General features: G+C 72.6%; 170 protein-coding genes, 4 tRNA genes, 1 pseudogene and 1 riboswitch. Of the genes and pseudogenes, 92 read left to right on the top strand and 83 right to left on the bottom strand.

The features are described 5' to 3' along the window. The 10 genes from ABZU32_RS13550 to ABZU32_RS13505 all read left to right on the top strand — a co-directional run. Positions 1–894: sugar ABC transporter permease (locus tag ABZU32_RS13550; protein WP_354921409.1), on the top strand; the 894-nt coding region annotated here is incomplete at its 5' end. Positions 895–897: 3 nt separating this feature from the next. After that, positions 898–1716: a carbohydrate ABC transporter permease gene (locus tag ABZU32_RS13545; RefSeq protein WP_354921406.1), complete on the top strand. Its 819-nt coding sequence runs from the start codon at positions 898–900 to the stop codon at positions 1714–1716. A 77-nt stretch (positions 1717–1793) separates the two neighbouring features. Continuing rightward, positions 1794–3104, top strand: coding sequence for a sugar ABC transporter substrate-binding protein (locus ABZU32_RS13540; RefSeq protein ID WP_354921403.1), 1311 nt, complete (start codon positions 1794–1796; stop codon positions 3102–3104). Beyond that, positions 3101–4087 (top strand): ADP-ribosylglycohydrolase family protein, encoded by a 987-nt coding sequence (locus ABZU32_RS13535; RefSeq protein ID WP_354921400.1) that lies wholly within the window; start codon positions 3101–3103, stop codon positions 4085–4087. The genes ABZU32_RS13540 and ABZU32_RS13535 overlap by 4 nt, the downstream gene beginning before the upstream one ends. A gap of 36 nt (positions 4088–4123) precedes the next feature. Then, positions 4124–5149, top strand: a complete 1026-nt coding sequence (locus tag ABZU32_RS13530; RefSeq protein ID WP_354921397.1) for an ADP-ribosylglycohydrolase family protein — start codon at positions 4124–4126, stop codon at positions 5147–5149. Continuing rightward, positions 5146–6318 (top strand): ADP-ribosylglycohydrolase family protein, encoded by a 1173-nt coding sequence (locus ABZU32_RS13525; protein WP_354921394.1) that lies wholly within the window; start codon positions 5146–5148, stop codon positions 6316–6318. The genes ABZU32_RS13530 and ABZU32_RS13525 overlap by 4 nt, the downstream gene beginning before the upstream one ends. Further along, positions 6315–7790, top strand: a complete 1476-nt coding sequence (locus ABZU32_RS13520; protein ID WP_354921391.1) for an ADP-ribosylglycohydrolase family protein — start codon at positions 6315–6317, stop codon at positions 7788–7790. Before ABZU32_RS13525 ends, ABZU32_RS13520 begins: the two co-directional genes overlap by 4 nt. A gap of 199 nt (positions 7791–7989) precedes the next feature. After that, positions 7990–8865 carry a ribokinase gene (locus ABZU32_RS13515; RefSeq protein WP_354921388.1) on the top strand — a complete coding sequence of 292 codons (876 nt, stop codon included), beginning with the start codon at positions 7990–7992 and terminating at the stop codon, positions 8863–8865. 325 nt (positions 8866–9190) lie between these two features. After that, complete coding sequence (locus tag ABZU32_RS13510; RefSeq protein ID WP_354839637.1) at positions 9191–10363, top strand: CoA transferase; 1173 nt, start codon at positions 9191–9193, stop codon at positions 10361–10363. Positions 10364–10892: 529 nt separating this feature from the next. Then, entirely contained in the window at positions 10893–11717 is an 825-nt protein-coding gene (locus ABZU32_RS13505; RefSeq protein ID WP_354921386.1) for a CoA ester lyase, read from the top strand. A 44-nt stretch (positions 11718–11761) separates the two neighbouring features. On the opposite strand, the gene ABZU32_RS13500 is transcribed toward ABZU32_RS13505, so the two are convergent. Next, positions 11762–12520 carry an SDR family oxidoreductase gene (locus ABZU32_RS13500; protein ID WP_354921383.1) on the bottom strand — a complete coding sequence of 253 codons (759 nt, stop codon included), beginning with the start codon at positions 12518–12520 and terminating at the stop codon, positions 11762–11764. A 343-nt stretch (positions 12521–12863) separates the two neighbouring features. Here ABZU32_RS13500 and ABZU32_RS13495 point away from each other — a divergent pair, with 343 nt between their 5' ends. The 5 genes from ABZU32_RS13495 to ABZU32_RS13475 all read left to right on the top strand — a co-directional run bounded on the left by ABZU32_RS13495 (position 12864) and on the right by ABZU32_RS13475 (position 19259). Continuing rightward, positions 12864–14069, top strand: coding sequence for a phosphotransferase (locus ABZU32_RS13495; RefSeq protein WP_354921380.1), 1206 nt, complete (start codon positions 12864–12866; stop codon positions 14067–14069). Positions 14070–14427: 358 nt separating this feature from the next. Next, positions 14428–15945, top strand: a complete 1518-nt coding sequence (locus tag ABZU32_RS13490) for a PQQ-dependent sugar dehydrogenase (protein ID WP_354921377.1) — start codon at positions 14428–14430, stop codon at positions 15943–15945. Between the two features lie 563 nt (positions 15946–16508). Then, on the top strand, positions 16509–17276 hold the full coding sequence (locus ABZU32_RS13485; protein WP_354921374.1) for a hypothetical protein: 768 nt from the start codon (positions 16509–16511) through the stop codon (positions 17274–17276). Beyond that, positions 17273–18151, top strand: a complete 879-nt coding sequence (locus ABZU32_RS13480) for a hypothetical protein (protein WP_354921371.1) — start codon at positions 17273–17275, stop codon at positions 18149–18151. Before ABZU32_RS13485 ends, ABZU32_RS13480 begins: the two co-directional genes overlap by 4 nt. A 64-nt stretch (positions 18152–18215) precedes the next feature. Further along, on the top strand, positions 18216–19259 hold the full coding sequence (locus tag ABZU32_RS13475; RefSeq protein WP_354921368.1) for a LacI family DNA-binding transcriptional regulator: 1044 nt from the start codon (positions 18216–18218) through the stop codon (positions 19257–19259). A 365-nt stretch (positions 19260–19624) separates the two neighbouring features. Here the strand turns inward: ABZU32_RS13475 and ABZU32_RS13470 are convergent, their stop codons facing one another. Further along, positions 19625–20815, bottom strand: coding sequence for a TIGR03118 family protein (locus tag ABZU32_RS13470; protein WP_354921366.1), 1191 nt, complete (start codon positions 20813–20815; stop codon positions 19625–19627). 258 nt (positions 20816–21073) lie between these two features. Between ABZU32_RS13470 and ABZU32_RS13465 the strand changes: the two genes are divergently transcribed. Further along, positions 21074–22576 (top strand): alpha-N-arabinofuranosidase, encoded by a 1503-nt coding sequence (locus tag ABZU32_RS13465; RefSeq protein WP_354921363.1) that lies wholly within the window; start codon positions 21074–21076, stop codon positions 22574–22576. Between the two features lie 77 nt (positions 22577–22653). On the opposite strand, the gene ABZU32_RS13460 is transcribed toward ABZU32_RS13465, so the two are convergent. From ABZU32_RS13460 to ABZU32_RS13445, 4 genes are read right to left on the bottom strand one after another with little or no spacing between them, the layout of a single operon-like run. After that, positions 22654–23502 (bottom strand): ABC transporter permease subunit, encoded by an 849-nt coding sequence (locus ABZU32_RS13460; protein WP_354921360.1) that lies wholly within the window; start codon positions 23500–23502, stop codon positions 22654–22656. Continuing rightward, positions 23499–24398, bottom strand: coding sequence for an ABC transporter permease subunit (locus ABZU32_RS13455; RefSeq protein WP_354839669.1), 900 nt, complete (start codon positions 24396–24398; stop codon positions 23499–23501). The genes ABZU32_RS13460 and ABZU32_RS13455 overlap by 4 nt, the downstream gene beginning before the upstream one ends. After that, complete coding sequence (locus ABZU32_RS13450; RefSeq protein WP_354921357.1) at positions 24398–25627, bottom strand: ABC transporter ATP-binding protein; 1230 nt, start codon at positions 25625–25627, stop codon at positions 24398–24400. Before ABZU32_RS13450 ends, ABZU32_RS13455 begins: the two co-directional genes overlap by 1 nt. After that, a complete protein-coding gene (locus tag ABZU32_RS13445; protein ID WP_354921354.1) occupies positions 25624–26835 on the bottom strand; it encodes an extracellular solute-binding protein in 1212 nt (403 codons plus the stop codon). Before ABZU32_RS13445 ends, ABZU32_RS13450 begins: the two co-directional genes overlap by 4 nt. Before the next feature lie 174 nt (positions 26836–27009). Here ABZU32_RS13445 and ABZU32_RS13440 point away from each other — a divergent pair, with 174 nt between their 5' ends. The 3 genes from ABZU32_RS13440 to ABZU32_RS13430 all read left to right on the top strand — a co-directional run bounded on the left by ABZU32_RS13440 (position 27010) and on the right by ABZU32_RS13430 (position 29601). Continuing rightward, the gene (locus tag ABZU32_RS13440) at positions 27010–27921 is read left to right on the top strand and encodes a dihydrodipicolinate synthase family protein (RefSeq protein ID WP_354921351.1); all 912 of its coding nucleotides are present in this window, start codon (positions 27010–27012) and stop codon (positions 27919–27921) included. Positions 27922–27983: 62 nt separating this feature from the next. Continuing rightward, positions 27984–28757: a ribonuclease activity regulator RraA gene (locus ABZU32_RS13435; RefSeq protein ID WP_354839680.1), complete on the top strand. Its 774-nt coding sequence runs from the start codon at positions 27984–27986 to the stop codon at positions 28755–28757. A gap of 478 nt (positions 28758–29235) precedes the next feature. Beyond that, complete coding sequence (locus ABZU32_RS13430) at positions 29236–29601, top strand: hypothetical protein (protein WP_354839683.1); 366 nt, start codon at positions 29236–29238, stop codon at positions 29599–29601. Between the two features lie 173 nt (positions 29602–29774). Here the strand turns inward: ABZU32_RS13430 and ABZU32_RS13425 are convergent, their stop codons facing one another. The 6 genes from ABZU32_RS13425 to ABZU32_RS13400 all read right to left on the bottom strand — a co-directional run bounded on the left by ABZU32_RS13425 (position 29775) and on the right by ABZU32_RS13400 (position 37910). Beyond that, a complete protein-coding gene (locus ABZU32_RS13425; RefSeq protein WP_354921348.1) occupies positions 29775–31502 on the bottom strand; it encodes a hypothetical protein in 1728 nt (575 codons plus the stop codon). Continuing rightward, positions 31487–32242 carry an ABC transporter ATP-binding protein gene (locus tag ABZU32_RS13420; protein WP_354921345.1) on the bottom strand — a complete coding sequence of 252 codons (756 nt, stop codon included), beginning with the start codon at positions 32240–32242 and terminating at the stop codon, positions 31487–31489. Before ABZU32_RS13420 ends, ABZU32_RS13425 begins: the two co-directional genes overlap by 16 nt. 437 nt (positions 32243–32679) lie before the next feature. Further along, complete coding sequence (locus ABZU32_RS13415) at positions 32680–33402, bottom strand: GntR family transcriptional regulator (protein WP_354921342.1); 723 nt, start codon at positions 33400–33402, stop codon at positions 32680–32682. Between the two features lie 405 nt (positions 33403–33807). Then, positions 33808–35532, bottom strand: a complete 1725-nt coding sequence (gene araD, locus ABZU32_RS13410; protein ID WP_354921339.1) for an L-arabinonate dehydratase — start codon at positions 35530–35532, stop codon at positions 33808–33810. Positions 35533–35945: 413 nt separating this feature from the next. Further along, on the bottom strand, positions 35946–36695 hold the full coding sequence (locus ABZU32_RS13405; protein WP_354921336.1) for a Clp protease N-terminal domain-containing protein: 750 nt from the start codon (positions 36693–36695) through the stop codon (positions 35946–35948). A gap of 90 nt (positions 36696–36785) precedes the next feature. Then, positions 36786–37910 (bottom strand): hypothetical protein, encoded by a 1125-nt coding sequence (locus ABZU32_RS13400; RefSeq protein ID WP_354921333.1) that lies wholly within the window; start codon positions 37908–37910, stop codon positions 36786–36788. A 180-nt stretch (positions 37911–38090) separates the two neighbouring features. Between ABZU32_RS13400 and ABZU32_RS13395 the strand changes: the two genes are divergently transcribed. Beyond that, the gene (locus ABZU32_RS13395; RefSeq protein WP_354921331.1) at positions 38091–39590 is read left to right on the top strand and encodes a glutamate--cysteine ligase; all 1500 of its coding nucleotides are present in this window, start codon (positions 38091–38093) and stop codon (positions 39588–39590) included. Here ABZU32_RS13395 and ABZU32_RS13390 read toward each other — a convergent pair. The 5 genes from ABZU32_RS13390 to ABZU32_RS13370 all read right to left on the bottom strand — a co-directional run bounded on the left by ABZU32_RS13390 (position 39557) and on the right by ABZU32_RS13370 (position 44245). After that, on the bottom strand, positions 39557–40393 hold the full coding sequence (locus tag ABZU32_RS13390; RefSeq protein ID WP_354849180.1) for a hypothetical protein: 837 nt from the start codon (positions 40391–40393) through the stop codon (positions 39557–39559). The two genes, ABZU32_RS13395 and ABZU32_RS13390, sit on opposite strands and share 34 nt — an antisense overlap. 257 nt (positions 40394–40650) lie before the next feature. After that, positions 40651–41136, bottom strand: coding sequence for a hypothetical protein (locus tag ABZU32_RS13385; protein ID WP_354921328.1), 486 nt, complete (start codon positions 41134–41136; stop codon positions 40651–40653). Between the two features lie 65 nt (positions 41137–41201). Further along, positions 41202–42464: a Bcr/CflA family efflux MFS transporter gene (locus ABZU32_RS13380; protein WP_354921325.1), complete on the bottom strand. Its 1263-nt coding sequence runs from the start codon at positions 42462–42464 to the stop codon at positions 41202–41204. Between the two features lie 241 nt (positions 42465–42705). After that, positions 42706–43533: an SAM-dependent methyltransferase gene (locus tag ABZU32_RS13375; RefSeq protein WP_354849172.1), complete on the bottom strand. Its 828-nt coding sequence runs from the start codon at positions 43531–43533 to the stop codon at positions 42706–42708. Between the two features lie 121 nt (positions 43534–43654). Next, complete coding sequence (locus tag ABZU32_RS13370) at positions 43655–44245, bottom strand: ATP-binding protein (protein ID WP_354849169.1); 591 nt, start codon at positions 44243–44245, stop codon at positions 43655–43657. 221 nt (positions 44246–44466) lie between these two features. Here ABZU32_RS13370 and ABZU32_RS13365 point away from each other — a divergent pair, with 221 nt between their 5' ends. Together ABZU32_RS13365 and ABZU32_RS13360 are read left to right on the top strand one after the other, a co-directional pair. Next, on the top strand, positions 44467–44703 hold the full coding sequence (locus ABZU32_RS13365) for a DUF397 domain-containing protein (protein WP_354849167.1): 237 nt from the start codon (positions 44467–44469) through the stop codon (positions 44701–44703). A 143-nt stretch (positions 44704–44846) separates the two neighbouring features. Then, the gene (locus tag ABZU32_RS13360; RefSeq protein WP_354921322.1) at positions 44847–45752 is read left to right on the top strand and encodes a helix-turn-helix transcriptional regulator; all 906 of its coding nucleotides are present in this window, start codon (positions 44847–44849) and stop codon (positions 45750–45752) included. 82 nt (positions 45753–45834) lie between these two features. On the opposite strand, the gene ABZU32_RS13355 is transcribed toward ABZU32_RS13360, so the two are convergent. After that, on the bottom strand, positions 45835–46650 hold the full coding sequence (locus tag ABZU32_RS13355; protein ID WP_354921319.1) for a class I SAM-dependent methyltransferase: 816 nt from the start codon (positions 46648–46650) through the stop codon (positions 45835–45837). Between the two features lie 80 nt (positions 46651–46730). Here ABZU32_RS13355 and ABZU32_RS13350 point away from each other — a divergent pair, with 80 nt between their 5' ends. Continuing rightward, positions 46731–47228 carry a MarR family transcriptional regulator gene (locus ABZU32_RS13350; RefSeq protein WP_354921316.1) on the top strand — a complete coding sequence of 166 codons (498 nt, stop codon included), beginning with the start codon at positions 46731–46733 and terminating at the stop codon, positions 47226–47228. A gap of 324 nt (positions 47229–47552) precedes the next feature. Here the strand turns inward: ABZU32_RS13350 and ABZU32_RS13345 are convergent, their stop codons facing one another. The 4 genes from ABZU32_RS13345 to ABZU32_RS13330 all read right to left on the bottom strand — a co-directional run bounded on the left by ABZU32_RS13345 (position 47553) and on the right by ABZU32_RS13330 (position 50715). Continuing rightward, positions 47553–48245 carry a GNAT family protein gene (locus ABZU32_RS13345; protein ID WP_354921424.1) on the bottom strand — a complete coding sequence of 231 codons (693 nt, stop codon included), beginning with the start codon at positions 48243–48245 and terminating at the stop codon, positions 47553–47555. A 49-nt stretch (positions 48246–48294) separates the two neighbouring features. After that, a complete protein-coding gene (locus ABZU32_RS13340; RefSeq protein WP_354921313.1) occupies positions 48295–49206 on the bottom strand; it encodes a MerR family transcriptional regulator in 912 nt (303 codons plus the stop codon). Between the two features lie 484 nt (positions 49207–49690). Further along, entirely contained in the window at positions 49691–49903 is a 213-nt protein-coding gene (locus tag ABZU32_RS13335; RefSeq protein ID WP_354921310.1) for a DUF397 domain-containing protein, read from the bottom strand. A gap of 95 nt (positions 49904–49998) precedes the next feature. Next, positions 49999–50715, bottom strand: a complete 717-nt coding sequence (locus tag ABZU32_RS13330; RefSeq protein ID WP_354921307.1) for a helix-turn-helix transcriptional regulator — start codon at positions 50713–50715, stop codon at positions 49999–50001. 803 nt (positions 50716–51518) lie between these two features. Here ABZU32_RS13330 and ABZU32_RS13325 point away from each other — a divergent pair. Continuing rightward, a complete protein-coding gene (locus tag ABZU32_RS13325; RefSeq protein ID WP_354921304.1) occupies positions 51519–51995 on the top strand; it encodes an ATP-binding protein in 477 nt (158 codons plus the stop codon). Positions 51996–52092: 97 nt separating this feature from the next. Here ABZU32_RS13325 and ABZU32_RS13320 read toward each other — a convergent pair whose 3' ends face one another. The 8 genes from ABZU32_RS13320 to ABZU32_RS13285 all read right to left on the bottom strand — a co-directional run bounded on the left by ABZU32_RS13320 (position 52093) and on the right by ABZU32_RS13285 (position 63963). Next, entirely contained in the window at positions 52093–54228 is a 2136-nt protein-coding gene (locus ABZU32_RS13320) for an NACHT domain-containing protein (protein WP_354921301.1), read from the bottom strand. A 368-nt stretch (positions 54229–54596) separates the two neighbouring features. After that, positions 54597–55361, bottom strand: coding sequence for a DUF72 domain-containing protein (locus tag ABZU32_RS13315; RefSeq protein ID WP_354921298.1), 765 nt, complete (start codon positions 55359–55361; stop codon positions 54597–54599). A 76-nt stretch (positions 55362–55437) separates the two neighbouring features. Beyond that, on the bottom strand, positions 55438–56037 hold the full coding sequence (locus ABZU32_RS13310) for a hypothetical protein (RefSeq protein WP_354921295.1): 600 nt from the start codon (positions 56035–56037) through the stop codon (positions 55438–55440). A gap of 36 nt (positions 56038–56073) precedes the next feature. Next, complete coding sequence (locus ABZU32_RS13305; RefSeq protein WP_354921292.1) at positions 56074–58710, bottom strand: DNRLRE domain-containing protein; 2637 nt, start codon at positions 58708–58710, stop codon at positions 56074–56076. Positions 58711–59384: 674 nt separating this feature from the next. Further along, on the bottom strand, positions 59385–61088 hold the full coding sequence (locus ABZU32_RS13300) for an aromatic amino acid ammonia-lyase (protein WP_354921289.1): 1704 nt from the start codon (positions 61086–61088) through the stop codon (positions 59385–59387). A gap of 217 nt (positions 61089–61305) precedes the next feature. Next, entirely contained in the window at positions 61306–61899 is a 594-nt protein-coding gene (locus tag ABZU32_RS13295) for a PepSY domain-containing protein (protein WP_354921286.1), read from the bottom strand. 92 nt (positions 61900–61991) lie between these two features. Continuing rightward, the gene (locus ABZU32_RS13290; protein ID WP_354921283.1) at positions 61992–63269 is read right to left on the bottom strand and encodes a HAMP domain-containing sensor histidine kinase; all 1278 of its coding nucleotides are present in this window, start codon (positions 63267–63269) and stop codon (positions 61992–61994) included. Positions 63270–63273: 4 nt separating this feature from the next. Next, positions 63274–63963 carry a response regulator transcription factor gene (locus ABZU32_RS13285; RefSeq protein ID WP_354921280.1) on the bottom strand — a complete coding sequence of 230 codons (690 nt, stop codon included), beginning with the start codon at positions 63961–63963 and terminating at the stop codon, positions 63274–63276. Positions 63964–64060: 97 nt separating this feature from the next. Here ABZU32_RS13285 and ABZU32_RS13280 point away from each other — a divergent pair, with 97 nt between their 5' ends. From ABZU32_RS13280 to hutI, 8 genes are all read left to right on the top strand, one after another. Beyond that, positions 64061–64507 (top strand): hypothetical protein, encoded by a 447-nt coding sequence (locus tag ABZU32_RS13280; protein ID WP_354921277.1) that lies wholly within the window; start codon positions 64061–64063, stop codon positions 64505–64507. A gap of 384 nt (positions 64508–64891) precedes the next feature. After that, a complete protein-coding gene (locus tag ABZU32_RS13275; RefSeq protein WP_354921274.1) occupies positions 64892–65827 on the top strand; it encodes a MurR/RpiR family transcriptional regulator in 936 nt (311 codons plus the stop codon). Positions 65828–66147: 320 nt separating this feature from the next. Continuing rightward, on the top strand, positions 66148–67818 hold the full coding sequence (hutU, locus tag ABZU32_RS13270) for a urocanate hydratase (RefSeq protein ID WP_354921271.1): 1671 nt from the start codon (positions 66148–66150) through the stop codon (positions 67816–67818). Between the two features lie 41 nt (positions 67819–67859). Further along, positions 67860–69041, top strand: a complete 1182-nt coding sequence (locus ABZU32_RS13265) for an allantoate amidohydrolase (RefSeq protein WP_354921421.1) — start codon at positions 67860–67862, stop codon at positions 69039–69041. Positions 69042–69153: 112 nt separating this feature from the next. Then, a complete protein-coding gene (locus tag ABZU32_RS13260; RefSeq protein ID WP_354921269.1) occupies positions 69154–70485 on the top strand; it encodes a formimidoylglutamate deiminase in 1332 nt (443 codons plus the stop codon). A gap of 151 nt (positions 70486–70636) precedes the next feature. Then, positions 70637–71167: a sigma-70 family RNA polymerase sigma factor gene (locus ABZU32_RS13255; RefSeq protein WP_354921266.1), complete on the top strand. Its 531-nt coding sequence runs from the start codon at positions 70637–70639 to the stop codon at positions 71165–71167. Continuing rightward, positions 71164–72339, top strand: coding sequence for a hypothetical protein (locus tag ABZU32_RS13250; protein WP_354921264.1), 1176 nt, complete (start codon positions 71164–71166; stop codon positions 72337–72339). Before ABZU32_RS13255 ends, ABZU32_RS13250 begins: the two co-directional genes overlap by 4 nt. Positions 72340–72441: 102 nt before the next feature. Further along, positions 72442–73626: an imidazolonepropionase gene (hutI, locus tag ABZU32_RS13245; protein ID WP_354921261.1), complete on the top strand. Its 1185-nt coding sequence runs from the start codon at positions 72442–72444 to the stop codon at positions 73624–73626. Positions 73627–73727: 101 nt separating this feature from the next. On the opposite strand, the gene ABZU32_RS13240 is transcribed toward hutI, so the two are convergent. The 4 genes from ABZU32_RS13240 to ABZU32_RS13225 all read right to left on the bottom strand — a co-directional run bounded on the left by ABZU32_RS13240 (position 73728) and on the right by ABZU32_RS13225 (position 78373). Beyond that, complete coding sequence (locus ABZU32_RS13240) at positions 73728–74618, bottom strand: carbohydrate ABC transporter permease (protein WP_354849108.1); 891 nt, start codon at positions 74616–74618, stop codon at positions 73728–73730. A gap of 1 nt (position 74619) precedes the next feature. Continuing rightward, a complete protein-coding gene (locus tag ABZU32_RS13235) occupies positions 74620–75543 on the bottom strand; it encodes a sugar ABC transporter permease (RefSeq protein ID WP_354849105.1) in 924 nt (307 codons plus the stop codon). Further along, positions 75540–76895 carry an extracellular solute-binding protein gene (locus ABZU32_RS13230; protein WP_354921258.1) on the bottom strand — a complete coding sequence of 452 codons (1356 nt, stop codon included), beginning with the start codon at positions 76893–76895 and terminating at the stop codon, positions 75540–75542. The genes ABZU32_RS13235 and ABZU32_RS13230 overlap by 4 nt, the downstream gene beginning before the upstream one ends. A gap of 245 nt (positions 76896–77140) precedes the next feature. Then, positions 77141–78373, bottom strand: coding sequence for a helix-turn-helix domain-containing protein (locus tag ABZU32_RS13225; RefSeq protein WP_354921255.1), 1233 nt, complete (start codon positions 78371–78373; stop codon positions 77141–77143). Between the two features lie 616 nt (positions 78374–78989). Between ABZU32_RS13225 and ABZU32_RS13220 the strand changes: the two genes are divergently transcribed. From ABZU32_RS13220 to ABZU32_RS13200, 5 genes are all read left to right on the top strand, one after another. After that, positions 78990–80855: a BTAD domain-containing putative transcriptional regulator gene (locus ABZU32_RS13220; RefSeq protein ID WP_354921252.1), complete on the top strand. Its 1866-nt coding sequence runs from the start codon at positions 78990–78992 to the stop codon at positions 80853–80855. A 256-nt stretch (positions 80856–81111) separates the two neighbouring features. Then, positions 81112–82545, top strand: a complete 1434-nt coding sequence (locus tag ABZU32_RS13215; RefSeq protein ID WP_354921249.1) for an aminotransferase class III-fold pyridoxal phosphate-dependent enzyme — start codon at positions 81112–81114, stop codon at positions 82543–82545. Continuing rightward, positions 82527–83576: an NAD-dependent epimerase/dehydratase family protein gene (locus ABZU32_RS13210; RefSeq protein ID WP_354921246.1), complete on the top strand. Its 1050-nt coding sequence runs from the start codon at positions 82527–82529 to the stop codon at positions 83574–83576. The genes ABZU32_RS13215 and ABZU32_RS13210 overlap by 19 nt, the downstream gene beginning before the upstream one ends. A 16-nt stretch (positions 83577–83592) precedes the next feature. Next, entirely contained in the window at positions 83593–84576 is a 984-nt protein-coding gene (locus tag ABZU32_RS13205; RefSeq protein ID WP_354921243.1) for a UbiA prenyltransferase family protein, read from the top strand. Positions 84577–84598: 22 nt separating this feature from the next. After that, positions 84599–85408 carry an AfsR/SARP family transcriptional regulator gene (locus ABZU32_RS13200; RefSeq protein WP_354849085.1) on the top strand — a complete coding sequence of 270 codons (810 nt, stop codon included), beginning with the start codon at positions 84599–84601 and terminating at the stop codon, positions 85406–85408. On the opposite strand, the gene ABZU32_RS13195 is transcribed toward ABZU32_RS13200, so the two are convergent. The 5 genes from ABZU32_RS13195 to ABZU32_RS13175 all read right to left on the bottom strand — a co-directional run bounded on the left by ABZU32_RS13195 (position 85389) and on the right by ABZU32_RS13175 (position 90558). Beyond that, positions 85389–86492, bottom strand: a complete 1104-nt coding sequence (locus ABZU32_RS13195) for an endonuclease/exonuclease/phosphatase family protein (protein ID WP_354921240.1) — start codon at positions 86490–86492, stop codon at positions 85389–85391. The genes ABZU32_RS13200 and ABZU32_RS13195 overlap by 20 nt on opposite strands. A gap of 142 nt (positions 86493–86634) precedes the next feature. Next, positions 86635–87678, bottom strand: a complete 1044-nt coding sequence (locus ABZU32_RS13190) for a glycosyltransferase family 2 protein (RefSeq protein WP_354921237.1) — start codon at positions 87676–87678, stop codon at positions 86635–86637. A 2-nt stretch (positions 87679–87680) separates the two neighbouring features. Then, complete coding sequence (locus ABZU32_RS13185) at positions 87681–88709, bottom strand: glycosyltransferase (RefSeq protein ID WP_354921234.1); 1029 nt, start codon at positions 88707–88709, stop codon at positions 87681–87683. A gap of 143 nt (positions 88710–88852) precedes the next feature. Continuing rightward, the gene (locus tag ABZU32_RS13180) at positions 88853–89545 is read right to left on the bottom strand and encodes a sulfotransferase family protein (protein ID WP_354921231.1); all 693 of its coding nucleotides are present in this window, start codon (positions 89543–89545) and stop codon (positions 88853–88855) included. Positions 89546–89550: 5 nt separating this feature from the next. Then, positions 89551–90558 carry a glycosyltransferase family A protein gene (locus ABZU32_RS13175; protein WP_354849072.1) on the bottom strand — a complete coding sequence of 336 codons (1008 nt, stop codon included), beginning with the start codon at positions 90556–90558 and terminating at the stop codon, positions 89551–89553. A 238-nt stretch (positions 90559–90796) separates the two neighbouring features. Between ABZU32_RS13175 and ABZU32_RS13170 the strand changes: the two genes are divergently transcribed. From ABZU32_RS13170 to ABZU32_RS13160, 3 genes are read left to right on the top strand one after another with little or no spacing between them, the layout of a single operon-like run. Then, positions 90797–92020, top strand: coding sequence for an endonuclease/exonuclease/phosphatase family protein (locus ABZU32_RS13170; protein WP_354921228.1), 1224 nt, complete (start codon positions 90797–90799; stop codon positions 92018–92020). A gap of 48 nt (positions 92021–92068) precedes the next feature. Beyond that, a complete protein-coding gene (locus ABZU32_RS13165; protein ID WP_354921225.1) occupies positions 92069–93151 on the top strand; it encodes a glycosyltransferase family A protein in 1083 nt (360 codons plus the stop codon). Next, a complete protein-coding gene (locus tag ABZU32_RS13160; RefSeq protein ID WP_354921222.1) occupies positions 93148–94224 on the top strand; it encodes a lysylphosphatidylglycerol synthase domain-containing protein in 1077 nt (358 codons plus the stop codon). Before ABZU32_RS13165 ends, ABZU32_RS13160 begins: the two co-directional genes overlap by 4 nt. Before the next feature lie 91 nt (positions 94225–94315). Here the strand turns inward: ABZU32_RS13160 and ABZU32_RS13155 are convergent. The 4 genes from ABZU32_RS13155 to ABZU32_RS13140 form a co-directional block, all read right to left on the bottom strand. After that, positions 94316–94390 (bottom strand) — tRNA-Val (locus ABZU32_RS13155). 14 nt (positions 94391–94404) lie between these two features. After that, positions 94405–94477 (bottom strand) — tRNA-Gly (locus tag ABZU32_RS13150). Positions 94478–94551: 74 nt separating this feature from the next. Next, positions 94552–94622 (bottom strand) — tRNA-Cys (locus tag ABZU32_RS13145). Positions 94623–94634: 12 nt separating this feature from the next. Further along, positions 94635–94707: transfer RNA gene (locus ABZU32_RS13140), tRNA-Gly, on the bottom strand. A gap of 234 nt (positions 94708–94941) precedes the next feature. Here ABZU32_RS13140 and ABZU32_RS13135 point away from each other — a divergent pair. From ABZU32_RS13135 to ABZU32_RS13125, 3 genes are all read left to right on the top strand, one after another. Continuing rightward, positions 94942–95220: a hypothetical protein gene (locus ABZU32_RS13135; protein ID WP_354849060.1), complete on the top strand. Its 279-nt coding sequence runs from the start codon at positions 94942–94944 to the stop codon at positions 95218–95220. 16 nt (positions 95221–95236) lie between these two features. After that, positions 95237–97057, top strand: coding sequence for a glutamine--fructose-6-phosphate transaminase (isomerizing) (glmS, locus tag ABZU32_RS13130; protein WP_354921220.1), 1821 nt, complete (start codon positions 95237–95239; stop codon positions 97055–97057). Positions 97058–97270: 213 nt separating this feature from the next. Continuing rightward, entirely contained in the window at positions 97271–98227 is a 957-nt protein-coding gene (locus tag ABZU32_RS13125) for a pirin family protein (protein ID WP_354921217.1), read from the top strand. Between the two features lie 299 nt (positions 98228–98526). On the opposite strand, the gene ABZU32_RS13120 is transcribed toward ABZU32_RS13125, so the two are convergent. The 3 genes from ABZU32_RS13120 to ABZU32_RS13110 all read right to left on the bottom strand — a co-directional run bounded on the left by ABZU32_RS13120 (position 98527) and on the right by ABZU32_RS13110 (position 102743). Beyond that, entirely contained in the window at positions 98527–99615 is a 1089-nt protein-coding gene (locus ABZU32_RS13120) for a Gfo/Idh/MocA family oxidoreductase (protein ID WP_354921214.1), read from the bottom strand. After that, the gene (locus ABZU32_RS13115; RefSeq protein ID WP_354921210.1) at positions 99600–100304 is read right to left on the bottom strand and encodes a ThuA domain-containing protein; all 705 of its coding nucleotides are present in this window, start codon (positions 100302–100304) and stop codon (positions 99600–99602) included. The genes ABZU32_RS13120 and ABZU32_RS13115 overlap by 16 nt, the downstream gene beginning before the upstream one ends. A gap of 123 nt (positions 100305–100427) precedes the next feature. Continuing rightward, positions 100428–102743, bottom strand: a complete 2316-nt coding sequence (locus tag ABZU32_RS13110) for a glycoside hydrolase family 9 protein (protein WP_354921207.1) — start codon at positions 102741–102743, stop codon at positions 100428–100430. Positions 102744–102912: 169 nt separating this feature from the next. On the opposite strand from ABZU32_RS13110, the gene ABZU32_RS13105 reads away from it, so the two are divergent. The 3 genes from ABZU32_RS13105 to ABZU32_RS13095 all read left to right on the top strand — a co-directional run bounded on the left by ABZU32_RS13105 (position 102913) and on the right by ABZU32_RS13095 (position 106049). Beyond that, positions 102913–103953, top strand: coding sequence for a LacI family DNA-binding transcriptional regulator (locus tag ABZU32_RS13105; protein ID WP_354921203.1), 1041 nt, complete (start codon positions 102913–102915; stop codon positions 103951–103953). Positions 103954–104121: 168 nt separating this feature from the next. Next, a complete protein-coding gene (locus ABZU32_RS13100) occupies positions 104122–105384 on the top strand; it encodes a histidine kinase (RefSeq protein ID WP_354921200.1) in 1263 nt (420 codons plus the stop codon). Next, positions 105381–106049 (top strand): response regulator transcription factor, encoded by a 669-nt coding sequence (locus tag ABZU32_RS13095; protein WP_354921197.1) that lies wholly within the window; start codon positions 105381–105383, stop codon positions 106047–106049. The genes ABZU32_RS13100 and ABZU32_RS13095 overlap by 4 nt, the downstream gene beginning before the upstream one ends. 161 nt (positions 106050–106210) lie before the next feature. On the opposite strand, the gene ABZU32_RS13090 is transcribed toward ABZU32_RS13095, so the two are convergent. Then, on the bottom strand, positions 106211–107362 hold the full coding sequence (locus tag ABZU32_RS13090; RefSeq protein ID WP_354921194.1) for a polyprenyl synthetase family protein: 1152 nt from the start codon (positions 107360–107362) through the stop codon (positions 106211–106213). Positions 107363–107368: 6 nt separating this feature from the next. Then, a complete protein-coding gene (locus ABZU32_RS13085; RefSeq protein WP_354921191.1) occupies positions 107369–108694 on the bottom strand; it encodes a hypothetical protein in 1326 nt (441 codons plus the stop codon). A gap of 246 nt (positions 108695–108940) precedes the next feature. Here ABZU32_RS13085 and ABZU32_RS13080 point away from each other — a divergent pair, with 246 nt between their 5' ends. The 4 genes from ABZU32_RS13080 (at position 108941) to ABZU32_RS13065 (ending at position 114988) form a co-directional block, all read left to right on the top strand. Continuing rightward, positions 108941–109903: a tripartite tricarboxylate transporter substrate-binding protein gene (locus ABZU32_RS13080; protein ID WP_354921188.1), complete on the top strand. Its 963-nt coding sequence runs from the start codon at positions 108941–108943 to the stop codon at positions 109901–109903. A 122-nt stretch (positions 109904–110025) separates the two neighbouring features. Next, a riboswitch (cobalamin riboswitch) is annotated at positions 110026–110233 on the top strand. 119 nt (positions 110234–110352) lie between these two features. Further along, on the top strand, positions 110353–112656 hold the full coding sequence (locus tag ABZU32_RS13075) for a ribonucleoside-diphosphate reductase subunit alpha (RefSeq protein WP_354921185.1): 2304 nt from the start codon (positions 110353–110355) through the stop codon (positions 112654–112656). After that, positions 112656–113651 carry a ribonucleotide-diphosphate reductase subunit beta gene (locus tag ABZU32_RS13070; protein WP_354849008.1) on the top strand — a complete coding sequence of 332 codons (996 nt, stop codon included), beginning with the start codon at positions 112656–112658 and terminating at the stop codon, positions 113649–113651. The genes ABZU32_RS13075 and ABZU32_RS13070 overlap by 1 nt, the downstream gene beginning before the upstream one ends. A 200-nt stretch (positions 113652–113851) precedes the next feature. Next, positions 113852–114988, top strand: a complete 1137-nt coding sequence (locus ABZU32_RS13065; protein WP_354921182.1) for a mechanosensitive ion channel domain-containing protein — start codon at positions 113852–113854, stop codon at positions 114986–114988. Here the strand turns inward: ABZU32_RS13065 and ABZU32_RS13060 are convergent. After that, a complete protein-coding gene (locus ABZU32_RS13060) occupies positions 114968–116554 on the bottom strand; it encodes a pentapeptide repeat-containing protein (RefSeq protein ID WP_354921179.1) in 1587 nt (528 codons plus the stop codon). The genes ABZU32_RS13065 and ABZU32_RS13060 overlap by 21 nt on opposite strands. Positions 116555–116754: 200 nt before the next feature. Here ABZU32_RS13060 and ABZU32_RS13055 point away from each other — a divergent pair, with 200 nt between their 5' ends. Further along, positions 116755–116883 (top strand): hypothetical protein, encoded by a 129-nt coding sequence (locus ABZU32_RS13055; protein ID WP_354921177.1) that lies wholly within the window; start codon positions 116755–116757, stop codon positions 116881–116883. Positions 116884–117415: 532 nt separating this feature from the next. Beyond that, positions 117416–117544, top strand: coding sequence for a hypothetical protein (locus tag ABZU32_RS13050; RefSeq protein WP_354849000.1), 129 nt, complete (start codon positions 117416–117418; stop codon positions 117542–117544). Positions 117545–117925: 381 nt separating this feature from the next. Here the strand turns inward: ABZU32_RS13050 and ABZU32_RS13045 are convergent, their stop codons facing one another. Both ABZU32_RS13045 and glgC read right to left on the bottom strand, forming a co-directional pair. Further along, positions 117926–118234, bottom strand: a complete 309-nt coding sequence (locus tag ABZU32_RS13045; RefSeq protein ID WP_354848997.1) for a DUF5709 domain-containing protein — start codon at positions 118232–118234, stop codon at positions 117926–117928. A gap of 154 nt (positions 118235–118388) precedes the next feature. Further along, positions 118389–119624, bottom strand: a complete 1236-nt coding sequence (gene glgC / locus ABZU32_RS13040) for a glucose-1-phosphate adenylyltransferase (RefSeq protein WP_354921174.1) — start codon at positions 119622–119624, stop codon at positions 118389–118391. 68 nt (positions 119625–119692) lie between these two features. Between glgC and glgA the strand changes: the two genes are divergently transcribed. Further along, positions 119693–120868 (top strand): glycogen synthase, encoded by a 1176-nt coding sequence (glgA, locus tag ABZU32_RS13035; RefSeq protein WP_354921171.1) that lies wholly within the window; start codon positions 119693–119695, stop codon positions 120866–120868. 37 nt (positions 120869–120905) lie between these two features. On the opposite strand, the gene ABZU32_RS13030 is transcribed toward glgA, so the two are convergent. Next, positions 120906–121055, bottom strand: coding sequence for a hypothetical protein (locus ABZU32_RS13030; RefSeq protein ID WP_354921168.1), 150 nt, complete (start codon positions 121053–121055; stop codon positions 120906–120908). Between the two features lie 375 nt (positions 121056–121430). Between ABZU32_RS13030 and ABZU32_RS13025 the strand changes: the two genes are divergently transcribed. Beyond that, positions 121431–122630 (top strand): ROK family transcriptional regulator, encoded by a 1200-nt coding sequence (locus tag ABZU32_RS13025; RefSeq protein ID WP_354921165.1) that lies wholly within the window; start codon positions 121431–121433, stop codon positions 122628–122630. A 90-nt stretch (positions 122631–122720) separates the two neighbouring features. On the opposite strand, the gene ABZU32_RS13020 is transcribed toward ABZU32_RS13025, so the two are convergent. Beyond that, positions 122721–123392, bottom strand: coding sequence for a response regulator transcription factor (locus ABZU32_RS13020; protein WP_354848987.1), 672 nt, complete (start codon positions 123390–123392; stop codon positions 122721–122723). Next, positions 123389–125017, bottom strand: a complete 1629-nt coding sequence (locus tag ABZU32_RS13015) for a histidine kinase (RefSeq protein WP_354921162.1) — start codon at positions 125015–125017, stop codon at positions 123389–123391. The genes ABZU32_RS13020 and ABZU32_RS13015 overlap by 4 nt, the downstream gene beginning before the upstream one ends. Positions 125018–125297: 280 nt before the next feature. Between ABZU32_RS13015 and ABZU32_RS13010 the strand changes: the two genes are divergently transcribed. The 5 genes from ABZU32_RS13010 to pgeF all read left to right on the top strand — a co-directional run bounded on the left by ABZU32_RS13010 (position 125298) and on the right by pgeF (position 130841). Then, positions 125298–126176, top strand: coding sequence for an ABC transporter ATP-binding protein (locus ABZU32_RS13010; RefSeq protein WP_354921159.1), 879 nt, complete (start codon positions 125298–125300; stop codon positions 126174–126176). Further along, a complete protein-coding gene (locus ABZU32_RS13005; RefSeq protein ID WP_354921156.1) occupies positions 126173–127240 on the top strand; it encodes an ABC transporter permease in 1068 nt (355 codons plus the stop codon). Before ABZU32_RS13010 ends, ABZU32_RS13005 begins: the two co-directional genes overlap by 4 nt. Further along, positions 127237–128655: a S41 family peptidase gene (locus ABZU32_RS13000; protein WP_354921153.1), complete on the top strand. Its 1419-nt coding sequence runs from the start codon at positions 127237–127239 to the stop codon at positions 128653–128655. Before ABZU32_RS13005 ends, ABZU32_RS13000 begins: the two co-directional genes overlap by 4 nt. A 14-nt stretch (positions 128656–128669) precedes the next feature. After that, complete coding sequence (locus tag ABZU32_RS12995; protein WP_354921150.1) at positions 128670–129848, top strand: alpha/beta hydrolase; 1179 nt, start codon at positions 128670–128672, stop codon at positions 129846–129848. A gap of 300 nt (positions 129849–130148) precedes the next feature. Then, positions 130149–130841 carry a peptidoglycan editing factor PgeF gene (gene pgeF / locus ABZU32_RS12990; protein ID WP_354921418.1) on the top strand — a complete coding sequence of 231 codons (693 nt, stop codon included), beginning with the start codon at positions 130149–130151 and terminating at the stop codon, positions 130839–130841. 59 nt (positions 130842–130900) lie between these two features. Here pgeF and ABZU32_RS12985 read toward each other — a convergent pair whose 3' ends face one another. Continuing rightward, positions 130901–132277: an acyltransferase family protein gene (locus ABZU32_RS12985; RefSeq protein ID WP_354921147.1), complete on the bottom strand. Its 1377-nt coding sequence runs from the start codon at positions 132275–132277 to the stop codon at positions 130901–130903. A 352-nt stretch (positions 132278–132629) separates the two neighbouring features. On the opposite strand from ABZU32_RS12985, the gene ABZU32_RS12980 reads away from it, so the two are divergent. Further along, positions 132630–133877, top strand: coding sequence for a sensor domain-containing protein (locus tag ABZU32_RS12980; RefSeq protein ID WP_354921144.1), 1248 nt, complete (start codon positions 132630–132632; stop codon positions 133875–133877). Further along, complete coding sequence (locus ABZU32_RS12975; RefSeq protein WP_354848966.1) at positions 133868–134515, top strand: response regulator transcription factor; 648 nt, start codon at positions 133868–133870, stop codon at positions 134513–134515. Before ABZU32_RS12980 ends, ABZU32_RS12975 begins: the two co-directional genes overlap by 10 nt. 51 nt (positions 134516–134566) lie before the next feature. On the opposite strand, the gene ABZU32_RS12970 is transcribed toward ABZU32_RS12975, so the two are convergent. Beyond that, a complete protein-coding gene (locus tag ABZU32_RS12970) occupies positions 134567–135313 on the bottom strand; it encodes a GNAT family N-acetyltransferase (protein WP_354848964.1) in 747 nt (248 codons plus the stop codon). Between the two features lie 400 nt (positions 135314–135713). Here ABZU32_RS12970 and ABZU32_RS12965 point away from each other — a divergent pair, with 400 nt between their 5' ends. Together ABZU32_RS12965 and ABZU32_RS12960 are read left to right on the top strand one after the other, a co-directional pair. Then, on the top strand, positions 135714–136352 hold the full coding sequence (locus ABZU32_RS12965; RefSeq protein WP_354921142.1) for a hypothetical protein: 639 nt from the start codon (positions 135714–135716) through the stop codon (positions 136350–136352). Continuing rightward, complete coding sequence (locus ABZU32_RS12960) at positions 136349–137836, top strand: NADH-ubiquinone oxidoreductase-F iron-sulfur binding region domain-containing protein (RefSeq protein ID WP_354848958.1); 1488 nt, start codon at positions 136349–136351, stop codon at positions 137834–137836. The genes ABZU32_RS12965 and ABZU32_RS12960 overlap by 4 nt, the downstream gene beginning before the upstream one ends. Positions 137837–137910: 74 nt before the next feature. Here ABZU32_RS12960 and ABZU32_RS12955 read toward each other — a convergent pair whose 3' ends face one another. Continuing rightward, positions 137911–138909 (bottom strand): zf-HC2 domain-containing protein, encoded by a 999-nt coding sequence (locus ABZU32_RS12955; protein ID WP_354921139.1) that lies wholly within the window; start codon positions 138907–138909, stop codon positions 137911–137913. Beyond that, on the bottom strand, positions 138906–139388 hold the full coding sequence (locus ABZU32_RS12950) for a sigma-70 family RNA polymerase sigma factor (RefSeq protein WP_248963397.1): 483 nt from the start codon (positions 139386–139388) through the stop codon (positions 138906–138908). The genes ABZU32_RS12955 and ABZU32_RS12950 overlap by 4 nt, the downstream gene beginning before the upstream one ends. A 253-nt stretch (positions 139389–139641) precedes the next feature. On the opposite strand from ABZU32_RS12950, the gene ABZU32_RS12945 reads away from it, so the two are divergent. Further along, positions 139642–140259 carry a DUF4142 domain-containing protein gene (locus ABZU32_RS12945; protein ID WP_354848954.1) on the top strand — a complete coding sequence of 206 codons (618 nt, stop codon included), beginning with the start codon at positions 139642–139644 and terminating at the stop codon, positions 140257–140259. Between the two features lie 138 nt (positions 140260–140397). Here ABZU32_RS12945 and ABZU32_RS12940 read toward each other — a convergent pair whose 3' ends face one another. The 4 genes from ABZU32_RS12940 to ABZU32_RS12925 all read right to left on the bottom strand — a co-directional run bounded on the left by ABZU32_RS12940 (position 140398) and on the right by ABZU32_RS12925 (position 147789). Next, positions 140398–142758 (bottom strand): GMC family oxidoreductase, encoded by a 2361-nt coding sequence (locus tag ABZU32_RS12940; protein ID WP_354921136.1) that lies wholly within the window; start codon positions 142756–142758, stop codon positions 140398–140400. Further along, positions 142748–143848 (bottom strand): alpha/beta hydrolase, encoded by a 1101-nt coding sequence (locus ABZU32_RS12935; RefSeq protein WP_354848949.1) that lies wholly within the window; start codon positions 143846–143848, stop codon positions 142748–142750. Before ABZU32_RS12935 ends, ABZU32_RS12940 begins: the two co-directional genes overlap by 11 nt. Before the next feature lie 132 nt (positions 143849–143980). Further along, a complete protein-coding gene (locus tag ABZU32_RS12930) occupies positions 143981–146896 on the bottom strand; it encodes an AAA family ATPase (protein ID WP_354921133.1) in 2916 nt (971 codons plus the stop codon). A gap of 224 nt (positions 146897–147120) precedes the next feature. Beyond that, on the bottom strand, positions 147121–147789 hold the full coding sequence (locus tag ABZU32_RS12925; RefSeq protein ID WP_354921130.1) for a TetR family transcriptional regulator: 669 nt from the start codon (positions 147787–147789) through the stop codon (positions 147121–147123). Between the two features lie 124 nt (positions 147790–147913). Between ABZU32_RS12925 and ABZU32_RS12920 the strand changes: the two genes are divergently transcribed. Beyond that, positions 147914–149104, top strand: a complete 1191-nt coding sequence (locus tag ABZU32_RS12920; protein ID WP_354848940.1) for a cytochrome P450 — start codon at positions 147914–147916, stop codon at positions 149102–149104. A 14-nt stretch (positions 149105–149118) separates the two neighbouring features. Next, a complete protein-coding gene (locus ABZU32_RS12915) occupies positions 149119–149310 on the top strand; it encodes a ferredoxin (RefSeq protein ID WP_354921127.1) in 192 nt (63 codons plus the stop codon). Positions 149311–149393: 83 nt separating this feature from the next. Here the strand turns inward: ABZU32_RS12915 and ABZU32_RS12910 are convergent, their stop codons facing one another. The 4 genes from ABZU32_RS12910 to ABZU32_RS12895 form a co-directional block, all read right to left on the bottom strand. Beyond that, the gene (locus ABZU32_RS12910) at positions 149394–150617 is read right to left on the bottom strand and encodes a SpoIIE family protein phosphatase (protein WP_354921124.1); all 1224 of its coding nucleotides are present in this window, start codon (positions 150615–150617) and stop codon (positions 149394–149396) included. Next, positions 150617–151414 carry an alpha/beta hydrolase gene (locus ABZU32_RS12905; protein WP_354921121.1) on the bottom strand — a complete coding sequence of 266 codons (798 nt, stop codon included), beginning with the start codon at positions 151412–151414 and terminating at the stop codon, positions 150617–150619. The genes ABZU32_RS12910 and ABZU32_RS12905 overlap by 1 nt, the downstream gene beginning before the upstream one ends. A gap of 118 nt (positions 151415–151532) precedes the next feature. Beyond that, positions 151533–152069 carry a hypothetical protein gene (locus ABZU32_RS12900; protein WP_354921118.1) on the bottom strand — a complete coding sequence of 179 codons (537 nt, stop codon included), beginning with the start codon at positions 152067–152069 and terminating at the stop codon, positions 151533–151535. After that, positions 152066–152509 carry a hypothetical protein gene (locus tag ABZU32_RS12895; RefSeq protein ID WP_354921115.1) on the bottom strand — a complete coding sequence of 148 codons (444 nt, stop codon included), beginning with the start codon at positions 152507–152509 and terminating at the stop codon, positions 152066–152068. Before ABZU32_RS12895 ends, ABZU32_RS12900 begins: the two co-directional genes overlap by 4 nt. A 341-nt stretch (positions 152510–152850) precedes the next feature. Between ABZU32_RS12895 and ABZU32_RS12890 the strand changes: the two genes are divergently transcribed. Further along, positions 152851–154707: a DUF1996 domain-containing protein gene (locus ABZU32_RS12890; RefSeq protein WP_354921112.1), complete on the top strand. Its 1857-nt coding sequence runs from the start codon at positions 152851–152853 to the stop codon at positions 154705–154707. Positions 154708–154866: 159 nt separating this feature from the next. On the opposite strand, the gene ABZU32_RS12885 is transcribed toward ABZU32_RS12890, so the two are convergent. After that, a complete protein-coding gene (locus ABZU32_RS12885) occupies positions 154867–155001 on the bottom strand; it encodes a hypothetical protein (RefSeq protein ID WP_354921110.1) in 135 nt (44 codons plus the stop codon). A gap of 340 nt (positions 155002–155341) precedes the next feature. On the opposite strand from ABZU32_RS12885, the gene ABZU32_RS12880 reads away from it, so the two are divergent. Next, positions 155342–156445 carry an iron-containing redox enzyme family protein gene (locus tag ABZU32_RS12880; protein ID WP_354921107.1) on the top strand — a complete coding sequence of 368 codons (1104 nt, stop codon included), beginning with the start codon at positions 155342–155344 and terminating at the stop codon, positions 156443–156445. Further along, positions 156442–157467 (top strand): glycosyltransferase family 2 protein, encoded by a 1026-nt coding sequence (locus ABZU32_RS12875; RefSeq protein ID WP_354921104.1) that lies wholly within the window; start codon positions 156442–156444, stop codon positions 157465–157467. The genes ABZU32_RS12880 and ABZU32_RS12875 overlap by 4 nt, the downstream gene beginning before the upstream one ends. Here ABZU32_RS12875 and ABZU32_RS12870 read toward each other — a convergent pair. Beyond that, positions 157394–157687 (bottom strand): CDGSH iron-sulfur domain-containing protein, encoded by a 294-nt coding sequence (locus tag ABZU32_RS12870; protein ID WP_354921101.1) that lies wholly within the window; start codon positions 157685–157687, stop codon positions 157394–157396. The two genes, ABZU32_RS12875 and ABZU32_RS12870, sit on opposite strands and share 74 nt — an antisense overlap. Before the next feature lie 211 nt (positions 157688–157898). Between ABZU32_RS12870 and ABZU32_RS12865 the strand changes: the two genes are divergently transcribed. Continuing rightward, on the top strand, positions 157899–159767 hold the full coding sequence (locus ABZU32_RS12865) for an ABC transporter ATP-binding protein (RefSeq protein ID WP_354849200.1): 1869 nt from the start codon (positions 157899–157901) through the stop codon (positions 159765–159767). A 127-nt stretch (positions 159768–159894) separates the two neighbouring features. Here ABZU32_RS12865 and ABZU32_RS12860 read toward each other — a convergent pair whose 3' ends face one another. Then, complete coding sequence (locus ABZU32_RS12860) at positions 159895–160941, bottom strand: sporulation protein (protein ID WP_354921098.1); 1047 nt, start codon at positions 160939–160941, stop codon at positions 159895–159897. A gap of 334 nt (positions 160942–161275) precedes the next feature. Here ABZU32_RS12860 and ABZU32_RS12855 point away from each other — a divergent pair, with 334 nt between their 5' ends. The 4 genes from ABZU32_RS12855 to ABZU32_RS12840 all read left to right on the top strand — a co-directional run bounded on the left by ABZU32_RS12855 (position 161276) and on the right by ABZU32_RS12840 (position 164839). Beyond that, on the top strand, positions 161276–161443 hold the full coding sequence (locus ABZU32_RS12855) for a hypothetical protein (RefSeq protein ID WP_354848906.1): 168 nt from the start codon (positions 161276–161278) through the stop codon (positions 161441–161443). 10 nt (positions 161444–161453) lie between these two features. Next, positions 161454–162794 carry a sugar ABC transporter substrate-binding protein gene (locus tag ABZU32_RS12850; RefSeq protein ID WP_354921095.1) on the top strand — a complete coding sequence of 447 codons (1341 nt, stop codon included), beginning with the start codon at positions 161454–161456 and terminating at the stop codon, positions 162792–162794. Positions 162795–162993: 199 nt separating this feature from the next. Continuing rightward, on the top strand, positions 162994–164007 hold the full coding sequence (locus ABZU32_RS12845) for a sugar ABC transporter permease (protein ID WP_354921092.1): 1014 nt from the start codon (positions 162994–162996) through the stop codon (positions 164005–164007). After that, positions 164000–164839 (top strand): carbohydrate ABC transporter permease, encoded by an 840-nt coding sequence (locus tag ABZU32_RS12840; RefSeq protein WP_354921089.1) that lies wholly within the window; start codon positions 164000–164002, stop codon positions 164837–164839. Before ABZU32_RS12845 ends, ABZU32_RS12840 begins: the two co-directional genes overlap by 8 nt. Positions 164840–164934: 95 nt before the next feature. On the opposite strand, the gene ABZU32_RS12835 is transcribed toward ABZU32_RS12840, so the two are convergent. The 5 genes from ABZU32_RS12835 to ABZU32_RS12815 all read right to left on the bottom strand — a co-directional run bounded on the left by ABZU32_RS12835 (position 164935) and on the right by ABZU32_RS12815 (position 171271). Then, positions 164935–165501 carry an acetyl-CoA hydrolase/transferase C-terminal domain-containing protein gene (locus ABZU32_RS12835; protein ID WP_354921086.1) on the bottom strand — a complete coding sequence of 189 codons (567 nt, stop codon included), beginning with the start codon at positions 165499–165501 and terminating at the stop codon, positions 164935–164937. Positions 165502–165864: 363 nt separating this feature from the next. Next, positions 165865–166896 (bottom strand): LacI family DNA-binding transcriptional regulator, encoded by a 1032-nt coding sequence (locus ABZU32_RS12830; RefSeq protein WP_354921083.1) that lies wholly within the window; start codon positions 166894–166896, stop codon positions 165865–165867. Positions 166897–167322: 426 nt separating this feature from the next. Next, on the bottom strand, positions 167323–169974 hold the full coding sequence (locus ABZU32_RS12825; protein WP_354921081.1) for a glycoside hydrolase family 3 C-terminal domain-containing protein: 2652 nt from the start codon (positions 169972–169974) through the stop codon (positions 167323–167325). 209 nt (positions 169975–170183) lie between these two features. After that, on the bottom strand, positions 170184–170405 hold the full coding sequence (locus tag ABZU32_RS12820) for a DUF397 domain-containing protein (protein ID WP_354921078.1): 222 nt from the start codon (positions 170403–170405) through the stop codon (positions 170184–170186). Between the two features lie 2 nt (positions 170406–170407). Then, entirely contained in the window at positions 170408–171271 is an 864-nt protein-coding gene (locus ABZU32_RS12815; RefSeq protein ID WP_354921075.1) for a helix-turn-helix transcriptional regulator, read from the bottom strand. Positions 171272–171595: 324 nt separating this feature from the next. Here ABZU32_RS12815 and ABZU32_RS12810 point away from each other — a divergent pair, with 324 nt between their 5' ends. Continuing rightward, positions 171596–172147: an ATP-binding protein gene (locus ABZU32_RS12810; RefSeq protein ID WP_354921072.1), complete on the top strand. Its 552-nt coding sequence runs from the start codon at positions 171596–171598 to the stop codon at positions 172145–172147. Positions 172148–172249: 102 nt separating this feature from the next. On the opposite strand, the gene ABZU32_RS12805 is transcribed toward ABZU32_RS12810, so the two are convergent. Further along, entirely contained in the window at positions 172250–174019 is a 1770-nt protein-coding gene (locus ABZU32_RS12805) for a 5'-nucleotidase C-terminal domain-containing protein (protein WP_354921069.1), read from the bottom strand. A 123-nt stretch (positions 174020–174142) separates the two neighbouring features. Then, complete coding sequence (locus ABZU32_RS12800) at positions 174143–175906, bottom strand: discoidin domain-containing protein (protein WP_354921066.1); 1764 nt, start codon at positions 175904–175906, stop codon at positions 174143–174145. A gap of 364 nt (positions 175907–176270) precedes the next feature. Between ABZU32_RS12800 and ABZU32_RS12795 the strand changes: the two genes are divergently transcribed. The 11 genes from ABZU32_RS12795 (at position 176271) to ABZU32_RS12745 (ending at position 186896) form a co-directional block, all read left to right on the top strand. Further along, the gene (locus ABZU32_RS12795) at positions 176271–177578 is read left to right on the top strand and encodes an extracellular solute-binding protein (protein ID WP_354921063.1); all 1308 of its coding nucleotides are present in this window, start codon (positions 176271–176273) and stop codon (positions 177576–177578) included. A 166-nt stretch (positions 177579–177744) separates the two neighbouring features. Next, positions 177745–178719, top strand: coding sequence for a sugar ABC transporter permease (locus ABZU32_RS12790; RefSeq protein ID WP_354921060.1), 975 nt, complete (start codon positions 177745–177747; stop codon positions 178717–178719). Beyond that, entirely contained in the window at positions 178719–179546 is an 828-nt protein-coding gene (locus ABZU32_RS12785; RefSeq protein ID WP_354921057.1) for a carbohydrate ABC transporter permease, read from the top strand. Before ABZU32_RS12790 ends, ABZU32_RS12785 begins: the two co-directional genes overlap by 1 nt. A gap of 2 nt (positions 179547–179548) precedes the next feature. After that, positions 179549–180985: a GH1 family beta-glucosidase gene (locus ABZU32_RS12780; protein WP_354921054.1), complete on the top strand. Its 1437-nt coding sequence runs from the start codon at positions 179549–179551 to the stop codon at positions 180983–180985. After that, positions 180982–181971, top strand: coding sequence for a LacI family DNA-binding transcriptional regulator (locus ABZU32_RS12775; RefSeq protein WP_354848855.1), 990 nt, complete (start codon positions 180982–180984; stop codon positions 181969–181971). Before ABZU32_RS12780 ends, ABZU32_RS12775 begins: the two co-directional genes overlap by 4 nt. 25 nt (positions 181972–181996) lie before the next feature. Beyond that, the gene (locus ABZU32_RS12770) at positions 181997–182992 is read left to right on the top strand and encodes a LacI family DNA-binding transcriptional regulator (RefSeq protein WP_354848852.1); all 996 of its coding nucleotides are present in this window, start codon (positions 181997–181999) and stop codon (positions 182990–182992) included. A gap of 187 nt (positions 182993–183179) precedes the next feature. Beyond that, positions 183180–183923 carry an SRPBCC domain-containing protein gene (locus ABZU32_RS12765; protein ID WP_354848849.1) on the top strand — a complete coding sequence of 248 codons (744 nt, stop codon included), beginning with the start codon at positions 183180–183182 and terminating at the stop codon, positions 183921–183923. 409 nt (positions 183924–184332) lie between these two features. Beyond that, positions 184333–184617 (top strand): hypothetical protein, encoded by a 285-nt coding sequence (locus ABZU32_RS12760; protein WP_354921415.1) that lies wholly within the window; start codon positions 184333–184335, stop codon positions 184615–184617. Between the two features lie 114 nt (positions 184618–184731). Then, positions 184732–185085 (top strand): YciI family protein, encoded by a 354-nt coding sequence (locus tag ABZU32_RS12755; protein ID WP_354921412.1) that lies wholly within the window; start codon positions 184732–184734, stop codon positions 185083–185085. Positions 185086–185225: 140 nt separating this feature from the next. Next, positions 185226–185747 carry an SRPBCC family protein gene (locus tag ABZU32_RS12750; protein WP_354921050.1) on the top strand — a complete coding sequence of 174 codons (522 nt, stop codon included), beginning with the start codon at positions 185226–185228 and terminating at the stop codon, positions 185745–185747. A 96-nt stretch (positions 185748–185843) separates the two neighbouring features. Beyond that, positions 185844–186896 (top strand): neutral zinc metallopeptidase, encoded by a 1053-nt coding sequence (locus ABZU32_RS12745; RefSeq protein ID WP_354921047.1) that lies wholly within the window; start codon positions 185844–185846, stop codon positions 186894–186896. A 133-nt stretch (positions 186897–187029) separates the two neighbouring features. Here the strand turns inward: ABZU32_RS12745 and ABZU32_RS12740 are convergent, their stop codons facing one another. From ABZU32_RS12740 to ABZU32_RS12710, 7 genes are all read right to left on the bottom strand, one after another. Then, a complete protein-coding gene (locus tag ABZU32_RS12740; protein WP_354921044.1) occupies positions 187030–188676 on the bottom strand; it encodes a bis-aminopropyl spermidine synthase family protein in 1647 nt (548 codons plus the stop codon). A gap of 256 nt (positions 188677–188932) precedes the next feature. Then, the gene (locus tag ABZU32_RS12735; protein WP_354921041.1) at positions 188933–190777 is read right to left on the bottom strand and encodes a S9 family peptidase; all 1845 of its coding nucleotides are present in this window, start codon (positions 190775–190777) and stop codon (positions 188933–188935) included. Between the two features lie 100 nt (positions 190778–190877). Then, positions 190878–192473, bottom strand: coding sequence for an FAD-dependent monooxygenase (locus ABZU32_RS12730; protein WP_354921038.1), 1596 nt, complete (start codon positions 192471–192473; stop codon positions 190878–190880). A gap of 289 nt (positions 192474–192762) precedes the next feature. Continuing rightward, complete coding sequence (locus tag ABZU32_RS12725; protein ID WP_354848832.1) at positions 192763–193041, bottom strand: PqqD family protein; 279 nt, start codon at positions 193039–193041, stop codon at positions 192763–192765. 12 nt (positions 193042–193053) lie between these two features. Then, complete coding sequence (gene stsB / locus ABZU32_RS12720) at positions 193054–194514, bottom strand: StsB family radical SAM/SPASM domain sactipeptide maturase (RefSeq protein ID WP_354921035.1); 1461 nt, start codon at positions 194512–194514, stop codon at positions 193054–193056. A gap of 109 nt (positions 194515–194623) precedes the next feature. Further along, positions 194624–194893 carry a StsA-related sactipeptide RiPP gene (locus tag ABZU32_RS12715; protein ID WP_354921032.1) on the bottom strand — a complete coding sequence of 90 codons (270 nt, stop codon included), beginning with the start codon at positions 194891–194893 and terminating at the stop codon, positions 194624–194626. A gap of 146 nt (positions 194894–195039) precedes the next feature. Further along, complete coding sequence (locus ABZU32_RS12710) at positions 195040–195291, bottom strand: LuxR C-terminal-related transcriptional regulator (protein ID WP_354848824.1); 252 nt, start codon at positions 195289–195291, stop codon at positions 195040–195042. Positions 195292–195641: 350 nt separating this feature from the next. Between ABZU32_RS12710 and ABZU32_RS12705 the strand changes: the two genes are divergently transcribed. From ABZU32_RS12705 to ABZU32_RS12680, 6 genes and pseudogenes are all read left to right on the top strand, one after another. Beyond that, positions 195642–195914: a StsA-related sactipeptide RiPP gene (locus ABZU32_RS12705; protein ID WP_354848821.1), complete on the top strand. Its 273-nt coding sequence runs from the start codon at positions 195642–195644 to the stop codon at positions 195912–195914. Positions 195915–196123: 209 nt separating this feature from the next. Continuing rightward, positions 196124–197071, top strand: coding sequence for an ABC transporter ATP-binding protein (locus tag ABZU32_RS12700; RefSeq protein ID WP_354921029.1), 948 nt, complete (start codon positions 196124–196126; stop codon positions 197069–197071). A gap of 1 nt (position 197072) precedes the next feature. Then, entirely contained in the window at positions 197073–197885 is an 813-nt protein-coding gene (locus ABZU32_RS12695) for an ABC transporter permease (protein WP_354848815.1), read from the top strand. 71 nt (positions 197886–197956) lie between these two features. Beyond that, positions 197957–199126 (top strand): YcaO-like family protein, encoded by a 1170-nt coding sequence (locus ABZU32_RS12690; protein WP_354921025.1) that lies wholly within the window; start codon positions 197957–197959, stop codon positions 199124–199126. Continuing rightward, complete coding sequence (locus tag ABZU32_RS12685) at positions 199126–200658, top strand: TfuA-like protein (RefSeq protein ID WP_354921022.1); 1533 nt, start codon at positions 199126–199128, stop codon at positions 200656–200658. The genes ABZU32_RS12690 and ABZU32_RS12685 overlap by 1 nt, the downstream gene beginning before the upstream one ends. A 171-nt stretch (positions 200659–200829) precedes the next feature. Continuing rightward, positions 200830–201120: pseudogene (locus ABZU32_RS12680) on the top strand (hypothetical protein); the annotation flags it as partial.

Below are 201120 nucleotides of genomic sequence, written 5' to 3'. Positions count from 1 at the left end.
GGCCGGCGCGCCGGCGGCGGCGAGGCCCGGCGCGGGCGCGAGACGCTCGCCCTCATGCTGCCCGCCCTGGTCCCGGTGCTGGTGTTCAGCGTCGGCCCGCTGCTCTACGGCATCTTCCTCGCCTTCACCGACGCTCGCTCCGGCCGCAACTCGGTGACCTCGTTCGTGGGCCTCGCCAACTTCGGCGAACTGTTCGCCGACGGCGACTTCTGGGAGTCCTTCCGCATCGGCCTGGTCTGGGCCGTCTCGGTGACCGTGCTGCAGTTCGCCGCCTCCCTCGGGCTGGCGCTGCTGCTCAACGAGAACCTGCGGTTCCGGGCGTTCGCCCGGGTGCTCGCCCTGGTGCCCTGGGCCATGCCGCCGGTCGTCATCGGCCTGATGTGGCGCCTGGTCTACCACCCGAACGCGGGCATACTCAACAGCGTCCTGCAGCAGGCCGGCCTGCTGGACCACAACATCGACTGGCTCAACGACTTCTCCATCGCGCTGCCCGCGGTGATCGTCGTCGGCGTGTGGACCGGCATGCCGCAGACCACCGTCGTCCTGCTGGCCGGCCTGCAGAACGTCCCCGGGGAACTGCACGAGGCAGGCCACATGGACGGCGCCTCCACCTTCCGCCGCTTCTGGAGCATCACCCTGCCCCAGCTGCGCCCGATCATCGTCACCATCACCTCGCTGGACTTCGTCTGGAACATCAACCAGTTCGGCCTGGTGTACGTGCTCACCCAGGGCGGCCCCGGCGGGCGGACGCGGCTGCCGATGCTGTTCGCCTACGAGGAGGCGTTCCGCTACGGCTTCTTCGGCTACGCCGCCACGCTCGGCGTCGCCTTCGTCATCGTCGTGCTGGCCCTGCTGAGCCTGTACATCGGCCGGCAACTGCGGGAGGCGGAGTAAGAGATGCGCAGGCCCCTGCAGTACCTCGCCCTGCTGGCCTACATGGTCTTCCTGGCGTTCCCGCTGGTCTGGCTGCTGTCCACGGCGCTGAAGACCTCGCGCGAGATGGCGAGCCTCACCCCGTCGTGGATCCCGCGCCACCCCGTGCTGAGCAACTTCGCCGACGCCTTCGCCGAGCAGGACATCGTCGGCAGCGCCGTGCGCAGCCTCGGCGTCGCCGTCGCCACCTCGCTGCTGACGATCGTGCTCGCGCTGCCCGCCGCGTACGCGATGGCCCGCCACCGCTCGCTGCTCAACCGGCTCGCCGTCGGGTGGGTGCTGGTCAGCCAGGTCTTCCCGTTCATCCTGATCATCATCCCGCTGTTCATGGTGCTGCGGACCCTGGACCTGGTCAACACGCTGCCCGGCCTCACCATCGTCCACGTCACCTTCGTCCTGCCGTTCGCGCTGTGGATGCTCCAGGGCTACGTGCGCGCGGTGCCCCGCGAGCTGGAGGAGGCCGCGGCCGTCGACGGCGCCGGGCGGGTGCGCGCCATCGTCCGGGTCGTCGCGCCGCTGCTGGCTCCGGGAGTGGTCGCGACGGCGCTGTTCGCGTTCATCTCCTCCTGGAACGAGTTCCTGTTCGCGCTGGTCGTCCTCAAGGACCCCGGCGTGGCCACGCTGCCCCTGACCCTGGTGAAGTTCACCGGCGCGGAAGGCGTCGTGCGCCTCGGCCCGCTCGCGGCGGCCTCGCTGCTCGCCACGATCCCGAGCCTGGCCTTCTTCGCGATCATCCAGCGGCGGCTGAGATCCGGCCTCATGGCCGGCGCCGTCAAGGGATGACCGGCCATCCTCCGGCCCGAGCCGAGCACCTGCGAGGCGAAGCCCACAGCCACGGCACCCCCTGATAGGAGAGTCTCTTGCGTACCAGAACCGCACTCGCGGCGGCGGCGGCCGCGATCGCCGCGCTGACGGCCGGCTGCTCGTCCGGCGCCGGCACCACCACCGGCGGCGGCGACGGCGGGACGGTGACCCTGAAGTTCCTCAGCCTCGCCTGGCAGAAGGAGTCCATCGCCGCCAACAAGCAGATCGTCGACGAATGGAACAAGGCCAACCCCGCCACCAGGGTCGAGTACGTCCAGGGAAGCTGGGACAACGTCAACGACCAGCTCGTCACCTCCTTCGAGGGCGGCGACCCGCCGGACGTCATCCACGACGACTCCCCGGCGCTCGCCGGGTTCGCCTCGCGTGGCTACCTGCTCGACCTGTCGGCCAAGCTGCCCCCCGACCTCAAGAACGACATCCCGCAGCCCGCGTGGGACACCGTCACCTTCGGCGACGGCAAGGGCGGCCAGGGCGTGTACGGCGTGCCGTTCCTGCAGGAGTCGCAGGTGCTGATCGGCAACAAGAAGCTGCTCGACGCCGCCAAGGTGCGCATCCCCACCCCGGACGCCCCCTGGACCTGGGACGAGTTCGCCGAGATCAGCAAGAAGCTCACCAAGGGCGGGAACTACGGCGTCGCCTGGCCGCTGAAGTCCCCGGTCAACAAGGTGCTCAACCTGGCGCTCAACTTCGGCGGCACCTTCTTCCAGGTGGACGGCGCCAAGGCCACCGTCAAGGTCGGCCCCGGTGAGCGCGAGGTCATGCAGCGCATCCACGACCAGCTCTACAAGGACAAGTCGGCCGACCCCTCCGCGCTCGGCATGGGCACCGCCGACCCGCTGCCCGGCTTCTACGCCGGCAAGTACGCCCTGCTGCCCGCAGGCGTCTACCTGCGCCAGCAGGTCGCCGAGCAGGCGCCGGAGGACTTCGACTGGATCACCATCCCGCCGCTCAAGGGCACCACCTCCGAGCAGGGCGCCACCTCCCAGACGCTGTCGGTCGCCGCCGACAGCGAGTACCCCGAGCAGGCGACGAAGTTCATCTCCTTCTTCCTCGACAGCGCCAACCAGGCGAGGCTCGCCAAGGGCGACTGGCTGCTGCCCACCAGCGTCAAGGCGGCGAGCGACCCCTCCATGACGACCAAGGAGAACGGCTGGGACGTCGCCACCGCCTCGGCCAGGAACCTCGTCGTCGCGCCGTACCTGAAGGTCAACGGCTTCGACGAGTGGAAGAGCAAGGTGGCCACCCCCACCCTTCAGCAGTACTTCGCCGACAAGATCACCCTCGACCAGGCGGCGAAGACCCTCACCGACGAGGGCAACAAGGTGCTGGAGCGGTACGGCAAATGAGCCTGACCCGCGCCCGGGGGTGCCTGCTCGGCCTGGCGGCCGGCGACGCCCTCGGGCGGCCCGCCGAGAACCTCCCGCCCGAGGAGATCGCCCGGCGTCACGGCCGCCTCACCGAGATCGAGCCGGGCAAGGGCGGCACCGACGACACCGAGTACACCATCTTCGCCGCGTCGCTGCTGTGCCGGTACGGCGCGGCCATGACCCCGGCTGACGTGGCCAGGGAGTACCGCGAGCAGATCATCCCGTCCATCGACGGGCCCATGCGCGGCGCCGGGTTCTCCGAGCTCGGCGCCGTCCAGGCTCTGCGCCGCGGCCTGGCGCCGCCGATGTCGGGCGAGTGGCACCAGCACGGCTGGTCGGACGGCCTGGCCATGCGCGCCGCGCCCTACGGGATCTTCGCGGCCGGCGACCCGGGGGAGGCGGCGCGGCTGGTGGCCGTGGACGGAGTGGTGAGCAACGGCGTCGAGGGCGTGTACGGCGGCCAGGCGGTCGCCGCCGCGGTCGCCGTCGCGATGACCGGCGCCGCGCCCGCCGAGGTCGTCCAGGCGGGGCTCGCCGCCGTGCCCGAGGACTCCTGGACCTCCCGTAACCTGCGCGCGGCGGTGGACGCCGTCGCCGCCGGGTCGGTGGAGCGGCTGTACGCGGCCGTCGTCGTGCGCCACTACCCGTGGACCGACCTCGCGCCCGAGGCCGTCGCGCTCGCCTTCGCCGGCTACCTCATGGGCGCCGGCGAGGTGGAGGAGTCGGTCGTGTCGGCCGCCAACCTGGGCCGCGACGCCGACACCACCGCGGCCATCGCCGGCGCCCTCGCGGGGGCGGGGCGCGGCGAGGCCGCCGTCCCCGCGCGCTGGGCCAGGGAGATCGGCCCCGCCACCGGCCGCTGCCTCCCCGTCGTCGCCGGCCGCCACGTCCTGGACGTCGCCACCGCGCTGTACGCGGCATCGCAGAACGCCCACGCACCCGACGACGAGGCCCCGCGATGACCGCTTCGGCGGGATAGATCGGGATAGAGGAGAGACATGCAATCGGGGGACAGGACCAAGGACGCGCCCGGCACGGCCGCGGACCGGGTCGCGGGCGCCTTCGTCGGGCTGGCCATCGGCGACGCCGCCGGGTGGCCGTCCGCGCGCCATCGCTCAACGCTGCTCGCGCCGTGGACCAGGCGGCTGGAACGCGAGCTGGACGCCTTCGCCGAGGAGCACCGCCTCACCACGCTCCCCGTGCCGTTCACGCTGAACCAGCCCGTCGAGCCGCTCGCCCTCGGCCCGTCCGACGACGCCGAATGGCTCGCCTGGACCGCGCTGACCCTCCACCAGGACCGCGCCGAGGCCTTCACCGCCCTCGGGGGACGCTCGGACCTGCGGGTGCGCATCTCGGTGCGCTCGGCCCTCGCCAACCTGGCCGCGGGCAAGCCGCCCCCGGTCAGCGGCCACGACAACCCGCACCACTTCGACGACGCCGCCGCCGTGCGCGCCGTGGCCTTCGCGGCCGCCGCTCCCGGCTCCGCCGCCCTGCCGGACCTCGTGCGGGCCGACGCCTCGGTCACCAACTCCGGGGACGGGGTCCTCGGCGCGCTCGCGATGGCCGCCGCGGTCGCGGTGCTCGTCGCGGGCGGGACGATGGGCGCGGCGGTGGAGGCGGCGCTGGCCGAGCTGCCCGGGGACACCGCCATCGGCCACGCCGCCAGGACGGCCCTCACGGCGGCCCGCCGGGCGGGCGACCCGTTCGCGGCCGTCCCGGCCCTGGACGCCGCGCTGGTCGACCACGTCTACAGCTACGGGGTCGCCGCCGCGCAGACCGTCCCCGCGGCGCTCGCGCTCGCGGAGGTGTCCGGCGGCTCGCTCACCGCGGCCGTCCCCGCCGCCGCCTGCCTGTCATCGCTCGCCGACTCCGCCCCGGCCCTCACCGGCGCGCTCACCGGCGCCCGCACCGGGCTCCGCGCGCTCCCCGAGGGCTGGTGCGCCGCGGCGCGCACGCTCACCGGCTGCGGCCTCCCCGAGCTGGCCGGAGCCGATCTCATCGACATCGCTGGAGGACTGGCATGACGCCGCTGGAGGACCTGCTGACCGACAAGGCCGTCGGATGCGTGACGGGCGCGGCGGTCGGCGACGCCATCGGCGGCGCCACCGAAGGCTGGACGCCCGGCCAGATCCAGGAACGGTACGACGGGTACGTGACGGGCATCGTCCCGCCGTACTTCGAGGATTGGCGCAACGCGCGCCCCATCGCGCCCTACCACAAGGGCGACGGCCACATCACCGACGACACCCTCATGACGCACGCCCTCATCCGCGTGTACGAGAAGGTCGGCGGTCACCTGGACGCCTACGCCGCGGCCGACCACCTGGTGCCGGAGATGATGGGCGAGAAGCGCTGGATCCCCGAGCTGGAGGCCGAGGCGCTGCCCCTGCAACGGGTCTTCCTCGCCGAGAAGTGGCTGGTCCTGCGCCTGCACTACGGGCACATCGACCCGCGCGAGGCCGGGGTGGGCAACATCGTCAACTGCGGCGCCGCGATGTACATGGCGCCGGCCGGTATCGTCAACGCCGCCAACCCCGACGGCGCGTACGCCGAGGCCGTCGACCTGGCGGGCGCCCACCAGTCCAGCTACGGCCGGGAGGCGGCCGGGGTGCTGGCCGCCGCCGTCGCCGAGGCGATGCGTCCCGGCGCGAGCGCCGACTCGGTCGTGGCCACCTGCCTGCGGCTGGCCCGCGACGGCACCCGCGCCGCCATCGACGCCGTGTGCGAGCGGGCCCGCGGCCTGGACCACTGGGAGGGGTCGTTCGACGCGCTCCGCGAGGCCGTCAAGCCCTACGACACCGTCGCCGACACCTACCGCGACCAGGGCCTCGGGGCGCGGCGGCCGAGCCGGCTGCACAGCATCGAGGAACTGCCGCTGGCGCTCGCCTTCCTGGTCATCGCCAAGGGCGACTATCGCGACACCGTGCTCGGCGGCGTCAACTACGGGCGCGACGCCGACTCCATCGCCAGCATGGGCGGCGCGATCGCCGGCGCCCTCGGCGGAGCCAAGGCGGTGCCCGCCGAATGGCTCGACCCGGTGTCCGAGGCCAGCCGCATGGACCTGGTCACCCCCGGCCTGGCCATCGCCGAGGTCGCCCGGCGCGTCCACGCCGGCGACCTCGCCGCCCGCCGCGCCCACGAGGCCGCCTTCACCGCCCTGACCTGGGACAACACCCCCGGACTCCCGTCATGAGCGGCGACCGGCCGATCAGGCTGACCTGGGTGCAGCCGGAGGATCTGGTGGGACACGAGCTGCGGCAGGCCGGCGAGGACGGCCGGGGCGCCCAGGCCGCCCCGATCGCCGACCGGTGGCACGCCGCCGGAGGGCACGACGCGCCGCCCCGCGCAGGGGCCTCGCCCGAGCCGCCCGCCCCCGAGCTGCGAGCGCTGGCCGCCGAGCTGCTCGACGAGCTGGCGGGCATCCCCTCACCGCTGCCCGAGCCGTCCGGCCTCGCCGGCATCCGCGCGGCCGCTTCCGCCTGGGCGGCGTCCGGCGCTCCGGACAGCGCGGCCACCCTTGCCCGGGCGGGGTCCGGCGTTCCGGGCAGCGCGGCCACCCTTGCCCGGGCGGCGTCCGGCGCTCCGGAGCGTCCAAGCGCCCACCCCGACGAGCTGGGCGAGCGGCTGCTGGGGGCGTGGCGCGGACGGGCGGCGGGGTGTGTGCTGGGCAAGCCGGTGGAGAAGATCCCCCGCCAGGGCATCAGGGAGATCGCCGAGGCGACCGGCAACTGGCCGATCCGCGGCTGGTTCACCGCCGAGGGGCTGCCGGCCGAGGTGGCGGCCCGCTGGCCGTGGAACCGGCGCAGCGCCGCCACCTCCCTCGCCGAGACCCTCGACGGCGTCCCCGAGGACGACGACCTGAACTTCCCCCTGCTGGCACTGTCCCTGCTGGAGCGGCACGGCCGCGGGTTCACCACGGCCGACGTCGCCGCCCTGTGGCTGGAGGAACTGCCCGCCGGCCGGGTCTTCACCGCCGAGCGCGTGGCCTACCGCAACCTGCTCGACGGACTGGAACCGCCGCGCACGGCCACGTGGCGCAACCCCTTCAGGGAGTGGATCGGCGCGCTGATCAGGGCCGACGTGTACGGCTGGGCCAACCCCGGCGACGTGCGCACGGCGGCGGAGTTCGCCTGGCGGGACGCGCGCCTCAGCCACACCGCCAACGGGGTCTACGGCGCCATGATGGTCGCCGCCATGTGCGCCCGGTCCCTGGTCGTGTCCTCCGGCGACCCGGCCGCGGCGGTGGAGGAGGTCGTGGCCGCCGGACTGTCGGTCGTCCCCGCCGGTTCCCGGCTCGCCCGGGCCGTCCGGGACGCCGTCGCCGACGCGCGGGCCGAACCCGACTTCGAGCGGGTCGTCGACCGCCTGTACGAGCGGCACGGCGGGCTGCACTGGGTGCACACCGTCAACAACGCCGCCCTGGTGGCCGCCGCGCTGACGCACGGCCGCGGCGACTTCACCGCCTCGGTCGCGGGCGCGGTCGCCGCCGGATGGGACACCGACTCGGCCGGAGCCACGGTGGGCTCCATCGCCGGCGGCCTGCTGGGCGCCTCGCGCATCCCGTCCGGGTGGGCGCTCGGCGACCGGCTGGCGAGCAGCGTGCGCGGCTTCGACGGCATCGGCTTCGACGAGCTCACCCGCCGCACGCTCGCCGTGGCATCGTGACCACCACAGCGGCGCGGGACGGGCGGACCCGTACAGCGGCGCGGGACGGGCGGACCCGTACAGCGGCGCGGGACGGGCGGACCCGTACAGCGGCGCGGGACGGGCGGACCCGTACAGCGGTGCCGGACGGGCGGACTCGTACAGCGGCGCGGGACGGGCGGAGCCTCACTGAGGTGCCGGGCAGGGGAGAGGACAGACCATGATCTCGGTATTCGGCAGCGCGAACATGGACCTGGTGGCCTACACCGCGGTCGTGCCCGGGCGCGGCGAGACCGTCACCGGGCACGCATTCCGCACGATCCCGGGAGGCAAGGGCGCGAACCAGGCCGTCGCGGCGGCGCGCGCCGGAGCGGCCACCTGCTTCGTCGGCGCGGTCGGGGACGACGCGTTCGGCCCCGTCATGCGCGACACGCTCGCCGGTGCCGGCGTCGACGTGAGCCGCCTGCGAGTGGTGCCCGGGTCGTCGGGCATCGCGCACATCGTCGTGGACGACGACGGCGGCAACTCCATCATCGTCATCCCCGGCGCGAACGGCACGATCACCGCCCCGTCCGACGAGGACCTCGCCGTCATCGACCGCTCCGACGCGCTGCTGCTGCAACTGGAGCTGCCCATGGAGGCCGTGGTGGCCGCCGCGCGACGGGCCAGGGTCCCGGTCGTCCTCACCCCCGCCCCGGTCCAGGACCTGCCCCGCGAACTGCTCGACGCCGTCGACCTCATCGTCCCCAACGAGCACGAGGCCGCGGCGATCACCGGCCTGGCCGACCCCGAGGAGGCGCTGAAGGCGCTGCTCGACCTCGTCCCCGAGGCGGTGATCACCCTAGGCGCGGAGGGGGCGCTGTACGGCGCCCGGACGGGCCGCCCGTTGCGGGTGCCGGCGGTGCCGGTGCGGGCCGTCGACACCACGGCGGCCGGCGACACCTTCGTCGGCGCGCTCGCCGTGGCCCGCGCCGAGGGCCGGCCGCAGGAGCAGGCCCTGCGATTCGCCGCCACGGCCGCCGCCCTGTCGGTCCAGCGCCCCGGCGCGAGCACCTCGATGCCCACGCGCCCCGAGATCGAGGCGGCCCTCGCGTGACCGGGCCGGAGCCCTCCGCGGCGGCGACCATCGTCACCACGCGGAACCGCCGAGGAGCCGCCACGAAGTTCCGCGGCGGAGTCGTCAGGCGGACCACGGAGCAGTCGTCACGCAGGACCCCGGAGGAGTCGTCACACGGGTCCCCGGAGCAGTCGTCACACGGGTCCCCGGAGGAGTCGTCACACGGGTCCCCGGAGGAGTCGTCTCACGGGTCCCCGGAGGAGTCGTCTCACGGGTCCCCGGAGGAGTCGTCTCACGGGTCCCCGGAGCAGTCGTCACGCAGGACCCCGAGGGAGTCGTCACGCAGGACCACGGAGGATCAGACATGAAAGCCCTGGAAGGCGTCCGCGTCCTGGACCTGGCGACGCTGTTCGCCGGGCCGATGGCCGCGATGCTGCTCGGCGACTTCGGCGCCGAGGTGGTCAAGGTCGAGCACCCGGCCAAGCCCGACCCCTCCCGCGGCCACGGTCCGGGCGGCCTGTGGTGGAAGGTGCTGGGCCGCAACAAGCGGGCCATGACCCTGGATCTGTCGACGGCCGAGGGTCAGCGGGTGCTGCTCGCGCTCGCCCGCGACGCCGACGTGGTCATCGAGAACTTCAGGCCCGGCACCCTCGAGCGCTGGAACCTGTCCTACGACCGTCTCCGCGAGGCCAACCCCCGCTTGGTGCTGGCCCGCGTCACCGGGTTCGGCCAGTTCGGCCCGTACGCGCGGCGTCCCGGGTTCGGCACCCTCGCCGAGGCGATGAGCGGGTTCGCCGCGATGACCGGCGAACCGGACGGGCCGCCCACCCTGCCCCCGTTCGGGCTGGCGGACGGCATCTGCGCCCTCGCCACCGCCTACGCCGTCATGGCCGCCCTCCACGCGCGTGAGGGCACCGGGGCCGGCCAGGTGGTCGACATGTCGATCATCGAGCCGATCCTCACCGTGCTCGGCGCCCAGCCGACCATCTACGACCGGCTCGGCGTGGTGCCGCCGCGCACGGGGAACCGCTCGGTCAACAACGCGCCGCGCAACACCTACCGCTGCGCCGACGGCACCTGGGTGGCCGTCTCCACCTCCGCCCAGAACATCGCCGAGCGGGTCATGCGCCTGGTCGGCCGGCCCGAGTACGTCCAGGAGCCGTGGTTCGCCACCGGCGCCGGACGCGTCGAGCACGCCGACGAGCTGGACCAGGCCGTCGCCGCGTGGGTCGGCGCGCGCACCCGCGAGGAGGTGCTGGACGCCTTCGAGCGCGCCCAGGCGGCGGTCGCCCCCATCTACGACGTGCGCGACGTCATGTCCGACCCGCAGCTCGCCGCCCTGGACGCGGTCACCACCGTCGAGGACCCCGGCCTCGGCCCGCTGCGCATGCAGAACGTCATGTTCCGCCTGTCGGCCACGCCGGGCGAGATCCGCTGGCCCGGCCGTCCCCACGGCGCCGACACCGCCGCCGTCCTGGCGGAGCTGGGCCTGTCCGACGCGGACGTGGCGGCCCTGCGCGACAAGGGCGTCGTCTAGCGCGATGACCATATACGTTCACCGGGCGCGGCTCTCCGCCCCCGGTCGGACCTGGTGCGGTGTCCACATGCGTTCACCGGGCGCGGTGTCCACATGCGTTTGCTGGGTGCGGTTCTGCGCCCCTGGTCGGGCCTGGTGCGGTGTCCACATGCGTTTGCTGGGCGCGGTTCTGCGCCCCCGGCCGGGCCTGGTGCGGTGTCCACATGCGTTCGCCGGGCGCGGTTCTCCATCCCCGGTCGGACCTGGTGCGGTGTCCACATGCGTTCGCCGGGCGCGGTTCTCCGCCCCCGGCCGCACCTGGTGCGGTGACCACGTACGTTCGCCGGGCGCGGCTCTCCACCCCCGGCCACGGGTTGCAGTGATCGGCGCCGGGTCGGCGGGTCGTGGTACGGCGATGCCGGCGCCTGCTACGGCGCCCGAGCCGGTGAACGTTCGTGGACGGCGCACTAGCGCGCCGCCGCTCACCCGACATCTGAGGAAGTGAACCGATGCCGACCTGGTTGTACGCGCCCGCTGAGGAAGTGATCTGATGCCGACCTGGTTGTACGCGCCCGCGGACCGGCCCGCGCTCGTCGCCAAGGCCCTCGCCGGCCTGGCCGGTGTGGTGATCGTCGACCTGGAGGACGCCGTCGCGCCCGGCGACAAGGACCGGGCGCGCGCCGAGGTCGTCGCGCTGCTCGCGACCCCGCGCCCGCGCGTCCAGATCCGGATCAACGACGTGCGCACCCCGTGCGGGCAGGCCGACCTGCGGGCCATCGGGCCCCTGTGCACCGGCACCGCGGGCATCCGCGTGCCGAAGGCCGAGTCGGCCGCCGCACTGCGCGAGATCGCCCTCGCGGCTCCCGGCGTCGCGCTCCATCCGCTGGTCGAGTCGGCCCTCGGCCTCGAACTGGCCTACGAGATCGCCACGGCCTGCCCGGCGGTCGCGAGCATCGGGCTCGGCGAGGCGGACCTGCGCGCCGATCTCGGCGTCGCCGACGAGACCGGCCTGGCGTGGGCGCGGTCCCGGATCGTGGTCGCCGCCCGCGCCGCGGGGCTGCCCGCTCCCGCCCAGTCGGTCTACACCGCCTTCCGCGACCTGGAAGGGCTGGCCGCCTCCTGCCGCGCCGGCCGCGCCATGGGGTTCCGGGGCCGCGCGGCCATCCACCCCGCCCAGTTGCCGGTCATCGAGGCCGCCTACCGCCCCGCCGAGGAGGAGATCGCGGCGGCCGAACAGGTGGTGGCCGCGGCAGGCGCCGGCGCCGTCGCCCTCCCGGACGGCCGCTTCGTCGACGAGGCCGTCGTCCGCCAGGCCAGGGCCCTGCTCGCCGACGCCGGCCGCCCGGGCGGCGCCATCCCCGCCGGCACGGCCTGAACCGGGTCAGGCGCGCAGGAAGGGTCAGTGCGCAGGATGGGGGGTCAGCTGCGCAGGTAGGAGGCGCCGTTGAGGTCGATGATGGCGCCGCTCGCCCACTCGGCGGTGGGCGAGGCCAGATAGAGCACGGCGGCGGCGATCTCCTCCGGCCGGGCCACCCGGCCGAACGGGCTCTGGGCGCGGATCGCGTCGCCGCGCGGAGCCTTCAAATGCTCGTTGGTCATGTCGGTCTCGACGAAGCCGGGCGCGACGGTGCCCACGGAGATGCCGTGCGGGGCGAGGAAGATGGCCAGCGACTGGCCGAGGGCGTTCATGCCCGCCTTGCTCGCCGCGTACGCCGGAGCGTGCGGCTCCCCGCGGAAGGCCCCGCGCGAGGACACGTTGACGATGCGCCCCCCGGACGGCATGTGGGGCACGGCGCACCAGGTGAGGTTGGCCGCCCCCAGCAGGTTGAGGTCCAGCGTGCGCCGCCACGCCTCCTGCCACTCCTCCTGCCACTCCTCGTAGGACACCTCGGTGATCGGGTGGGGAAGGAAGACGCCGGCGTTGTTGACCAGCACGTCGATGCCGCCCAGCCCGTCGGCCGCCTCGTCCACCATGCGCCGGACCTGCTCGGGGTCGGCGATGTCGGCCTGGACGACCACGTGCCCGTCGCCCGGCAGCCCGGCCCGCGTCAGCTCGGCCAGCTCGGCCGAATCGCGGTGGTGGACGGCCACGCGGTCGCCCTCGCCCGCGAACGCGGCGGCCACCGCACGTCCGATGCCCCGCGACGCCCCGGTCACCAACACTGCTCGTCCGCTCATTTCGCACAAGCTAGCAACTTCGCCCGGCCGGCCCACCGCCGGGCGGTCCGCCGAGTTCGTCCGCACCACTGCACGGCCGGGCCATCACCGTCCGTTCGGTCCGCATCACTGCACGGCCGGGCCATCACCGTCCGTTCGGTCCGCATCACTGCACGGCCGGGCCATCACCGTCCGTCCGGTCCGCATCACTGCACGGCCGGGCCATCACCGTCCGTCCGGTCCGCTCCCGGCGATGGCCCGGCGATGGCGGCCGGGCGGTCCGACGATCCCGGCGGGCCGGGCCGGAGGGCGCCGTCCCTATGATGGTCCGCCGATCCGCCGGCCCGCCCCACGAGGAGAACGCATGGAGGTCCACGACCTGCCGGACGCGGAGGACGCGCTCGCGCACGCCGGGCCAACCCGCCACGATCCGCCGGACGACGCCCTGCCGGGGCGGGATCTTCACGACCTTTCGGCCGGGGGCGGCGTACTCGGCCGGGTCGAGGGGGTGGCCTGGCGGGCGTTGCGGCGCTACGACGTCGGGCCGGACGCCGAGGTCACGCTGATCAACGTGTCGGAGAACGCGACGTTTCTGGTCGCCGACGCGGGACGCCGGCTGATCCTGCGGGTGCACCGTCTGGGCTACCACTCGCGCCAGGCGATCGCCTCCGAGCTCGACTGGCTCACCGCGCTGCGCGAGGAGGCGGGCGTGCCGACCCCGCGGGTCGTCCCCGCGCTGGACGGCTCGCGCGTGGTCGGCGTCGCCGACCCGGGCGCGGCCCCGCGCGACTGCGTGATGTTCGCCCACGTTCCCGGCGCCGAACCCGCCGAGCACCGCCTGGGCGAGCACTTCGGGCCGCTCGGTGCGATCACCGCGCGCATGCACCTGCACGCCCGCCGCTGGAGGCGGCCGGCCTCGTTCACCCGGTTCCACTGGGACGAGGACGCCGCCTTCGGCCCGCGCCCCCGCTGGGGCCGCTGGCAGGACGGCGCCGGCGTCGGCCGTGAGGAGCGCGCGGTGCTCGGCAGGCTGGAGGCCGCCCTGCGCGACCGGCTCGCCCGGTTCGGCAAGGGCTCTGAGCGGTACGGGCTGATCCACGCCGACCTGCGCCTGGCCAACCTCCTGGTAGACGGCGCCGCGAGCGGGGGACGGGCGGCCACGGCCGCACCGCCCGGCGGCGCGGGTCACCCCGGGGAGTCCACCGCCGGGGCGGCTGTAGCGTCCCCTGGCGCCCGGCGGGTTGACCGGGGAACGGCGGGCGTGACGGTCATCGACTTCGACGACTGCGGCTTCGGGTGGTATCTGTACGACCTCGGGGCGGCGCTCAGCTTCATCGAGCACCACCCGGGCGTCCCCGAGATGGCCGAGTCGTGGGCGGGCGGCTACCGCACCGTCCTCGATCTCCCGCGCGAGGACGAGCGGGAGATCTGGACCTTCATCATGCTGCGCCGGCTGCTGCTGGTCGCCTGGATCGGCTCGCACCCGGCCGTGGACATCGCCCGCGAGCTGGGCGCGGGGTACACCGAGGGCACCTGCGCCCTGGCCGAGCGCTACCTCGCCTCGATCTGACCCCCGGCTTCGCGCAAGGGGGAGCGAACCGGCGGCCGGCCCCACGGCCGGCCCCGGACCGTGCGCACCTCCTGCCCGCGATCGCGGTGGATCCGCCGCCGGCCGCCGCGAACGAGGGGCGTCGGCGCACCGTGACCATGGACGGCCGGGGGCCGCCAGGCGGTGGAAAGTTGCAGACGTACGATGAAAGTTTCCAGCCGGACGGGAACGCCGGCGCCGGGCCGCCGGGCTTACGCGCAGGCCAGGGCGGTGGCTCGCGCGTCCGCGCCACGACCATGATTGCCCGAATTCGCGCCCGCCGCATACGGTCGTGGACCAGGCTTTGACACCGTGCCTTACACGTCGTAGGGAGCACGTGATGACCGTTGTACCGGTGAAGCGCAGGCGCTTCACCTCCATCCTGACCGTCACCGTCGCCGCCGTCGCCGCGGCCGCCGTTCTCGTCGTGACCCGCCCGATCCCCGCCGGAGCCCTCGCGACCGGCGGTTTCGACTTCACCCGCGCGACGGTCGCCAACACCGGGCTGCAGGTGCCCTGGGGACTGGCCTTCCTGCCCGACGGCAGCGGGCTGGTGTCCGAGCGCGGCACCGCCCGCATCATGCAGGTGCGCCCCGGGGCCACGCCCACGGCCGTGGCCACCGTGCCGAACGTCGTGCCGTCCGGCGAGGGCGGCCTGCTCGGCATCGCGGTCTCACCCACCTACGCGCAGGACCAGTACATCTACGCGTACTACTCGGCCAGCGCCGACAACCGCGTGGTCCGCTTCCGCCTGAACGCGCCGGGCACCCAGCAGGTGCTCGTCTCCGGCATCCCGAAGAACAGCTACCACAACGGCGGGCGTCTCGCCTTCGGCCCCGACGGCATGCTGTACGTGACCACCGGCGACGGCGGGACCACCTCCAACGCCCAGAACCAGAACAGCCTCGGCGGCAAGATCCTGCGCATGACGCCGACCGGCGGGGTGCCGTCGTCGGGCAACCCCTTCCCCAACTCGCTCGTCTACACGCTGGGGCACCGCAACGTCCAGGGCATCGCCTGGGACCCGCAGGGGCGGATGTACGCCAGCGAGTTCGGCCAGGACACCTACGACGAGCTCAACTACATCGTCGCCGGGGGCAACTACGGCTGGCCCACCTGCGAGGGCATGTGCAACAACTCCTCCTTCCGCAACCCGCTGGTGACCTGGACCACGGACCAGGCGTCGCCGAGCGGCCTGGCCTACGCCAACGGCACGCTGTTCGCCGGAGCGTTGCGCGGCACGCGGCTGTGGACGGTCGGGGTGAACGGCGGCTCGACCGTCGGCTCCCCGGTCGCCGAGTTGCAGGGGACCTACGGACGGCTGCGCGCGGTCGCGGTCGGCCCCGACGGCTGGCTGTGGGTGACCACGAGCAACCGTGACGGCCGGGGGACCCCGGCGAGCACCGACGACCGCATCATCCGCGTCCCTCCGACGGGCACCACGCCCTCCCCGACGCCGACCGCCACGCCGACGGTGACGCCGACGCCCACGCCGACCCCCACGGTGACGCCGACTCCCACGCCCACTCCGACCCCCACCCCCACGGCGGGACGCGCCTGCGCGGCCACCTACCGGGTCGTCAACCAGTGGTCGAACGGGTTCCAGGGCGAGATCGCGGTGCGCAACTCGGGGACCTCCGCCATCGCGTCGTGGACGGTCACCTTCACCTTCCCCAACGGGCAGACCATCAGCCAGGCGTGGGGCGGCCGGTACACCCAGTCCGGCTCCGCCGTGACGATGCGCAACGAGTCCTGGAACGGCACGCTTCAGCCCAACGGGTCGACCACCGCCGGCTTCAACGCCAGCTGGACCGGGGCGAACGGCGTGCCGGCCACCCTCACCTGCTCCGCCGGCTGACCTGGTGCGGTGATCGGGCTGACCTGATGCGGTGAAAGCAGGCGCCGGGCCGCCTGACCGGGCGGGCTCGGCGCCCGCGAGCGGTCACTGAGCTCCCTGGACCACACCCGCGGAGGCGGCGTCCCGCGACGCCGCCTCCGCCGTCACCCTCCGGACACCGGCGGCATCCGCGGCACCTCACGGTCCCGCGGTCGCCGCCGGTTCTGGTCTTTCCGGTCCTCCGCGCACCGCGCCTACCGATCAGGGCCGGGACGGCGCCGGTGGGACGAATGGCGTCTTTGGCGGCCGAACCGACCTCCACCCGCTTTCCGGCCCGCGGGTATCTCCGAGAGGCGTGCCGGGCGTGCGCGCTCCACGCCGTGCGGGCCGCGAACGGGCCGCGAACCGTTGCCCTGTCGGCGTTTCCGTGGGCCTTGCTCCTGCCGTGGCGGCCTTCGGCAAGGAAGCTGGAGCCCCCTTTTCGATCAATGCCCGCCATGGTCACGTAATGTGATAGCTATGTGACGGCATGCGATCGGTAACGGGTGGTGTGCGACCGCCCGCACAACGCTATGGAGATGGTAATGCTCGTCAGCGTCCTGGCGGTTGCGGCCGCGGTCGGGGTGGTGGCCGCCGCCGCCTTTCTTTTCCGCAAGCTCGATCACGGCACCGACGACGTGCTCCCCAACGGCCCCGCCGCCGGCCACGCCGGCTCCATGCTGTCGTCCATGTTCCTGCTGGTCTTCGCCATCGCGGTCGTGGTGCCGTGGACCACGGCCGACTCCGCCCGGCAGAACACCTACACCGAGAGCCGCGCCGCCGTGGAGACCTACTGGGCCGCGGCCGGGCTTCCGTCCCCTGTGGGCGCCCAGGTGCAGCAGCAGCTTCGCGACTACGTCCAGTACGTCGTGCAGAAGGAATGGCCGCTCATGGCCGACGGGCGGCTCAGCCTGGAGGGCGCCTCGCGGCTGGACGCGCTGCGCACTCAGGTGGCGGGCCTGATCGTCACCGGTGACGACGCGAGGGCCGCGAAGAGCGCGACCCTGGACGAGCTGAAGGAGGTGTCGGCGGCGCGACGTCAGAGAGGTGCGGACGCCCAGGCCAGACCGCCCGCCGGCGTGCTGCCGCTGACGATCCTGACCGGGTCGATCGTCATCCTCTACCCGTTCCTGGCCGGCGCCCGTCCGCGCGGCAAGACGCTCGTGCCGCTGTTCATCATGGCCGGGCTGCTCGGGTTCGGCATCTACCTCACCTGGCAGATCTCCCACGTGTTCTCCAGTGGCCTGTCGGTGGGTCCCGAGGCGTTCAGGTCCGCTCTGGACGAGTTCCAGCGCATCCCGTGGAGCGGATGATGGCGCCCGGTTCCCGCGCCACCGCCCTGCTGGCGGTGCCGCTCGCCACCGCGTCGCTCGCGGGCGTCCTCATGGCCGCCACCCCCACTCCTCCCTCCAGCGCCGAAGCCGTCCACCCCGCACCGCCCGGCTCCTTGAGGACGCCTCCCCACCACCCCACCCCCACGCCGCACCGCACACCCCGGCCCCCGGCCGAAGCCCCGAACCATGCGCCGGAAGCGGCGAGACCCAACGCACCGGCCAGGCCGAGCAGGACGTCCCGTACCGCGAGAAAGGTCGGCGTCGAAGTCGAGGCCAGGGCGGGGACGCGTTCCGGTCCAGGGGTCGCCGACGCCGCTTTGCGCCTGTCGGACGACGACGGCGACCGGCTCGGCGTCCTCCCGGGCGTCGGTCTCTGCCTGGACGTCGACCTGGTAGTGAGCCTGCGGGTCGGCATCACCATCGGCGGCCCGCCCGTCTGCCGGCGTCCGGCCGCCCCGCCCGCACCCGCCCCCGCTCCCACGCCGCCGCCCACCCCGCCCACGCGCACACCGCCCACGCCGGCCCCGCGCACGTCGGCCCCGCCGGCTCCCACCCCCACCGTCACCTCCTCCCGGGCGCCGTCGTCCCGGCCCCCCGCCCCCGCGGTCCCACCCGGACGGCCGCAGGCGGCGCCTCGCCCGGCGCCGTCCCGGACGGAGGTCACACCGACGCCCTCACCGCCGACGGGCAGGCCCACGCCACCGGCCGTCGTCCCGTCCGCCGTCCAGCGCCGGCTCCGGGCGGAGGTCCCGCGGCCGCGCCGTCCGCAGCCGCTGGCGACGGTGATGGTCATGGTGGTCCTGTCGCTGGTCATCGCCCTCGCCGCCGGCCTCGCCTTCGGCACCGTCCGCTGACCCATGAGGGGCGGGGTGGGGCCGGTGGCCCTGTGAATGAGGGGAAGGTGCGTAGACTGGGGCGGTGACCGCGACGGATGCCGGGCTCGCCGCAGGCGATTCAGCGCGCCATGACCTGACGGTGGCGAAGATCGCGAAACTCGCCGGGGTGTCGGCGCCCACGGTGTCCCGGGTGATCAACGGCCAGGCCGGGGTCGCGCTCGGCACGCGGCAGCGGGTCGAGGCGGTGCTCCGTGAGCACGGCTACCGCCGCCGCGACACCAGCACCTCCGTCGCCATCGTCGAGCTGGTCTTCCACGCCCTCGAGAGCCTGTGGGCCCTTGAGATCATCCGCGGCGTCGAGCAGGCCGCCCGCGAGCGCGAGCTGGCCGTCGTGCTCACCGAGATGCAGGGCAGGCTCACTCCTGGCAAGGCCTGGACCGAGCAGGTGCTCGCCCGGCGTCCGAGCGGTGTCATCACGGTGTTCTCCGAGCTGACCGTGCAGCAGCAGTCGCAGCTCGCCACCCGCTCGATCCCGCTGGTCGTCATCGACCCGACCGGCGAGCCGCTACACCAGACGCCCTCCGTCGGCGCCACCAACTGGAGCGGCGGGATGGCCGCCACCCGTCACCTGCTCGACCTCGGCCACCGCCGCATCGGCATGCTGAGCGGGCCGACGCAGTGGCCGTGCTGCCGGGCGCGGCTGGACGGCTTCCGCGCCGCGATGGACGCCGCCGGCGTCCCGGTGGACCCCGACCTGGTCCGCGTCAGCACCCTGTACGTCGAGGGCGGCCTGCAGGACGGCGCCGAGCTGCTGAGTCTGCCCGACCCGCCCACGGCCATCTTCACCGCCAACGACCTGCAGGCGTTCGGCGTGTACGAGGCGGCGAGGCGGGCGGGCGCGCGCATCCCCGACGACCTGAGCGTGATCGGCTTCGACGACCTGCCGTTCACCCAGTGGGCCGGCCCGCCGCTGACCACCGTGCGCCAGCCGCTGGTCCAGATGGGCGCCACCGCCGCCCGCATGATCGCCGCTCTCGCGGCGGGGGAGCGACTCGAGCACCACCGGGTCGAACTGGCGACCGAGCTGATCGTCCGCGAGAGCACCGCCCCGCCCGCCCGCGCGTGAGCGCGACCTCGCGGCCACACCCGTACGCTCCCGGCGAGACCGTCCGCTCGGTGGCCTGACGGAGCGCGTCTCATGGCCCGAGGGCTCGGTGGCCTGACGGGGCGCCGTCTCATGGCCCGGGGGCGCAGGATGTGTCCGGGCCATGAGACGGGCGCACCCGGCGGGGAGGCGCCGGGACGGACCTCTCCGCCGCAGAGACGGAGATGTCCGAACAACCGAAAGCCGGCTGCGGGGCGCGCCACCCCGCAGCCGACTTCCGCTCATTCGGGCGGGTCGTGTTGATCTTCAGAAAAGATGGTGAATCCTCGTTTCGCGGGAGCCCTCGGTCATCGCAGGGCCCGGTGGTCGCTCACCTCCCGTCGTGATCAGTAGCCGGAGTTGTTGTTGGAATTGGAGTTGGAGGTCGGCGAGGCCGACGGGCTGGCCGACGCGCTCGGCGCGGGGGTGGAGGTGCCGCCGGCGGCGTCGGCCGGCATGATCAGTCCGATCAGGCCGTGCTGCGCCTTCTGGACGCCGGCGGAGAACCACAGGGCGTTCTCGCCGCCGATGGCCGCGGTGCCGGGCTCGAGGTCCCACAGGCCCTCGATGGCGATCGCCTTGCCGTCGGCCTTGCGCAGCGGGCCGAGGTAGCGGCCGTTGCGGTAGGCGTTGATCCAGCCGTCACCGAAGTTGCCCACCAGCAGCGCGCCGGCGTAGGCGCCGAAGCTCGCGGGGGCCTTGATCATCGCCCAGGGCGCGTTCAGGGCGCCGCGGGCGGCCACGCGGCCGGCGAAGCGACCCGAGGCGGTGAAGCGGCTGATGAAGCCGAAGCCGCGTCCCGCGACCGACTTGCCGGTCTCGGAGTCGCGCTTGGCGTAGGCGACGTACACGGCGTTGCCCACGATCTCGACGTTGAAGGCGGAGTAGTCACGCGGCAGGCCGCGGTCGCGGAAAGCCCACTTCGACAGCCGCACCCTGCTGAAGTCGTCGTCGAAGACGTCGACCCGGTTGTGGGCGAAGTCGGCGGCGAGCAGGAAGCGTCCCCGGTTGGTCGGCATCAGGGCCAGGCCCTTGTAGTCGGCGTGACGGGTGAAAGCCGCGATGATGGCGTTGCTCGGGTTCACCTCGGCGTTCCAGCCGGTGATGGCGCCGCTGGGGCTGGCGAAGATGAACGTCGCCGGGCCGGAGGCCCCCTTGCTGGAGATCTCGAAGCCCTCGCCGGAGTCGTTGAAGATCTGGCCGGTCGGTGTGCCGCCGGGGATCCAGACTTCGGTCTTCTCCTTGGTGAGCTGGCTCGCGCCGCCCGAGTACACGGTCGCCGTCCCGGTGCCCGCGTTGGAGACCCACAGCGTCTTGCCCATCGCCAGGCCCCAGGGGTTGACCACCTTGGCGTCGGTGACGTCCGCCTTGCCGGCCACGTCCGAGATGAGGGGGATCTCGGCGAATCGGTTCTTGTTATGAGTGGTGGACCTGGTGGACTCCTTGGACTGCGTGGACTCAGCGTGCGCCGGGATCGTGCCGGTGGAAATGCCCAGGACGAGTGCCGCAGCGCAGAGCGTGACGATGCGCGACCGCATCAGGCCTCCTATGTCGTCTGCATGTGCGTACGGACGGAGGTACGCGGCGGTCCCAGACCCGGTTCAAACCGATTTGTAATCTTTCTTTGGCCGGCGGAACGGCGCTGTGGCTTCCAGGTGAGGACGGGGCCGCCGAGCACGGCGTGGGCCGGATCCGATCGTCCCCATGCCCGTCCTTGACTGCGGGCATGGGAGTGCTGACAATCGGCGCAACCGAACCCGGCGTCACCGACCTCCGCGAAGGCGGGCAGGAGCACCGTGCACCAGGCATCCCTCACGATCGACCCCGCCTTCCGTGTGGCCCCCGTACAGCGGCGCACGTTCGGCTCCTTCGTCGAGCACCTCGGCCGCTGCGTCTACACCGGCATCTACGAGCCCGGTCACCCCACAGCCGACGAGGACGGCTTCCGCCGCGACGTCCTCGAGCTCACCCGCGAGCTCGGCGTCAGCACCGTGCGCTATCCGGGCGGCAACTTCGTCTCCGGCTACCGCTGGGAGGACGGCATCGGGCCGGTCTCCTCGCGCCCCGCCCGGCTCGACCTGGCCTGGCACTGCACCGAGCCCAATCAGGTCGGCGTGGACGAGTTCGCCCGCTGGGCCCGCAAGGCGGGCGTCGAGCCCATGATGGCCGTCAACCTCGGCACCCGCGGCGTCCAAGAGGCCCTGGACATCCTGGAGTACTGCAACCTCGACTCCGGCACGCACTGGTCGGATCTGCGCGCCGCCAACGGGTCCAAGGAACCGCACGGCATCCGGATGTGGTGCCTGGGCAACGAGATGGACGGGCCCTGGCAGATCGGCCACAAGACCGCCCGCGAGTACGGCAGGCTCGCCGCCGAGACGGCCCGCGCCATGCGCATGATCGACCCGGGTCTGGAACTGGTGGCCTGCGGCAGCTCGGGCTCCTCCATGCCGACCTTCGGCGCCTGGGAGGCCGAGGTCCTGGAGGAGGCCTACGAGCAGGTGGACTACATCTCCTGCCACGCCTACTACGAGGAGAAGGACCGCGACCTGGCGAGCTTCCTCGCCTGCTCCACCGACATGGAGAGCTTCATCGCCTCGGTCGTCGCCACCGCCGACCACGTGCGGGCCAAGCTGCGCGGCACCAAGCGCATCAACGTGTCCTTCGACGAGTGGAACGTCTGGTACCTCAGCCGCTTCCAGGCGGAGCAGGCCAGCGAGCCGCCGAAGGACTGGCCGGTCGCCCCGCCGCTGCTGGAGGACCGCTACCACCTGGCCGACGCCGTGGCCGTCGGCGGGCTGCTCATCACGCTGCTGCGCAACAGCGACCGGGTCACCGCCGCCTGCCAGGCCCAGCTCGTCAACGTCATCGGCCCCATCATGACCGAGCCGGGCGGCCGCGCCTGGCGCCAGACCATCTTCCACCCCTTCGCCCAGGCGTCCCGGTACGCCTCGGGCGAGGTGCTGCGGGTGGAGCCGGTCTCGCCGGCGCACGAGACCGCCGAGTACGGCGAGGTGCCGGCGCTGCACGCCGTCGCCACCCACGACGAGGACGTCACCACCGTCTTCGCCGTCAACCGCTCCACCGACCGGCCGCTCTCGCTCACGCTGGACGTCCGTGCGCTCGGCGTGGTCCGCCTCGTCGAGGCCACCACGCTCAGCGGCCCCGACGTCTACGCCGTGAACACCGCCGACGACCCCGGACGGGTCGTCCCGCGCGCCAACCCCGACGTCGAGACCGACCCCCTGCGCGTCGTCCTGCCCCCCGTCTCCTGGAACGTCATCCGCCTGGCCCGCTGACCCACGACCCCGGTGCCAGGGCAGGATGACGGGCCGGCACCCGGCCGACCGGGGGCTACTCGGGGGCTACTCGGGGGCTACTCGGGGGCGACCTCCTTGACCTGGGCGACGATCTGGGTGGGGTTGACGAACATCAGGGCGAGCACCAGCAGGGCCGACGACAGCAGGGTGTAGATGACGGCCATCGCGTCGATCGCCTGGGAGGCGCGGATGCCGGGGGTGAAGGCCGCGCTGTAGAGGGCGACGATGAGCGTCTGGCTGTCGGGGCCGGCGACCAGGAACGTCAGCTCGAACATCGCCACCGTGCGCACCAGCACCAGGACGCCGGCCGCGAGGATGCCGGGGATGAGCAGCGGGATCAGCACCCGGGTGAACACCTGCCGGGTGCCGGCGCCGCACATGCGGGCCGCCGACTCGATGTCGGTGTCGATCTGCTCGATGAACGGCGTCATGACCAGCACGACGAACGGCAGCGCCGGCACCAGGTTGGCGGCGATCACCCCGGCCATCGTCCCGGCCAGATGGAACTTGTACAGCACGGTGGCCAGCGGGATGCCGTAGGTGATCGGCGGCAGCAGCACCGGCAGCAGGAGCAGCAGCGTCACCGCCCGCTTGCCCGCGAAGTCGCGCCGCGCGAGCGCGTACGCGGCCGGCACGCCGAGCAGCAGGGCCAGCCCGACCACGGCCAGGGCGACCAGCAGGGTCACCTGCAGCACCTCGGCCAGCCCGAACTCCGTCCAGGCGTCCCCGTACCAGGACGCCGTGAACGCCGACGGCAGCCAGGTGCCGAACCAGTTCACCGCGAAGGAGTTCACCAGCACCGACATGATCAGCGCGGCCAGGTTGAGCAGGAAGAAGCCAACCCCGATCGGGACGATCCAGGAATGCGGCCGCCACCGTCCGCGCAGGGAAGTGAGAACGGTCACGCGCCCTTGCCTCCCGTCGAACCGGTGTAGAACCGTCCCCGCCACAGCATCACCAGGCCGATGACCAGCAGCTCGAAGACGCCCATGAGGACGGCGATGGCCGAGGCCATCGAGTAGTCGTACTTCTCGAAGGCCGCCTGGTAGGCCGCGATGGCCATCACGCGCGTCTCGCCCGCCGGCTCGCCGACGAGGTTGGCCGAGGGGAACACCGAGAAGGCCAGCACGAACGCCAGGATGAACGTGGTGGCGAGGCCGGGCGCGAGCAGCGGCAGCGTGATGTGCCTGACCCGCTGCCACGGTCCGGCGCCCAGCGTCGCCGCGGCCCGCTCCAACGTCGGGTCGATGCCCGACATGTACGACATGACGAGCAGGAAGGCGAACGGGAACCCGGTGATGAGCAGCGAGAACAGCACGCCCCAGTAGTTGTAGATGAGGCGGACCGGCTCCTCCACCAGGCCGAGGTCCAGCAGCACCCGGTTGAACCAGCCCTTGGGCCCGAGGTAGCGCAGCAGCCCGTCGGCCACCAGCACGGTGCCCAGCGTCACCGGCAGCACCAGGACGGCGGTCAGCAGCCTGCGCCCCCGGAACCGGCCGCGCAGCCGGTAGGCGATCGGCACCGACAGCCCCACGTTGAGCAGCGCGGCCGGCAGCGCGAGGCGCGTGGTCTTCCAGATCGTCGAGCTCTGGTAGGCGTCGCCGAAGAAGGCCCGGTAGTTGGCGAGCATGCCGCCCCCGGAACGCGGCTGCAACGACAGGCCGACCCCGTACAGCATCGGGTACAGGAACAGCGCGACCAGCACCAGCACCGCCGGGACGAGCAGCACCAGCACCCGGTCGATGCCGCGCTCGGCCAGCCGGTGCCGCAGCACGAGCCGCGGCGCCTCGGTGACCGCCATCACCCCTCGCCCCCGGAAGCACCCCTGGACACGCCGCCGGACGTGCCCCCGGAACCGCCTCCGAAAGCGCCATCGGAACCGCCCCCGGTAGCGCCATGGGAAGCGCCGCCGGACGTGCCGCCGGTGGCGAACACCAGGACGCGGTCCGCCGGGACGCCGAGGTCCACCTTGTCGCCGGGCGCCATCCGCTCGGGGGAGCGGAAGTGGACCACCCGCCCCGACTCGGTGACGCCCTCCACCGCCATCTCCCTGCCGTGGAACTCGGCGACCTCCACGCTCACCCGCACCGTGTTGGGCCCGGCGCGGCCCACCGTGAAGTCGTCGGGCCGCATCGCCGCCACGGCGCTCATCCCGTCCAGGTCCTCCTGCGCCACGCCCGTGAGCCGCAGGCCCGGCTCCTCCAGCACCACACGCCGGCCCTCGCGGGAGGCCACCGGCAGCTCCAGCAGGTTGCGGTAGCCCATGAAGCCCGCCACGTAGGTGTTGCGCGGGAAGGTGTAGACCTGCTCGGGCGTGCCGATCTGCTCCACCACGCCGTGGCGCAGCACGACGACGCGGTCGGCCAGCGCCAGGGCCTCCTCCTGGTCGTGGGTGACGTAGACGGTGGTCAGCCCGAGTGACTGGTGCAGCTTGCGGATCTCGGTGCGCATCTGCAGGCGCAGCTTGGCGTCGAGGTTGGACAGCGGCTCGTCCATGAGCACCAGCCGCGGGCGGATCACCACGGCGCGGGCGATCGCCACCCGCTGCTGCTGGCCGCCGGACAGCCGGCCGGGCAGCTTGTGCGCGTGGTCGGACAGCTCGACCAGCGCGAGCGCCTCGTCCACCCGCCGCGCCATCTCGGCCTTCGGCGTGCCCCGGACGGCCAGCCCGAAGCCGACGTTCTTGCGCACGGTCAGGTGCGGGAACAGCGCGTAGTTCTGGAACACCATGCCGAACCCGCGCTTCTCGGGCGGCAGGGTGTCGATGCGCTCGTCGTCCAGCCGGATGCTGCCGCCGCTCAGCGGCAGCAGCCCGGCCAGGCAGTTGAGCGCGGTGGACTTGCCGCAGCCGGAGGGCCCGAGGAGGGCGAGGAACTCGCCCCCCTCGATGGTCAGGTCCAGCCGGTCCAGGGCGGTGGCCGAGCCGAACCGCCGGGACACCGCCTCCATGCGCAGCGTGCCGAACGCGCCGCGCCCCCGCACGGCCGGCGCCGCCTCGCCGGTGCCCGCGGCCGGTGCGGCGCCGGTCATGATTTGCGCACCTTGTCGCCGCCGATCTCCTTGTCCCACTTGTCGAACGCCGTCACCAGCGCCTTGGCCTCCAGCGGCACGGCCTTGGGGTTCTGCTCGATGAGCCGGTCGTATTCCGGCCGGCCGAAGTCCTTGATCGCCTGCCGGCTCTCCGGCGGAGCCATGTCGATGGTGACGCCCTTCACCGCCGGCCCGGGGTAGAAGTAGCCCTTGTCGTAGGTGACGGCCTGCTGCTGCGGGGTGAGCGCGAACTTCATCAGGTCCAGGACCACGGCCAGCTTCTCGCCGGTGACGCCCTTGGGGACGACCATGTAGTGCGCGTCGGTCACCCAGGTGAAGCCTTCCAGCGTGGCGGTCCTGAAGTCCTTGGGCACCTGGCCGAGCACCCGCGGGTTGATGTCCCAGCCGGTGGTGGTGACGATGATGTCGCGGGTGCCCTCGCCGAGCTCCTGCATCGTCTGGGAGGTGCCGGTGGGGTAGTACTCGACGTACCGGCCGAGGTCCTTGAGGTACTTCCAGGTGTTGGCCCAGCCGTTGACCGGGTCCTTGGGGTCGCGGTCCTTGAGGATGTAGGGCAGGCCCATGAGGAAGGTGCGGCCGGGCCCGGAGTTGGCCGGCCGGGCGTACTCCAGCTTCTTGGGGTGCGCCTTGGCCCAGGCGAGCAGCTCTTCGGCGGTCTTGGGCGGGTTCGGCACCTTGGCCGGGTTGTACTCGATGAGCGGCCCGGAGGGGTAGTAGGTGACGACGACGCCCTTGCCCCGCGCGAGCTCCTGCATCTTGGCGGCCGGTTCCAGGTAGGCGCCGAGGTCGGGCAGCTTGTCGCCGTACTTCCCTGCCAGGTCCACCCACAGGTTCTGCTCCAGCCCGGCGGACAGGCCGTCGGTGCCGGTGAGCACCAGGTCGATGTCCAGGCGCTGCGCGTCCTGCTGCGCCTTGATCTTGCCGGCCAGTTCCGGGGCCGTCACCTTGGAGTAGGTGATCTTGCTGACGGCCTTGGGGTTGCGAGCCTTGTAGTTGTCGAAGATCTGCTGAGTGAGCTGCAGGTTTCCGGCGACGTCCACGATGTTCAGCGTCACCGGCGACTGCGGCATCTTCACGTCGGCCGCGGCGGGCTCGGGGGCGAAGGCCTGGCCCGCGTCGGGCGCGCCGCACGCGACCAGGCCCAGGACGAGACAGCCGGCCAGGACGGTGAGTCGGGGAGATCTCATGGGGGGTGATCCTCCTTAGTGGGCCGGGGAGCGCCGGGACTTTCGGAGGCGACGTTTCAGGGCGCACACCAGAATGAAAACGTCTGGTGAAATATGTCAATAGGTCGGCACGTCGATGTACTGATATACCAGAACTGGTGCCGGGAGCCGTGCCGCGCGCTCATGAAAGGGACGATGGCGATGCTGGATGACGTCAGGCGGGCGCTCGCGTCGGTGGTGGCCGTACCGGTCACCCCGTTCGACGACACCGGCCGCATCGACGAGAAGGCCTACGCCGCCGTGGTCTCGCGGATGGCCGTGGCGGGCATCACCGCCGTCACGCCGAACGGCAACACCGGGGAGTTCTACTCGCTGTCATCGCAGGAGCTCGACCGCGCGGTCGCGCTCGCGGTGGAGTCGGCGGGCCCGGCGCGCGTCATCGCCGGGGTCGGGCACGACGCCCGGCAGGCCGCTCTGCTCGCCGCCGGCGCCGCCCGGCTCGGGGCGCACGCCGTCATGGTCCACCAGCCCGTGCATCCCTACCAGTCGGAAGAGGGCTGGGTCGACTACCACCGGGCCGTCGCCGAGGCCGTCCCCGAGCTCGCGGTCGTCTGCTACCTGCGCTCGCCCCTGATCACGGCCGGGACGCTGCGGGCACTGGTGAGCGCGTGCCCCAACGTGACCGGGGTCAAGTACGCGCACCCCGACCCGGTGCGCTTCGCCGAGATGGCGGCCGGGGTGCCCGAGGTGACCTGGGTGTGCGGGCTGGCCGAGAGCTGGGCGCCGTTCTACTGGATGGGCGGGGCTCGCGGGTTCACCTCCGGCCTGGCCGCCATCGTCCCCGAGCTGTCGCTCGAACTGCACCGCCTGCTCGAGGCCGGCGACGCCCGGGGCGCGATGCGGCTGTGGGCGCGGCTCAAGCCCATCGAGGACCTGCGCGCCCGGCGCGGCAACGCCGGCAACGTCTCGGTGCTCAAGGAGGCGCTGGCCCAGCTCGGCCTGTGCCGCCGCGACGTCCGCCCGCCGATCTCCCCGCTGCCGGCCACGGAGCGCGAGGAGGTCGCCGCCATCCTGCGTTCCCTGGACCTCCCGGCCGGCCCGGGGTGACGCGGCCAGGAGATCATGGACATGACCGGCGGAGCGGTACCGAGGCGACAGGAGCGGAGAACGTGGGCGAGGAACGGCGGAACGGCGCAGAGGGCGCGGGGGCGAAGGGCGCGGGGGCGACGGGGGGGCAGGACGGCCGCGAGGTGATCGCGCCCGAGGTCTTCGAGGCGCTGAGGCGGGTGTCGACGGCGACGATCACCACCCAGCTCTTCGGCCGCGGCCTGCGCAACACCTTCCTGGCCGGGCTGCGCCCGCTCAACCCCGCGTGCACCCGGATGGTGGGGGAGGCGTTCACGCTGCGCCACATCCCCGCCCGCGAGGACCTCGACGTGCTGTCGGTGTTCAAGGACTACGACCATCCGCAGCGGCTCGCGGTCGAGTCGGTCGGCCCGGGACAGGTGCTGGTCATGGACTGCCGGGGCCAGACCCGCGCCGCCTCGATCGGCGGCATCCTCGCCACCCGCCTGCTGCGGCGAGGCGCCGCCGGGCTGGTCACCGACGGGGCGGTCCGCGACTCGCCGTTCTTCGCCGAGCTGGACCTGCCCGCCTTCGCCGCCGGCGTGTGCGCGACGACCAACCTCGCCCGGCACCACGCGATCGACCTGCAGGTGCCCATCGGCTGTGCCGAGGTGCCGGTGTATCCCGGGGACGTGATCGTGTCCGACGCGGAGGGGGTGGTCTGCGTGCCGCGCCATCTGGCGGCCGAGGTGGCCCGCGATGCCCTGGAGCAGGAGCACCTGGAGGAGTTCATCCAGGCGGAGGTCGAGGGCGGGGCCCCGCTGCGCGGCACCTACCCGCCGGACGAGGACACCCTGCGCCGCTACCGCGCCCGCTGACGCCGCGCCCGCGCCCGGCCGCCGTGGGCGCCGCCGGGCGCCGCGAGCGCGTCGAGGGCCGGCCATGACCTGACGTTGACCCTGGCGCGGACCTCGGCCGGACCTCGGCCGGACCTTGGCGCGGACCTTGGCGCGGACCTTGGCGCGGACCTCGGCCGGACCTCGGCCGGACCTTGGCGCGGATCCCGGTGCGGACGCGGTGCGGGCCTTGGTGCAGGTCCCGGGGCGGACTCATGTGAGGATCGGCGAGGATCCCGTTGAGCCTTGGTGACGGCTTGGCGGGCCGGTCGCGTCCCCATGTGGACACGGAGAGTATCCATTTGCTCACTTTGTGCTATGGACACGTAAAGTCAGGAGGCGGATACTCAACGTGTCAACAAGTCACCCCCGGTGACTCGGGCGCCCCGGCGGCACATCGCCGGCGATCCCGTGACGCCGTGAGGCCGCGCGAGCGCCGGGGAACGCCAATAGGAGAGCGATGCACCCGAAGAAGTCCACCGCCCTCGCCCTGTCGGTCCTGATGGCGGGCGCCTGCCTCGCCACCGCCGCCTCGGCGAGCGCCGACACCACCCCCGCCGGTGCCCCGCCCGGGCCCGTCCACGCCCTGCCCCCGGGCTACCAGCTCGTCACACTGCCCAACGCCAACGTCCCGAACTTCCAGCGCCGCACCCTCTACTGCCCCGGCTCCAAGCACGTCCTCGGCGGCGGCGCCGAAGCCCGGGGCAACCGCGCGATCCTGGTCGGCTCCTTCCCGACCGACGACGGGCGCGGCTGGATCGGGCTCGGCCGCCAGGACGGCTACAACGACGTCGGCATCAGCGTCTTCGCCATCTGCGCCGATTGACCCTCGCCCCACCCCGCCGGCCCCGGGCCCACCCCGGGGCCGGCCCCTTCTCCACCGCCGCCCACCGCCGGCTCCGGCGTCCCAGCATCAGAGGCGAGGACGCCGCCGGCGCCGGGCGGGCGACCGCGGCCCATCCCGTCGCCGGCCGCCACCGCCCGCCCGGAGGCCGGGTTTCAGCCGGATGAGCGCGGCTTGAGCGTCCACAGGCCCGTGCCGTACATCGCGAGCCCGAGCACGATGAACGCGGCCGCCACCGGGTACTGCAGGCCGGAGGGCATGTACGTGGCCAGGAACCAGGTGTGGCGCAGCATGCCGTTGCCGACGAAGACGGCCGCGACGACGCCTTGCGGGAACAGCGGGATGGCACCGAAGCCGAAGCACCACCAGGTGATCGCCTTCTTCGTCTTGGACAGCTCGTCGAAGCGGGACCTCGCCGTCGGCCGCGGCCTGCGTCCGGTCCGCATCGTCTCCAGCAATTCGGGGCCGTGCGAGCGCAGCCGTCGCTCGGCGAGCAGGCCGAAGCCCCACGCGAACAGCACCCCGGTCACGACGCCGACGGCCACGCCCGCCCAGCCGAACCACAACGCGGCCAGCCCCGCCGGCACACCGGTGAGGAGCACCAGCGCGAGCGCCAGGTAGGCCAGCCCGGTCAGCCCGCCGTCGTCCTCACTGGTGCGCAGCGGATTGCCCGCGCGGCGGTGCGGGTCGGTGCCGGGCACCAGCCCGTACACCGAGATCAGCGGAACCAGCCCGGTCGCGCCGCCCAGCAGGGCGGGCAGCAGCGCCAGCATCAGCGGCCACGGGCCGCCGGTGATCGCGGTGAACGCCACGGTGATCACGATCGCCACCGGGGCCTGCGCCGACAGCCAGGCCAGCTGCCTGCCGCGCACGTCGCTCACGCCGGGCGTCATCAGCGTCAGCCACAGCGCCGTGCCGTCGGTCCCGTACAGGTTGGCGGCCATGGCCGCGGCCATCACGATGAAGATGGGGCCGGCGTAAGGAAGCATGCCGTCCCAGCCGAGGAGCAGCGGGCTGGCCCCGAAGCAGACGCCGTACGACAGCGCGAAGGTCAGCTGGTGGTTGCGTACCAGGTCGCGCGACCAGGTGCGCAGCTCCTTGGCGACGATCGCGCCGTTGACCGTGGCCGCCGTCATCGGGCGCCTGCCGCGTGCGGAGGGCCGCGTCGCGCCCGCGCGCCTGCCGAGCAGGGCGGCCCACGCGCCCAGGAGCAGCAGCACCAGTACGGCCAGCGCCGCCAGCGCCCGCCAGTCGCCCTGGACGGCCAGCAGGCCCCACCCGGAGGGCAGGTACCAGACCGCGGAGGGCACGCCCGTCTGGCCGAAGGCCCAGAAGAAGACCCAGATCTGGCCGAGCCCCGCCAGGATCGCGCCGTTGAGCACCCCCGAGGCGACGGCGCCCAGGCGTGAGCGCAGCGCCAGCCCGACCACCGCGACCGACACCTTGGACAGCAGGACGAACACCGCGAGCTGCAACACCATCGCGGGCACGGCCAGCAGGGCGTTGGCGGGGCCGAGCCGTACACCCGCCACCAGCAGGCCGAGCAGGGCGGTCAGGCTGACCAGCGGCGCGAGGCCGACGAAGGCCGCCGCCAGCAGGCCCGCCGCCAGGCGGCGAGGAGGAAGGCCGAGCAGTGAGAAGTACTCCGGCCGCAACGTCTCGTCGCCGCCGCCCATGAAGGCGGGCCCGAGCATCCAGCCCAGCATCCACACCGCGTATCCGGCCGCCAGCAGGTCCGGGCCGGCGAACGCCAGGTAGATCGTCCCGGCGGCGAACAGCACGCCCAGCGCGGCTCCGGTGGCCGCGGTCTGCGCGCGCCCGCCGTGGAAGGCGTGGCGCAGAACCGCGACCTTCATCCGGGCCATGGTCAGCGCGACAGCCACGAGAGCTCCTTGACCCCGGTGTCCCGGTCGCCGACGAGCTCGACGAAGGTGTCCTCCAGCGACCGCGCGCCGCGTACCTCGTCCAGCGTGCCGGCGGCGGCCACCGTCCCCTTGTCGATCACCGCGACGTGGTCGCACAGTTGCTCCACCAACGCCATCACGTGGCTGGAGAGGACGATCGAGCCGCCGCCGGCGACGAAGCCGCGCAGCATCGTCTTGATCGTGGCGGCCGACACCGGGTCCACCGCCTCGAACGGCTCGTCCAGCACCAGCAGCCGCGGCGCGTGCAGCAGCGCGGTGGCCAGGCCGATCTTCTTGCGCATGCCGGTCGAGTACTCGATGACCAACGTCCGCTCCGCGCCGTCCAGCTCCAGGACGGTCAGCAGCTCGTCGGCGCGCTGGGCCACCACCTCCTTGGCCAGGCCGCGCAGCAGACCCAGGTAGGTGAGCACCTCGCGCCCGGTCAGCCGTTCGGGCATGGCCAGCCCGTCGGGCAGGACCCCCACCATGGCCTTGGCCCGCTCGGGGGCGGACCAGACGTCCTCGCCGAAGATCCGGGCGCTGCCGCGGTCGGGCCGCAGCAGTCCGACCGCCATGGACAGCGTGGTGGTCTTGCCCGCGCCGTTCTGGCCGACGAGCCCGAAGAAGGAGCCCTGGGGCACGCGTAGGTCGATGGCGTCGACGGCGAGGTTCTCGCCGAATCTCTTGGTCAGCCCGCTGATCTCCAGCGCTGGCGTCATGGTGTCGTCCTCCGGGGGGTTCCCGCCGGCCCGAGGAGGGCCCGTCACGGTCGTGGGCGAAGCTCGGGTGTGGGGTCGCCGCGGCCGGCGGGTCCGCGAGTGGACGCGGTGCCTGTTCACACGGTGGTCGGTGGGGTGGGCGGACGCCCTTCGGGTTCGGGAAGCCAGGCGTCGCCGGGTACGGCGAGCCGGTCGTGGGCGGCGGCGAGCTCGTCCACGGCCTCGTGCGGTGCGCGCGGACCAGGGGTGGTGGCCGTCGTCGCGTCAGATCATTATCCAGGGAAACATCGTGACCGGATCCACGAGCGAGGGAAACACCGCGACCGGGTCCACGAGCGAGGGAAACGCCGCGACCGGGTCCGCGGGCGGCCGCAGGACGGTGCCGGGTACGGCGGGCTGGTGGTCATTCGCGCGATCGCCGGCGCCGGCGCGGAAGGTCAGTCCTTGTCCTGGGAGCGGGCGAGGTGGGTGACGGTGCGCTTGACGTGCGCTCTGGTCAGGCGCTCGGCCAGGGCGGCGTTGCCGCTCGCCACGGCGGCCAGGATCTCCTCGTGCTCGGCGTGCTCCTCGCGCCAGGTGGGCCAGCGCCGCCACAGCACGCTGACGGTGCCGAGCGCGGTGAGATCTTGCAGGTTGTCCAGCTGCGCGGAGACCAGCTCGTTGTCGCAGCCCGAGTACAGCGCCCGGTGGAAGCGGCGGTTGGCCAGGCTCAGGGCCGTCGGGTCCTCGCCCGACAGCAGTTCGCCGGCCTCGCCGAGCGCCCCGCGCGCGTCCGCCAGGGTGCCGGCGCGTCCCGCGCGCGTGGAGGAGGCCACCGCCCACGGTTCGAGCAACAGGCGGAGCTCCTGCGCCTTGCGCAGGTCGGCGGCGTCCAGCACCCGCACGCTGACCCCGCGGTTGGGGCTGATGACGACGAGGCCGGTGGAGGCCAGGCCGATCAACGCCTCACGCACCGGCGTCTTGGACACGCCAAGTTGCTCGGCGAGCCGGCGTTCCACGAGCGTCTCGCCGGGCCTGATCCGGCCCGACAGGATGGCGGCCCTGATGGAGTCGGCCACGAGGTCGGTGCGCGTGATCGACCGTGCCACGGGCCGCAGGACCGGTTCCTCCGAGATGTTGTACACCGGTATATCGTGCCGCACGTCCACCCCCTCGTTCACGCCGCTCCGCGACGAGGCCCCGGCGGCGCCGGCCACCGAAGCCGTGATCTACGATGTAAAGGCAATCGCCGGGAAGCGACCGTCCTCCCGCCCCTCAGACCGCTTCCACCGTCTTCTTCCGTCCCGCCTGGTGCGCTGTCCACGAACGTTCACCCGCTCGGGCGCCGTAACAGGCGCCGGCATCGCCGTACCACGACCCGCCGACCCGGCGCCGATCACCTCCAGCACGTGGCCGGGGGTGGAGAGCCGCGCCCGGTGAACGTATGCGGTCACCGCACTAGGAGACGCCGCCACCGTGCCGGGGTCGCTTGGACCGCCGCCACCGTGCCGGGGTCGCTTGGACCGCCGCCACCGTGCCGGGGTCGCTTGGACCGCCGTCACGGTGCCGGGGACGGCGGATCGTCCTCAGCCGATGTCCGGCTCCGGAGCGCCTCCGGTGCCGAGCAGGAAGTCGAAGTCGCAGCCCTGGTCCGCCTGGAGGATGTGGGCGGTGAACATGCTGCCGTACCCGCGCTGGAACACCGGCTCGGGAGCCCGCCAGGCGGCGCGGCGGCGTTCCAGCTCCTCCTCGGGAACCTCCAGCGACAGGCGCCGCGCCTCGACGTCCAGGGTGATCGGGTCGCCGTCGCGCACCAGCGCGAGCGGGCCGCCGACGTGCGACTCCGGCGCGACGTGCAGCACGCACGCGCCGTAACTGGTGCCGCTCATCCGGGCGTCGGAGATGCGCACCATGTCGCGCACGCCCATCTTGAGCAGCCGGTCGGGGATCGGGAGCATGCCGTGCTCGGGCATCCCCGGGCCGCCGTGCGGGCCGGCGCCGCGCAGCACCAGCACCGAGTCGGCCGTGATCGGCAGGCTCTCGTCGTTGATGCGCCGCATCAGGTCACGGTGCCCGTCGAACACCACCGCGGGCCCGGTGTGCTTGAGCAGCCTCGGCTCGGCGGCGACGTGCTTGATCACCGCGCCGGACGGGGCGAGGTTGCCGCGCAGCACGGCCAGGCCACCCTCCTGCGACAGGGGGTTGTCCCGGGTGCGGATGACCTTGTCGTCGAAGACCTCCGCCCGCTCCAGCGTCTCGCCCAGGGTGGCCCCCACGGCCGTGGGCCGGTCGGGGTGGAGCAGGTCGCGGACGCGGCTCAGCAGGCCGGGCAGGCCGCCGGCCAGGTAGAAGTCCTCCATGACGAAGGCGCCGCTCGGGCGCAGGTCGGCGAGCACCGGCACGCACCGCGAGGCCTCGTCGAAATGGTCCAGCGTCAGCTCCACGCCGCTGCGGCGGGCCATGGCGATGAGGTGGATGACGGCGTTGGTGGAGCCGCCGAGCGCCAGGATGGTGGTCACCGCGTCTGCGTAGGCCTCGGCGGTGAGGATGACGGAGGGACGCAGGTCCTCCCAGGCCATCTCGACGACGCGGCGGCCGGTGGCGGCGGCCATCCGGTTGTGCGCCGAGGCCACGGCCGGGATGGAGGCCGCGCCGGGCAGCGTCATGCCGAGCACCTCGGCGACCGAGGTCATGGTCGAGGCGGTGCCCATGGTCATGCAGTGGCCGGGGGAGCGGGCGATGCCCTCCTCGACGCCGCTCATCTCGGCCTCGCCGACCAGGCCCGCCTTCTTGTCGGCCCAGTAGCGCCACATGTCGCTGCCGCTGCCGAGCACCTCGCCGCGGTAGTTGCCCGGGATCATGGGGCCGGACGGCACGAAGATCGCCGGGATGTCCATGCTGATGGCGCCCATGATCAGCGCCGGCGTGGTCTTGTCGCACCCGCCCATGAGCACGGCCGCGTCGACGGGATGCGCGCGCAGCAGCTCCTCGGTCTCCATGGCCAGCAGGTTGCGGTACAGCATGGTGGTCGGCTTCATGAAGGACTCCGACAGCGACATCACCGGCAGCTCCACCGGGTAGCCGCCGGCCTGCCAGACCCCGCGCTTGACGTCCTGCGCCCGCTCGCGCAGGTGGATGTGGCACGGGTTCAGCTCGCTCCAGGTGTTCAGGATGCCGATGACCGGGCGGCCCATGTGCTCCTCGGCGGACAGGCCGAGCTGACGGGTCCGCGCACGGTGGCTGAAGGAGCGGAGCCCGTCGGTGCCGTACCACCGGTGGCTTCTCAGTTGTTCAGGGGTCAGACGCTGCACCAGTCCTCCTCGATATCCTGATATATCACGATATCGGCAGCGTCCGTCGTCTCGATGCCGGATGACCGGACGTGGCCACACCTGTCACCTTATGACCGTGGTGCGGGGACGGCGCGTGGTCGCCCGCGGCCGGGCCCGGGCCACGGACGACCACGAATCCAAGACCCCCACCCGCCGGAGCGCTGGTCAGGAAGGCGCCGGGCGCCCGCGAGACCCCGGTGCGGCGTGAACCTCTCACGCGCCCCGGTCCCCGGGACGTTCGCCGGGGCTCCGTTCTCCTGAGCCTGTGTCAGGCTCCGGGCGGGTTTCCTGGGCCCGTGTGACACTCCGGGCGGGTTTCCTGGGCCCGTGTGACACTCCGGGCGGGTTTCCTGGGCCCGCGTGACGGTTCAAACGGTTCTCCTGGAGCCGCGTCAGGCCCCGGGCGGGTTCTCCTTGGCGCGTGTGATCTCTCCGAGGGCGGCGAGGATCGAGGCCTCGGAGGCCTGCGGGGTGACGCCCAGGGCGGCCAGCACCTGGGCGGCCGGGTCCTCCTCGGTGCTGAGCAGGGCGAGCAGGAGATGCTCGGTGCCGATGTAGTTGTGGCCGAGCCGCAGCGCCTCCCGCACGGTCAGGGCGAGCACCTTCTTGCTCTCGGCGGTGAAGGCCACCTCGCCGGCGCCCTCCTGCCCGGCGGGCCGCTCGCCGGTCGGGCCGAGCGAGGCCAAGGCGGCCTCGCGCACCCGCTCCAGCGGCACGCCCTGCTCGGTGATGGCCCGCCCCGCGAGCGCGTCCGGCTCGTGCAGCAGGCCGAGCAGCAGGTGCTCGGAGGCGATGTGGCCGTGCCCGGACTGGCGGGCCTCTTCCTGCGAGGCCACGACGACGCTGCGGGCACGGGTGGTGTACCGGGCGAATGAGGTGAGGTCGAACGGTTCGCCTCCCTTGGGCACGAACCGCTTCTGGGCGGCCTGCTTGGTCACGCCCATGCTCTGGCCGATCTCGGTCCAGGAGGCGCCGGCCTTGCGGGCCTGGTCGACGAAGTGGCCGATGAGGTGGTCGGCCACCTCGCCGAGGTGCTCGCCGAGCAGCACGGCCCCGCTGAGCTGCTGGAGGGCGCCGCCCGCGGCGTGGTTTGTCTTGATGTACTCGATGAGGTCGTCCAGACGAACGGGTGTCGGTTGCATGCGTCAACCATAGGTTGACGCCATCCCGTCCGTCAACCCCGGGTTGACGCTAACCTCGCGCAGGGGTCGGGGAGGGCGGTGCCTGCGCCGTCACAGGCTCGCCGCCGTCGAGGCCGCCTCGGCGAGCAGGCCGTGCCGCGCGGGCCCGGCCAGCCCCGCGTGGTACAGGTGCACCTCCTGGGCGCCGGCCTCCGCCAGGCGGCGCACGTGGGGCGCCATGTCCTCCTGCCGCACCGGCGGCAGCGCGGTCACGTAGGCGCCCACCGTCACCTGCTCGGGCAGCATGTGCCGGGTGATGCGCACCCGGTCGGCGGACTCCTGGCCGGTGGGCCAGCACTGCACGACGACGGCGTCGACGTCCTTGCCCGCCTGCGGGCCGAGGCCGGGGTTGGCGCCCGTGGCCCACGGGTCGGGGCCGGCGTGCAGGCTGATGCGCAGACCTGGGGGGAGCGCCTCGATCACCTGGTGGCGCAGCGCGTCGGCCGCCTGGTGGCGCACGGCCAGGACGGCGGCCGCCGTCGCCTGGTCGAGGTCGTGCTCGCGGGAGCGCACGGCGGCCCGCACCTCGCGCACCGTGCGCACGGGGTCCACCCCGGCCGCCGCCCAGCCCGCCTGGCAGGCCTCGCAGCAGCACACCGACAGCATGCGCCGTGCCCGCGCGTCGTAGGCGCCGTCGGTCTTGTCGTGGTGGCCGCCGTGGTCGGCGCCGAGCTGCCCGCAGGCCTCCAGCAGCGCCCCGGCCAGCGGCACGTCGCGCACGGCCTCGGCGGCCAGCGTGGCGGCGTACTCGCGCACCTCGGCGCGCGAGGGGCACAGCGCCCACGGGTAGTGCTGCCCGAAGCAGTTGACCACGCTCACGTCCGGATGCGCCTCGCCCAGCCGCGAGTTGTGCGTCAGCACGATCCACGCCGTCACCGGGACGCCGGCGTCGGCCAGGGTGCGCGCGGCGGTGCCGAACGGGTCCGCGTCGCGCATCCAGGCGGGCGTGCCGGGCACCAGGCGGCGCCCATCCCAGGCCTCCCGGCGGAGCGGGCGGTAGAGCGCGGCGTGCCGGGCGTCCATGTACGCGTGGTCGGGATGCCAGGGGGTCGCCGCCCTGACGGTGTGGTAGGCGGAGGCGAGGTTCACCCCGACGTCGCCGAGCGCCTGCATCCGCGCGGTGAACAGGGGATCACCGATCACGTCCCACGGATAGGCGTGCACGAGCACCCGCATTGCCATCGCCTCCCCACAAGGGGCCCTCACCCCACAAATGGCGTTGTCCAGGCATACCGATTCGGCTGTGCGGAGTCAATGGTTCACGACGATCGACGGCGTGCCTGTTACCAGGCATGAAAACCCGGCGCCGGGACAGGGAGGGGGTGAGACCCGAGGCCGCACATGGGGGACGACACGATGGGACAGCAGGTAGCCAAGGAGCGGTTCTCCGAGGCGGAGTACGGGCGTTTCGGCGAGCGCCTGAAGGATTCGCTCATCGCGCTCCGCGAGTTGCTGGCCAGGCCCGGATTCGGCGCCGGGCCGGCGACCGTCGGCGCCGAGCTGGAGCTCTTCCTCATCGACGAGGACGGGCGCCCGCTGCGCCGCAACAAGCAGGTCCGCGACGCCGCCGGCGACGACCGGGTGGTGCTGGAGCTGGGCAGCTTCAACCTGGAGGTCAACCTGACCCCGGCGCCGATGGCCGGCAAGCCGTTCAGCGCGCTCACGGAGGAGATGCGGCGGCTGATGGACCTGGTCGACGACGCGGCCCGATCGCAGGGCGGCCGGGTGGTGCCGATCGGCATCCTGCCCACGTTGACCGAATTCGACTTCACCCGCGACGCCATGAGCGACGAGACCCGCTACCGCGCGATGAGCCGGGGGATCCGCCGGGTGCGCGCCGAGCCGTTCCGCGTGCAGATCCACGGCAACGAGCGCCTGGAGCTGGAGGTGGAGGACGTCATCCTGGAGAGCGCCAACACCTCCTGGCAGGTGCATCTGCGCACCGCGCCGGAGGAGTTCGCCCGCGTCTACAACGCCGCCCAGCTCGCCATCGGCCCGGTGCTCGCGGTCAGCGGCAACTCCCCGTCCTTCCTCGGGCGAGACCTGTGGGAGGAGACGCGCATCGCGCTGTTCGAGGCGGCGGTCGACGACCGCGACATGGAACGGCCATGGCGGGTGGACGGCCGCGTCTGCTTCGGGTCCGGCTGGGTGGAGAGCGGCGCCGGTGAGGTGTTCGAGCAGAGCGTCCGCGAGTACGAGCCGGTCATCCCGGTGCTGGACGAGGAGGAGGACCCGCTGGCGGTGACCCGCGGGGGCGGCGTCCCGAAGCTGGCGGAGCTGCGCCTGCACCAGGGCACGGTGTGGCAGTGGAACCGGCCGGTGTACGACCCGGCGGACGGAGGGCACCTGCGGGTGGAGCTGCGGGCCCTGCCGGCCGGGCCCACCTGCGCGGACATGGCGGCCAACGCGGCCTTCCTGCTCGGCCTGGTGACGGCGATGGCGGCCCGGCCCGCGTGGATCGGCGGCTTCCCCTTCGCCGACGCCTACCGCAACTTCTACCGGGCGGCGCGCAACGGACTGGACGCCGAGCTGGCCTGGCCGGGCCGGCTCGACACCGTCCCGGCGTCCCGGCTGGTCGCCGACCTGCTGCCGGTGGCGCACGACGGGCTGCTGTCGGCGGGCGTGGACCCCGGCGAGGCGAGCCGCCATCTGTCGGTCATCGCCGAACGCGTCCGGCTGCGCCGTACCGGCGCCGTCTGGCAGCGCGAGGCGCTGGCCGCCCTGGGCGAGGAGCCGGGCGCGCGGGCGGCCATGCTGGGGCGTTACCGCGAGCTGGCCTTCGGCGGCGATCCCGTGCACACCTGGCCCGCCGTCGAGGGGGTTCAGTCGTCGATGCCGGTGAGCGAGCTTCCGTAGCTGAGGGCGACGAGCTGGGCGACCGCGCCGTGCGCGCCGAGCGGCTCGGCGCATCCGGCTCCGACCGACTCGGCCGCCGCCGTGATCTTCTGCGGGTCGATCTCGGGGCCGATGAGGAACGGCGCCAGCGCCAGCCGCGAGGCGCCGATGTTGCGCAGCCGCTGGGCGGCGTCGCCGACGCCCGGCCGGGCGTCCAGCGAGGCCGCGACGACCGGGAGGGTGAGGCGGGCGGCCAGCAGGACGACCGTGGCGTCCGCCGCCCGCACGGCCTCCTGGCCGCCGACCGTGGCGACGATGATGCCGTCCACCGGGGCCGCGATGTTGAACAGGCGCATGCGGTCGGCGCGCGCGAGCCCGCTGTCGGACAGCTTGACGTGCAGGGCCTCGGCGAGCAGCGGGTGGGGCCCGAGCGGGTCGGCGATGGTCGTCATGACGTCGCTCTCGGCGACCGCCTCGCGGATGGCGCGGTACACCTGCTGGTGCGGCCCGGTGACCAGCGGGACCACGATCGCGGCGGGCGACTCCTTCGGCCGGTCGGCGGCGCAGTCGGTGAGCGTCTCGGCCAGGCTGGTCTTGGTGTCGCCCAGGTGGACCAGCCGGACGTCGAGCTGGGGATGGTCCACACTGACGATGGTCTTGACCGCGGCGGGGACGTCGCCGCCGGTGCCGGGCGCGGCGAGCACGAGCGCCGGCGCGTCCGGAGGGAGCTGCGCGGGCACGGGCCGCCGATGCCGGCCGGAGCTGGTCCGGAACGAGCGTTCGCGGACCGGAAGCTCCTGTGGAGCCTGATGACCATCGTTCACATCGGCGGATTTTACGGGGTATGAGGCAAAAGTTAAGTCTGATTCGCCGTTACGCACGGGCCGAGCCGGGCCCATCTCCCGTGACATCAGTGACAAATTAGGACTCGATCCTCTGAACGGTACCAACGGTCCGTAATCATTCGAGATCATGGCGGGGGCGCCGGAGGTCGCGGAAGGGCCTGGAGGGGGCCCGCCGTTGACAGTTGCGTTCTTTCCGGCGGTGAAGTTTTTTTCAACCGCGCGCGGCGCCGCGCGTGTCAGTGCACGCGGTGGGCGGCGCGCAGGACCTCGAACACCCCGAGGCTCGCGAACAGCGCGACCGAGAGCCCGATGACCGCGTAGGCCGCCGAGACGCGCGCCCGGGCGGCGACCGGCCACCGCGCGAGCGCCGCCGGAAGGCCCGCCCGCCCGGCCCGCGCGGGGCGCGTTCGTGCGGCGGCCACGGCGGGCGAGGCCGCCGGCGGGACGGGCGAGAGCGTGGGCACGACAGGCGGGGCGGTGCGGAGCTCGGGGTGCCGGGCGAGGTAGCCGCGCGGGAACGTCTTCACGCCCGTGTCGCCGCACGACGGGCAGCGGGCGCCCGACCACGGCGGCTGGACCAGCAGCTCGGCGCGGAACCAGACGTCGGCGTCGTTACCGTGGCTGTCGGACAGATGCCGGACGACGTACTCCTCCTCCCACACCGAAAGACAGCGGAGGCACTCGAACGGCCAGGTCTCCCGGGTGCTGAAGCCTTCGTCCACCAGGACCACCCCCCAAGGGTGCGCGCGCGCCTGTTACACGGCGTCGCCCGATTCGAGTGTGGGCGTCACTCCGGTTGATCGCAATACCCGCTACCGATGCCTGCCGTTCCCGAGTGGTCGCCCGGCATCATGGACGACTCGCTCACGGCCAGCGCCACCAGGGCGACCATCGCGCAGACACCCATGATCAGCGCCATGGGCATGACGCTGCGGGCGCCGGCCACCCCGGCCAGCGGGGCCGTCAGCGCGCCGAAGGCGAACTGCGCGGTGGCGGTCAGGGTCGCGGCGGTCCCGGCGGCGCGGGTCGTCCGGCCGAAGGCGACCGCCGAGGTGTCGCCCAGCACCAGGCCCAGCGACGCGACGGCGAGCAGCAGCGGCGGCAGGCAGGTGTCGGCCGTCAGCCATCCGGTCGCCGCCAGTGCCCAGAGCACGGCGGCGCAGGCGAGCAGGACGGCCATTCCCGCCTGCGCCTGCGCCAGCGGCCGGAAGCGGTGGGCGATCCGTGCGCCCACCGCGGCGACCAGCACCAGCGCCAGCGCGTTCAGGCCGAGGGTGAGCCCGACGCCGGCGAGAGGCAGCCCGAGAGCCCGCAGGAAGAACGGGGCCGCGGCCAGGTAGGCCGCCAGCGCCCCGAACGCCAGGACGAAGGCCAGGACGGGGGCGAGGCGGCCCTGGGTGCGCAGAACGGACAGGTCGCGGCGGCGCAGCGGCGGGCTCACCGCCCGGGCGTGCAGGGGAAGCGTCTCGGGAAGGGCGATCAGCGCGGCCAGGAACATCAGCAGGGACAGCAGGGCGAGCGCGCCGAACACCGCCCGCCAGCCGGCCACCGCGACCAGCGCCCCGCCGATCGGCGGGGCGACGACGGGCACGGCGGCCAGCGCCCACATCTGGGCGGCGAAGACGCGGACGGCGCGGCGTCCGCGCGCGAGGTCGGACACGACGGCGCGGGCGATCACGACGCCGGCCGCGCCGGTCAGTCCCTGGACGAACCGCGCGCCGATCAGAACGCCGATCGTGGGCGCCAGCGCGCACACGGCCCCGGCGACCGCGCAGACCGCGAGGCACGCCAGCAGCGGTCCTCTGCGGCCGTAGCGGTCCGACAGCCGTCCCAGCGCCAGGTGGCCCGCGGCCATGCCGAGCAGGAAGGCCGAGAAGGTGAGCTGCGCGCCGACCGTGCCGGTGCGCAGCTCGGCCGCCATCGACGCCAGTCCCGGCAGGTACATGTCGCTGCCGAACGGTGCGAACAGCGCGACCAGGCCGAGCACGGTGGCCAGCTCCCGGGAGGGGCTGGTCGTGGTGGGGGCGCCGGCGATGGTGGTAGCGGACATGGCGGACTCCCTGGGGCCGTTCCCCGCGGCGCCCCCGGCCGGTCGGCTCCGGAAGAGCGCGCGACGGTGCCGTCCCTGGCCACGGTACGCCTGCCCCCCGCCCGAGCCCGGCCCCGGGCTGCCGCCGCCCTCGCCCGGACGTGCGGGGCGTCGTCGCGGCCCGGCACGTCGGGCGGTGCCGCCGCTCCGGCAGGTCAGGCGGTGGCGCGGTCCGGCGTGATGGGCGCCTGGGGCCGTCGCGTCAGGCGTCTTTGCGGCCGACGCCGCCGACCGACCAGATCGCGCGCGGGTCGAGGGTGTCCTGCCCGGCGTCCGCCCCCCAGGCCGGGATGTACACCACGCCCGGCGGGACGAGCGACAGGCCGTCGAACAGGCCCTCGACGTCGGCCTTGGTGCGCTGCTGCTCCCTGTGGGCGTGGCCGGTGACCACGCCGCGGCTCTGGTAGAGGTCGGCGAGCCCGGCGGTGGCCTCGGGCCGCAGGTCCGAGACGCTGTGGCCGATGGCCACGTACCCGCCCGGGGCGATGGCGTCGCGGAACCGGCCGACGATGTGGGCGGCCAGCTCGTCCTCGGGGATCACGTCCAGCGCGAAGAACAGCAGGATCGCGACCGGGCTCCCCAGGTCGATCAGCGACTTCAGGCGGGGATGGCCGAGGACCTGATCGGGTTCGCGCATGTCGGCCTCGATGACCGCCGTGTGCTCCTCGTCCTCCAGCAGGGCCCGGGCGTGCGTGACGACCACCGGGTCGTTGTCGACGTAGACCACGCGGGACCCCGGCGCGGCAGCCTGGGCGATCTCGTGGACGTTGCCCTGTGTGGGAAGGCCGCACCCGACGTCGACGAACTGCCGGACGCCGCGCCCGGCGAGGTGGCGCACCACGCGCTCGAGGAACCGGCGCCCCTCGCGGCACATCATGGGCAGCTCTGGAGCGACGGACAGAGCCCAGCGCGCGGCTTCGCGGTCGGCCGCGAAGTTGTCCTTGCCGCCGACGAGGTAGTCATAGATGCGGGCCTGGTTGGGGATGGTCGGATCGAAGCCGAGAGGCTCGAGTTTCGGGAACCTCGTCATCACACCCCATCTCGCCGGAACCCGATGGTAGCGCCGCGGACACGACGGCGACCATCGTTCCGGGCACTACGTGGCGGAGGGGCGGCGGAGCGCGGCCGGCCGCGGCGGGGAGCGCGCACCGTCAGCGGCAGATCTCCAGGTGCCGCGCCGGGCGCGCGGTGCCGCGGGGGAGGGTGAACCCGGCCCAGACGGCCTTGCCGGGGTGGCCGGGGGCCCAGCCCCATCGGTGGCTGACGCCCGCGACGACCTGGAGCCCCCGCCCGCCCTCGGAGTCGGCGTCGGGCGGGCGGGGGGCGGGGGAGCGGTCGCTCGGGTCGGTGACGACGCAGATCAGCGACTCGCCGGTGTGGGCGAGCACGACCCGCACCGGGTGGGCGGCAGGGGCGGCGGCGCGGCTGCTGAGCCCGTGCCGCAGGGCGTTGATGACCAGCTCACCGATCACCAGTTCGGCGTCGTCGGCGAGGCCGTCCAGGCCCCATTCGCGCACCGTGGCCCGGGTGAACCGGCGAGCGGTGCGGGCCGCTTGGGGGTCGCCGCGCAGTTCGCACCGTTCGAGGCGGATCCCGTCGTCGTCCGGGGTGTCTCCCGGGGCGCCGGACGCGGCCCGCGAGTCGCCCGAGGAAAGGGCGCGGCCCAGCTCGTCGAGCCAGCCCTCCCACCTCTCGTCCCCTGTCTGAGCGGGTTTGGCGAGCTGTGTTCTGCACCCATTCATAGGGAAGCCTCAGGGGGTTTAGGGCATATCGCCGGGGGGTTTACGCCTCATGCCCATATTGCCCGGCCCGATGTGCAGATGCAAGTACCGATGCACGTGCATCCGCACACCGGTATGCTGACTCGCGGGTGAAGGCAACCCGTTTGGGGCGCCCATCAGGATGAAGGCCCCTTTTCAGGAACGATGTCAGATTTGTCGGCTTCGGGGATGTGTGAGCAGGGATGAACGAGATCTCCAACGGCGTGGCCGCGACCGCGCTCTCAGGGGTGCGGTGGCGCAAGAGCGTCTACAGCAACCCCAGTGGCAACTGCGTCGAGCTCGCCGAGCTCCCGGGGGGCGAGGTGGCCGTGCGCAACTCCCGCCATCCCTCCGGTCCGGCCCTGATTTACAGTCGGGGAGAAATTGCCGCCTTCATCCAGGGGGCGAAGAACGGCGAGTTCGATGACCTGGCACTTTGACCGATCCGGTGGCTACGGAGTGTCCGAAATCGTAGCCTAAGGGTGATGTTGGGGTATATCCGGATTGGCCGCCCGGGGGTATCGTGAACTTCTCTGTCACCGCGAGAAGTGAATCTGAACTGCTGCTCTTCTAAGGACTGGCCATGATCACAGCCCGAGCCGAAGGGGACGAGACCCCGCTCAATCTGATGGCTCGGGAACGGGGCAGTTCCACGGTCCTGCGCATCCTCCTGGGCTCCCAGCTCCGCCGGCTGCGCGAGAGTCGCGGCATCACCCTGGAGGCGGCCGGGCACTCCATCCGCGCCTCGCACTCCAAGATCAGCCGCATGGAGCTGGGACGGGTAAGCTTCCGCGCCCGCGACGTCGCCGACCTCCTCACCCTGTACGGAGTGAGCGACGAGCGCGAGCGTGAGGCCCTGCTCTCGCTGGTCTCGCAGGCCAACCGCCCCGGCTGGTGGCACAACTACGACGACATCCTGCCCAACTGGTTCGAGGCGTACGTCGGGCTCGAAGAGGCCGCCACCCGCATCCGCTGCTATGAGGTGCAGTTCGTCCCCGGCCTGCTCCAGACCCCCGAGTACGCCAGGGCCGTCGTCCTGCTCGGCCACCCGGACGGCGTCGAGGAGGAGGTCCAGCGGCGGGTCGACCTGCGGATGGCCCGGCAGAAGGTACTCGGCAGGGCCACCCCTCCGCACCTGTGGGCCGTCGTCGACGAGGCGGCCCTTCGCCGCCCCCTGGGCGGCGCCGAGGTCATGCGCGGCCAGATCAGGCACCTCATCGAGGCCATCGCCTCGCCGAACATCACCGTCCAGGTGATGCCCTTCAGCGCCGGCGGCCACGCGGCGGCCGGCGGCCCGTTCAGCCTCCTGCGCTTCTCCGAGCGCGACCTGCCCGACGTGGTCTACCTGGAGCAGCTCACCAGCGCCATCTACCTGGACAAGCGCGAGGACCTCGACCGCTACCAGGCCGTCATGGAACGCCTGTGCATCGACGCCGTCCCCGCCTCCGAGACCAAGAAGGCCCTCACCGGAATCCTCGCTGAGCTCTGACCCCGTCTGAGGGGTCCGAGGGTCGAGGGCCGGCGGACCGGGTCAACGCGGCGAACGGCCGCAGTGACGGCCATCGGCCGTGTCAGAAGCGGAACCGCACGATGCGGGTGGACCGCTTCATGCCCGGCAGCGCATTTAGGACGCGGTACATGCGGCGTACGTTCGCGGGCGCCTTGGCCATCAGCACCGGCGAGTCGGACATCGGCGCCTCATCGACGTATTCGAGCCGCGGGTGCCAATCGGCCGGCTCCGCCGGGTCGTTGAAGCCGCAGTGGAACTGGGTGCCGTACTTGCGCAGCACGGGATGCCATTTCGAGGTGCGCCACGCCCAGACCGACACCGTGTCGAACTGTATCTGTCCGGCGGGAAAGGCATCGACGACGCTGATCAGCAGCCGCCGGACGTCGGTCTCGGTCAGATAGGGCACCAATCCCTCGGCGATCATCAGCACCGGCCGGCCGCGGGGAATGCGTTCCAGCCAGGTCAGGTCGGTGACACCGGAGTCGATCAGGGTGTAGTGCTCGCGTGGCGGCAGGAACCGCCGCCGCAGGTCGATGACGGAGTGGTAGTCCAGGTCGTACCAGTCGACGGTGGCGGGCGGGTCCATCCGGTACACCCGGGCGTCGAGGCCGCAGCCCAGGTGCAGCACCACCGCGTCAGGGTGATCGGCGAGGAAGCTTCGCGCCCAGTCGTCGTGGGCCTTGGCGCGCACCACGGCGGCGAGGCCCATCTGGCTGGTGCCGAATCTGCGCTTGTCGTAGCCGGGGTCGAGGCGGCGCATCGCCTGCTCGGCGTACCTGTCACCGAGAATCGGGTCCGGTAGTCGGTTGTCCAGCGCTTTGGCCCTGAGGACGGGGCTTAGGGTCTGTTGCACTCCGACGAGTTCGGTGTCTCTCACACAGCTACACTAGACCTATTTCACGAATTTCGTGAAGTTCGCGAACACTTTCGATCGTCAACGGCAGACAGGGAGCTTCGGTGACACAAGCGGATGAGAACGCCATCGCCGGCTACCAGGAACGGTTCGCTCAGATCATGGTCGAATCCGGCATGCCCCGGATGGCCGCGCGCGTGTACGCCGCACTGCTGGTCACCGACTCCGGCAAGCTGTCGGCCGCCGAACTCGCCGAGCGACTGGGCGTCGGCGCGTCAGCGATCTCGGGGGCGGTCAAGTACCTGGTGCAGGTGCGACTGGTCGAACGCGGTCGCGAACCCGGTGGCCGACACGACTTCTGCCGCGTCCACGAGCACACCTGGAGCCACTACGTCAGCCAGTCCGACCCGGTGCTGGCCCGGCTGCAGGAAGGCGCCGGCGAGGGCATCGCGGTCCTGGGTCCCGACTCTCCCGCCGGACGGCGGCTGGACGAGACTCGACGGTTCTTCGCGTTCGTACGCGAGGAGATCAAGCAGTCGATGGTGAAGTGGCAGCGACTCCAGGAGGCTGAACGCGAGCCCGGTCAGAGGCGCGCGCTGTGAACCCGATGGTGGCGTGAGCGTTCGCGGCCGTGCCCCTCCCAGGGATTCCAGACCTCAGGACCATATCCGTTGGATCTTCCATCAGTCCGGGCGCCCGCCAGGCAGCGGTGTCAGCTTCTGGACGCAGGACGGCGGCGTCCGCGTGGTGAACCTGGCCGCCGTCGCTCAGTCGTAGAAGGCATCAACAGGGGCAAAGAGTGGCGCGGGCCGGCCTTCCGCTTTGACAGGACACCCGGCAGCTACCTAGCCGGCCTCCACCTACGCGGAGCCATCTTGTTGATCCGAAGCCTCTGACCCATCCGAAGATTCGAACTCCGTACAGCCTTAGCGGCTGCGGTTGACAGGGACTTCGAAGATGAGTCCGAGACCGTCCTCTTCGTCCCAGTGTTCTCCGACCTCGACGAAGCCGAAGCCGGCGATCGTGGCCAGGGACGCCACATTATCGGGACTAATGGTCGCCCGTACGGTCTTGACCGCCGGTTCGGCCGCGGCCCGACGCAGCAACTCGATCAGGATGGCTCGGCCATACCCCTGGCGACGGAAGTCAGGAGCAACCGCGTAGCCGATCTCTACCATGCCCGCCTCATCGGGCGGTCCGTGAAACCCGGCATGACCGATGACGACACCTTCAGGCCCGGTCACCGCCTGCCGCACCATCCACTGTGCGTGGCGGGGATCGGCGGCCATCTGGTCGATCCGAAACCGCCACAGCCACCGTGCTCTGTCTGTCACGAAGTACTCGGTCAGAGCGACCCCGGCCGTGTTGCTGGCTGCGGCCAGGTCCCCATCGAGCAGAGCGGACATCGCAGTGCGCGACAACTCGACAAAGCGTACTTGCTTCGAACTGGTGGAGAACGACGTCTGTCGATCGGCTTCATCGGTCACCGTGCGGATGCTCGCAAAATGTCCGGCAGACGTCCAACGAATTTGGAGTGATCGACAACCGCACTTGCTCACGACAGCATCCGCCACCACGAGCACCGACCCGCTGAAAGAGGAACCCGACAGCGAGATCATCACCGCGACGAGGTGACTGCGGGCAATGTCAGCGCGGCTCCGTCGGGGGTCAGCCGTGGGTGTGCAGGGCGGCGATGAGCCAGTCGAACGCGGGGATGACCGACGGGCCGGGCTCGCGGCCGTTGAGGACGGCGAGCAGGTGCCAGTAGCGCTCGACCTGGACGTCGGCGAGCGTCCGGAGGCGGTCGCGCAACTCGGCCCGTTCCGCCGCCGGCAGGTCCGGCCCGACGACGCGGTCCAGGACGTCTTTGCCCGCCGCCGTCTCGGGCGCGACCCCTTCGGCCAGGGCGTGGCCGGCCTCCTCCAGCACCCGCCGCCTCAGGTCGAAGCCGTCCTCGATCGGCGGCCCGAAGACCCCGTCCAGGACGATGCGCCGCAGCCGGGTCCGGAAGCCCTCGTCGGCGACCAGCTCGCCCAACTCCAGCCACGCGTCGATCTGGCGGGCGTCCGGGTCGTCGGGCAACTCGGCGGGAAGCTCCCGCATCCACTCCGCGACGATCAAGGCATCCTCCCGCGGGCCGATCCCGGCGAAGATCTCCGCCACGAAATCGTCGATGACCCGCTGCCGTTCGGCGGCCGACAGCCGGGCGAGTCTGTGCGTCATCACGGTCTCCTCTGCGGTGCCGCCGCGCTCCGCGATGCCGTTCAGCACGGCGCGGCGCAGTCTCAGGGTGCGGATCTCGGCGTCGAGGGCGCGGACGTGCGCCTTGGCGACCTCGGCGACCGAAACCTGGTTCGTCAGGATCGCCTGGACGGTCTCCAGGCCGATGCCGAGGTCGCGGAGCGTCCGGACGAGGTCGAACCGGGCGACGGCCGCCGCGTCGTACAGGCGGTACCCGCCGGCCGAACGCACCGTCGGTGGCACGACGCCGATGTCCGACCAGAACCGGATGGTGTGCACCGACAGGCCGGTACGCCGCGCGATGCGGCCGACGGTGTGAAGCTCCACGCTCTCGCTCACGGCACCGACCCTGCACCCTCGCCCCACCCGAAGGTCAACCGCGGCCCTCTACTATCCGCCGCCTCCGAGCGCTCATCAGAGTTGCCGCGTCCGGCCCGGGGTCCTGACCTGACCGCTCAGGTCGGCGCAGCCGACGAGTTACGCGACCGCAACCGGGAGGCCCGCGACCTGCGGCGCGGAGACTTCACCTCTTCATCGGATCGCCCGCTTGCTCCTGTCACCAGAATGGCCCTCTCTTGCTGTCGATCACCTGCCAAGGTTGAGACCACAACGAGCGAGCAGGGAGTATGCATAAGTGCAGCGGCCTGGGATGCGGTGAAGCAGCGGGCGCGAGAGCGGCGCCGGGCTTCGGGTCTCCCCTTGCGATCGGATTCCGAAAAAGAGGCCGCGATGGAGAAACCCCCGGCGGAGGTGCGAGCGCGCAAGCTCGCGACACCTCATGCGGAGGCTTCATGACCGGGACGGCGCTATGTGGCGTGGCGGGCTAGAAGTCGAAGTCGCCGTTCTTGGCACCGTCGATGAAGGCGTCCCAGACGCTCGCGCTGACGACGAAGGGGGCCTTCTCGGGGGCCTCGGTGTCCCGCAGCCCGACCCGCCCCCCGGACAGCGGAGCCACTTCCAGGCAGTTTCCCTGGTTGGACGCGCTCTTGGTGGCCTTGCGCCAGGCTGCCACCTTCAGTTCTTCGTTCACGTCCATGCTGCCTGCGCCTCTCTGATCAACTTGATAGAGACATGTTGCGGGTGTGAGTCGGCTCGAATTCTGTCGTATCGAGCGCGGATGGCCTCGACATCTTATGGCCGGTTGGTCACGTGCCCGTGAGTCGCGGACTCGATATATACCGTATCCGCACCTCCGGGAAGTTGCGCGATGATAAATCCGCCGGAGGTGCCGGTGGTCGCCCCGAGGCTCAGGGGGATGATCTGGACGCTGACCCTAGGTGACTCGGCCGCTTCCAAGAGGCGTTCGAGCTGAAGACTCATCACCTTCTTTCCGCCAATAGGACGGCAGAGGACGCCCTCGTCCAGCACCACCCAAAGGATGGGGCAATTGGAGCGCACCAAGATATTTTGTCGATCCATTCGCGCCTGGACCGCAGTTTCCACGCGTTCCTCGCTGATACCAGGTTCACCGCGGATGACGACTCGGGCGTAGTCCTCGGTCTGCAGGAGGCCCGGCACGACCAGGGGCTCCCAGCTGTGCAGGGTGTGGGCTTCCTGTTCGACCTCGAGCCAATCGCGGAACCAGCGGGGGCTCGCGCCTCGGGTCAGTTGCGCCCAGAGGCGGACGAGCTCGCCGCCGGCGTCCACGGCGTCGTCGTAGCGCTGCATGAAGTTCTGGCTCGGGGTGCGCTCGCCGCGCTCGATGAACCCGACGAGGCTCTGGCTGAACTGGATGATCCGCGCCAGGCGGTCCTGGGTGAAGTCGCACCGCAGTCGGTGCTTGCGCATTTGGGCGCCCAGAAAGGCCAGCGGCCGCTCTGTTGGATCGGGGTCGAGAGGAATGGGCATGACGGCTCCGTCGGGTGGAATGCGCTACTCCTTCAGCACGGCGAGCACAGCGGCAGTACAAAGCGTCCGGCTATGTGGCCCGTCTTTCGCTGCACAAAGTAGCCGGTCGGGAGCACGCTGTGAAGCGGTTCGAGGGGCTGGGCGGCAAGGGCGATGCCCGTCCGCTCGGCCAATTGGGCGTCCCATATAGGGGTGTCAAAAGGTCGTCCATTATGTCCAAATATAAGGAGATAAGAATGGCTGTCGGAGTGGGGGACGGCCCGGATTCGACCACCAGCCGCCGCCGCAGCCGGTTAGGGGTTTGTCACCGGGACGACAGCACCGCGGGGCGATCTTGGCCGTACCTGTCAGGGGGTGGAATGGCAGCGCGTGAGATCGGGACGGGCCGGGGTGGCAGGCATCGGGTGGGGGCTCCTGTGAACCAGGTCCAGCCGGGGGTGTGGGATCCGGCGAAGCGGGCCGCCGCCCGGCGACTCGACCGACAGGAACCGGCCTGGGCGGTCTGGTACGGGGTGGGCGCCCGGTGCTTCTACGCCGTGGCCATCTGGGGGACACCCGGGCCCCTGATCGTCCAGTCCCGCGCGGTCGACGAACTCAGCGCACTCATGCGCGAGGCCGAGCGGCCTGGTCGTACCGGAGCCGCCTCATCCCCGTCACCGGGGCACCCGCCGTCCCCGCAGGCGCACCCCGCCATCCCGCCGCCTCCGCCCACTGGTCACTCCCAGTCACCAGGGCGGACCGTGAGCCTGCCGCCCTGGCCTACCGTCCTCCCGCCCGCGCCGCGTCCACCCCGAGGAGCGAACATGCCCGACAGCACGCCGGACGCCCGCGTCGTCCACTGGGAGCTGCCGCACGACCTGTCGATGGCCGGCAAGGCGCGCGGCATGGTGCGGGAGACCCTGCTGTCCTGGGGGCTCCAGGCGTTGGCGGACGACGTGGTGCTGGCGACCGGTGAGTTGCTGGCGAACGCGCTGGCCTACGGCGCGCCGCCGATAGGGCTGGCCCTGTCGGCACGCGGCGACGAGCTTCGGGTCGAGGTCACCGACCATGGTTGCGGACGGCCGCGCCGGCTGGACCTGGGCGTGGAGGCCGTCCACGGCCGCGGCCTGGCCATCGTCGAGGCCCTGGCCGCCGAATGCGGCGTCACCACGCGTTCCGGCGTCGTCGGCAAGACGGTCTGGGCCCGCTGGCGCGTCCCCGCGTGGTCCGCGCCGCCGGCTCAGGACGCCGGCCGGCGCGCGGGCGGGGCGACCGGCATCGCATGCGAACCTTTCCCCTGATCGGCCCCCGGAGACCCGCATGAGGGCGCGAGCGCCGGGTGACCGGATGAGCGGCGCGCTCCGGCAGACACAGCGTCGGTAGCCGCCTCCTCGGGGATCAGGACACGGCCGAACGCGTGGCGTCGGGGGAGACGCGGGCGAGGTGGTCGTGGAGTTCGGCGTGGCGGAACTGGTAGAGGGGGCCTACGGCGCGTAGCAGGCCGGTCTTGTGCATGTCGTCCAGGAACGTCATCAGGCGCAGCGGCAGCCGGCCGGTCGCGGCGAGCAGCGGCAGGGCGAACACAGTGGCCGCCCAGGCCCGCCGTCCCCGCTGCGTCACCGTGGCGAGCATGCCGCCCACGAGCAGGCCGAGGCCCAGCTCGCGCAGCCGGTCGCCCGGTTCGCCGCCCATCTGCCGCAGCACCCAGCCGGCGCCGAGGGCCAGCGCCGTGCCGAGGAGCAGCCCGGTGACCAGCCGCATGCCGGTCAGCGCCCGGTTGGCCCGCCACACCGCCATCGGGGTGAGGGCGCTGGTGAACCGAGGCGGTCGTTCCTCGTCCGACTCCTCGGGCCGCGGGCCGGCGATCGTCAGCCAGAGGCCGGTCGTGGTCATCACCGCCATGCCGACCCCCTCCCAGAACCCATAGACCGCTCCGGTGACGACTCCCATCGGCAGGCCCATGCCGGGAATGGACAGCATGGCGAGCCGGAAGGGCCTGATCTGCTCGCGTACCAGTCGGGCGAGGTGGTCCGCGAGCGTCGGGCGGGAGAAGGCCGGAGTGTCCGAGGCCACCGACGCCGTGCCCAGGCCGTAGGCGAACCACAGGGCCAGCCCGAGCGGAGCGTGGCCGGTCGCGAGCGGAGGCAGCGCGGCGGGCAGGCCGTACAGGATGCCGGTCCAGGAGATGGCCCATCCCCGGACGGGCCAGGCCGGTCGCTTTCGTCCCGGCGGGGTGGCCGCCTGCCGCGCGATACGCCACCAGGCCACCTCACGCGTGCCGTGAGCCGTCGACAGCCGGGCCAGGAACGACAGCCATCGGCGCACCTTGACCGGGTCCCAGGTGTGGCGCGGCCGGAAAGGGTCGTCGGCGGGCGGCCGCGCGGGCGGCCGGTCGAGCAGGGCGGGAATGAGCTCGTCGAGCAGGTGCGCGCGCAGCGCGGCGGCGTCGCCCGCGTAGACGGTCGCCAGGGGTGTGGGATCGGCGCCCCGCTCGATGTAGACGGTGCGCACGAGCCACAGCCCGAGCGCGGTCCTGGTCGCCGCGGCGAGCGCGGGCGCCTCGCCGTTCTCCATCGCGCGCAGCGTACGATCCCAGGCCGGGGTGCGGTCCGGTGGCAGGTCGTCGGTCAGGTAACCGATCGCGACCTTGGGGGCGAGCGCCTTGGGGGCGATGACCGCGGCGCCCTTCAGCACCCGGCCGGACTTCTTGACGGCGTCGCCGTACTCGTCGGTCCGGGAGGTGAGGATCATCTGGTCGCGCTCTGCCAGCGTTCTGTTCAGGGCGGCGATCACCCGGGGCCGGGCCGGCTCGGGGAGTTCGTCCAGGCCGTCCAGGACCGGCAGGACGTGGCCGCGCCGCACCAGCAGGTCGGCGCCGTCCGCGCCCTTTCCCCGGCCCCGCGCCACCCCGTAGTCCGTGCGCAGCCGCTCGGCCAGCCAGTCGTGCAGGCGCGGGTGGACCTCGACGTCCCAGTCGGCGAGCGACACCGGTACCGGTACCGGCTCCTCGGAGGTGCGGGTCTCGATGAGCAGCAGCAGAAGCCGGACGGCCAGCGTGGTCTTCCCCGTGCCCGCGCCGCCGGTGATCACCAGGCGACGCCGGCGCAGGGCGCGGAACGTCGCCACGAGCCACTCGTCGTCGGCCGCGTCGCCGGAGATGTCGCCGTCGGCGACCAGCCGGGCGTGGTCCATCGTCGTGGTGCGCCGGGTCAGGTGCCAGGGGACCGGGATGGCCGGCGCCCCCTGCGCGCGGATCGCCCGCTCCTCGGCCCACCGGTCGTGCACCAGCTCCGCGAGCACCCGCTTGGCCTCGGCGACGTCCTCGGGCGGCCCGGCCGCCCACGCCCGCCTGAGCCACAGGACCAGCGGCACCACGAGCGCGACCGTCGTGAGCAGCACGCCGGCCGCGTCCCCGAGGTGCAGTTTCTCGCCGAGGTCGAGCCTGACCAGGACCATGACGACGACCGTGCCGAGCCCGAGCAGGGACAGGCAGGCCGCGGCGGTGACCATGAGGCGACGGCGAGACCGGGACATGAGCGGATACTGACAAATCTGGTCGGCCGCCGTCAGGGTGATCGCGAATTCCGTGACCGGTCGGAGACGCGACCGGCCGGTGCTGCCAGTGCTGTGACCGCGAAACGATCACGGCTTGGCGCCGTGGTAGGCGCCGGCTTCGCCGTTACCACGACCCGCCGACCCGGCGCCGATCACTACAGCACCTGGCGAGGGTGGAGGGTCGCACGCGGTGAAGGTGGTCGGTCACCGCACTGGCGGTACCTGGCGAGGGTGGAGGGCCGCACGCGGTGAAGGTGGTCGGTTACCGTACTGGCGGTACCTGGCGAGGGTGGAGGGTCGCACGCGGTGAAGGTGGTCGGTCACCGCACCGGCGGCGCTGGGGTGGGTCAGGAGGGCGGTGCCGGTGGGGTGGGGGTGACGGGGAGCCCCTCGGCGCGGGCCAGGTCGGCGAAGCGGACGGCGTTGCGGACGGCGGCGCCGACGGGGTCGTTGTTGAAGTACACGTAGACGTCGTCCCCGGGGGTCCACCGTTCGCCCAGCCGGTGCAGCCACGAGCGCAGCGACGCATCGCCGTAGGAAGGCCAGGGGTGGGCGCGGCCCTGATGGAGCCGCAGGTAGCCCCACCCGGCGGTACGCCACAGCGGGGTCACGGGGCGGCTCAGGACGTCGGCCCAGCACAGGGCGGCGTCGTGGGCGGTCAGGACCTCGCGCACCGCGCCGGTCCACCAGGAGTCGTGGCGCGGCTCGACGGCCACGCGCACATGGCGCGGGAAGCGGGCCAGGCAGGCGTCGAGCCGCTCGGGGTCGGCCTTGAGGTTAGGCGGGAGCTGGACCAGGACGGGGCCGAGCTTGGGGCCGAGGCCCTCGGCGGCGTCCATCAGCCGCTGGACCGGCTCCTCGGGGTCCTTCAGCCGTTTGATGTGGGTGAGGAACCGGCTGGCCTTGACCGCCATCACGAACCCGTCCGGGGTGCGGTCGCGCCAGCTCTCGAACGTCTCGCGCGCCGGCAGCCGGTAGAAGGCGTTGTTGTTCTCCACCGTGCCGAAGCACTCGGCGTACCGCTCCAGCCACACTCGCTGCGGCAGCCCGGCGGGGTACAGCACGTCGCGCCAGTGCTTGTACTGCCACCCCGACGTTCCCACCAGCAGCATCAGAACCTCCGCTTCACCGCCTCCGCTTCCTCCCTCGTCCTTCCCCGACCGCCCGGCCCCATGTGACCTCGGATGGTCACTCCTCCTCGGCGCGTCTCATCTCCTCGTACATGTCTTCACACCGGCGGGTGATCATGTCACCGGGCGCGCACAGCTCGACGGTCAGCGAGAAGTCAACAGTGCGTTGCCGGCCGGCGGAGGTGTAGGTGAGGTGCACGCCTTCGGCGCTCGCAGTGGCGTCGCCGGTCTTGCCGTACTGAAGGCCGAGTTCCGTGTGGACGGTGTTCCGTTCTTCCTCGGCGCACGGGGTGGTGACGGCGGGACTGCGGGCAGGGAAGCCGAGTTCCGTCAGAGGCTGCTCGGCGTTGCCGAGCATCTCGTGCGTACGGCTCTGCGGCCGGGAGGAGAACGCCTGCAACACCATGCCGCCCTGTGGCTTGATCAGGTCGATTCTGTCGATGGTGACCGAGCCGGGCCGGTCCAGGCACATGACCCAGCTGCCGAGGGAGTACGAGCGGTGGGCGCGGGTGTTGGGCAGCGCCACCGTGATCGCGACGGTCTCGCCGGTCTTCGGATCCTGGCCGAGTGCCAGCCGCGGGCCCTCACCCGCGCATCCGGTAGCGGTCGTGGCGGTCACCATGACCATCGGCAGGATCAGGCGGGTGAGGGTTCGCATCAGGGGCTTACCTTCTAGGATCGGTCGTTCCGGTGTCTAGTACTTGTGAGCTTCGGCTATTCGAGAGGTGGGGTCGGCCCAGCCGTCGATCGTGTTGCCGCACAGCCGGGTCTTCTTCGTGACCGTCCAGCTGATGGACGAGGAGGAGTTGAAGCCCGATTGCGCCGACACGTTGACGACGCCCAAGTCGACGCCGCCGCTGACCGTGGCGTTCTTGCCGCGGGTCTTTGTGTACGTCCCGCCCGTGTATGTGGTGCACTTGCGCGTGTCCTTGAAGATGACCGGCTTGGCCTTCGTGAACTTGGTCAGCAGGCTGTGCACGCCCGTGGGCCTGCGTTCGGTGGGGCCGATCACCGTCGTCACCGACGTGCAGACATGCGTGTAATCGCGGTAGTTGACCTTGTTGTATACCCAGACGCTGGTGAGCCCGCCTCGCTCCGCGCTCGCTGTCAGGTCGACCTTGCGCGATCCGCCTGCCGACCAGCGCCCGGCGGTGTCCTTGAAGCCCATCCCCAGCTGATGGTCCACACCGTACTGCTGAGTGACTTTCGCTTTGGCGCCGCTCCAGCCATGGGCCTCCATGAACCTCTCCTGGAGTCCGCTGTGCCTGGCACGCGCCTCTGTGAAACAGAGACGAGCGGCCGAGGCGGCGGCCATGCCGTACTGGGCGGCGGCCATGGTGAAGACGTCTGACCGGTCCTCCACCGCCACCGCTGACGCGCGCGCGCCAGCGTCGACTCCGAGGCTGTCGTCCTGCCACTCGGGCTCGGTCTCCGGGTCGGGGTCCGGCTGGACTTCGGTGTCGGGGTCGATCTCCTCGCCCTCCGGGCCGGGATCGATCCACGCGGCCGGGGAGTCGGCACGGTTCTCGGCCACGCGAGGGCTGCTGCCAAGGTCGACGGACAACGTGGCCGGGCCGCTGTTCTCGGAGACATCGGCCGGGGCGGTCGACCACAGGGGGACCACCACGTCCGCCAAGGCGGTCATGGCCGTGGCCACCGCCCCGACGGGCCTGGTGGCGGTGTAGTTCCACCGCACTTCACGAGTGGCGTCCGCGATCGCCAGTTGCACGTCCACCGAGCCGTCGTCGGCCACGTAGTCGGCTGGCAGGGCGTCGGGATCCACATCGATGATGAACCGGCCCTGGGAGTCGGCCTTCGCCACGCCGATGGCCTGGGTCGGCACCTTGGCGCCGTCGGCAAGGCCGTCGAGAATCTCCTCCCGGGGCCAGGCGGTCGCCACCACGTCTGCGCCGGGAACGGGCTGGCCGTCGATGGCGGCCACGCCCGTGACGGCGCTTTCAGGGATGGTGCCGTCGGGCCGTGTGGGCGGGGTGTAGTCGACGATCAGCTTCGGGCCCTTGGCCGGGTCGCCGTTCTCTGACGAGCGGTACATGCGCCAGTTCGTCGCGTCGTTCTCGTTAGCGGCGCGCAACTGGAGCCCGTAATTGGCGGCACCGTCGGCCCAGTCCTGGACGATGCCCTCGATCGAGTAGTACATCTCCGCTTCGGCGCAGGAAGGGTCGCCTGCGGCGCGCGCCAGGGTGACGGCGTTGGTGCCGGTCGTCGTCGGCTGGGCGGTGAGTTGCAGGGCGGACGGGCTCCAAGCGCCGGTGACCCGGCGCACCTGGATGCCGGAGCCGACACTCGTGCCGCAGTCGTTCGACTTGTAGTTCCACAGCCGCAGGTCGGCGTTGTTGATCGTCGAACCGGCCAGTCTCGTCGTGCCGAACTGCAGGTAGGTGCGGGCGGTCTTGCCGCCGGAGCCGAACTTGCCGGCGTGCAGCCAGGTAGCGGCGTTCTGGGCGGTCGGGTAGTCGGTGGAGATGAACGTGTCGGTCTTCAGCGCGAGCGTCGTCCACGGATCCACCGTGACCGGGTACCGTACCGCTGGGTCGGCCAGGAAAGCCGGATCCGGCTTGAGGACCAGGACGGGGCCATCCTCGCCCTTCTCGACGGCGGTGGTCACCGCCGCCCGGCGGCCCGAGTCAGGAGACTCCTGCGCGGCGGCGTCCCACATGTACGGCTGGGGCGCGGAGGCGATCAGGCCGCCGGCGGAGGCGTCGGTCAGCTTGAGTCGGCCGGAGGCGTCCTTACCGAAGTTCAGCCCCGAGAGGGCCAGTGGCAGCCTGATCTCCAGCGGCCTGGTGGGGCGTTCACGCAGCACCACATCGTTGGCCATGCCGGTCGGCAGGGCGGTCACCACCAGGTCACCGCCGGGAACGACACCGCTGTAGGTGGCGACGTTGCCGGCCACCGTGGGCCGGGGCAGTGCCTTGGCCCATCGGACGCCGAAGCTCCTGCCCTTGCCGCGGCTGAGCCGCGCGACGGCGCCGTTGCCGCCGGTTGAGATCTCAAGGTCTGCCTTGGCCCGCTGCGGCCGGAGCACGCCGCCGCTTTCGACGAGTGAGGTGTCGATGTCCCCCCAGACGCCCTTGTCCTTGATCCGCACGGGTCCGGAGAACAACTCGGTACGAAGCGAGCCATCAGGGTTGGCGTAGGTAGTGCTCTCCTCGGTGCGCAGTGACCAGATCTCGACGGGAGAGCCCCCGCGCTTCGCCGCCTCCAGAGCCGAGTGCCGGTCGGGGGAGGAGGCGGTCACCTCGACGGCCACGCTACCTGCGGCGACCCCGGCCCCGGCCGTGGTCAGGAGCGAGGCGGTCAAGAGCAGCACAGCGCCGACTGCCAGGCCGGAGGAAGGCCGTGAAGTCCGCCGCGACCTGCGTGGATGTAAGTCCTCGATTGCCATTGGCTCATCTCTGCCAGAAGGGACAAGTCGGCGTGACATTACGTTAATAAGATGGGTAAATCAAATGGGATCAGAGTGATGCATGTGGCGGTCGTCATGGCGAAGGAGGGTCGCGATGTACGTGTTTTCCACGATGTTTTAAGGGGGTTCCGCATGGCACACTCCGGGTGAATTCATGGGCTTGCCATTCCGGCAAGTCCACTGGTCACAGAATGATCGGGACACTCGGATGTTCCGCGAAGCCGGACGGCACGCTTGTTGTTTCCGACCCCATGAAGGCGTGGTCGGAGGCCTGTGACTCCGTTCTGCCGCCGTGAAAACCGGCAGGACGAAGGCTCATTGCGGTCCCGGCGCCGGAAGAGCCGGTGATGCCCCGTCGTCCGGCGAATACGAATGCTTCTGACGGTGTTTTAGGGTGTTATCCTGGGGGTCTTCGGTCTGAGGCCGCCCGGCCGTCGGCGCCCGCGGCCGCACCGTCGAACGCCGCATCCCGGTGATGACGGATTCCGACGCGGCCGCGTCACCGGCCGCGGCCTGGGCGACGAGCGCCTTCGTGATCGTCCCGCGGAAGGATCGGCGCATCGTGGGCCGCCATTGGGTCAGATCGTGGCGAAGGTGTTCAGCAGGGTCGCGGCGGTCTCGATGTCGGGGGCCAGGGGGCGGTCCTCGTCGCGGGGGTCGAGGCGTGCGGCGGCGAGGGTGTACGCGGCGCCGGCGGGGGTGGCGGCGATGGCGGGGCCGAGGCCGCTCTGGCGCAGCGCCCGGACGGCCGCCACCAGTTCGCAGGCCAGCACCAGGCGGTAGGACGAGGCGGCCCGCAGCGTCTGCCGGGCCGACTGGGAGGCGAAGGCGGCGTGGTCCTCGACGCCACGGGACAGCACGACGTGGCCCAGCGCCGCCGGCAGGGCCGCGTTGCGCAACTCGGCCAGCGCGGAGCTCGCGGTGTACTCAAGGATCATCACGCCCGAGCTTCCGGCCGCGGCGTCGGCGAGGAAGGGGCGCAGGCCGGTGAACGCGGGCTCGACCAGCGTGGCCAGCCGGGCGGTGGACAGGTGCGCCGTGTGCAGGAGCGCGACCCGCAGGTGGTCCAGGGCGAGGCCGAGGGGCGCCTGGTGGAAGCCGCCGTGGTGGTGGACGGTGCCGCCGGCCGCGGAGATCAGCGGGTTCTCGGCCGCGGCGTTGATCTCGACGTCGAGGACGCGCTCGAGCGCGGCCCCTGCCTCGACGGCCGGTCCGTGCACCTGCGGCAGGCAGCGGTACCCGAACGGATCCTGGATCCGCGCCGCCGGTGCCGTAAACGCTCCGCCTTCGCCCGGTCCGGTCGGCGGTGCGGGGGACGAGGGCGAGGGCGTCGCGTCATCGCTTGGTCCGGTGGGCGGGGGCGGCACGCCTTGGCCTGGTCCGGTCGGCGGTGCGGGGGAGGAGGGCGGGGGCGGCGCGCCTTCGTCCTGTGCGGTGGGTGGGGCCGGGGAGGGTGCGTTTTCGTCTTGTCCGGTCTGTGCGGCCCGGATGGGCGCGTTTTCGCGGGCTGGAGGGGGCGCCGGGGTGAGGAGGCGGCGCATCGCGGCGGCCACCTCGACGGAGCCGGGATGCGGGCGGGCGGCGTGCACGCGCTCGTCGTACGGCTCGGTGTTGCCGTCCACCGCGAGCAGGGACAGGGCGGCGACGACCTGGGTGGCGCGGAGCAGCGGCGCGACGTCCGCCCAGGCGAGCGTCGCCTGCCCGATGGTCAGCGCGCTGCTGCTGCAGAAGGCGAGCGCGTCGCCGGCCGCCAGGGCGATCGGTGCGGGGGACTCGCCCCGCCCGCCGCCGCTCCAGGGACGCTCGCCGATCAGGGTGAGGCCGGTCTCGGCCAGGGCGGTCAGGTCGCCGGTGCCGATGGCGCCGATCTCGTGGACCTGCGGCAGATGCCCGGAGTTCAGGGCGGCGCCCAGCGCCTCGGCGAAGGCGGGGCGCAGCCCGGCTCCGCCGGCCATGATCTGGTTCGCCCGGACGGCCATCATCGCGCGTGCCTGTTCGGCGGGTACGAGTGCGCCGGCGCCGCCCGCGTGGCTGCGCAGCAGGCGCAACCCGTGCGCGTCCCCCTCGGCCGCCGCGACCTGCTGGGTGCGGTTCGCGCCCACGCCGGTGGTCCGCCCGTAGACAGGCCGGCGGCGCGCGATCTCTCCGGCCGCCTCGAAGGCCGCCGTGGCCCGCTCCAGGCCGTCCGCGGCCAGGTGGACCGGCGCGCCGTCACGCGCGATGCGCGCGATGTCCGCCGGGCCGGTCCGGGAGCCGCCCAGGGTGATCGTCCGTAATGTCATATATGAGCCCTCGAGACCCACATTACTGGCCCTTTCCGCACCAGAGGACGATCAGAAGGCGACGGGTGGCGGCTGGACGGTCATGCTCGCTCACCGGCGCCGGCACCGGGCGGCGGCCCCCCGGAGGCCGGCTCCCCGGAGCCCGGCTCCCGCGGTAGGTCGTCGTCGGTCGTTCGGTCAGACCCCGACCGGGAGGCGCTCACCTACAGAATCACTGTCAGTCGTCGTCGGAGTCGTCCGCCCCGTCGGCCCCGGTGACGTCGTCGTCCTGCGTGTCGGCCAGTACGGCGCCGGAGGTGGCGTCGACGGTGATGTCGCGCTCGGTTCCGCCGGTGGCGGCGATGTCGAACTCCCACACCTGTTTGCCGTTCTCGGTGTCCAGTTCGGCGGAGGTGACGGTGCCGCCGGGTACCTTCGTCAGGGCGGTCTTCTCGGCTTGTTCCCGCGACACGGCCGGGGCGGAGGTGGAGGTGGAGTCGCCCTCCTCCCGGGTCTCGCCGGTGTCGTCCTGGGTGTTCGTCAGCACGGCGCCTGAGGTGGCGTCGACCGTGATGTCGTGCTCGGTCGCGCTGGTGCCGGCGATTTCGAGGTCCCACACCTGTTTGCCGTTCTCGGTGTCCAGTTCGGCGGAGGTGACGGTGCCGCCGGGTACCTTCGCCAGCGCGGTCTTCTCGGCCTGTTCCCGCGACACGGCCGGCGCGGACGCGGAGGGCGAGGGGGAGAAGGCGTCCTGCTGGGCGGCGTAGGCCACTCCGCCGGCGGTGAGCGTGGCCGCCGTGGCCAGACCGGCGATGATCACTGACTTGCGCATCCGAGCCTCCGGTGCGATCGGGGGTTTCCACAACACCTGCGAGGCTGCCGGAGCGAGGGATAGCGCGGCGTCTGCGGAACACTAACGCCGGGTTAACGCGGCGGAGGGCCGAGTGCGACGGTGACGGCGGCGCCACCTCCGGGCGCCGGGCCGAGCGTCATGGATCCGCCGGAGCGGCCGGCGGCCCGCCGGACGATGTCCAGCCCGAGACCGGTCGACCTCCCGCCGCTGACCCCGCGTCCGGACGGCTCGCTGGGCGCGAACCCCGGACCCGCGTCGGACACCTCCAGCAGGGCACCGCCCTCCGGCCGGGGACGCAGCCGGACGGCGAAGGCCGTCCCCTCCGGCGTGTGGGCGAAAACATTCTCCAGCAGGGCGTCGACGCAGACCGCCAGGGCCTCCTCGGGCAGCCCGACGCGGAGCGGAGGCCCGGCCACGTCGCGGTCGACGCGGCGTCCCTGTTCGCGGGCCAGCATGGACCAGTGATCCAGCCGCCCGGCGATGACCTCGGCGGCGTCGCAGGAGCCCGACGCCTCGTGCCGGGAGCGGCGGGCCTCCTGGATGACCCGCGTGACCATGCGCTCCACCCCTTCGACCGCGGCGGCCACCCGGGTGGCCTGCTCGCCGGCGGGCAGCCCTTCCACCTCGACCCGCAGGACGGTCAGCGGCGTGCGGAGCTGGTGTGACAGGTCGGCCACGGCTTCGCGCTCCTGTGCCAGCAGCTCGCGGATCCGCCCGGCGAGGTGGTTCAGCGCGGCCGTGACGTCGCGGATCTCCGTGGGCCCCTGCGCCACCGCCCGTGCCGTCAGGTCGCCGGTGGCCAGGCGGTGGGAGACGCCGGCGAGCCCGGCGATGGGGCGGATCAGCGAGCGGGCCAGCCGGTCGGCGACGGCCAGGCTGATGAGGAGCAGCCCGAGCCCGAGCAGCCCGAGGATCAGCCAGGCACGGGCCACGCCGCGCGTCAGCTCGGCGTCGGGGACGAAGGTGCGCACGACGGCCGTGCCACCGGGGCGTCCCTGCACCGCGACGACGATCTCCCGGCCGCCGGCGGCCTCGGCGGTGAGGCTGCGGCCGGTGAAGGCCAGCCGGACCGCCCCGGACGGGGCGGCCGGCGCGCCGAGGACGGCGCCGCCGGGCAGGAAGAGGGTGACGGGCGAGCCGCCGCCGCTGTTGGCCTGCTCGACGGCCAGGGCCACGGTGTCCTCGCCGCCGGCCGACACCACGGGCACGAGCGACTGCGCGCGCACCAGCGCGTCGGCGGTGGCCCTGTCGGCGGCCAGTTGCATGGCCAGCAGGGCCAGCGGCACCAGGAAGGCGACCAACGCCAGGGAGACCGTCGAGGCCACGAGCGCGAGCAGGCGCCGCCTCACGGCCTCACCGCTCCGGGTCCACGATCTTGATGCCGACGCCGCGGACCACCCGCACGTACCGTGGCTCCTGCGCCGACTCGCCCAGCTTGTTGCGCAGCCACGAAAGGTGGACGTCCACCGTCTTGTCGGCGCCGCCGTAGGGCACCTGCCACACCTCGGTGAGCAGCTCCCGTTTGCTGACCACCTCCCCGGGGCGGGCGGCGAGGTAGCACAGCAGGTCGAACTCCTTCGGCCGCAGGTCCAGGACCCGGCCGTCCACGCTGGCCTCGCGACTGCGCGGGTCGACGCGCAGCGCGCCGACGGTGAGCGGCCGTCCGGCCTCCGCCTCGTCGCCTCGCAGACGGCGCAGCACCGCGCGGATGCGCGCGTCGAGCTGGACCGCGCCGAAGGGCTTGACGAGGTAGTCGTCGGCTCCGGCGTCCAGGACCCTGGCGATCTCGTGCTCGTCGTCGCGCGCCGTGGCGACGATGAGCGGGACCGGGCTGACCGCGCGGAGCATGCGGACGACCTCGTAGCCGTCCACGTCCGGCAGGCCCAGGTCGAGGATCACCAGGTCGGGGCGCTCGTCGACGGCCATGCGCAGGCCGGACATCCCCGAGTCGGCCGAGCTCATGGCGTGGCCGCGTTCGGTGAGCGCGCGCATGAGCGCGGATCGCACCGCGGCGTCGTCCTCGATCAGCAGCAGTTGCGCCACGATCACACGCTACAACCGGAGCCGGCGCCCTCCGCCCCGTCGAGGGGCCGGCGGCGGCGGGGTCGCCGGGGTGGGGGTGGGCTGGCAGGCTGGGAGCATGAACCGCCGACCGCAGCTCGCCGTGCTCGGATGGGTCGTCGTGGCCGGTCTGACCACGGTCATCAGCACCTGGGCCGTCTCGCTGCTCGGGGAGGGCCTGTCCGACCGGGTCGTGTCGCCGGTGAGCCGCGCCGACGTGGCGCGCGCTCTGGCCACCGCCACCGCCGCCCCGCGCTGGTCCGCGACGCCCGGCGGCACCCCGCCGGCCCGGGCCCGCGCGTTCACCACCGACGGAGGCTCCGTCGTGGCGGCCTGCGACGGCGGCCGGGCGGTACTGCTCTCGTGGAGCCCGGCCCAGGGGTACGCCGTGGACGACGTGGCCGCCGGCCCCGCGGCAGCCGCCTCGCTGGAGTTCGAGTCGGACACCCGGACCGTGAAGGTGAGCGTCGCCTGCAAGGGGGACATCCCTGAGATGTCGGTCACCCAGGAGCGAGAAAGCGACTGAGCTTTACCGGAACGCACTGAGCCTTCAGGGACGCACTGAGTCTTCCCGGGAGGGCGCGAAGGTCTTCCCGGACGAACCAAGCCTCCCCGGGGCGAACCAAGCCTCCCCCGGGGCGAACTAAGCCTTCCCAGGGCGGACTGGGCCTTCGCCGGGCAAGCCGGCGGAGTGCGTCGTCCTCGGCCGTTAAGGGCGCTGCGGTCTGCAGTGGCGATTCGGATTGCCGTGGCGGTGGTCTTCGCCCCTTGACATAGGAACATGCATCGGCGATCGTGCATGAAAGTTTGCATTCGGCGGCGCGTGCGTAAAGGTGTGCGACGCGGGCCGAGACAGGACAAAGGACTGGACGCGCGACGGGCGGCCGGCGGCGGGCGCAGGGAGGCGTGAATGAGCGGGACCCCGAGTGCGGCTGCTCCGGAGACGGTCGATCCGGTGATGTCGGCTGCTCCGGGGGCCGCGGCGGTGGGCGCCGAAGATGCTTCGCGGGTGGCCGCGCGGCTGCAGGAGCTCGTCGAGGGACACCGGCTGTCGCCCTCTCAGCGGCGGATCGCCCGTCACCTCATGGAACGCCCGCACGAGGCGGTGTTCCTCACCGGCAACGACATCGCCGAGGCGGTCGGCATCAGCCAGCCGTCGGTCACCCGCTTCGCCTTCGCCCTCGGCTTCGCCGGCTTTCCCGAGTTCCGCGACCACCTGCGGGCCGCGCTGCGCGACGGCCAGGACGTCCCGGCCGCGCCCGCCGCGCTGAACCCGGTGCAGGCCATGGTCGAGTCGGAGCTGCGCAACCTGGAGCAGTTGCGCGACGGCCTCGCCGACACCGCCCGCCTCATCGAGGTGGCGGGTGCGCTCGCGGCCTCCCGGCCGCTCCCCGTGCTCGGGTTGCGGGTGTCGGCGCCGCTGGCGCACCTGTTCGGCTACCTGGCCTCCAAGGCGCACCCCGACGTCCGGGTCATCGATGCCCCCGGGTCCACCATGGAGGACCGGCTGAGCCGCGCGGCGGACGCCGGGGCCGCGTGGGTGCTCGCCTTCGGCCTGCCCCGCTACCCGCGTGAGCTGCGCGACGGGCTCGTGTGGGCCAGGCGGGCAGGGCTGCGCGTGGCACTGGTGACCGACCACGCCGTGGGCCCGCTGGCCGAGCACGCGGACGCGGTGCTGGCGGCGCCGGTGAGCTCGCGGTTCGCCTTCGACTCGCAGGCCGCGCCGAGCGTGCTGTGCGCCGCTCTGGTCCACGCGATGCTCGGGGCGCTTCCGACGCCGGAACAGTCGTCGATCGAGGAGTTCGAGAACAGCGCCGCCGAGCGCCGCCTCTTCTTACCCGGCTGACCGCACGCCCCGGCCGTCCCCGCACCAGGCGGACCGTACGCCCCGGCCGTCCCGCACCAGGCGGACCGCGCGCCGCAGGGACGGCCCGGGCGGCGTCACCGGCGAGGACACGGGGATCGCCCCGGCTGACGCGACCGCCGGACCTGCGCAGACGAGACCGCGGACCCGGCGGCGCGGCCCCCGGAAGGGCCAGGGACGGCCGCGAGGTCCCACAGGGATGACGAGAACGACCAGCACGACCAGCACGACCAAGACCAACAGGACGACCAGGACGACCAGGGAACATCGAGGATGACGATCCAGCGAGGAGATGAGCGGCGATGAGCGAGCAGGCGAGGCGGGTGATCCGCTCCCCACGTGGCACCGAGCTGTCCTGTCAGGGATGGCAGCAGGAGGCCGCGTACCGGATGCTGCACAACAACCTGGACCCCGAGGTCGCCGAGCACCCCGACGAACTGGTCGTGTACGGCGGCACCGGCAAGGCGGCCCGCGACTGGCGGTCCTTCGACGCCATCGCGCGCACCCTCCAGGGCCTCAAGCAGGACGAGACGCTGCTCATCCAGTCGGGCCGTCCGGTCGGCGTCATGCGCACCCACGAGTGGGCGCCGCGCGTGCTGCTGGCCAACTCCAACCTTGTCGGCGACTGGGCGACCTGGGAGGAGTTCCGCCGGCTGGAGGCGCTCGGCCTGACCATGTACGGCCAGATGACGGCCGGGTCGTGGATCTACATCGGCACGCAGGGCATCCTGCAGGGCACCTACGAGACCTTCGCCGCCGTGGCCGCCAAGCGGTTCGGCGGCACCCTCGCCGGGACGGTGACGCTCACCGCCGGGCTCGGCGGGATGGGCGGCGCCCAGCCGCTGGCGGTCACGATGAACGACGGCGTCGCCATCTGCGTCGACTGCGACCCCTCGCGCATCGCCCGGCGCATCGAGCACCGCTACCTCGACGTCCAGGCCGGCGACCTGGCGGAGGCGGTGCGCCTGGCCACCGAGGCCCGCGACGCCCGCCGTCCGCTGTCCATCGGCCTGCTCGGCAACGCCGCCGAGGTGCTGCCCGAGATGCTCGCCATGGGCGCCCCGATCGACATCGTCACCGACCAGACCTCCGCGCACGACCCGCTGGCCTACCTGCCGGTCGGCGTGGCGTTCGAGGACATGCGCGAGCAGGCGGCCAAGGACCCCGCCGCCTTCACCCTGCGCGCCCGCGAGTCGATGGCCAGGCACGTCGAGGCCATGGTCGGGTTCATGGACCGCGGCGCGGAGGTGTTCGACTACGGCAACTCCATCCGCGGCGAGGCCAAGCTGGCCGGGTACACCCGCGCGTTCGACTTCCCCGGGTTCGTGCCCGCCTACATCCGGCCGCTGTTCTGCGAGGGCAAGGGCCCGTTCCGCTGGGCGGCGCTGTCGGGCGACCCGCGCGACATCGCGGCCACCGACCGGGCGATCCTGGAGCTGTTCCCGGAGAACGAGTCGCTGGCCCGCTGGATCAAGCTGGCCGGTGAGCGGGTCGCCTTCCAGGGGCTGCCGGCCCGCATCTGCTGGCTCGGCTACGGCGAGCGCGACAAGGCGGGCCTGCGGTTCAACGAGATGGTCGCCTCCGGCGAGCTGCGGGCCCCCGTCGTCATCGGCCGCGACCACCTGGACGCCGGGTCGGTCGCCTCGCCGTACCGGGAGACCGAGGGCATGCTCGACGGCTCCGACGCGATCGCCGACTGGCCGCTGCTCAACGCCATGGTCAACGTCGCCTCCGGCGCGTCCTGGGTGTCCATCCACCACGGGGGCGGCGTCGGCATCGGCCGCTCCATCCACGCCGGGCAGGTCGCCGTCGCCGACGGCACCCCCCTCGCCGCCCAGAAGCTGGAGCGGGTCCTCACCAACGACCCCGGCATGGGCGTCATCCGCCACGTGGACGCCGGATACGACCGCGCCGCCGAGGTCGCGGCGGAGCGCGGGGTCGCCGTCCCCATGGCGTCCGGGGAGTCCCGGTGATCGCATCCGGCGCCGCCGGACTCCGCCCCGGCTTCGAGCGGATGTGGGGCGACCTGGCCGCCATCGGAGACGAAGGGGAACGCGGCTACCGGCGGTTCGCCTGGACGCCGGTGGACCTCGCGCTGCGCGACTGGTTCCGCGCGCAGGCCGAGGCCAGGGACATGACCTGGGAACGCGACCGCAACGGCAACGAGTGGGCCTGGTGGGGCACCCCCGGCCCCGGGGCGGTGGTCACCGGCAGCCACCTGGACAGCGTCCCGGGCGGCGGGGCCTTCGACGGGCCGCTCGGCGTGGTGTCGGCCTTCCTCGCCGTGGACCTGCTGCGCGAGCGGGGCGTCGCTTTGGAGCGCCCCGTCGCCGTAGTCAACTTCGCCGACGAGGAGGGCGCCCGCTTCGGCGTCGCGTGCGTCGGCAGCCGCCTGATGACCGGCATCCTCGACCCCGGCGACGCGCGCGCCCTGCGCGACGCCGACGGGGTGACGCTCGCCGAGGCCATGCGGGCCGCCGGAGCCGACCCCGGCGCGATCGGCCGCGACGAGCAGGCCCTCGGCCGCATCGGCGCCTTCGTGGAGCTGCACATCGAGCAGGGACGCGGGCTGGTCGACCTCGACGCCCCGATCGGCGTGGCCGCCGCGATCTGGCCGCACGGACGGTGGCGCTGCACCTTCCACGGCCGGGCGGACCACGCGGGGACGACCCGGCTGGCCGACCGGCACGACCCCGTGCCGCCGTTCGCCTCGACCGTCCTGGCCGCGCGGGAGGCGGCGGGGCGGCTGGGCGCCCTGGCGACGTTCGGCAAGGTCAGGGTAGATCCCAACGGCACCAACGCGATCGCCTCCCGGGTCGACGCCTGGCTCGACGCCCGCGCCCCGGAGGCCGGCACAGTGCGCAAGCTGGTCGAGGAGGTCACCGGGGCGGCGCGGGACGCCGCCGCCGTGCACGGCGTGCGGGTGGAGGTGGCGCAGGAGTCCTGGACCCCGGTCGTGGAGTTCCCCGGCGGGCTGCGCGACCGGCTGTCGGCCGCCCTACGCGGCGTCCCCGCCCTGCCCACGGGGGCGGGCCACGACGCGGGCATCCTGTCGGCGCTGGTGCCCGCCGCGATGCTGTTCGTCCGCAATCCGACCGGCGTCAGCCACAGCCCCGCCGAGCACGCCACCACCGACGACTGCCTGGCCGGCGTCCGCGCCCTGGCCACCGCCCTCGCGGACCTGGCATGCCGATGAGCGTCTCCCCCCGCACGCGTACGGCCCGTGAGGGCGCCCCGGCCCAGGGCGGCGCCTCGGCCCTTGACGGCGCCCGCGTCCGGGGCGGCGCCTTCGCCCGGGAGGGCAGCCGATGACCGTCTTCTACGCCGACCACGCCTGGCTCGGCGGGGACGCCACGGTCGCCGGCGTGGTCATCGAGGTCCAGGGGGAGCACGTCACGCGCGTACTGCCCGGACAGGACGGGCCGCCGCCCGGCGCCGAGCACCTGCGCGGCTTCACCGTCCCCGGCCTGGCCAACGCCCACTCGCACGCCTTCCACCGGGCGCTGCGCGGGCACACCCAGCGCGAGCGCGGCACGTTCTGGACCTGGCGCGAGCAGATGTACCGGGCCGCCGCCCGCCTCACCCCTGACGGCTACCACGCCCTGGCCAGGGCCGTCTACGCCGAGATGGCGCTGGCCGGGGTCACCTGCGTCGGCGAGTTCCACTACGTCCACCACGACACCGGAGGACGGCCCTACGCCTCGCCCAACGCGATGGGCGAGGCGCTGATCGCCGCCGCCGCCGACGCGGGCATCCGGATCACGCTGCTGGACGCGTGCTACCTGCGCGGCGGCTTCGGGATGCCGCTCGAAGGGCCGCAGCTCCGCTTCGACGACGGCGACGCCGCCGCCTGGGCGCGGCGCGTCTCGTCCCTTCCGTCCGGGCCGCACGTTCGCATCGGCGCCGCCGTCCACTCGGTGCGGGCCGTGCCGCCCGAGGAGATTCGGGTCGTGGCGGCCTGGGCGCGCGAGCGGGGCGCGCCGCTGCACTTCCACCTGTCGGAGCAGGTCGCCGAGAACGAGGCGTGCATGTCGGCCTATGGCCGCACCCCGGCGGAACTGCTCGACGAGAACGGCGCCCTCGGCCCGCTGTCCACGGCGGTGCACGCCACCCACCTGACCACCGCCGACGTCGAACGGCTCGGAGCGTCCGGCACAGGGGTGTGCATGTGCCCGACCACCGAACGCGACCTGGCCGACGGCATCGGCCCGGCCCGCGCCCTGGCGGAAGCCGGGGCGCCGCTCTCGCTGGGCAGCGACAGCAACGCGGTGGTGGACCTGCTGGAGGAGGCGCGCGGCGTCGAGCTGGACGAGCGCCTGGCCACCCGGCGCCGGGGCCACTGGCGCGCCGCCGACCTGCTGGACGCCGCCACCCGAGGTGGGCACGCCTCGCTCGGCTGGCCGCAGGTCGGCCGCATCGAGGCGGGAGCCCCGGCCGACTTCGTCACGATCGCCCTGGACACCGTGCGGACGGCCGGCTGGTCGCCGGACGGCCTCGTCGAGACGGTCGTGTTCGCCGCCACGGCGGCCGACGTCCGCGACGTCGTCGTCGCCGGCCGCCGCATCGTCACCGACGGCCGCCACCTCGCCGTCGGCGACGTCCCGGCCGCCCTGTCCGCGGCCATCGCCCCGCTGCGATGACCTGCTCAGCTGACCTCGCTCAGCTGACCCCGCTCAGGTGACCTCGCGGCCGTGCCCGGCCCGCCGACGCCGTCACCTCCGGCGCCGGGCCGGCTACCGGCCGCGCCGCGCGGCGGTGCAGCGGATCGGGACGGGCGGGCGTTCCTAGGACATGAACAACGAGACGGTCGCCCGCGCGCCGGCGCCGGCCGGCACCGTACCGGCAGGCACCGTGCTGGCCGGCATGTACGGCGAGCACCGGCTCGCCCTGGTGCGCCTGGCCATGCTGCTCGTCGGCGACCTGGAGAGCGCCGAGGACATCGTGCAGGACGTGTTCTCCCGGCTGCACGCCAAGGGGCCGCAGGCCCTGACCTTGGCGTACGTCCGCGTCTGCGTGCTGAACGCCTCCCGCTCGGTCCTGCGCAGGCGCGGGGTGGCGGCAAGGGCGGCGCTGGGGCGGACGGCGGACGAGCCGGTGGATTCGGCGGAGACGGCCGCCCTGTTGGGCGAGTCGCGGCAGGAGATGCTGGCCGCCCTGCACCGGCTGCCCAGGCGGCAGCGCGAGGTCCTCATCCTGCGCTACTACCTCGACCTGTCCGACGCCGACATCGCCCGGGCGACGCGCGTCAGGGAGAGCACCGTGCGGTCCAACGTCTCACGGGGCCTGGACCGGCTTGAGCGTGAACTGGGAGGCAAGGCGTGAGCAGCATCGAGGACCGGCTCAGAGACGCTCTGGCCGCCGAGGCCGAGACCGTACAGGACGACGGGTGGCCCCGCGCCCTGCCCGCGCCGCGCGCGCGAGCGCGCCTGTGGTGGGCGCCGGTGGCGGTGGCGGCCGCGATCGTGGCCGTGGTGGTGGGCACCGTCGTGGGGACGCGTACGGTCGCACCCCCCGCCCCGGCGGCCAAACCCACGCCGTCCACGGGCCCCGTCACGCCGCCGATGGAGAAGGTCTGGCCCCGCGCGGTGCACGAGATCCCCGTCAAGGGGCCGGGCGGCAGGACGTTCATACCGGACGTGTTCGTCAGCGACCGGGTCGTCGCGGGCCGGGCGTTCGCCCAGAAGCGGCTCGACGGGATCTGGTCGTACGACCTGGACCGGCGTACCTTCACCCGCGTGGCGCCGCTCAGGGACCGCGACGTCATGAAGGTCCCTCTGGTCCACGGTGACGGCTATCTGGCCTGGTCGGCGCTGGCGGGTCGCAGGACCGAGATCTGGGCGGTGCCGGTCACCGGCGGCGTCCCGCGCAGGATCGCCTCGGTCACAGCCCTGATGACCAGCGACGACTCCTACTACGGCATCGACCTCGCCATCGCGGACGGCATGGCGGTGTGGTCGCCGTACGACGGCGGTGTCTACCGGGCCCCGCTGAAGGGCGGGAAGGCCACCCTGGTCAGCGGTACGAGAGGCTTCCACCTGGTCGAATGGCCGTGGGCCGGATGGCCTCGCGTGGTGGCGGCCGACCACCCTCTCCCTCGCCCCGTGGAGCACCTGAAGAACGTCCTCACCGGTGCGCTGAGCGACGTGACGCCTCCTCCCGGGCGATCAACGTGGGAAGAGTGCGGGGCGAGCTGGTGCTACACCCGTACCGAGGCATGGCGACGCGACGGAACCGGTCTGCGCAAGCTGCCGGGCAGCGCCCGCGGGAACCTGTACTCGGGCCGTTTCGTCATGCTCGCCCAGCAGGATCGCGCCGGGAGGCATGCGAGCACCGTGCACGACATCGCCACGGGACGTACCGGCCTGCTGTACCCAACCCCCCCGTTGAGCGGAGAAAGGCCGCCTCCCGCCCTCTTCCTGTCCAGGGACATGATCCGATACGAGACCGGGCGAGGCACGCAGATCGTCCTCGACCTGGTCGCCGCCGGCCGGTGAGGCCCCCCGCCGCGGGCGGCGCCGAGTCGGCGGGATCCGTGAGCCACCGGTACCGTCTTCGGGTGCGGCGGGACCGGGCCGCGGGGCGGAGGCGGGGCGAGAATGAGTGGGCTTGTGGTCGACGGCATCGGGTCGCTGGTGACCAATGACCCGGAGCTGGGGCATGGGCCGCTGGGCGTGGTGGAGGACGCGGCGATCGTCGTCCAGGACGGGCGGGTGGCGTGGGCCGGTCCGCGGACGCGCATCCCCGAGGGCGCGGGGGGCGAGCGGTACGACGCGGGCGGCCGGGCGGTCATCCCCGGGTTCGTGGACAGCCACGCCCACCTGGTGTTCGCCGGGGACCGCACCGCCGAGTTCGAGGCGCGGATGTCCGGCCGTCCCTACACCGCCGGCGGCATCCGCACCACGGTCGCGGCCACCCGCCAGGCGAGCGACGACGCGCTGCGCGCCAACGTGCGCCGCCTGGTCGCCGAGGCGCTGCGGTCGGGGACGACCACGATCGAGTGCAAGTCCGGGTACGGCCTCACCGTGGCGGACGAGGCGCGCGGTCTGCGCCTGGCCGCCGAGCACACCGACGAGGTGACCTATCTGGGCGCCCACGTCGTGCCGCCCGAGTACGCGGGCGACCCCGACGCCTACGCCGCGCTGGTCGCGGGGGAGATGCTCGACGCGTGCGCCCCGCACGCACGGTGGATCGACGTGTTCTGCGACCGGGGGGCGTTCGACGGCGACCAGACCCGGGCGATCCTGACCGCCGGCAAGCAGCGGGGACTGGTGCCGCGCGTGCACGCCGGGCAGCTCGGACGCGGCCCCGGCGTGCGCATCGCGGTCGAGCTGGGTGCCGCCTCCGCCGACCACCTGACGCACCTGGACGACGCCGACGTCGAGGCGCTGGCGGGCGGCGACACGGTGGCCACGCTGCTGCCGGGCGCCGAGTTCTCCACCCGCTCGCCCTACCCCGACGCGCGCCGCCTGATCGACGCGGGCGCCACGGTGGCGCTGGCCGCCGACTGCAACCCGGGGTCGAGCTACACCACCAACATCCCGTTCTGCGTGGCGCTGGCCGTGCGGGACATGGGCATGACGCCCGACGAGGCCGTGTGGGCGGCGACCATGGGCGGCGCCCGCGCGCTGCGCCGCACCGACGTGGGACGGCTGTCCCCGGGCGCCCGCGCCGACATCGTGGTGCTGGACGCCCCCTCGCACGTCCACCTCTCCTACCGCCCGGGCGTCCCCCTCGTGACGCGCGTCTGGAAGGACGGCCGACCGGCGTCCTCCTCGGGGTGAGCGCGGCGAGCTCTCGCTCCCCGGGCATGGACGAAGCCCTGGCGGCCGGGCTGCCAAGGCTTCGTCGCGGGCGCGGGCGGGGCCGGCCGGGTGGCGCGTGGTTACTTGCTGAAGCCGGCGGTGAGGCCGCTGAGGAGCTGGCGGCGGCCGACGACGTACAGGACGAGGATGGGCAAAGTGGTCAGGACGACGGAGGCCAGGACGCCCGGGATGTTGACGCCGTGGTCGCCCTGGAAGGTCCACAGGGCCAGCGGCAGCGTCCGCTTGGTCGGGTCCTGGGTGAGGATCAGGGGCAGCAGGAAGTTGTTCCAGGTGTGCAGCCCGTTGTAGATGGTCACCGTCACCACCGCCGGGCGGGTGAGCGGGAAGGCCAGGCGCCAGAGGATCACCCAGGTGCTCGCGCCGTCCATCCGCATCGACTCGAACAGTTCCTTCGGCACGTCGCGGATGAAGTTGGCCAGCACCAGCACCGACAGCGGGATGGCGAAGGCGATCGACGGCAGGATCATCGCCAGCAGGGAATCGTACAGGTGGAGCCGGATGATGATCAGGTAGATCGGGATGATCACCGCCTGCAGCGGGATGGCCAGGCCCATGAGGAACAGCCACCTGACCCCGGTCAGGAAGCGGCCGCCGCCGCTGCGCACGATGGCGAAGGCGGCCATGAACGAGAAGACCACCGCGGGGACGATCGCGCCGACGGTGACGATGACGCTGTTGATGAAGTACTGGACGAAGTCCGCCGCGATGACGTCCCGGTAGTTCTGCAGCGTCGGCTCGAGCGGGGGCGCGAGGGGGTTGGCCGCGTAGTAGCTCGACTGGGCCTTGAAGCTGGTGATGACGATCCAGTAGATCGGCACGATGACGATGGCCAGCCACACCCACCCGGCCGCGGCGCCCAGCCAGTTGGGGCGGCGGGTCGGCGTGCCGGCGCGGCCCGGGGTACGGCGCTCGGCCGTCCGCTCGGGGGCCTCGATGACGGTCGTCCCCATGTCAGGCTCCGTCCATCTGGCTGGTGCTGTCGTTTCCCCCGCCGAGCCGGCGCAGCAGCAGCGACAGGGCGAGGCCGACCAGGACGAGGATGACCGCGATCGCGCTGGCCGGGCCCATCAGGTTGGCCTGGAAGCCCCGCTTGTACATGTCCAGGGCGAGCACGCGGGTCGCGTCCCCCGGGCCGCCGGCGGTCAGCACGAAGATCAGGTCGAAGAAGGTCAGGGACCCCACCACCATGAGCGTCGAGGAGGTGATGATCGTGTACTTCAGCTGCGGCAGGATGATGCTGAAGAAGGTGCGGACGCGCCCGGCGCCGTCCAGTTCGGCCGCCTCGAACATCGACCGCGGGATCTGCCGCACCCCGCCCTGGTAGATCAGCGAGTGGAACGGGATGTACTGCCACGACACCACGAAGATCACCACGGCGAAGGCCAGATGGCCCTCTCCCAGCCAGTCCTGGCGGAGCAGTTCGATCCCGAGCCCGGCGCCCAGGCCGAAGTTCGGGTCGAGGAGCGCCTTGTAGGCGACGGCGATGGCCGCCGAGCTGAGCAGGAGCGGGATGAAGTACAGCACGGACAGTACCGCGCGGTAGCGCTGACGGCCGGCCAGGAACACCCCGAGCAGCAGGCTCATCGGCGTCTGGACGGCCCAGGAGACGGCCACGACCAGGAAGGTCACCCAAAGCGCGTGCGGGAGCCCGGGGTCGGACAGGACGGCGCGCCAGCTCGTCAGGCCGGACGGCTGGATGACGCCGACCTGGTCCCAGGTGGTGAAGCTGAGCGCGACGACGCCGATCAACGGGATCACGGCGAAGGCGATGAAGACGAGCAGGGCGGGAAGGGCCAGCCACGCGAGGGAGCGCTCCCCGCCGCGCGTGGCGGCAGGGGAGTTCCCTCGCGGGGCGGGGGCCGCGAGCGTGCTCACTTGCCGATGACCGCGTTCATGTTGGTCGCGAACTGCTGGGGCGAGATGGAGAGCTGGAAGAGCTTGGAGATGTTGTCCAGCAGCACCTCGGCCGCCGTCGGGCTGAGCGCCTGGTCCCACGACTGCGCGAAGACCTTGGCCTTGCTGGCGATGTCGTACTGGAACTTCAGCCACTCGGCGTCCTTGGAGGCCGCCAGCAGGCTGTCGGTGCCCTTGACGATCGGCACCGACCCGGCCTTGTCGATCCAGTCCTTGACCTCCTGGTCGGTGGACAGCCCGCTGGCGAGGAACTTCTTGGCGATCTCCTTCTCCTCCGGGGTGGCCTTGGAGGAGATGGACAGGTACTGGGCGGGGTTGCCGACGGTGTCGCTGATGTCGCCCTTGCCGCCGTCGATCGGCGGGAAGTTCATGTAGCCCAGGCCGCCGCTGGGCACGAAGTCGCCGCCCTGGTCCTTCTGGACGCCGTAGGACCAGGTTCCGTGGAGCATCATCGCGGCCTTGCCGGTGTACAGCAGCGCCTGGTCGGCGTTGGAGTCGGCGGTGATGGAGGAGAAGCCCTTGATGAAGCCACCGGCCTTGACCAGCTCCTGCACCTTGCCCAGGGCCTCCAGGGAGGCCGGGTTGTTCCAGGCGTCCTTCTCGCCGTCGAACACGGCCTGGAAGACCTCCGAACCGCCGATGCGGTCGTACAGGAACTCCAGCCACATCATGTTGGTCCAGCGCGACTGCCCGGCCAGGGAGAACGGGGCGATGCCCTTGGCGTTGAACTTCGGCACCAGGTCCATGATGTCGCCCCAGCTCTCCGGGGGCTTGGCGCCGACCTGCTCGAACACCTTCTTGTTGTAGAACAGGACGATCGGCTGCACGCGCTCGATGGGGAGCGCGTAGATCTTGCCGTCGATCGTCGCGGCGGGGAAGGCGGAGTCGAACAACCGGTCCTTGACGGCGGCGTTCTGCTGCAACCACGGGGTCAGGTCGTCGACCTGGCCGGCCTGCGCGTAGCTGCGCAGGGTGCCGCCGCCCCAGCCGAAGATCAGCGTGGGCGCCTGGCCGGCGCCGATCGCCGTCTTGACCTTGGTCTTGTAGGCGTCGTTCTGGAAGGGCGTGGCGGTGATCTGGCCGTTGGGGTTGGCCTGGTTGAACCGGTCCACGGCCGCCTTGCGGATGCCCTCCGCGGGCTGCGTGGACAGGTACCAGTAAGTGGCCTTCGCGCCGCTGCCGCTGCCGCCGCTACCGCTGCCGCCACCGCTCGTGCCCGGCCCGGAGGTGCCGCACGCGGCGAGCGCGGCTCCCAGGGGCAGGCCGAGCGACAGGCTGAGGAAGGTGCGGCGGGATGTCGTCCTGGGCTCCACGCTGATCTCCGTACTCGAACGCCGGCGGGGGGTGGCCGCGGCTCATTGGTCGTCGATTGCGATGCCCGGCGAGCCTGGATCAGCACGCACTGATGCCGCTCGTCACAGGTGTCGAGGTGGCTCGCCGAAATGTTTCGGTAACGTATGCGACATTTCCGAACAAGCCGTCAATGTAAATTTTGGGACCCTACCTGTCAAGACCCGCTTTCCGTCGTGTCGAAACTTTCGAGAGCGCTGACGGCGTGTCAGGCGCCCCCGGAATCCAGTTCTGGCCAGGCTCCGGAGAGCACCCGGGCGACGGCGGTGTTGAGCACGCGGACGCCGCGGGTGGAGCCGGGGTTGAGGCCGGTCAGCTCGCGCACCCGCTGCAGGCGGTAGTCCAGCGTGCGGGGATGGATGTGCAGCGCGGTCGCCGCGAGCAGGCGGTTCATGTCGCAGCGGTAGTACACCTCCAGCGTGGCCAGCAGGTCGGGACCGCCGGACAGCCGCCGCGCCACCCCCCGCAGCCACTCCTCCACCTGGGGAAGCTGCGCGGCGCCGAGCTCGACGAACACATCGGCCATGCCGTGGACGCGGGTCGGGACGGCGTGGACGGGCGCCACCTGGCTGACCTGCCGGGCCATGGTCAGCGCTCCGGCCAGCGCGTGCGGCCGGCCCGGGGCCGAGCCGGCCGAGCAGGGCCGGCCGACGGCGGCGGCGAACTCGCGGGCCAGGGACAGCGCGCGTTCGCCCGCCGTCGCCCGTCCGTCCCCGGTCTCCGGCACCAGCGCCACGAACTCCTCCCGCGTGGGCCAGGCCATGGGGACCCGGTGGCCGCCGACCAGGGTCTCGATGATGTCGTCGCGCACCCGCTCGGCCCAGCCGAACGGCCGCCCGGCGACGCGGACCACGGTCACCAGATAGCGCTCGGGGACGTCCATGCCGACGTTGCCGGCCAGGTCGGGGGCGGCGGGGTCGTCGGCGAGCAGCAGCTTGGCGAGCAACTGCACGCGGGTGGCCAGGGGCAGGCGGTGCTCCTGCCCTTCCATGTATCCGCGGGTGTAGGCGTTCTGGGCGATCACTCCCTGCGGCGCGAGCCAGGCCAGGGTGTGCATCAGGGCCGACAGGTCGTTGGGCCCGGCGGCGTCCTGGATCTCGTCGAGGGTCAGGCTGGAGTGCAGGACGAGCACCCTGCGGTGCGTGGCGAGGGACACGCCCCGCTCTCCGCGTTCCCTGCCGACCGCCGCGATGTAGGCGAGGTCCTCCTCGTCGAAGGGCCGGTCGTCCTCGGCCAGGGTGAGCATGCGCCGGCGCAGGACCACCGCGAAGTCCATCAGGGAGGTGCGTCCTTGGGAACCCGTCGACATCATCCGGTACTCGGCCAGCTCGCGGGCGTAGACCTCCACGGCGCGGCGGGCGTTGGCGTCGAGCCGGTTGCGCAGCACCCAGAACAGGTCGCCCATGCGGGCCCCTCCGTCGATCAGGGACGTGGGTCCCAAGGGATGTTACCGGTCAAGTCGTGACATATGCCACCCTGACCGGAATAGGCCGAAATATGGTTTTCCGGCGTCCGGTTGTACGGAATGACGAATCCTCCAGCGGTCCAGGTGGGTGCGGTGTCCCGTCGATACCGGTCATTTCGTGACAAATGATGAAAAGCGCAATCCGCGGTACGAGAATTCCGGCGGCGTACCTAGTGTTGGGCTGCTGCGTGGATGCGCCCGAGACCGCCACTCCGCCAGGGTTCACCCCGCCACCGACGGGCCCGGGCCGACCGCGCGACGGAAGGGAAGGCTTTGCGTGAGCGGGCCGCGGGAACGCCGGGACATGCCTTTCCGTCCGGCCGTGAAACTTTCACTTCGCGAGACGGCGCGGGCGGCCTCCCAGGTATCCCGCCTGTTTCCTATTGTTTTCGCCCGGTCCCGATGTCGAACCTTCGCCCGCCGCCTCCGTGGAAGTCCGAACCGTTCGGGAATGCCGGCCGCGTAATCTTCTTCTCGCTTTCCGGTGAGTACCGTCCGAACGCCATCCCCGTCGATCATGGATCGCGTCAAATCAGATATATAAGCATTTGTACGGTTCATGCTGGCGAACACCGCGCCGCAGGGTGATGACATGGATTTCAAGATCCTCGGGCCGATCGAGGTCCGGGCCGCCCACGGGAAGCCGATCGCACTGGGAAGGCGCAAACAGAGGGTCCTGCTCGCCGCGCTGCTGCTCAACGCGGGCAAGGCGATCCCCAGCCAGCGGATGCTCGACTGGCTGTGGGGCGAGCGGGCGCCCGCCAACGCCGAGTCCAACCTCTACACCTACATCTCCGCGCTGCGCAGGGTGCTCGGCACCCCGTCCCGCATCGAGGCCGGCTCCAACGGCTACGTGCTGCGCGTCGCGCCCGGCGAGATCGACGTGACCCTGTTCGAGCAGCTCGCCGCGCAGGGGCACCAGGCGCTGTCGGAACGACGCAACGACGTGGCGCTCGAACGGCTGACCCGGGCCCTCGGCCTGTGGCGCGCCGAATCCGTCCTGGAGGGACTGCCCCTGCCCGCGCCGCTGCGCGGCGAGGCGGCGCGCCTGGAGCGCCTGAGGGCGACCGTCGTGGAGGCCACGCTGGAGGCCCGGCTGGCGCTGGGCCAGCACGGCGAGATGCTCGCCGACCTGGAGGCGCTGACCCGCAGGGACCCGCTGAACGAACGGCTGCGCGCCCAGCTCATGCTCGCCCTGTACCGCTCAGGGCGAAGGGCCGACGCGCTCGCGGTGTACCAGGGCGCGCGGGGGATGCTCGTGGCCGAGCTGGGCATCGACCCCGGCCCTGACCTGATGCGCATGCACCAGCGGATCCTCGCCGACGACCCCGCCCTCGCGCCGCCGCGGGCGTCCGCCGCCCGCCGGGCCTTCGCCCCGGCCGAGCTGCCCATCGACTCGCCCGCCTTCACCGGGCGGGCCGCCGAGATCGCCCGCCTGCAGACGGCGCTGACCTCCCCGGGGCCGGGCGCGATCGCCATCTCCGCGATCACCGGGGCCGCCGGGGTCGGCAAGTCCGCCCTCGCCGTGCACGTCGCCCACGAGGTCGCCGACCGGTTCCCCGACGGGCGGCTGTATGTGAACCTGCACGGCTCGACGCCCGACGTCGCGCCGCTGGACCCGGCCGACGTCCTGGCCCGCCTGCTGCGCTCCCTCGGCGACCACACGGCCGTGCGCGCCGACACCGACGAGGCGGCCGCCCGGTTCCGCTCGCTGACCGACGGCAGGCGCCTGCTGCTGCTGCTCGACAACGCCCGCGACGCCGCCCAGGTGCGCCCGTTGCTGCCGGCCAGCCCCACCTGCCGCGTGCTGATCACCGCCCGCCGCATGCTCACCTCCCTGGACGCCGTGGCGCACTTCCGCCTCGGCGTCATGGGAGAGGACGAGACCTCCACCCTGCTCGGCCGCCTGATCGGGGAGGACCGCGCCGCCGCCGACCGGCGGGCGGCGCGCGCGATCGTCCGGCTCTGCGGCGGGCTGCCGCTGGCGATCAGGATCGCCGCCGCCCGGTTGGTCGCCCGGCCGGGCCTGGCGCTGCGCGCCCTGGCCGACCGTCTCGCGGTCGAGGACGACCGCCTGTCGGAGCTCCAGTCCGACGACCGGGCCGTACGGGCGTGCTTCATGATGAGCTACCGGGGCCTTTCCGCCGAGAGCTCGCGGATGTTCCGCCTGCTGAGCCTGCTCGGCGGCTCCGACATCAGCGTCGCGGTCGCCGCCGCCCTGTCCGACCGCTCCGAGGCGCGCGCCGCGGACCTGCTGGACCACCTCGCCGACGCCCAGCTCCTCGAGGCCTGCGACCACGACCGCTACCACATGCACGACCTGCTGCGCCTGTTCGCCCGCGAAAGGGCCAGGGAGGAGGAGGCCGAGGAAGACCAGGCGCGGGCCGTGCGTCGGGCGCTGCACGCCGTCTGGACCTCGCCCGTGCCGCCGGTCCCCTGCGCCACCGCGAGCGGCTGAAACGGGCACTGACCGGCCACGCCGGAAATCATCCGCATTCACCGTGAGTTCTGACAGGTGAATCCGCGTCGGCCCCCTTCCGGGCGATTCTTTCTCCTGCGCGCCCTCCCGCATGCCGCCGACCTACACAGATTCGTATGGGGCGAGGTATAGCCGCACTCAACACCATCGATGACATGTCTCCTCTCTTCTCGCCCGGCGAGGAGAAGGCCGGCGCCTTGCGGAATTCGTGCGAACACGTAAGGGAAGGGCAGACGTGTCTGAGCTGATCGGCATCGACGAGTGTGAAGACTTCTCGGTGAAACAGGTCCAGGACCTCTACAGAAAGTACGTCAGCCGCAGTCAGGTCAACCTCATGACCTCCTTCGGCTTCGGCCGTGAACTCGTCGAGCGCGCCGAGGGCGCATGGATCTGGACGCGCGACGGCCGCCGGGTCCTCGACGTCACGGGCGGCGTCGGAGTGCTCAACCACGGCCACAACCACCCCCGGATCCTCGAGGCGCGCCGCCGCTTCGCCGAACGCCGGCGAATGGAGGTGCACAAGGCGTTCTTCTCCCCGTACGTGGCCGCGCTGAGCCACAACGTGGCCGAACTGCTGCCGGGAGATCTGAACATCTCGTATTTCCCCAATTCCGGCGCCGAGGCCAACGAGGGCGCCGTCAAGATGGCGTACAAGTACCACGAGGGCCGGCGCAACACCATCCTGCGCTCCGACATCAGCTTCCACGGCAAGACCCTCGGCGCGGGCAGCCTCACCGGATCGGCCGAGAACTCCTTCCGCTTCCCGGGGCTCCCGGGCATCGTCGTCCACCCCTACGGCGACATCGCGGCCCTGCGCCAGGCCATCGAGGCCGCGCGCACCCCCGACGGCACGTGCGACGTCTACGCGATCATGGCCGAGCCGTACAGCGCCTCCAGCATGCGCGCGTGGTCGGAGGCCGACCTGTACGAGATGCGCCGGCTCTGCGACGTCAACGACATCATGCTGATCTTCGATGAGGTCTACACCGGGTGGGGCAAGACGGGCAGCCTGTTCTACTTCATGCGCTACCCCGACCTGCTGCCCGACATCCTGGTGTACTCCAAGTCGCTCGGCGGCGGCAAGGCGTCGATCTCGGGGTACACCGCCCGCGAGCCGGTCTTCCGCAAGGCCTACGACCGGCTCTCCGACGTCATCCTGCACAGCACGACCTACTACGGGTTCGGCGAGGAGACCGTCACCGCGCTCGAGGCGATCAACGTGGTCGTCGAGGACGACTACCCCGCGCGGGCGCGGCAGATCGAGCGCATCCTGCGGCCCGGCCTTGAGAACATCCACAAGCGCCACCCCGACGTGGTCGGCCGGGTCAGCGGTGTGGGCTCACTGTGGGGGGTGTTCCTGGCCGGCGGCCCCAAGGTGCTCGACCTGGCCGCCAAGCTCGCGCCGGGCTTCTCCGGCGACCCGCAGTTCCGCACCAAGCTGATCACCCTGTCGGTCATCGCCGAGCTCTACCGCGAGCACGGGATCGTCTCCTACTACAGCCCGAACGCCGACAACCCCCTCGTCGTCGCGCCGACCCTCGCCGTCGAGCCCGAGGACCTCGAGTACTTCCTGGACTGCCTGGACAAGACCCTGGCCAAGGGCCTGCCGCGGCTGCTCGCCCGGTTCGTCCGGGAGAAGGTGGGGTCGCGATGGTCCTCCGGGTCGTAGTCACCGGCAGCGCCGGAATGCTCGGCGGGAACCTGGCCCGCCGGCTCGTGCTCGAAGGCCACGACGTGCTCGGCGTGGACGTGCGCCCGCTGCCCGACCCGCTTCCCGGGGTCCGGCACCGGATCGGGGACGTGCGCGATCTGCCGCTGATGGCGGAGGTGATGGCCGGGGCCGACGCGGTGGTGCACTGCGCGGGCGCGCTGCCGAGCTATCCGGCCGAGCAGATCCACGACCTGATCGTCAACGGCACCCACGCCGTGCTGGAGGCCGGGCGCCGGGCCGGGGTGGAGCGGCTGGTCCACATCTCCTCCACCGCCGTGTACGGGCTGCCCAAGCTGGTGCCCACGCCGGAGGACCACCCGCGCGAACCGGTCGACCCCTACACCAGGGCCAAGAGCGAGGCCGAGGAACTGGCCGAGAAGTACCGCTCCGGCGGGATGTGCGTGCCGATCCTGCGTCCCAAGACCTTCCTCGGCCCGGGCCGCATGGGCCTGTTCGCGATGCTCTTCGAGTGGGCCGAGGAGGGACGCAACTTCCCGGTCATCGGCGGCGACAAGCGCATCCAGATGTTCGCAGTGGAGGACCTGGTGGAGGCGGTGACCGGCGTCCTGACCGCGCCGCCCGCCGTCGCCGACGACACCTACAACCTGGCCGCGGCCGAGTTCGGCACGCTGCGGGAGGACTTCCAGGCGGTGCTCGACGCGGCAGGGCACGGCGGACGCGTCGTCTCGCTGCCCGCCCGCCCGACGCTGGCCGGGCTGCGGCTGCTGGAGCGCAGCCGGCTGTCCCCGGTGTACGGGCGGCTGACGCGCAAACTGCTCGCCGACTCCTACGTCAGCATCGACAAGGCCCGCGAACGGCTCGGCTTCCGGCCACGGCTGTCCAACCGGGACGCGATCCTCCGGACCTACTCATGGTGGCGGGAACACCGCGGGGAACACCGCGCGGCCGGCTCACCGCGCGGCGCGGGACGGACCAGCCGCGACGCGTGGCGGCAGGGCGCACTCTCACTGGCGAAAGTGTTCTTCTGAGCTGACCGGGGTAAACATGCACGTCGTCGAATCGGCAGACGTCCCAGAAAGCCCGCAGCGGCGCGAGCCGGCGCCGGGCCTCGCCGCGGAGGCCCGGACGCACCTGATCGCGGACCTCGCCGGCCTGATCCGTCCCTCGCACGCGGCCAAGGCGATCTTGCTGGTGCCGGTGGCGCTCATCGGCGCCGCCTCCTACAGCCTGGCCGAGGTGGCCGGGATCGTCGCGGCCACGGTCGCGTTCATCCTCGCCTCGGCCGCCGTCTACATCGGCAACGACATCGCCGACCGCCACCGCGACCGCCACCACCCCGTCAAGCGCCACCGGCCCATCGCGGCCGGTCGCGTGGGAGTCGGCACCGCCTCGGTGTGCTGCGCGGTCCTGCTGACGCTGCTCGGGGTCATCGTCGCCCGCGCGCCGGGCACCTACTGGCCGCTCTACGTGTACCTGGTGCTCAACATCGCCTACAGCCGCGTCCTGAAGCACATCCCGCTGGTCGACGTCGGCACGGTGGCGGCCGGCTTCGTCCTGCGCGTCGTCCAGGGGTATGAGGTGACCGGAGGACGGGTGCCGGCTTGGCTGCTGATCACGGTGTTCTCCATGTCGCTGGTGCTGCTGATCGGCAAGCGGCGGCAGGAGCTGCTGCGGACCGGCGCCGTGCACCGGCCGGCGCTTCGCGGCTACTCGATGGAGCTGACCAACTGGCTGCTGCAGATCGCCTCGGTGCTGTCACTGGTGTCGGGGCTGATGTACCTGCGCGACGAGGGCCCGTTCGGGCCGCAGCACGGCCAGACGGCGATGATGCTGTCCACGCCCTTCGCGCTGTTCGCCCTGTTCCGGTACCTGCAGATCCAGCTCGTGGACCAAGACGGCGGTGACCCGGTCCGCATCCTGCTGCGGGACCGGGTCATGGTCGCGAACTCGATGTTGTGGGCCGCCACCTTGGGCGTGACGCTCGTGCTCGTCCACCACCCATCCCTGGCGGCCTTGGTCACGTTGTGACAGCGACACGGAAAGGAAGGCGATGGACGTCCGATTACTGGGACCGGTCGAGGTGACCGTCGAAGACCGGCACGTTCCGCTGGGGCCTCCCCAGCGGCGTGCGGTGCTGGCCGCCCTGGCGGTCGACGCCAATCACCCCGTATCACTGGGGACGCTGATCGAGCGTGTCTGGGATCTTCCGCCGGACCGGGCGACGGACTCTCTCTACGCCCACATCGCGCGCCTGCGCCAGGCGCTGACGGCGACCGGGATCGGCATCGAGCGCCGCGGCGGCGGTTACGTCCTGGAGGTCGACCCCGACCGGGTGGACGCCTACCGGTTCCGCCGGCTGGCGAAGCAGGCGCAGACCCGCGCCGGGGACGACCTCACCCGGGCCGCGCTGCTGGCCGAGGCGATGGAGCTGTGGCGCGGCTCGCCGCTGACCGGCGTCCCCGGAGACTGGGCCGCGCGGATGCGCTACAGCATCGAGCAGCAGTTCGTCGGGGCCCTGGTCACCTGGGCACAGGCGCACCTGCGGCTCGGCCGGCCCGACATGGTGGTCACCGAGCTCACCCCGCTGGTTCCGCGCTATCCGCTCGCCGAGCCGCTCGCCAGCATGCTGATGCGCGGCCTGTGCGCTCTCGGCCGCACCGCGGAGGCGGTGGCGCTTTACGCCCGCCTGCGCGGGTACCTGGCCGAGCAGCTCGGCATCGAGCCGGGTCCTGAACTGCGCGCCCTGCACCTGACCATCCTGCGCGGCGACCGCGACCCGCTGACGCGGGCGGCCGGCGCGGCCGGCGGAGCCGGGGCCCGCGAGCTGCTGTTCGCGCAGGTCACCGGCTCGGTGAGATGACCAGGCGCTGCCCGCTGTGGTCGGACTGCCCGTTCGAGCGCACCAGCCGGTACTCGTGGACGGTCAGCCCGGGCGTGGTGAAGGCCCAGTCGATGCGCCACCAGGGCAGCCGCTCGTCCCAGGTGACGGGGTAGAGGGACCCGAGGGCCGGGGCGGCGTCGGTCATCCGGTCCGGCAGCAGGCGCAGGATGCCCATCGCCGGCGAGGCGTTGAAGTCGCCGGCCAGGAAGGCCGGGTGCGGGTTCGCGCCGATGTCGGCCGCGAGCGCGCGGAGGTTGGCCACCCGCGCCCGGTGCTGGGTCCGGTCCAGGCGGCGCGGGTCCAGGCCGCGCGTGGACGGGTCGAGGGGCGAGTTGATGTGGGCGTTGTAGAACGAGACGGTCTCGCCGCCGGCGCGCACGTCGGTGCGCAGGGTCTTGACGGTGTAGAAGCCGGGCCAGTGCGAACCGGCCGGCACGACGGCGTCCCGGTCGCCGTCCGCCCACGGGCGCAGGTCGATGCCGCGCGAGAGGACGATGGGGAAGCGCGACAGCGTCACCAGCTCCCCGGCCTCGGCGACGTGGTAGCCGGGGAACTCCCGGCGCAGCCGGTCCAGGCCGTCGACCCTGATCGGCCTCGAGTCAGGGCCGAAGTAGACGTACTCCTGAAGCAGCAGCACGTCGGCGTGCTGGGCGCGCAGGTACCGGTAGAAGCCGGCGGCGTCCTGGGGCGGCGTGCCGGTGGGCGGGGGCATCTCCCGCCCGGCGTCCGCCCGCTGGTCCCAGTACCAGGTGTTCCAGGAGAACACCGTGATCGCGCCCGGCGGGGCCGGGACGGCGCGGTGCCACAACGACGCGAGATTGATGCCGCTCACTCCGGCGCCGAGCGCCAGGGAGATCAGCGCCGCCGCGGCGGCGACCGGCCGCCCTGCCCGCTGTGGCCGCCGTATCAGGCGCGCCGCCACGACGGCCACCAGCAGCAGGGCCGGGACGAGCGCGAAGGTCAGCGGCGGCACCAGCTCGGGGACCTGCCACCACCACACCCGGCCGGACAGCGCGCGATGCAGCGCCACGACGACCAGCCAGGCCACCGCCGCCGCCGTCACAGGACCGACCCTCCGGCGCGCCCTCGGGACGCGCCGGGAGCCGCCGGGCCGCGTCGCGACCCGCGTTCCCTCGGTCATCGGCGCCGGCCGGGCACCGGACGCGGGTCCGCGGCGGGCCCCCGCCGCGGACCCCGGGGGGCCGTCACGTCGCCGCCTCCCCGGCGGCCGCCGGCCGCACGAGCAGGTCGGTGTCGTAGAGCCTGCGGAACCTCGCCGAGCACAGCCACCGCACCACCCCGGCCGCCACCCCGGCCGCGATGGTCACGTTCACCAGGAAGTGCACCGCGCCGAAGTACAGCAGGAACGACGGGCCGCGCCTGCGCAGCACGAAGCGGTACATGCCGAGATCGGCCAGGAGCGACACCGCCAGGGCGAGCGCCGGGAGCGCGGCGCCGGCCGGGCCCAGCAGGACCGCCACCGGCACCGCGGCGAGCGCCGCGAGTGCCGCCAGGCTGCCGCCGGCCCGGCTTCCGGTCTCGAACCCGCGGGCGAAGCGCCGCCGCTGCGCGTAGAGCGGCACCCGCGCCCGCCCCCGCCGGTACAGCTTGCGCAGCAGCATGAACAGCTTGTCGTCGTGGTCGTGCCGCGAGCGCACGGCGGTGGTGAGCACCATCTCGTACCGCTGGGTGAGGCGGTGGCCGTAGTCGACCTCCTCGGTCTCGCGCAGCTCGGTGTTGAACGGCCCGATCTCGTCGTACACGCGGCGGGGCATGGCGACCAGCGCCGGGAACAGGAACGAGATCGGCCCCTCGGAGCTGACCGTCCAGTAGTAGTACTGCAGGGCGCGGTATTCCTCGACGAGACTGTCGCGGATCAGCGGCTCGGGGTCGTGGATGCTGCACACGGCGCCGAGCCCCGGATCGCCGTCGAGCATCCGCACCGCCACCTCGACCGAGTCGGGGTAGGCGGCGACGTCGGAGTCCACGAACACGAGTATCTCACCGGTGGCGTGGGCGACGCCGAGGTTGCGCGCGCCGGCCACGCCCATGTTGCGCTCGGTGCGCACGACCCGCACGCCGAGCCGCCGCGCCACCTCGACCGAGTCGTCGGTGCTGCCGTCGTCCACCACTATCAGCTCGATCGGCCGGTACGTCTGCTCCTGCAACGCGCGCAGGCACAGCTCCAGCGAGGCGGCGTAGTTGTAGTTGGGCACGATCGCCGACACCAGCGGGGAGTGGCCGGTCATCGTCACACCTCCACCGACGCCGAGCGGGCGGGAATGTCGTAGGTGCGGCGGAACCGGCTCGACAGCACGCATTGGGCGGCGCCGGCGAACACCGCCACCGCGACGGTGACGTTCACCAGGAAGTGCACCGCGGCGAAGTACAGGGTGAACGGCAGGCCCGCGTAGCGCAGGACGAACCGGTACATGCCGAGGTCGGAGGCGATCGACCCGAGCAGCAGCGCGATCGGCGCGACCAGCCACAGGGGGCCCAGCAGCGCCGGCAGGGGAGCGGTGAGCACGGCGAACAGCGCCGCCAGCGACCCCCACCCGCGGCTGCTGTTGGCCGGGCCGCCGTTGAAGTCGGGGCGGCGCAGGTACAGCGGGATGTGCAGCCGGGCGCGGTGGAAGAACTTCGACAGCACCACGCTCAGCCGGTCGTCGTGGTCGTGCCTGCCGATGATCCTGTTGTCCAGCACGATGCGGTACCGCTGCGTGACGCGGTGGCCGTACTCGGCGTTCTCGCTGTGCCGCAGCGCGGGGTTGAGCGGCCCGACCTCGCGGAAGACCTCCGCCCGCATCGCGAACAGCGCGGAGTAGATGGTGGTGATGTCGCCCTCGTCACCGGAGATCCAGTAGTGGAGCTGGAGGCTGCGGTACCGCTCCACCATGCTGTCGGCGATCAGCGGCTCGGGGTCGTAGGTGCCGCACACCACCCCGATCGAGGGGTCCTCGGTGAGCAGGTCCACCGCGTGCGCGACCACGTCCTCGGCGAGCGCGAGGTCGGAGTCCAGGAAGAACAGCACCTCCCCGCGCGCGTATCCCACGCCGAGGTTGCGCGCCGCGGGGGCGCCGATGTTGGTGTCGGTCACCACGACGCGCACGCCGTGCCGGTGGGCGATCTCCACCGATTCGTCGGTGCTGCGGTCGTCGACGACGATGACCTCGATGTGGGGATAGGTCTGGCGCTCGAGCGCCTCCAGGCACAGGCCGAGCGTGCGGGCGTAGTTGTAGTTCGGCACGATGACCGAGACGAGCGGCCTTCGTTCGTCCATGATCGATGACCCCTTTCGGGCCGTCCGCAGTGTGATGACGGTTACTTGCCGCTTCCTCGCGGAAGAGGGGCATGCGGCGCCGCGGGACGCGCGGCGGAGACGAGGGCTGGGCGACTCCGACGGCCGGTCCCCGGTGGCACCGCTCACCCGCTCCGGCGCAGCAGCAGCGGCGCGGCGCGGCCCCGGCCGCTCCTGGTGAACTCCGAGCCGCCGTTGACCCGGGGGAAGGGCTCGTCCGGCACGGGGACCTCCAGGAAGGCGCAGAGCGGCTCCCAGCCTTCACGCGCGTCGAAGATCAGGAGCCGCTCGGCCGGGATGGTGGCGACGACCTCGGCCGTGTGCGCCCTGAACAGTTCGATGGCGCGTTCCGGCGCGCGGTCGGCCGGGGTCCGGAAGGTGCGGGCGTCGAGGGTGGTGTCCACCATCTTCACGAACGCGGCGAGATCGGTGCCCAGCAGCGACGACAGCGCGACCGCCGCCCGGCCCGGCAGCGAGTTCATCCGCTGCCGCTGCATGAACAGCGTGCCGCGCATGCTGTCCAGCCACCGCTCCGGATCGCGGACGGTAAGGACGATCTTCGCCTTAGGGTAGTACTCGGCCAGTGCCCGCCAGTGCGCGGAGGTCGGCCCGTCCACGCACGACTCGTAGCCGATGAGCACGTCGTCCCAGTTCACGTCCCGTCCGTGCCTGAGCCCGGCCTCCAGCAGCGGCCTGATCCGGCCGGGGTGGCGGAACACGTCCACCATGTGATGACACGGCCCGAGGCCGAGCCGCTCCAGCGCCGTCTTCAGCGACAGCGTCCCTGTCCTGCCGAACCCGGTGCCGATGACGCGCATGGCGCCTAGTCCTGCGCGGCGAGCAACTGGGCGGGCTTGGTGAGGCGCGAGAGCGCCAGGCGTTGCAGGACGCCCACCGCCCCGCCGAGGGCGCCGGTGAAGGTGACGGCGAGATGGACGCCGGAGAAGTAGACGCCGAACGGGACGCCCCGCTGGGCGAAGGCGAACCGGTAGGTCGTGCCGTCCAGCGCGGCGGCGGCGGCGACGAGCGCGGGCGGGACCAGCGCGCCGGCGCGGCCGGCCACCAGGGGCAGCGCCAGGGCCGGGACCGCGGCGAGCAGCAGGACGCCGCCGACCGCGCGGGGCACCGAGTCGCCGGGCGTCTCGCCCTGGCGCCAGTCCATCGCGCTGAGGCGGGCGCGGCGGAACACCTTGCGAAGGATCGTCCGCACGGTGGCGTCGTGGTCCTTGCGCCCGCGCACCGTGTCGGTGAGCCGCACCTCGTGGTCGCGGTTCACCCGCACGCGGTAGTCGGAGGAGACGGTCTCGCGCAGCTCGGGGTCGAACGGGCCGACCTCGGCGAACACCTTGGCCGGCACGGCGAGCACCGCCGCGTGCAGCTCCAGGGTCGGGCGGTGGGCCGGCATCCACCAGCGGTACATCTGCAGCGCGCGATACTGGGAGGCGAGGCTCTGGGACATCAGCGACTCGGGGAGCAGGATCCCGCCGAGCGCGCCGACCGAGGGCTGGGCGTCGAGGATCTCCACCGCGTTCTGCACGGCGTCGGGGTCCAGGGCGATGTCGGCGTCGAGGAAGAACAGGATCTCGCCGGTGGCGTGCTCGGCGCCGAGGTTGCGCGCGCGGGTCGGCCCGCCGTTGACCTCCGTGCGCAGCACCTTCGCGCCCTTGGAGGCGGCGACCTCGGCCGCGTCCTCGGTGCCGCAGTCGTCCACCACGATGACCTCGATGTGCGGGTAGGTCTGTGCCTTCAGCGCATCCAGGCAGAGTCGCAACACGTCGGACCGGTTGTAGCTGGGGATGATGACGGAGACTACGGGGTGCTCCCGACTCATGGTGTGCTCCAGTGGCTAGAAGCCGTGGTCGCGACACGGGGGTGTCCGACCTCGTGTCCGTTTCACGTTAAGCACGGGGGCTTGTCCCATTCTTGTCGCGTCCGTCCTCCGGGCCGGGCCTCCGGCGGCGCGGCTGACAAGGGTGCGCGGCTGACAAGGATGCGACAAGACCGCGTCAATACGTTCGATGCCGACCCACGCACCGAGAATGGTGTCGATGTCTCCGAGGATGGTGTCAATGCGCGACCGGGACGCCGTGATCGAGGAGCAGCCCCTCAGCCCGCCGTCCGAGCCCGGTGCGGGCTGGGCGGCGCGCGTGGGGCGTGCTATCCGCCCGCGACGGCGATGGTGCCTGGGCACCAAGCTCGTCGTGACCGCCTCCGTGGCGTGGCTGGTGTTCGTGGTGTGCCACCTGCTGGCCAGCGGGCGCACCTCACTGTGGGCGCCGATCGACCTGATCCCGCCGCTGCTGTTCCTCGCGGTCCCGGTGGCGCTGATGCTCGTGGCGCCGCTGGCCCGTCCGGTCCGCTGGCGCATCATGTCGCTGCTGGTGGTCACCGTGCTGCTCGGCGCCGGGCGGAGCGGGGTGAACTACGAAACCCTGTGGTACACGCCGCCGCCCGCCCCGCCGGGGGCCATCACCGTGGCCGCCTGGAACACCGAGTTCTGGGACCAGGACTGGCGCACCGCCGGGGGCGACCGGTATTCCCCCGAGTTCTACGCCTACCTGCACAGCCTGAACGCCGATGTCTACCTGCTGATGGAGTACCTCTACGTCGACACCGCGGCGGGCGACATGACCTCGCAGCGCTGGACGGCCGACCTGGCCAAGCGCATCGACAAGACGGCCGAGCTGCGCCGGGAGTTCCCCGGGTACCACATCGCGGTGTCCGGCGAGCAGATCACGCTGTCGCGGTTCCCCATCGTCGCCCACCGCGGCCTGGACGTGCGCCCGTGGCTGCCGGCCGACCAGAAGCCGATCCCCGAGGCGCTGCGCGCCTGGACCGAGGGCTACACGGTCGAGACGCTGCGCACCGACATCGAGGTCGGCGGGAAGGTGGTCTCCTTCTACGACGGCCAGATCTCCCAGCCGCCGACCGAATGGCGGCTGTGGAGCGCCGAGTCGCGCGACCTCGATCACAGTCACACCCTGCGGCGCGAGGCGAGCTTCCGGGCGATCAGCGCCGACATCGCGGCCAACCGCAACCCCGTGGTGCTCGCCGGCGACCTCAACACCTCCCCGGCGATGGGCATCCGCCGCCTGCTCCCCGAACGGCTGGTCGACCGGACACCGGCGCTCTCCTCCCTCTATCCGGCGACCTACCTGGCCGGTACCGCCGAGCTGTGGCGGATCGACTGGCTGTACACCACCCCCGACGTGGCCGTGCACCGCTACGAGCTGCCCGGCCCGGCGGGGCTGTCCGACCATCGGGCCCAGCGCGTGGTCATGTCGGTGTCCTGACCGGCGCGCGGGGCACGGCCGGTGACCTTACCGACGAAGGGAACGGATATGCCTGACGAGATGGCCTGGCGTGGTGATGTCGCGGTCATCGTGCCCAACTACAACAAGAACAAGACCCTCCGCGCCTGCCTGGAATCGGTGTACGCGCAGACCTACCCGGCGGCCGAGGTGATCGTCGTCGACGACGTCAGCACCGACGGCTCGCTTGACATCGCGCGAGAGTTCCCGTGCACGATCGTCGAGCCGCCGCGCAACCAGGGCCCGGCCGGCGCGCGCAACCTCGGCGTGGCGAGCAGTTCCGCGCCGCTGCTGTTCTTCGTGGACTCCGACACCGCGCTCGCGCCGGACGCCGTCCACAACGCGGTCAGGGCCTACCGGCGGACGCCCGACGCGGGGATGGTGCAGGGCATCTACGACAAGGAGCCGCTGTACGACGACGGCCCCGTGGAGCGGTACCGGGTCATCTGCGAGCACTACGAGCGCAGCCAGACCACCGCGACGTTCCTGTCCTGCACGCTGATCCCGCGCCACGTCTTCGAGGAGGCGGGGCGCCTGGACGAGCGGCTGCGCGACGGCGAGGACTTCGAGTTCGGCACGCGGGTGCCGTCCCGCTACCGGCTGGTGGTGGACACCTCGGTGGTCACCCGGGCCGACGACGAGGACCGGTTCTGGGGGTGCCTGGTGGAGCGGTTCGTCCGCTCGACCACGCTTCCGCTGATCATGGTGCGGGCGCGGCGGCTGCGCGGGGAGGGCCGGGTCGGCTTCCAGCTCAACATGATCGGGACCGGCCAGCACAGGCGCCGCAAGCCGCCGCGGGTCTCCTCCGCCTCGGCGACGGCGACCTTCCTCACGCTGCCGCTCGCCCTGCTCAGCCCCTGGCTGCTGCTCGTGCCGGCGGCGACGCTGGCGGTGTTCCTGCGCATGAACAGCAGGTTCATCGGGTTCACCTACCGGTACCGGGGCGCCCGCTTCGCCCTGTGGGTGAGCTGGATGCAGCTGTGCTTCCACACCGCGTTCTTCCTCGGCGCCTGCGTGGGGCTGCTACGCGTCGCTTATGAACTGGCCCGCCGGCAGGGCGAGCCGGTCAGGACAGGCCTGTCCCCGGCCTCGACGGCCGGTGCGCGCGAGTGAGCGCGAGCAGCGTCCCCCCACCGGCACGGCGGTTCCGGCCTCCCCGGATACCGGGGCCGCTGCGGCGGCTGCGGCTCCCTCGCCTGCCCCGCCCGCTGAAGCGGGCGTTGATCGCGGCCTTCGCGCTGGCCGTCGCGGGCGCCATCGCGCTGACGCTGTCCCGCCTCGACTGGGGGGTGGTCGGCGTCCTGTTCACCCGGCGCGACCCGGCGCAGATCACCCTGCTGCTGGCCGGCGCGCTGGTGGCCAGCATGGCCGGGTTGTCGTTCGGGTTCCTGGCCTGGCGGGTGGTGCTGCTGGAGATCGGCCCGCCGGTCAGCGAGCCGCGCGTGGTGCGCATCTTCTTCGTGGGCTTCCTGTCGAAGTACGTGCCGGGAAGGGTGCCCGGCATCATCGCCATCACCAAGGTCGCCACCGCCAACGGCGTCACCTTCGCCCGGCTGATCAGCACGGCGGCGGTGGTCATGAGCCTGGTGCTGCTGAGCGGGTTCACGGTCGGGCTGCTGGCGGGCGTGCAGATGCTCGGCGCGCAGGCGGCATGGCTGGCGGGCGCCGCCGTGCTCATCGTGGTCGTCCTGGTGCGGCCGCAACTGATCAACCACGGGTCCGCGCTGCTGCTGCGGCTGCTGCGCCGGCCCACGGCGGCCAAGGCCGCCTCGGTCCGCGGGGTGCGGCTGGCGGTCGGCTGGCAGAGCCTGTCGTGGGTGGTCACCGGGCTGCACCTGTGGCCGCTGGCCATCGCCATGGGCGCGCCCGCGGCCCGGTCGCTCGCGCTGTGCGTCGGGGCGTTCACCCTGGCCACGACGATCGGCATCGCGGCCGTGTTCATCCCCGACGGCATCGGCGTCCGCGAGGCGGTGCTGACGGCGGCGCTGAGCGTCGTCCTGCCCGCCCCGGCCGCCGCCGTGGTGGCGGTGGCCAGCCGCCTGGTCTCCACGGTCAGCGAGGTGCTGCTCGGAGCCGCCGCCCTGGCCGTCGCCGAGTACCTCATCCGCCGGGGGAGGGCCGCCCCCGGGCACCCCGCCCAGCCGCCGGCCCCGCAGGCCACGGCCTCGATCGACGGCGCGACCTGATCGCCAGCCCCGCGAACCCGGACGGCTCGCCACCGAGCAGGAGCGGGCGAGGACGTGAAAATCCCCAGGCCATGCGGCCTGGGGACGGAGGTGGTGGGCGATACTGGGATTGAACCAGTGGCCTCTACCGTGTCAAGGTAGCGCTCTCCCACTGAGCTAATCGCCCTCGATGAAGATCAGAGCGGACGACGGGATTCGAACCCGCGACCCTCACCTTGGCAAGGTGATGCTCTACCAGCTGAGCCACGTCCGCATGATCACCCGGGCGGTGACGCCCGTGCGATGCCTTTCAACTTTACCGGATCCCGGCGGTGCGAGATCCCGTCGAGGTGGAGACGGGATTTGAACCCGTGTACGCGGCTTTGCAGGCCGCTGCCTCGCCTCTCGGCCACTCCACCAGGATCTTTCCGAGCGGACGACGGGATTCGAACCCGCGACCCTCACCTTGGCAAGGTGATGCTCTACCAGCTGAGCCACGTCCGCATGACCTCGGAGGGAACCGCTCTCCGGGTACGCAGATGACTCTAGCGCGTCCCCGGGCCGCGCGTGCACAGTCCACGCGGAACAGGGGTGCGTACCGGAGGGTGGAATCGCACCCGTACCAGGGGCGCGGCGCGGCGAGATGGGGCTGGATCGAGACGCTCGGGTGCGTATCGTTGCCCGGAATCGGGCAGGATTCTTGGCGTGCCGCCGTTTTCCTGCGTAAAGTCTCGCCCTGTGTCAACGGCACGGCAGCATTCCCACGAAGATCTGATCGCGCATCTGACCCGCACCACCCTGCTTCGCCCGGGAGAGGCGGCACGGGTGGTCGCCGAGGTCGTGGCGTACTTCTCGGAGTCCCTGGAGGAGTACGTCCGCCGCCGCCACGGCGAGATGAAGGCGCGCGGCATGACCAACGAGCAGATCTTCCCCACCATCGCCGCCGAGCTCTCCGCCCGCCCCGTCGCGGCTCCCGGGCTGTCGTTGCGCCAACTGCGCCGCATCGTTTACGGCTAACGCCAAGGAGATCTATATGTGTGGAATCGTGGCTTACGTCGGGCCGAAGGACGCGGCGCCGATCCTGCTGGAGGGCCTGCAGCGGCTGGAGTACCGCGGCTACGACTCGGCCGGTCTCGTCGTCGGCAACAAGGGCCTGAAGTTGCGCAAGGTCAAGGGCAGGGTGGCCGACCTGGCGGCGGCCGTGCCCGCGCGGTTCAAGGGCGGCCTCGGCATCGGCCACACCCGCTGGGCGACCCACGGCGTGCCCAACGACGTCAACGCCCACCCCCACCTCGACACGGCGCAGCGCGTCGCGGTCGTCCACAACGGCATCATCGAGAACGCCGGCGAGCTGCGGGCCAAGCTCGTCGCCGACGGCGCGGTCTTCCTCTCCGAGACCGACACCGAGGTGCTCGCCCACCTCATCGCCCGCACCGTCGAGGACACCGACTCCCTGGAGGAGGCGGTCCGCAAGGCGCTCAAGAGCATCGTCGGCACCTACGGCATCGCCGTGCTGGACGCCCAGCGCGCCGGCGAGATCGTCGTCGCCCGCAACGGCAGCCCGATCGTCATCGGCATCGGCGAGAAGGAGATGTTCGCCGCCTCCGACGTGGCCGCCCTCATCCGCTACACCCGGCAGGTGGTGCACCTGGAGGACGGCGAGCTGGCCGTGCTCAAGGCCGACGGGTTCCGCACCTTCACCATGGACGCCCGCGCCACCTCCAAGGAGCCGCTGACCGTCGACTGGGACGCCGGCCACTACGACACCGGCGGCTACGAGCACTACCTGCTCAAGGAGATCTCCGACCAGCCCGAGTCGGTCGCCCGCACGCTGAGCGGCCGCCTGGACGGCCGGTTCAACATCGCCCACCTGGGCGGGCTGAACCTCGACGCCCGCGAGACCCGCGCCTTCCGCCGCGTGAAGATCATCGGCTGCGGTTCCGCCTACTACGCCGGCCAGATCGGCGCCCAGCTCATCGAGGAGCTCGCCCGCATCCCCGCCGACGCCGAGCCCGCCTCGGAGTTCCGCTACCGCAGCCCCGTGGTCGAGCACGACACCCTGTACGTCGCGGTCAGCCAGTCGGGGGAGACCTACGACACCCTGGCCGCCGTGCAGGAGCTCAAGCGCAAGGGCGGCCGGGTGCTCGGCGTCGTCAACGCGGTCGGCAGCGCGATCGCCCGCGAGGTGGACGGCGGCGTCTACCTGCACGCGGGGCCGGAGGTCTCGGTGGCCTCCACCAAGGCCTTCACCTCCACCGCCGTGGCGTTCGCGCTCATCGCCCTGCACTTCGGCCGGGTGCACGACCTGTCGCCCGCCGACGGGCGGCGCATCGTCGAGGGCCTGCAGAGGCTGCCCGACCAGATCGCCGAGATCGTCAAGCAGAACGACGCCATCGAGGCCCTGGCCCGCAAGTACGCCCCGCATCCGAGCATGATGTTCGTCGGCCGCGTGCGCGGCTACCCGGTGGCCCGCGAGGGCGCCCAGAAGCTCAAGGAGGTCTCCTACGTGCACGCCGAGGCCTACCCGGCGAGCGAGCTCAAGCACGGCCCGCTGGCCCTCATCGGCCCCGACATGCCGACCGTGGCCATCGTGCCCGACGACGAACTGCTCGACAAGAACCTCACCACCCTCGGGGAGATCCGCGCCCGCGGCGGCAAGGTGCTCATGGTCGGCCACCGCGTCCCCGACGCCAAGCTGGCCGAGGACGTCATCGTGGTCCCGAAGAACGAGGTCGAGCTGGACCCGATCCTGCTCGGCATCCCCCTGCAGCTGTTCGCCTACCACGCCGCCGTCGCCCTCGAACGCGACGTCGACAAGCCGCGCAACCTCGCCAAGAGCGTCACCGTCGAGTAGCCGCGCCGCCCGCCGGCCCGTGGCGTCCCCGTCCCGCGGCGGACGCCCCGGGACGCCCAGGACGCTTCGGCGTCTGGGAACCGCGGGACGCCCGGGACGCTTCGATGCCTGGGAACCGCGGGACGCCGGGACGCCGCGGCAGGGCGGGCAGGGGACCGCGGCGCAGGTGGCGGGACATTCCGGGCATCGGTCGGCGGATCGTATTGTGCACGGGTGAGCAATCTGGAACGGGAACCGCACGAGACCGCCTGCGGCGGCGAGGGCGAGGCCGCAGAAGGACCGGTCCGCGAGCTGCTGGCCGGCCGCGACGTCGTCCTCGGCGGCACGCGCGGCATCAAGGTGACCCGGACGCTGCCCGGCCGCGAACGCCGCATGGTCGGCGCCTGGTGCTTCCTCGACCACTACGGCCCCGAGCGGGCCACCATGAGCGTCGGCCCGCACCCGCACACGGGCCTGCAGACGGTGACGTGGCTGCTGGAGGGCGAGGTGCTGCACCGCGACAGCGTCGGCAGCGAGCAGCTCATCGGTCCGGGCCGGTTGAACATCATGACGGCCGGCCGCGCCATCGCCCACTCCGAGGAGTCGGTGCGGCCGGACTCGGTGATCCACGGCGTGCAGCTGTGGGTGGCGCTTCCCAGCGCGTCCCGCCACGCCGAACCGTCCTTCGAGCACCACGCGGACCTGCCGCGCCTGGTCGCGCCCGGCGTCCAGGTGACCGTCTTCGCCGGAGAGCTCGCCGGGCTGGTGTCGCCGGCCCGCGTCCACAGCCCGCTGACCGGCGCCGAGGCCGCCTTCGACGACCGGTCGGCCATCACGCTGCCCCTGCGCCCCGATTTCGAGTACGCGGTGCTGACCCTGTCCGGCGAGGTCGAGGCCGACGGGACGCGCCTGACCCCCGGCCCGCTGCTCTACCTGGGCAGCGGACGCTCCGAGATCGCCCTGGCCTCTGCGGGGCAGGGCCGGGCGCTGCTGCTCGGCGGCGAGCCGTTCGAGGAGGAGATCCTCATGTGGTGGAACTTCGTCGGCCGTGACCAGCAGGAGATCGAGCGCTTTCGCAAGGAGTGGGAGCAGGGCGCCGCGTTCGGTGACGTCGGCGGCACCGCCCTCGCCCGCATCCCCGCCCCGCCGCTGCCCACCATCCGCCTGAAGCCCCGCGGCCGCCGCCGGTAGCCTCACCGGCCGGGCCCCTCCCGCCCGCGGCGCGGCGGGAGCGCGGCGATCGCGCCCGGGCCGGAGATCACCGCGAGCGCGAGTCCCCCTGAGCGCGGGGCCACCCCGGAGCGCGAGGTCACGCCGGAGCGCGAGGTCACCGCGGAGCGCGGGGCCACCGCGAGCGCGAGGTCACGCCGAGGTCGCCGTCGCGGGGCGAGGGCGCCCCGCGACGAGGACCTGCGGTGCGGTGCGCGCGGTCGCTCACCTGCCGCTGTGGCGCGTGCGGCCGGTCACCTGCCGCGAGCGCGCGCGGCCGCTCACCCGGCCGGCTGCAGGGTGACGGGAAGAGGACGTTCGCAGGTGCTGGTGAGCGGCACCGCCGTCCCCGAGTGCGCGGCGGACAGCAGGGACTCCATGACCTCCAGCACGTGGTAGGCCAGCGTCCCGCCCGCGCGGGGCTCCCGGCCCGCCGGGGTCGCCGCGAGGTCCGCCAGCCCCACCCCGCGCCCGGCCTCGAGGTAGCCGGCCGAGACGGGAAGGGGCTCCCAGCTCCGCTCGTCGACCTTCGCCAGCATGACCGGCCCGTCGAAGTGGTTCGGATCGGGTACCGAGAGCGAGCCCTGCTCGCCGTGCACCTCGATCTTGGGCGCGGTGGTGGCCGCCCCGTCGAAGCTCATCACCAGCGTGGACATCGCCCCCGACGCGTGGACGAGCACGCCGGTGACGTGGGTGTCGATGGTGACCGGGATCTCCTCTCCGCGGCGGGGGCCCGAGGCGATGACGCGCTTGTCCCGGGTGCGCCCGGCGGCGCCGACGACCGTCGTCACCGGCCCGAGCAGGGTGATCAGGCTGGTGATGTAGTACGGGCCCATGTCCAGGAGCGGGCCGCCGCCGGGGGCGTAGTAGAAGTCGGGGTTGGGGTGCCACATCTCGTGGCCCGGGGTCATCATGGTCGCGGTCGCGGCGACCGGCCTGCCGATCAGGCCGTCGTCGATGGCCTTGCGGGCCGTCTGGGTGCCGACGCCGAGCACCGTGTCGGGCGCGCACCCCACGCGCACCCCGGCGTCGGCGGCGGCGCGCAGCACCCGCGCGGCGTCCACGGCGTTCGCGGCCAGGGGCTTCTCGCAGTAGACGTCCTTTCCGGCCGCGATGGCCAGCAACGCGACCTCGGCGTGCGCGGCGGGGATGGTGAGGTTGAGCACCACGTCGATGCGCGGGTCGGCCATCAACTCGGCCACGCTCAGCACCTCGACGCCCGGGTAGGGCCGCACGGCCTCCCTGGCCCGTTCGAGGTCGAGGTCGGCCACCGCCGTCAGCCGCAGCCCCGGCAGCCGTTCGATGGTCTGGCCGTACTGGGCGAAGATGACGCCGCACCCGACGACGCCGACGTTCACCGGCTCGCCCACAGCATCCCCCTCTCGATGATGGTGCGCACGTTGTCGTCGTTCAGGACGTCCAGGCTGTGTCCCGGGGTCGCGACGAAGATCTTCCCGTCGCCCCACAGGCGGGTCCAGATCGCGGGCGAGGTGACCTCGCGGTGCCAGGGGTCCCACGGGCGGACCTTCTGCGTCGTGGTGGCCAGCACGTCGACGTAGTCGTCGGCCAGCACCCAGTACTGCTCGGTCACCAGGTCGAAGTCCGCGATGCCCGCCGTGATGGGGTGGGTGCTCGCCTCGGGCAGCATGTTCACGGTGTAGGGGACGAAGTTGTCGGCCGGGGAGCCTTCCCGCTCGGCCGGATCCTTTCCTGGATGGCAGGCGAACTGCCCGCCGATGAGGTGCAGGTAGTCGGAGGAGGCGCGGAAGGAGTCGGCGATGCCGCCGTGCCAGCCCGCGAGTCCCGTGCCGGCGCGGACGGCGGCCTCCAGCCCGCGCAGTTCCTCCGGCTCGATCGTGCCCATGGTGTAGCACTGCACGATGAGGTCGACCCCGGACATGAACGCGGGATCCGCGTAGGGGGCTGGTGACTCCGCTCGATGTACCTCGAATCCCTGCTTCTCCAGGAAGGGGATGAAGAGGTCGGTGGCCTCCACCGGGACGTGACCTTCCCAGCCGCCCCGTACCACCAGCGCCCTGCGGCCGTGCTCGTCTGACATGCTTTCACCTATCACTCAACGGCAAACGACTCCAATCCTCACATTTCCGGCCGGATCGGTCACTACTGCATTTTTGCCATAGGCCGGCCCCGCGCCGGGAGTCGTCGCGCGGGGCCGTGTTCGTCAGGCGGGAGCGCAGGTCACCTGGGACGGAATCGCGTTGGTGCCGTTCCAGGAGCCGTTGAAGCCGAACGAGGTGGAGGCGCCGGCCCCGAGCGTGCCGTTCCAGGACAGGTTCGCGGCCTTCACGGTCGATCCGCTCACCGTGTACGAGGCGTTCCAGAGCTGGCTGATCGTCTGGCCGTTGGGGAAGGTCCAGGTGGCCGTCCATCCGCTGATCGTGGCGGCCCCGGTGTTCTTCACGGTGACGGTCGCCCCGAAGCCGCCGGGCCACTGGTTGGTGAGGGCGTACGTCGCGGTGCAGGCGTCACCGGTGTTCCCCGACGGCGACGGGCTCGGCGAGGGGGAAGGTGACGGCGAGGGACTGGGGCTCGGGGACGGAGAGGGACTGGGGCTGGGGGACGGCGAAGGCGACGGTGACGGGCTGGGGCTGGGCGTCGCGGAGGGCGACGGGGTGGGGGTGGCGGAGGGCGACGGACTCGGGGCCGGGCCGGCCTTCTCCGCGGTCCAGGCGCTCACCCACGCCAGCACCGCGTTCCAGTTGATCGCGACCTCGTTGACCGACCATGCCTCGATGTCGTCGAGGTAGCACTTCTGCGGCCGGCACCCGCTGAGCCGGGCCTGGGCGACCGGGTCCTGCAGCCCGCTGTTGGGGCCGCCGGCGAGCGCGCCGGGCGGTGCGATGGGCAGTGAGGAGTCGAGCTGGTGTGCCCAGAACCGGTGGTGGACGTTGCGCGAGGGCTGGTCGCCGTACCCGGTCACATACGACTGGCCCAGCGGGTTGCGCCCGAACTCGTAGGCCATCGTCTCGAACACGCCGGTGCGGAAGCGCTCCTGCCCGCTGAAGTCGTAGGCGAGCGCGAGCAGGGCGGCGTTGTTGAGTATCAGGTTGTTCGAGCCCCAGATGTAGCCGCCGCCCGAGGGCGCGAACGGCACCGGGTAGCCCTGTCCGCGCATCGCGGCGAGCAGTGTGTCGCCGTTGCTGACGAAACGGTCGCGCAACTGCTGGCCGATGGTGGAGGTCAGGCCGTTCGGCACGAGCGCGAGCGTGATGTCGCCGAGCGAGCCGACCTCCGACCACTGCGCGCCCTCGTTGGTGAAGCTCCTGCCGTAGTAGAGGGACGAGCGGGTGAGGTCGTCGCGGTAGGTCTGCTTGCCCGTGGTGACGTACAGCTCGGCGGCCGCCCAGTAGAACTCGTCGGTGACCTTGGTGTCGACGTAGGAGCCGCCGCCCTGGTCGTCGTTGCTCGGGGCGATGACGGACGGATTGGCCTTGGCCGCCGCGTACGCCTTCTCCGCGGCGGTGAGGCAGCGGCTGGAGAAGGCCGAGTCGATGGAGGTCCACACCCGGGCGCACTGCGCGGCGGACGCGGCCAGGTTCAGCGTGGCGGCGGTGGTGGGCGCGGACAGCAGGCGGGGCTGGGGGTCCTGGTCGGGCCGCAGCGGCAGGCCGGTCCACGCCTGGTCGTGGATCTTGGCGTGTGCCATGCCGGCGAGCGACTGCCCGCTCGGGACCTGCATCTTCAGCATGAATTCGATCTCCCAGCGGGCCTCGTCGAGGACGTCGGGCACGCCGTTGCCCCGCTCGGGAATCGCCATGGTGCCGTCGCCGAACGCCGCGCCGTTCGCGCCGGAGACGTACTTGGCCCGCTCGTGGATGTTGACCAGCTGCCAGGCCGACATGCCGCCGTTGACCACGTACTTGCCGTGGTCTCCCGCGTCGTACCAGCCGCCGCGCACGTCGAGCCGGTATCCGCAGCCGCTGCGGCAGGGCACGTTGTCGTCGCCCTGGTTGGGCGAGAGGTTCAGGTGGCCGGCGGGCCGGGCGTACTGGCTTCCCACGTACTGCGCGTCGATCGCGATGCCGCTGCGCTGGTGGTAGAAGAACGCCAGCGCGTCGTAGGGCAGCTTCTTCCAGGCGTCGGCGCCGATGTCGAAGGACCGGCTGGACTCGTTGCCCACGGTGAGCACGAAGTTTGTGCCCGTTCCGGTGTACGAGGAAAAGTCGATCTTGTGGACCGTGTCCCCCGACGGGCCGTCCTGCCCGAAGACGGTCGTGGTCCCCGTCGCCACCACCTGGTCGGAGCCGTTGAGCAGGCTCCAGGTCAGCGGCGAGGAGGAGGAGGTGACGACGGTCGCCTGCTTGGCCATGCCCGGCGCGTAGGCCACCTGGTTGACCTTGATGCTCTGTCCGAGCGGCGGGCGGGCGAGGGCCTGCACCGGGCTCGTCGCGGTCACGACGGCGAACGACGCCACCCCGACGGCGAGCGCCATGGACAGGGCCGCCCGGGGGCGGCCCCTCCAGCGTGGTCTCTTCATGATGAACACCTCCGGCCTTCATGTTTCGTTACCGCATCATGGGATTGAGACGGGATCGGAGGACACCTCTCGGGCGGACTGGTCGCTCTGCCGCAGGTCACCGCGTCGATTTCACGAATGATTCTGAACATTTCACGAATGCTTCGTGCTCGTTCCGTAGACTCGATCCGTGACCAGCACAGGCCCTCCCGTTGAGATAGGACCGCGGCGCCGCCAGGAGGTCACGGTCGCGCAGATCGCCGCGCTGGCCGGGGTGTCCCCGCCGACCGTGTCCAAGGTGATCAACGGACGCTCCGGCGTGTCGGTGGCCACACGGCGGCGGATCGAGGAGCTGATCCACGAGCACGGCTGGCAGCGCCGGCCGGAGCGGGCCGAGTCCACGGCCATCATCGAGATCCTCTTCCAGGCCGTCGACAGCTTGTGGGCGCTGGAGCTCATCCGCGGTGTCAACCAGGTCGCCCGCTCCTACGGCCACACCGTGGCCGTCACGGACATGCAAGGACACAACTCTCCCCACGGCGAGTGGATCGAGGAGGTCCTGGCCCGGCGCCCCGCCGGTGTGATCGCCGTCTCGGCCGAGTTGGGCGACCACAAGCACGCGCAGCTCGCCAGCAGGTCCATCCCGCTCGTCGCGCTCGACCCGTACGGCGAGCCGGGTCACCGGGTCCCCTCGGTCGGCGCGACGAACTGGAACGGCGGCCTGTCGGCCACCCGGCACCTGCTGGAGCTCGGGCACCGCAGGATCGCGGTGATTAGTGGGCCGCTGACCGTGATGTGCTGCCGCGCCCGGTTCGACGGCTACCGCGCCGCCATGGACACCGCGGGCGTCCCCGTCGATCCCCGGTTTCTGCGGACCTGCCCGCTCTATGTGGAGGCGGGCCGCACCGAGGCGGAGGCGCTGCTCGCCCTGCCGGACCGTCCCACCGCCGTCTTCGCGGGCAACGACCTTCAGGCCCTGGGGGTGTACCAGGCGGCCCTGCGCGCGGGGCTGCGGGTGCCCGGCGACCTCAGCGTCGTCGGGTTCGACGACCTGCCGCTCGCTCAGTGGGCCGACCCGCCGATGACCACGGTGCACCAGCCGCTGGCCAAGATGGGCGCCGCCGCCGCGGAGCTCGTCATGGCCCTGGCCGCCGGTGACCCCCCGGAGCATCACCGCGTCGAACTCGCCACCCACCTGGTCGTGCGCGGCAGCACTACCTCACCGCCCTGAACGGCCCCCGGTGAGAGGGGCGCCGGGAGCCGGCACCGCGCACGGCCGCCGTGCCGCACCGCGGGTCTCCCCGTGCCCTGGACGCCGGGGCGGGGCGGGCAGAATGACGGGGTGCCGGTGCGGGCGGCGGTGAGGCCGCTGGTCAGTGGGGGGACCTATCGGCGGGCGGTGCATCTGCTGCTCGGCGGTGTGCTGCTGTTGCCGTACCTGCTGGTCGCGGGCATGCTCGCGCAGACCTTCGCCGTCGGCCAGGTGCCGCGCGGGGTGCTGGCGCTCGTGCTCGCGCTGACGGTCGCGATCGGCGTGGTGCCGCCGTTCCTGCGCGGCACCAGGGCGCTCGAGATCGTCGCCGCGCGTTCGCTGCTGGGCGTCGATCTGCCCGATCCGCCCGAGACGGCCGAGCGGGGGCGAGCGGCCTGGGAGACCCGGTCGCGGGCGGCGCTGTGGTTCGCCGTCCACCTCGCCGTGGGCGGGCTCGTCGGGGCGTTGATCCTGATCCCCCTGGTGACTGGGGTGATCCTCGTCGTGCGGTGGGCGGGCGCGGCCGGCGGCACGGTGGACCCGCCGTGGCTCGGGCCGCTGGAGGAGCAGGGCGGCGGCCTGCTCCTGCCGGTCGGCGTCGCCCTGCTGGTGGGCGTCGTGTACGCCGTGGCCGGGCTCGGGGCGCTGGCGGCGGTCATGGCGCCCGTCCTGCTCGGGCCGTCGGCGGCCGAGCGCATCGCCGCGCTGGAGGAGCGCGCGGCGAGGCTCGCTGAGCGCAACCGGCTGGCCCGCGAGTTGCACGACTCCATCGGGCACGCGCTGACCGTGACGATGCTGCAGGCCAGTGCCGCGCTCCACCTGCTGGACACCGATCCGGCCTTCGCGCGGCAGGCCCTGATCGCGATCGAGGAGACCGGGCGCGCCGCCACCGAGGACCTCGACCGCGTCCTCGGCATGCTGCGCGAGCCCGAGCCGCCGTCGTGGCCGGGGATGGCGGACCTCGACGGCCTGCTCGCCCATTCGCGGGGCACCGGCGCGGCGGTCAGCACGCGGATCGAGGGCTCGCTGGCCGGCCTGCCCGAGCCGGTGTCGCGGGAGGGGTACCGCATCGTCCAGGAATGCCTGACCAACGCGCTCCGGCACGCGGGCACGGTCCCCGTGACGCTGCGCGTCGCCGCCGACGGCCGCACGCTGGCGATCGAGGTGTCCAATCCCGTCACCGGGCGGCGCGCGCGGGAGGCGGGGGGCAGAGGGCTCGCGGGCATCCGCGAGCGCGTCACCCTGCTCGGCGGCGCCATGACGGCGGGCGAGGAGTCCGGGCGCTGGCGCGTCTCGGTCCGGCTCCCGGCGGAGCAGGGCCGGAAGGCGGTACGACGACCGGCGGGCGGGGGGCCGAGGCGTCCCGGTGAGGGGGCGGCCGGCGCGGTGGAGGAGGGGGAGGGCGCGTGACCATCCGGGTGGGCATCGTCGACGACGAGGAGCTCGTCCGGGTCGGCCTGCGGGTGATCATCGGGGCGCAGCCCGACCTGGAGGTGGTGGGCGAGGCCGCCGACGGGGCCGAGGTCATGGCGATGGTCGCCCGCACCCGGCCGGACGTGCTCCTCATGGACGTGCGCATGCCCGCCATCGACGGCATCGAGGCCACCCGCCGGCTGCTCGCCGCGTCCGGCACCCCGCCGCGCGTCCTGGTCATCACCACCTTCGAGAACGACGACCACGTGTACGACGCCCTGCGGGCCGGGGCCAGCGGGTTCGTCCTCAAGCGCACCCGCCCGGCCGAGGTCGTGGAGGCCGTCCGGCTGGTCGCGCGGGGGGAGTCGCTGGTGTTCCCGGCGGCGATCCGGCGCCTGGCCGGCGCGCACGGCCGCGGCGCCCCGGGCGGGCCGGCCGCCGACCGGCTCCGGCGGGCCCGGCTCACCGAACGGGAGGAGGAGGTGCTGCGGCTGATGGCCACCGGCCTGTCCAACGCCGAGATCGCCGCCCGGCTGGTGGTCGGGGCCGAGACGGTCAAGACCCACGTCGGCAACGTGCTGGCCAAGCTCGGGGCCCGCGACCGCACGCAGGCGGTCATCGCCGCCTACGAGTCCGGCTTCATCGCCCCGCCGGCTCCGTGAGGACGCCGGGTGTGCCGGGCCCGTGGTGGCCGGTGCCCGGTATGCCGGAAGGGTCGGTGAGGGATCCGGCCGGACGGTGACCTCGCCGGCATGCCCGATGGGGCTCATGACGCCGGCGGCCGGGCGTACCGGTATCCGGAGGCGGGTGCCGGGAGACCGGGTCAGGGGCCGGTGTCAGGAGGCGGGGCCGGGGGAGTGGCGCGGGAGACGACGTGGTCGCAGAGGTCGCGCAGGGCGTCGCGGGCGGGGCCGGGCGGCAGCGGCTCCAGTGCCCGGCGGGCGTCGTCGGCGTGGCGCCGGGCCTCCGCGTGCGCCTGCGCGAAACCGGGCGAGCGCCGCAGCAGCTCGGCGGCCTGCGCGACGTCCCTGCCGCCGGTGATCCGTCCGGAGGCGAACATCCTCCGCAACCGCGCCGAGTCTCGCCGCTGACGCCGCAGCAGCGCCGAGTCGGCTTTCTCGCGTGTTTCCGGTGTTCCGGCGGTGTGCCCGCCGGTTTCCGGCATGCCGGAGGTGCGCCTGCCGGTTCCCCGCGTCTCCAGGGCGCGGTCCCGCCCGCGGGAGCGGCGGGAGGCGAGGGCGCGCAGGAGGGGCAGGGTGGCCACGCCCTGGCGCAGGTCGGCGTTCGACGGCTTGCCGGCCCGCGCCGTCGGCTCGGACAGGTCGAGCAGGTCGTCGGAGAGCTGGAACGCGATGCCCAGCGCCTCCCCGTAGGCTTCCAGCGCGCCGGCCGCCTGGTCGGTCGCCCCGGACGCGCGCGCCCCGAGTCCTGCCGCGAGCGCGAACAGGGCGGCCGTCTTGTCGGCGATCACGCTCATGTAGTACCGCTCCGGGTCGTCGCCGCGACCGGCCCCGACCGTCTCGCGGAGCTGGCCGGTGACCAGCCGGGTCAGCATGCGGGCCTGCGCCTCCAGGGCGGCGGCGCCGAGCGGCGCGGCGAGTTCGCCCGCCTTGGCCACCAGGTAGTCACCGGCCAGGATGGCCACGCGGTTGCCCCACCGTGCGTTGACGCTGGGCGCGCCGCGGCGGACCGGAGCCTCGTCCATGACGTCGTCGTGGTACAGCGAGGCCACGTGCATGAGTTCCACGGCCGCCGCGGCGCGCACCACGTGGGGGTGGGCGGGGTCGCCGAACCGCGCGGCCAGCAGGACGACGGTCGGGCGCAGGCGCTTGCCGCCGGCGTTCAGCAGGTGCGTGGCCACGGTGGTGAGGAAGGGATCGCGCGGGTTACGCAGCGTGGAGCGCAGCAGCTCGTCGACGCCGGCGAGCGACCGGCGCGTCCACGCGGCGAGCGCGTCGTCGGAGATCACCGGCACGGCCGCTCAGCCCTTCCGCCCGCAGGAGCGGCACGCCGTCCGCCGCCGCAGATAGTAGCCGTAGGTGGCGACCGCCAGTGCGACGCCCCACAACGGCCACAGCGCGTGCGTCATCACCAGGACCACGCTGTAGCCGGTGATGTGCCACATCGCGGGCGAGGTGACGATGCCCAGCCCCGCCGCGAACGCCACGGGGGAGACGTAGGCCGCCGGTATCACGGCGAGCAGGACCGGGACGCGGCGCCCGGCGATCCCGGGCATCCAGCGCGGGAAGACCTCGCCCCAGCGCTGGACGAGCCCGAGGGTGAGCACCGCCCCGACGACCGCGAAGGTCGCCAGGCCCGCGCCCGCCCACACGCCGCCGCTCTCGTGCAGGCCGCGCAGCATCGCCGGGTCGATGCCGAGAGGGATGCCCGCCAGCCAGGCGAGGCGGCTGACCGAGTAGAGCAGCGGGATCACGACGGCGGCGGCGGTGGCGAGGCGCGCCCAGGCGGCGGTGCGCGCGCGGGCGGCGGCGGGCACGTCGCCGTCGCGGCCGCACCGGCCGCAGGCGCCCCGGCCGCGGCGCTGCCACGACAGGACGGCGGCGCCCACGAGGAATCCGCCGGCCAGGGACCATGCCTGGTTCAGCAGCGACCAGTCGAACACGGTGGAGTAGTCGATGCCCTTGGGCCAGCCGAAGGGCGCGCCGAGGATCAGCATGGGGGCGTATCCGGTGAGGGCGAGCAGGTCGGCGCCGGGGACCAGGACCATCAGGGAGAGGGCGGCGGCGTAGCCGAAGGTCAGCAGCGCCGCGCGCGGCAGCCCGCGCGGGCGCACGGCGTGGCGCCCGGCCATGGCGAGCACCGCGACCGAGGTCGCGAGCAGGACGCCGGCGAAGACGGGTGCGGCGACCTCGGCGGAGACCCCGCGCAGGACGGGCGCGGCTCTTGCCGAAGACGGGCCCTCGAACGGGTACCCCCTCCCCGTCATCGTCCAGGACAGCGCCACGAAGCCGTAGACGGCGGCCCACGCCGCGGCGGCGTACCCGGTCCACCCGCCCGCGACCGCTCCGCCGCGCGGCGCCGCCCCCGGCGCCGCCCCCGGGGCCGCGCCCGCACGGCCGGACGGCAGGCCCGCCCTGTCGCCGGATGCGGTCGCGTGGCGGGACCGGACGTCCGTCGCCTCCTCGGAGGCGTCCGTGCGCCTGGACGGGGCGCCTGCGGTGTCCTTCGGCGTGGACGCGTGGCGGAGCGGGGCGCCGACCGGCGTCGTGGACGTGTGCGCGGGGCCGGGTGGGTTTCTCGGCGGGTCCGCGGGGGTGCTGGGCGGGGTGGTCGGTGCGGGGGACACGGTCGCTCCCTTGGGGGACGTGGGTGGGGTGCGCGGACTCGCGCGTTCCCACGTTCCATCGGGCCGCCGGGCCGCCGACTCCCCCCGGGACGGGAACCTCGTCCCCCGTACGGGGGATCGTGACGATCCGGGCGCCGGCGCGGAGTCCAGAGGGGTTCGCAGCGGACGGCCCGCCGGGGGAGGCGGGCGTGTGTGTGGAGCTGGAAATGGGCATTTAGTTCAATAACGGGGGAAAGGGCGTGAAGTATGCGTCGTCGGCAGGTGCTCGCGCTCGGTGCCGGGCTCGTGGCGCTGGCGGCGGGATGCGCCGAACCCTCCGGTCCGCGCAGGCTCGGGTCCGCGACCCTGCCCGTCGTGGTACCAGGCCCGTCCGGCGGCGAAGCCGATCGCGTCGCGCGAGCGCTCAAAACGGTCGCGGAACGCGACGCCCTGGTGCGGGAGCTCCAGGTGGTGAACAGGCCCCAGTACACCGCGCTGAGCGAGTTCGGCCGGGCGCGGCGCCCGGGGCAGGTGCTGCTGGCCGACCCCGAGCTGGTCGGCACGGTCGGCGCGGCGCGGCAGGCGACCGCGTTCGCGGGAACCACGCCGCTGGCCCGGCTGTGCGGCGAGTGGGAGGCCCTGGTGGTGCCGGGCGGCTCCCGCCTCGCGACCTTCGGCGCCTTCGCCGACCTCGTGCGCCGCGACCCGGGCGGGCTCGCGCTGGGCGGCCGGGCCGAGGGCGGGGTGGACCACGTGCTGTTCGGCATGCTGGCGCAGAGCCTCGGCGTGGACGCGCGCCTGCTGCGCTACGTCGCCTACCCCACCAGCCGCGAGGCGGTCACCGCCCTGGCCAAGGGTGAGGTGGGCGCGGTCCTGGCCGGCCAGAACGGCGTGCGCGCCGCCCTGAAGGCCGGTGAACTGCGCGCGCTCGCCGTCTCCTCGCCCGACCGCCTCCCCGGCGTGGAGGCGCCGACGCTGCTGGAGTGCGACACGCACGTGGACTGCGCGAACTGGCGCGGGCTGGTCGGGCCGGGCGTCCTGTCCGAGGCCGACCGGGCCGCGCTGACCGGGATGTGCCACGACGTCGCCGGCTCTCCGCGCTGGAGGGAGGTGTGCGCCCGCAACGGCTGGGCGCCGCTGTACCTGGACGGGGAGGACTTCCGGCAGTGGCTCCGTGTCGAGTCCGCCCGCCTCGGCCGCGCCCTCGGCGAACTCGGCCTGCGCGTCTGAGGCGCCGCATCGCACCAAGGGAGCGGGGCCGTGCCGAGGCGGCCGGGGCATCGCCCGCGCCCGCTTGAGTGGGGTCGCGTACACAACCTGTGGGGGTGCTTGCGCTCGGGGCCACTAGATGTAGGATCCTGATCGTCGCTGGTTCGCCCCCCGGGGCGACGTGAGAGGGAACCCGGTGAGATTCCGGGGCTGCCCCGCAGCGGTGAGCGGGAACGAAAGCCGTCATATGAGCACTGGGCCGCGATAGTCGGCGGCCTGGGAAGCGACGGCCGGTAGGCATGTGCCAGGCGCCCGCGAGCCCGAAAACCTGCCGGTGACGCTGGAGTCGTCCAGGCCTCGAGGGTGGGCCGCGTGACGGGGTCGTCCGGCGTGCCCGCAGGGTGCCGCTCACCGGACGTGCGCCGCCGCGTGCCCTCGTACGGGGATTCGAGCGCACGAGGAGAGAGCACGTGACCGTGACACGCGATTTGCCGCCGTCCCACTCGCGGGAGGACGACGGTGGCGGAGGCGGGCGGCGGGCCGCGGACCGGCGCCTGGCCATCGAGGAGGCGGCCGCGCGGGTCATCGCCGACCCGGCCAACTCCCGGGTCGCGGCGCGCCTGCTGGCCGAGGAGATCGCCGAGGAGACCGCCGCGCACGGCGTGCGGTCGTTCTCGCAGTCGGTCGCCGCCACGCACGAGGCCGGCCTGGTGCAGGACGCCCTCGCGAAGTTCGTGCGGGACAACGCCGCCGAGCTGGACGCCCTCGTCGACCCCGAGGGGGACGCCCGGTTCGAGTACTTCGGGCTGCGCACCGTCTACGACCGCTACCTGCTGCGCCACCCGGTCACCCGCGGCGTCCTGGAGGCGCCGCAGCACTTCTTCCTGCGCGTGGCGTGCGGCCTGGCCGACGGCGTCGCCGAGGCGGGCGAGCTGTACCGGCTGATCTCGACGCTGTCGTACCTGCCCAGCTCGCCGACGCTGTTCAACTCCGGCGCCCGGCGCCCGCAGCTGTCGTCGTGCTTCCTGCTCGACTCCCCGCGCGACGAGCTGGAGGCCATCTACGAGCGGTACGGACAGGTGGCGCGGCTGTCGAAGTACGCCGGCGGCATCGGCATCTCCTGGACCCGCGTCCGGTCGCGCGGCTCGCTGATCCGGGGCACGAACGGGCACTCCAACGGCATCGTGCCGTGGCTGCGGACGCTGGACGCCAGCGTCGCGGCGGTCAACCAGGGCGGCCGGCGCAAGGGCGCGGCCTGCGTCTACCTGGAGCCGTGGCACGCCGACGTCGAGGAGTTCCTCGAACTGCGCGACAACACCGGCGAGGACGCCCGCCGCACCCACAACCTCAACCTGGCCAACTGGATCCCCGACGAGTTCATGCGCCGCGTCGAGGCCGACGGCACCTGGTCGCTGTTCGACCCCAAGGACGTCCCCGAGCTGGTCGACCTGTGGGGCGAGGAGTTCGACCGCGCCTACCGGGCGGCCGAGGCCGCCGGCCGGCACGTCCGTCAGCTGCCGGCCCGCACGCTGTACGGCCGCATGATGCGCACGCTCGCCCAGACGGGCAACGGCTGGATGACCTTCAAGGACGCCGCCAACCGGGCCTCCAACCAGACCGCGCGCCCGCAGAACGTCATCCACCTGTCCAACCTGTGCACCGAGATCCTGGAGGTCACCAGCGACGCCGAGACCGCCGTGTGCAACCTCGGCTCGGTCAACCTGGCCGCCCACCTGGTGGACGGCGAGGTCGACTGGGCGCGGCTGCGGGCGACGGTGGCGACGGCGGTGCGCTTCCTGGACAGGTCCATCGACCGGGGGTTCTACCCGACGCCCGAGGCGGAGGCGGCCAACCGCCGCTGGCGCCCGATCGGCCTCGGCGTGATGGGCCTGGCCGATGTGTTCTTCGCGGCCCGCCTGCCGTTCGACTCGCCCGAGGCGCTGGCGCTGTCCACGCGGATCGCCGAGGAGATGGCCCTGGCCGCCTACGGCGCCTCGGCCGCCCTGGCCGCCGCGCACGGCGCGCACCCCTCCTACGCCGACACCCGCGCCGCCGGTGGAGTGCTGCACCTGGACCATTTCCCGCAGGCGACCCCGGCCCACCCGCAGGAGTGGGAGGCGCTGCGCGCGAGGATCGCCGAGACGGGCCTGCGCAACTCGCTGCTGCTGGCCGTGGCGCCCACGGCGACGATCGCCTCGATCGCGGGCTGCTACGAGTGCGTCGAGCCGCAGGTGTCCAACGTGTTCAAACGCGAGACGCTGTCGGGCGAGTTCCTGCAGGTCAACCGCTATCTGGTGCGCGACCTGCGGCAGCGCGGGCTGTGGACGCCCGAGATGAGGGACGCCGTCAAGCGCGCCGACGGGTCGGTGCAGGAGATCGCGCAGATCCCCGAGGACCTCAGGCGGCTGTACCGCACGGCCTGGGAGCTGCCGCAGAAGGCGCTGATCGACCTCGCCGCCGCGCGCCAGCCGTACATCGACCAGTCGCAGTCGCTGAACCTGTTCATGGCCGCTCCCACCATCGGCAAGCTCTCCTCGATGTACGCCTACGCCTGGCGGGCCGGGCTGAAGACGACCTACTACCTGCGCTCGCGCCCGGCCACCCGGATCGCGCAGGCCACCGTCGCCGCCCAGGCGCCCGCCGCGGCCCCGGGCCCCGGCGCGCCGGCGTTCCCACCCGCTTCCCTACCCGCGTCCGGGCCCGTTCAGGCGCTCGACCAGGACGCCGTCGCCTGCTCCCTTGAGAACCCCGAGATCTGCGAGGCCTGCCAGTGATGCTGCTCGACCCCGGCATGGACCTGACCCTGCGCCCGATGCGCTACCCCGAGTTCTACGAGCGCTACCGGACCGCCATCCGCAACACCTGGACGGTCGAGGAGGTGGACCTGCAGTCCGACCTGGCCGACCTGGCCGAGCTGAGCGCGGGCGAGCGTCATCTGATCAACCGGCTGGTGGCGTTCTTCGCCACCGGCGACTCGATCGTGGCCAACAACCTGGTGCTCAACCTGTACCAGCACCTCAACGCGCCCGAGGCCCGGCTCTACCTGTCGCGGCAGCTGTTCGAGGAGGCCGTGCACGTCCAGTTCTACCTGACGCTGCTGGACACCTACCTGCCCGACCACGACGAGCGGGCCAAGGCGTTCGCCGCCGTCGAGCACATCCCCTCCATCCGCGACAAGGCCGAGTTCTGCTTCCGCTGGATCGACTCGATCAACGCGCTCCAGCGCCTGTCGACCCGGGGGGACCGGCGGGCGTTCCTGCTCAACCTCATCTGCTTCGCCGCCTGCATCGAGGGGCTGTTCTTCTACGGCGCCTTCGCCTACGTGTACTGGCTGCGCTCGCGGGGCCTGCTCGGCGGGCTGGCCACCGGGACCAACTGGGTGTTCCGCGACGAGTCCATGCACATGGAGTTCGCCTTCTCGGTGGTCGACACGGTGCGCGCGGAGGAGCCGGACCTGTTCGACGACGAGCTCGGCGCCCAGGTGACCCGGATGATCGAGGAGGCGGTGGCCGCCGAGCTGGCCTTCGCCCGCGACCTGTGCGGCGATGGCCTGGCGGGGATGAGCGCGGAGCGGATGCGCGAGTACCTGGAGTACGTCGCCGACCGCCGGCTGGCGCGGCTCGGCCTGCCGGAGCGGTACGGGACGGCCAATCCGTTCGCGTTCATGGAGTTCCAGGACGTGCAGGAGCTGGCCAACTTCTTCGAGCGCAGGGTGTCGGCCTACCAGGTGGCGGTGGAGGGCACCGTGAGCCTGGACGAGGTGTTCTGACCGCTCCCGGAGCGCCGTGTCACCGTGCGGCGGGACCTCGTGTGAGGTTTATCACCCCGTTGCGGGTGGTTTCCGGATCAAAGTCTGGTTAAGGATCGCCGGAGCCGGTCCGGGCCCTGGTGAAAGCCGAGGGCGCCGGGCCGGTCCGCCGGCGCCCGGCCGGTGCGACAGTGGGGAAACCGGAGAAGGGGATGCCGCCCGTGTCATCGGCAGTGAACTGGATCGTCCTGGTCGTCGTCGTCCTGGCAGCGCTCGTCGCCGTCGAGCTGCTGCGCCGCGTGCTGCGGTCGCGCAGGGTCAACGGCCGCTTCTCCCTGGCCGGGCCGGTCGTCGAGCGGTGCACGTGGCCGGGCTTCGCCACCGCCGCCGTGGTCGCCTTCAACACGGTCTACGCGCCGGGGATGTCCGGCAGGTCGTTCGAGTTCGCGGTGCAGCAGACCGTCACCGTCCTGCTGATCGCCTGCGTGGCCTGGCTGGTCATCCAGGCCGCCTACGCGGTGACCGACGTGGTGCTGGCCAGGCTCAACGGCGTCGAGGGCATCGGCAACCGCAGGGCCCGCCGCATCCGCACGCAGATCACCCTGGTCCGCCGGGTGGCGGCCGCGGTCATCATCGTCGTCTCCGCCGGGGCGATGCTGTTCAGCTTCCCCGCCGTCCGCGCGCTCGGCGCCGGTCTGCTGGCCTCGGCGGGCATCGCCGGCGTGGTGGCCGGCATCGCCGCCCAGTCCACGCTCAGCAACCTGATCGCCGGGCTGCAGCTCGCCTTCAGCGACGCCATCAGGCTCGACGACGCCGTGGTCGTGGACGGAGAGTGGGGCCGCATCGAGGAGCTGACCCTGACCTACGTCGTCGTGCGGCTGTGGGACGAGCGCCGGCTGATCCTGCCGGTGTCCTACTTCACCTCCACGCCGTTCGAGAACTGGACCCGCTACGAGAGCCGCGTCGTCGGGCACGTCATGTTCTACGTCGACTGGACGGTGCCCGTCGACGAGCTGCGGGCCGAGCTGTACCGGTGCCTGCGCGAGCACCCGCTGTGGGACCAGAAGGACTGGACCCTACAGGTGACCGACGTCCAGGCCAACGGCCTGGTGGAACTGCGCGCGCTCATGAGCGCCTCCGACGCGCCGAGCGTGTGGGACCTCAAGTGCGACGTCCGCGAGCACCTGGTCGCCTACATCCGCGAGAACCATCCCCAGGCGATGCCGCGCCTGCGCGTCGAGGACGCCCCCGCCGCCGGCCCGGCGCCCCGGAAGGCGGGGACGTCCATGCGGCCCGGCGTCCCCGGACAGGCCGTCCAGGACGGTCGCGAGCCCCGGTCAGGGATTGGACGGGCGTAGGACGCGGGTGCCGCCGGCGATCAGCGCCGTGGCGAGGATCCACCCCGAGGCGATCAGGATGTTGGCCAGCCACTGCGTCCAGCCCACCGGCTCCCAGGCGCCGCGCAGCTCGAAGACGCTCACCGGCACCAGCAGGTCCAGGGTGTAGGGGAAGGGGTGGAACACCCGCCGCTCGTCCAGGCCGACCTGGGAGGGCGGATGGGTGGCGAAGACCGCGGTGCCGGCGGCCAGCAGGACGGCGAACCACACCCCGGCCAGCCACGGCCGGTACCCGTACCCGACGATCAGGTCCAGCAGCAGCCCGGCCAGGCGCCCGGTGGGGCCGATGGTCGAGCGGCGCGCCCGCTGCTTGGCCAGCAGCACCCGGCGCGCCTCCTGCTCGTGGCCGATCCTGCGGTACCAGGCGGCCAGGTGCTCGTACGGCTGCGGCCGGTAGCCGCCCGGGTCACGGCTCACCCAGGACAGCCGGTCGGCCAGCCGGGCCTCGCCGCGCAGCGACTCGTAGGCGAACCCGTTCAGGTGCACGTGGCCGGGATAGGCCCCGGGATGGTCGAGCAGGACGCCCACGCGCGAGTATCCGAGGTTGACCCCGCCCTCCATCGAGGCCGGCGTCAGGATCAGCTCGTCGACCTGCATGTGGCTCAGGTGCAGCGCGCGGCCCTGCGCGCTCACCACGGACTGGTCGAACGACAGCACCCCGGTGACCCGGGCGCCGCGCAGCCGCACGGTGCCCTCGGCGGTGAAGCCCGCGCTGAACTCCACGCTGCTGGCCTGCATGTGGTCGGCGTAGACGGCGTGGCCGCCGGTCCCCTTGATCACGGCGCGCTGGAGGTACAGGCCGCTGTTGAACTTGGCGCCGATGAGCCGCAGGCCGCCGACGGTGCGGATGTCGCGGCAGAAGGCGCCGCCCTCCACGGTCAGCCCGCCGGCCCACAGCGCCCAGTGGTTCTGGTCCCAGCCCCGCTCCCGCTTCTCGGCGTCGCTGAACGGCCGGCGGACGTCCTCCAGGTAGCTCTCGGAGGGCCGGTGGCTCTGCGGGCCGCTCTGGTCGAGGTCGGGGGCCATCAGGCGGGCCCGCGCCAGCCGGAGCTGGCCGGTGACGTGGGCGTTGTCCAGCCGAACCCCGGCGTGGACGGTGCAGGAGTCCAGCTCCAGCAGGCCGTCCACCGTGCAGCGGGCGGCGCGGATGCGGTGGATGTCGCAGCCGCGGAAGCGCATGCCCTTGGTGGTGGCGTCGGTCAGGGACACCGTGCCGGACAGGTGGCAGTTCAGCAGGTGGAGCTTGCTGGTGAGCGTCGCGTCCGACAGGTTGAGCATCCCGGTGATGCGCGCCCCGGCGAGCCGCAGCCCGGCCACCTGGCCGGGCTTGGCGGGACGGGCGCCGAGCATCAGGGCGGTCACCAGCTCGGCCCGCACGGTGCGCTCGGGCCCCCAGGCGCCACCACCGGCCGGGTCGTCGCGGGCGGGGTCACCGGTGCGCAGATCGACCCATGCCCCGGAGGGATACGCCTCCCACACCTGGCGTTCCGCCGCCGTCAGCCGCCAGAACGGACGTGATCTCACCACCCGGGGACTGTAGCGCGGCCGGACGCCCGAATCGCACCGGATCTGGCAGATCGTCCGGGACCTGGCGGCGGAGAGGTGGCAGGAAACGGCCACGGGCGTGCAGCTTGCTGCCGCCGAATCGTCTGGTCCGGGGGGCTTGAATGCCGGAGAGTTGTTCGTGCAAGGACAAAACGAAAACACTCCGGAAAAGAGTAAATGAAATGACCTCAACCGCTTTCTCCGCCGCCGCCGCCACCCGTTCCGCCGGCACCACCTGGGACGCCGCCTCGCGCACCGCCGGCACCACGTGGGACGGTTACTCCCGCACCGCCGGAACCACCTGGGACTGACGATATATTCCGCCCGGATAACAGGCCCCGTCCGTTGATGTCCCGCTGAGAAAGCCTTTCCGACAGAAAAGACCGGCGGCACCGCCCGCCGACGGCACAGAGAAGAAACATCCCGCCGGTACGAACGGGCCACCGGTCCGCGACGACGGCGGGAGAACCAGAGAGAACCCGGCCGGCACCGGATATGGGAATTCCCCTCGGCCCGGCCGACCGGATGCGACGCCCGGCGACGCGAGCGGCTCCCCGCTCCGCCCCGCAGCCCGTGGCCCCGTCGTCCGAGACGCCTTCCCCTTCCCCGCACCACCCCTCCGCGCCAGCACGTTCCCTCGGCGCGCCCGCGTCCGGCCTCCTCGCCGGCGGCTCCCGCCAGGAGCGCCGGCGGCCCGGCCGGCACGCGCGCCGCCCGATGGCAGGAAGCGGTCACGGCCGTGCAGCTTGCTGCCGCCGAATCGTCTGGCCCGGGGGCCGTGAATGCCGGAGAGTTGTTCGTGCAAGGACGAAACGAAAAGCCCTCGAGAAAAGAGAGAACGAAATGACCTCCACCGCTTTCTCCGCCGCCACCGCCACCCGTTCCGCCGGCACCACCTGGGACGCCGCCTCGCGCACCGCCGGCACCACGTGGGACGGTTACTCCCGCACCGCCGGAACCACCTGGGACTGACCGGCGACCGAATTCACGACAGAAAGACGATCGCCCCGCCGAACGCCCCGAGAGAAAATGGCCGCGACCCGGCACCCAGAAAAGCCCCACCCGGCCGGTACCGCAGAATCACCGCCGGCGACCCGGCTCCACCGCCGTGAATGGAATGGCGGCCCGGGCGCAGATCGCACGATATAAGCCGAAAGATATGACGATGAGAAAGAGCCGTGAAGCGCACCGGCTCCCGCCGTCAGCCCCGTGACCGACGGGGCCGCCCTCCCGTCACAAGCCCCCTCGGGCCCCCGCGCCCCGTCGCAAGCCCCTCGCGCCCGCCGCAAGCCCCCTCGGCCCTCGAGCCCCGCGACAGCCCTCCTCGGGCCCCCTCGTCCCCGTAGCGGCCGCTCAGTCGCGTTCGATGTGCATGGCGCGTTCCTCGGCGGAGAAGTCGCCGTCGTCCGCGCCGACCTCCGAGGCGTACTCCTCGGACTCCTCGTCGGGGTGGGCGCCCTCGTCCGGCGCCACGAAGCGGTACTCCTCGCGCGGCACATGGGCGCGTTCGGGGGCCTCCTGCCACAACCGGCGCGAGATGCCGTCCCGGTCGGCCGGATCGTCGCCCACGATCTCGTGACCGATGGGGAGGTTGTCGGTCCACTCCTCGATCTCGGTCAGCTGCTCGTCGTCGCCCATGTCGTCGGGGCCGCGTCCGGTCATGTCTCTGCCCTACCCATGTGGTGCGATGGCCCGCTCACGCGCTGCCATGAAATCACTCGCCATAGGCAAGATATCTGGACACACCGGACGCCCCGCACGCCGCACCCCGGCCGTAGGCGACGCGCCCTCCCGTGTCCGGCGCACCGCGCGCCGATCAGCGCTCGACCACCTCGTTCTTGCCGATCACCACCACGCCCTCGCGCGTCACCGCGAAGCGGGAGCGGTCGAACTCCAGATCCAGGCCGATGCGGGCGCCGTCGGGGATGACCACGTTCTTGTCGATGATGGCCCGGCGGACGATCGCCCCCCGGCCGACCTTGACGCTCCCCATGAGCACCGAGTCCTCCACCAGGGAGTGGGAGTGCAGCACCACGCCCGGCGACAGGACCGAGCGCACGGCGGTGGCGCCTGAGACGATCACGCCCGGCGAGACCAGCGAGTCGATGGCGTGCCCGACGCGGTCGCCGTCGTTGTGGACGAACTTGGCCGGCGGCAGCGGGTCGTGCCCGGTGTAGATCGGCCAGCGGTCGTTGTAGAGGTTGAACACCGGGTGCACCGACACCAGGTCCATGTGCGCCTCGTAGTAGGCGTCCAGGGTCCCGACGTCCCGCCAGTAGCCGCGGTCGCGCTCGGTGGAGCCCGGGACGGCGTTGTGGGCGAAGTCGTAGACCTCGGCGCCGCCGGACTTGACGAACATGGGGATGATGTTGCCGCCCAGGTCGTGCTTGCTGCTCGGGTCGAGGGCGTCCTCCCTGAGCGCGTCGATCATCGCCTGGGTCTTGAAGACGTAGTTGCCCATGGAGGCGTAGACCTGGTCGGGGGCGTCCGGCAGGCCGATGGCGTCGGTGGGCTTCTCACGGAAGGCCACGATCCGGTGCCCGGCGGGGTCGGTCTCGATCACCCCGAACTGGTCGGCGAGCGCCAGTGGCTGGCGGATGGCGGCGACCGTGACGTCGGCGCCCGAGTCGATGTGCTGCTCCACCATCTGCCGCGGGTCCATGCGGTAGATGTGGTCGGCCCCGAAGACGATGCAGTGCTCGGGCAGCTCGTCGTAGATCAGGTTCAGGTTCTGGAACAGCGCGTCCGCCGAACCCGCGAACCAGCGGGGCCCGAGCCGCTGCTGTGCGGGCACGGGGGTGACGTAGTTGCCGAGCATCGTCGACATGCGCCAGGTGCGGGTGACGTGGCGGTCGAGGCTGTGGCTCTTGTACTGGGTCAGGACGACGATCTTGAGGTAGCCGCCGTTGGTCAGGTTCGACAGCACGAAGTCGACCAGCCGGTAGATCCCTCCGAAGGGCACCGCCGGCTTGGCCCGGTCGGCCGTGAGCGGCATCAGCCGCTTCCCCTCGCCACCGGCCAGCACGATCGCGAGGATTCTGGGCGTCGTCATAGCACCGACGTTACCCGGCTTTACCCAGCTAAATCCGACGAAACACCCTGGACCACTAAGGTTTACCCATGCGCGTCGATCTGCTGAGCCGTGAGTACCCGCCCGAGGTGTACGGCGGCGCCGGAGTCCATGTCGAATACCTCGCCAGAGAACTGCGGAGTCTGCTGGACGTGCGAGTGCGCTGCTTCGGCGCGCGTCGCGAGGAGGGCGGCGTCGACGCCTACGGCGTCCCCGGCGGCCTCGCGTCCGCCAACCCGGCCCTGCAGGTGCTCGGCGTGGACCTGGAGATGGCCGCCGCGTGCGAGGGCGCGGACGTCGTGCACAGCCACACCTGGTACGCCAACTTCGCCGGGCACGTCGCCAAGCTGCTGTACGGGGTGCCGCACGTGGTCACCACCCACAGCCTGGAGCCGCTGCGCCCGTGGAAGGCCGAGCAGCTCGGCGGCGGCTACGCCCTGTCCGGCTTCGCCGAGCGCACGGCGCTGCTGAACGCCGACGCGGTCATCGCGGTGTCGGAGGGCATGCGGCGCGACGTCCTCGCCTGCTACCCGGAGATCGCGCCCGAGCGGGTGACCGTCGTCCACAACGGCATCGACACCCAGGAGTACGCCCCCGACCACGGCACCGACGTCCTGCTCGCGCACGGCATCGACCCTGCCAGGCCCTACGTCGTCTTCGTCGGGCGCATCACCCGCCAGAAGGGGCTGGCCCACCTGCTGCGCGCCGCCCGCTCGCTGCCGCCGCAGGCCCAGCTCGTCCTGTGCGCCGGAGCCCCCGACACCCCCGAGATCGCCGCGGAGGTGACCGGGCTGGTCGAGGAACTGCGCGCGAGCAGGTCGGGCGTCGTGTGGATCTCCCAGATGCTCCCCAGGCCGCAGGTCATCCAGATCCTCACCCGCGCCGCCGTGTTCGTCTGCCCCTCGGTCTACGAGCCGATGGGCATCGTCAACCTGGAGGCCATGGCCTGCGAGACCGCCGTGGTGGCCACCGCGACCGGCGGCATCCCCGAGGTCGTCGCCGACGGCGAGACCGGCCTGCTCGTCCCCATCGAGCAGGGCGCCGACGGCGAGCCGCTCGACCCGGCCGCGTTCGCGGACGCCATCGCCGCCCGGGTGACCCGGCTCCTGGACGACCCGTCCCTCGCCGCCGCCATGGGCCAGGCCGGCCGCCGCCGCGCCGTCGACCACTTCAGCTGGCCCGCCATAGCCGCCCGCACCCAGGCCCTCTACCAATCCCTGAAATGACCCGCCTCCCGGTCCGCTCACCCGGACCGGGGCCGGCTCAGGTGAGCCCGGCTCGGTGCCCGAAAACGGTGCCTTCTGTGAGCAGGGCCGTCCGGCGCCGATCGACCGCCTCGGCTATGGCCTTCTTGAGCGCCTCACCGGCCATGTGCGAGGACGTGGCGGCGAGCTTGCCGAGGTGGGCCTCCATGAGGACGCGGACCCTGTCGTAGCCAAGGCGAGGTCGCCCGGTGTGCGGGCAGATGTGCTCGTGCCCGGGGCGGCGGGCGGGGACGGGGCGGCGCCGGCCAGGAACAGCGGGCCGCGGGTACGGGCGGGCCCATCGGGGTGGCCGTCCGGGAGCCGCAGCAGGCGGGGCAGGAGGCGGGCGGTGCCCGTGTCCCAGTAGACCCATTCGACATCGCCGCCCTTGGATCGCAGGGGGGCGCGGCGGTTGTCGAGGTCTTCGACGTTGAGGGAAAGGATCTCGGTCGCGACCGGTAGCGTCGGGGTTCATGAGCGATGAAGCGTCGGGGCCGCGCCGGTGGGTCCGGTACGTGATGCCGGTGATGGCACTACTAGTGCCGTGAAGGGCGACACTCCGCAGGAGGAAATCCGCAGACACCATCTCGGGGCGGTGCTGCGGCAGGTGCATCTGGCAGGGCCGATCTCGCGTGCGGCGCTGGCGAACCGGCTGGGCCTGAACCGCAGCACGATCCTGGCGCTGGCCACGCAGCTCACGGCTGCGGGTCTGGTGCGTGAGGAGGCTTCGGGTACGACGGGTCGGGCGGGTCGGCCGTCGCTGGTGGTGCGGCCTGAGAGCGGCCGGTGGTATGTGCTGGCTTTCGATGTGGCGGTGGATCGGCTGGTCGCCGCCAGGGTCGGGCTCGGCGGTCTGGTACTGGAGCGCAGGGAGGCGCCCCGGCGGCGAAGCAGGCATGCCGATCTCGACGAGGTGGTCGGTGTCCTGGCCGGGTTCGGCCGCGCGCTCGTGGACGCGGCGCCCCGGAGCGCGAGGTGCCTCGGGGTCGGCACGTCGTACTGCGGATTGGTCAGGGCCGCCGACGGGATGGTGCTCCTGGCTCCCAACGTGGGCTGGACCGACCTGGATTTCGTGCCCGCGCTCAGCCGGCGGCTGGGGCTGCCCGTGGCAGTCGGCAACGAAGCCCACCTGGGCGCGCTGGCCGAGCATGAACGCGGAGCGGGCATCGGCCACCAGAATCTTGTCTACCTGCATGGGGATGTCGGGGTGGGTGGTGGCATCATCGTGGGCGGCAGGCTGCTGGGCGGCGATGACGGCTACGGCGCCGAACTCGGGCACATGATCGTTAATCCCTTTGGCGGCCGTTCCTGCAACTGCGGTTCGCGCGGCTGCCTGGAGGCAGAAGTGGGTGAGGCGGCGCTGTTGGAGGCGTCCGGACGCACCAGCGGGCCGGGCGGGCGGGATGGCGTACGAGCCGTCGTGGAAGCGGCCGAGAACGGTGACGAGGCCGCCCGCAAGGCCTTGGACCGTGTCGGCGACTGGCTCGGGATCGGCGTGGTCAACCTGATCAACCTCTTCAATCCCGGAGTCGTCGTCTTCGGCGGCACACTCGGCGACATCTACCAGGGTGCGGCACCCCAGGTCCACGCGCGCGTGGCGGCTAGTGTCCTGCCCGTCTCCCGGGGGGTAGGGTTGCGCACCTCGATGCTGCGCGATGACGCCCCATTGGTCGGCGCGGCGGAACTCGCTTTCTCCCGCGTCCTGGCCGACCCGTTGGACGCACTCGCTTCCACAGCACCGTGAGCCTCGTCCGGTCCGCTTGCAGGCGGGCTGAGGCCTTCAAGAAGGTGCCGACCGCGGCCTCGCCCGCAAATGCATCGTCTTCCAGGTAGGTCAGGTGGGGTCGCCGGGGGAGATGAGGCCGGTTTCGTAGGCGACGACCACGGCCTGGACGCGGTCGCGCAGGCCCAGTTTGGACAGGACGCGGGCGACGTGGGTCTTCACCGTGGCCACGCTGAGGGTCAGCCGGTCGGCGAGTTCGGCGTTGCTGAGGCCGGTGGCGAGCAGGCGCAGCACGTCCAGTTCCCGGGGCGTCAGCTGGGAGAGGTCGCGGTGGAGGGCGGGCCGCACGGTGTCGCGGCGGGCGAAACGTTCGACCAGGCGGCGGGTGATGGTGGGCGCGAGCAGGGCGTCGCCGGAGCGCACGAGCCGCACCGCGGCCACCAGGTGCTCGGGGGTGACGTCCTTGAGCAGGAACCCGCTCGCTCCCGCGGCGAGCGCCGCGTACACGTAGTGGTCGAGGTCGTAGGTGGTCAGGATCAGTACGCGGGTGTCCTCGGCGCCGCCGGCGAGGATCCGCCGGGTGGCTTCCAGGCCGTCCATCCGCGGCATCCGGATGTCCATGAGCACGACGTCGGGCCTGGTGCGGCGGACCGCGGCGATGGCCTCGTCCCCGTCGGCGGCCTCGGCCGCCACCTCGATGCCGTCGGCGGCGAGGATCATGCGGAATCCGGTGCGCACCAGTGCCTGGTCGTCGGCGATGACGGCGCGCAGTCGGCCGGTCATGCGGTCCTCCAGGGGACGCGGGCCCTGATCGTGAACCCGCCCCCGGCCATGTGCCCGGCGTCCAGGGTCCCGCCGTAGACGGCGAGCCGCTCGCGCAGCCCGATCAGCCCCCTGCCGCCGCCGGTCCGCGGTCCGGCGGTCCGTGCTCCGCCGGTGTCGGTCACCTCGATCTCGAGCCAGTCGCCGTCATGGCCGATCGTCACGGCCGCGGCGGCGCCGGCCGCGTGCTTGATCGTGTTGGTGAGGGCCTCCTGGACGACGCGGTAGGCGGCCAGGTCGACGCCGGGCGGCAGCGGCCCGGGCGGCGACCCCGTGACGCGCACCGGCACTCCGGCGGCGCGGACGCGTTCCACCAGGGCGTCCAGCTGGTCGAGCCCCGGCTGCGGCGCGAGCCCGTCGGCGGGCCCGTCGAGGCGGTCGTCGCCTCCCGGGCCGGCGAGCAGGCCCATGAGATGGCGCAGCTCGGACATGGCGGCCCGGCCGCCCGACTCGATCGCGAGCAGAGCCTGCTTCGACTGTTCCGGCTCGGCGTCCATCACCTTGCGCGCCGCGCCCGCCTGGATCACCATCACGCTGACATTGTGGGTCACCACGTCGTGCAGCTCGGCGGCGATCCGGGACCGCTCCTCGGCGACGGCCCTGCGCATGGCCTCCGCCTGCGTCTGCCGCAGCTCGGCGAACCGGTGGTGGCTCGCTCCCAGCCGTCGCCGCCAGTAGCGGACGAAGCTCCCGACGACGCCGACGCTCAGCAGGACGACGAACGGTCCCATCCAGTTCGGCAGTTCGGGCGTGACGTCCCGGAAGGCGCCACCGGCGAGCCCCGCCGCGAGCACGAGGCCCCCCATCGCCAGGACCCGGTTGCGGCCGTGGGCGGCGGCGCCGTACGCGGCGACGGCGCAGGTCAGCACCGTGATCAGGGTGGCGTACGAGTGGGTGGCCTGCGCCGCGGCCAGCACCACCCAGAAGGTGAGTAGCGGGTAGCGGCGCCGCAGGGCCAGCGGTAACGCCGTCATCGCCACCAGGAACGCGGGCGGCCCGTCGGGCGGAGGATGGACGGTCGCGATGCCGGACCGGTGGCAGGAGAGTGGGGACGGGCCGTCGGGCGTGACGCGGGACCGGTGGCAGGAGAGTGGGGACGGGCCGTCGGGCGTGACGCCGGACGGCCGGCCGGAGAGTCGGGACGGATCGTCGGGCACCACGCCGCCCGACGGGCCGTCGGGCGCGACGCCATGAAAGAGGGGCCGGCCGGTCGCGGCATCGGGAGCCGCGGGGGCATCGGGAGCCGCGGGGGGATCGGGAGCCGCGGGGGGGTCGGGAGCGGCGGGGGGGTCGGGGGGATCGGGGGCCGCGGGGGGATCGGGGGCGGGCGGGTGGGCGCCGGCGGGTCCGAGCCGCAGGAGCTCGACCACTTGGGCCTGGTCCTCGCCGGAGCCGAGCACGGGATGACCCGCCGACGCGGCGACCGCGGCGACCGCCAGAAGGAGGGCGATCACCACGTCGGCGGCGAAGGCCGCGCGAGACGGCTTCGGGAGCCGCTCGCCACGCCGGTCCTGGTCGTCCTCGTCCAGCGGGCCGCCCGGGTCGAGCACCTGCCGCCACCACGGCGGTCGTTCACCGGTTTCCACCGGCACATTGTCACGCCTGCCCGTCCCCGCCGCATCGGCCGTCGTGACGGGGCTCCCGGTCCCGGGGAGTACATCGCAGGGATGACCCGGCGGCCCTTCGTTCTCGGGAGCTACGCGATCTCGGTACGGCGGCCGACGCGCTCTGGCATGGGTGGTCCCTAGTTTCGTTCCCGCCATCCCGCCGCGCCGTTCGGAGCCGGGGTCGCCGCCGGGGGCCGGCGAAGGCATCGAGGCCCTTTCACCATCATCCTTCCGACCACTCCTCAAGAGGGGACATAGCATGACCGCTGCCTTGGAGGCCCAGGCACTGGGCAGGAAGTACGGCAGGCGCTGGGCGCTGCGCGAGTGCACCATCGACATCCCGGCGGGCCACGTCGTGGGGCTGGTGGGCCCCAACGGAGCCGGTAAGACGACGCTGCTGAAACTGGCCGGCGGCCAGCTCGAACCGAGCACGGGCGGCATCGTCGTGCTCGGCGGCCGGCCCGGGGACACGCCCGAGCAGCTCGCCAAGGTCGGGTTCGTCGCCCAGGACACCCCCGTCTACGCGCGCCTGACCGTCGCCGACCACCTGCGGCTCGGGGCGCGGCTCAACCCCCGCTGGGACGGCGCCCTGGCACGGGAGCGCGTCGCTCGGCTGGGCCTCGTCCCGGGCCAGCGGGCGGGCAGGCTGTCGGGCGGTCAGCGCGCCCAGCTCGCCCTCACCCTGGGCCTGGCCAAGCGGCCCGAGCTGCTGATCCTGGACGAGCCGGTCGCCTCGCTCGACCCGCTGGCGCGCCGCGAGTTCCTGCAGGGGCTGACGGAGGCCGCCGCGGCGCACGGGCTGAGCGTGGTGCTCTCCTCCCACCTGGTCTCCGACCTGGAACGCGTCTGCGACTACCTGATCGTGCTCGTCGACTCCCGCGTCCGGCTGGCCGGGGAGGTCGAGCCGTTGCTGGCCGCCCATCGCCGGCTCACCGGCCCGCGCCGCGACCCCGGCGGGCACGTGGTCTCCGTCCGCCACACCGAGCGGGAGAGCACCTACGTGGTCCGCGCCGACGACGCCCGGATTCACGACCCCGGCTGGACGGTCTCCCAGCTCAGTCTGGAGGACCTGGTCCTGGCCTATATGGATCAGCGCACCGAGGCCGACGGTCCGGTCGCCCTGGAGGTGTGGCGATGATCTGGCTGACCTGGCGCCAGTTCCGCGGCTCGGCCACGATGATGGCCGCCGTACTCGTGGTCATCACCGCCGCCCTGGCCCTGACCGGCCCGAAACTGGCCTCCGACTACGCCGCCGGGATCGCCGCCTGCACCCCGGACAACACCTGCCTGGACTTCTTCGACCGGTTCTTCGGCGAGTACGACGCCCTCTTCCTGGCCCTCACGATGGTCGTGCTGATCCTGCCGGCGCTGGCCGGGCTGTTCTGGGGGGCGCCGCTGATCACCCGCGAGCTGGAGGCCGGCACCCACCTGCTGGTGTGGAACCAGAGCATCAGCCGCGGCCGGTGGCTGGCGGTCAAGCTCGGGCTCATGGGCCTTTCGGCCATGGCCGCCGCCTGCCTCTGCGGCCTGGTGGTGACCTGGTGGTCGGCCCCGTTGGACAAGTCGGCCGTCCCGGAGATGGCGCAGATGGCTCCCGTGGTGTTCGGCGCGCGCGGCATCGCCCCGATGGGATACGCGGCCTTCGCCTTCGTCCTGGGGGTGACCGTGGGCATGCTGGTGCGCCGCACGCTGCCCGCCATGGCCCTCACCCTGGCCGCCTTCGTCGCGATCCAGATAGCGATGCCGCTGCTGGTGCGCCCGCACCTGATGCCCCCCGTCGCCGGGACCTTCGAGCTCGGCCGGGAGAACGTGGACGGCTTCGGCGCCCCGAAGGGCGGATCCTTGCAGGTCTTCCTGAGGACGTCGGCCGTTCCCGGCCACGCGGGCGCCTGGGTCCTGTCCAGCGAGCTGGTGGATAAGACCGGACGCGTGATCTCCAGCGGAGACGGAGGCCCGGGACCGTCGACGACGGTCGCGCGGGGGGTCCCGGTCTCCACGACGACGGGACCCTGCTCGCCGCAGGGAGCGATGGCGGGAGGGTGCACGGCCGAGATCAACCGGCTGGGCTTCCGGCAGCGGGCGACCTACCATCCCCTCGAGCGCTTCTGGCCCTTCCAGTGGATCGAGACCGGGATCTACGCCCTGCTCACCCTCGGCCTCACGGGGTTCTGCTTCCGGTGGATCCGCAGGCGCGTGTCATGACATCCGTGAGGACCGCGGCGGCCGGGCTCGCCCTTCTCCTGGCGGCGGCCTGCACCGCCCCCGCGCCGCCGCGCCGCGAGGCGGGCACGGCGGCCGGCATGGTGTGCGCGCCGCCCCAGGGCCCGCCACAGGCGGAGACGGCCACCACGATCGACGTCGTCCGGCAGGCGTACTTCTGCATCCTCGGCAACTACTACGGCGGCGCCACGCTGGACGCCCGGTCGCTGCTGACCGCCGGATTCGCCGCCCTGACGCGGCAGCTCGACCGCGACGGACGCGATATGCCCGAGGCGGCCATGCCCGCGCTGACCGGTGACCGCCGGGCCGACTGGACCGCCTTCGAGGCCGCCTTCCGCACGATCACCGACCGGGCGCCCGGCCTGCGCGACAAGCTGGCCGCCGTCACCCTCCAGGCCATCGTGGCCGCCCTCGGCGACGACCACGCCCGCTGGACGCACCAGGACAGCCGGCCGCCCGGCTACTACGACGGCGACGGCTACGGCCTGGGTCTGGAGGCCAGCGTCGGCGGCCCGCAGGCGGACACCGAGCCGGGCACCGCCCTGGCCCCGCTGTTCGTCACCGCCGTGCCGGGCGGCGCGGCGCGGGCCGCCGGGCTGCGTCCCGGCGACCTCATCGAATCGATCGACGGCTCGGCGCCCTTCGTCGACGGCGAGGGCACGCGCGCCATCGCCGCCCTCTACCCCAGGTATCCGCAGGCGCGGCCGGTGCGGCTGGGGTTGCTGCGGCAGAGCACCGGCCGCCGCTGGAGCGTGACGCTCACGCCAGGCCTCTTCCCGCGGGACCCGGCCGCTCTGCGGGTGGTGCGGTCGAAGCGGCTGGACGACGACATCGCCTACGTGCGGATGACCGGCTTCGATCCCGACTCCGCGAACCGGGTGCTGCGGGAGATCACCAGGCTGCGCGCCGGCCGGACGCTGTCCGGCGTCGTGCTGGACCTGCGCGGCAACGGCGGCGGCAGCCCCCTGGAGGCGACCCGGCTGCTGAGCGCCTTCGTCCACGGCGCTGACACCGCCTACCAGTGCACCGCAGAGGGCACGTGCCAGGCCGCGCCGACCGACGACACCGTCGAACTGCTCCACCTGCCGCTGGTGGTGCTCACCGACCGCGGCTGCGCCTCGGCGTGCGAGCACTTCAGCTCCGCGGTCAAGGACCTGCGGCTCGGCCGGCTGGTCGGCACCAGAACCGCCGGCGTGATCTCCGGCCCGGCGCGGGGATACCTGCTCGCCGACAACACCATTCTGAGCTTCCCCGCCAAGCACCACCTGGGGCCCCGCCGCGAGGTCATCGACCGCATCGGCGTGCCGCCCGACCACTACGTGCCCCTGACCCCGAAGGACGCGGCCGCCGGACGCGACCCCGCCCTGGCCAAGGCCCTGACCCTGCTGCACACATGAGGATGGACCTCGCCATGAGACAGCTCCTGGCCCTCGCCGCGGGACTCGCCGTCCTGGCCACGTCCGCCTGCTCCGCGCCCGCGCCGCCCAGAGCCGACGCCCCGCGGGCCACGCCGTCCGGCCCCGCCGCCCTGCCCGCCCCCACCGGCCCCCATCCGGTGGGCACCACCGTCCTGCACCTGACCGACACCTCCCGCCCCGATCCCTGGGATCCCGACGCCGGCGCCAGAGAGCTCAAGGTCACCCTGTGGTACCCGGCCAAGCGGCGCGACGGGCCGCGCGCGCCCTACATGACGGCCAAGGAAGCAGAACTGCTCCTGAGGGGCTCGGGAATGTCGACCGCGCCGTACGATCTGCTGAGCAGGACGCGGACCAACGCCGTCCAGGACGCCGAACCCGAGGGGCGCGGGCTCCCGCTGGTGGTGCTCTCACCCGGCTTCACCAAGCCGATGAGCACCCTCACCTCCCTGGCCGAGGACCTCGCCGGCCGAGGCTATCTCGTGGCCGGCATCGACCACACCTACGAAAGCTACGTGACCACGCTGTCCGGCGGCCGGATCGCCGAATGCCTGGCCTGCGACAGCAACACCGACCCCGGTTTCGGCACGGGGGTGGTCCAGGGCCGGGCCGCCGACGTCTCCTTCGTCCTTGACCAGTTGACCTCCACGTGGCGGCACTCCGGCCTGATCGACCGCGGGAGGATCGCGATGGTCGGCCAGTCGATCGGCGGAGCCGCCGCCGTGGCGGCCATGGTGAAAGACCCGCGCGTACGCGCCGGAATCGACATGGACGGCACGAGCTACGCCCGGATCCCCAAGAGCGGCCTCTCCCGGCCGTTCATGTTCATGGGTTCGCGCGAGCACGTCCCGGGCGGCCGTGACACCTCCTGGGACCGTGACTGGAAGCTGCTGACCGGGTGGAAGCGCTGGCTCGTGCTGCCGGACGCCGAACACCAGTCCTTCACCGACATCCCGTTGCTGGCGGAGGTCATCGGCCTGCAACCTCTCCCCGGCATGCTGCCCGCCGCCCGTGGGGCGGAGCTCACCCGCACGTACGTGGCCGCCTTTCTCGACCAGCACCTGAAGTCGCAGCGCCGGCCCCTCCTCGACAAAGCGTCCTCGCGCTATCCCGAGGTCACGTTCCGCGCGTCCTCCATCCCACGGCCGTCGCCGCGGCGGCATGCCCGGCCTTGACGCCCGGGCGGGGTGGTCACCGGTGGAAGACGCCGAGCATCAGGCAGACCAGGAGCAGGACCCCGCCGGCGATGAGCAGGGCGATGGGCAGTGAAGGGACATCCACGTCGTCGGCTCCCGGTCGTAGTGCGGTCCGTCCCCGGCGCACCGGCGCCGGGCAGATGCAAAGGTAGATCAGCGCCGCCCGCCAGGTGGGTGAAACGGAACAGAACCATGATCGCGGGGGTGTTCCCGGGCGCAGGCCGGTCGATCGAAGGCACTGAGTAAGCTGGCGTGGTGCTTGCGATCGACCGGGTGCGGATGGCGTTCACCGACCGTCACGGGGGCGTCAGCGCCAGGCCGTACGACACCAGGAACCTCGGCGGCGCGGTCGGCGACGATCCGTCGGCGGTGGCGCGCAACCGCGCCCTGACCGCCGGGGAGTTCGGCCTCGACCCGGGCGCCGTGGTGTTCATGCGGCAGGTCCACAGCCCGGACGTCGCCTACGTGACCGAGCCGTTCGCGCAGCAGCCGCCCGCCCTGGACGGCGTCTGCACCGACCGCCCCGGTCTCGGCCTGGCCGTGCTGGTCGCCGACTGCGCGCCGGTTCTGCTCGCCGACCCGGCGCGCGGCCTGGTCGGCGCGGCCCACTCGGGACGGGCCGGCACGGTCGCCGGGGTGGTGCCGGCGCTGGTCGCCGCGATGCGCGCCCGCGGCGCCGGCGACCTGGTCGCCCTGGTCGGCCCGATGGCGTGCGGCGCCTGCTACGAGGTGCCGGGGGAGATGCGCGCCGAGGTGGCGGAGGAACTGCCGGAGGCCTGGTCGGTCACCCGCGAGGGCACCCCGGCGCTGGACCTGCGCGCCGGCATCGCCGCCCAGCTCAAGCGGGCCGGCGTCGCCGACGTCCGGCACGACGCCCGCTGCACCATCGAGACCGGCGACCTGTACTCCTACCGCAGAGAGCACATCACCGGCCGATTCGCCGGCTACGTATGGCTGACCCCCGCCCCCTGACCCCCCACCCGCCACGGCGAGTGGTACCAGAAAACGGTGCCGTCCGCGTCTCGGGCGCCTCAGCGGCGCGCGGCGGCGGCGTGGACGGTGGTTGACGGCACGGTTCGCCGGGAGCGCAGGGCGGACGGCGGCATGAGCAGGGCGAGACCGCCGGTGAGGGCGCAGGCGCCGAGCATCGGAAGGGGGCCGGGGACGAAGCCGGCCGCCGTCAGGACGAGCAGCCCGCCGCCGCACAGCGCCGCCGCCCAGACCGGGCGCGCCCATCCGGTCGTCCGGAACGCCATGGCCGGTGGCTCCTCGAAGCGGGCGAACAGGGCGAGCAGCGGGCGCAGGACGAGCAGCAGCGCGCCCAGCCACAGCGGCCACCCGGCCAGCCAGGCGGGGCCGCCCGGGGCGGGGGTGGCCAGGCCGAGCCCGACGACGCTCACGCCCGCGACCACGAACAGCGCGCTCATGTGCCACAGGTACACCGTCATCATTCGCGGGCCCGCCCACGCCATGGCGCGCGCGACGGCGGGACGGGACGCCAGCCGCACCAGGCGGGGGCGCAGCAGCATCGCCAGGCCGATCTGGCCGAAGGCCACGGCGAGCAGCGCGGCGGTCGGCGGCGCCATGTTCGAGCTCGCCGCGCCGGGCAGGCCGATCATGCTGCCGGGGTAGGGGCCGAAGGCCACCAGCGCCGCCGCCGCGCCGAAGCCGCCCGCCGCCATCAGGCGCGCCCCGGCCAGCCGCCCGCTCGCGTACAGGAAGCCGAGCTGGTGCACCGCGAGCCACACCAGGCCGATGTTGAGGTACCCGGCCGGCTCCCAGCAGGTGAAGCGCACCACGTCCACCGCGACCGCCGCCACGGCCAGGGCGGCGGGCGCCCGCCACCCGTGCCGCTCGCCCAGGCGCAGCAGCGCCGGGGTCAGCACGACGGCGACCAGGTAGATCGCGAGGAACCAGAGCAGCTGACCGGCCAGGCGCGCGGCCGTCTCCACCGGCTGCGCCGGCAGGCCGAGGGCGAGCAGCAGGTGGGGGAGCGGGATCCACACGGCCGCCAGCGGCAGCACCGGCCAGGCCAGGCGGCGCACCCGCCCGGCCAGCCACAGCGGGCCGGCGAGCCCCCGGGCCCGGTGCGCGCGGTGGCTGATCGCGTTGGCGGCCCCTCCGGCGAAGAACACCAGCGGCATCACCTGGGACAGCCAGGTGATCACGAAGGCGCCCGGGGCGGCGAAGGCGTTGCCGGTCGCGATGCGGCCGTGGTCGTAGGACAGGACCGGGATGCTCCAGTGCTCCAGCATCACCACGGCGATGCCGAACAGGCGCAGCAGGTCGATGAACACGTCCCGGCCCGGGCGGCCTTGGCGCGGGGGAGCGGCGGCCGGGCGGACGGCGCCGCCGCCGGTCACCTGGACCGCAGGGAGGGCCGGTGGTCTGTCGAGTAGCGCGGGCACGGCGCACCTCATAACTGTCTGTCGGCGTGGCTGCGGGCGACCGGGACGGCCCGCGAGCCGCCACGGCCGTCAGGTGAGCCGCGGGCCGGGACCGTGGATCCCCATGGGGGAGGCCGCCCGGATCCTCGGGTGCTGAGGACCGGCCGGCCGGGAGCCGGAGGTTCGGCCGGGGCGGGAGCTTCCGGCGGGTTTCAGTGAGTTGAGCCTGTCGCGGCGCAGGGGCAGGCGCAGTGACGCGGACCGGTGTTTTCACGGCCGGGAACGCCACCAAGGACGGTAGGGCCAGCCCTACCAACGGGACGCCTGCCAACGGGCTGCACCGGGGAGGGCCGTGACTCGTACCTTGGTGGCCATGGGATTCCTCCTCAGGCGGCTCGGCGCCGACACCCGCTACACCCTGCTCGGGCTGCCTCTGGGCGTCGTGAGCTTCGCCATCCTGATCGCCGGGCTCTCGGCGGGCGGCGGGAGCATCCCGGCGCTGGTAGGCCTGCCGATCCTCGCCGTGACCCTGCTGGTGGCCCGCGGGTTCGCCGACGTCGAGCGGCGAATGCTGCCCGAGATCCTCGCCCGCCCGGTCGCCCGCCCTCGCTACCCCCGCGCCCCTCAGGGCGCCGGATGGGTGCGCCGGATGCTGCACCCGCTGACCAGCGGCCAGTCGTGGCTGGACCTGCTGCACGGCATCCTGGTGTTCCCGATCGCGATCGCCACCTTCGTGGTGACCGTGGTGTGGTGGGCGGTGGCGGTCAGCAGCGTGCTCTACCCCCTCTACGGGTGGATCACCGGCAGGATCCCCGGCAACAAGGAGCTGCCCGAGTTGCTCGGACTGGGCGACGGCTACCTGGTCAACAGCGCGTTCTACCTGTCCGTGGGCGCGGTGTTCTGCCTCACCCTGCCGGGCGTCATACGTGGGTCCGCCCTGCTGCGGGCGGGCATCGGCCGCGCCCTGCTGACCGGCGTGGCCGAGCTGCACGAGCGCATCGACGATCTCACCGAGGGCCGGGCCGCCGCGGTGTCGGCCGAGGCCGGCGCGCTGCGTCGGCTGGAGCGCGACATCCACGACGGGCCGCAGCAGCGCCTGGTGTACCTGGCGATGGAGCTGTCGCGGGCCCAGCGCCAGCTGCACAAGGACCCGCAGGCCGCGCACGCGACGCTCGCGGAGGCCATCACGGCGACCCGCGAGACGCTGGACGAGCTGCGGGCGCTGTCGCGCGGCATCGCCCCGCCGATCCTGAGCGACCGCGGCCTCGCCCCCGCGCTCGCCGCCCTCGCGGGCCGCTGCACCGTCCCGGTCGAGCTGGACGTGCAGGTCGTCGAGCGGTACACCGCCGTGGTGGAGAACACCGTGTACTACGTGGCGGCCGAGGCGCTCACCAACATCGCCAAGCACAGCCGGGCCCAGATGTGCACGCTGTCGTTGAACCGCACCGGTGACGCGCTGCTGCTGTCGATCGGCGATGATGGGGTCGGCGGCGCCCATGTCGCCAAGGGGCACGGGCTGGCCGGGCTGGCCGACCGGCTGCGCGCGGTGGACGGCGAGCTGGTCGTGCAGTCCCCGGCCGGCGGCCCCACACTGATCGTCGCGGAGGTGCCGTGCGGGTAGTCGTGGCCGACGACGCCGTCCTCATCCGGTCCGGCCTGGTACGGCTGCTGGAGGAGTTCGGCTGCCAGGTGGTCGCCGAGGCGGGCGACGGCGACGGGCTGGTGCGGGCCGTCGCCGAACACCGTCCGGACGTGTCGGTGGTGGACGTGCGGATGCCGCCGGACTTCACCGACGAGGGCCTGCGCGCCGCGGTCAAGGCCCGCCGCCAGGTGCCGGGCTCGCCGGTGATGATCCTCTCGCAGTACGTCGAGGTGTCCTACGCCGACGACCTGCTCGCCGACGCCCGCGGAGCGGTCGGCTACCTGCTGAAGGACCGCGTGGCCGACGTCGAGGAGTTCATGGACGGGCTGCGCCGGGTGGCCGCGGGCGGGACGGTCTTCGACCCCCAGGTGGTGGCCCAGCTCATGGTGCGCCGCCGCCGTGACGACCCGCTGGCCTCGCTGACCCCGCGAGAGCGTGAGGTGCTGGGCCTGATGGCCGAGGGAAGGTCCAACCCGGCCATCGGCCGCCTGATGGTGATCACCGACGGGGCGGTGGAGAAGCACGTGCGCAGCATCTTCAACAAGCTCGGCCTGCTCGCCGACGACGGCGACCAGCACCGCCGGGTGCTCGCCGTCCTGGCCTTCCTGCGCTCCTGACGGCCGGCGCTCCGCGCTCGCCGGGCCCGCCCGGGAGGCGGGACGCGGCGGTCAGCCGGGGACGATCACGGTGATCGAGGAGGAGATGAGGCGGAAGCCGAGGCGTTCGTACAGGCGCCGCGCCGGGTTGCCGTCGGTGACCGCCAGCCCGAGGGCGGCGAGTCCGTGCAGGGTCGCCAGCGCCAGCGCGCGGCGCAGCATCACGGCGCCGAGCCCCGCGAACGGCGGGCGGGGGTCGCGGAAGACGTCCAGCACCCATGGCCCGCCGAACGGGGGCTCTCCGCGCAGCCGGCCGACCATGACGCCGGCCACCACCCGCTGGTCGTGCAGCAGCAGTCCGCCGCAGGGGAGCAGCGGGCCGTAGGAGGCGCCGGAGAGCAGTGGCGTGAGAGCCCGGCGCAGGACGGTGGCGTCGTCGCCGTGGTCGCGGTCGGGATGGCCGGGCGGGTAGGCCGCGCGCCAGGCCGGGAAGACCTCGGCCGGCGGCACCGCCTCGCAGGCGACGACCCCGTGGCCCGTCTCGGCCCAGCCGGGCGGGGCGGGGTCGGCGCGCAGGTCACGGGACAGGACGTGGGCGTGGCGCAGTGGCCGTCCGCCGGCCTCGATCAGCAGCCGGCCGAGCTTCTCGTCGCCGGAGACCACCCAGCCGGGCATATCGCGGAGGATGAGGTCGAGCGCGCCCGGTCCGAGCACCTCCACCAGGTCGGCGTACGGACGTCCGGCGCGGGTGCCCTCGACGTAGCTGAGCACCGGACGGCCGCCGGCGTCGGCGATCGTGCGGCGGCTGAGAGTCTCCACGTGGTCAAACGTTAGAGCGGAGCGCCCTCACCGGCCACCGATTTACGCCGTGATACGGCGCGTCGTCCGTTATTCGCCCAGTTCGGCGGGGGTATTGACGCGCCGGTGGTTGACGATTCAAGCACGCCGAATTTCTGTAACGTTCTGGTACCAAGGGGACTCTAGAGGCGCTAGTGTGATCGCGCGCGCAAATGTCCCGATGATCCCGGTAGGCACCCAGCCCCACGTTGTCCGGTTTGTGCCGGTACCGCGTTATCTGGCGGAGGACGGGATGAAAGAAACGCGACATCGACGAGCCCCGCAACGGTCTCGATCACGGGCCCCAATCGTGGTCGGGCTGTTCACGTCAACGTCGCTTCTGGCGGGTACCGCTCTGCTCGGAGCATCGGTCCTCGCCTCTGTGCAGGCTTTTCTGATCTTCTACTCGGGGGTGTTCGCTCTCCTTGGACTGACTGGAACGGTGGCCGTCGGACTGGCCGCCACCGATCGGATGATCCTCGCGGTACGTCACCGCGTCTTCATGCAGGATCTGCACCGTGCGTTCGCCGTCTTCGCCGTCGGCTTCCTCATCACGCACGTCATCCTGCAGATAATGAGGGGCCGCGTGATCCCCGCGGACGCCTTCCTGCCCTTCAGCGGGTCGGGTTTCGCGGTCGGCCTCGGCACCGCCGCCGCCGACCTGATGATCCTGGTCGCCGCCACCGGCGCCTTCCGAGGCAGCTTCGTCGGCATCCGCTGGCCGTGGCTGTGGCGTGCCATGCACGTGACGGCCTACCTGTCCTGGCCCGTCGCCATCGTGCACGGGCTCACGGCCGGGCGGCCCGCCGCCGACTGGGTGACCATGAGCTACGTGGTCTCGCTGGCCGTGGTCGGGCTCGCGCTGCTGGTGCGGATGGTCGTGACCGTCGGTCCCAAGGACGGCGGCGGCCCGAAGGCCATGCGCGCGGGCAACGCCGGGCGCAAGGCCGAGCAGATCCGCGTCGACGACGTCTTCGACGAGGAGTTCTGGGTCACACTGCGAAAGGAGGTACGGCGATGACCACGTACGGGGTTCCCGACGTGTTCAGGATTGGGCCGGGTCGCCTCACCGCCGGCCTCGACAGCTCGCCCCGGCTGGACTACGACACCCACCGGCGCGTGCACGGCCGCATGCCGCGGCTGCCGATCGACGACCTGATCGCCCTCGCCGAGCTCGGCGACCTGCGTGGACGCGGGGGAGCGGGCTTCCCGTTCGCCCGCAAGCTCAGGGCCGTCATCGACTCGGCGGGCCGGCGCGGCGCCCCCATCACGGTGGTCGTGAACGCCACCGAGGGCGAGCCCGCCGCGCACAAGGACAAGGTGCTGCTCACCCGGGCCCCGCACCTGATCCTCGACGGCGCCGACCTGGTGGCGAGGGCCCTGTCGGCCGTGGAGATCGTCGTGGGCGTGGCCCACGGCGGTCCGGGCGAGCGCTCGCTGCTCAACGCCATCCACGAGCGCGGCATGACCGACACCGTCCGGGTGGTGCGCATGCCCGACCGGTTCATCTCCGGTGAGGGCGGCGCGCTCGTGCGCGGCATCAACGGCGAGCGGCCCATCCCGCCCGGACGCAAGGTGCGCTCCAGCGACAGCGGCGTGGGCGGCATGCCCACCATGCTGTCCAACGCCGAGACCTACGCCCAGCTCGCCCTGATGGCCATGCTCGGCGTCGACATGTACTCCTCGGTCGGCCTGGCGTCGGAGCCGGGAACGGTGCTGCTCAGCGTCACCGGGTCGGCCCGCAGACCGGCCGTCGTGGAGACGCCGACCGGGGTGCGGCTGCGGGAGGTGCTGGACCTGTGCGACGCCACCGTCGGGCAGGGAGTGCTGCTCGGCGGCTACCACGGCAAGTGGATGAGCCCCGAGGCCGTCGAGCGCGCCGAGGTGTCGCGCGCCGGCTTCGAGGCGCTCGGCGGGGCGCTGGGCGCCGGCATCGTCGTGCCGCTCGGCTGGGAGTCCTGCCCGCTAGGAGAGTCCGCGAGGGTCGCCCGCTACATGGCCGGCCAGAGCGCCGGGCAGTGCGGCCCCTGCTACATGGGGCTGCCCGACCTGGCGCAGGCGTTCGGCGCGCTCGCGGAGGGCAACGGCCACATCGAGGCCGTCCAGCGCGCCGCGGCGACGATGAAGGGCCGGGGCGCCTGCGGGCACCCCGACGGCACCGCGCGGTTCCTGCTCTCGGCGATCGACGTGTTCGCCGAGGATGTCATGACCCACGCGGCGTACGGCACCTGCGGGCTGCCGGTGAAGGGCGTGCTGCCGCTGCCGGCCGAGGCCTCGGCCCGCGCCTCGGAGGCCCAGCTCATCCTCGACTGGTCCCGGTGCGAGGGCCACGGGCTGTGCTCCTACGTCGTGCCCGAGCTGATCCGCCTGGACCAGCACGGCTACCCGGTCGTCAGCACGGCCTCGGTGCCGCCCAACCTGGAGGGGGAGGCGCGCAGGGCCATCGAGATGTGCCCCGCGCTCGCCCTGCGGCTCAACGCCGCGCCGACCGAGAGCAGGCGATAGTCGATAACGCCCCCCGCCCCGTCCCCCTCGTACGCCCCCTCTGGCGTCCCCGTCGCCCCTGGCCTCCGCGCCGCTCAGGCGACGGGGATCTCCAGCAGGCGGACCCCGTCGTCCCTGCGCACCTCGAAGCGGACGATGTCCTTCCTGGCCAGCGCCGTGCCGCCGGTCAGGCGCAGCGGCTCGGGGAACCCCGGCACGCCGTACCCCGACCCGGGGGCGACCCGCCAGCCGGACACCACGTCGGTGTCGCCGGAGCGCCCGACGGCCACCAGGCTGCACCGCTCGGGCCCGCGCACGCCGCTGAGCCGGAAGGCCACCTCGGTGCCCCACCCCTTGGGGACCAGGCCGACCGAGCCGCTGACCCCGGTGTCGGGGCTGGTGCCCTCCTTGACCTCCGGCGAGGAGGAGCCCTCGGGCGTGGAGGCGGCGACCGTCGTGCCGGGCGAGGGCCACAGCACGTGCGAGGCCGTCGCGCCGGTCACCCCGACGACCAGGGCGGCCGCGACGCCGAGCAGCAGGGCGCGGCGACGTCGGACGCGGGACTCGGCCAGCTCCTCGCGGGACCTGGCGTGAGAGGCGGGAGCGGCGTGCCGGCGGCCAGAAGTGGAGCGACGCCGTCGCCCGGGTGACCACAGGTCCTGCACCACGCCGTCGGGCGAGGGACCGGCGCCGGCGCGTGGCGCGCCGTTCAGGCCGGGCGGCGCCGTGCCGTTGAGCGGGGCGCCGTTGAGCGCGGGCGGTCCCGCGCCGTTCAGGCGCGGCCCCCCGGGAGCGGCGTCGTCGAGGCCGCCGAACAGGGCGCCGTTCAGGCCGGGCGGCTGCGCGCGGTCGGCGCCGAAGACCGGGCCGGCGCCGTTCACCGAGCCCCGGACCGCGCCGTCCGTCGTCCCCTTCATGCCGCGCTTGATCACATCCAGCGCGTCGGGCAGCTCGAACATGTCCCGCAGCTCCTCCTGGCAGCTGGGGCAGTCGGGCAGGTGGCGATCGAACGCCTCGGAGTCCTCCTTGTTGAGGATCCCGAGGATGTAGGCCGCCACCTCGACGTGAGGGGGTGAATCCATCAGACCGGTCACCCCCTCTCCTTCATCGTCTTCTGGAGGGCGCGAAGCGCGTAGTACACCCGGGACTTGACCGTCCCCGGCGGAACTCCCAGCACTTCTGCCGCTTCATTGATCGTACGGTCGTGGAGGTAGGTCTGCACGAGCGCCTCCCGGTGTTCCTCCGAGAGGCTGTACAGGGCCTCCGATACCACCATCGCCGACAGCATCGGCTCGGAGCCGTCGGGGATGGCGACGCTGTCGAGGCGGTCAGGTTCGACCTCCTGCGGGCGTACCGAGCGCTGGCGATGCGCGTCGATGACGATCCTGCGGGCGACGGTCATGAGCCAGGCCCAGAGCAGGCCGGGCTCCCTGTTGAGTTTCCCGGCGTTCCGCCACGCGCGGAAGACCGTCTCTTGGACGACATCCTCTGCCCATTGCTGGTCGCCTCCAGTCAATCTGCGCACATTGCGGAGGAGGGGGCCGCCGAACTCGCGGTAGAGCGTTGTGACCAGTTGCTCTTCGGAGTCGTCGTGCGCCTCCTCCGGTCGGGACCGGACGCTGCGATGACGCTGCACAGGCACATGGTGGCAGCGGATCATCCGTCGCGTGAGGAAATTTGGCAACTTCCGTAAAAATCCGAAAATCCCGTCACAACGCATGAACCGATGACGGGACGGGGCCGTACCTCCCCCTGACAGCGCGCCCGAGGGATCACGGGACACGAAAGGGAGAGAGAACCAGGTGAACCGGCTTCAACTCAGGTCGATGCGACTCGTCGAGGTTCTCGCCGCGCTCGCGTTCCTGGTCATCGCCACCATCGCGGTGTTCGCCATCGCGCCGAACGCCATCCTGTCGGCCAGCGGCGCCTCGCCCGGCGACTGGGTCGAGACCGAGTCGGGCCCCCTCGGGCCCGCCGACCGCGACTTCCTGGTCAAGGTGCGCCAGGCCGGGCTCTGGGAGATCCCGACCGGCCAGCAGGCGCAGGACCGCGCCGCGAGTTCCCGGGTCAAGGAGGTCGGCCTGCAACTCGCCGCCGACCACACCAAGCTCGACGAGCAGGTGCGCGCCCTGGCCGCCAAGCTGAACGTCGCGCTGCCCAGCACGCCCAACGCCGACCAGCAGGGGTGGATGGCCGAGCTGTCAGGCCTGAACGGCGCCGCCTACGACAAGGTGTTCGCCGACCGGCTCCGCGGCGCCCACGGAAAGGTCTTCCAGGTCGTCTCCGTGGTGCGCGCGGGCACGAAGAACTCCGAGATCCGGGCGTTCGCGCAGGTCGCGGTCGATGTGGTGATGAAGCACATGACGCTGCTCGAGAGCACCGGCAAGGTGGACTTCGCCGCCCTGCCGACGCCCCCGCCCCCCTCCCCTAACCCCTCCAAATAGGGGACGGAGGCGACAGCGGTCGCGGCTTCGGCCACCGCGCGACCGCGACCCGGCGCCCCGCCGGGCTCCGGAGCCGGCGGCCGATCGGCGGGGGATCCACCTCCCCCTACGCCGATCGGCCGCCTCGGGGTTTCCGCCTCACCCCGGTCCGTAGACGTCCCAGAGCTGGCCGACGAAGAACCTGCCGAACCGGGCCAGCGCGGCGATGCCGTGCGGGCCCTGCGTGTGGAAGCTCTTCAGCGTCGCCGCGAGGTCCATGGGCTGGATGTGCAGCGTGCCGGCGCCCGCCACCTCCGCCTCCCCGTCCTCGCCCTCCGGGACGTGACCCCACATCACGCGTGTGAACAGGGTCGAGGTGTCCAGCCACAGCCGCGTGGCGGGCCCGTGATGGACGTCCTTCCACCCGGCCAGGGTGCGCGGCAGCCCGTCGGCGCCGGTGAACCACAGCCGGTAGCGCATCTCGCGCCGGTCGGGGGCGCCGCCCGAGGTGAACAGGTTGAACCACCCCCGCTCGACCGGGCGCCGGCCCCCCACGAAGTCGGCGTCGACCCATCCTTCGGCCCGGGCCAGGTGCTCGGGTTCGGCCAGGAAGCGGTCCAGGTCCTCGATGGAGATGGTCAGCCGGAACGTGCACCGCCCGCCGTGCGAGCGCTCGGCGAGGTCGCCCGAGCGCGGGTCGTCCACCCCGAGCGCGATGTGGCCGCTCATCTCCTCGCTGAACGACAGCGACGTGCGCTCGCCGTGCCCGGCGGACGCCAGCCCGTGCGCCTCGGCATGCGGGTGCGCGGGCACCCGTCCCGTTCCCACGCTCATGTCAACCTGTCCTTCTTTCCTCTGCCGTGTCGCCACAGGCCGTCGTTCCAGCAGCCGGGTGCTCATGCGGTCGGCCAGCGCCGCGATGGTCAGGGACGGGTTGGCGCCCACAGGGCCCGGCAGGGCGGCGCCGTCGGCGATGAACAGGCCGGGATGGTCGAACACCTCGCCGTAGGCGTCGCAGACGCCCTCGCCGGGATGCCGCCCCATCGGCGCGCCGCCGAGCGGGTGCACCGTGATGATGCGCTTTCCGAGCCAGGACGGCATGCCCGCGTGCTCGGCGCCGAGCACGTCGGCGATGCGCCGCATCGTCGCGCGCAGCCGGCCGTAGTACTCGTCGCTCGCCTGCTGGTTCCACTCGACGTCCAGCCGGCCGCCGCGCAGCCGCAGCTCACCGTCCGGGACGTCCCTGCCCATGCCCAGCAGCGGCAGAGAACTGGCCGACAGCTCGCCGCCGCCCAGCAGGCCGGCGACCTCGGCCGACAGGTTGGTGTCGCGGGTGACCAGCGCCCGCACGCGCTCGGCGATGAACCGGGCGGCGCGCCCGATCTCGTTGCCGACGTCGGCCCCCTCGACCAGCCAGTCGACGAACGCCGGGTAGCCGCCGTCCTCGATGTAGGCGCCCCGGCCGCTCTCGCGAGGGCCGTCGGCGTCGTCGGCCAGGCGGATCGCGCTGGTGATCACCGGGCCGCGGCTGGCGTCGATCGGCCGGGTGCGGGTGCGGTCCTTGGCCCGCAGCAGGAAGGCCAGCAGGTCGCCGTTGCCCGAGAAGCGCGTGCCCAGCGTGCCGCTGAGCCCCGTGAGCTCGGCACGGCTCTTCAGCAGCAGGTACGTCGTGCCGTACGTGCCCGCGGCCAGCACCAGCCGGTCGCAGCCGATCGTGCCCGATCCCCGCTTGGGGCGGTGGCGCACGTAGTCCACCTCGTACCCGCCGCCCGGCCGCGGCCGGATCGCCCGCGCCTGGTGCAGCGTGCGCAGCTCGGCGCCGTGGTGGCGGGCCGCGGAGAGGTAGGTGTGGTCCAGGCTGTTCTTGGACCCGTCGTTGCAGCCGATGTCGCACTCGCCGCACAGCCGGCACGTCCGGCGGGTGACGCCGTGCACGTTGCCGTACGACGGCTCGGCGATGGGCAGGCCGATGCCCGGCTCCGCGCCCCGCCCGGGGGCGAAGCTGATCGCCAGCGGCGGCAGCCGCCACTCGAGGCCGAGCTCGGCGGCGGCGTCCTGCATCGCGCGGGTCTTCGGCACGTCGAAGGCCGGATGGTCCAGCGGGTAGGGCGAGACCTCCAGCATCCGCTCGACCGCGTCGTAGTGCGGGTCCAGATCGGCCCGCGTCACCGGCCACGACTCGTAGCCGCCCGCGGCGATCTGCTCCTCGTGCACGAACCAGTGCTCGTCCTTGCGGAGCATGACGTTGGCGTAGATCAGCGAGCCGCCCCCCAGGCCGCTCGCCACCACCGAGTCGCAGCCGCCGAAGCTCCACACGTCGTACATGCCGTACAGGCCCTCGCGCGGATCCCAGAAGGCCTTGCCCATCTCGGCGGGGCTGCGCGGGAAGGCGCCGGGCGGGAAGGCGCGGCCCCGTTCGAGGACCACCACCGAGAGCCCCGCCGCCGCCAGCCGGTACGCCGCGACCGCGCCACCGAAGCCCGACCCCACGACCACGGCGTCATAGTGTTCAGCCGGCATGGCGCTTGAGGAAGTCGAGGATGTGCGGAAAGACGTCCACGTGGGCGTTCTTGCCGATGAGCGGGTCGATGTGACCGTAGCCGGGCAGGACGTGCAGCTCGTGGCGGCCGGGGGCGCGCCTGGACAGGATGTCGTGGCAGACGATGTTGGAGTCGGTGAACACGTCGTTGTGCTCGCCGGTCAGGAACAGCACGGGCGTCTCGACGCGGTGCGCGCCGGCCAGGTAGTCGTCGGGCAGCGCCCCGTGGGCGGGGTTGCCGGGGTCGCACTTCACCGCGCGCCCGGCCCGCACCATCTTGTTGATGTGCCGGTAGTAGTTCACGTCCGCGGCGCCGTTCAGGTCGGCCAGCCGCTGGTGGACGTGCGTCTGCGGCGCCAGGTTGCCGTGACGGTACATCGCGGGACGGCCGTAGCCCCACATGAAGCTCTGCATGTGGCAGGCCGGCTCGCGGCACTCGGGGTGGAACAGCGAGACCGCGCGGGCCATCAGCCAGCGGCGGGTCAGCGGGGGAGCGTCGTGGAAGCGCGGGTCGATGTAGCACAGGCCGAGGCCGTACTCCAGCAACGCCGGTCCGAACGCGAGCTTGACGCGGGCCCTCGGGTGGACCCGCGGCGTCAGCCCCACGCTGTTGGCCACCATGCTCGTGACGCCGTCGAGCGCCCCGCCGAACAGGCTCATCTGGAACGACACCGACCCCAGGCAGTGCGCGATGACGTGGATCCGCCGTGCCCCAACGTGACGGCGGAGCTCCCTCAAGGCTGCGGGGTGGTCGTGAAGGGCGATGTCGTCCAGAGTCTGCCGCCGGGTCTCCATGTTGTAGGGGAACCGGCCGCTCATGCGGAAGTCCAGCGTCCAGACGTCGCCGAAGCCGCTGTCCAGCAGGTAACTCACCAGATTGCGGTGCTCCGGCATGATGAACATGTCGCTGGAGGAGGTCAGGCCGTGCACCAGCAGCACGACGTCGTCGGACTCCTCGGCGAAGAAGCGCGTGAGCGTCAGGCCGAGCTCGTCCTCGGTGGAGAAGGGGTGCACCGACACCTCGGCGCCCGACACGCCCTCAAGCGTGTACCGGGGAATGCGGTGCTCCATCTCGCCGACCTCCTGTTCGTGACCCGCCCTAACAATGCCAACCCCGCGGGGCGCGCGGCATCGTGGAAACCCCGTACATCCGGCGGCCCCGGCCCGTACCTCGTAGAGAGGCTCCCGGCGGACGCGGGCCCGTCATGAGCCGCGGTTGAGCTTGGTCGCCACCCCGACGCGCGACCCGACGCCGAGCTTGGCGAAGATGTGCGACAGGTGGGTTTCGACGGTGCGGACGCTGAGGAAGAGCTGCTCGGCGATCTGCTGGTTGGTCAGGCCCTCCACCACCAGGGTGGCGATCTGCAGCTCACGGGGCGACAGCCCGTACGGGGCGGCGCCCGGCGTGCCCTGAACGGCGGTGGCGACGCGCACGCCGTTGCGTCGCTGCTCGCGCATGACCTGCGCCCGCAGCCCGCGCGCGCCGCACGCCTCGAACACCGTGGCGGCCTCCTGGAGCCGCTCGCGGGCCAGGTTGCGCTCGCCCGCGTTCCCGTAGGCCAGGCCCGCCAGCAGCAGCGCCCGCCCCGCGTCCACCCTGCGCTCGTGCGCCGACAGCAGGGAGGCGGCCTCGTCGGCGAGCGCCGCGGCGGCGGCCGGCTCCCCGGCCCGCAGCGCGTGGGCGCGGGCGAGCGGGATGAGGCCGGAGAACGCCGGCAGGTCGGGGTGGGCGAGCGCGGCGGCCCGGTCGGCCCACGCGGCGGCCCCCGCCGGGCGGCCGAGGGCGGCCTCGGCGTGGGCGAGCAGCTCGATGCTGGAGACCAGGGTGCCGCGGTCCAGGCGCGAGTCGGCGAACTTGGAGCAGGCGTCCACGATGGCCTCGGCGCCCTCCTCCAGCCGGCCCGCGGTGACCAGGGCCACCCCTCGGGCCTGCCGCGCCATGTCGCCCCACGCTTCGCCCGCGCCGACTCCGGCCTGGACGGCCTCCTCCCCGGCGCGCAGGCCGGCGTCGTGGTCGCCGGTCCACGCGGCGGCCAGGCACAGCTGGGTGAGCGCGAACACCAGTTGCTGGCCGGACTCCAGCATCCGGGCGCCCTCGACCGACTCGTCGATGGTCGCCAGCGCCTCGGGGAGCCGGCCCATGTGCAGCAGCGTCTTGGCCTTGCCGGCGAGCAGGTTGGTCAGGATGTAGGTCTGCCCGCTGGAGCGGGCGACGGCGGCGGCGCGTTCGAAGTGCCGCAGGGCCACCGGGTAGCGGCCCATGTTGGTCTCGGCCCAGCACAGCCAGGCGACGGCGTCCAGCCACTCGGCCAGGTGCTCGTCCAGCGCCGAGGAGATGAGCCGGTCGGCCGCGTCGGCGTGGCGCAGCGCGTCCGGGATGCGCCCGGCCGCGTAGGCGGGCATCGGCCGCAGCGCGGCCACGGCCGCCGCCAGGTCGGGCTGCCAGTCGTCGCCGGAGTCGGGCATGAGGTCCAGGACGGCCTGCGCGGCGCGGAACTCGCCGCGCATCATGCTCTCGGCGACCAGCCGCATCCGCAGTGGGACGGCGATCGCCGCCCGGGGGTCGGGCATGCGGCGCAGCTCGTCCAGCAGCAGGGCCCGCGCCTCGTGCGGCCGGTCGAGCTGGCGTTCCATCAGCGCGCAGATGCGCGCGGCCCTGGCCCGGCGCGCGTGGTCGTCCGGGGGGAGCAGGCGCAGCAGCTCGCGCGCGGTGTCGCGGCCCTCGGTGAGCCGGCCGCTGACGCTCTGCGCCCGGCTCAACTCCATCAGCAGCTCCAGCCGGTCCTCCAGGGTGGCGGGCTCGTCGGGCATCAGGTCAAGGGCCTTGCGGAACCAGTGCGCGGCGGTGACCGGGGCCTGCGGGGCGACCCTGCGCGCCGCCTCGACCAGGGTGGCGATCGCCCGCCGGTCGCCGAAGGAGCCCGCCCGCTCGAAGTGGTGGGCCTGGACGGTCGCGGGCGCGCCGAGCGTGGCCAGGTGGCCGGCCAGCCGGGCGTGCGCGGCCAGCCGCCAGCCCGGCGCCGAGGACTCGTAGGCGGCCTGCCGCACCAGCGGGTGGCGGAAGCGGAAGCGCCCGGCGGCGGCGGGGCGGACGATGTCGCGGGCTCCCAGCTCGTTGAGGGCCTCCAGCGCGGCGCCCTCGGAGACCTGGGCGGCGACGGCGGCCAGGGCGGGCTCGAACTCGTCGGCGGTGACCGCGGCGGCCTGGGCCACCAGCAGCGAGCGGGGGGACAGGTCGCCGAGCTCGACCTGGAGGGCGGCGCGCACGGTGGGCGGCAGCTCGCCGACGTCCAGCCGGTTCATCCGCGCCAGGGCCTCGAGGTAGAGGGGGTTGCCCCCGCTGGCCTCGTACAGCGCGTGGCCGCGGGTGCGATTGACGCCCGGGCCGAGCAGCTCCTCGGCCTCGGCGCGGGTCAGCGGGCCGACGGTGACCTGCCTCCCCCGCGCGCCCGCGCCCATGACCAGGGCGGACAGCCGGGGCCCCGCCTGCGCGGGCCGGTAGGCCACCGCGAGCAGCACCCTGCCGCGCGGCGGGTGGCGGACCAGGTGGTCCAGGAACTCCACGGAGCTGTCGTCGGCCCAGTGGACGTCGTCCAGGATCAGCGCGAGCCCTCCGGGGTGGGCCAGTTCGTCGATGAGCTGGCGTAGCGCGCGGTAGAGCCGGTAGCGGACCATGCCGCTCTGGTCGGCGTTCTCGTCCTGGTCGGCGCCGTCGTCGGCGTCGGGCATCTTGGCGGCCAGGGCGGGGAACACGGCGGCGAGCCGGCGGGCCTGCGCCGTCCCGAGCCGCTCGCACAGATCGTCGCGCCGCGCCTCCAGGTGGTCGTCCAGGGCGTCGACGAGCCCGCTGAAGGGCATGATCTGCTCGAACTCGGCGGCCCTGCCGCTCAGCGCGGTGAACCCGAGGCCGGTGGTGAGCGCGGTCAGCTCGGCCAGCAGGCGCGTCTTGCCGGCGCCCGGTTCGCCGACGATGGTGAGGAACTGGAAACCGCGGGTGACGGCCGCGTCGGTCGCCTGGGAGAACGACTTGAGCGCCTCGCGCCGCCCGACGAGCGGGGCCTCTCCGGGTTGGGGCCTGCCGCTGCCCTCTCCGAACGGCGGAGTCTCACCACTGTTCATCTCATGTACCCCACAGCGCGACGGAACACCAGGAACAGCCGCGCCGCAATGCAATTTCGCCGGGAAGTTGACGCGGGACTCCGCTGGAGCCGGGCCTTCATGGTCGAGGGCTCTCTACGCGGATGCCCCCGGACCATGATTTTGGCGTAAAACCGGCTGGTGGCGGGCCGAAAGGGTGGATCAGACCTAATCCGCCCACAATGCACGCGATATGACCTGGTCGGTTACACTTGTGTGGCGATGCCGTCGTCATTCGCGCCTGATTCGCGCTCCTGCGGGCGGCCGAGCGAACGCAGGCCGTCCAGGACGACCTCGATGCCCCGCCGCGCCGCGGCCCGCATCAGATCGGGCGGGTCTCCGCGGTCGCGGGCCGCCATGACCGCCTGCTTGACCGCTCCCATGAACGCCCCGACGGCCGCCGCCGCCTCGATCGGGTCGAGCTCGCCCGGGTAGGCCCGCAACAGCGCGCCGGCCAGCTCGCGCTGCACCTCGAACAGCAGGTGCAGCGCGCGCGCCTGCAGCGCGGGCACCGACATGATGAGCCGCGTGCGCGCGGTGTGCAGCTCGATGGCGAGCTCGGCCTCCTCGGTGTCGAAGCTCAGCGCCTCGGCCGCGACGCGCAGCAGCAGGTCGGCCACCGGCTCGCCCGGCCGGCGGCTCGCGATGACGGCGAGCGCCCCGTCGACCCGCCTGCGCGTGTCGAAGAAGACCACGTCCTCCTTGCCGGCGAAGTAGCTGAAGAACGTGCGCGTGGAGACCTCGGCCGCGGCGGCGATGTCGGCCAGCGTCGTCTCGTCGTACCCCTGCTGCTCGAACATGCGCACGGCGGTCGCGATGAGCGTGCGGCGGGTGCGCAGCTTCTTGCGCTCCCGGAGTCCTGGACCACCGGCCATGGCGGAACTTTACTGCATCGGCCAAGAAACTTCATCCATTGCAATATCAGAGGAGGTACTGTTTTCTGTGAGCACCGAGAACGACGTCCTGTAACAGTGGTTGTCAATGTCGAGGAGCGCGTTCATGACCCAGGCCGCATCCCAGCCGGTGACCTTCCCGCTGACCCGCGAGACCCCTCTCGACCCGCCCGCCCCCTTCGGGCGGTGGCGCGAGGAGGACCCCGTCCGCCCCATGCTCTACGCCGACGGCCACGTCGGCTGGCTGGTCACCGGGTACTCCGCCGCGCGCTCGGTCCTCGCCGACCCGCGGTTCAGCACCCGGCTGGAACTGCTGCACCCCCCGATCAACCAGCGGCTGTCCCAGGCCCGCCGGCGTCCGGGCTTCTTCCTGCGGGAGGACCCGCCCGAGCACACCCGCTTCCGCAAGCTGCTGACCGGCCAGTTCACCGTCCGCCGCATGAAGCAGCTCGAACCGAGGATCGAGAAGATCACCGCCGACCGGCTCGACGAGATGGAGCGCCTCGGCCCGCCCGCCGACCTGGTGCAGGCGTTCGCGCTGCCCATCCCGTCCCTGGTGATCTGCGAGCTGCTGGGCGTCCCCTACGACGACCACGAGCGCTTCCAGGGGTACTCCTCCACGCTGCTCAACCTGGACGCCACCCCCGCGCAGGTGCAGGGGGCGCTCGACGACCTGGACGCCTACCTGGGCGAGCTGGTGGCGCGCAAGCGCGTCGAGCCGGACGACGCCCTGGTCAGCGGGCTGATCGAGACCGGGCAGCTCACCGACGAGGAGCTCACGGGCGTGGCGATCCTCCTGCTCATCGCCGGCCACGAGACCACGGCCAACATGCTCGCCCTCGGCACCTACACGCTGCTGCGCAACCCCGACCAGCTCGCCGCGCTCCGCGAGGACCCCTCGCTGGCCGACGGCACCGTCGAGGAGCTGCTGCGCTACCTGACCATCGTCCACCTCGGCCCCGTCCGGGCGGCCCTCGAGGACGTCGAGCTGGCCGGTCACCTGATCAAGGCGGGGGAGGCCGTGACCCTGTCGCTCGCCGCGGGCAACCGTGATCCCGAGCGCTTCGAGGACCCGGATAAGCTGGACATCAGACGGCAGGCCATGGGACATCTCGCCTTCGGCCACGGTGTCCACCAGTGCCTGGGTCAGCAGCTCGCCCGCATCGAGATGCGCATCGGATACCCGGCCCTGCTGCGGCGCTTCCCCGGCCTGCGGCTCGCCGTACCGGCCGACGATGTGGCGATGCGGTCCAACATGGCGATCTACGGTGTGCACCGGTTGCCGGTGGCCTGGTAGGAGGAACACCCCTCATGCGGATCAAAGCGGATACCGAGCGCTGCATCGGGGCCGGCATGTGCGCCCTGACCGCGCCCAAGGTCTTCGACCAGAGCGAGGACGACGGCACGGTTCTGCTGCTGGCGGAGGAGCCGGCCGCCGAGGACGAGGCGGCGGCCCGCCGCGCGGTGCAGGTCTGCCCGTCCGGCGCCCTGTCCATCGCCTGAACGATTCCCCGCAACCGGGCCGTCGTCCGGGTGTGGCTTTCACGTGTGCCTTCCGGGTGTGTCGCCCGGGGCCGGCGGCCGGGTCAGACCGGCGTTCCATCCCCGGGCGAGGCACGGGGGACGCCCAGCGCGAGCACGGCGGTGTCGTCGTCGAGGCCCGCGCCGAAGCCTTCCAGCAGGGCCACCACCGCCTCGACCACGGCCGGGGCAGGCGCGGGCGCCAGCTCCGCGGCGAAGGACAGCAGCGCGTCCTGGCCGAAGCGCTCCCTGTCCGGCCCGGGGCGCGCCTCGATGGCCCCGTCGGTGTAGAGCAGCAGCGTGTCGCCCGGCCGCAGGCGCGCCTCCACCGTGACGAACACGGGGGAGGGGATCACCCCGACCAGCATGCCACCGGTGGTGTCCAGATGCCGCGCCCCGCCGTCCGCGCCCAGCAGCAGCGCCGGCGGGTGGCCGCCGGCGGCCAGGGTGACGGCGAAGCCGTCCTCGTCCGGGGTGAGGGTGCCGACGATCAGGGTGCAGTAGCGCGGCGCCGGATGGGCCGCCTGCCCGTCCCGCAGGACGGTGTCCAGGGACCTCAGCATGCTCTCCGGCCCGGGATCGTGCAGCGCGGCGGCGCGCAGCGTGTAGCGGGTCAGCGAGGTGACCGCCGCCGCCTCCGGACCCTTGCCGCACACGTCTCCGAGGAAGAAGCACCAGCGCCCGTCGCCCAGCGGGAACAGGTCGTAGAAGTCGCCGCCCAGATTGTCCGGCGAGGCGGTGTGGTAGTGCGCGACCGCCTCCAGCCCCGGCACCCGCGGCAGCGACGGCGGCAGCAGGCTGCGCTGGAGCGTGGCGACCACGTTCTGCAGCCGCTCGCGGTCGCGCTCGGCGTCCTGGCGGGCGCGCAGCAGCTCGCGCTCGTAGGCCCGGCGGTCGCGGGCGTCGAACACCGTGGTCCTGATCAGCAGAGGCGCGCCGTCGGAGGCGGTCCTCACCGTCGAGGTGACCAGGACGGGCAGCCGCTCGCCGCTCGCCGTCCTCATCTCCAGCGCGATGCCGCCGACCTCGCCCTGCATGCGCAGCAGCGGCGCGAAGTGGGTCTCGTGGTACATCCGCCCGCCGACGGTCAGCAGGTCGGAGAACGACATCCGGCCCACCACCTGGGCGCGCTCGTGACCGAGCCAGCCCAGCAGCGTCTGGTTGATCTTGGCGATCCGCCCGTCGAGGAGCGTGGACAGATAGCCGCAGGGGGCGTTCTCGTAGAGATCCTCGGCGCTGTCCTCCAGCAGCGCCGCGAAAGCCGCGTCCGTCGGCCGGGACCTCTGCATCAGGCTCGGGCGAAGTCGGCGATCACCGCGGCCGTGGCCTCGGGCGCGCTCAGTTGCGGGCAGTGGCCGGTCGCCCGGAGCGTGACCAGGCGGCTGCCGGGGATCGCCGCGTGCGTGTACGCGCCGACCTCGCGTGGGGCGATCACGTCCTGATCGCACTCCACGATCAGCGTCGGCGTCCTCACCGCCGGCAGGTCGGCCCGGCTGTCGGACAGGAAGGTGGCGCGCGCGAACACCCGGGCGATGGCCGGGTCGGTGCGGCAGAACGCGCCGGCGAGCTCCTCGCCCAGCTCCGGACGCTCGGGGTTGCCCATGATGACCGGCGCCATGGCCGCCGACCAGCCCAGGTAGTTGTCCTCCAGCGACTCGAGCAGCTCGTCGATGTCGGCGGTGCTGAACCCGCCCCGGTAGTCCCCGTCGTCGATGTAGCGCGGCGAGGGCACCAGCAGCACGAGCCCGCCGAACCGCCCGGGCTCGCGCGTCGCGGCCAGCACTCCGACCATGGAGCTCACCGAGTGGCCCACGAACACCACGTCGCGAAGGTCGAGCTCCTCACAGATGTCCAGAACGTCCTGGGCGTAGCCGTCGAGCGAGCCGTAGCGGTCCTCGTTCCAGGCCGACAGGTCCGACCGGCCCGAACCCACGTAGTCGAACAGCACGACCTGGAACTCCTCGGCCAGGGCGGGCGCCACCAGCCGCCAGAGGTTCTGGTCGCAGCCGAAGCCGTGCGCCAGCATCAGGACCGGGGCCCCGTGACGTCCCGCGACCACGACGTTGTTCCTGCTGCGGATGTCCATCCGGCTATCGTCTCATCTACCGCAAATCACGCGTATCGGCGAACGAGGCGGGCGTTCCAGCGGCCGGGGAGATCCGCGGCGGTCACGCCATCGGCATCCGCTTTCCGTCCGTCGGCATCTAGTGCCCCTCGGACATGGTGTGATCCTGCGGCATGGGCTCCCCGGACGGCATCGTGTGCCCGCCCGTCCGCACGGTGCCGCCGAGCGTCACGCGGAAGGGCTCGAGCATCTCCGGGGTGTTGCCCAGGACGATCCAGCGGGTGCCGACCAGGTACGCGCCGCCGTAGCTGAGCGCGTCGTCCAGCCACTCCTGCTTGCCCTTCTCGGTGGCGAACGTCGTGACCGAGTACTGGCCCCGCGCCGTCTTGCACATCCCCTGCCGCAGCTCCTGGGCGTCGACCTGCAACTGCGGGCTCACGCACCCCGTGCGGGCGGCGATCTGCTCGACGGTGGGCGGGGCGCCGGCGGCGGCCCGCGCGCCACCGCACCCGGTCAGCAGGCACCCGGCCAGAACGGTCCAGAGGGCCAGCGCCGCCGCGCGGCCGGGCCGGGCGCGGCGGCCACCCGGCCCCCCGGGCTTCCGGGGCTCCCCGGGCTCACCGTGTCGGCCCAGCTCGGTGTGCCCGCCGCGTGCGGGCGCCGGCCCGGGCGTCACGGCGCGGCCGTCTCGATGTTCCCGCCGACCTTCTCGCTGAAGGACTGCAACACGCCCGGGTCGTTGCCCGCGATCACCCACCGGGTGCCCACCAGGTAGTTGCCGCCCCACTTCTTGGCCTCCTCCAGCCAGTCGTTCTTTCCCTTGTCCGTGGCGAACGTCGTCACGGTGTACTGGCCCTTGTCGGTCTTGCACACTCCCTGGCGCAGCTCCTCGGCGTCGGTCTGCACCTGAGGCTTCTTGCAGCCGGTCTTGGTGGCGAGTTGCTTCAGCGTGGCGGGCGGCCCCGCGTCCGCCGCCGGGGCGGCCGCCGCGGCGGGGGCGGCCTGCCCGCCGGAGGCCCCGCCGCCGCATCCCGTGGCGAGGCCGAGCGCGAGAACGCACCCGAGTACGGCGCTCGCGCGCGTCGTCACCTGCGTGCCGAGGCTTGGGCGTCCCATGGCAGTTCTCCCATTCACTGTGCCGTGTCACTGTGCCGTGCGAAAGTCACCGTCAGCGGGTACGCGGCGGGCGGCCGTCCGGTTCACCCGGGTTCGCACGGGTCCGGCGGGGCCGAAGAAATCCGGAAAGTTTCTTCGCCGTACGTCGAACTCTCCCGCGCCTCCGCCCGTACCTCGTGCCGATGGGGCACCAACCAATGCCGCCATGAGCACGTACTCCGGGAGGAGTTCTAGTAATGGGAATTCAGCACAGACGGCGGTTCAGGCCCGTCCTGAGTTTGCTTGCCCTAGGTGGGGCGGGGGTCGGCCTCGTTCTGGCGAGCCTGTCCCCGGCTGGGCAGGTGCCGGGCCGGGACGCGCCGCTTTCGGCCTCCGCCGTCAGCGCCGCCTCACGCCTCGCCGGCACCACCGCCGCCCCGACGGTGAACTGCCCGTCGGTCGCGGACGAGCTTTCCGACGTTCCGGCGTCGGCGGCCGACGAGGTGCGGCGCAACCTCGCGCTGCTCGACTCGCAGATCGCCGAGGCGAACAAGCGGCTGGTCGCCACCCAAGGGCAGGGCGGCAGTGATTTCGTGCGGAACGCCATCCTGAACCCGTTGAAGTCCAAGCGCCTTGCCACCGTGGAACGCATCGCCGGGGCCATCGGCCGGGTCGCCGAGCGTCCCGAGGGCCTTGAGAACCTGGCCGGCTGCGCCGTGCGCACCGGTTCCGCGAGCGCCGGTCAGGCCGCCGCGACCCCCGAGCCCTCCGCCTCCGTAGGGGCGTCGGACCAGCCGTCCGACCAGGGCGCCGGACAGGGCCAGGACGCCGCCGACCCCTCCGCGTCCGCCTCCGCCGACCCGAGCGCTTCGGCCGGCGCCCGCTCCGGGAACTCGGCCAGGCGCACGGTCAACTGCCCGTCGGTGGCCGACAAGCTCCCCGAGGTCCCCTCGGCCGCCCAGCGGGAGGTTCAGCGCAACCTCACCCTGCTCGACCGGCAGATCGGCCAGGCCAACCAGATCCTGGCGCGCCTCGGCTCCCGCGCCGGCAACGCCGGTGTGGTGCGCAACGCGGTGCTGAACCCGCTGAGGATCGGCCGCTCGATCGTCATCAACCGCATCGCCACCGCGCTGCGGCGTGCCGGCGCGCAGGCCACCGGACTGTCGGGGCTGGCCACCTGCACCGTTCAGAACGGCGCGGGCGGCGGCGGGCAGACGCCTTCCCCCGAACCGTCGGCCTCCCCGACCGGCGACCCCTCGGCGTCCCCCCCGCCCGGCGGCGGCGACCCCTCGGCGAGCCCGTCGTCCTCCCCCTCGGCCAGCGCCTCGCCGACCGGCGGCGCGACCGGCCCCTCGCCCGACGACTTCGTCGACATCCGTCGCGTGCAGCCCAACGTGAACCGGCCCGCCGACGGGGCGAACGCCTCGCGGGGCACCTTCTCCTCCCGCTGCGGGCGCAACGAGAACGGCCACTTCAACTCCGACAACGTCATCGTCGCCCCCGGGGTCACCAACGGCGCCCACCACGTGCACGACTACGTGGGCAACCTCGACACCAGCGGCTTCTCGACCAACGACAGCCTGCAGGCCGCGGGCACGACCTGCTCCAACGGTGACAAGTCCACCCACTACTGGCCGGTGGTGCGCCTGCAGAACCAGCGGGGCAACGACGCCGACAAGGCCGGCGGCGGCCTGGACGGCAACGTGGGCCGCATCGTCCGCCCGGCGTCGGTCTCCATCACCTTCCGCGGCAACCCGACCAGCAAGGTCGTCGCGATGCCGCTGTTCCTGCGCATCATCACCGGTGACGCCAAGTCGTTCACCAACGGCCCGACCAACGCCAACGCGAGCTGGTCGTGCACCGGGTTCGAGAACCGGCAGCTGAAGGACAAGTACCCGATCTGCCCGCGCGGCAGCCAGGTGGTGCGGACCTTCAAGTTCCAGAGCTGCTGGGACGGCAAGAACATCGACAGCGCCAACCACCGCACCCACGTGGCCTTCGCCGCGGCCGACGGCTCGTGCGCGAACGGCTTCCAGGCCATTCCGGCCCTGGAGCAGCGCATCACCTACAACGTGCCGCCGGGCCCGGGCTTCGCCGTGGACAGCTTCCCCGAGCAGCTGCACAAGCCCATCACCGACCACGGCGACTTCATCAACGTGATGTCGGAGGCGCTGATGAAGCGGGCGGTCGACTGCATCAACGCCGGCAGGCGCTGCTGACCCCTTCCCGCTCCGGCCACCGCCGAGGTGGCACGTGAAACGCCGCCCCGCGAGATGTTCCTCGCGGGGCGGCGCTTTGCTGGTCACGGGTCCGCCCGTCGCGGCGGTCCCGCTCGCGGTCCTCGAAAGGGATCCGCGGACCGGGGACTCCGGCGGCCCCTAGTAGTAATCGTCGTCGTCGTCCCAGTCGTCATCGTCGTCGTCGTAGTCGCCGCCCCGGGTGAGGCCGGGAGCCGCTGCCGCGAGGAGGGCTGCCGTGAGCAGGACACCGGTGGCGATGAGTCGTCTGAGCATGAGAATCACTCCGTAACCAGATTCTTCTGTGACCCTGAGGGACGGTGCCCTCGGCCTGCGGAGCGTCGCGATGGGTTTCCCGGGATACGCCAGTACGGCGCGGTACAAGACTCACCTAACCATGACATCTCGGACAGGTCACCCGAGCGGAGGCAAATCCGCAGCATGGGTTCGGGCAAAGCCCGAGACCGTCCCGCGTGGCGCCGGCGACACGCCGCACGACACGCCGTCCACCGGCTCATCGGCCGATTGACCTGCGCGGACACCGGGCACGTGCCGAGCAGCGGCCCGCCGTCAGCGGCGGCGGCCGGCACGACGCACGTGAGGAGCCCACGCGGCCATGCAGCCCTTGAAACCCGCCAAGCGCACCCACCCTGACCAGACCGGCGCCCCGCGGCCCCCGGCGGGCGCCGGCCCCGCCGAGGACGCGGGACCGGCGCCCGCCCCGCCCCGGCTGCCCGAGGCCCGCGGGCCGCTCAGCGCGTTCCTGTTCGGGCGGCTGGCCGGCGCACCCCGCGAGCTGGAGGAGGTCGCCGTCGACTCCGGCGAGCCCGCCCTGCACGACGAGGACCTCCAGATCGCCCTGTACGCCTGCTACGAGCTGCACTACCAGGGCTTCGACGGCGTCGACGAGCGGTGGGAGTGGCACCCGTCGCTGCTGCGGCTGCGCGCGCGGCTGGAGCGGCGGCTGGAGGAGGGCCTGGCGGACGCCGTGCACCGCCCCGCCCCGGTGCGCGCCCAGCGCGTCCCGGCGGCGCTGGCCGAACTGGCCGCCGGCGGCCACGGGGACTCTCTGCTCGCCGACCACCTCGCGCACGACGCCGGCCCGGAACGCTTCCGCGAGTTCGTCGTCCACCGCTCGGTCTACCAGCTCAAGGAGGCCGACCCGCACACCTGGGCCATCCCGCGCCTGCGCGGCCGGGCCAAGGCCGCGCTGGTGGAGATCCAGGCCGACGAGTACGGCGGCGGGCGCCGCGAGCGCATGCACGCCGAGCTGTACCGGGCCACCATGCGCGGCCTCGGCCTGTGCGACGACTACGGGCACTACGTCGACCGCGTCCCCGCGATCACCCTGGCGGCCCTGGCCACGATGTCGCTGTTCGGGCTGCACCGGCGGCACCGGGGCGCGCTGCTCGGCCACCTGGCGGCCCTGGAGATGACCTCGTCGCAGCCCAACGCCAAATACGCCCGCGGGCTGCGGCGCCTGGGCGCCGACGCCGCCACGGCCCGCTTCTACGACGAGCACGTGCAGGCCGACGCCGTCCACGAGCAGCTCGCCGCGCACGACATGTGCGGCGCGTTCGCCGCCGCCCACCCGTCTCTGGCGGGGGAGGTGCTGTTCGGCGCCGCCTGCTGCCTGGCGCTCGAGCGGCTGTTCGCCCGCCACCTGCTCGGCCGCTGGGAGGCGGGGGAGAGCTCGCTGCGCGGCGGTGAGCCTTTGTGAGGGGCCTGGACTACGTGCTGCCGCTGCGCTGGTCCCGCGACGACGGGCTCGGCGAGCTGACCGCCTATCTGCGCCGCGTCTCGCAGCACGCGCGGGTGGTCGTGGTGGACGGCTCGCCGCCGGAGCTGTTCGAGCGGCACGCGCGGGCGTGGCGGGGCGTGGCCGCGGTGCACGTACGGCCCGACCCCGGCCTGGACTTCCTCAACGGCAAGGTCGACGGGGTCACCACGGGGATGCGGCGGGCGCGCTCCGAGCGCGTCGTCATCGCCGACGACGACGTGCGCTACGACGCCCTCTCCCTGGCCAGGGTGCGCGACCTGCTCGGCGAGGCCGACCTGGTGCGCCCGCACAACTATTACCGGCCGCTGCCCTGGCGCGCCCGGTGGGACACCGCCCGCACGCTGCTCAACCGCGCCTTCGGGGCCGACTATCCCGGCACCTTCGGCGTGCGCCGCTCGACGTTCCTGCGGATGGGCGGCTACGACGGCGACGTGCTGTTCGAGAACCTGGAGCTGATCCGCACGGTCCGCGCGCACGGCGGCCGTGAGCTGCGCCCGCGCGACCTGTTCGTCCGGCGCCTGCCGCCCGGCTCGGGGCGGTTTCGCGCGCAGCGGGTCTGGCAGGCCTACGACGACCTGGCACAACCCGCCCGCATGGCCCTGTTCCTCGCCGTCCTGCCGGCACTCGGAGCCGCGCTGCTGCTCGGCCGCCACCGGGCGGCCCTGGCGGGCGCGTTCGTCGTGGTGCTGCTGGCCGAGACCGGCCGGCGCCGCGGCGGCGGGCGGCGCGTCTACCCGTTCACCAGCGCGCTGCTGGCCCCCGGCTGGGTGCTCGAACGGGGCGTGTGCAGCTGGCTCGCGCTCGCCGCCCGCGTCACCGGCAGAGGGATCCCGTACTGGGGCAGGCGCATCCACCTGGCGGCCCACTCGGCGCGCCGACTGCGCCGGGTCAGCCGGGCCGCTGCGGCTCGGTCCCGGTGCGGAAGCGCGCGGCCTTGTGCGACCCGTCACAGAACGGCTTGACCGACGAGCGGCCGCAGCGGCACAGCGCCACGGTGGCCCGTCCGGGGTCGATGAGGCGCCCGTCCTGGGTGAGCAGGGTGAACGGGCCGCGCACCAGCAGCGGGCCGTTCTCGCAGGCCGTCACCGTGACCTCCTCGGCCGCCGCGGGTGGGTCGTCGTGCTCGCGCGGGCGGCCCTCCTCGGAGCGCGCCACGCCCGGTTCGCCGGTCTCATCCCGCACGATGCGACCATGCCCGGCCGGTACGCCCGGAAAACAACGGCCCCGGTCGTCCGGGAGCAGCGCAAACCGCTTGACGTGAACATATGTTCAGGTTTTAGGCTCACCGGTGGGTCACCGGCCGGAGGATCGCGGACGGCGACGTCCGGTGATCTCTTTCGCGACGCGGCCCGGCGCGGCGCGGCGACACACGGGGGTTCTTGTGAGCATGGAAATGACGGCGTGGCATTCGCTCTACAGCGCGATGCACGCCAAAGACCGGCGGCCCTTCTCCAGGGCCACATTACGGCGCATCGCCTCTTTCGCCCGGCCACGCCGCCGCATGCTGGGATTCTTCCTGCTGCTCAGCGTGGCGTCGGCGGTGCTCGCGGTCGCCTCGCCCGTGCTGGCCGGGCGGGTCGTCGACGCGATCGTGCACCGGGCGGCCTTCGAGAGCGTCGTGACGATGGCCGGGCTCATCGCCGTCATCGCGCTGCTGGACGCCGGGCTCGGCCTGCTCACCCGCTGGCTGTCGGCGAGCATCGGCGAGGGCCTCATCCTCGACCTGCGCACCGCCGTGTTCGACCACGTGCAGCGCATGCCGGTCGCCTTCTTCACCCGCACCCGCACCGGCGCGCTGGTCAGCCGGCTGAACAACGACGTCATCGGCGCCCAGCGCGCCTTCAGCAACACCCTGTCGGGCGTGGTCGGCAACCTGGTGACGCTCCTGCTGACCCTGGTCGTCATGATCGGCCTGTCCTGGCAGATCACCCTGCTCGCGCTGGTGCTGCTGCCCGTCTTCGTCGTCCCCGCGCGGCGCATGGGCTCGCGGCTGGCCCGCCTGGAGCGCGAGGCCGCCGACCACAACTCGCGGATGAGCACCCAGATGACCGAGCGCTTCTCGGCGCCCGGCGCGACGCTGATCAAGCTGTTCGGCCGTCCCGCCGCCGAGTCCGCCGAGTTCGCCCAGCGGGCCCGCCGGGTGCGCGACATCGGCGTGCGCACGGCCATGGTGCAGTCGGTGTTCGTCACCGCGCTGACCCTGGTCTCCGCGCTCGCGCTCGCCGTGGTCTACGGCCTGGGCGGCTTCTACTCGCTGCGCGGCCAGCTCGAACCGGGCAACGTCGTCGCCCTCGCCCTGCTGCTCACCCGCCTGTACGCGCCGCTCACCGCCCTGGCCGGCGCCCGCGTCGAGGTGATGAGCGCCCTGGTCAGCTTCGAGCGGGTCTTCGAGGTGCTCGACCTCAAGCCGCTGATCGTCGAGCGGCCGGGCGCGCGCGCCGTCCCGGACGGGCCGGTGTCGGTGGAGGTGGACGGCGTGAGCTTCGCCTACCCCTCCGCCGACAAGGTGTCGCTCGCCTCCCTGGAGGAGGTCGCGACCCTGGACACCCGGGGCGGCGTCGAGGTGCTGCACGAGGTGTCCTTCCGCGCCGAGCCGGGCCGCATGGTCGCGCTGGTCGGCTCCTCGGGGGCGGGCAAGTCCACGATCGCCCAGCTCCTCACACGGCTGTACGACGTCGACGCGGGCGCCGTGCGGCTTGCGGGGGTGGACGTGCGCGACCTGACGGCCGAGTCGCTGCGCGAGACGCTCGGCATGGTCACCCAGGACGGGCACCTGTTCCACGAGTCCGTGCGCGCCAACCTGCTGCTCGCCCGGCCCGAGGCCACCGAGGAGGAGCTGTGGGAGGTCCTGCGCCGCGCCCGCCTGGAGGAACTGGTCGCCGGGCTGCCCGACGGGCTGGACACCATCGTGGGGGAGCGTGGCTACCGCCTCTCCGGCGGTGAGCGCCAGCGGCTGACCATCGCCCGCTTGCTCCTGGCCCGCCCTCGGGTGGTGATCCTCGACGAGGCCACCGCCCACCTTGACTCCACCTCGGAGGCGGCGGTGCAGGAGGCGCTGGGAGAGGCGCTGGCCGGCCGGACGGCCGTGGTCATCGCCCACCGGCTGTCCACCATCAGGGCCGCCGACCTGATCCTGGTCATCGAGGACGGCAGGGTGGTCGAGCGCGGCGCCCACGACGAGTTGCTCGCCGCCGGCGGGCGCTACGAGGAGCTGTACCGCACCCAGTTCGACGAGCGGAGCGCCGCCGAGACGCTCCGCTGACCGCCGCGCCCCGTGCCCCCGCCCCGGGGGCGGTCATCGGCCGTCCGCGGGGCGATCGGCCGGGCTCGCCTCGGGGCGGTCGCCGGCCGCCCCAGCCGGGGGGATCGCCGGCCGTTCCGCCTGGGGGTCACCAGTCGTCGCCGTCGCCGCCGTCACCGCCGAAGAAGTCGCCGATCTCGTCGATCGCCTCGGCCGCCACGATGCCGCCGATGACGCCGGCGGCGCCGGCCGCCGCCACCGCGCCCCAGCCCGGCCCGTCGTGGTGGTCGCGGTGGTGCCCGTAGTGCCCGCCGTGGCCGTGGGGGTCGCCCTGGTGCCAGTACTGGCCGCCGTACGTGCCGTGTCCACCGTGTCCACCGTGTCCGCCGTGTCCGCTGTACCCGCTGTGTCCGGCCGTGTGGTGGCCGTTCGCCACGCCGTCCAGCCAGCGTCCGATCTCGGCGGCCCAGTCGATGCGCGCCGCCTGCTCGTGGGTGGCCTGGAAGCGGCCGATGGCGTCGTGGCCGGGCTGGAACAGGCGGGCGCGCTTGTCGGCCTCCAGCACCACCACCAGCCCCGCCGGGTCGGCGACGAAGGTCAGCTCGACCTCGTTGACGCGGCCGGCCCAGGCCGCGGGCGGGTGGAACTCGATCTCCTGGAAGAACGGCAGCCGCTGGTGGACGCCGTGCAGCCGCCCGGCCTCCAGGTCGGCACTCTTGAGGTGGAAGCCGAGCCGGGCGAAGGCGCGCAGGACCTCCTCCTGTGAGGGCAGCGGGACGACCGAGATCGGGTCCAGGTCGCCCTTGTCGACGGCCTTGGCGACCGACAGCTCGGTGCGCACGCCGACGAACGCGCCGTGCGGGCGCGTGCCGTTGACCTCGGTGACCGGCGTCTCCCAGGGCAGGGGCATCTGGAAGGGAATGGTGCGCATCTCCCCCTCGCGCAGGTGGAAGGGGCCGCAGACCCGCGCGCCGAAGAACTCGGCCGTGCCGGTGTGCTCGGAGTCCCCCGACTCGACCTCCACGCGGGCGACCAGCGACAGGGAGACGTACTCGATGTCGGAGGGGAAGTCGCCGCCCTTGACCCGCACCTCACCGGTCAGCGTGCCGCCCGGCCGCACCCGCGTGGTGGACAGCACCGTGTCGACCGAGGGACCCCCGACTCCCAGCGCTCCCAGCATCCGTTTGAAGACCACGGTTTCCTCTCTGGCCGTGCCTGTATGACCTGACCGCACGGGAAACGATCGGCCCCCGGCGCCGGTTCCCGAAGGCGGAGGACGGCCGGCGTGGCGGCGGGGCGGAGGTCACGCCGGTACGCCGATCATGGAGAGCGGTTTCCCCGCGACCCGGTCACGTGCCGGTTTCGTCCCGGATGGTCGATGAGCAGGGCGGTTCCGGGCGTGTTTCCAAATCGTCAACATTGGAGTGTTGACAACTTCTCCCAATCCAGACAGTCTCGGTCAGGAGAGCGCTCTCCAGCCCCCGCCGCCAGGACGGGCGGCGGACACCCCCTGCGACAAGGAGAGGGCCGTGCATCCACCCCGCACCCCCGCCGGGTCCCTCCCGGACCGGCTCGACGCCTCCATGCTCGCGCTCCACCTGCGGTTCGAGGGCCTCCCGCGGTTTCCCGTGCTCCCGGCGAAGCCGCTCCCGCGTACGGCGACACCAGCGGCCCCGGCCGTGGTCGCGAAGATCTGAGGGGATTGCAGTGCGTATACAGAAGTTCGGTTACCTGGCGATCGCGGGTGTCGTGCTCGCGGCGGCCGCGGCGTGCGGCGGTGGCGACGGCGACGGCGGAAGCGCGGGCGGCGCGACCGCCGGCTCCGGATCGGGCGCCGGCAAGACGCTGACCTACTGGGCCTCCAACCAGGGCCCCAGCCTGGAGGCCGACAAGTCGATCCTGCAGCCCGAACTGGACAAGTTCCAGCAGCAGACCGGCATCAAGGTCAACGTCGAGGTGGTCCCCTGGGCGGACCTGCTCAACCGCATCCTGGCGGCCACCACCTCCGGCAAGGGCCCGGACGTGGTCAACATCGGCAACACCTGGTCGGCCTCGCTGCAGGCCACCGGCGCCTTCCTGCCCTTCGACGACACGCTGCTGTCGGGTCTCGGCGGCAGGCAGCGCTTCCTCGGCCCCAGCCTCGCCGCGACCGGCGCCCCCGGCAAGCCGCCGGTGGGCGTGCCGATCTACGGCATGACCTACGGGCTCTTCTACAACAAGAAGATGTTCAAGGACGCCGGCATCGACAAGCCGCCGGCGACGTGGGACGAGCTGATCGCCGACGGCAAGAAGCTCACCAAGGGCGGCAAGTGGGGCCTCGCGGTGGAGGGCGCCAGCGTCAGCGAGAACTCCCACCACGCCTTCGTGTTCACCCAGCAGCACGGCGGCGAGCTGTTCGGCCCCGACGGCAAGCCGCAGTTCGACTCGCCCCAGAACGTCGCGGGCATCAAGCAGTACCTCGACCTGATGGCCGTGCACAAGATCGTCAACCCGAGCAACGCCGAGTACGGCAACGGCACCGAGGCCGTGCAGGACTTCCTCAACGGCAAGGCCGGCATGCTGATGTGGCAGTCGATCGCCTCCAACATCAAGGCGAGCGACATGTCCGAGGACGACATCGGCCTGGCCCCGATCCCGCTGCCGGACCCGAGCGCGGGCGGCAAGCAGGTCAACGGCATGGTCGCGGGCATCAACCTGTCGGTGTTCAACTTCACCAAGGACAAGGACAGTGCGCTGAAGTTCGTCAAGTTCATGACCAGCCCGGAGGAGCAGAAGCTGCTCAACAAGACCTACGGCTCGCTGCCCACGGTCACCGACGGCTACGACGACCCGGCGTTCCAGACCGACACCATCAAGACCTTCCAGCAGATCCTGGCCACCACCGCCGCGCCGCTGCCCCAGGTGCCCGAGGAGAGCCAGTTCGAGACCCTGGTCGGCACGGCCATGAACCAGCTCTGGGCGGACGCCGCCGGCGGCAAGCCGATCACCGACGACTCCGTCAAGGCCAAGCTGACCCAGGCCAACCAGCAGGTCCAGCCGGGCAGCTGACCAAGGCGCCCCCGAGACACCTGCGGCCATGCCGGAGCCGGGACGGGCACGCCGATCGGACGCCGATCGCCGCCCGCCCGGCCCCGCCCGTCACCCTCGCCTCCCGGCCGCCGGCCGGCCGGGCGGCGCGGCGACAGCGGACGACGAACCACCATGCGACGCCGAGAACGACCGGCCCTGCCGAACCGAGAAGGAACAGATGGTCGCGCGCACCACGCCTCACCATGACGAGCGGCGGACGGCCGCGACGGCGCACGGCGGGCCGCGTCCGCCGGGAGCCGGGCGGCGGGCCGCCGCCGGGCTCCTCGCACGGCTGCGCCGCGCAGGCCTGCCGTACCTGCTGATCCTCCCGGCGATCCTGCTCGAACTGCTGATCCACGTCATCCCCATGCTGGTCGGCGCCTGGATGAGCTTCCTGCGGCTGACGCAGTTCTTCATCAGGAACTGGTCGGCCGCCCCGTTCGCGGGCCTGGCGAACTACAAGGTCGCCGTCGACGTCGACTCCGCGGTGGGCGCCGCGCTGCTGCACTCGTTCCTGGTCACGGTGGTGTTCACGGTGCTGGCCGTCGGGCTGTCGTGGCTGTTCGGCACGGCGGGGGCCGTGCTGATGCAGGGCGCCTTCCGCGGGCGGGGCCTGCTGCGCACCCTGTTCCTGGTGCCGTACGCGCTGCCCGTCTACGCCGGCGTGATCACCTGGAGCTTCATGTTCCAGCGGGACACCGGCCTGGTCAACCACGTCCTGGTCGACCAGCTCCACCTGTTCGGCGACCGCCCGTTCTGGCTGATCGGCGGCAACAGCTTCGCCGCCGTGGTCGTGGTGTGCGTCTGGCGCACCTGGCCGTTCGCCTTCCTGATCCTCATGGCGGGGCTGCAGAACATCGACAACGACCTGTACGAGGCCTCGGCCATCGACGGCGCCGGATGGTGGCGGCAACTGCGCTCGATCACCATGCCCATGCTGCGTCCGGTGAACCAGGTGCTGCTGCTGGTGCTGTTCCTGTGGACCTTCAACGACTTCAACACCCCGTACGTGCTGTTCGGGAAGGCGGCCCCGCCGCAGGCGGACCTGATCTCGGTGCACATCTACCAGAGCTCGTTCATCACCTGGAACTTCGGCTCCGGCTCGGCGATGTCGGTCCTGCTGCTGCTGTTCCTGCTGCTGGTGACCGCGGTCTACCTGGTGACGACCTCCCGGAGGAAGAGCGATGCGTGAGCCCCGATGGCTGCCCTGGGTGCGCTGGACCGTCCTCGGCCTGCTCGCCCTGTTCACCCTGCTGCCGCTCTACGTGATGGTGAGCTCCTCGCTCAAGCCGTTGCGCGACGTGCAGAGCGGGTTCGACTGGATCCCCTCGACCCTCACCCTGCGGCCCTTCCACGACATCTGGCAGACGGTGCCGCTGGGCCGGTACTTCGTCAACAGCCTGGTCGTGGCGTCCATCTCGGCGGTGGCGTCGGTGACGGTGGCGATCTTCGCCGCGTACGCCGTCAGCCGCTACCGCTTCGCCGGGCGCCGGATCTTCACCGTCACCGTGCTGTCGACCCAGATGTTCCCCGGCATCCTGTTCCTGCTGCCGCTGTTCATGATCTTCGTGAACCTCGGGCACGCGACCGGCCTGGAGCTGTACGGCACCCGCACCGGGCTGATCGTCACCTACCTGACCTTCTCGCTGCCGTTCTCGATCTGGATGCTGGTCGGCTACTTCGACTCCATCCCCACCGCGCTGGACGAGGCGGCCAAGGTGGACGGCAACGGCCCGCTCGGCGCGCTGTTCCGGGTGGTCATCCCGGCGGCGATCCCCGGCATCGTCGCGGTGGCCATCTACGCGTTCATGACCGCGTGGGGCGAGGTGCTGTTCGCCTCGGTGATGACCGACGAGTCGACCCGCACCCTGGCCGTCGGCCTGCGCGGCTACGCCACCGAGAACAACGTGTACTGGAACCAGGTCATGGCGGCGTCCCTGGTGGTCAGCGTGCCGGTCGTGGCCGGCTTCCTGCTCCTGCAGAGGTACCTGGTTCAGGGACTCACCGCAGGTGCGGTGAAGTAGGCCCAGCCCAGCCCAGCCCAGCCCAGCCCGGTCCGGCCCAGCCTTGCCCGGTGCCGCCCGGCCGTCCCCGCCGCCGGGCCCGGCTTTCGCGGGGGTCAGCGCAGCGGGAAGCCGAGCCGGCGGCCGGCCTCGCGCAGCTCGTCGCGCGCGCCGGGGTGGGCCACGTTGTCCAGCAGCTGCTGTGCCTGGCCGGCGGCGTCGTGGCCCCAGATGGCCGCGGCGCCCCGCTCGCTGACGATGAAGCTGTGCTGGAAGGAGGTGACCGGCCCGGCCAGCCGCGGCACCACCGTCGAGACGTCCGCCTTGGGGTGCCAGGACGGCAGCGCGATGATCGCCCGCCCGCCGGGGGAGTGCAGCGCGCCCACGATGAAGTCGGTCTGCCCCCCGAAGCCCGAGTAGATGAGCCCGCGCACCCGCGCCGCGTTCGCCTGGGCGTACAGATCGACCTGCAACGCGCCGTTCACCGAGGTCAGCGCGTGCTGACGGGAGATCAGCGCGGGGTCGTTGGTCTTCTCGGTGCGCAGCAGGCGCACCCGGTCGTTGCGGTCGATCCAGTCGTACAGCTCGGCGCCGCCGAACACGAACGACGCGGTGACCGGGACGCCCGCCTCCAGCGCGCCGGCCTTCTCCAGGGCGCGTCGAGCACCGACAGGGCACGCCACGGCGTGGAGAAGTTGCCGCCGGCCACCACCCGGGGAGTGCCCGGCAGGCCGGACAGCACCGAGGCGAGCCGAGATTCGGATATCACGCGCATTCGACCGTCATTCCCTGCACGACAGTGGTGGCCGGTTCGGGGGGCGCGCACGCCGCGGCGTCCCTCCACCCGCCGGGGGGTTCCGAGCCTCTCAGGCCGCTGGACGGCCCGCACAGGGACGAGATGCCCGGGCCGCGGAGTCGTTCGGCCCTTCCGGCGACCGGCACGGCCTGAAGCAGGCGCGTGCGGTAGGCGGTGCCTGCTCCGGCGGCCGGCGCGGCCTGAGGGAGGCGCGTGCGGTGGGCCGTGCCTGCTCCGGCGGCCGGCGCGGTCAGGCGGAGTCGCGGACCACCAGGGACGGCTCGAAGATGACCGACGTGACCGCGCGGTCGGGGTCGTCCACGTAGGCGAGCAGCAGTCGCGTCATCTCGGCCGCCATGTCCTCGACGGGATGGCGGATCGTCGTCAGGAGCGGCCGGCTCGCCGTCGCCGCGCTGCTGTCGTCGAACCCGACGACGGCGACGTCCTCGGGCACGCGCCGCCCGTGGTTGCGCAGCACGGGCAGGGCGCCCTGGGCCATGAGGTCGTTGGCGATGAACACCCCGTCGATGCCGGGATGCTCGGCCATCAGCCGCTCCATCGCCGCCTCGCCGCTGGCCAGGGTGAAGTCGCCCTCGGCGCAGGGGATGTAGGGGTGGCCGTGGGCCGCCATGGCGTCGCGGAAGCCCGACAGGCGGTCCTGGGCGGCCGGCACGTCGAGCGGCCCGGCGATGGTGGCCACCCGCCGGCGGCCCCGCGCGATCAGATGGTCGGCGGCGAGCTTGGCGCCGGTGCGGTGCGCGAGGTCCACGTAGCTGATCGGGATCGGCTCGGGGGGCCGGGCGAAGAGCACGGCGGGGAGCGAGGCCTCCACCATCAGGCGGGGCAGCGGGTCGCGCGCCTCGGTGGACACCAGGATCGCCCCGTCGGCGTTGCCCTGCCGCAGGTAGGCGATGGCCTGGGCCCGCGTCTCATCGGTCTCGGCGAACATCAGGGTCGGATGGATGCCGCGCGGGCGCAGGAACCCGACCACGCCGGAGGCCACCCGCCCGAAGAACGGGTCGGCGAAGACCTGGCTGTGAAAAGGGTTCTCCTCGCTCTCCTCTCCGGCGCCCGAGACCACCAGGGCGATCGAGCCGGTGCGGCGGGTGACCAGCGAGCGGGCGGCCCGGTTGGGCACGTAGCCGGTGGCGGCGATGGCCTGCCTGACGGTCTCCTGGATCGCGGGATCGACGTTGCGGATGCCGTTGATGACCCGGGAGACGGTGGCACGGGACACGCCCGCCGCACGCGCGACGTCCTCCAGGGTCGGGGAAGCCGGCACTGGTGGGCGACCTAGGCTCATGGGGCCTTTATAGCATGCTTGGAGAGCGCTCTCCAACGTCCGGTCGTCACAAGGCGATGCCCCGCACCGCCCGGCCCCGTCCGCACCGCCACCGCACCGCCCTGCTCTGTCCGCGCCATCACCGTCCGCGCCCCGCTACGTCGGCGCCGCCACCGGTCGCGCCACCGCACCGCCCGCTGCGTCCGCGCCACCACCGGTCGCGCCCCGGCGTCGCCCTGTTCCCTCCGCACCGCCACCGCGCCGCTGCGTCCACGCCGCCACCGGCCGCGCCCCGGCACCGCTCTGCTCCGTTCACGCCGCCACCGGCCGCGCCCCGTGGCGGGACGCGGGCGGCGTCGCCCGGTGAACCGTGTGCCGCCATCGGCGGCCCGCCCTTCCGCTGGGGAGGGCAGGCCGCCGCCGCGGTCAGTTCGCCGGGGCCGCCACCGCGACCGTCGCGGTCAATGGTAGGTCCCCGCAGGAACGCCCTGCCAGCACCGTGAACGATCCGGGCTCGAAGGCCCAGGCGTGCCGCTCGGGCGACCAGTGGGCGAGCGCTCGCGCCGCCACCTCGACCCGCGTCTCCACGCTCTCGCCGGGCCCGGCCTGCACCCGGGCGAACCCCGCGAGCCAGCGCACCGGGCGCTCCACACCGCTGCCGGGACGGGTCAGATACACCTGGACCACCTCGCCGCCGGTCCGCCCGCCGGTGTTGCGCACCTGGACGCGGACGGTGAACGGGGCTCCAGGTTCGACCTCGCCGGGCGCCTCGACGCTCTCGTACGCCCAGGTCGTGTAGCCGAGCCCGTGCCCGAACCAGTACGCGGGGGGCGACGGCTGGCGCAGCCAGGCCCGGTGCCCGATGTGCAGGCCCTCGGTGTAGGCGAGCACCCCGTCCACCGGCGTGGTCCCGGCCAGTGCGCGGCCGGCCCAGGTGGTGGGCAGCCGCCCGCCCGGCTCGGCGGCGCCGAACAGCACCTCCGCCAGCCCGTGCCCGTACTCCTGGCCGGGGAACCAGCTCAGCAGCACCGCCGGCACCTCCTCACGCCACGGCAGGTCGACGGGGCCGCCGGAGTTGACCACCACCACCGTGGCGGGGTTGGCGGCCGCCACCGCGCGCACCAGCGCGTCCTGCGCGCCGGGCAGAGCGAGGCCGGCGCGGTCGTAGCCCTCGCTCTCGACCTCTTCGGTCGTGCCGGCAACGACGATGGCGACGTCCGCGCCTCGGGCGAGCTCGACGGCGGCGGCGAACTCCTCCTCCTCGGAACGGCGCGGCGGGTCGGCGGCGAGCACGAAGGCCACGCCGCTGCCGGGGTCCATGCGCCGCCGGGCCACCAGCTCGACCTCCCGGCCCGCGGCGAGCTCCAACTCCGCCCGGCGGTAGGGCGGGTTGAGCGACACCGTCGCCGGGTCGTCGCTGTCGCGCCCCACCTCGTCGTCGATGAGCGTCACGCCGTCCGCCGCCAGGCTCACGTGGTCCCACCCGGCGACCGCCAGCGTCCACCGGCCCCCGACCCGCGGGCACAGCAGGGCGCGGATCTCGACGGTGGCCGGCGAGCCGACGATGGTCGGCTCCAGCACGCGCCCGGTGAGGCGGTGCTCGGCGTGCAGTTCCGCGCCGTCCGCGGACAGCAGGCGCACCAGCACGCCCGGCTCGCCGCCGCGCGGGTCGCGCGCGTCGTCCAGGCCGAGGGGAGTGGGCGTGTCGTCGATGTGCGCCCCGGCGGCGTGGACGACCTCGGCCCGCCCGGCGAGCGCGGCACGGATGCCCTCAAGCGGCGACACGGTGCGCACGGGGTACACCCCCGCGCTGCCGCCGCCCTGGATGCGGGGCGCGGCGGCGTTCGGTCCGATCACCGCGACCGTGCGCAGCCGTTCGGCGTCCAGCGGCAGGATCGGCCCTTCGTTGCGCAGCAGTACGGTCCCCGCCACCACGGCCTCCCGCAACAACCCCTCCGCCGCCCCGGCCCCCACCCTGCCCGGCTCCTCCGCCGAAGGCGCGACGCCCTCGGCGAGCCCGGCGGAGGACTCTCCGGCGAGAGGCACGACGCTCTTGGGAAGGGGGGCGACGGGGGCCCCGGAAGACGCGGGGCCAGCGGCGGAAGCAGGGACGGTCGCCCCAGAGGCCGTCCCGCCGAGGGAAGTCGTCGGGTTACCAGGGGCGCCCTCCTGCGCGGGCGAGGCGGCCTGGCCGTGGAGGGCGCCGCCGGAGGCGCCGCCATGCCAGGACAGGGCGCCCACGCGGGAGGCCAGGCGCAGCAGCCGGCGGACCTTGTCGTCGATCGCCTCCTCCGGCACCTCGCCGGCCCGGACGGCGGCGACCAGCGCCTCGCCCCACGGGCCGTCGGGCCCCGGCATGGCCAGGTCCTGCGCGGCGCGCCCGGCCGCGACCGTCGAGCGGACGGCGCCCCAGTCGGACACCACCAGCCCGTCGAAGCCCCACTCGCCCTTCAGTGGCTCGGCCAGCAGCGGGTTCTCCGACATGGTCGCGCCGTTCACGCCGTTGTAGGCGGCCATGACCACCCACACTCCGGCCTCGACGGCGGCCTCGAAGGGCGCCAGGTACAGCTCGCGCAGCGTCCGCTCGTCCACCCGCGCGTCCAGCGTCAGCCGCTCGGTCTCGGAGTCGTTGGCCACGTAGTGCTTGGCGGTGGCGGCGACTCCGCGCGACTGCACGCCGTGGACGAAGGCGACGCCGATGCGGGCGGTGAGCAGCGGGTCCTCGGAGTAGCACTCGAAGTGCCTGCCGCCGAGCGGCGAGCGGTGCAGGTTGATCGTGGGGGCGAGCAGGACGTCGACCCCCTTGCGCCGGGCCTCGTCGCCGAGCAGCGCGCCCAGCCGTTCCACCAGTCGCTCGTCCCAGCTCGCGGCCAGCGCGGTCGGCGAGGGCAGGTTCAGCGAGACGCTGCGCTCGTCCCACCCGGGGCCGCGCACGCCCACCGGCCCGTCCGACAGCACGAGGGAGCGCAGCCCGGCGTCCGGCTCGGCGTAGGTGCTCCAGGCGGTCCCCCCGGTGAGCAACCGCACCTTCCGCTCAAGGCCAAGCCTGCGCACCACGTCATCGAACTCGTCGGTCACCCTGGTTCCTTCCCCCGGTTTGGAGAGCGCTCTCCACGTTCGGCCCTAGCGTTCCCGCCCCAACGGAGGATGTCAATGGCCCGGCCCCTGCTCCCAGCGACCGCGCGGACATCATCGCCCACGATCCGTTCCGCCCGCAGGGTTCAGCGGTGCGATGATGTGGTCCTGTGGCCGACTCGCGTACGGCGAAGTCCTCTGCCGGGAGGTGCCTACCGGAAGTCGAACTCGTTGGCGCGGACGCCGGCCAGGAAGGCGTCCCACTCGGCCCTGGTGTAGATGATCGTCGGGCCGTCGGGGTGACGGCTGTGCCGCACGGCGATCCGCCCACTCCCGTCGAGCAACGGCCCCGCCTCGACACAATTGGAACCGGCGTCGGGACTGAAACTGCTGATGTGCCACGCAGCGGTCTGCTCATGCTCGGGGGCCGACATCGTCACCTTCCGCTGAGCTCGTCGAACTCGTCCATCGCCGCTCGTATCAGCTTCAAGGACTCGGAGGAATCTGGCAATTCTGACTGTATGCGATCGAATTTCAGCATAAGCCTATCCACTCCCTCCGCTTCAACGTAGATCCCGCCGGCGGGAGTATCGACATATCCGATCTGTGGATAGGGCTCGGGCATCTCGAAGATCCTGAACGAACCATCGTGAGCGGCATGGGCACCGGCCGCGAACGGCAGGATCCTGATGTCGATGTTCGGAAGATGGCCGAGATCGAGCAGGTGTGCGAGCTGTTCCTTCATGCCGGATTCCCCGCTCACCCGCCGCCGCAGGAGGCCCTCATCCAGGACAACCTCGATCCGAGGTGGCTCCGCAGCGGTGAGGATCTGCTGGCGCTCCAGCCGGAATCGCGCCCCTGACGCGGCCAGCGTCGGATCCGTGTCGGTCTGCCGGATGACCGCCTCCATGTAGCCCATCGTCTGAAGCAATCCCGGGATCACCAAGGCGTCGAAGGACCGGATCACCCGTGCCCTTGATTCCACCCACGCGTAGTCGACGATGAGCTTCGAGAGATTGCCCGAGTAGCTGTCCCACCAGCCCTCATGCCACACCTCGGCAGCGAGTTTCATCAGATCGCCGCGCTTATGCGGATCGGCGATTCCATAGAGATCGAGCAGCGCCTGGACGTCGGGCGTGCGCGCCGGATACAGACCGGTTTCCAGACGGCTGATGGTGGCACCGTCGCGCTGGATGTAGTCGCCCGCCTCGGGCAGCTTGAGACCCGCGGCTTCGCGTAGCTCACGGAGTTGCCGACCAAGCCACTGGGCCCGCAAGGTCATGCCACGCTTCGCGCTCATGTGATCACCTCATCGCGTCGGGACGGACGGAAGGTTACTACTCATCGTGTCCAAGTGGTACGTTTCCGCGATCCCTGTGCATGCATGCACTGTGTCTGTCATGGTGTGTGACGACAAGCACACGAAGGGTTGCCGTCGCAAGAATCGCGTCCACAATTCGGCCGGACCGGAGGTCGCGCCATGCAGGTCGATAGATCGTCCTTCCGGCGACCCGGGACGAAGCACCGGATCACCACAGACCGATCCGGGCAGGGCCGTGCGGCGCTGATCGTGGCGTCCGCGTCGGCCCGGAGCGTTCTCATGAGACAGAAGGGAAGTATCCCGATGATCGCGATGCGGCCTCGTGCTCTGGCTGCGGCGCTGGGCGGGCTGACCGCCTTGTTCCGTTCGGCCTCCGAAACCAGGGAGGACTCCTCGGACGTGGAGCGTGAGCGGACGACGCACCCTCTCACCGGTCCGGCCGCGTTCACGGGGCTTCCGGTGATCAGGCACCGGTTCGCCCCGTCCGCCTCGCAGGTCAGGCCGGCCCGCGCCTTCGTCGCCGGACTGCTCGGCGAAGAGCACCCCTGCCGAGACGACGCCATGCTTTTGACCAGCGAGCTGGCGGCCAACGTGGTGCGGCATGCCGTCGAGCAGGACTTCCTGGTGTCGGTGGCCTTCCCCGCCACCGGTGTGCTGGTCGCAGTCGAGGACGGTGGCTCGTCCAAGATCCCCCACGTGCGCACGCCCGCCGACGACGAGCCCGACGGCCGGGGCCTCGCGATCGTCGACGACCTCTCCTCGCGCTGGGGCTTCGAGCGACGGCCCTCCGGCACCCTCGTCTGGTTCGAACTCGCCCAGTCCGTCACGGACCGGCCGCTTCGGACCTCGGGGTGATCCGCGCCGATCGGCGGGCCGGAACGGCTTCCGGGAAAGGGCCGGCCGGTGCTCTGGGGGGGAGCACCGGCCGGGGGAGGTGTGTCGAGAAGAGAGGTGTGTCTAGAAGACCGGGACGCCTGCGCGGGTGAGTTTCCAGTTAGGGGTGGCGAAGGTGGCGGGGTCGATGGTGCCGGAGGCGGTGGCGTATTCGATCAGCGCCTGGCGGATCTCCACCTGGGCGTTGTAGACGACCGGGGCCGTCGCGACGTGCGGGAAGCCGCCGCCGCCCGACTGCCGGTAGTTGTTGACGGCGACCACGAACTGCTGGTCCGCGGTCACCGGGGTGCCCTGGTAGGACAGGCCGACGATGCGCTGGCCGACCGGCTGGGAGATGTCGATGTCGTAGGTGACGCCCGAGAGCTGGTCGTAGTTGTAGTCCGGAGTGCCGCCCGCGTTGGTCAGCGTGGCCAGGTCGACCGGCGCGCCGGGGGCCACCTGGGCGAAGTACTTGGCGGAGTACTCCAGGTAGTCCTTGATCTGGGCGCCGGTGAGCTTCACCCCGAACAGCGTGTTGTCGTAGACGTACAGGCCCGCCATGTCGCGCACGCTCACCGGGCCGGCCGGGAAGACGGCGGTGCGGCTGAACGGCGCGGCGATCGACAGCACCGGCAGCGAGGCGTCCGGCGTCCCGGCGATGGCCTTGCTCACCAGGTCGGTCTGCACCTTCTGGATGTAGTCCAGGATCGGGGTGTCCTTGTACGGCGACTCGGCCGCCGACAGTTGCTCCTTGGACTGGGCGATCACCTGGTTGACGTAGCCGACCGTCTTGTCGTGCTGGTCCTTCATCAGCGCGACGATCTTCGGGTCCTCGGCCACGGTGTTGGTGTTGACCGTGGTGGAGGACTTGCCGGCGACGGTCCAGCGGCCCTTCTGCTTGGCCAGGGTGAAGTCGACGACCGACAGGCGCTGGCCCCACTTGCCCGGCTCGGTCAGCAGCACCTGCCGCCCGGTCACCTTGTTGGTGACGAACCTCTGCGGGACGTCGTTGTGGGCGTGGCCGAACAGGACGGCGTCGATGCCGGGCACCTGCTCGGCGACCATGGCCGCGGCGTTCTCGACCGGCAGGTCGGTGCCGTAGGAGGACAGGCCGTTGTCGCCGGCGTGCGCGGTGACCATGACGACGTCGGCGCCGAGGCCGCGGATCACCGGCACCCATTTCTTGGCGGTGGCGACCAGGTCCAGGAACTTCAGCTTGCCCTCGACGTTGGCCTTGTCCCAGATGGCGATGCCCGGGTTGGTCAGGCCGAGCACGCCGACCTTGACCGGCTTGTCGCCCTTGACCTTCATCGTCTTGATGACGAACGGCCGGTACGCCGGCAGGCCCGTCTTGGCCGAGACGGCGTTGGCGCCGAGCACGGGCGCCCTCATCTGCTTGACCCAGGTGGCCAGCAGGGGGAGCCCGTAGTTGAACTCGTGGTTGCCGAGCGTCACGGCGTCGTACCCGATGGCGTTCATGGCCTTGGCCATCGGATGGGTCCGGCCGGTCTCGGTGATCGGCTCGACCTTGGCGTAGTAGTAGTCGAGCGGAGTGCCCTGGATGGTGTCGCCGGAGTCGAACAGCAGCGTGTGGCCGGCGCCGCGGTCGGCGCGGATCTGACCGACCAGGGTGGAGACCTTGGCCAACCCGACGTTGTTGTGCGCGCTGTCGTCGTACTCGGCGTTCTTGTAGTAGTCCCAGTTAAGGGCGTTGCCGTGGATGTCGGAGGTGGCCATCACGGTGACCTTCACCGTGTGGCCGCCGGAGGCTGAGGCGGGCGCGGGGGAGGCGAGCAGGCCGGCGGCCACCGCCGCGGTGGCGGCGGCCAGGACCCGGCCGATTCTGGAACTCATGGCTCGGGAGGGTAGCCGTGGGATGTCGCTCGATGGTCACAGGACGCCATTGGCGACATATCGCACTGATGACCTCCCCTCCGGACAGGAGGGCCGCCGGAGGGGAGGGGCCGCGTCACCCGGTCACTGGTACACGCGGACGTAGTCCACGAGCATCCGCTTGGGGAACCCGGTGGTGGCGTCCGGCGGACCGGGCCAGTCGCCGCCCACGGCGAGGTTGAGGATGATGTAGAAGGGGTGGTCGTAGACCCACGGCCCGCGGGTCGCCTCGACCGTCGCCTTGTCGGCGGTGAAGACCGTCCGGCCGTCGAGGGTGAACACGATGCCCTTGCTGTCCCAGTTGGCGGCCCAGACGTGGAAGTCGTCGGAGAAGTCCGCCCCGCCGGCCAGGGTGTACGGCGAGCCGTAGCCACCGCCGCCGTTGTAGGCGGGAGCGTGCAGCGTCGAGTAGGCGGTCTTGGTGTCCTTGCCGAGGACCTCCATGATGTCGACCTCACCGTTGTACGGCCAGGGGCGGCCGGTGAGGAAGTCGGCGCCCATCATCCAGAACGCCGGCCACAGGCCGTTGCCCTTCGGCACCTTGATCCGGGCCTCGACGCGGCCGTAGGTGAAGGTGAATTTGCCGCCGGTGTTCATCCGGTGCGAGGTGTACTGGCAGGTGCCGCCCGGGCAGGACGATCCCGCGGTGACCTCCTTGCGGGCCTCCATCACGAGGCTGCCCGCGCCGTCCATGGACGCGTTGTTGTTGGTGTAGTACTCCAGCTCGTTGTTCGGGCCGGTGCCGGTGTCGGTGGTCCACTTGGCGGGGTCGGGCCTGCTGCCGGCCGCGCCGTTGAACTCGTCGCTCCACACCAGTTGCGGAGGGTTGCGCGGGTCGGACGGCAGCGGGGGCGGGGTGATCGGCGCGCCGCCGGTGCCCCAGACCTGGAACTCCCACAGCGAGTAGCCGTAGGCCGTGGCGCGCTGCGTGCCGTACATGCGCACGTAGCGGCCGGTGCCGTTCACCGTCAGGGTCTGCTTGAAGCCGGTGCCGGTGGTCGTCGTGTAGATCGGGGTCCAGGTGACCGCGTCGGGGGAGGTCTGGATCTGGAACGCCCGCGCGTAGGCCGGGTCCCATTGCAGGATCACCTTGTGGATCTGCGCGGTCGCGCCGAGGTCCACGTAGATCCAGCCGGGGTCGACCCATCCGGTGGTGGAGCTGGTCGCCCACCGCGTCGCCGGGTCGCGGTCGAACGCCCTGGAGGCGACGCAGCCGCCGCAGTTGACGTCGTCCTGGGTGGTGGAGGCCACGCCCGGCCTGCCGTACGACAGCAGCCTGTCGCCCCCGGGGTCGCTCGGCGTCGGCGTCGGCGTGGGGGTGGGGGTGGTGGTCCCCGAGCCGGTCTGGACGGCCAGCTCCCACAGCGAGTAGCCGTACTGCGTGGCGCGCTGCGTGCCGTACACCCGCAGGTAGCGCCCGGTGCCGGTCACCGCGAGGTTCTGCGTGCCACCGGCGCCGGTGGTCGTGGTGTAGATCGGGGTCCAGGCGGCGGCGTCGGAGGAGGTCTGGATCTGGAACGCCCGGCCGTAGGCGGCCTCCCAGCTGAGGGTGACGCCGCAGATCTCCTTGGCCGAGCCGAGGTCGACCTGGATCCACTGCGGGTCGCTGAACGCGCTGGACCAGCGGGTGCCGGGGTCGCCGTCGACCGCGGAGGCGGCGGGGAAGGCGATGTTCTCGGCGGACGACGCGGTGACCGGCCGCCCTCGGGCGGCGTTGTCGGTGCCGCACGCGGCGAGCGGGGCGGCGGCCGCGGCCGGGACCAGGGTGAGACAGGAGGTGATCACGGCGGCCACGGTGGCGAACAGCAGGCCCGAGCGACAACGGCTCGGGCCGCGGGGCAATCTCACGGCGTCTCCTCGGGATGGCGTGGGGGGTTCGGGGAGCGCTCCCTGGAAGCCGAGACTGCGCTTCGTGTGAAGAGCTGTCAAGTGGCCCGTTAACACGAAGGAAACCTGCCGATCACCCGCGAAACGCCCGGAGAATCGCGCTGAGAGCGCTCTCAGTCATAAGGCGGTGTCAATGTGACACACGCTCTGACCTGCGAATGCTCGCGTCGATCTTAGAGAGCGCTTTCTTATGTCGTCGCCGCTTCACTTGTGCACATCACGGCGATCGTTACCGGTGAACCCGTTGACACGGACGTGGGGGCGGCGTGACGCTTCTCGGGGAGCGCTCCCTCCAAGATCCACAATTCGCCCCCCAGGAGGGTCTATGGGCAAGTTCCGCCCCGGGATGGTCACCCCTCTGCTCGCCGCGGTGCTGGCCGTCAGTGTCACCGCGTGCGGCGGCGGAGGTGACGGCGCGGGCGCCGGCGCCTCCTCCGGTGCCGCCCAGCCGGCCGAGAAGATCAAGCTGACCGTCGCGCTGTTCAGCGACTTCCACTTCGCGCCGCTGTACGAGGAGTTCAAGAAGACGCACCCGAACGTCGAGATCATCGAACGCCGCTCCCAGTTCAACGACCACCACAAGAACCTCACCACGCAGGTCGCCACCGGCTCGGGAGCCGCCGACGTCGAGGCCGTCGAGGCCGGCTACATCGCCACCTTCACCCCGCTCGCCGACAGGTTCTACGACCTCAACGAGTACGGCCTGGGCAAGCGCCAGTCCGACTACCTGGACTGGAAGTGGAAGCAGGGGCTGTCCGCCGACGGCGGCAAGCTGCTCGGCCTCGGCACCGACGTCGGCGGCCTGGCCATGTGCTACCGCACCGACCTGTTCAAGAAGGCCGGCCTGCCCACCGACCGCGACGAGGTCTCCAAGCTCTGGCCCACCTGGGAGGCCTACATGGAGGCGGGCAAGAAGTTCGTCGCCGCCAAGGTCTCCGGCGCCAAGTGGTTCGACGGGCCCGGCGAGAACTTCCGCGCCATGGTCGACCAGGCGCCCGTCGGCTTCTACGACGAGCAGAACAACCTGATCGCCGCCACCAACCCCGACGTCAAGAAGGCGTTCGACCTGAACGCCCAGATGATCCAGGCCGACGAGTCGGCCAAGCTCGCCGCCTTCAGCCCTCCGTGGAACACCGGCCTGACCAAGGGCTCGTTCGCCACCATCATCTGCCCGTCCTGGAAGACCGGCAGCATCAAGGACGCCGCGCCCACCACGGCCGGCAAGTGGGACGTCGCCGCGGTGCCCGGCGGTGGCGGCGGCAACCAGGGCGGCACCCACCTCATGGCCCCCAAGCAGGGCAAGCACCCCAAGGAGGCCGCGGAGCTGATCGACCTGCTCACCGGCAAGGACGCCCAGCTCAAGCTGTTCACCGACGCGGGCGCGCTGCCCTCGATCCCCGCGCTCTACGACGACCCGACGATCACCGGGTTCAAGAACGACTTCTTCAACGACGCCCCCACCGGCAAGATCTTCACCGACGCGGCCAAGGCGCTCAGGCCCCAGCACGTCGGCCCCAAGGCCAGTGACGTCCTGACCGCCTTCGGCAACGCCCTCCAGCGCATCGAACAGGGCAAGCAGTCGCCGCAGGACGCGTGGGCGCAGGCCGTCAAGGACCTCGACCGGATCAAGTAACCCGCGACGCGTGGCCGGCCCGGCACCAGCGGGCCGGCCGCCGATCCGCGAGGTCCCCTGGTAGTCGTGCCCGCCCCGGCGGCGCCGCCGGCCGTCCACCCCGGCCGGGCGCCCCCGGCGGCGCGGCCCGGCCGCCGGACCCGATGGCCTGCCGAAAGGAGCTGCCATGGCCACCCGTGCCCCCGACAACCTGGCGGCGACACCGCCCCCCGCGCCCGTGCGGTCCCGTCCGCGCGCCCAGCGGCGCCACCTCGCCCACCGGCTGGACGTCAAGGCGTCCCCCTACGCCTACGTCGCCCCGTTCTTCCTGCTGTTCTGCGCCTTCGGGCTGTTCCCGCTGGCCTACACCGCCTGGGTGAGCCTGCACGAGTGGACGCTGCTGTCCGACGTCCACGAGTTCGTCGGCCTGGACAACTTCACCGCTCTCCTCGGCGACGACTACTTCTGGAACGCCACCTTCAACACGCTGTCCATCGGCGTGATCTCCACGGTCCCGCAGCTCCTGCTGGCCATCTGGCTGGCCCACCTGCTCAACCGCCCGCTGCGCTCCCAGACGCTGTTCCGCGTCACGCTGCTGCTGCCCAACGTCACCAGCGTCGTCGCCGTCGTCGTCATCTTCAGCCAGCTCTTCGGCCGCGACTACGGGCTGATCAACTGGGTGCTGTCGTGGTTCGGCGCCGGCGCCATCGACTGGAACGCCGGGACCGCCACCTCCCACATCGCCATCTCCGTCATGATCATGTGGCGGTGGACCGGCTACAACGCGCTCCTGTTCCTGGCCGCGATGCAGGCCGTGCCGCGCGAGCTGTACGAGGCGGCCACCATCGACGGAGCCGGCGGCCTGACCCAGCTCCGCAAGATCACCGTGCCGATGATCCGGCCGACCATCGTCTTCGTGGTCATCACCTCCACGATCGGCGCCATGCAGGTCATCGCCGAGCCGCTGCTGTTCGGCGTCTACAGCCCCACGGGCGGCCCCGACCGGCAGTACCAGACGCTGTCGCTGTTCATCTACGAGAACTTCGTCAAGCTCGACTTCGGTTACGCCTCCGCCGTGTCCTGGATGATGTTCCTCTTCATCGTCGTCATCGCGGCCGTGAACTACCTGCTGACCCGCCGGACGAGGGGGAACCTGACGTGATGCCGCGCACGGCGGGCACCGCCCGCACCCTGATCTACCTCACGCTGATCGCGGTGGCGTTCTTCTCGGCGCTCCCGCTCTACTACAGCGTCGTGGTGGCCTCCCGCGACAACGCCGCGCTGGCCGACGTGCCCCCGCCGCTGCTGCCCGGCGGCAACCTGCTCGCCAACATCGGCCGCGTCTTCGACACCGTCCCCTTCGCCCTGGCGCTGCTCAACTCCGTGCTGGTCGCCGGCTCGATCGCGCTGTCGGTGATGTTCTTCTCCACCCTGGCGGGTTTCGCCTTCGCCAAGCTGCGCTTCCGCGGCAGCAAGGTCCTGCTGCTGCTCACCGTGGCGACGATGATGGTGCCGACCCAGCTCGGCATCATCCCGCTGTACCTGCTGATGGTGAAGCTCGAGTGGACCGGCAGCATGTACGCGCTCATCGTCCCCGCGCTGACCAACGCCTTCGGCGTCTTCTTCATGACGCAGTACCTGTCGCGGGCCCTGCCGACCGAGCTGCTGGAGGCGGGACGTGTGGACGGCTGCACCACCTGGGGCCTGTTCTGGCACGTGGTGCTCCCCGCCGCACGGCCCGCGGCGGCCGTGCTGGGCATGCTCACGTTCATGTCGGCCTGGAACGACTACTTCTGGCCCCTCATCGTGCTCACCCCGGAGAACCCGACCGTGCAGGTCGCGCTCTCCACGCTGGCGGCGGGTTACATCAGTGACTACGCGCTCAGCCTGACCGGCACCGCGCTCGGCACCCTGCCGCTGGTCATCGTCTTCGCCCTGCTCGGCAAACAGATAATCGGCGGAATCATGCAAGGCGCCGTGAAAGGATGATCATGACCGTGACCAGTCGGGGGACCCTGGCTTCGCATTCGACGCAGGGGCGGGCGGTCTTCCCGGAAGGGTTCGTGTGGGGCGCCGCGACGGCGGCGTACCAGATCGAGGGGGCGGTCAGGGACGACGGCCGCGGGCCGTCGGTCTGGGACACCTTCTCCCGCACCCCGGGCAAGGTGGCCTCCGGGCACACCGGCGACGTGGCGTGCGACCACTACCACCGCTACGCCGAGGACGTTCGCCTGATGGCCGACCTTGGCCTCGGCGCCTACCGTTTCTCGGTGTCCTGGCCGCGGGTGCAGCCGGACGGCGCCGGGCCCGTCAACACGCGGGGGCTGGACTTCTACGACCGGCTGGTGGACGAGCTGGTCGCGGCCGGAATCACCCCGTACGTGACCCTGTACCACTGGGACCTGCCGCAGGCGCTGGAGGACCGCGGCGGCTGGACCTCGCGGGACACCGCCCACCGGCTGGCCGAGTACGCCGAGGTGGTGCACGCGCGCCTCGGCGACCGCGTGCGGCACTGGACCACGCTCAACGAGCCGTGGGTGCAGGCGTTCCTCGGCTACGGCAACGGCGTGCACGCGCCCGGGCGCACGGACGCGCGTTCGGCGCTGCTTGCCTCGCACCACTTCGTGCTCGCCCACGGGCTGGCCACGCAGGCGCTCCGCTCGGCGGGCGCGCGGGAGATCATGCTGGTCGTCAACTCCTCGCTGGTGGTGACGCCCGAGGGGATGCTCGACCCGGACGCCCCGGTGTCGGAGGCCGACGCCGAGGCGGTCACCCGCGCGAACGCGATGCTGCACCGGCAGATCCTCGACCCGGTGCTGCTCGGAGAGTACCCGGCCGAGATGCTGGAGATCCTGGAGCGGCACGGGGGCACCGGCCACATCCACGACGGCGATCTCAAGGAGGCCCACCAGCCGACCGACGTCATCGGGGTCAACTACTACAACCCCTGTGTGGTGCGGTCCAAGCGAGGCGAGCCGGCCGACGCCGCCTGGCCCGGCAGCGAGGACATCGCCTTCCCCGGCGTGGAGGCGCCCAAGACGGCCATGGGATGGCCGATCGTCCCCGAGACCCTGTCGCGCCTGCTGCTCCAGCTCTCGCACGACTACCCCGGGACGGCGCTGATGGTGACCGAGAACGGGGCCGCCTTCGAGGACGTGGTGACCGCGGGCGCGTCCGGGGACCGGGTGCACGACGCCGAGCGCACCGCCTACATCGACGCGCACCTGCGCGCCGTGCACGCCGCCATCGAGGGGGGCGCGGACGTGCGCGGGTACCTGGTGTGGTCGCTGCTGGACAACTTCGAGTGGGCCGAGGGGTACGACCGCAGGTTCGGCATCGTCCACGTCGACTTCGCCACCCAGCGGCGGCTGGTCAAGGACAGCGGCATCTACTACCGCGAGGTCATCAGGGAGAACGGACCGGCATGAGACGACCCACCTTGGAGGCGGTGGCGGCACGGGCCGGGGTGTCGAAGTCGAGTGTGTCGCGGGTGGTCAACGGCGAGACCTCGGTCACGCCCGCGATCCGCGACCAGGTGCTGCGCGCCGTGCGCGAGCTCGGGTACGTGCCCAACGGCGCGGCCCGGAGCCTAGCGACCCAGAGCACCGACACGGTCGCGGTGATCGTGTCGGATCCGCCCCAAGGTGTGGTGTCCGACGACCCGATGTTCTCCACGGTGGTCCGCACCGTGAGCCGCGTCCTGGAGGACGCCGGCAAGCAGGTCACGCTGATGCTGGCGGGGTCGAAGGAGAGCCGGGCGCGTATCGAGCGGTTCATCGCGGCCGGGCACGCGGCGGGGCTGCTGCTGGTCCCGATGCACGGGCCCGACCCGCTGCCGGGGGCGCTGGCGCGCATGGGCGTGCCCATGGTCTCGTTCGGCAGGACCGCGCCGGGGGTCGCGTACGCGGACAACGACAACGTGGGCGGCGCCTCGCTCGCGGCCGGCCACCTGCTGTCGCGCGGGCGCCGCCGGGTCGCCACGATCACCGGCCCGCTGGACATGATCCCCTCCCAGGACCGGCTGGCCGGCTACCGGGAGACCCTGCGCGAGAGCGGGCGCCGGTCGAACGTCGCGATCGGGGACTTCACCCGCGTCTCCGGCGCGCAGGGGATGCGGCAGCTGCTGGAGGACGACCCGGCGCTGGACGCGGTGTTCGCGGCCAACGACCTGATGGCCATCGGCGCCCTGCACGCCCTGCGGGAGGCGGGGCGCAGAGTGCCCGACGACGTGGCGGTCGTGGGCTTCGACGACATCGAGGCCGCCATGTACACCGCGCCGCCGCTGACCACCGTGCGCAGCCCGATGGGCGACCAGGCGGCGGCCGCGGCGCGGCTGTTGCTCGGGCTGCTGGACGGAGAGCCCGGAGAGCCTGTCATCATGCAGAACGAGCTGGTGGTCAGGGAGTCGACGTAGACGAGCATCGTTGGAGGACACAGGTATGAGACGACCTACTCTCGAGGCCGTGGCGGCACGGGCGGGGGTCTCCCGCGCCACGGTCTCCCGGGTGGTCAACGGGGGGACGACCGTCACCGCCGAGCTCCGCGACGCGGTGATGCGCGCCGTAGAGGAGATGGGCTACGTCCCGAACCTGGCGGCGCGCAGTCTGGTCACCCAGCGGACCGATTCGATCGCGCTGGTGGTGTCCGAGCCCCCGACCAGGGTGTTCTCCGACGACCCGATGTTCTCCACGGTCATCCGCTCGGCGAGCGCCGAGCTGGAGGCCGCGGACAAGCAGGTGCTGCTGATGCTCGCGGGCACTCCGACGAGCCACGCCCGGGTGGAGCGCTATCTGACCGGCGGGCACGTGGACGGCGTCATGCTGATCTCCATGCACGGCGCCGACCCGCTGCCGGCGGCGATCACCCGCATGAGAGTCCCCGCGGTGTCCTACGGCCGGCCCGCCGTCAACGTCAACCTGCCCTACGTCGACGACGACAACGTGGGCGGCGCCGAGACGGCCGTGCGCCACCTGCTCGAACGCGGGCGGCGGCGCATCGCCACGATCGCGGGGCCGCCCGACATGATCGCCGGTCAGGACCGCCTGGCGGGCTACCGGTCGGTGCTGCACGGGTCCGACCGGCGCTCGATCGTGGCGATCGGCGACTTCACCCGCGAGTCGGGGGCGGTGGCCATGCGGCAGCTGCTGGAGGACGATCCGGCGCTGGACGCGGTGTTCGTCGCCAACGACCTGATGGCCATCGGGGCGCTGCAGGCGCTGCGGCAGGCGGGCCGCCGGGTGCCGGACGACGTGGCGGTCGTCGGGTTCGACGACATCGAGGCCGCCCGCTACACCGAGCCGCCGCTGACGACGGTCCGTCAGCCCTTCCGCGAGCAGGCGGCGGCCATGGTGCGCCTGTTGCTGCGCCTGCTCGAAGGCGGTGAGGCCGACCCCGTGGTGCTGCCCACCGAGCTGGTGGTGCGCGAGTCCGCCTAGAAAGCCCCTGGTAGAGACCGGTTCGCCGCACGGGCGGGCCGGTCTTTCCGTATGTCCATCAGCCGACAACTATCGTAGTCTTGACAAAAAAAGTGTTCGGTGCGACCGTAGAGCCATGGCCGGAACGCGGCCCCGACACCGGGGCGACGGCCAGGGCGACAAGGCATCGAGGGCCAGGGGAGTCGTGATGACGCATCCGTTCGAAGTGCGCAAGAAGATCGAGCTGCGGGCGAGCGCCGAGCAGGTGTGGGAGGCGGTGGCCAGCGGGCCGGGGTTGAACTCCTGGTTCCTGGGCCGCAATGAGGTCGAGCCGTGGGTGGGCGGCAAGGCGGTGCAGTTCTTCGGTGACTTCCCGGTGGAGGCGACCGTGACGGCGTGGGAGCCGGGGCGCCGCTTCGCCTTCCGCGGCGCCGAGAGCGAGGACGGCACCTACATGGCCTTCGAGTTCCTCCTTGAAGGCGAAGGACAGGAGAGCACGGTGCTGCGGCTGGCGCAGACCGGTGTTCTGGGTGATGGATGGCAGGCGGAGGTGGAGGCGTTGGAGCGCGGCTGGGACATGTATCTGCACACGCTGGACCAGTATCTGACGCATTTTCCCGGTCAGTTCGCGCTGGTGGTGTTCGCGGCGCGGCCGGGTGGCGGCGGGGTGGAGCCGGTGTGGTCGGTGCTGGAGCGGGGTCTGGGATTGTCGGGGAAGGTCGTTCAGGGCGATCGGGTGCGGTTGACGCCGGAGGGCTTCGCGCCGATCGAGGGGGTGGCCGATTATGTGGCGCCGGACTTCCTGGGGGTGCGGACCGGTGATGGGTTGTACCGGTTCATCCGGGGCCAGCACGACACGGTCGTGGTGGGACATCACATCTTCGCCGACAAGGCCGACCCGAGGAAGGTCGAGCAGGCCTGGCAGGACTGGCTGGCCAAGCTCTTCGCCTGACCCGGCCGGCCGCGGCGGGGCCGCCCGGAACGGCGGCCGTGCGCGCGGGGACGGCGGGCCGCGGCGCGGGGGCGGCGGGACGTGAGCGGGCCGTGTCCGCCGCGTCGCCGCCGTCCATCCGCCCGTCCATCCGCCCGTCCATCCACCCGTCCATCCGCCCGTCCGGCGGCGGGGCACGCGGGCCGGTTCGCCGGCCGTGGTGGTCGAATCCCCGATCATTTGCACGCGGACGAATTGCGCGTCCTTCGGAAATGGAAAAGGAAATGCAGACACCGTCATTTCCGGCGAAACGGACGATCTCGATCGTCGTGTCCGCCCTCTCGGGTAGCATCGGCGGTACCGGCGGCATAGGCCGCTGTATCACCGGGATCCCGGGCACCACCTGGGACTGAACGAGGGACGGGTGACGATGCTGGTCGAGCTGACGATGCACCGCGCCGCCACGTCGCAGCCTTCGGCCAATTCCCCCATAGACGGCATCCGGATATTGGCCCTGCTGCCCGACAAATGGCGTAAAGACCTCCGGCAGGCGAACGGCGAGATCGTCATTCGGGTCGACACCGCGGACGACACCACCAGCGACCAGATCCAGGCCACGGTGGCCCAGGTCCTGAGCGACCCGGCCATCAGCCACTGGGAGCTGCGCACCTGCAACCCCTTGGCGACCGGCCCCTCGGCCGACGATCCCACCTGACCCGGCGGCGCGAGAAGCGCTCCCGGATGTCGAGAACGCCGCGGCGGCTCCGACCCCCCGGTGTGAGGCGCCCGCGAGAGGCGCCGGGCCGAGGAGAGCGCGCCCGTGAAGTACATGCTGATGATCTACATGAACCCCGTCACCTGGGACGCGCTTCCGGAGCGTGAGCGCCGGGAGATCTTCGCCGGTCACGAACGCTTCGTCGCGATGGTCACCGAGTCGGGGGAGATGATCCGCGCCGAGGCGCTGGCCGACCCCTCCACCGGCGCCGCCGTCCGGGTGCGCCAGGGCGCCGTGCACGCGACCGACGGGCCCTACGCCGTGGCCGAGGAGCACTTCGGCGGCTACTACCTCGTCGAATGCCCTGACAGGGAGCGAGCGGTCGAGCTCGCCGCCCTCATCCCGGACGCCCGTTACACCGGCGTCGAGGTGCGCCCCATGATGGACGGCGCGGCCCCCGATCTCTGATCACGCCCTGAGCGCGCGGGGTTACCCCACTTGTGCCCCTATGCACCGGCCGCACCGCAACGTCCGGCCCCCTTGCGCACGATAGTTGTTCGAGGGACCCTCATCGCGAGGTGGGCACCGGACCGATGGCCAGGACGGGTATGCGGAGGTCGGTAATGGAGGACTACGGCGTCACGGGCGCGCGGGTGGACCTGGAGGTCACCGTGGACGCCTCACCGGAGCATCTGTGGGACAGGATCACGGCGGTCCCGCGCATCGGAGACTTCAGTCCCGAGTGCGAGCACGGGGCCTGGGTGGACCCCGCGAACGCCGAGGTGCGCGAGGGCACCCGGTTCCAGGGCACCAACCGCCGCGAGGACCGCGTCTGGACGGTGACCTGCGTGGTGACCGAGGTGGAGGAGAACCACACGTTCGGATGGCTCGTGCTCGACCCCGAGGGCGACCCCGAGCGTCCCTCGTCGCGCTGGCACTACGAGCTGGTGCCGGGCGACGAGCCTGGCCAGACGGTCGTGCGGCACAGCTTCGTCCACGGCCCCGGGTACAGCGGCCTGCGCGAGATGATCAAAAACAATCCCGGCATCGCCTCGCTGATCCTGGACGTGCGGCTCACCGAACTGCGCGAGCACATGATCGAGACCCTCGAGGCGATGGCCCGCGACTGAGCGAGCTCGTACGCTCGCCCGGTGGACGGCGCTATCTCGTTATATCGGTAATGCTGACCGCCATTTCGTAATAAACGGCGCTTAAACTTCGCGATCATGCGCCGTCTCCTCCCGCTGCTGGTCGCGTGCGTCCTGCTGGCGGCCGACGCCGGGCAGGTGGTGCCGGCGTGCCCGCCCGTGCCCGCTTCCGCCCGGCCGCCGGAGACCGTCCCCGCCGCCGCACCGATGCCCGCGCCCGCGCCTTCCCCCGCCCCCGCCCCCGCTCCCGCTCCCGCGCCGGCGACGGTGATCCTGGCCGGAACGGCGCCGGGCACGGAGTCCGGAACGGCGCCGGGGACGGAGGCCGGGACGGCGAGGGCGATCGCGGGGCCGGCCGCGGGGGTGACGGTGGCCGCCGCGCCCGCCCGGGTGCCTCTCGCGCGGGCCGAGAAGCGGGAGTCGGAGACGATCCTGCCTCCGCGCGGCCGGATCGCCGCGGTGGGCAACCCGCTGTACGCCGTCGCCAAGGCGCGGGGCGGGTGCCGCGTCCCGGCGATCCGAGCGGGCCGGTGGCCGTCGGCCGAAAAGTACATGGAGGCGGTCGCCTCCTGCCTGGACCGGGTCTGGGCGCGGCAGTTCGCGCTGGCGAGGATCTACTACACGCTGCCCCCGCGCCGCTTCGTCCGGCACCGCGTCCGCGACCGCGACTGCGGGCTGATGCCCGCCAAAGGGGCCAAGGGCACCTACTGCGACCAGACCCGGACCTTCTACGTGATAGTCGAGCGGTACGACCTGCACCCGGCGGCCGCCGCGGACCTGGCCGAGGTGGTCGCCCACGAGTACGGCCACCACGTCCAGAACATGGCCTACATTTCCGACTACATGGGCGAGGCCTACGACGACGCCGGGTCGCTCGCCAAGCGGGACACGGTGAACAGGCGCCTTGAGCTGCAGGCCGAGTGCTTCGCGGGCGTCGGCATCGGGGCCCTGCGCCGGTCGATGCCCTCCTGGGCGCTGTTCCGCTACATCTACCAGGGCACGATCTCCGACCGCGCGGTCCAGGACCACGGCGCCATGCCGACACAGCTGCGCTGGCTGCAAAAGGGCTACCGCTCCGCCCGCGCGGGCGCCTGCGACACCTGGTCACCGCCCAAGCGCGAGGTCACCTGACCGCCGCCGCGTCCACCCCACCGGCGCCCGGGCCGCGCGCACGGCCCGGGGCACGATCGGCCCGGCGCGTACGCGCCCCGGCGGGCACGAGGTGATCAGACGGGCACGAGGTGATCAGACGGGCGCCGGGGGATCAGGCGGGCACGGGGGCGCCGAGTGAGGCGGCCACGGCCGGGCGCAGGTCGCGGAGGCGGTGGAGGGGCAGTTCGAGGACGGTGACCTCGCCGGCCCACGGGGCGGCTTCGCCGATGACGGCTCTGGCCTGCTTCTTGGTGAGCTCGGGACGTGCGCGGATCAGCCCCTCGCGCCAGGTGTTGGCGAGCTTGCCGTGCGCGTTGTCCAGGATGGCGCGCAGCAGGCGTCCCGTCGCGTCCGCGGGCGGGTCCACCCGCACGGCGTCCAGGACGGCGCCGCCGGCGGTCAGCCGGTAGACCGGGGACAGCGGCTCCGCCAGCGCGTCGAGATCGCGCGGCGGCTCGGCCAGCCGGACCCGGACGTGGCCGGCGCGGGTGGCCAGCAGGAGGCGGGGGAGCGCGGCCTCCAGGCCGGGAGGCACGAAGACGGCGGCGCGGTCGTGAGCGGCGGCGTACGGCTTGGCCAACCAGGTGGCCAGGCGGGCACGCGGCGTGCCGGGGAGCACGTCCTTCGGCCAGTCGCCGACGAGCACCCCCGGCTCGAAGCCGGGATCGGCTGCGCCGGCGGCGGCCGGGCGGGACTCGACCGACTGGGGGCCCTGGGTGTAGATGCCGGTGCCGTAGCGGTCGACCCGGGCGGCGACGGCGGGCCGGGTCTTGGTGGTGGGGCGCAGGATGTACAGGTCGGCGGCCGAGCCGATGGCCTCCGCGCCGAAATAGCGGTTGAAGTCGGGGTAGACGGCCTCGTAGCAGAGGTTCAGCTCGTGCAGGGAGTTCTGCACCTTCAGCGCCAGCATCGGGGTGCGCTCGCTCGCGCCGTAGGCGAGCAGCACGCGCCCCTCCTCCGGCTCGCGCAGCCCTTCGACCGCCCGGGCGACGAACAGCCCGACGCCCTCGGGAGTGTAGGGCGGGTCGGTGAGCGCGAGGTCGGCCTGGCCGCGGGCCGCCGGGGGCAGGCCGAGCCGCAGATCGGCCCAGAGGGTGCGGACGGTGAAGCCCAGAGCCTGCGCCTGCTCGTCGATGTAGGCCAGAATGCGCTCGTCGACGTCGGCGACCGTGACCTCGGTGCCGGGATGGATCATCTTGACCGCCAGCGAGGTCAGGTCGTGGTCGCCCACGCACAGCAGCCGCGCCCCCGGCAGCCAGAACCTCGCCCCGAGCAGCAGCGCCCTGCGCACGACCGTCTCCGGCGTCGCGGCCACGTGGTCCAGCACGTGCCGCCCCCGGGGAGCCCCCGCGACCAGCTTCTCCAGCCGCTCGACCACCTGCCCGTACCCGGGAAGCAGATGTCCCACCGGATCGGCCGGTCCGAGGCCCGCGAGTGAGGACCCGGCGCCGGGGTGGGGCACCACGGGCGTGGCCGCGGCGGGGTGAGGCGCGACGGGCGTGGCCGCGGCGGGGTCGTCGTCGAGCAGGGCGCGCAGATCGCGGATCTGCTCGGGGGCCAGGCGGAACCGCTCGCCGGACCGTTCGGGCGACACCACCCGCAGCAGCGCCTCGACGCCGCGCCGGGAGGTGGCGGTGGCCCGGACCAGGTCGGCGAGCGTCCACCACCCGCCCTCGCACAGCAGCGCCAGCGCCCTGCGGTGGCGCCTGGCGTCCACCCCCGCGCCGGCGAGCAGCCCGGCCACGCCTTCTCGCTCCACGCCAGGACTCTACCGGCCTCCCGCCCGCCTCCGGGCATCGTGGATGGGCACCGTGGGTGGATGGGCGCCGTGGACCGGGGCCGCACGCCTGCGGCCCACGCCGGCCGGCGCCCGCCCTCCGGATCGGCGGTCCGAGCGCCCCGAACGAGAAGATGCCGTAGATCGGCCTGCCGGCTCCGCGTCCCTGTGATCGGCCGGTCGCGGGTGTGGGGCCCGTGGGTCCGCCTGTGCCAGATGGCGGGCCCCGTGGGTCCGCCTATGCCAGATGGCGGGCCAGGAAGCGCTCCACGGCGGCGTAGTAGGTCTCGCGGTTCTCCGGCCTGCCCAGTCCGTGGCCCTCGTCCTGGAACAGCAGGTACTCGTGCGGCACGCCGTTGGCCCGCAGCGCGGCGACGATCTGCTCGGCCTCCTCGCGCGGCACGCGCACGTCGTTGGCCCCCTGCGCCACCAGTACGGGGATGGCGATGTCGCCGGCCCGCGACAGGGGGGAACACTCCCAGAGCATCTCGCGTTCGGTCGCGGGATCGCCCACGTTGGCGTGCATGAAGGACATGAGCGGCCGCATGTAGGCGGCCCCTCCTGCCAGCAGGGTCAGCAGGTTCGACGGGCCGCACAGGTCGACCGCGCAGGCGAACGCCTCGGGGGTGAACGCGGCCCCGGCCAGCGCGGCGTACCCTCCGTAGGAGCAGCCCATGATCGCGACCCGGGAGGCGTCGATGGAGCCGCGGGCGGCCAGATGGCCGACCGCGTCGAGCAGGTCGGTATGCATCGCCCGGCCCCACTGCTTGGCGCCCAGGTTCAGGAAGTCCTTGCCGTACCCGGACGAGCCGCGGAAGTTCACCTGGACGCAGGCGTAGCCCCGGTCGGCCAGCCACTGCGCCTCCTCGTCGAACCCCCACGAGTTGCGCGCCCACGGCCCGCCGTGCACGTTCACCACGGCGGGCAGCCCCCGCCGCGCGGCGCCGGCCGGCCAGGTCACGTAGCCGTGCACCTCGACCCCGTCGCGTGCGGCGAACACGAACGGCTCCATGGCGGACAGCCGGTGGCGCGCCAGGCCCGGCTGGTGGTCCGACAGGAAGCGCAGGCGGCCGTCGGCCCGGTCGAACAGGTAGAACCCGACCGGCCGGTCGGCGGACACCACGGTGACCGTCCAGCGCCGGTCGGCGCGGTCGGAGCGGTCGACGGAGATCTCGCCGTCGACGCCGAGCAGCGCGAGCTCGCCGCGGATCCGGTCGATCGCCTTGGCGTAGTCCTCGTCGAGGAACACCCGTTCCTCGCGGTCCTTGCCCAGCACCACCGCCTGCGGCACGCGCGTCGCCGGGTCCATCTCGACCCGCCTGACGTCGTATACCGGATCGCCGGCGAGCAGGGTCCGCCGCCCGGTCGCGGCGTCCACCGCGAACAGGCGTGAGGCGTTGGCCCCGACCGACGACAGCAGGTAGAAGGTCCGCCCGTCGCGGGAGTACCCGGCGATGTGGGTGCCCATGGCGTCCTCGCGCGGCACGTCGAGCCAGGGCGCCGCCTCGCCCCCGCCGGGGCCGGACAGGTGGATGGTGGAGCTTCCGTCGGGGTTCATCGCGGTGCCGCCGCGGATCCGCAGGCCGGTGTCGATCTCCCAGGTCAGGTAGCCCGGGTTCTCCGCGATCTTGGTGAGCCCGCCGGTGGCCAGGTCCAGCCGGTAGACGTCGTGCAGGTCGCGCCGGTCCTTGTTCAGCCCGACCAGCATCGTGCCCGGGTGCCACCGGTTGTGCGCCAGGACGCGGGCCTGGACGCCGTCGAACGGCGTGACGCAGCGCTCCTCCCCGGTGCCGAGGTCGACCAGGTACAGCCGCCAGCTCTCGTCGCCGTCCTGGTCGCGCAGGTAGAACAGGGTGCGGTCGTCGTGGCAGAAGCCGCATGCCCGGATGCCCCGCCCCCGGTCACGGGTCACGGGCTTCGCCTGGTCCGGGGCGTCCGCCGGGCCGACCCACACGTTCATCACGCCTTCGTCGGGCGCGAGATGGCGCAGGAGTGTCCCGTCGGGGGAGATCACGGGCGCCACGTACACCGGATTGCCGAACAGCAGCTCACGCGGGATGCGCGCGGCGGTCTCGGGGCTCATGTGGTCCTCTCCCATCACACGGTCACACGCGGTCACACACGGTTAGCGCACGGTTTCATGCGGTTCGCCAGGTTCAGATGATTCATATGGTGCAAATGGTTCAGGCTGTGCTCACGTGGCCGACGGTCGACGGCTCCTCCTGGCCGCGGCCGGGGGACGGCGGGCGCCCGGGCGATGCGGGCGCGGCTCCGGACCGCCGCCATCCGGCCAGCCCGGGGTACTGCGCGATCGCCTGCTCGGCGGTGAGCGGCGCCCGCGGCCTGCCCATCGCCGAGCGGGATGGCGGAGAGGGGTCCGCGTCCGCCTCGATCAGGGTGTGGGCGCGGAAGAACGCGGCGGCGAGCTCGGGGCTGTCCAGCGCCGCCCGCGCCATGAGGGCGCCGACCTGGCGCTCGAACGCCGTCGCCTCCCGGCGACCTCCCTGCCCGTGACCTGCCTGCCCTGGGTCTGTCCGCTCGGGTCCCGCCTGTCTGGGATACGTCCGTCCGGGACCTGCCCGCCGGGGGGCTGCCCGGCCAGGTCCGGTGTCCCCGGATGCCTCCCGGCTGGGGCCGGTGTGCCGGGCGTCCTGTCCGGCCGCCATCCGCCATGACCGGTCCGCCTCCGCCGCCACGGCGGCCTGCGCCTCGCGGCAGACCGACGGCCCGATTCCGCGCCGGGCCAGCTCCGCGTCCAGCCGGAGGGCGCTGAGCGCGGCGACCGACATCCCGTGCGAGTGGATCGGGTTGACCGCGGTGACCGCGTCGCCGATCGCGAGGAAGCCGTCGGGCAGGGCCGCGCGCTCGTAGAAGCGCCGCCGGTTGGCCGTGTCGCGGTAGGGCCGGACGGGGCCGGCGGGCTCGGCCGCCGCCATGAGTTCGGCCACGATCGGGCTGCGCAGCGAGCGCGCGAAGTCGGCGAACTCCCGCTCGCCGGTCGGCGGCTCGCCGCCCCGGGTGCCGGTCAGGGTCACGATCCACCGGCCGCCCTCGATGGGGTAGAGCGTCGCCCCCTGGTCCGGCCGTCCGGGGGTCGGGCGGGGGTGCAGGACGATCGCCGGCATCGCGGCGGTGCGGGCGGCGGGGTCGGCGGGGTCGGCCGGGGCGTGGTAGAGCCGCGTGGAGTAGGCCAGGCCCGAGGCCACCGTCTCCTCCTCGACCGGCGGCGCGCCGAGCTCGGCCAGCCACCGCGGGGCCCTGGACCTGCGCCCGGTCGCGTCGACCACCAGGTCCGCCCTGATCGTCTCGGCCGCGGCGCCCTCGCGCCGGACGCGCACCCCGGTGACCCGGGTGGCGTCGCCGGTCAGCCCGAGCGCCTGCGTGCCCGCAAGGAGGCGGACGGCGCCGCCGGCCAGTGCCCGCCGCCGCACCACGTGGTCCAGCAGCGCCCGGCTGCACGAGATGAGGTAGGACTCGGTGTGGTGGCGCCGGTACCACCCCTCGGCGGTGAGGATCAGCGCCTCGCCGGGCAGGCTCCGGCGGTGCGCGCCCCGGGCGTACAGCTCCTCCAGCGTCCCGGGGAGCAGCGCCCGCAACGCCCGCGCGCCGCCGGTGACCAGCACGTGGGTGTGGTGGGCCTGCGGCAGTCCGCGCCGGGGGCCGGGGCCGCTGGGGTAGTGGTCGCTCTCGACCAGGATGACCTCGCCGGCGTGCCGGGCGAGCACGGCGGCGGTCAGCACTCCCGCGAAGCCCCCGCCGAGGACCACCGCGGTGGTCATGGAACCGGAGCCGGCGCGGCGGACCGGACATGATCCCCGACGTGGTCCCCGACGCGGTCCCCGACGCGGTCCCCGACGTGGTCCCCGACGTGGTCCGCGACAGGGTCCGCGACAGGAAGGCGCTGGACGCCCATGACGTGGTCCGCGACAGGGTCCTTGGCGTAGTCCGCGACGTGGTCCGCGACAGGGACCGTGACAGGGACCGCGACAGGGACCGCGACGTGGTCGCCGACGGGGGACCGGGCGGCGATCCGGGCCGGGGTGCCGCGCGCCGCCGCGGCCGGGCGGCTCACGACAGGCGCTCTTCGATCAGGCCGTTCTCGATCATGGAGCCGATGAACTCGTGCACGTCCACCAGGATGCGCCTCAGCATCCCGGTGTTGCCGCCGGCGAACTCGCCCGACAGCTTGGAGACCACCGGCTCGCGCTCGCCGTCGCTCGCGACGAGCATCCAGATGCGGGAGCCCGTCTCGTTCAGGGTACGGAAGTCCCCGGTCTCGGTGTGGTACAGCGAGACGCCGTCCGCGGTCTCCTGCCACACCACCGCTTCACTGATCTGGAGTGTCACACTCCACCTCCTCTACACCGGTGTGATGGAAAGCAGCTCGCCCACCTTGACGGCCCCGGGCGAGACGGGCACGTAGCCCTTCCAGTCGTCGAAGACGGGGTGGACGTCGTCGCCGGCGACCAGGCGGGGCGTGGTCATCTCCAGGTCGTTCGCGGCCAGTTCGGCGCGGCCGACCCCGGCCTCCTGCCAGAGCTGGGTGACCACTCCGTGCCGCAGGATCCGGCACAGGTGGCGGCTGTTGCGCCGCAGGTCGCCCGACTCCGACATGTGGGCGGCGCGGCAACCTCCGCCGCAGGAGGCCTTGATGTAGCACTTCGCGCAGTCGGAGTGGTAGTCGCCGCCGAACACCGTGCTCCTGCGCATCCCCCCGAGGACGGGGCTGGCGAAGATCTCCGACAGCGGCCGCTGCCGGACGTTTCCGGCGAACTCCGCACGCCCGGTGATGAGCTTGCACGGGTAGACGTCGCCGAGGGAGTTGATGTAGATCTCGTTGCCGCCCATCCCGCAGTTGCCCTTGACCGAGCACGGGGTCACGATGCGCGGCCCGTCCGGCTTGAGCTTGCCGGCGACCGGCGAGGTCCAGGCGATCTGCTGGATCCTCAGGTGGTCCTCCCAGCCGAAGTCGTAGTCGTCACCGGTCCCGCGGCCGAGTTTGTTGTGGTACATCAGCCGGATGCTGTGCACCTCCAGGCCGTCCATGAACGTCGCGAACTGCTCCAGCTCCTCGACGTTGTCGGAGGTGACGATGTGGTTGATCCTCGGCACCACGCCGGCGTCGTTGAGCAGCCGCAGGGCGCGGTGGGTCCGGTCGAAGGAGCCGGCGCCCCGGGTGCGGTCGTGGGACTCGGCGGTGCCGCCGTCGACGCTCACCGTGACGGCGTCGAAGAGCTCGGCGAACCGCCGCGCCAGCGCGGGCGTCCTGATCATCGTGGCGTTGCTGATGATGTTGCACTTCAGGCCGAGCGACTTGGCGTGCTCCACGATCTGGAACAGGTCCTTGCGGAGCATCGGCTCGCCGCCGGTGAAGATCAGCACCTCGGCCCCGAAGTCGGCGATCTGGGAGACCAGGTCGAGAGACTCGGCGGTGTCCAGCTCGCCCGGCAGGCACTTCTCGGAGGAGGCGTAGCAGTAGGGGCACCGCAGGTTGCACCCGTCGGTGATGGCGTAGTAGGCCGTGCGGAGCGGCGCCTCCCTGATCCTGATCTCCGGGCGGTTGCCGTTGTAGTAGACGACCCAGTTCAAGATGAGCTTGGCGAGGGTCCGCTCGGTCTCGGCGGAGTCCTCCAGCGGCGCCGGCTCCCCGTCCGCCCCGGGACGCGCCAGGGCCCGCAGGACGGCGAACTCGCGGGCGGAAAGGACGCACCGGCCGCCCGCCTGCGGGTTGACGACCAGGTGGTCCGCGCCGTTCACGAAGTAGGTGAGGTCGTGCGGCACGTCGAACAACGCGCGGTTTCCCGCCAGCTTCCCGGGCATCCGGGCTCCCTTCACGTCCGCGACCGCGGGTGCGGCCCCGGTCCCTGCTCCGGCGCGGTGCGGCCACCGGAGGCGGGACCGCCGGGGCCGCACCGCCGAGTCGTCCGGGCTAGTTCTGTCCCGATCCCGACCAGAGCCCGCAGGCACAGAGCATCGCGGCCTCGAAGCCGTGCTGCGACGCCTCCGGTCTGTCCCACTCCGCGCCTTCCAAGGAGTGGGCCAGGACCTCGGGCAGGATCGCGGGAATCCGGTTCTTGAGCGAGATCAGCAGCTCGGTCTCCTCCTGGCTCAAGGAGGCGAAGGCCCCCTGGAGGTCCTCGGGCACCAGGCCGCCCAGGATTCCGGCCTCGCGCAGCGCTTCCCTCGGGTCGAAGGCCATGCCTTCACCTCTCTATTGGGAGGAAATTGGGTGTGGCTCGAGTATGTCCGTGAATGAGACGGGCGATACAACCCCACGATCGTGGGCATATCACCGCGGCTCGCGGACGCGGCCATAAAAGGCCGGACCGCGCGGTGTATTCACGTTCACGAGCCCCCGGAAATCGTTTCCAGACGGCCGGCCTCGACGGCGCGCGGCGGCCAGATCCCGACCCGCAGAAGCTCGTGAACATAGGAATACGCCACGAGCTGGCTTCGGTTGCTGCAGGCGAACCGGTCGAGCAGCTTGCTGATCCGCTCGGCCACGGTGTACCTGCTCAGGCGCATCTCGCGCGCGATTCTCGTCGTCGTGTACCCACTGGCCAGCAGGACGACCAGCAATCTGTCGCGATCGTCCATCAGGCCATCGGAAACATGTTTCATAAGAAGTCCCGGATCGAATCGCCTTGACCGCGAGGCGCCCTGCTGGGGCCTCTGGCCTTGACGCTAGAAGGGCACGGTTAATCATCGGTATGGCGTAACCATGCGGCCGGTTGATTCCCCAGGTCCGGGGCCGCGCCGGGCGCCGTCCGACCGGCCCGCGGAGGGCGTCCCGGGCCGCTTCCATGGAGAGGTGGCGCGGAACCGTTTCCCTTTTCCCTTACCGTCGAACGGGGAATACGCCCACGTTCGTGGGGTTGTGCCGGCCGCGGGGCGCGAGGCCATACTTCACCTGCAGTCCAATTCGCACCCGATGGAAAGGGGGAGGCATGGCCTTCGACCCGCAGCGAAGTCTGCGAGAAGCCGGAATCCTGGGCGATTCACCGGCACCGGGACTTGAGGCGGCATTAGCCACCTTGACCGAAGAAGAAGCCAATCTGCTCATTTCACTCAAGAACCGGGTTCCCGGGCTCGTGCCCGAGGTGCTGGCCCACTCCCTGGACGGCGGATGGAACAGGCCGGAGGCGGCGCAGCACGGCTTCGAGGCCGCGATGCTGTGCGCCTGCGGGCTCTGGTCCGGATCGGGTAACGCCGAGAACTAGCCGGCGGATGCGGCCCCACGCCCCGATCCGGCGGCCCGGCCGCCGGATCGGGGCCGGGCCGCGCCCGTGGCGGCGCCTTCGGCGGTGCCCATGGCCGAGCCCATGGCCGGGCCCATATCGGAGGCCGCCAAGGGACCGACGCCCGGCTGCCGGGCGATGAACGCGTCTGCCGCGCCGGAACGGCCGCGGCGAAGGGCGGAGTGATGGCTATGGCTGTGTCGAGCGACGTGGTGACGGCCGAGAACCTGACCAAGCGCTATCCACGGCGCGACAGGCCGGCCGTGGACGGCGTCTCCTTCGAGATCGCCCGGGGCGAGACCATCGGGCTGCTGGGCCCCAACGGCGCCGGGAAGACGACCCTGATCAAGATGATCTGCGGGGTCACCACCCCCACCTCCGGCCGGCTCCGGGTGTTCGACGCCGACCCGGCCCGTCAGCCGGTCGCCGCCAAGACCAACATCGGGGCGATGCACCAGTCCGGCCCGTTCGACATGATGCTCCCCGCGATCGACAACCTGCGGATCGCGGCGCGGTTCCGCGGCCTGAGCTGGCGCGAGGTCCGGCCGTGGACGATGGAGGTGGCCGAGTTCCTCGGGCTGAAGGACGTCCTGTCGCAGCTGTGCTTCCAGCTGTCGGGCGGTCAGCGGCAGCGGCTGCAGCTCGTCCGGGCGCTGATCACCATCCCCCGGCTGCTGATCCTCGACGAGCCCTCCGCCGGGCTCGACGTCGCCGGACGCCACCAGGTCGAGCGGTTCGTGACCTGGCTGCGCGAGGAGCACGGGGCGACCGTGCTGTGGACCAGCCATCACATCGACGAACTGGAGCGCAACAGCCAGCGCGTCATGGTCGTCGACCACGGGCGCGTGCTGCGCTTCGCCAAGCCGCGCGAGCTCGTCGAGGAGTTCGGCAGCACCCACATGCTGGTGACCGTCGAGGACCCCGAGGCCGGCCGGGCCGTCGCCGCCTGGGCGGAGGCGGCCGGGTTCGCGGCCACGGCCGAGGACGCGGCGGTGCGCGTCCACGGCGCCCGCGTGCAGGACGTGCTTCCGGCGCTGTCGCGGCACTGCCAGGACGCCGGCGTCGCCATCTCGGGCGTCTCCACCGCCATGGACTCGCTGGAGAAGGTCTTCCTGCGGATGACCGAGAACGAGGGGTGACATGAGCGCCGAGCTGACCTTCCACAATGTCCCCCCGGCCCCGACCGCCAAGGCGGCCGACCTGTTCGCGGTGCTCTACCGCGAGTACGCGCTGCTGGCCCGCAACCGGGTGAACCTGGTCCTCAGCCTGTCACCGATGCTGGTGTACCTGCTGCTGGTCAACACCTCGCTGAGCAACCTCGTCGGGGTCATCGACTACAAGGGCGTCCCCCTGCGGTTCGCGATCTTCCTGCTCCCCATGGTGCTGGCGATGTCGGTCGTCAGCGCCGCGGGCACCTCGGGCATGGCCCTGTTCCAGGAGGAGCTGAGCGGGGTCGCGACGCAGCTGTGGTCCTACCCGATGCGCCGCTCGCGGTTCCTGCTCGGCAAGCTGCTCGCCGGGGTGTCGCTGGTGCTGGGGCAGAGCCTGGTCGCCCTGGGCGTCGCCGTGCTCATCTTCGACTTCCCCTTCCGCGCCGAGGGCTGGGCCGGCCTGCTGGCCGCCCTCACGCTGGCCTCCATCGCGATCAACGGGCTGTACCTGGCGGCGGCGATCACCATCAGGGACTTCCAGACCTTCATGGTGGGCACGAACGTGTCGCTCCTCGTGCTGGTCTTCAGCGCGCCCTCCCTCTACACCGTCGACAGCATGCCGACCGTGCTGCAGTGGGTGTCGGTGGTCAACCCGCTGACGTACGCGATCAACGGGATGCGCGACGCGGCGGTGTTCGGCTTCGCCGCCGCGTGGCAGAACCTGCTCGTGCTGGCCGTCATCGCCGCCGTGAGCTACGCCGTCGCCGGGCGCGCCCTGCTCGCCCGGGCGGGCAACATCTGACCGGGCGAGCCCGCGGCGGACCCGCCGTCGCCGCGGGCTCGCGGGCCGCCACCGTGGACAGGGGCAACAGCATGCGGACCGGCACAGCCTCCCTCTCGTGGATCTTCTCGCAGTCCGACCGGGCCAAGGTCAGGCTGCCGGGCACCGACAGGGCACACGACCCCGCGGACACCATGGCGATGGCCGCCCGCGCGGCGCGCCAGGTGGGCGTCACCAGGGTCGCCGACATCACCCGTCTCGACACCATCGGCATCCCGACCTTCCAGGCCGTCCGCCCCGCCGCCACGACGCTCGCGGTGTCCCAGGGCAAGGGCATCACCCCCGAGCTGGCCCGGCTGTCGGCGATCATGGAGTCGGTCGAGCTCTGGCACGCCGAGCGGCCCCTCGCGCCGGCCGTGACGGCGGCCCCCCGCGACGTCGGCGAACGGCTGGGCTACGACGTCCGCGACCTGCCGCGCTGTGAGCCGAGCGTCCTGCACGACGGCCTGCCGGTCGACTGGGTGACCGCCCGATCCCTGGTCGACGGCTCGGAGACGCTCGTCCCCCTGGCCACGGTGGCGCTCTCGCTCGAGCGCAGGACGGGGTGGAACCCGCCGGCGTTCTTCGCCTCCTCCAACGGGCTGGCCAGCGGGAACACCCTCGTCGAGGCCATCTTGCACGCGCTGTACGAAGTGGTCGAGAGGGACGCCATGACCGCGGCGCTCACCGGCGGCGGCGACATGGGCGTCCGCGCCGACCCGCGGTCGCTCGGCTCGCCCGTGGTCGACGGGCTGTGCTCGATGATCGAGCGGGCCGGGGTCCGCCTGGAGGTGAGGTCGGTTCCCTCGCCCACCGGCCTTCCGTGCTTCCTCGCCCGGATCACCTGCGAGGACTACCCTCCGGCGTTCACCGGGTTCGGCTGCCACCTCAGCTCCGAGATCGCGCTCACCCGCGCGGTGACCGAGGCGGCGCAGACCAGGCTGGGGTACGTCTCGGGCGCGCGGGACGACCTGGACGCCGGCTTCAACGACGCCCCCGGCCCGAAGCCCGCCGCGCGGCCCGCCACGGGCCCTGCCGCCGAGGCCATTCCGGCGCTCACGGCGCATGAAAGCCTCGTCGACGACCTGGAGGACGTGGTCAAGCGCGCCGCGATCGCCTTCTCCCACGCGCCCTTGGTGGTCGACCTGACCCACGAGGACATCGGGGTCCCGGTGGTCAAAGTGGTGGCGCCGGGAAGCCGCGTCCGACCGGAGGTGATGTAGTGAGCGCCAAGGTGGTCGTCTACGCCGGACCGACGATCTCTCCCGACGAGATCCGCGACGTCGTCCCCGGAGCGCGGGTGCGCCCCCCGGTGGCCCGGGGAGACCTGCTCGCCGAGGACTGGGCCCGCGGCGACACCGCCGTCATCATCGACGGCTACTACCGCGAGCGGCTGTCGGTGGGGCACAAGGAGATCCTCTGGCTGCTCGGCGAGGGCGTCGAGGTCATCGGCGCGGCCAGCATGGGCGCGCTGCGGGCGGCGGAACTCGGCCCGTACGGCATGCGCGGCGTCGGGACGGTCCACCGGATGTACGCCACCGGCGAGGTCGACGGCGACGACGAGGTCGCGGTGCTGCACGGGCCCGCGTCCCTGGGGTACCCGGCCGGCACGGTCGCGATGGTCAACATCCGCTACGGCTGCCGCGAAGGGGCCAGGACGGACCTGGTCCCGGCGGCGATCGGCGAGCGGATCGTACGGGCGGCCAAGGAGCGGCCCTTCGCGCACCGGACCTGGCGGGAGATGGGGGAGGCGCTCGGCCCGGACGCCGGCGACGCCCTGGCCGCGCTCGAGCGCATGATCGGCTCGGGGGAGTGGGACCTCAAACGCCGCGACGCCCTGTACGCACTCAGAGCCGCGGCCACCCCTCCCGCCTCCATCCCGCCGGGCTCAATCCCGTCGGCGTCCGTCTCCGCCATGCCCGCATCCGCCCAGGCCATGACCGGCCCGCCCGCGTCCGGGGGGCCCGTGTTCGCGCCCGTCCGGCCCGCGTCCACCCCGTCCGCGTCCGGCGCGCCTGGAGCCGCCCGGCCGGAGCCCGAGGCGCCTGGCGCCGCGGGCGACCGCCGTCCCGAGCCGGCCGTGTCCGGATCGACCGGATCACGGGTAGCGGAGGCCGTCCTGACCGGGATCACCCACAACGAGGTGCTGCGACGGCGCTCCCGGCGGGAGTACGCGCCGGGCCGCTGGATGTCCGATCTCGACCTGCTGACCGCCGGCCGGCTGTTCGACCCCGGCTACCCCGCGCTGCACGAGGAGGTCCTGTCCGGGCTGCTGCGCGACTTCGCCGGAGAGAGCGGAGCCGCCCTCGAGGCGTACACGCGCGCCCGGCTCGGCGTCGCCGAAGGGGAGGACCTGCCGCCGAGCCTGGCCGCATGGCTCACCGACGCCGAGCCGGCCGCCCTCCCCGTCGCCGAGCTGCTGCGGCTGGTCATGGTGCGCGTGTGGCCGGTCTGGCAGTCGGCCGACTGGCGGCCCGCCGTCCTGTCGCACGTCCGGGACACCGGCCGCCTGCGGGAGTGGGCCGACACCGTGGCCCGCGCCGACGAGGCCACCGAGCGGTCCCGCGGCCGGCTGGTGGTGCCGCCGCCGGAGATCTCCGGCAGGATCTTCCTGCGCCACTGGCGGCGGGACGGATCATCGGCGCAGGTCGAGCTGGCCAGGCGGGGCTACAACAGCGCCGAGGAGCTCGGCCGCGCCACCCGGAGGTTCTTCGCGCTGGACGTTCAGAGCGGGCGACGTGCCACCGGCGCCTGACGGCGGCGCTCCCCGGCCACCACGCCCCCCGGCCGGCGGCCCAGGGGAGCCACGTCTCCAGGAGTCGCGTCCCCGAGAGCCACGTCTCCGGGAGTCGTGTCCCCGGGAGCCACGTCCCCGGGAGTCGCGTTCGGCGGCCGGCGGCCCGCCGGGGCGGGTGAGGAGGCGGCGATGACCGCGACGACGCAGGAGCAGGCGTTCGACCCGGCCGCGCCGCGGCACGTCCCCGACCCGCACGCGCTGTTCCACCGCATGCGGGAACAGGCCCCGTTCCACCGCCAGGTGGGCCCGTCGAGCGGCCGCGTCTTCTGGTACCTGACCAGGTACGCGGACGTGGGGGGGGGGCGGGCCGGGCCCGGCGTCGCGGGCGCGCTGGACCGGCGCGGCGCCGCGCGCGCCGCGCTGCCGCGCCGGGGGGCGGACCACACCCCGGCCGCGGATTTCCGAAGTGCTCACGACTGT

It is taken from the genome of Sphaerisporangium sp. NPDC005288 (assembly GCF_040607475.1).
Lineage (GTDB): Bacteria > Actinomycetota > Actinomycetes > Streptosporangiales > Streptosporangiaceae > Sphaerisporangium > Sphaerisporangium rhizosphaerae.
This window is presented reverse-complemented; position numbering and strand designations above follow the sequence as displayed.

Excerpts from the sequence above, each read along its gene's own strand:
- ABZU32_RS12865 (WP_354849200.1), top strand. The coding sequence starts at position 157,899 with ATGACGGCGTGGCATTCGCTCTACAGCGCGATGCACGCCAAAGACCGG.
- ABZU32_RS13320 (WP_354921301.1), bottom strand. The coding sequence starts at position 54,228 with ATGTCCCGGTCTCGCCGTCGCCTCATGGTCACCGCCGCGGCCTGCCTG.
- ABZU32_RS13405 (WP_354921336.1), bottom strand. The coding sequence starts at position 36,695 with ATGCAACCGACACCCGTTCGTCTGGACGACCTCATCGAGTACATCAAG.
- ABZU32_RS13190 (WP_354921237.1), bottom strand. The coding sequence starts at position 87,678 with ATGACCGGCCACTCCCCGCTGGTGTCGGCGATCGTGCCCAACTACAAC.
- ABZU32_RS12905 (WP_354921121.1), bottom strand. The coding sequence starts at position 151,414 with ATGGACATCCGCAGCAGGAACAACGTCGTGGTCGCGGGACGTCACGGG.
- ABZU32_RS13180 (WP_354921231.1), bottom strand. The coding sequence starts at position 89,545 with ATGCGCGTCATCGGCACCGGGTTCGGCAGGACAGGGACGCTGTCGCTG.
- ABZU32_RS13210 (WP_354921246.1), top strand. The coding sequence starts at position 82,527 with ATGGTCCTCCGGGTCGTAGTCACCGGCAGCGCCGGAATGCTCGGCGGG.
- ABZU32_RS12785 (WP_354921057.1), top strand. The coding sequence starts at position 178,719 with ATGCCGCGCACGGCGGGCACCGCCCGCACCCTGATCTACCTCACGCTG.
- pgeF (WP_354921418.1), top strand. The coding sequence starts at position 130,149 with ATGGCGTTCACCGACCGTCACGGGGGCGTCAGCGCCAGGCCGTACGAC.
- ABZU32_RS13165 (WP_354921225.1), top strand. The coding sequence starts at position 92,069 with ATGCCTGACGAGATGGCCTGGCGTGGTGATGTCGCGGTCATCGTGCCC.
- ABZU32_RS12795 (WP_354921063.1), top strand. The coding sequence starts at position 176,271 with ATGGGCAAGTTCCGCCCCGGGATGGTCACCCCTCTGCTCGCCGCGGTG.
- ABZU32_RS13115 (WP_354921210.1), bottom strand. The coding sequence starts at position 100,304 with ATGTCAGACGAGCACGGCCGCAGGGCGCTGGTGGTACGGGGCGGCTGG.
- ABZU32_RS13275 (WP_354921274.1), top strand. The coding sequence starts at position 64,892 with ATGAGCGGGACCCCGAGTGCGGCTGCTCCGGAGACGGTCGATCCGGTG.
- ABZU32_RS13315 (WP_354921298.1), bottom strand. The coding sequence starts at position 55,361 with ATGCTGCTGGTGGGAACGTCGGGGTGGCAGTACAAGCACTGGCGCGAC.
- ABZU32_RS13495 (WP_354921380.1), top strand. The coding sequence starts at position 12,864 with ATGGAGGTCCACGACCTGCCGGACGCGGAGGACGCGCTCGCGCACGCC.
- ABZU32_RS13535 (WP_354921400.1), top strand. The coding sequence starts at position 3,101 with ATGAGCCTGACCCGCGCCCGGGGGTGCCTGCTCGGCCTGGCGGCCGGC.
- glgC (WP_354921174.1), bottom strand. The coding sequence starts at position 119,624 with ATGACGACGCCCAGAATCCTCGCGATCGTGCTGGCCGGTGGCGAGGGG.
- ABZU32_RS12820 (WP_354921078.1), bottom strand. The coding sequence starts at position 170,405 with ATGTCGGCCCCCGAGCATGAGCAGACCGCTGCGTGGCACATCAGCAGT.
- ABZU32_RS12980 (WP_354921144.1), top strand. The coding sequence starts at position 132,630 with ATGGGATTCCTCCTCAGGCGGCTCGGCGCCGACACCCGCTACACCCTG.
- ABZU32_RS12895 (WP_354921115.1), bottom strand. The coding sequence starts at position 152,509 with ATGGGACGCCCAAGCCTCGGCACGCAGGTGACGACGCGCGCGAGCGCC.
- ABZU32_RS12775 (WP_354848855.1), top strand. The coding sequence starts at position 180,982 with ATGAGACGACCCACCTTGGAGGCGGTGGCGGCACGGGCCGGGGTGTCG.
- ABZU32_RS13440 (WP_354921351.1), top strand. The coding sequence starts at position 27,010 with ATGGCGATGCTGGATGACGTCAGGCGGGCGCTCGCGTCGGTGGTGGCC.
- ABZU32_RS13020 (WP_354848987.1), bottom strand. The coding sequence starts at position 123,392 with ATGACCGGCCGACTGCGCGCCGTCATCGCCGACGACCAGGCACTGGTG.
- ABZU32_RS12760 (WP_354921415.1), top strand. The coding sequence starts at position 184,333 with ATGCTGGTCGAGCTGACGATGCACCGCGCCGCCACGTCGCAGCCTTCG.
- ABZU32_RS12885 (WP_354921110.1), bottom strand. The coding sequence starts at position 155,001 with ATGCTCAGACGACTCATCGCCACCGGTGTCCTGCTCACGGCAGCCCTC.
- ABZU32_RS13480 (WP_354921371.1), top strand. The coding sequence starts at position 17,273 with ATGATGGCGCCCGGTTCCCGCGCCACCGCCCTGCTGGCGGTGCCGCTC.
- ABZU32_RS12710 (WP_354848824.1), bottom strand. The coding sequence starts at position 195,291 with ATGGACGATCGCGACAGATTGCTGGTCGTCCTGCTGGCCAGTGGGTAC.
- ABZU32_RS13240 (WP_354849108.1), bottom strand. The coding sequence starts at position 74,618 with ATGGGGACGACCGTCATCGAGGCCCCCGAGCGGACGGCCGAGCGCCGT.
- ABZU32_RS13310 (WP_354921295.1), bottom strand. The coding sequence starts at position 56,037 with ATGCGAACCCTCACCCGCCTGATCCTGCCGATGGTCATGGTGACCGCC.
- ABZU32_RS13280 (WP_354921277.1), top strand. The coding sequence starts at position 64,061 with ATGAACCGCCGACCGCAGCTCGCCGTGCTCGGATGGGTCGTCGTGGCC.
- ABZU32_RS12935 (WP_354848949.1), bottom strand. The coding sequence starts at position 143,848 with ATGGAGCACCGCATTCCCCGGTACACGCTTGAGGGCGTGTCGGGCGCC.
- ABZU32_RS12700 (WP_354921029.1), top strand. The coding sequence starts at position 196,124 with ATGGCTGTGTCGAGCGACGTGGTGACGGCCGAGAACCTGACCAAGCGC.
- ABZU32_RS12910 (WP_354921124.1), bottom strand. The coding sequence starts at position 150,617 with ATGCAGAGGTCCCGGCCGACGGACGCGGCTTTCGCGGCGCTGCTGGAG.
- ABZU32_RS13200 (WP_354849085.1), top strand. The coding sequence starts at position 84,599 with ATGGACGTCCGATTACTGGGACCGGTCGAGGTGACCGTCGAAGACCGG.
- ABZU32_RS13400 (WP_354921333.1), bottom strand. The coding sequence starts at position 37,910 with ATGCGGGTGCTCGTGCACGCCTATCCGTGGGACGTGATCGGTGATCCC.
- ABZU32_RS13010 (WP_354921159.1), top strand. The coding sequence starts at position 125,298 with ATGACCGCTGCCTTGGAGGCCCAGGCACTGGGCAGGAAGTACGGCAGG.
- ABZU32_RS13005 (WP_354921156.1), top strand. The coding sequence starts at position 126,173 with ATGATCTGGCTGACCTGGCGCCAGTTCCGCGGCTCGGCCACGATGATG.
- ABZU32_RS12765 (WP_354848849.1), top strand. The coding sequence starts at position 183,180 with ATGACGCATCCGTTCGAAGTGCGCAAGAAGATCGAGCTGCGGGCGAGC.
- ABZU32_RS12940 (WP_354921136.1), bottom strand. The coding sequence starts at position 142,758 with ATGCCGGCTGAACACTATGACGCCGTGGTCGTGGGGTCGGGCTTCGGT.
- ABZU32_RS12810 (WP_354921072.1), top strand. The coding sequence starts at position 171,596 with ATGATCGCGATGCGGCCTCGTGCTCTGGCTGCGGCGCTGGGCGGGCTG.
- ABZU32_RS13520 (WP_354921391.1), top strand. The coding sequence starts at position 6,315 with ATGAGCGGCGACCGGCCGATCAGGCTGACCTGGGTGCAGCCGGAGGAT.
- ABZU32_RS12705 (WP_354848821.1), top strand. The coding sequence starts at position 195,642 with ATGGCCTTCGACCCGCAGCGAAGTCTGCGAGAAGCCGGAATCCTGGGC.
- ABZU32_RS13325 (WP_354921304.1), top strand. The coding sequence starts at position 51,519 with ATGCCCGACAGCACGCCGGACGCCCGCGTCGTCCACTGGGAGCTGCCG.
- ABZU32_RS12790 (WP_354921060.1), top strand. The coding sequence starts at position 177,745 with ATGGCCACCCGTGCCCCCGACAACCTGGCGGCGACACCGCCCCCCGCG.
- ABZU32_RS13185 (WP_354921234.1), bottom strand. The coding sequence starts at position 88,709 with ATGGACGAACGAAGGCCGCTCGTCTCGGTCATCGTGCCGAACTACAAC.
- ABZU32_RS12960 (WP_354848958.1), top strand. The coding sequence starts at position 136,349 with ATGACCACGTACGGGGTTCCCGACGTGTTCAGGATTGGGCCGGGTCGC.
- glmS (WP_354921220.1), top strand. The coding sequence starts at position 95,237 with ATGTGTGGAATCGTGGCTTACGTCGGGCCGAAGGACGCGGCGCCGATC.
- ABZU32_RS13170 (WP_354921228.1), top strand. The coding sequence starts at position 90,797 with ATGCGCGACCGGGACGCCGTGATCGAGGAGCAGCCCCTCAGCCCGCCG.
- ABZU32_RS13485 (WP_354921374.1), top strand. The coding sequence starts at position 16,509 with ATGCTCGTCAGCGTCCTGGCGGTTGCGGCCGCGGTCGGGGTGGTGGCC.
- ABZU32_RS13455 (WP_354839669.1), bottom strand. The coding sequence starts at position 24,398 with ATGGCGGTCACCGAGGCGCCGCGGCTCGTGCTGCGGCACCGGCTGGCC.
- ABZU32_RS13370 (WP_354849169.1), bottom strand. The coding sequence starts at position 44,245 with ATGAATGGGTGCAGAACACAGCTCGCCAAACCCGCTCAGACAGGGGAC.
- ABZU32_RS12755 (WP_354921412.1), top strand. The coding sequence starts at position 184,732 with ATGCTGATGATCTACATGAACCCCGTCACCTGGGACGCGCTTCCGGAG.
- ABZU32_RS13070 (WP_354849008.1), top strand. The coding sequence starts at position 112,656 with ATGCTGCTCGACCCCGGCATGGACCTGACCCTGCGCCCGATGCGCTAC.
- hutU (WP_354921271.1), top strand. The coding sequence starts at position 66,148 with ATGAGCGAGCAGGCGAGGCGGGTGATCCGCTCCCCACGTGGCACCGAG.
- ABZU32_RS13515 (WP_354921388.1), top strand. The coding sequence starts at position 7,990 with ATGATCTCGGTATTCGGCAGCGCGAACATGGACCTGGTGGCCTACACC.
- ABZU32_RS13055 (WP_354921177.1), top strand. The coding sequence starts at position 116,755 with ATGACCTCAACCGCTTTCTCCGCCGCCGCCGCCACCCGTTCCGCCGGC.
- hutI (WP_354921261.1), top strand. The coding sequence starts at position 72,442 with ATGAGTGGGCTTGTGGTCGACGGCATCGGGTCGCTGGTGACCAATGAC.
- ABZU32_RS13205 (WP_354921243.1), top strand. The coding sequence starts at position 83,593 with ATGCACGTCGTCGAATCGGCAGACGTCCCAGAAAGCCCGCAGCGGCGC.
- ABZU32_RS12930 (WP_354921133.1), bottom strand. The coding sequence starts at position 146,896 with ATGAACAGTGGTGAGACTCCGCCGTTCGGAGAGGGCAGCGGCAGGCCC.
- ABZU32_RS12745 (WP_354921047.1), top strand. The coding sequence starts at position 185,844 with ATGCGCCGTCTCCTCCCGCTGCTGGTCGCGTGCGTCCTGCTGGCGGCC.
- ABZU32_RS13470 (WP_354921366.1), bottom strand. The coding sequence starts at position 20,815 with ATGCGGTCGCGCATCGTCACGCTCTGCGCTGCGGCACTCGTCCTGGGC.
- ABZU32_RS13255 (WP_354921266.1), top strand. The coding sequence starts at position 70,637 with ATGAACAACGAGACGGTCGCCCGCGCGCCGGCGCCGGCCGGCACCGTA.
- ABZU32_RS13420 (WP_354921345.1), bottom strand. The coding sequence starts at position 32,242 with ATGACGCCAGCGCTGGAGATCAGCGGGCTGACCAAGAGATTCGGCGAG.
- ABZU32_RS13175 (WP_354849072.1), bottom strand. The coding sequence starts at position 90,558 with ATGAGTCGGGAGCACCCCGTAGTCTCCGTCATCATCCCCAGCTACAAC.
- ABZU32_RS12815 (WP_354921075.1), bottom strand. The coding sequence starts at position 171,271 with ATGAGCGCGAAGCGTGGCATGACCTTGCGGGCCCAGTGGCTTGGTCGG.
- ABZU32_RS12925 (WP_354921130.1), bottom strand. The coding sequence starts at position 147,789 with ATGGCCGGTGGTCCAGGACTCCGGGAGCGCAAGAAGCTGCGCACCCGC.
- ABZU32_RS13490 (WP_354921377.1), top strand. The coding sequence starts at position 14,428 with ATGACCGTTGTACCGGTGAAGCGCAGGCGCTTCACCTCCATCCTGACC.
- ABZU32_RS13045 (WP_354848997.1), bottom strand. The coding sequence starts at position 118,234 with ATGACCGGACGCGGCCCCGACGACATGGGCGACGACGAGCAGCTGACC.
- ABZU32_RS12805 (WP_354921069.1), bottom strand. The coding sequence starts at position 174,019 with ATGAGTTCCAGAATCGGCCGGGTCCTGGCCGCCGCCACCGCGGCGGTG.
- ABZU32_RS13360 (WP_354921322.1), top strand. The coding sequence starts at position 44,847 with ATGATCACAGCCCGAGCCGAAGGGGACGAGACCCCGCTCAATCTGATG.
- ABZU32_RS13365 (WP_354849167.1), top strand. The coding sequence starts at position 44,467 with ATGAACGAGATCTCCAACGGCGTGGCCGCGACCGCGCTCTCAGGGGTG.
- glgA (WP_354921171.1), top strand. The coding sequence starts at position 119,693 with ATGCGCGTCGATCTGCTGAGCCGTGAGTACCCGCCCGAGGTGTACGGC.
- ABZU32_RS12750 (WP_354921050.1), top strand. The coding sequence starts at position 185,226 with ATGCGGAGGTCGGTAATGGAGGACTACGGCGTCACGGGCGCGCGGGTG.
- ABZU32_RS12715 (WP_354921032.1), bottom strand. The coding sequence starts at position 194,893 with ATGGCCTTCGACCCGAGGGAAGCGCTGCGCGAGGCCGGAATCCTGGGC.
- ABZU32_RS12730 (WP_354921038.1), bottom strand. The coding sequence starts at position 192,473 with ATGACCACCGCGGTGGTCCTCGGCGGGGGCTTCGCGGGAGTGCTGACC.
- ABZU32_RS12695 (WP_354848815.1), top strand. The coding sequence starts at position 197,073 with ATGAGCGCCGAGCTGACCTTCCACAATGTCCCCCCGGCCCCGACCGCC.
- ABZU32_RS13330 (WP_354921307.1), bottom strand. The coding sequence starts at position 50,715 with ATGCCCATTCCTCTCGACCCCGATCCAACAGAGCGGCCGCTGGCCTTT.
- ABZU32_RS13510 (WP_354839637.1), top strand. The coding sequence starts at position 9,191 with ATGAAAGCCCTGGAAGGCGTCCGCGTCCTGGACCTGGCGACGCTGTTC.
- ABZU32_RS13445 (WP_354921354.1), bottom strand. The coding sequence starts at position 26,835 with ATGAGATCTCCCCGACTCACCGTCCTGGCCGGCTGTCTCGTCCTGGGC.
- ABZU32_RS13030 (WP_354921168.1), bottom strand. The coding sequence starts at position 121,055 with ATGGAGGCCCACCTCGGCAAGCTCGCCGCCACGTCCTCGCACATGGCC.
- ABZU32_RS13220 (WP_354921252.1), top strand. The coding sequence starts at position 78,990 with ATGGATTTCAAGATCCTCGGGCCGATCGAGGTCCGGGCCGCCCACGGG.
- ABZU32_RS13395 (WP_354921331.1), top strand. The coding sequence starts at position 38,091 with ATGGGACAGCAGGTAGCCAAGGAGCGGTTCTCCGAGGCGGAGTACGGG.
- ABZU32_RS13375 (WP_354849172.1), bottom strand. The coding sequence starts at position 43,533 with ATGACGAGGTTCCCGAAACTCGAGCCTCTCGGCTTCGATCCGACCATC.
- ABZU32_RS12840 (WP_354921089.1), top strand. The coding sequence starts at position 164,000 with ATGCGTGAGCCCCGATGGCTGCCCTGGGTGCGCTGGACCGTCCTCGGC.
- ABZU32_RS12735 (WP_354921041.1), bottom strand. The coding sequence starts at position 190,777 with ATGAGCCCCGAGACCGCCGCGCGCATCCCGCGTGAGCTGCTGTTCGGC.
- ABZU32_RS13380 (WP_354921325.1), bottom strand. The coding sequence starts at position 42,464 with ATGTCCGCTACCACCATCGCCGGCGCCCCCACCACGACCAGCCCCTCC.
- ABZU32_RS13450 (WP_354921357.1), bottom strand. The coding sequence starts at position 25,627 with ATGACCGGCGCCGCACCGGCCGCGGGCACCGGCGAGGCGGCGCCGGCC.
- ABZU32_RS13300 (WP_354921289.1), bottom strand. The coding sequence starts at position 61,088 with ATGACATTACGGACGATCACCCTGGGCGGCTCCCGGACCGGCCCGGCG.
- ABZU32_RS13050 (WP_354849000.1), top strand. The coding sequence starts at position 117,416 with ATGACCTCCACCGCTTTCTCCGCCGCCACCGCCACCCGTTCCGCCGGC.
- ABZU32_RS13335 (WP_354921310.1), bottom strand. The coding sequence starts at position 49,903 with ATGGACGTGAACGAAGAACTGAAGGTGGCAGCCTGGCGCAAGGCCACC.
- ABZU32_RS12915 (WP_354921127.1), top strand. The coding sequence starts at position 149,119 with ATGCGGATCAAAGCGGATACCGAGCGCTGCATCGGGGCCGGCATGTGC.
- ABZU32_RS13080 (WP_354921188.1), top strand. The coding sequence starts at position 108,941 with ATGCGTCGTCGGCAGGTGCTCGCGCTCGGTGCCGGGCTCGTGGCGCTG.
- stsB (WP_354921035.1), bottom strand. The coding sequence starts at position 194,514 with ATGCCCGGGAAGCTGGCGGGAAACCGCGCGTTGTTCGACGTGCCGCAC.
- ABZU32_RS12690 (WP_354921025.1), top strand. The coding sequence starts at position 197,957 with ATGCGGACCGGCACAGCCTCCCTCTCGTGGATCTTCTCGCAGTCCGAC.
- ABZU32_RS13530 (WP_354921397.1), top strand. The coding sequence starts at position 4,124 with ATGCAATCGGGGGACAGGACCAAGGACGCGCCCGGCACGGCCGCGGAC.
- ABZU32_RS12880 (WP_354921107.1), top strand. The coding sequence starts at position 155,342 with ATGCAGCCCTTGAAACCCGCCAAGCGCACCCACCCTGACCAGACCGGC.
- ABZU32_RS13260 (WP_354921269.1), top strand. The coding sequence starts at position 69,154 with ATGACCGTCTTCTACGCCGACCACGCCTGGCTCGGCGGGGACGCCACG.
- ABZU32_RS12845 (WP_354921092.1), top strand. The coding sequence starts at position 162,994 with ATGGTCGCGCGCACCACGCCTCACCATGACGAGCGGCGGACGGCCGCG.
- ABZU32_RS12780 (WP_354921054.1), top strand. The coding sequence starts at position 179,549 with ATGACCGTGACCAGTCGGGGGACCCTGGCTTCGCATTCGACGCAGGGG.
- ABZU32_RS12920 (WP_354848940.1), top strand. The coding sequence starts at position 147,914 with ATGACCCAGGCCGCATCCCAGCCGGTGACCTTCCCGCTGACCCGCGAG.
- ABZU32_RS13295 (WP_354921286.1), bottom strand. The coding sequence starts at position 61,899 with ATGCGCAAGTCAGTGATCATCGCCGGTCTGGCCACGGCGGCCACGCTC.
- ABZU32_RS12770 (WP_354848852.1), top strand. The coding sequence starts at position 181,997 with ATGAGACGACCTACTCTCGAGGCCGTGGCGGCACGGGCGGGGGTCTCC.
- ABZU32_RS12945 (WP_354848954.1), top strand. The coding sequence starts at position 139,642 with ATGCGACTCGTCGAGGTTCTCGCCGCGCTCGCGTTCCTGGTCATCGCC.
- ABZU32_RS13545 (WP_354921406.1), top strand. The coding sequence starts at position 898 with ATGCGCAGGCCCCTGCAGTACCTCGCCCTGCTGGCCTACATGGTCTTC.
- ABZU32_RS13110 (WP_354921207.1), bottom strand. The coding sequence starts at position 102,743 with ATGAAGAGACCACGCTGGAGGGGCCGCCCCCGGGCGGCCCTGTCCATG.
- ABZU32_RS13430 (WP_354839683.1), top strand. The coding sequence starts at position 29,236 with ATGCACCCGAAGAAGTCCACCGCCCTCGCCCTGTCGGTCCTGATGGCG.
- ABZU32_RS13265 (WP_354921421.1), top strand. The coding sequence starts at position 67,860 with ATGTGGGGCGACCTGGCCGCCATCGGAGACGAAGGGGAACGCGGCTAC.
- ABZU32_RS13345 (WP_354921424.1), bottom strand. The coding sequence starts at position 48,245 with ATGATCTCGCTGTCGGGTTCCTCTTTCAGCGGGTCGGTGCTCGTGGTG.
- ABZU32_RS13000 (WP_354921153.1), top strand. The coding sequence starts at position 127,237 with ATGACATCCGTGAGGACCGCGGCGGCCGGGCTCGCCCTTCTCCTGGCG.
- ABZU32_RS13505 (WP_354921386.1), top strand. The coding sequence starts at position 10,893 with ATGCCGACCTGGTTGTACGCGCCCGCGGACCGGCCCGCGCTCGTCGCC.
- ABZU32_RS13500 (WP_354921383.1), bottom strand. The coding sequence starts at position 12,520 with ATGAGCGGACGAGCAGTGTTGGTGACCGGGGCGTCGCGGGGCATCGGA.
- ABZU32_RS12995 (WP_354921150.1), top strand. The coding sequence starts at position 128,670 with ATGAGACAGCTCCTGGCCCTCGCCGCGGGACTCGCCGTCCTGGCCACG.
- ABZU32_RS13525 (WP_354921394.1), top strand. The coding sequence starts at position 5,146 with ATGACGCCGCTGGAGGACCTGCTGACCGACAAGGCCGTCGGATGCGTG.